196 protein-coding genes, 1 tRNA gene and 1 pseudogene (1 of these 198 cut by a window edge) are annotated in these 230,686 nt (G+C 68.6%); 101 read left to right on the forward strand and 97 right to left on the reverse strand.

Annotated elements, in window-relative coordinates; genetic code table 11:
• Positions 1-782: M23 family metallopeptidase (locus ABZ664_RS21325; RefSeq protein WP_362512347.1), on the reverse strand; the 782-nt coding region annotated here is incomplete at its 3' end.
• 430 nt (positions 783-1,212) lie between these two features.
• Between ABZ664_RS21325 and ABZ664_RS21330 the strand changes: the two genes are divergently transcribed.
• On the forward strand, positions 1,213-3,033 hold the full coding sequence (locus tag ABZ664_RS21330) for a helix-turn-helix domain-containing protein (protein ID WP_362512350.1): 1,821 nt from the start codon (positions 1,213-1,215) through the stop codon (positions 3,031-3,033).
• A gap of 95 nt (positions 3,034-3,128) precedes the next feature.
• On the opposite strand, the gene ABZ664_RS21335 is transcribed toward ABZ664_RS21330, so the two are convergent.
• Positions 3,129-3,581, reverse strand: coding sequence for an NUDIX domain-containing protein (locus tag ABZ664_RS21335; protein WP_362512353.1), 453 nt, complete (start codon positions 3,579-3,581; stop codon positions 3,129-3,131).
• A 250-nt stretch (positions 3,582-3,831) separates the two neighbouring features.
• Between ABZ664_RS21335 and ABZ664_RS21340 the strand changes: the two genes are divergently transcribed.
• A complete protein-coding gene (locus ABZ664_RS21340; protein ID WP_362512356.1) occupies positions 3,832-4,356 on the forward strand; it encodes a GNAT family N-acetyltransferase in 525 nt (174 codons plus the stop codon).
• A gap of 245 nt (positions 4,357-4,601) precedes the next feature.
• Here the strand turns inward: ABZ664_RS21340 and ABZ664_RS21345 are convergent, their stop codons facing one another.
• The 3 genes from ABZ664_RS21345 to ABZ664_RS21355 are packed head-to-tail and all read right to left on the reverse strand — an operon-like array spanning position 4,602 to position 5,875.
• Positions 4,602-4,808 (reverse strand): DUF397 domain-containing protein, encoded by a 207-nt coding sequence (locus ABZ664_RS21345; RefSeq protein WP_362512359.1) that lies wholly within the window; start codon positions 4,806-4,808, stop codon positions 4,602-4,604.
• A 42-nt stretch (positions 4,809-4,850) separates the two neighbouring features.
• A complete protein-coding gene (locus ABZ664_RS21350) occupies positions 4,851-5,057 on the reverse strand; it encodes a DUF397 domain-containing protein (protein ID WP_362512361.1) in 207 nt (68 codons plus the stop codon).
• Positions 5,048-5,875: a helix-turn-helix transcriptional regulator gene (locus ABZ664_RS21355; RefSeq protein ID WP_362512364.1), complete on the reverse strand. Its 828-nt coding sequence runs from the start codon at positions 5,873-5,875 to the stop codon at positions 5,048-5,050. Before ABZ664_RS21355 ends, ABZ664_RS21350 begins: the two co-directional genes overlap by 10 nt.
• Before the next feature lie 223 nt (positions 5,876-6,098).
• Here ABZ664_RS21355 and ABZ664_RS21360 point away from each other — a divergent pair, with 223 nt between their 5' ends.
• Both ABZ664_RS21360 and ABZ664_RS21365 read left to right on the forward strand, forming a co-directional pair.
• Positions 6,099-6,458 (forward strand): hypothetical protein, encoded by a 360-nt coding sequence (locus tag ABZ664_RS21360; RefSeq protein WP_362512367.1) that lies wholly within the window; start codon positions 6,099-6,101, stop codon positions 6,456-6,458.
• 155 nt (positions 6,459-6,613) lie between these two features.
• Positions 6,614-6,973 (forward strand): ATP-binding protein, encoded by a 360-nt coding sequence (locus tag ABZ664_RS21365; RefSeq protein ID WP_362512370.1) that lies wholly within the window; start codon positions 6,614-6,616, stop codon positions 6,971-6,973.
• A gap of 479 nt (positions 6,974-7,452) precedes the next feature.
• On the opposite strand, the gene ABZ664_RS21370 is transcribed toward ABZ664_RS21365, so the two are convergent.
• Positions 7,453-8,034, reverse strand: a complete 582-nt coding sequence (locus tag ABZ664_RS21370) for a hypothetical protein (protein ID WP_362512373.1) — start codon at positions 8,032-8,034, stop codon at positions 7,453-7,455.
• A gap of 256 nt (positions 8,035-8,290) precedes the next feature.
• On the opposite strand from ABZ664_RS21370, the gene ABZ664_RS21375 reads away from it, so the two are divergent.
• Both ABZ664_RS21375 and ABZ664_RS21380 read left to right on the forward strand, forming a co-directional pair.
• A complete protein-coding gene (locus ABZ664_RS21375; RefSeq protein ID WP_362512376.1) occupies positions 8,291-9,166 on the forward strand; it encodes an ion transporter in 876 nt (291 codons plus the stop codon).
• A gap of 104 nt (positions 9,167-9,270) precedes the next feature.
• Positions 9,271-10,278: a sporulation protein gene (locus tag ABZ664_RS21380; protein WP_362512379.1), complete on the forward strand. Its 1,008-nt coding sequence runs from the start codon at positions 9,271-9,273 to the stop codon at positions 10,276-10,278.
• A 138-nt stretch (positions 10,279-10,416) separates the two neighbouring features.
• On the opposite strand, the gene ABZ664_RS21385 is transcribed toward ABZ664_RS21380, so the two are convergent.
• Both ABZ664_RS21385 and ABZ664_RS21390 read right to left on the reverse strand, forming a co-directional pair.
• Positions 10,417-11,307, reverse strand: coding sequence for an NAD(P)-binding domain-containing protein (locus tag ABZ664_RS21385; RefSeq protein WP_362512382.1), 891 nt, complete (start codon positions 11,305-11,307; stop codon positions 10,417-10,419).
• A 4-nt stretch (positions 11,308-11,311) separates the two neighbouring features.
• Complete coding sequence (locus tag ABZ664_RS21390) at positions 11,312-12,238, reverse strand: NAD(P)-binding domain-containing protein (protein WP_362512385.1); 927 nt, start codon at positions 12,236-12,238, stop codon at positions 11,312-11,314.
• Positions 12,239-12,400: 162 nt separating this feature from the next.
• Here ABZ664_RS21390 and ABZ664_RS21395 point away from each other — a divergent pair, with 162 nt between their 5' ends.
• Positions 12,401-12,736 carry a helix-turn-helix domain-containing protein gene (locus tag ABZ664_RS21395; protein WP_362512388.1) on the forward strand — a complete coding sequence of 112 codons (336 nt, stop codon included), beginning with the start codon at positions 12,401-12,403 and terminating at the stop codon, positions 12,734-12,736.
• A 192-nt stretch (positions 12,737-12,928) separates the two neighbouring features.
• Here the strand turns inward: ABZ664_RS21395 and ABZ664_RS21400 are convergent, their stop codons facing one another.
• From ABZ664_RS21400 to ABZ664_RS21460, 13 genes are all read right to left on the reverse strand, one after another.
• On the reverse strand, positions 12,929-14,902 hold the full coding sequence (locus tag ABZ664_RS21400; protein ID WP_362512391.1) for a chorismate-binding protein: 1,974 nt from the start codon (positions 14,900-14,902) through the stop codon (positions 12,929-12,931).
• Between the two features lie 56 nt (positions 14,903-14,958).
• Positions 14,959-15,666, reverse strand: coding sequence for an isochorismatase family protein (locus ABZ664_RS21405; protein ID WP_362512394.1), 708 nt, complete (start codon positions 15,664-15,666; stop codon positions 14,959-14,961).
• 59 nt (positions 15,667-15,725) lie between these two features.
• Positions 15,726-16,496, reverse strand: a complete 771-nt coding sequence (locus ABZ664_RS21410) for a 2,3-dihydro-2,3-dihydroxybenzoate dehydrogenase (RefSeq protein ID WP_362512397.1) — start codon at positions 16,494-16,496, stop codon at positions 15,726-15,728.
• A gap of 13 nt (positions 16,497-16,509) precedes the next feature.
• A complete protein-coding gene (locus ABZ664_RS21415) occupies positions 16,510-17,985 on the reverse strand; it encodes an amidohydrolase family protein (RefSeq protein ID WP_362512400.1) in 1,476 nt (491 codons plus the stop codon).
• Positions 17,982-18,263, reverse strand: coding sequence for a phosphopantetheine-binding protein (locus ABZ664_RS21420; protein ID WP_362512403.1), 282 nt, complete (start codon positions 18,261-18,263; stop codon positions 17,982-17,984). The genes ABZ664_RS21415 and ABZ664_RS21420 overlap by 4 nt, the downstream gene beginning before the upstream one ends.
• Before the next feature lie 7 nt (positions 18,264-18,270).
• On the reverse strand, positions 18,271-20,022 hold the full coding sequence (locus tag ABZ664_RS21425) for an AMP-binding protein (protein ID WP_362512406.1): 1,752 nt from the start codon (positions 20,020-20,022) through the stop codon (positions 18,271-18,273).
• A complete protein-coding gene (locus ABZ664_RS21430) occupies positions 20,023-21,231 on the reverse strand; it encodes a ketoacyl-ACP synthase III family protein (protein ID WP_362512409.1) in 1,209 nt (402 codons plus the stop codon).
• Positions 21,228-22,643, reverse strand: coding sequence for a salicylate synthase (locus ABZ664_RS21435; RefSeq protein ID WP_362512412.1), 1,416 nt, complete (start codon positions 22,641-22,643; stop codon positions 21,228-21,230). Before ABZ664_RS21435 ends, ABZ664_RS21430 begins: the two co-directional genes overlap by 4 nt.
• 264 nt (positions 22,644-22,907) lie before the next feature.
• A complete protein-coding gene (locus ABZ664_RS21440) occupies positions 22,908-23,513 on the reverse strand; it encodes a response regulator transcription factor (RefSeq protein ID WP_362512415.1) in 606 nt (201 codons plus the stop codon).
• 274 nt (positions 23,514-23,787) lie between these two features.
• Positions 23,788-26,313: a histidine kinase gene (locus ABZ664_RS21445; RefSeq protein ID WP_362512418.1), complete on the reverse strand. Its 2,526-nt coding sequence runs from the start codon at positions 26,311-26,313 to the stop codon at positions 23,788-23,790.
• Positions 26,314-26,574: 261 nt separating this feature from the next.
• The gene (locus ABZ664_RS21450; RefSeq protein ID WP_362512421.1) at positions 26,575-28,104 is read right to left on the reverse strand and encodes a SagB family peptide dehydrogenase; all 1,530 of its coding nucleotides are present in this window, start codon (positions 28,102-28,104) and stop codon (positions 26,575-26,577) included.
• A 36-nt stretch (positions 28,105-28,140) separates the two neighbouring features.
• The gene (locus tag ABZ664_RS21455) at positions 28,141-30,423 is read right to left on the reverse strand and encodes a TOMM precursor leader peptide-binding protein (RefSeq protein WP_362512424.1); all 2,283 of its coding nucleotides are present in this window, start codon (positions 30,421-30,423) and stop codon (positions 28,141-28,143) included.
• Positions 30,420-30,698: a hypothetical protein gene (locus ABZ664_RS21460; RefSeq protein WP_362512427.1), complete on the reverse strand. Its 279-nt coding sequence runs from the start codon at positions 30,696-30,698 to the stop codon at positions 30,420-30,422. The genes ABZ664_RS21455 and ABZ664_RS21460 overlap by 4 nt, the downstream gene beginning before the upstream one ends.
• A gap of 186 nt (positions 30,699-30,884) precedes the next feature.
• Here ABZ664_RS21460 and ABZ664_RS21465 point away from each other — a divergent pair, with 186 nt between their 5' ends.
• Positions 30,885-31,016, forward strand: a complete 132-nt coding sequence (locus tag ABZ664_RS21465) for a hypothetical protein (RefSeq protein WP_350945191.1) — start codon at positions 30,885-30,887, stop codon at positions 31,014-31,016.
• A 102-nt stretch (positions 31,017-31,118) separates the two neighbouring features.
• Positions 31,119-31,994, forward strand: a complete 876-nt coding sequence (locus ABZ664_RS21470) for a LysR substrate-binding domain-containing protein (RefSeq protein ID WP_362512431.1) — start codon at positions 31,119-31,121, stop codon at positions 31,992-31,994.
• Between the two features lie 239 nt (positions 31,995-32,233).
• On the opposite strand, the gene ABZ664_RS21475 is transcribed toward ABZ664_RS21470, so the two are convergent.
• The 6 genes from ABZ664_RS21475 to ABZ664_RS21500 all read right to left on the reverse strand — a co-directional run bounded on the left by ABZ664_RS21475 (position 32,234) and on the right by ABZ664_RS21500 (position 39,301).
• Complete coding sequence (locus tag ABZ664_RS21475; RefSeq protein WP_362512434.1) at positions 32,234-33,472, reverse strand: GTP-binding protein; 1,239 nt, start codon at positions 33,470-33,472, stop codon at positions 32,234-32,236.
• Entirely contained in the window at positions 33,472-34,404 is a 933-nt protein-coding gene (cysD, locus tag ABZ664_RS21480) for a sulfate adenylyltransferase subunit CysD (RefSeq protein ID WP_362512437.1), read from the reverse strand. The genes ABZ664_RS21475 and cysD overlap by 1 nt, the downstream gene beginning before the upstream one ends.
• Positions 34,401-36,485 carry a M20/M25/M40 family metallo-hydrolase gene (locus ABZ664_RS21485; protein ID WP_362512440.1) on the reverse strand — a complete coding sequence of 695 codons (2,085 nt, stop codon included), beginning with the start codon at positions 36,483-36,485 and terminating at the stop codon, positions 34,401-34,403. Before ABZ664_RS21485 ends, cysD begins: the two co-directional genes overlap by 4 nt.
• 169 nt (positions 36,486-36,654) lie before the next feature.
• Positions 36,655-37,425, reverse strand: coding sequence for an SDR family oxidoreductase (locus ABZ664_RS21490; RefSeq protein ID WP_362512443.1), 771 nt, complete (start codon positions 37,423-37,425; stop codon positions 36,655-36,657).
• A 24-nt stretch (positions 37,426-37,449) separates the two neighbouring features.
• The gene (locus tag ABZ664_RS21495) at positions 37,450-38,370 is read right to left on the reverse strand and encodes a sulfotransferase (RefSeq protein WP_362512445.1); all 921 of its coding nucleotides are present in this window, start codon (positions 38,368-38,370) and stop codon (positions 37,450-37,452) included.
• The gene (locus tag ABZ664_RS21500; protein ID WP_362512448.1) at positions 38,363-39,301 is read right to left on the reverse strand and encodes a family 3 encapsulin nanocompartment shell protein; all 939 of its coding nucleotides are present in this window, start codon (positions 39,299-39,301) and stop codon (positions 38,363-38,365) included. The genes ABZ664_RS21495 and ABZ664_RS21500 overlap by 8 nt, the downstream gene beginning before the upstream one ends.
• A 303-nt stretch (positions 39,302-39,604) precedes the next feature.
• On the opposite strand from ABZ664_RS21500, the gene ABZ664_RS21505 reads away from it, so the two are divergent.
• Genes ABZ664_RS21505 through ABZ664_RS21535 form a run of 7 tightly spaced genes read left to right on the forward strand, consistent with a single transcriptional unit; the run spans position 39,605 to position 46,374 of the window.
• Positions 39,605-39,787 carry a lysine biosynthesis protein LysW gene (locus ABZ664_RS21505; protein ID WP_350945183.1) on the forward strand — a complete coding sequence of 61 codons (183 nt, stop codon included), beginning with the start codon at positions 39,605-39,607 and terminating at the stop codon, positions 39,785-39,787.
• Between the two features lie 16 nt (positions 39,788-39,803).
• A complete protein-coding gene (locus tag ABZ664_RS21510) occupies positions 39,804-40,667 on the forward strand; it encodes a RimK family alpha-L-glutamate ligase (protein ID WP_362512452.1) in 864 nt (287 codons plus the stop codon).
• The gene (argC, locus tag ABZ664_RS21515; protein WP_362512455.1) at positions 40,664-41,689 is read left to right on the forward strand and encodes an N-acetyl-gamma-glutamyl-phosphate reductase; all 1,026 of its coding nucleotides are present in this window, start codon (positions 40,664-40,666) and stop codon (positions 41,687-41,689) included. The genes ABZ664_RS21510 and argC overlap by 4 nt, the downstream gene beginning before the upstream one ends.
• Before the next feature lie 20 nt (positions 41,690-41,709).
• Positions 41,710-42,576 carry a transketolase gene (locus ABZ664_RS21520; RefSeq protein WP_362512458.1) on the forward strand — a complete coding sequence of 289 codons (867 nt, stop codon included), beginning with the start codon at positions 41,710-41,712 and terminating at the stop codon, positions 42,574-42,576.
• The gene (locus ABZ664_RS21525) at positions 42,573-43,532 is read left to right on the forward strand and encodes a transketolase C-terminal domain-containing protein (protein WP_362512461.1); all 960 of its coding nucleotides are present in this window, start codon (positions 42,573-42,575) and stop codon (positions 43,530-43,532) included. Before ABZ664_RS21520 ends, ABZ664_RS21525 begins: the two co-directional genes overlap by 4 nt.
• Complete coding sequence (locus ABZ664_RS21530; RefSeq protein WP_362512463.1) at positions 43,529-45,220, forward strand: AMP-binding protein; 1,692 nt, start codon at positions 43,529-43,531, stop codon at positions 45,218-45,220. The genes ABZ664_RS21525 and ABZ664_RS21530 overlap by 4 nt, the downstream gene beginning before the upstream one ends.
• A gap of 8 nt (positions 45,221-45,228) precedes the next feature.
• The gene (locus ABZ664_RS21535; protein WP_362512466.1) at positions 45,229-46,374 is read left to right on the forward strand and encodes an acyl-CoA dehydrogenase family protein; all 1,146 of its coding nucleotides are present in this window, start codon (positions 45,229-45,231) and stop codon (positions 46,372-46,374) included.
• 212 nt (positions 46,375-46,586) lie between these two features.
• On the opposite strand, the gene ABZ664_RS21540 is transcribed toward ABZ664_RS21535, so the two are convergent.
• Complete coding sequence (locus ABZ664_RS21540; RefSeq protein ID WP_362512469.1) at positions 46,587-47,165, reverse strand: CGNR zinc finger domain-containing protein; 579 nt, start codon at positions 47,163-47,165, stop codon at positions 46,587-46,589.
• A 342-nt stretch (positions 47,166-47,507) separates the two neighbouring features.
• On the opposite strand from ABZ664_RS21540, the gene ABZ664_RS21545 reads away from it, so the two are divergent.
• The 7 genes from ABZ664_RS21545 (at position 47,508) to ABZ664_RS21575 (ending at position 56,661) form a co-directional block, all read left to right on the forward strand.
• A complete protein-coding gene (locus ABZ664_RS21545) occupies positions 47,508-48,530 on the forward strand; it encodes a ketoacyl-ACP synthase III family protein (protein ID WP_362512472.1) in 1,023 nt (340 codons plus the stop codon).
• A gap of 25 nt (positions 48,531-48,555) precedes the next feature.
• The gene (locus ABZ664_RS21550; RefSeq protein ID WP_362512475.1) at positions 48,556-49,725 is read left to right on the forward strand and encodes a 3-deoxy-7-phosphoheptulonate synthase; all 1,170 of its coding nucleotides are present in this window, start codon (positions 48,556-48,558) and stop codon (positions 49,723-49,725) included.
• Between the two features lie 36 nt (positions 49,726-49,761).
• A complete protein-coding gene (locus ABZ664_RS21555) occupies positions 49,762-52,185 on the forward strand; it encodes an amino acid adenylation domain-containing protein (protein ID WP_362512478.1) in 2,424 nt (807 codons plus the stop codon).
• A 345-nt stretch (positions 52,186-52,530) separates the two neighbouring features.
• A complete protein-coding gene (locus ABZ664_RS21560; protein ID WP_362512481.1) occupies positions 52,531-52,863 on the forward strand; it encodes a hypothetical protein in 333 nt (110 codons plus the stop codon).
• A gap of 7 nt (positions 52,864-52,870) precedes the next feature.
• Positions 52,871-54,169, forward strand: coding sequence for a 3-hydroxybenzoate 6-monooxygenase (locus ABZ664_RS21565; protein WP_362512484.1), 1,299 nt, complete (start codon positions 52,871-52,873; stop codon positions 54,167-54,169).
• Positions 54,166-55,350: a chorismate synthase gene (gene aroC, locus ABZ664_RS21570; protein ID WP_362512487.1), complete on the forward strand. Its 1,185-nt coding sequence runs from the start codon at positions 54,166-54,168 to the stop codon at positions 55,348-55,350. Before ABZ664_RS21565 ends, aroC begins: the two co-directional genes overlap by 4 nt.
• 150 nt (positions 55,351-55,500) lie before the next feature.
• Positions 55,501-56,661, forward strand: a complete 1,161-nt coding sequence (locus ABZ664_RS21575) for a serine hydrolase domain-containing protein (protein WP_362512490.1) — start codon at positions 55,501-55,503, stop codon at positions 56,659-56,661.
• Between the two features lie 121 nt (positions 56,662-56,782).
• On the opposite strand, the gene ABZ664_RS21580 is transcribed toward ABZ664_RS21575, so the two are convergent.
• The 3 genes from ABZ664_RS21580 to ABZ664_RS21590 all read right to left on the reverse strand — a co-directional run bounded on the left by ABZ664_RS21580 (position 56,783) and on the right by ABZ664_RS21590 (position 59,683).
• Positions 56,783-57,595 (reverse strand): DUF1684 domain-containing protein, encoded by an 813-nt coding sequence (locus ABZ664_RS21580; protein ID WP_362512492.1) that lies wholly within the window; start codon positions 57,593-57,595, stop codon positions 56,783-56,785.
• 224 nt (positions 57,596-57,819) lie between these two features.
• Positions 57,820-58,302: an NUDIX domain-containing protein gene (locus tag ABZ664_RS21585; protein WP_362512495.1), complete on the reverse strand. Its 483-nt coding sequence runs from the start codon at positions 58,300-58,302 to the stop codon at positions 57,820-57,822.
• Between the two features lie 13 nt (positions 58,303-58,315).
• Positions 58,316-59,683, reverse strand: coding sequence for a tetratricopeptide repeat protein (locus tag ABZ664_RS21590; protein WP_362512498.1), 1,368 nt, complete (start codon positions 59,681-59,683; stop codon positions 58,316-58,318).
• A gap of 170 nt (positions 59,684-59,853) precedes the next feature.
• On the opposite strand from ABZ664_RS21590, the gene ABZ664_RS21595 reads away from it, so the two are divergent.
• From ABZ664_RS21595 to ABZ664_RS21615, 5 genes are all read left to right on the forward strand, one after another.
• Positions 59,854-60,606, forward strand: a complete 753-nt coding sequence (locus tag ABZ664_RS21595; RefSeq protein WP_362512501.1) for a hypothetical protein — start codon at positions 59,854-59,856, stop codon at positions 60,604-60,606.
• Between the two features lie 15 nt (positions 60,607-60,621).
• The gene (locus ABZ664_RS21600) at positions 60,622-61,524 is read left to right on the forward strand and encodes a hypothetical protein (RefSeq protein WP_362512504.1); all 903 of its coding nucleotides are present in this window, start codon (positions 60,622-60,624) and stop codon (positions 61,522-61,524) included.
• Positions 61,467-61,967, forward strand: coding sequence for a class I SAM-dependent methyltransferase (locus tag ABZ664_RS21605; protein ID WP_362512507.1), 501 nt, complete (start codon positions 61,467-61,469; stop codon positions 61,965-61,967). Before ABZ664_RS21600 ends, ABZ664_RS21605 begins: the two co-directional genes overlap by 58 nt.
• A 3-nt stretch (positions 61,968-61,970) precedes the next feature.
• Complete coding sequence (locus ABZ664_RS21610; protein WP_362512510.1) at positions 61,971-62,567, forward strand: hypothetical protein; 597 nt, start codon at positions 61,971-61,973, stop codon at positions 62,565-62,567.
• Between the two features lie 330 nt (positions 62,568-62,897).
• Positions 62,898-63,338: an ATP-binding protein gene (locus tag ABZ664_RS21615; RefSeq protein ID WP_362512513.1), complete on the forward strand. Its 441-nt coding sequence runs from the start codon at positions 62,898-62,900 to the stop codon at positions 63,336-63,338.
• 274 nt (positions 63,339-63,612) lie between these two features.
• Here ABZ664_RS21615 and ABZ664_RS21620 read toward each other — a convergent pair whose 3' ends face one another.
• Positions 63,613-68,490, reverse strand: coding sequence for a hypothetical protein (locus tag ABZ664_RS21620; protein WP_362512517.1), 4,878 nt, complete (start codon positions 68,488-68,490; stop codon positions 63,613-63,615).
• A gap of 450 nt (positions 68,491-68,940) precedes the next feature.
• Positions 68,941-69,014 (reverse strand) — tRNA-Lys (locus ABZ664_RS21625).
• Between the two features lie 134 nt (positions 69,015-69,148).
• Between ABZ664_RS21625 and ABZ664_RS21630 the strand changes: the two genes are divergently transcribed.
• Positions 69,149-70,000 carry a MoxR family ATPase gene (locus tag ABZ664_RS21630; protein WP_362512520.1) on the forward strand — a complete coding sequence of 284 codons (852 nt, stop codon included), beginning with the start codon at positions 69,149-69,151 and terminating at the stop codon, positions 69,998-70,000.
• A gap of 46 nt (positions 70,001-70,046) precedes the next feature.
• Positions 70,047-71,408, forward strand: a complete 1,362-nt coding sequence (locus ABZ664_RS21635) for a VWA domain-containing protein (RefSeq protein WP_362512523.1) — start codon at positions 70,047-70,049, stop codon at positions 71,406-71,408.
• Positions 71,409-71,460: 52 nt separating this feature from the next.
• Here the strand turns inward: ABZ664_RS21635 and ABZ664_RS21640 are convergent, their stop codons facing one another.
• Positions 71,461-72,198, reverse strand: a complete 738-nt coding sequence (locus ABZ664_RS21640) for an NERD domain-containing protein (protein WP_362512526.1) — start codon at positions 72,196-72,198, stop codon at positions 71,461-71,463.
• Between the two features lie 226 nt (positions 72,199-72,424).
• Here ABZ664_RS21640 and ABZ664_RS21645 point away from each other — a divergent pair, with 226 nt between their 5' ends.
• Entirely contained in the window at positions 72,425-73,027 is a 603-nt protein-coding gene (locus tag ABZ664_RS21645) for a TetR/AcrR family transcriptional regulator (RefSeq protein ID WP_362512529.1), read from the forward strand.
• A gap of 7 nt (positions 73,028-73,034) precedes the next feature.
• On the opposite strand, the gene ABZ664_RS21650 is transcribed toward ABZ664_RS21645, so the two are convergent.
• The 4 genes from ABZ664_RS21650 to ABZ664_RS21665 all read right to left on the reverse strand — a co-directional run bounded on the left by ABZ664_RS21650 (position 73,035) and on the right by ABZ664_RS21665 (position 78,368).
• Complete coding sequence (locus ABZ664_RS21650) at positions 73,035-74,138, reverse strand: acyl-CoA dehydrogenase family protein (RefSeq protein WP_362512532.1); 1,104 nt, start codon at positions 74,136-74,138, stop codon at positions 73,035-73,037.
• A gap of 83 nt (positions 74,139-74,221) precedes the next feature.
• Entirely contained in the window at positions 74,222-75,391 is a 1,170-nt protein-coding gene (locus tag ABZ664_RS21655; RefSeq protein WP_362513007.1) for an acyl-CoA dehydrogenase family protein, read from the reverse strand.
• Positions 75,392-75,587: 196 nt separating this feature from the next.
• Positions 75,588-76,790, reverse strand: coding sequence for an acyl-CoA dehydrogenase family protein (locus ABZ664_RS21660; protein ID WP_362512535.1), 1,203 nt, complete (start codon positions 76,788-76,790; stop codon positions 75,588-75,590).
• A 192-nt stretch (positions 76,791-76,982) separates the two neighbouring features.
• Positions 76,983-78,368, reverse strand: coding sequence for a HAMP domain-containing sensor histidine kinase (locus ABZ664_RS21665; RefSeq protein ID WP_362512539.1), 1,386 nt, complete (start codon positions 78,366-78,368; stop codon positions 76,983-76,985).
• 464 nt (positions 78,369-78,832) lie between these two features.
• On the opposite strand from ABZ664_RS21665, the gene ABZ664_RS21670 reads away from it, so the two are divergent.
• Both ABZ664_RS21670 and ABZ664_RS21675 read left to right on the forward strand, forming a co-directional pair.
• Entirely contained in the window at positions 78,833-79,024 is a 192-nt protein-coding gene (locus tag ABZ664_RS21670; RefSeq protein WP_362512542.1) for a YdeI/OmpD-associated family protein, read from the forward strand.
• A gap of 44 nt (positions 79,025-79,068) precedes the next feature.
• Positions 79,069-79,656, forward strand: a complete 588-nt coding sequence (locus ABZ664_RS21675) for a GNAT family protein (RefSeq protein ID WP_362512545.1) — start codon at positions 79,069-79,071, stop codon at positions 79,654-79,656.
• A 173-nt stretch (positions 79,657-79,829) separates the two neighbouring features.
• Here the strand turns inward: ABZ664_RS21675 and ABZ664_RS21680 are convergent, their stop codons facing one another.
• Positions 79,830-80,408: a TetR/AcrR family transcriptional regulator gene (locus ABZ664_RS21680; RefSeq protein ID WP_362512547.1), complete on the reverse strand. Its 579-nt coding sequence runs from the start codon at positions 80,406-80,408 to the stop codon at positions 79,830-79,832.
• 73 nt (positions 80,409-80,481) lie between these two features.
• Between ABZ664_RS21680 and ABZ664_RS21685 the strand changes: the two genes are divergently transcribed.
• Complete coding sequence (locus ABZ664_RS21685) at positions 80,482-81,780, forward strand: FAD-dependent oxidoreductase (RefSeq protein ID WP_362512549.1); 1,299 nt, start codon at positions 80,482-80,484, stop codon at positions 81,778-81,780.
• Between the two features lie 156 nt (positions 81,781-81,936).
• Here ABZ664_RS21685 and ABZ664_RS21690 read toward each other — a convergent pair whose 3' ends face one another.
• Together ABZ664_RS21690 and ABZ664_RS21695 are read right to left on the reverse strand one after the other, a co-directional pair.
• On the reverse strand, positions 81,937-82,794 hold the full coding sequence (locus ABZ664_RS21690) for a DMT family transporter (protein WP_362512553.1): 858 nt from the start codon (positions 82,792-82,794) through the stop codon (positions 81,937-81,939).
• Between the two features lie 361 nt (positions 82,795-83,155).
• Positions 83,156-83,521 carry a VOC family protein gene (locus ABZ664_RS21695; RefSeq protein ID WP_362512556.1) on the reverse strand — a complete coding sequence of 122 codons (366 nt, stop codon included), beginning with the start codon at positions 83,519-83,521 and terminating at the stop codon, positions 83,156-83,158.
• 412 nt (positions 83,522-83,933) lie between these two features.
• Here ABZ664_RS21695 and ABZ664_RS21700 point away from each other — a divergent pair, with 412 nt between their 5' ends.
• Complete coding sequence (locus ABZ664_RS21700; RefSeq protein WP_362512559.1) at positions 83,934-85,118, forward strand: EamA family transporter; 1,185 nt, start codon at positions 83,934-83,936, stop codon at positions 85,116-85,118.
• A 264-nt stretch (positions 85,119-85,382) separates the two neighbouring features.
• Complete coding sequence (secA2, locus tag ABZ664_RS21705; protein WP_362513010.1) at positions 85,383-87,584, forward strand: accessory Sec system translocase SecA2; 2,202 nt, start codon at positions 85,383-85,385, stop codon at positions 87,582-87,584.
• Between the two features lie 42 nt (positions 87,585-87,626).
• Here the strand turns inward: secA2 and ABZ664_RS21710 are convergent, their stop codons facing one another.
• The 3 genes from ABZ664_RS21710 to ABZ664_RS21720 all read right to left on the reverse strand — a co-directional run bounded on the left by ABZ664_RS21710 (position 87,627) and on the right by ABZ664_RS21720 (position 88,531).
• Complete coding sequence (locus ABZ664_RS21710) at positions 87,627-87,863, reverse strand: hypothetical protein (RefSeq protein WP_362512562.1); 237 nt, start codon at positions 87,861-87,863, stop codon at positions 87,627-87,629.
• Positions 87,864-87,980: 117 nt separating this feature from the next.
• Positions 87,981-88,256, reverse strand: coding sequence for a type II toxin-antitoxin system RelE/ParE family toxin (locus ABZ664_RS21715; RefSeq protein ID WP_362512564.1), 276 nt, complete (start codon positions 88,254-88,256; stop codon positions 87,981-87,983).
• On the reverse strand, positions 88,253-88,531 hold the full coding sequence (locus ABZ664_RS21720) for a type II toxin-antitoxin system Phd/YefM family antitoxin (protein WP_362512567.1): 279 nt from the start codon (positions 88,529-88,531) through the stop codon (positions 88,253-88,255). Before ABZ664_RS21720 ends, ABZ664_RS21715 begins: the two co-directional genes overlap by 4 nt.
• A gap of 185 nt (positions 88,532-88,716) precedes the next feature.
• On the opposite strand from ABZ664_RS21720, the gene ABZ664_RS21725 reads away from it, so the two are divergent.
• The gene (locus ABZ664_RS21725) at positions 88,717-89,520 is read left to right on the forward strand and encodes a helix-turn-helix transcriptional regulator (protein WP_362512570.1); all 804 of its coding nucleotides are present in this window, start codon (positions 88,717-88,719) and stop codon (positions 89,518-89,520) included.
• A 100-nt stretch (positions 89,521-89,620) separates the two neighbouring features.
• Here ABZ664_RS21725 and ABZ664_RS21730 read toward each other — a convergent pair whose 3' ends face one another.
• The 10 genes from ABZ664_RS21730 to ABZ664_RS21775 form a co-directional block, all read right to left on the reverse strand.
• The gene (locus ABZ664_RS21730) at positions 89,621-91,090 is read right to left on the reverse strand and encodes a PepSY domain-containing protein (protein ID WP_362512573.1); all 1,470 of its coding nucleotides are present in this window, start codon (positions 91,088-91,090) and stop codon (positions 89,621-89,623) included.
• Between the two features lie 321 nt (positions 91,091-91,411).
• Positions 91,412-91,954, reverse strand: coding sequence for a hypothetical protein (locus ABZ664_RS21735; RefSeq protein WP_362512577.1), 543 nt, complete (start codon positions 91,952-91,954; stop codon positions 91,412-91,414).
• 50 nt (positions 91,955-92,004) lie between these two features.
• Positions 92,005-93,189, reverse strand: coding sequence for a CU044_5270 family protein (locus tag ABZ664_RS21740; RefSeq protein ID WP_362512580.1), 1,185 nt, complete (start codon positions 93,187-93,189; stop codon positions 92,005-92,007).
• Entirely contained in the window at positions 93,182-93,817 is a 636-nt protein-coding gene (locus ABZ664_RS21745) for an RNA polymerase sigma factor (protein ID WP_362512584.1), read from the reverse strand. The genes ABZ664_RS21740 and ABZ664_RS21745 overlap by 8 nt, the downstream gene beginning before the upstream one ends.
• A 239-nt stretch (positions 93,818-94,056) precedes the next feature.
• On the reverse strand, positions 94,057-95,880 hold the full coding sequence (locus tag ABZ664_RS21750; protein ID WP_362512587.1) for a hypothetical protein: 1,824 nt from the start codon (positions 95,878-95,880) through the stop codon (positions 94,057-94,059).
• Between the two features lie 114 nt (positions 95,881-95,994).
• Positions 95,995-97,479, reverse strand: coding sequence for a glucoamylase family protein (locus tag ABZ664_RS21755; RefSeq protein ID WP_362512590.1), 1,485 nt, complete (start codon positions 97,477-97,479; stop codon positions 95,995-95,997).
• A 145-nt stretch (positions 97,480-97,624) separates the two neighbouring features.
• Positions 97,625-98,506, reverse strand: coding sequence for a carbohydrate ABC transporter permease (locus tag ABZ664_RS21760; RefSeq protein WP_362512593.1), 882 nt, complete (start codon positions 98,504-98,506; stop codon positions 97,625-97,627).
• Entirely contained in the window at positions 98,503-99,450 is a 948-nt protein-coding gene (locus ABZ664_RS21765) for a sugar ABC transporter permease (RefSeq protein ID WP_362512596.1), read from the reverse strand. The genes ABZ664_RS21760 and ABZ664_RS21765 overlap by 4 nt, the downstream gene beginning before the upstream one ends.
• Before the next feature lie 2 nt (positions 99,451-99,452).
• The gene (locus ABZ664_RS21770; RefSeq protein WP_362512600.1) at positions 99,453-100,703 is read right to left on the reverse strand and encodes a sugar ABC transporter substrate-binding protein; all 1,251 of its coding nucleotides are present in this window, start codon (positions 100,701-100,703) and stop codon (positions 99,453-99,455) included.
• Positions 100,700-101,785, reverse strand: coding sequence for a LacI family DNA-binding transcriptional regulator (locus ABZ664_RS21775; protein ID WP_362512603.1), 1,086 nt, complete (start codon positions 101,783-101,785; stop codon positions 100,700-100,702). Before ABZ664_RS21775 ends, ABZ664_RS21770 begins: the two co-directional genes overlap by 4 nt.
• 270 nt (positions 101,786-102,055) lie before the next feature.
• On the opposite strand from ABZ664_RS21775, the gene ABZ664_RS21780 reads away from it, so the two are divergent.
• From ABZ664_RS21780 to ABZ664_RS21790, 3 genes are all read left to right on the forward strand, one after another.
• Positions 102,056-102,379 (forward strand): hypothetical protein, encoded by a 324-nt coding sequence (locus ABZ664_RS21780; protein ID WP_362512606.1) that lies wholly within the window; start codon positions 102,056-102,058, stop codon positions 102,377-102,379.
• A gap of 554 nt (positions 102,380-102,933) precedes the next feature.
• A complete protein-coding gene (locus ABZ664_RS21785) occupies positions 102,934-103,203 on the forward strand; it encodes a hypothetical protein (protein WP_362513013.1) in 270 nt (89 codons plus the stop codon).
• Positions 103,196-103,825, forward strand: a complete 630-nt coding sequence (locus tag ABZ664_RS21790; protein ID WP_362512609.1) for a DUF6879 family protein — start codon at positions 103,196-103,198, stop codon at positions 103,823-103,825. The genes ABZ664_RS21785 and ABZ664_RS21790 overlap by 8 nt, the downstream gene beginning before the upstream one ends.
• A gap of 156 nt (positions 103,826-103,981) precedes the next feature.
• Here the strand turns inward: ABZ664_RS21790 and ABZ664_RS21795 are convergent, their stop codons facing one another.
• Positions 103,982-105,757: a hypothetical protein gene (locus ABZ664_RS21795; RefSeq protein WP_362512612.1), complete on the reverse strand. Its 1,776-nt coding sequence runs from the start codon at positions 105,755-105,757 to the stop codon at positions 103,982-103,984.
• A gap of 312 nt (positions 105,758-106,069) precedes the next feature.
• Here ABZ664_RS21795 and ABZ664_RS21800 point away from each other — a divergent pair, with 312 nt between their 5' ends.
• The 7 genes from ABZ664_RS21800 (at position 106,070) to ABZ664_RS21830 (ending at position 110,870) form a co-directional block, all read left to right on the forward strand.
• Positions 106,070-106,627, forward strand: coding sequence for a DJ-1/PfpI family protein (locus tag ABZ664_RS21800; protein ID WP_362512615.1), 558 nt, complete (start codon positions 106,070-106,072; stop codon positions 106,625-106,627).
• Positions 106,611-107,405, forward strand: a complete 795-nt coding sequence (locus ABZ664_RS21805; RefSeq protein WP_362512618.1) for an IclR family transcriptional regulator — start codon at positions 106,611-106,613, stop codon at positions 107,403-107,405. Before ABZ664_RS21800 ends, ABZ664_RS21805 begins: the two co-directional genes overlap by 17 nt.
• Before the next feature lie 272 nt (positions 107,406-107,677).
• Complete coding sequence (locus tag ABZ664_RS21810; protein ID WP_362512622.1) at positions 107,678-108,100, forward strand: Rrf2 family transcriptional regulator; 423 nt, start codon at positions 107,678-107,680, stop codon at positions 108,098-108,100.
• 65 nt (positions 108,101-108,165) lie between these two features.
• Positions 108,166-108,882 (forward strand): NIPSNAP family protein, encoded by a 717-nt coding sequence (locus ABZ664_RS21815; protein WP_362512625.1) that lies wholly within the window; start codon positions 108,166-108,168, stop codon positions 108,880-108,882.
• A 249-nt stretch (positions 108,883-109,131) separates the two neighbouring features.
• Entirely contained in the window at positions 109,132-109,824 is a 693-nt protein-coding gene (locus tag ABZ664_RS21820; protein ID WP_362512628.1) for a formylglycine-generating enzyme family protein, read from the forward strand.
• 268 nt (positions 109,825-110,092) lie between these two features.
• Complete coding sequence (locus tag ABZ664_RS21825) at positions 110,093-110,338, forward strand: pyridoxamine 5'-phosphate oxidase family protein (protein ID WP_362512631.1); 246 nt, start codon at positions 110,093-110,095, stop codon at positions 110,336-110,338.
• Positions 110,339-110,381: 43 nt separating this feature from the next.
• Positions 110,382-110,870, forward strand: a complete 489-nt coding sequence (locus ABZ664_RS21830) for a hypothetical protein (RefSeq protein WP_362512635.1) — start codon at positions 110,382-110,384, stop codon at positions 110,868-110,870.
• Between the two features lie 263 nt (positions 110,871-111,133).
• Here ABZ664_RS21830 and ABZ664_RS21835 read toward each other — a convergent pair whose 3' ends face one another.
• Positions 111,134-111,328, reverse strand: a complete 195-nt coding sequence (locus ABZ664_RS21835; RefSeq protein WP_362512638.1) for a hypothetical protein — start codon at positions 111,326-111,328, stop codon at positions 111,134-111,136.
• Positions 111,329-111,598: 270 nt separating this feature from the next.
• On the opposite strand from ABZ664_RS21835, the gene ABZ664_RS21840 reads away from it, so the two are divergent.
• From ABZ664_RS21840 to ABZ664_RS21850, 3 genes are all read left to right on the forward strand, one after another.
• Positions 111,599-112,531, forward strand: coding sequence for a sugar ABC transporter substrate-binding protein (locus ABZ664_RS21840; protein WP_362512642.1), 933 nt, complete (start codon positions 111,599-111,601; stop codon positions 112,529-112,531).
• 34 nt (positions 112,532-112,565) lie between these two features.
• Positions 112,566-114,101 (forward strand): sugar ABC transporter ATP-binding protein, encoded by a 1,536-nt coding sequence (locus ABZ664_RS21845; RefSeq protein WP_362512646.1) that lies wholly within the window; start codon positions 112,566-112,568, stop codon positions 114,099-114,101.
• 148 nt (positions 114,102-114,249) lie between these two features.
• On the forward strand, positions 114,250-114,912 hold the full coding sequence (locus ABZ664_RS21850; RefSeq protein ID WP_362512650.1) for an FCD domain-containing protein: 663 nt from the start codon (positions 114,250-114,252) through the stop codon (positions 114,910-114,912).
• A 347-nt stretch (positions 114,913-115,259) separates the two neighbouring features.
• Here ABZ664_RS21850 and ABZ664_RS21855 read toward each other — a convergent pair whose 3' ends face one another.
• Positions 115,260-116,099, reverse strand: coding sequence for an FAD binding domain-containing protein (locus ABZ664_RS21855; RefSeq protein WP_362512653.1), 840 nt, complete (start codon positions 116,097-116,099; stop codon positions 115,260-115,262).
• 365 nt (positions 116,100-116,464) lie between these two features.
• Here ABZ664_RS21855 and ABZ664_RS21860 point away from each other — a divergent pair, with 365 nt between their 5' ends.
• The 9 genes from ABZ664_RS21860 to ABZ664_RS21900 all read left to right on the forward strand — a co-directional run bounded on the left by ABZ664_RS21860 (position 116,465) and on the right by ABZ664_RS21900 (position 126,623).
• Positions 116,465-117,319, forward strand: coding sequence for an ABC transporter permease (locus ABZ664_RS21860; RefSeq protein WP_362512656.1), 855 nt, complete (start codon positions 116,465-116,467; stop codon positions 117,317-117,319).
• Positions 117,316-118,731, forward strand: a complete 1,416-nt coding sequence (gene hydA, locus ABZ664_RS21865; RefSeq protein WP_362512659.1) for a dihydropyrimidinase — start codon at positions 117,316-117,318, stop codon at positions 118,729-118,731. Before ABZ664_RS21860 ends, hydA begins: the two co-directional genes overlap by 4 nt.
• 12 nt (positions 118,732-118,743) lie before the next feature.
• The gene (locus ABZ664_RS21870) at positions 118,744-119,607 is read left to right on the forward strand and encodes a carbon-nitrogen hydrolase family protein (protein WP_362512662.1); all 864 of its coding nucleotides are present in this window, start codon (positions 118,744-118,746) and stop codon (positions 119,605-119,607) included.
• A gap of 51 nt (positions 119,608-119,658) precedes the next feature.
• Positions 119,659-121,350 (forward strand): thiamine pyrophosphate-binding protein, encoded by a 1,692-nt coding sequence (locus tag ABZ664_RS21875; protein WP_362512665.1) that lies wholly within the window; start codon positions 119,659-119,661, stop codon positions 121,348-121,350.
• Between the two features lie 21 nt (positions 121,351-121,371).
• Positions 121,372-121,860 carry a (2Fe-2S)-binding protein gene (locus tag ABZ664_RS21880; RefSeq protein ID WP_362512668.1) on the forward strand — a complete coding sequence of 163 codons (489 nt, stop codon included), beginning with the start codon at positions 121,372-121,374 and terminating at the stop codon, positions 121,858-121,860.
• On the forward strand, positions 121,850-124,198 hold the full coding sequence (locus ABZ664_RS21885; RefSeq protein ID WP_362512671.1) for a xanthine dehydrogenase family protein molybdopterin-binding subunit: 2,349 nt from the start codon (positions 121,850-121,852) through the stop codon (positions 124,196-124,198). Before ABZ664_RS21880 ends, ABZ664_RS21885 begins: the two co-directional genes overlap by 11 nt.
• Before the next feature lie 3 nt (positions 124,199-124,201).
• Positions 124,202-124,927, forward strand: coding sequence for an SRPBCC family protein (locus ABZ664_RS21890; RefSeq protein ID WP_362512674.1), 726 nt, complete (start codon positions 124,202-124,204; stop codon positions 124,925-124,927).
• The gene (locus tag ABZ664_RS21895; protein ID WP_362512677.1) at positions 124,924-126,414 is read left to right on the forward strand and encodes a CoA-acylating methylmalonate-semialdehyde dehydrogenase; all 1,491 of its coding nucleotides are present in this window, start codon (positions 124,924-124,926) and stop codon (positions 126,412-126,414) included. Before ABZ664_RS21890 ends, ABZ664_RS21895 begins: the two co-directional genes overlap by 4 nt.
• A gap of 71 nt (positions 126,415-126,485) precedes the next feature.
• Complete coding sequence (locus ABZ664_RS21900; RefSeq protein ID WP_362512680.1) at positions 126,486-126,623, forward strand: hypothetical protein; 138 nt, start codon at positions 126,486-126,488, stop codon at positions 126,621-126,623.
• A gap of 9 nt (positions 126,624-126,632) precedes the next feature.
• Here ABZ664_RS21900 and ABZ664_RS21905 read toward each other — a convergent pair whose 3' ends face one another.
• Positions 126,633-127,637: a helix-turn-helix domain-containing protein gene (locus ABZ664_RS21905; protein ID WP_362512683.1), complete on the reverse strand. Its 1,005-nt coding sequence runs from the start codon at positions 127,635-127,637 to the stop codon at positions 126,633-126,635.
• Positions 127,638-127,689: 52 nt separating this feature from the next.
• Here ABZ664_RS21905 and ABZ664_RS21910 point away from each other — a divergent pair, with 52 nt between their 5' ends.
• A complete protein-coding gene (locus tag ABZ664_RS21910; protein ID WP_362512687.1) occupies positions 127,690-128,154 on the forward strand; it encodes a cupin domain-containing protein in 465 nt (154 codons plus the stop codon).
• A gap of 187 nt (positions 128,155-128,341) precedes the next feature.
• On the forward strand, positions 128,342-129,748 hold the full coding sequence (locus tag ABZ664_RS21915; RefSeq protein WP_362512691.1) for a S41 family peptidase: 1,407 nt from the start codon (positions 128,342-128,344) through the stop codon (positions 129,746-129,748).
• Positions 129,749-129,907: 159 nt separating this feature from the next.
• On the opposite strand, the gene ABZ664_RS21920 is transcribed toward ABZ664_RS21915, so the two are convergent.
• From ABZ664_RS21920 to ABZ664_RS21940, 5 genes are all read right to left on the reverse strand, one after another.
• Entirely contained in the window at positions 129,908-131,080 is a 1,173-nt protein-coding gene (locus tag ABZ664_RS21920; RefSeq protein ID WP_362512694.1) for a HAMP domain-containing sensor histidine kinase, read from the reverse strand.
• A 163-nt stretch (positions 131,081-131,243) separates the two neighbouring features.
• Positions 131,244-131,897 carry a response regulator transcription factor gene (locus ABZ664_RS21925; RefSeq protein WP_362512697.1) on the reverse strand — a complete coding sequence of 218 codons (654 nt, stop codon included), beginning with the start codon at positions 131,895-131,897 and terminating at the stop codon, positions 131,244-131,246.
• Between the two features lie 228 nt (positions 131,898-132,125).
• On the reverse strand, positions 132,126-133,685 hold the full coding sequence (locus ABZ664_RS21930) for a serine/threonine-protein kinase (RefSeq protein WP_362512700.1): 1,560 nt from the start codon (positions 133,683-133,685) through the stop codon (positions 132,126-132,128).
• 339 nt (positions 133,686-134,024) lie between these two features.
• Entirely contained in the window at positions 134,025-134,606 is a 582-nt protein-coding gene (locus ABZ664_RS21935; RefSeq protein ID WP_362512703.1) for a hypothetical protein, read from the reverse strand.
• A 22-nt stretch (positions 134,607-134,628) separates the two neighbouring features.
• Complete coding sequence (locus ABZ664_RS21940; RefSeq protein ID WP_362512707.1) at positions 134,629-135,573, reverse strand: SDR family oxidoreductase; 945 nt, start codon at positions 135,571-135,573, stop codon at positions 134,629-134,631.
• 197 nt (positions 135,574-135,770) lie between these two features.
• Between ABZ664_RS21940 and ABZ664_RS21945 the strand changes: the two genes are divergently transcribed.
• The 3 genes from ABZ664_RS21945 to ABZ664_RS21955 all read left to right on the forward strand — a co-directional run bounded on the left by ABZ664_RS21945 (position 135,771) and on the right by ABZ664_RS21955 (position 137,777).
• Positions 135,771-136,610, forward strand: a complete 840-nt coding sequence (locus ABZ664_RS21945) for a helix-turn-helix transcriptional regulator (RefSeq protein ID WP_362512710.1) — start codon at positions 135,771-135,773, stop codon at positions 136,608-136,610.
• Between the two features lie 435 nt (positions 136,611-137,045).
• On the forward strand, positions 137,046-137,630 hold the full coding sequence (locus ABZ664_RS21950) for a hypothetical protein (RefSeq protein ID WP_362512713.1): 585 nt from the start codon (positions 137,046-137,048) through the stop codon (positions 137,628-137,630).
• Positions 137,631-137,636: 6 nt separating this feature from the next.
• Positions 137,637-137,777: a hypothetical protein gene (locus ABZ664_RS21955; RefSeq protein ID WP_362512716.1), complete on the forward strand. Its 141-nt coding sequence runs from the start codon at positions 137,637-137,639 to the stop codon at positions 137,775-137,777.
• Position 137,778: 1 nt separating this feature from the next.
• Here the strand turns inward: ABZ664_RS21955 and ABZ664_RS21960 are convergent, their stop codons facing one another.
• Positions 137,779-138,147 carry a hypothetical protein gene (locus ABZ664_RS21960; protein WP_362512719.1) on the reverse strand — a complete coding sequence of 123 codons (369 nt, stop codon included), beginning with the start codon at positions 138,145-138,147 and terminating at the stop codon, positions 137,779-137,781.
• A 424-nt stretch (positions 138,148-138,571) separates the two neighbouring features.
• Positions 138,572-139,501 carry a LysR family transcriptional regulator gene (locus ABZ664_RS21965; RefSeq protein ID WP_362512722.1) on the reverse strand — a complete coding sequence of 310 codons (930 nt, stop codon included), beginning with the start codon at positions 139,499-139,501 and terminating at the stop codon, positions 138,572-138,574.
• A gap of 67 nt (positions 139,502-139,568) precedes the next feature.
• Between ABZ664_RS21965 and ABZ664_RS21970 the strand changes: the two genes are divergently transcribed.
• The gene (locus ABZ664_RS21970; RefSeq protein ID WP_362512725.1) at positions 139,569-140,894 is read left to right on the forward strand and encodes an MFS transporter; all 1,326 of its coding nucleotides are present in this window, start codon (positions 139,569-139,571) and stop codon (positions 140,892-140,894) included.
• Positions 140,895-141,104: 210 nt separating this feature from the next.
• Here ABZ664_RS21970 and ABZ664_RS21975 read toward each other — a convergent pair whose 3' ends face one another.
• Positions 141,105-141,629, reverse strand: a complete 525-nt coding sequence (locus tag ABZ664_RS21975; protein WP_362512729.1) for a TetR/AcrR family transcriptional regulator — start codon at positions 141,627-141,629, stop codon at positions 141,105-141,107.
• A gap of 114 nt (positions 141,630-141,743) precedes the next feature.
• On the opposite strand from ABZ664_RS21975, the gene ABZ664_RS21980 reads away from it, so the two are divergent.
• A complete protein-coding gene (locus ABZ664_RS21980) occupies positions 141,744-142,991 on the forward strand; it encodes an FAD-dependent monooxygenase (RefSeq protein WP_362512732.1) in 1,248 nt (415 codons plus the stop codon).
• Between the two features lie 456 nt (positions 142,992-143,447).
• Here ABZ664_RS21980 and ABZ664_RS21985 read toward each other — a convergent pair whose 3' ends face one another.
• Positions 143,448-144,350, reverse strand: a complete 903-nt coding sequence (locus tag ABZ664_RS21985) for a hypothetical protein (RefSeq protein WP_362512735.1) — start codon at positions 144,348-144,350, stop codon at positions 143,448-143,450.
• Between the two features lie 381 nt (positions 144,351-144,731).
• On the opposite strand from ABZ664_RS21985, the gene ABZ664_RS21990 reads away from it, so the two are divergent.
• The 3 genes from ABZ664_RS21990 (at position 144,732) to ABZ664_RS22000 (ending at position 151,196) form a co-directional block, all read left to right on the forward strand.
• Entirely contained in the window at positions 144,732-149,414 is a 4,683-nt protein-coding gene (locus ABZ664_RS21990) for a LamG-like jellyroll fold domain-containing protein (protein ID WP_362512738.1), read from the forward strand.
• Positions 149,415-149,505: 91 nt separating this feature from the next.
• Positions 149,506-149,949: a hypothetical protein gene (locus ABZ664_RS21995; RefSeq protein WP_362512741.1), complete on the forward strand. Its 444-nt coding sequence runs from the start codon at positions 149,506-149,508 to the stop codon at positions 149,947-149,949.
• A gap of 401 nt (positions 149,950-150,350) precedes the next feature.
• Positions 150,351-151,196 carry a hypothetical protein gene (locus tag ABZ664_RS22000; RefSeq protein ID WP_362512744.1) on the forward strand — a complete coding sequence of 282 codons (846 nt, stop codon included), beginning with the start codon at positions 150,351-150,353 and terminating at the stop codon, positions 151,194-151,196.
• Here the strand turns inward: ABZ664_RS22000 and ABZ664_RS22005 are convergent.
• The 8 genes and pseudogenes from ABZ664_RS22005 to ABZ664_RS22040 all read right to left on the reverse strand — a co-directional run bounded on the left by ABZ664_RS22005 (position 151,193) and on the right by ABZ664_RS22040 (position 161,629).
• Positions 151,193-151,819, reverse strand: a complete 627-nt coding sequence (locus ABZ664_RS22005; RefSeq protein ID WP_362512749.1) for a hypothetical protein — start codon at positions 151,817-151,819, stop codon at positions 151,193-151,195. The genes ABZ664_RS22000 and ABZ664_RS22005 overlap by 4 nt on opposite strands.
• A gap of 13 nt (positions 151,820-151,832) precedes the next feature.
• The gene (locus ABZ664_RS22010; RefSeq protein ID WP_362512752.1) at positions 151,833-152,945 is read right to left on the reverse strand and encodes a DUF6461 domain-containing protein; all 1,113 of its coding nucleotides are present in this window, start codon (positions 152,943-152,945) and stop codon (positions 151,833-151,835) included.
• A gap of 386 nt (positions 152,946-153,331) precedes the next feature.
• Positions 153,332-153,550 (reverse strand): annotated as a pseudogene (locus ABZ664_RS22015) (transposase domain-containing protein); the annotation flags it as partial.
• A 232-nt stretch (positions 153,551-153,782) separates the two neighbouring features.
• Entirely contained in the window at positions 153,783-154,937 is a 1,155-nt protein-coding gene (locus tag ABZ664_RS22020; RefSeq protein ID WP_362512755.1) for a DUF6461 domain-containing protein, read from the reverse strand.
• Positions 154,938-155,021: 84 nt separating this feature from the next.
• Entirely contained in the window at positions 155,022-159,881 is a 4,860-nt protein-coding gene (locus ABZ664_RS22025; protein WP_362512758.1) for a DNRLRE domain-containing protein, read from the reverse strand.
• Positions 159,882-160,452: 571 nt separating this feature from the next.
• Positions 160,453-160,995: an NUDIX domain-containing protein gene (locus ABZ664_RS22030; protein WP_362512762.1), complete on the reverse strand. Its 543-nt coding sequence runs from the start codon at positions 160,993-160,995 to the stop codon at positions 160,453-160,455.
• A gap of 5 nt (positions 160,996-161,000) precedes the next feature.
• On the reverse strand, positions 161,001-161,162 hold the full coding sequence (locus ABZ664_RS22035) for a hypothetical protein (RefSeq protein WP_362512765.1): 162 nt from the start codon (positions 161,160-161,162) through the stop codon (positions 161,001-161,003).
• Positions 161,159-161,629 (reverse strand): ATP-binding protein, encoded by a 471-nt coding sequence (locus ABZ664_RS22040; RefSeq protein WP_362512768.1) that lies wholly within the window; start codon positions 161,627-161,629, stop codon positions 161,159-161,161. The genes ABZ664_RS22035 and ABZ664_RS22040 overlap by 4 nt, the downstream gene beginning before the upstream one ends.
• A 355-nt stretch (positions 161,630-161,984) precedes the next feature.
• On the opposite strand from ABZ664_RS22040, the gene ABZ664_RS22045 reads away from it, so the two are divergent.
• From ABZ664_RS22045 to ABZ664_RS22055, 3 genes are read left to right on the forward strand one after another with little or no spacing between them, the layout of a single operon-like run.
• On the forward strand, positions 161,985-162,878 hold the full coding sequence (locus tag ABZ664_RS22045) for a helix-turn-helix transcriptional regulator (RefSeq protein WP_362513017.1): 894 nt from the start codon (positions 161,985-161,987) through the stop codon (positions 162,876-162,878).
• 16 nt (positions 162,879-162,894) lie between these two features.
• The gene (locus ABZ664_RS22050) at positions 162,895-163,104 is read left to right on the forward strand and encodes a DUF397 domain-containing protein (RefSeq protein WP_362512771.1); all 210 of its coding nucleotides are present in this window, start codon (positions 162,895-162,897) and stop codon (positions 163,102-163,104) included.
• 23 nt (positions 163,105-163,127) lie between these two features.
• Positions 163,128-163,337 carry a DUF397 domain-containing protein gene (locus ABZ664_RS22055; protein ID WP_362512774.1) on the forward strand — a complete coding sequence of 70 codons (210 nt, stop codon included), beginning with the start codon at positions 163,128-163,130 and terminating at the stop codon, positions 163,335-163,337.
• 366 nt (positions 163,338-163,703) lie between these two features.
• Here ABZ664_RS22055 and ABZ664_RS22060 read toward each other — a convergent pair whose 3' ends face one another.
• Together ABZ664_RS22060 and ABZ664_RS22065 are read right to left on the reverse strand one after the other, a co-directional pair.
• The gene (locus ABZ664_RS22060) at positions 163,704-164,183 is read right to left on the reverse strand and encodes a hypothetical protein (RefSeq protein WP_362512779.1); all 480 of its coding nucleotides are present in this window, start codon (positions 164,181-164,183) and stop codon (positions 163,704-163,706) included.
• 28 nt (positions 164,184-164,211) lie between these two features.
• Complete coding sequence (locus ABZ664_RS22065) at positions 164,212-165,498, reverse strand: DNA methyltransferase (protein ID WP_362512782.1); 1,287 nt, start codon at positions 165,496-165,498, stop codon at positions 164,212-164,214.
• A 784-nt stretch (positions 165,499-166,282) separates the two neighbouring features.
• Here ABZ664_RS22065 and ABZ664_RS22070 point away from each other — a divergent pair.
• The 3 genes from ABZ664_RS22070 to ABZ664_RS22080 all read left to right on the forward strand — a co-directional run bounded on the left by ABZ664_RS22070 (position 166,283) and on the right by ABZ664_RS22080 (position 175,539).
• A complete protein-coding gene (locus ABZ664_RS22070; protein WP_362512786.1) occupies positions 166,283-172,318 on the forward strand; it encodes a hypothetical protein in 6,036 nt (2,011 codons plus the stop codon).
• Positions 172,315-174,375: an MBL fold metallo-hydrolase gene (locus ABZ664_RS22075; RefSeq protein ID WP_362512788.1), complete on the forward strand. Its 2,061-nt coding sequence runs from the start codon at positions 172,315-172,317 to the stop codon at positions 174,373-174,375. Before ABZ664_RS22070 ends, ABZ664_RS22075 begins: the two co-directional genes overlap by 4 nt.
• Positions 174,376-174,651: 276 nt before the next feature.
• Complete coding sequence (locus ABZ664_RS22080; protein ID WP_362512792.1) at positions 174,652-175,539, forward strand: serine/threonine-protein kinase; 888 nt, start codon at positions 174,652-174,654, stop codon at positions 175,537-175,539.
• Here the strand turns inward: ABZ664_RS22080 and ABZ664_RS22085 are convergent.
• On the reverse strand, positions 175,529-176,938 hold the full coding sequence (locus tag ABZ664_RS22085) for a protein kinase (protein ID WP_362512795.1): 1,410 nt from the start codon (positions 176,936-176,938) through the stop codon (positions 175,529-175,531). The two genes, ABZ664_RS22080 and ABZ664_RS22085, sit on opposite strands and share 11 nt — an antisense overlap.
• A gap of 315 nt (positions 176,939-177,253) precedes the next feature.
• Here ABZ664_RS22085 and ABZ664_RS22090 point away from each other — a divergent pair, with 315 nt between their 5' ends.
• Positions 177,254-177,898, forward strand: coding sequence for a DUF4352 domain-containing protein (locus ABZ664_RS22090; protein ID WP_362512798.1), 645 nt, complete (start codon positions 177,254-177,256; stop codon positions 177,896-177,898).
• Positions 177,899-178,036: 138 nt separating this feature from the next.
• On the opposite strand, the gene ABZ664_RS22095 is transcribed toward ABZ664_RS22090, so the two are convergent.
• Positions 178,037-179,041 (reverse strand): CU044_5270 family protein, encoded by a 1,005-nt coding sequence (locus tag ABZ664_RS22095; protein ID WP_362512801.1) that lies wholly within the window; start codon positions 179,039-179,041, stop codon positions 178,037-178,039.
• Entirely contained in the window at positions 179,034-179,645 is a 612-nt protein-coding gene (locus ABZ664_RS22100) for an RNA polymerase sigma factor (protein ID WP_362512805.1), read from the reverse strand. Before ABZ664_RS22100 ends, ABZ664_RS22095 begins: the two co-directional genes overlap by 8 nt.
• Before the next feature lie 259 nt (positions 179,646-179,904).
• Here ABZ664_RS22100 and ABZ664_RS22105 point away from each other — a divergent pair, with 259 nt between their 5' ends.
• Both ABZ664_RS22105 and ABZ664_RS22110 read left to right on the forward strand, forming a co-directional pair.
• Positions 179,905-181,269: a hypothetical protein gene (locus ABZ664_RS22105; RefSeq protein WP_362512808.1), complete on the forward strand. Its 1,365-nt coding sequence runs from the start codon at positions 179,905-179,907 to the stop codon at positions 181,267-181,269.
• Positions 181,266-181,982 carry a hypothetical protein gene (locus ABZ664_RS22110; RefSeq protein ID WP_362512812.1) on the forward strand — a complete coding sequence of 239 codons (717 nt, stop codon included), beginning with the start codon at positions 181,266-181,268 and terminating at the stop codon, positions 181,980-181,982. The genes ABZ664_RS22105 and ABZ664_RS22110 overlap by 4 nt, the downstream gene beginning before the upstream one ends.
• Before the next feature lie 252 nt (positions 181,983-182,234).
• On the opposite strand, the gene ABZ664_RS22115 is transcribed toward ABZ664_RS22110, so the two are convergent.
• The 3 genes from ABZ664_RS22115 to ABZ664_RS22125 are packed head-to-tail and all read right to left on the reverse strand — an operon-like array spanning position 182,235 to position 184,740.
• Positions 182,235-182,420, reverse strand: a complete 186-nt coding sequence (locus tag ABZ664_RS22115; RefSeq protein ID WP_362512816.1) for a hypothetical protein — start codon at positions 182,418-182,420, stop codon at positions 182,235-182,237.
• A complete protein-coding gene (locus tag ABZ664_RS22120; RefSeq protein ID WP_362512819.1) occupies positions 182,417-183,418 on the reverse strand; it encodes a methyltransferase domain-containing protein in 1,002 nt (333 codons plus the stop codon). The genes ABZ664_RS22115 and ABZ664_RS22120 overlap by 4 nt, the downstream gene beginning before the upstream one ends.
• Positions 183,415-184,740, reverse strand: coding sequence for a cytochrome P450 (locus ABZ664_RS22125; RefSeq protein ID WP_362512824.1), 1,326 nt, complete (start codon positions 184,738-184,740; stop codon positions 183,415-183,417). The genes ABZ664_RS22120 and ABZ664_RS22125 overlap by 4 nt, the downstream gene beginning before the upstream one ends.
• Before the next feature lie 251 nt (positions 184,741-184,991).
• On the opposite strand from ABZ664_RS22125, the gene ABZ664_RS22130 reads away from it, so the two are divergent.
• The 10 genes from ABZ664_RS22130 (at position 184,992) to ABZ664_RS22175 (ending at position 194,894) form a co-directional block, all read left to right on the forward strand.
• A complete protein-coding gene (locus tag ABZ664_RS22130) occupies positions 184,992-185,378 on the forward strand; it encodes a hypothetical protein (RefSeq protein ID WP_362512827.1) in 387 nt (128 codons plus the stop codon).
• A gap of 89 nt (positions 185,379-185,467) precedes the next feature.
• Positions 185,468-186,421, forward strand: coding sequence for an ABC transporter ATP-binding protein (locus ABZ664_RS22135; protein ID WP_362512830.1), 954 nt, complete (start codon positions 185,468-185,470; stop codon positions 186,419-186,421).
• Between the two features lie 5 nt (positions 186,422-186,426).
• A complete protein-coding gene (locus ABZ664_RS22140) occupies positions 186,427-187,257 on the forward strand; it encodes an ABC transporter permease (RefSeq protein ID WP_362513020.1) in 831 nt (276 codons plus the stop codon).
• A gap of 232 nt (positions 187,258-187,489) precedes the next feature.
• On the forward strand, positions 187,490-188,692 hold the full coding sequence (locus tag ABZ664_RS22145) for a cytochrome P450 (protein WP_362512833.1): 1,203 nt from the start codon (positions 187,490-187,492) through the stop codon (positions 188,690-188,692).
• On the forward strand, positions 188,682-189,887 hold the full coding sequence (locus ABZ664_RS22150; RefSeq protein ID WP_362512836.1) for an FAD-dependent oxidoreductase: 1,206 nt from the start codon (positions 188,682-188,684) through the stop codon (positions 189,885-189,887). The genes ABZ664_RS22145 and ABZ664_RS22150 overlap by 11 nt, the downstream gene beginning before the upstream one ends.
• Positions 189,887-190,924, forward strand: coding sequence for a Rieske 2Fe-2S domain-containing protein (locus ABZ664_RS22155; protein WP_362512840.1), 1,038 nt, complete (start codon positions 189,887-189,889; stop codon positions 190,922-190,924). Before ABZ664_RS22150 ends, ABZ664_RS22155 begins: the two co-directional genes overlap by 1 nt.
• Entirely contained in the window at positions 190,921-191,715 is a 795-nt protein-coding gene (locus ABZ664_RS22160) for an alpha/beta hydrolase (protein ID WP_362512843.1), read from the forward strand. The genes ABZ664_RS22155 and ABZ664_RS22160 overlap by 4 nt, the downstream gene beginning before the upstream one ends.
• Before the next feature lie 74 nt (positions 191,716-191,789).
• Positions 191,790-192,635, forward strand: a complete 846-nt coding sequence (locus tag ABZ664_RS22165) for a hypothetical protein (RefSeq protein WP_362512846.1) — start codon at positions 191,790-191,792, stop codon at positions 192,633-192,635.
• Positions 192,569-193,384: a VOC family protein gene (locus ABZ664_RS22170; protein WP_362512850.1), complete on the forward strand. Its 816-nt coding sequence runs from the start codon at positions 192,569-192,571 to the stop codon at positions 193,382-193,384. Before ABZ664_RS22165 ends, ABZ664_RS22170 begins: the two co-directional genes overlap by 67 nt.
• A 103-nt stretch (positions 193,385-193,487) precedes the next feature.
• Positions 193,488-194,894 carry an NAD(P)/FAD-dependent oxidoreductase gene (locus ABZ664_RS22175; protein ID WP_362512853.1) on the forward strand — a complete coding sequence of 469 codons (1,407 nt, stop codon included), beginning with the start codon at positions 193,488-193,490 and terminating at the stop codon, positions 194,892-194,894.
• A 136-nt stretch (positions 194,895-195,030) separates the two neighbouring features.
• On the opposite strand, the gene ABZ664_RS22180 is transcribed toward ABZ664_RS22175, so the two are convergent.
• A complete protein-coding gene (locus ABZ664_RS22180) occupies positions 195,031-197,469 on the reverse strand; it encodes an AAA family ATPase (RefSeq protein ID WP_362512856.1) in 2,439 nt (812 codons plus the stop codon).
• 239 nt (positions 197,470-197,708) lie between these two features.
• On the opposite strand from ABZ664_RS22180, the gene ABZ664_RS22185 reads away from it, so the two are divergent.
• The 5 genes from ABZ664_RS22185 (at position 197,709) to ABZ664_RS22205 (ending at position 207,552) form a co-directional block, all read left to right on the forward strand.
• Positions 197,709-199,952, forward strand: coding sequence for a TOMM precursor leader peptide-binding protein (locus tag ABZ664_RS22185; protein ID WP_362512860.1), 2,244 nt, complete (start codon positions 197,709-197,711; stop codon positions 199,950-199,952).
• Between the two features lie 14 nt (positions 199,953-199,966).
• On the forward strand, positions 199,967-201,328 hold the full coding sequence (locus tag ABZ664_RS22190; RefSeq protein ID WP_362512863.1) for a SagB family peptide dehydrogenase: 1,362 nt from the start codon (positions 199,967-199,969) through the stop codon (positions 201,326-201,328).
• Positions 201,329-201,376: 48 nt separating this feature from the next.
• Positions 201,377-202,189: an HlyD family efflux transporter periplasmic adaptor subunit gene (locus ABZ664_RS22195; RefSeq protein WP_362512866.1), complete on the forward strand. Its 813-nt coding sequence runs from the start codon at positions 201,377-201,379 to the stop codon at positions 202,187-202,189.
• Positions 202,190-202,322: 133 nt separating this feature from the next.
• The gene (locus ABZ664_RS22200) at positions 202,323-204,566 is read left to right on the forward strand and encodes an NHLP family bacteriocin export ABC transporter peptidase/permease/ATPase subunit (protein WP_362512869.1); all 2,244 of its coding nucleotides are present in this window, start codon (positions 202,323-202,325) and stop codon (positions 204,564-204,566) included.
• A gap of 103 nt (positions 204,567-204,669) precedes the next feature.
• Positions 204,670-207,552: an NHLP bacteriocin export ABC transporter permease/ATPase subunit gene (locus ABZ664_RS22205; protein ID WP_362512873.1), complete on the forward strand. Its 2,883-nt coding sequence runs from the start codon at positions 204,670-204,672 to the stop codon at positions 207,550-207,552.
• 155 nt (positions 207,553-207,707) lie between these two features.
• Here the strand turns inward: ABZ664_RS22205 and fusA are convergent, their stop codons facing one another.
• From fusA to ABZ664_RS22220, 3 genes are all read right to left on the reverse strand, one after another.
• On the reverse strand, positions 207,708-209,894 hold the full coding sequence (gene fusA, locus ABZ664_RS22210; RefSeq protein WP_362512876.1) for an elongation factor G: 2,187 nt from the start codon (positions 209,892-209,894) through the stop codon (positions 207,708-207,710).
• Between the two features lie 523 nt (positions 209,895-210,417).
• Positions 210,418-210,864, reverse strand: coding sequence for a hypothetical protein (locus ABZ664_RS22215; protein WP_362512879.1), 447 nt, complete (start codon positions 210,862-210,864; stop codon positions 210,418-210,420).
• Positions 210,865-211,128: 264 nt separating this feature from the next.
• Positions 211,129-212,082, reverse strand: coding sequence for a hypothetical protein (locus ABZ664_RS22220; protein WP_362512881.1), 954 nt, complete (start codon positions 212,080-212,082; stop codon positions 211,129-211,131).
• Between the two features lie 693 nt (positions 212,083-212,775).
• Between ABZ664_RS22220 and ABZ664_RS22225 the strand changes: the two genes are divergently transcribed.
• Positions 212,776-213,258, forward strand: coding sequence for a serine hydrolase (locus ABZ664_RS22225; RefSeq protein ID WP_362512884.1), 483 nt, complete (start codon positions 212,776-212,778; stop codon positions 213,256-213,258).
• Here the strand turns inward: ABZ664_RS22225 and ABZ664_RS22230 are convergent.
• Positions 213,201-213,635 carry a VOC family protein gene (locus tag ABZ664_RS22230; RefSeq protein WP_362512887.1) on the reverse strand — a complete coding sequence of 145 codons (435 nt, stop codon included), beginning with the start codon at positions 213,633-213,635 and terminating at the stop codon, positions 213,201-213,203. The two genes, ABZ664_RS22225 and ABZ664_RS22230, sit on opposite strands and share 58 nt — an antisense overlap.
• Positions 213,636-213,646: 11 nt before the next feature.
• A complete protein-coding gene (locus ABZ664_RS22235) occupies positions 213,647-214,393 on the reverse strand; it encodes an ArsR family transcriptional regulator (RefSeq protein WP_362512890.1) in 747 nt (248 codons plus the stop codon).
• 132 nt (positions 214,394-214,525) lie between these two features.
• Between ABZ664_RS22235 and ABZ664_RS22240 the strand changes: the two genes are divergently transcribed.
• Both ABZ664_RS22240 and ABZ664_RS22245 read left to right on the forward strand, forming a co-directional pair.
• Positions 214,526-214,675: a hypothetical protein gene (locus ABZ664_RS22240; protein ID WP_362512893.1), complete on the forward strand. Its 150-nt coding sequence runs from the start codon at positions 214,526-214,528 to the stop codon at positions 214,673-214,675.
• Between the two features lie 11 nt (positions 214,676-214,686).
• Positions 214,687-215,130 (forward strand): hypothetical protein, encoded by a 444-nt coding sequence (locus ABZ664_RS22245; protein ID WP_362512897.1) that lies wholly within the window; start codon positions 214,687-214,689, stop codon positions 215,128-215,130.
• Between the two features lie 86 nt (positions 215,131-215,216).
• On the opposite strand, the gene ABZ664_RS22250 is transcribed toward ABZ664_RS22245, so the two are convergent.
• Positions 215,217-216,647, reverse strand: a complete 1,431-nt coding sequence (locus ABZ664_RS22250; RefSeq protein ID WP_362512901.1) for a serine hydrolase domain-containing protein — start codon at positions 216,645-216,647, stop codon at positions 215,217-215,219.
• Between the two features lie 434 nt (positions 216,648-217,081).
• Here ABZ664_RS22250 and ABZ664_RS22255 point away from each other — a divergent pair, with 434 nt between their 5' ends.
• Positions 217,082-219,229, forward strand: coding sequence for a hypothetical protein (locus tag ABZ664_RS22255; RefSeq protein ID WP_362512904.1), 2,148 nt, complete (start codon positions 217,082-217,084; stop codon positions 219,227-219,229).
• Position 219,230: 1 nt separating this feature from the next.
• Here ABZ664_RS22255 and ABZ664_RS22260 read toward each other — a convergent pair whose 3' ends face one another.
• Positions 219,231-219,674, reverse strand: coding sequence for a hypothetical protein (locus ABZ664_RS22260; protein ID WP_362512908.1), 444 nt, complete (start codon positions 219,672-219,674; stop codon positions 219,231-219,233).
• An 85-nt stretch (positions 219,675-219,759) separates the two neighbouring features.
• On the opposite strand from ABZ664_RS22260, the gene ABZ664_RS22265 reads away from it, so the two are divergent.
• Positions 219,760-220,050, forward strand: coding sequence for a hypothetical protein (locus tag ABZ664_RS22265; protein ID WP_362512911.1), 291 nt, complete (start codon positions 219,760-219,762; stop codon positions 220,048-220,050).
• Positions 220,051-220,096: 46 nt separating this feature from the next.
• Here ABZ664_RS22265 and ABZ664_RS22270 read toward each other — a convergent pair whose 3' ends face one another.
• Both ABZ664_RS22270 and ABZ664_RS22275 read right to left on the reverse strand, forming a co-directional pair.
• Positions 220,097-220,570, reverse strand: a complete 474-nt coding sequence (locus ABZ664_RS22270) for a DUF397 domain-containing protein (protein WP_362512914.1) — start codon at positions 220,568-220,570, stop codon at positions 220,097-220,099.
• A 24-nt stretch (positions 220,571-220,594) separates the two neighbouring features.
• Positions 220,595-221,104, reverse strand: a complete 510-nt coding sequence (locus tag ABZ664_RS22275; protein WP_362512917.1) for a DUF5753 domain-containing protein — start codon at positions 221,102-221,104, stop codon at positions 220,595-220,597.
• A 6-nt stretch (positions 221,105-221,110) separates the two neighbouring features.
• Here ABZ664_RS22275 and ABZ664_RS22280 point away from each other — a divergent pair, with 6 nt between their 5' ends.
• A complete protein-coding gene (locus tag ABZ664_RS22280; protein ID WP_362512920.1) occupies positions 221,111-221,281 on the forward strand; it encodes a hypothetical protein in 171 nt (56 codons plus the stop codon).
• Between the two features lie 180 nt (positions 221,282-221,461).
• Here ABZ664_RS22280 and ABZ664_RS22285 read toward each other — a convergent pair whose 3' ends face one another.
• From ABZ664_RS22285 to ABZ664_RS22295, 3 genes are all read right to left on the reverse strand, one after another.
• Positions 221,462-222,571, reverse strand: coding sequence for a CU044_5270 family protein (locus tag ABZ664_RS22285; RefSeq protein WP_362512923.1), 1,110 nt, complete (start codon positions 222,569-222,571; stop codon positions 221,462-221,464).
• 26 nt (positions 222,572-222,597) lie between these two features.
• On the reverse strand, positions 222,598-223,122 hold the full coding sequence (locus ABZ664_RS22290; protein ID WP_362512927.1) for a sigma-70 family RNA polymerase sigma factor: 525 nt from the start codon (positions 223,120-223,122) through the stop codon (positions 222,598-222,600).
• 336 nt (positions 223,123-223,458) lie between these two features.
• On the reverse strand, positions 223,459-224,025 hold the full coding sequence (locus ABZ664_RS22295) for a hypothetical protein (protein ID WP_362512931.1): 567 nt from the start codon (positions 224,023-224,025) through the stop codon (positions 223,459-223,461).
• A 404-nt stretch (positions 224,026-224,429) separates the two neighbouring features.
• On the opposite strand from ABZ664_RS22295, the gene ABZ664_RS22300 reads away from it, so the two are divergent.
• Positions 224,430-226,610 (forward strand): N-6 DNA methylase, encoded by a 2,181-nt coding sequence (locus tag ABZ664_RS22300; protein ID WP_362512934.1) that lies wholly within the window; start codon positions 224,430-224,432, stop codon positions 226,608-226,610.
• Between the two features lie 292 nt (positions 226,611-226,902).
• Positions 226,903-230,274: a BTAD domain-containing putative transcriptional regulator gene (locus ABZ664_RS22305; RefSeq protein ID WP_362512937.1), complete on the forward strand. Its 3,372-nt coding sequence runs from the start codon at positions 226,903-226,905 to the stop codon at positions 230,272-230,274.
• A gap of 110 nt (positions 230,275-230,384) precedes the next feature.
• Here the strand turns inward: ABZ664_RS22305 and ABZ664_RS22310 are convergent, their stop codons facing one another.
• Positions 230,385-230,686: the 3' portion of a hypothetical protein gene (locus tag ABZ664_RS22310; RefSeq protein ID WP_362512940.1), read on the reverse strand. The gene runs 349 nt beyond the window's last position; only the last 302 of its 651 coding nucleotides appear in the window; its start codon lies beyond the right edge, outside the window; the stop codon is at positions 230,385-230,387.

Genomic DNA, 230,686 nt, shown 5'->3' on the forward strand with positions numbered 1-230,686 from the left:
GCCGCCACCACATCATCGGCACCGTCACCATCCACATCACCCGCGGCGACCCGCTCACCGACCTGCGACATCGTCCACCCACCGGACTCATAATCGGCCGCACGCGCGAACGACGACCCATTGGACGACCACCGCCAGATCGTCATCGACCCATCACCGTCATCACGCATCATCGCCGGAGCCTCGCGCGAGGGGGTGGGAGAGGTGGAGCAGTTGCGGCTGGTGACGTTACGCGAGGTCTGGTTGTTCGCTCCGCCGTAGGCGACGCCGTTGAAGGTCGGCCTGACCCGTTCGGAGCCCGCGAATCCCCAGGATGCCTCCCCGTTGCCGTTGGAGTCGTATCCGAGCTCGAAGTGCAGGTGCGGATGCCCGTTGGAGGTCGGGCCGGTCTTGCCGACCTTGCCGATCGTCGTTCCCATGTTCACCCTCGCCCCGACCGAGACGGCACGGGACTCCAGGTGCAGGTAGGTCGTGTAGTAGCCGCCGCCGTGATTGATCTGGATCACGTTGCCGGCGTTGCTGTGGTAGAAGGACTGGTTCACCGTCCCGGCGGCGGGGGCGATCAGTGTGGCGCCGTCGGTGCCGTGCTGGTCGGGTTCCTTGACCATGTCGAGCGCGGGGGCGTGCGCCCAGGTGTCCAGCCGCCACTTCTGGTCACAGGGGAAGGGCAACTGCAGATTCGGGGCTGCCGCCGCGGTGGCAGCGCTCGCTGTGGCGAGCACGCCGAAGGCCGCGACGAGCACGGCGGAGATGCCTGCTCGTAAGAAAGCGGATATGGACATGAGGCTCCTAGCTGGGGATCGACCGCACCGGCCGATCTCTCGTCGAAGAGAGGCTCGGCATTCGTCTGTGCGTGGGATTCCGGCGATCGGCCGGAGGGGGGACGACGTCCACGAAGCGTCACGGTGATCTGATGCCGCAGGTCGTAGCGTCGCGCGAGTCGCGGTGACCAGGCAAAAGTGCCGAGTCACCATGTGTGGGACAGCGGGTTCGGAAAGCGTTGGTTGCTCTGTGTGAACGTTGCCTTCATGAAACCCGGCGTCCGATCAACGCACCATGACGTTCAGCCGGACATTGAACCGGACGTTGATCACGACATATGGTGTGGAATCACATCCGGTCAGGGGAAGCGTCAGACGTGGGGGACGCGTCCGAAAACTGACCACTACATATCGCATGGGCATTCACATCTGATCACGGGAGGCATCAGACGTGGAGGACGTGTTTGGCGTGCTGCTTCGACGCCATCGGCTCCGTGGGGGCCTCACTCAGGAAGCGCTTGCCGAACGTGCGGGCATCAGTTCCCGCTCGGTCGCCGAACTGGAACGGGGGCGCGGCCGAAGTCCGCGGCCCCGTTCACTGGAGCAGCTGGTAACGGCGCTGGATCTGGCCGGCCAGGAACGGGAGGAGTTTGTCGCCATCGGCCACTCGCTGTTCTGGGCCAGCCGGACCGGCCGACCGGACCGCAGCCCTCAGACAGAGAGCACCCCCGCCGCCAACCTGATGTGGAGGCAACTCCCCGCAGACCTTCCCGACTTCGTCGGCCGCGACGAGGAACTCGCCCAGCTGGCTGAAATCCTCGATCCCGGCAACCGCAACCCGAGGCTGGCGGTGCTCTCCGGGCCACCGGGCATCGGCAAGACCGCCCTCGCCGTACACGCCGGTCACCGGTTCTCGTCGTGGTTCCCCGGCGGGCATCTGTACGCGGCACTGCGCGGCGCCACCGCCGATCCCGTCGACCCCGTCGAGGTGCTCGCCCAATGGCTGCGGACACTCGGCGTGCACGGATCGGCCCTGCCCACCGGTGTGGACGCGCACGCCGCGCTGTTTCGGGACAGGCTGGCGGTGCAACAGGTGCTACTCGTCGTCGATGACGTGGGTGGATACCGCCAGATGGAGCAGCTGCTGCCGACCAAGGATGTCGCGGTGGTGGTGACCAGCCGGTTACCACTGACCGGCCTTCCCGGCGTCTCCTCCATCGACCTGCGGCCGCTGCCCGGGCCGACGGCCGTCGAGCTGCTGTGCCGGGTGGCGGGCGAGGACCGGGTACGTGCCGAGCCCGAGGCCGCGCTCGACCTGGTCTCGGCGTGCGACGGACTGCCGCTCGCCGTCCGGATCGCCGGGGCGCGGCTGGCCGCACGCCCCTACTGGATGGTCGAGACCCTCAACGAACGGCTCGCCGACGAACGCAAACGACTCGACGAGCTGCGCCACGGCGACCTGGCCGTACGTCCGGGACTGCACCTCGCCCATCAAGGACTCACCCCCACCGCCGCCCGGGTGTTCGCGCTGCTCGGCGAGCTGGGGGTGCCGTCGTTTCCCGAGTGGTCGGTGGCCGCCCTGCTGGGCGTCGATCCGGCCGTGGGAGCCGCCGTCCTCGAAGAGCTGATCGACGCGCGACTGCTGGAGGCACTCGGTCCCGACCAGGCGGGCCAGCTGCGATACCGGTTTCACGACATCACCCGGTTGTACGCGCGCGAGCGGCGGGAGTCCGAGATCGACCAGACCGAATGGACATCCGCGCTCGACCGTGCCGCCACCGGCTGGCTCGCCCTGGCCAGGAAGGCTCAAGAACACCTGGACTCCCCGCGCTTCCACCTCGACGACAAGGACCACCCGGCGACCATCGTCGATCGGCGGGCGGCGGCCGTCGCCGCCGAACAGCCCGTCGAATGGTTCGAAGCCGAGCGGGAGGCGTTGGCCGCGCTGATGTCGGCCTGCGCACAGGCGGGCCTGGCCGCGACGACGCGCTGCCTCGCCGGGTGCGGCGCCGATTTCTACGAGCTGCGCGGATACTACGACGACTGGCAGCGGGCCCTGAGGGTGGCGCAGACCGCCTGCCGACGGGCCAATGATCGTTTGGGTGAGGCGACGATGCTGCGCGGGCTCGGCCACTACTTACGGTACCGACGGGAGCTGCCGGAACTCCGTAGCGGGTGGCCATCGCCTCCATTCGCAGGAGGCGACACCCCTCCTGATCGTCCTGATCGGAGTACGCCCGCCCCAGACCGGCCGCGGCTCTCAGGGCGGTGAGGCGTTCGAACAGGATCGCCCGGGAGGTCGGCCGAGCCTGCCTCTGAAACGCTCGTTCGGTGCTCGGCAGGGCACGTCAACGTCCGGCTTGGAAGTCAAAACCGTTCGCGGTGAATGAGCCGGCGGTGTGCCTCCTGCATCTCTTTCGGCAGATCGTGTGGCGCGAACCATCTCGCCTCCAGGATCTCGAAATCGTCGATTTCGAGCGTTCCCCCGACGAGTTCGGCCTCGTACGCCACCTCCAGGCGGAGCTTGTAGCCGCTCTTCAGGTGGACGAGCTCTCCGACGTCGACCTTCAGGCCGGTCTCCTCGCGCACCTCGCGGCGGACCGTGTCCTCGAAGGTCTCCGACCTGTTCGCGCACCCGGTGGGCAGCCCCCACTGCCTGCCCACCGGCCAGAAGCGATGCTTCAGCAGGAGCACGTTGCCATCCGCGTCCCGGACGATCCCGGTCACCCCGACCGTGAACTTGGCGTGCCGGAGCCAGAGGATGCGCCACTGGAGCGAGCCGTTGACGAGCCTCCAGAGCCGGACGATCAGCTTCTTCACGGGGTAGGTCCCATCTGCGGGTCGGCGCCTGTCTGAGGGCTGGACGCTATCGGGAAAAGACGATGCGGCGCCGTCACTCGGCCCCGTCTCGTACGAGACCGACGGCGATTCGATCGGGTTCGCCCCGCTGGACATCCGGCACCTGACCGGGAGGTCTCCGTCGTGGGCCGGCAGTCCCCCGCCACGGACCGGGATCGCCCTTCGGCGAAACCGATCGACTCTCCAAGCTTGATCACGTTAGCGTGGCCGCATGCTCGAACCGCGCACCGACCGTCTCCTGCTCCGCCAGTGGCGAGACTCCGACCTGGCTCCCTGGGCCGCGATGAACGCCGACCCCGAGGTCCGGGAACACTTCCCGGACCTGCTGACGCATGAGCAGAGTGCCGCCTTCCTCACCCGCATCCAGGAAGAAATCGGCAGGCGGGGCTACGGGTGGTGGGCGGTGGAGGTCGTGGCGACCGGTGAGTTCGTCGGCTTCACCGGCCTGAGTCCGGTCGAGGGCATGCCGTTCACCGGCGTGGAGATCGGCTGGCGGCTGGCGCGCTCGGCATGGGGCCATGGCTACGCCACCGAAGCCGCCCTGGCCTGCCTGACCTTCGGTTTCGAGACCCTCGAACTGCCGGAGATCGTCGCGATGGCGACCACCACCAACCTGCGGTCCCACGCGGTGATGCACCGGATCGGCATGACCCGTGACCCCGACGCCGACTTCGACCACCCAAACGTGCCCGACGGGCCGCTACGCCGACATGTGCTGTACCGGATTCGCCGATAAGGCGCCGGCGATCGGTCACCTGGCGAGGTTAGCGCCGCTAACCGCGCGAAGTGCCGTGTCCAGCGCGCTCACCACCACGTCAGTGTGGGCTGGCCCCGATGTGAACTTCTTATCCCGGCTCATCTCAAGACCGTTACTGGATGCACAAAACCCCCGATCGGTGACCGATCGGGGGTTGCGGTAGCGAAAAGGACGAACTCCTATTCGCCATTAAGGGATAACCGAAAACGGCTCAATCCCGGCAATCAGCTCAGAGGGTCGAAGTCTCCCGCCTTGACGCCACGAACGAAGGACCGCCACCCGGTGGAGGTGAAGAGCAGGTGGGGGCCGTGCGGGTCTTTGCTGTCGCGGACCGCGACCGCGCCCGGCAGGTTGGCAGCGACCTCGACACACTGGCCGCCGTTGTCTCCGGAGAGCGACGACTTCCGCCATACCGCGACACTCAGATCCACTCCTGTCTCCTTCCTGTGAGCGATTCCCACGCTCCGGAGCGATCAGACCAGGCGGTCGAACTCACCGGACTTGATGCCACCGACGAAGGCCCGCCACTCACCGGGAGTGAAGAGCAGGTTGGGGCCGTGAGGATCCTTGCTGTCACGGACCGCGACCGCGCCCGGCAGATTGGCGGCGACTTCGACGCACTGGCCACCATTTGGACCAGAAAGCGATGACTTCCGCCACACTGCATTGCTCAGGTCCATCCCTGCCTCGCTTCCTCGATCATTTTGAGGGACATGTGCTCAGGATAAGTCCATCGCCGTAACGCTTCATACTGACTTTTGATGGAAACTACGAATTCGTACTCGGTCGTAACCTGCCCCTGCACCGAGGAGTCCGCGTGGATGGTGTCCGGCTGACCACCCGGTAGTTCAGCGATCATGAAAGCGCCGGACATGCCCGCTATGCACTGCGGATCGACAACTTGTATGGAGATGGTCGGCCGTTTAGCCATCTCCAGCAAGTGATCAAACTGTTCGCGCATTACTTCTGCGCTTCCAACCCTGCGATGCAACACTCCTTCATCGATAAGAGCTGTAAACAGGGGGGAATCTTCTTTCTCAAGGACTTCCCTGCGTCGCACACGTGCCTGTACGCGCTCCTCCAACTCGTCAGGAGTGAGCCGAGGGCTATAGCTGAGCACATGCCGGGCGTAAGACTCGACCTGAAGGAGCCCAGGGACGAGCAGTGGATCCCATGAACGCATGGTGATGGCGAACGGCTCGACCTCCTTGGTCCAGCTCATGAACCAGACCGGGCCGCCGTGTCTGGCCACGATGTACTCGCGCAGGTCCGTGAAGTACGTGCTGCCGTTAGTGCCGAAGAGGGCGTCCAGGCGCTCGGCGTCGGACTTGGACGGGGTGCGGGCGGCGCTCTCCAGGCGGCTCACCTGAGTCTGGGTGCAGCCGAGGCGTCTGCCCACGGCGGCCTGGGAGAGCTGGGCGGCCTCGCGCAGGCGGCGCATCTCGGCGCCGAAGCGCGCGCGGGGGGAGCCCGGGTCCGGGGGGATCTCGTCGCTCATCGCATTCCTCCTGAAATAGAGAAAAACGGATTTTTGGTTATAGCGGCGATTCCAGGCCCTGGTATGAGGAAACCCTCGCCCGACATTCCAGAGCATCCACCGGGGTGTCGATCCGGCCATGAATCCACCTGCCACGCGGGCAATCTAATCACACGTCTTCTCGGAGAGACAGGACGAAAAAGAAAGCATCCTCATACTTTTAAATCAGGGGCGAGAACGAGTGATGAATGATCAGAACGGTGACCTTTCACGCCTCGACCGTATTCGTCGTACGCATCCGGAGGACAGGAGCGTCACGGCGGTCGAGCGGCGTGCGCGATTCGTTCACCTGACCCGGCTCAGCTGGGATCTGCACGGGCTCGGGGTGTGCACCTCGCTGGTCCTTCCGGTGGCCGGGCAGCCGATTCTGGAGATGCACACCGCGACGGGCGCGACACCGGTCAGGATCACGGTCGTCCGGCGCCACTGCGGCTGGGCGTTCGTCTGGCGGCCCTGGTGGGCACGGCTGTGGCAGCGCGGGGAATGGGTCTGGGCGGAGGCCGACAACGCGGCCGACATGATCATGTCGGCGGTGACCGCATGAGGTCCGAGCGGGAGACGCAGGGGGAAGAGAGCGACCGCTCCGGGCATCGCGGTGACGGGACTTCAACGATGTCACCGGCGGAAGCCGGGCGTCACGACACGATGCCGTGGGCGGGTGGGCCGTACAGCGCTTGGCGGCAGGTCTTTCCCTGCCGGGTGGCATCCGTGCCGGAGGTGCGGGCCTGGGCGCGGGACCTGCTGGCCGGGCGCGTCGCGGCCCCGGTGCTCGACGACGTACTGCTCCTGCTGAGCGAGCTGGCCACGAACGCGGTGGCCCACTCCGACTCCGGACGCACCACGGACGGCCGCCTCACCGTCTACCTGGCCCGCACCACCACGCTGGTCCACGTGGAGGTCACCGACGACGGCTCCGCCACGAGCGCGCCCGCCGTACGCGTACCGGAGGCCGACGACGACGGCGGGCGAGGGTTGTGGCTCGTCGACCTGCTCGCCACCGAGTGGGGATCCCACCACGACGGCACGGGCAGGTCGGTCTGGTACCAGGTCACGGGGTAGTGCCCAGGGTCGTGGAGGTCAGCACGTCGAACGGGTTGACGACGGACACCCAGTGTCGGATAAATCCCTGTTTCTTCGACTGACCAGAGTTCAGTGGAAATCGACTTCCCGGGGAAGGTCCCGGTTTCGCGGGAAATCCATGTCGTCGTCCCAGTCGGGAGCGGCGAGAAGGAATCGCCTGAAGTCCGGAGCGTCGCTTTTTGGGCGGCATTCGGCGATGTCGATGGCGTCGGCCGCCCGCCCTCCGTGCCGAGTGACCATTTGAGGGCCTTCACTCACCGCGTGACCTCGTTGAAGCTCCATTTCACCCCCTGATTCCACCATCCGCTCACCGACGGCTCCTGCCGAGCCTGTCCGGACGCAGAGTAGTCACAGAATGAGGTCATGCGGGTGACCTTCGTAATCTTCCACCTCGGACCGCAACCGTCCGGTTCCAGGGAGCGGCTCCCTGGAACCGGAAGGGCGGTTCGAGTGAGTGGTCAGTTGTCCCAGGTGGCGTTTTTCAGGATGGTGGCGAGGCCGGGGGTGGCCCACTGGTCGATGATGAGGATCTTCGACTGGGGCAGGTACCACTCGCGCTGCTTGAACGTCGACTTCTGCTCGCCGCCGCTGTAGGTCACGCACCGGCCCGGCCAGACCCGGTAGTGCGCCTTGTGGGCCACCCCGATGTTGCGGTAGCCGACCGCGATCGCCTTGCCGATGACCTGGCCGTATTTGGGGTTGGTCGCGCAGGGCACCACGTCGGAGGCCGGGTAGAACGGCCCCTGGTCGGGGTTGTAGCGCCTGAAGCCCTCGGCGCCGGACTTGAGGGCCTTCGGCCCCATCACCCAGAAGCTGTCACATTTTGGCTGGAAGTAGCCGCCGTTGGGCCGCGCACAGGCACCGGTCACCACCCGGACCTGGTCCGCGGTCCCGTACACCCGCCAGGAGTTCGGGATCTCCAACGTCAAACCGCCGCGCAGCCGGAGCAGCGCGGTGGAGGAACTCGCGGACGCGGGGAGCTGGGCCGCCAGCACGGCGGCTCCGGCGACGGCGGCCAGCGTGATCGTTCTCTTCATCATGGTGGCGATGCTATTGATCCCGACTTGCGGGGGATTTGCATATCTCTTGCGATGGGAGTCTCGCGGCGGAAACGGGCCGTTCCCGCCGCACATGAGCTTCGCCCTGCCGGAGCCGGGAGGGAGTGCGGCGACGCGGCCGACAGCCCCGAATGTCCGGTTGTGAGGGAGGTCATACCTCGATCGTCTCGCCGATCCCTGCTCGCACGTGTTTACGATCATCGTTGTCGCAGTCTCGCCCCCAGCAGGAGCTGACCACTTGCCAGACCGAGACCGGGTACGTTCTCTCCTCGAAAACCCCCTCCTCGAACGGTTCATCATCGCCGTCATCGTCTTCAACGCCATCACGATCGGCGCCGAGACCTCCCCCTTCCTCATCGAGCGGATCGGGGGCCTGCTGCACGTCGCCGACCGGATCGTGGTCGCGATCTTCGTCGTCGAACTCGCAGCCCGCCTGTACGCCTACCGTGGCGCGTTCTTCAGGGATCCCTGGAACTGGTTCGACACCGTCATCGTGGCCATCGCGCTGGTGCCCGCCTCCGGCCCGGCCTCGGTCCTGCGGGCGCTGCGCATCCTGCGCGCGCTGCGGCTGGTCGCGGCCGTTCCCAGCATGCGCAAGGTCGTCAACGCCCTGCTCGCCGCCACCCCCGGCATGGCCTCCATCGTCGGACTGCTCGCCCTGGTGATGTACGTCTTCGCCGTCCTCGCCACCCAGCTGTTCGGCGAGGTGGCCCCCGACTACTTCGACGAACTGCCCACCTCGCTGTTCAGCCTGTTCCAGATCATGACGGGCGAGGCCTGGCCCGACATCGCCGATCAGGTGATGGACGAAATCCCCTGGGCCTGGACCTTCTTCGTCATCTACATCCTGATGACGACCTTCGTGGTGCTCAACCTCTTCGTCGCCGTGGTGGTCAACGCGATGGACGACTACAACACCTCCGCCGAGGAGCAGCGGACCGAGGACAAGCTCAACACCGTGCTGAAGGAGCTCTCCCGGCTGAACGCCACGGTCGAGGCGATGCGGGCCCCCGGCACAACGAACACTGCGAACGCGGTGGACGCGGTGGACACAACGGACATGACACCTACACCTCGGCAGGAATCGTGCACCTGTGACCTCCGCGCCAGGTGAGACACGTTTTTCTTACCTGCCGATCCGGCATGGGACATCGGGAACCCGGGCCACGGAGTGATCGTTTCCATCTCGACCGTCACACCAGACAGAGAGAGGAAACCGTGATCTTCAAACGGATGCTGGGGGCCTTCGGGGTCGGAGCTCCCTCGGTTGACACCGTGCTGGCCGCGCCCAGGGTGCGGCCCGGCGAGCTCCTGAGCGGCGAGGTGCGTGTCAAGGGCGGCGACTTCGACGCCGACATCGAGTACATCGCCCTCGGCCTGGTCACCAGGATGGAGTCTGAGCACGGCGAGGGTGAGCAGACGGGCCTGGTGGAGTTCTTCCGTACGCAGGTCAGCGGGCCGTTCCGGCTGCGCAGCGGCGAGGACAGGGTGGTGCCGTTCCAGCTGCCGGTGCCGTGGGAGGCCCCCGTCACCGAGGTGATGGGCCAGCGCCTGCACGGCATGGTCATGGGGGTGCGCACCGAGCTCGCGATCGCCGCGGCCGTCGACAAGGGCGACATGGACCCGGTCGAGATCGCCCCGCTCGTCTCCCAGCAGGCCGTGCTCGACGCGTTCGTGCGGCTCGGCTTCCACTTCAAGAGCGCCGACCTGGAGCACGGTCACCTCTACGGTGTCAGCCAGCAGCTGCCGTTCTACCAGGAGATCGAGTTCTACCCGCCGCCCGCGTACGCCGGGCAGATCAACGAGGTCGAGCTCACCTTCGTCGCCAGTCCCGTGGGTCTGGACGTCATCGTGGAGGCCGACAAGCGCTCCGGCGGCTACAGCTCCGGTGGGGACGCCTTCGGTCGCTGGCAGACCAGCCACGACGAGGCCCCGCGCCGTGACTGGGCCGCCGAGATCAACGGCTGGCTCGCCGCTCTGTCCCAGCACGGGCACGGCGGCTTCCACTCCGGCGGCCACGACCCCTACGGCGGTCACCACGACCCGTACGCCCACCAGGGCGGCGGCCACTACGGCGGTCACCATGGCGGCCATCACGGTGGCCACGGCAGCGGGCCTGGCTGGGGCGGCGTCGCCGCGGCCGGGGCTGCCGGTGTGGTCGGCGGCTTCGTCGCCGCCGAGGTCGTCGACGAGATCTTCGAGGACGACGAGGGCGAAGACGAGTAGTGAGACCTCGGTGAGATCAACCCGTTGATCTCGGTTGATCTCACCGGAGAGGCCACACCGCCGACAGCCCGTCTCGCCCGCGCAGCGGGGCGGGCCACGCGTCGTGGTTTCCTCAGTACCTGCCGCAGGCGTAGCCGGTCAGGGTGCCGGTACGGGCCTTTTGAGCACCTCCGCCAGGAGTGAGAAACTCTCGCCGCCCCGACCCGCGTCGATCGCCTGCCTCGCGACGGCGTGGGCGGCGTTCATCACGCCGGTGTCGATGCCCCGGGCGCGGGCCGCATGGATGATGTGTTCCATGCTGGCCGCGGCCGACACGATGGTGGACTCGTCGCCCGGGTGCTCGCCGTTGTCGACCTGCTCCGCGAACTCGTCGATGATGTCGGGCAGCAGGGCGCCGATCCCCTTGGCGAGCGGAGCGAGGTCCCTGGCGGCGATGTTCTCGGCGGACGCCAGTGCGAAGGCGTGGACGAGACCGCTCATGGACGTCCAGAAGAGGTCGAGCAGGGCGAGGTCGTGCGCCGCCGCCCTTCCGGGATCCGCACCCAGGTACGCGGAGGTGCCGCCCAGGCTCGCCAGCGCCCGCTGATGGGCGCGGTGGATCTCCTCAGGCCCGCTGTACAGGACGACGGCCGCCGGTCCGCCGATGGTCTGCGTCGGGGTCATGATGGCGCCGTCGAGATAGTCGACGCCGCGCTCGGCGGTCCACGCGGCCATCCGGCGCGCGTGCTCCGGGGTGTCGGCGGTGAGGTTGACCAGGGTGCGACCCTTCAGCGCGTCGGCGGCCGGTTCGACGATCGCCCGCACGGCATCGTAGTCGATCACACAGGCGATCGTGAGCGGGCTCGCCGTGACCGCGTCGGCGACCGTGTCCGCGCGGGTCGCGCCCCGCGCGACGAGGGCTTCGGCTTTCGCGGCCGTGCGGTTCCAGACGGTCGTGGGATGGCCGTTGCCCAGGAAGGCTCCGGCCAGCGCCTGCCCCATCGGTCCCAGGCCGAGGACCGTCACCGGTACGGGATGGTCGTGGGTCATCTTCTTACTCCGATCCGAGGTCGTTCGATCCGGCGTCCGAGCCCTTCGCGGGGTCCGTACGGAGCAGGTCGATCAGGGCCGAGAGGCCGTCGCCGCCTCTGCCTGCGGCGACCCCCCGGTGAAGCAGCGCTCCCATGGGCTCAAGCAGCTCGGTGCCGATGCCCTGGTCCCTGCCGGTCTCCAGCAGGTTGACGAAGCCCGTCGCCTGCATCTCCAGGTTCGAGACGGTGGCCGAGTGGTCGTTCGTGTCGTACGCCTTCGCCATGTTGGGCAGGCCGGCGATCATGGCGTTGAGCCAGGAGACCACCATCGGCGTGAACTCCGTCGCCGGGACCTTCTCCGAGCCGGCGAGGGCGACGGCCTGGAGGAAGCCGCCGAACATCCCGTACATCGCGCTGAGCAGGGCGATGTCGTAGAGGGCCGCCCGGCCCGCGTCCTCGCCCAGGTAGCTGACGGTGCCCGTCGCCGACAGGGTCCGCTCGTGGGCGGCGAAGGCCCGGGGCGATCCGCTGCAGAGGACGAGCGATCCCGGACGCCCGATCATCGGGGGCACCGCCATGATGCCGCCGTCCAGGTAGTCGGCGCCCTGGGCGGACACCCAGCGGGCCAGTTCGCGCGCCTGGCGGGGGGTGCCGTTGGTGAGGTTCACCAGGGTCCGGCCCGCCAGGGCTTCGGACGCGGCCGGTGCGCTGAGGATGTCGCGTACGGCGGCGTCGTCCAGCACGCAGACCACGACGAGCGGGCTCGCGGCGATCGCCTCGGCGGCGGTGGCCGCCTCGGTCGCGCCCCGCTCCGCGAGTTCCCCGCCTTTCCCCGCCGTACGGTTCCAGACGGTCGTGGGGTGGCCGTTGTCCAGGAAGGCTCCGGCGAGCGCCTTTCCCATCGCCCCCAGGCCGATGACTGTCACCGGCGGGCGGCCGTCGATATTCATTTATCCCCCTGTTTCATACGGTGTCGGCATGCGAAGGTCCCAGGCCCGGATTTCTTCGTGACCCCGGGGCTGGGACGTTTTGATGCTGTCGCGCCGCTGAAACTTCCTCAAGTACCTACTATTTTGTCAGGTACTAACCTTTTTGTAAGTATGGGGAGCCGGATGAAGAAGCAGACCTACTCGTGCGGGCTCGACGCCGCCATCGACGTCGTGGGCGGCAAGTGGAAGGCGCTGATCCTGTGGGCCCTCCACTACAACCCGCTCCGGTTCGGAGAGCTGAGGCGGAGCGTGTCGGGCATCAGCGAGAAGATGCTGATCCAGCAGCTGCGGGAGATGGAGTCGTACGGCCTGGTGCACCGTGAGGTCTACCACCAGGTTCCGCCGAAGGTGGAGTACTCGCTCACCGAGTTCGGCCACTCGCTGAACGCCGCGCTCATCCCGCTCGGCGACTGGGGCGAGTCGCACATGGAGACCATCGAGGCCCTCCCCCGCCCCTGACCGTTTCCGCTGTTCCGTCTCGTCGGCACGCTCGCCGGGAGAGCCCCGACCCGCGCGGGACGGGAGCCCACCGGAAGCCTCCGGACGGAACGGGAGCTCACCGGGAGAGCCCGTACGGGACGAGAGCTCACCCGGAGAGGCCGCGCGGGACGAGGGCTCACCGCAGGAGCCGGGACCCGCACGGGCGAGAACTCACCGGGAGACTCCCGCCCCGGCCGGGACGGGACGCTCGGCGTGCACCAGCAGGTCGCTGAGGACCTCGCCGAGGATCTCCACGCCGTTCCTGGTGAGCACCGACGCGGGGTGGAACTGCACCGAGACGAAGCCGGGGCCGCGCAACGCGTGGACCTCGTCGCTCGACACCTCCCTGAACACCTCCACCATGCCCTCGCGCTCCCGGCAGGGGAACCGGTCGGCGGAGCTGCGGGCCGCGAAGGTGTTGTAGAAGCCCACCAGCTCCGTCCGTCCCATGAATTCGATCTTCCGCTGCACCCCCTGGTTGGGGAACGGATTTCGCCTGATCTCCAGCCCGAGCAGCGTGCTGAGCACCTGGTGGCCAAGGCAGACCGACATGAAGGGGATGCCCAGCTCAAGGAGGCGCAGTGTCGTCTCCCTGAGATGGGCGATCTTGGGGTCGGCGTGGTCCCTCGGATCCCCCGGACCGGGGCCGACGATGACCAGATCGTGCTCCTCCAGCCGGTAGTCCTCGTCGAACCGGCGCACGCTGACCTCGCACCCCAGCGCGGCGAGCTGGTGCCTCGCCATCGCGGTGAAGGTGTCCTCGGCGTCGATCACCAGCACCCTGCGGCCGACCAGCCTCGGCACCAGGTGCCTCCTGCTGTCCGGTCCCTCGAACCAGAACCCGGCGAGCGGCGCGTTCCGTTCGATCAGCGCCCGCCGTACCTTCGGATGGACGCTCATGTCCACCACCGGGGCGGAGGCGCCGATGCCGCCGCCCGGCGCGTGGCGCAGCGCCTCCAGCAGCCCGGCCGCCTTCGTCCGGGTCTCCTCCGCCTCGGAGGCCGGGTCGGAGTCGCGGACCAGCGTGGCGCCGACGGAGATCCGCATCCGGCCCGACGCGTCGATGTCGGCGGTGCGGATGACGATCGCGGAGTCCAGCGCCCGCGCGCCCGTCTCGTCCCGGCCGATCAGCGCGACCATGCCCGCGTAGTAGTCCCGGCCCTCCGGCTCGTAGCGGCTGATCACCCGGCAGGCGCTCTCCAGCGGACCGCCCGTGACCGTGGGCGCGAACATGGTCTCGCGCAGGATGTCCCGCACGTCCAGCGAGCTGCGCCCCTCGATCAGATACTCGGTGTGCGCCAGGCGCGCCATCTGCTTGAGGTAAGGGCCGACCGTGCGACCACCGAGGTCGCACACCCGGCCCATCATCTTCAGCTCCTCGTCGAGCACCATGTAGAGCTCGTTCGCCTCCTTGCTGTCGGACAGGAAGCCGAGCACCCCGCACACCTCGGGGCCGTCCGCCGGATACCGGTAGGTGCCGCTGATCGGATTCATCACCACGGTGCCCGCGTCGAGGGTGATGTGCCGCTCCGGTGAGGCGCCCACGAAGGTACGCCCGCCGGTGTGGATCACGAAGGTCCAGTGGCAGCCGGGGTCCCTGCCGACCAGCCGCCGGAAGAACGCGAGCGCCGTGCGGGTCGACCAGTTGGTGATCTCGGCGGAGAACGACCGCTTGATGACGAAGTTCGCGCCGGTCCCCCGGCCGATCTCCTCCGACAGCACCCGGCGCACGGTGGCCGCGTACTCCTCGTCGTCGGAGTCGAAGTCTCCCTCGCCCAGCTCGATCGGCCCGTCGGGGAGCCGGTCGAGGATCTCGCTCATCGGCAGTACGGCCTGGTCGACGACGGTCATCGCGAGCAGCGGGGCCTCGTCGTCGGGGAACGCGTACCCGCGCTCGCCGATCTGGCGGTACGGCAGCATCGCGAGCACCTCGTGCCGGGCACCGGCGCTCCGCGAGTCGTCGTCGGAGGGAAGCGGGATGTCCGCGATGCGGCTCACCTCGGTGGTCTCCCCGATGAGCAGGTCGAGCCGGTCCGCGCCGGTCGAGCCGGGACGGTGCAGCAGGGCGAACGGGGGCGCGTCCGGACCGAGGATCCGGTCGAGCAGGGTCGTCTCGCTCCTCATGTCGGCTGTTGTTCCGGTCATCGCGCCGGCCTTCGTCCGGGTCGTCGGTTCGGCCCCTGTCCGGGTCGCCGGCCCGGTCACCGTGCCGCTCCTTCCAGGGCCGCCTCGTGCAACGCCACCTCGTTCAACGCCACCTTGTCCGCGACCGCCTCGTCCAGCATCGCCAGCGCGGACCGGGTGGACAGCGTCACCGAGCATCGCGACGCCACGTAGTCCAGCGCCTGCCGGTGGTACTCCCGCGAGAAGTCGGCCACCGCATCCGCCACCACGAAGGTCTGGATGTCCTCGGAGAAGCCCTCGTGAGCGGTCATCAGGATTCCGACGTGGGCGTACACCCCGCAGATCACCAACTGGTCGCGACCCCGCTCGCGCAACAGGTCGAGCAGGCCGGTGCGGCAGAACGCGCTGGGCCGCCACTTGGTGAACACGACGTCGGGTCCGGCGGGGGCCACCCGGTCCAGGATCATCCGGTGCTCGGGGTCGGTGCTCATTCCCGAGCCCCAGAAGTCCTTGAGCAGGCCGCGCTGCTCGTCGGTCATCCCTCCCGGCTGGGCGGTGTAGACGACCGGCGCGCCGAGCGCGGCGAAGCGCGTCCGCAGGGCCACGACGTTCTCCACCAGGTCGGTCGTGGGGGCCTGTCCGCGCGGGAACGGGCTCAGGAAGTAGTTCTGCATGTCGTGGACGAGCAGCACCGCGCGATCGGGATCGACGGTCCAGCGCGCGATGTTCTCAGGCAGTTCGTCCTCGGTCGGCATGGGATAGGAGTCGATCGCCGGGATCGCCATGGTGTGCCTCCGTTCTTCGTGAAGTATCGGGTTCCGGCCTCGGCGGGCCGGGGTCGTGCTCAGTTGCCGAGGGCGGCGCCGCCGTCGACCGTGAGGTCCTGCAGGGTGATGTGCGCGGCGCGGTCGGAGAGCAGGAAGAGCACCGCGTCGGCGACGTCGGCGGGCCGCGCCAGCCGTCCCATCGGGATGCCGACCCGGAAAGTCTCCGGCGCGCCCTCGATGGAGATCCGCAGCGCGTCGTCTCCGTTCCACAGGGAGGTCAGCATCGGCGTGTCGGTGGAGCCGGGGGCGACGACATTGCACCGGATCCCGTGTTTGGCGAGTTCCAGCCCCAGGCACTTGGTGAAGCTGCTCGCCGCCGCCTTGGACGCCGCGTAGGCGGCCATGTTCCAGCGCGGGGTCCTCGCCGCGTTGGAGGCCAGCGTGACGATCGCCCCGGAGCTCCGGGGGATCATCCGGTTCGCCACCGCCCTGCTGACGTGGAACACGCCGGTCGCGTTGACCGCGAACGTGGTGTCCCAGTCGTCGTCGCTGAGCGAGGCCCCCGCGCCGACGCGCAGTACCCCGGCGGCGTTGACCAGGTAGTCGATCGGTCCCAGCTCGCGTTCCGCCCGCTCCACCATGGCGTCCACCTCGGCGCTGGAGGCGACGTCCGCGACGAAGCCCCGGACGCGGTGCCCGGCCTCGGAGAGTTCCTTGACGAGCGGGTTCAGTGCCTCGGCGTTCGCGTCCACCGCCGCGACGGCGACGCCCTCGGCGGCCAGCGCCCACACCACCGCCTCGCCGATACCGCCTGCCGCCCCGGTGACCAGGGCTGTTTTATCGCGCATCGGTCATGCCTCCTCATCTTCGTGCCGCGCGGGTTAGCGTGGCGACCAGGTCGGGATCGACACCGAGACAGCGCACAGAGAAGGTTCCGAGTGCCTCAAGGTAGTCGGCTTCGAGTTCGTCCTCGTCGAGACCGGTGGCCCTGCCGCCCTCCACCAGGGTCCGGCCCGCGACGATCACGGTGTCCACGTCCGCCGAGCCGCCGAGGGCTAGGAAGCTCTCCAGCGGGCGCGGGTTGAGCAGGTAGCGCCAGTCGTCGGCGGGGACGAGCAGCAGGTCGGCCTGCTTGCCGGCCTCCACGCTGCCGATCTCCTCCGCCCAGTCCAGCCCTCGGGCGGCTGTCCGGGTGGCCATCGCCAGCGCGTCGGTCGGAAGCACCTCGGTCGGGTCGGCGTACATCTCGTTGTAGATCTGCCAGGTGACCCGCATCGCCTCGGCCATGCCGCCGATCGGCAGCGCGGCGCCGTCGGTGGAGAGCGAGACGTCCAGCCCGGCGCGCCGGAACTCCGGGATCACCCGGGTCTCGGTGAGCGAGGACTCCCCCGCCGGGCCGTACTTCGCCGGCGAGTGGCTGATGTGCGCGTTCGCCGCGACGAGCATCTTGCGCTCGTCCTCGTCGGCGAACGCGCAGTGCACCGCCATGAACCGGTCGGAGAGCAGGCCGAGGTCGGCGAACCTGCGTACCGGGGTCGTGCCGTAGTAGCTCCGCATCACCTCGGCCTCGTTGCGCAGCGCGCCGACGTGCGTCGCGAACGGCACGTCGTACCTGGCGACGAGTTCGGCGAGACCGGCGCCGAGCTCGTCGGTCATGTTGACCCCGTAGACCGAGGTCGGCCTCGCCCGTACCAGCCCGCTCGTGTCCTTCTCGCAGGCGCGCAGCAGGTCCTCGATCCGCCGCAGCACCACGTCGGCGTCGCGGGTCCTGCGGAACCGCGACTCGCCGGGGGCGCACACCGCGTCGCTCGCCCAGGTGCTGACCGAGCACCGCATGCCGAGGTGGCGGGCGGCCGAGGCGAGTGCCTCCGGCCGGTTGAACGAGCCCACGTCCCCGAGGGTGGTCGCGCCGGAGCGCAGCTGGGTCCACATCGAGTAGCGGGCGATCGCCTCGGCCTCCTCAGGGGTGAGCCGGTCGATCTGGTCGTGGAAGGAGTCGAAGACCATCGAGATCTGCCGGAGGTCGCCGCCCAGCGCCATGAACGCGGGCTTGTCCTCGCGGTCGGCGGCGGGCCGCAACGCGCCCTTGAAGGGGAACCGCATGGCGAACAGGTCGTGCCAGTGCGCGTTGACGAAGCCGGGCAGGATCATCTTCCCCCTGGCGTCGATCGTGCGCAGGTTCTCGCGCTGCCGGGGCTCCAGGACGGCCTCGACCTCCTCGGTGCTCCCCGCGGCGACGATCCGCTCGCCCTCGACGAGCACGGAGCCGTCGGGGACGACACGCGCCTCGGCGTCGGCCGGGTAGAGGCAGCCGCCCCGGATCAGCAGCGCGCTCATCGGGCGGCCTCTCCCGTTTTCACCTGCCGGGCCTCCCAGGCCGCGTGCAGGTGCCTCTGCCAGGCGTCGACGGTCGGCTCGGCGGCGAGCTCGCCGAACTCCACGGCGATACCCTGCCGGCGCCACCGGGTGACGAGCCGCATCATCTCCAGGGATCCCAGCCCGAGGAAGACGAGATTGGCGTCGCCGGTGATCTCGCCGGGTTCGGTTCCGACGATCGTCGCGATGGCCCGCCGCAGGTCGTCGGTCGTGGGCGGTGCCGAGATATCGCGTTGCATGTCTGGTTCACCTTTCCTGGCGTGCGAGCGGGCGCACGAGGGTCTTCTCGTGTTCGGGGATTTCCCGGTGGTCGGGGGCGGACGGCGCGGGCGCCCAGTCGCGGGACAGGGCCGGGTCCTTCGCCGCGGCGGCGAGCACCTTCTTGTCGATCTTGCCGAGCGGGGTGAGCGGGAAGTCGTCGACGAACTCCACGCGGTCCGGCAGCTTGAACTCGGCGAGCCCGCGCTCGTGCAGCGCCCGCTTCAGCTCGGCCAGCGCCGGCTTCTCACCCCGGTGGACGACGAACGCGTAGATCCGCTCGCCGAGGAACTCGTCGGGCACCGGTACGACCGCCGCCCTCGCGACCGAGGGGTGGGTGAGCAGATGGCCCTCCACCTCTCCGGCCGAGATCTTGTCTCCGCCGCGGATCACCACGTCCTTCAGCCGTCCCTCGATGACCAGGTTCCCCTCGGGGGTGAGCCGGGCCAGATCGCCGGTGCGGTAGAAGCCGTCCTCGGTGAACGCCCGCCGGTTGTGCTCCTCGGCGCGGTAGTAGCCGCGCAGGGTGTACGGGCCGCGGGTGAGCAGCTCGCCGGTGACGCCCGGGGGCACCTCGGCGTCGTGCTCGTCGACGATCCGCACCTCGTCGGCCGGTGAGATCGGCCGCCCCTGGGTCTGTACGACGGACTCGGGGTCGTCGTCCTTCCTGGACATGGAGAGCAGTCCCTCGGCCATGCCGAACACCTGCTGGAGGCGGCAGCCCAGCTCGGGCTCGATCCGCGCGGCCAGCTCCGGCTGGAGCCTCGCCCCACCGATCTGCAGCACGCGCAGGCTGGACAGGTCCGCCTCCCCCCACGCCGCCTCCTCCAGCCAGAGCTGCGCCACGGTGGGGACGACCGAGGTGATGGTGACCCGCTCCCGCTCGATCGCGCGGAAGCAGTCCTCGGCGACCGGGGTCTCGACGAGCACGACCGTGCCGCCCCGGCCGAGCGTGCCGACGACCCCCGGGCAACCCCAGGTGAAGTTGAACTCCACCGGCAGCGCCGCCAGGTAGACGTCGTCCGCGCCGAGCTCGCAGACTTCGGCCACCGCTCCCGTCTGGTACGCGTAGTCGTCGTGCGTACGCGGGATCAGCTTGGGCAGCGCGGTCGTCCCGCCGGAGAGCAGGAAGAACGCCACGTCCGAGGGGTCGCTCTCCGGGAGCGGGATTGGGTCGGCGTCCACCCGCGCGAGCGGGATCACCGTCCCACCGGCCGTGCCGGTCTCGTCGCCGCTCCCCGAGTCGCCCCCCTCTCCGGTCTCCGCGTCCAGGACGAAGATCTGGCGCAGGCTCGCCACCTCGTCGGCCATCCGCAGGGCGAGCGCGGTGTGGTCGAACCCGCGATAGACGCCGGGGACGACGTATCCGGACGCGCCGGACAGCTCGCACAGGTGTCTGATCTCGTTCGCCCGGTGCGACGCGAGGGAGAAGACGGGCTTGGCGCCCGCCCTGAAGAGCGCGAAGGCCACGACGACGAACTCGGGGACGTTGGGCAGTTGCAGGACGATCCGGTCGCCGGGCTCGACCCCGAGGCGGTGGAATCCCGCCGCCATCCGGTCGATCCGGTTCTCCAGGTCCCGGTAGGACAGGCGCAGCTCTCCCGCGACCAGTGCCGTACGGTCTCCGAACGCGTGGGCCCAGCTCCTCGGGAGGTCGCCGAGGCGCTCTCCGCGCCAGATGCCCTCACTCCGGTAAAGGGTGGCGAACGCCTCGGGCCACGGTGTGCATCCGTCAAGCATCTACCGGCCTCCGTTCTCCGGCTCGCGGTTCTCCGGCCCGTGGTCGCCGTCTCGCGGCTCGTGCCCCGGGCGCCTGTGGTCGTCGTTCTGGATCTCCTGGTCCTCGGGCTCGTGGTCGTCGTTCTGGAGCTCGTTGCTCTCAGACCCGCGGCTCTCGGACTCGTGGTCGCCGGGCTCGTACGGGGCGATGATCTCCAGGACCACGCATCCGGCCTCCATACCGGGGGCGCTGCCGATGAGCAGCACGTGGTCTCCGGGGACGACCTGTCCGCTCGTCCACAGGTGCTCCAGGCCGATGAAGGGGTCGGCGGCGCCGGCGTGCCCGATCCCCCGGGTGAAGTCCCACAGGCCCCGGTCCGCGTCGATCTCCAGGGGGTCGAGGAACATCGCCTCCAGGGAGCCCCGCGCGAAGCCGGTGTGGCAGACGCGGGTGACCTTCTCCATGGAGATCCCGGCCTCATCGAGCGCCCGTTCGGCCGCCTCGGCGACGCACTCGCCGAAGTGCCCCATGGGGGGCGCGATGCCCGCCGCCCACTGCCTGCGCCAGTAGTCGCTGCGCTCCTCGAAGTTCAGCGAGCGGCCGATCGTGACGCCGGGCGGGAAGATGACCTCCCCGCCCCGGTGCAGTTCCTCCATCCCGGGGTTGGAGACCGTCCCGAAGGCGAGCACCCGGGCGAAGCCCCCGCGCCGCGAGACCACCGCGGCGGCGCCGCCGTCCGCGAGCAGGAACATCCTGGAGGCCCGCCACCGGTCCACCTGCGGGGCCGAGAAGTTGTCGCCCGCGGTCAGCAGCACCGCGTCCTTGCGGTCCCTGCCACGGTCGGCGATCAGCCGGTGCGCGGCCATCTCAAGGCTCGCGATCATGCCGAGGCAGCCCTGCCGGATCTCCAGGGCGGTGATCGGCCGGTCCAGCGTCCTGCGCAGCACGTAGTGCGGCGCCGACCAACCGTCCGGCCCTTGGTGGTAACTGTCACTGTGCAGCAGCGCGCCGAAGTCGTCGGGACCGTGGCCAGAGCGGCGCAGCGCGACCTGGGCCGCGCGGGCCGCCATCTCCGGTGCCGGCGTCTCGCCGGCCACCATCACGGCCTCCATCCCGGAGGCCTCGCGGTCGGCCCGGTCGTACCAGGACTTTTCGACCGCGTGCTCGGTGGTCACCACGGGGGGCAGGTACGTGCCCACCCCCGCGAGGTAGATGTCGTCGACCCTCATCGCGCGCCGCCCCCCACGGCGGAGAGCAGGTCCGCGTCCAGGTCGGCGGAGTCGGCGAAGTCGGCCGCCAGGGCGCCTCTCCCGCCGGCGGGAACCAGGTAGCGCGCCACGCTGTCGAGCTTCTCGCAGGTCTCCTCGAACTCCCGCTCGGGAGTGGACTGCCCGACGATGCCGGCCCCGGCGCGCAGCCAGGTGCGGCCGTTCTGGCGGTAGGCGCTGCGCAGCACGAGTGCCGCGTCCATCTCGCCGTTGTGGTCGACGGTGAGCACGGCCCCGCTGTACAGGCCCCGCGACTCGGGCTCGTGCCTGCGGATCGTGGTGTACGCGGCCTCCTTGGGCACGCCGGACGCGGTCACGGCGGGGAAGACCGCGCCGAAGGCGTCCCACGCCCGAAGGCCGGGGGCGAGCTTGCCGGACACCTGGGAGGCGAGATGCTGGACGCTGCCGCGTTCGCGGATCGCCATGAACTCCGGCACCTCGACCGAGCCGGGCACGCAGACGTCGACGAGCTCGTCGGTGCCGACCTTCACCGAGATCGCGTGCTCGTAGATCTCCTTGGCGGAGGCGAGCAGGTCGGCGCGCAGGCTCTCGTTCTCGATCAGGTCGGAGGTGAGCGCCCTCGTCCCGGCGAGCGGCTGGCTCACCACGCGACCGTCCGCGGACACCTTGACCACGATCTCCGGGCTGAACCCCGTCGTCTCCACGCCACCGAGGTTGAGCAGGAACGACCGCGCGGGGTTGTTGCCCCGGCGTCCCGCGAGGTAGGTGGCGATCAGGTCGATGTCCTCGTCGACGTCGACGACCCGCGACAGGATGACCTTGTGCAGGTCGCCCTGGTTGATCTCCTCGACCGCGAGACTCACCGCCGTCCGGTACGCGTCCTCGCCGTGTTCGCGCACGTCCAGCGGCTTCGGCTGCGCCTCGGAGGTCACCGTGGGGCTGGAGATCGTCTCCAGCAGCGCGGTCAGCGTCTCCTGGTCGGCGGCGCGGAGGTGGGCGTGACCGTCCTCGATGCGGACCTCGGCCTTCGGCACCACGAGGTGCAGCAGCCGGTTGTCGCCGACGTGGTCCAGCTTGCCGTCCTTGGCGTAGGAGAGCTCGAAGGTCGCCCAGCCGTAGGCGCGCCAGGCGGGGACCTTCACGATGTCGAGCAGCCGGGCCACCTGGTGCAGGGGCCGGTCGCTCCAGGGCAGGACGACGTCGGGCTCGTTCTCCTGGGTCAGCCGGGCACCGGTGCGGTCCAGCGTGACCTCGGCCCGCGCGCCTGCCGCGTAGGACCATTTCCCTCCGCTCTCGTACACGACGTACTCCGCGTACGGGCCGGAGGCGGCGAGCCTGGCCGCGACCCGCGGCGGCTCCTCTGAGAGGGGGACCTGCGTCTCGAAGTAGTGCAGCCACCTGTTGGAACTCATCTGCGGGCATCCTTTCCTGGCCGTGAGAAGCCGGCTCTTTTTGTTACCAGCAATTACGCTAAGCCGGTAACAAAATCAGGACAATGGGCCCGCGATAAGACATCCTTTTCAGGATGCGAAGACGGAATGGCGAAGAAGAAAACAGGAGAGGCGGAACGGTGACCGGGAAAAGGGTGGGAGAACCGGAGAAACGCGAGGTCGCGGCCGGTCGGATCCAGCCGGCCTGGCCGACCAGAGGCCGGTCGGAGGCCGGTCGGAGGCCGGTCAGATCCAGCCGGCCTCGGTGGCGATACGGATGGCGTCCACCCGGTTCCTGGCGTTCAGCTTGGTGACCGTCTTGGTGAGATAGTTGCGCACGGTCCCGACGGACACGTGCATGATGGCCGCGATCTCCGGCGGCTCGGCGCCACCCGCGGCCAGCCTCAGGACCTGGACCTCACGTCCGGACAGCGGGTTCTCCCCGACGTCCCACGCGGTCAGCGCGAGCTGCGGGTCGACGATACGACGCCCCGCGGCCACCTCTCGGACCGCCTGGGCGAGGCGTTCCGAGGGCGTGTCCTTGAGGAGGAAGCCGGACACCGAGACGGAGAGGGCGCGCCGAAGGGTGCCGGGCCTTCCCAGGCCGGTCAGGATCAGCGTCCGGCAGGTGGGCAGCTTCGTGTGCAGCTCCTCCGCCGCGGAGAGACCGTCGAGCACGGGCAGGTCGACATCGATGATCGCGACATCGGGGCGTGTCTCGAGCGCGGTCGGCACGATCCTGTCCCCGCTGCCCACCTGGGCCACCACCGTGAGGTCGGGCTCGATGTCGAGGAGGGCCGCCAGCGCTCCGCGCACCATCGGTACGTCCTCGGCGAGGAGGATCTTCAGCACAGCGGCACTCCTGTCCGGACTTCGGCTTCAGGACGAGAAACGACACCGGACGCGACAGGGTCTCTCGATCTCGCAGGTGATCCCGCGATCGTCCTCACGGGCGGCTCGGCGACCAGCCTCTCGATCGACCTCACGAGGCGATTCCCATCCATATACGCCTCACCACTGTTCGATCAAGCCTACTGGACTCACCGATCTTGATCCGAATAGTACCCAGTCAATTACGTTTGGCAATGCCACAGGAATCTGACAGCTGCTTACTCTGACTTGTCAGTCAAAACGATCCGGCCGAATCACCCCCGTCGCCGTCCGTTCTCTCCACATCCCTCGGCATATCCCCGGACAAGGCATCGGGCCTGTCCTCCCGCGTGCTTCCGGGCATGTTCCTCGGCTTCTCCGCACGGAAGACGACGACCAGCCGGAACATGCCGTCGACGACCTCGGCCGTCAGCCGCCCGCCGACGGCACGCAGCCGCTCCGCGAGGTCCCCCAGCCCGGAACCGTCGCGGACGTCGGAGAGCGTCCCCGGCGGCACCCCGTCGTTGGTCACGCACAGCCGCGCCCCGGCCTCGTCCAGAGCCATCTCGATCACGCAGTGCCGCGCCCTGCTGTGCCGCAGCACGTTCGTGGCCGCCTCCCGCAACACGACCGCGAGCACCGCGTCCAGCTTTCCCGCGGTCACGCCCTCGGGGATCCTCACCTCGACGTCGATTCCCGCGGCGGCGAGCGTGGAGACCAGCGAGTCCAACTCCGCGCCGAACGACATGTGCCGGTATCCGCCGGCCACCGCCCGGACGTCCGCGACCGCCCGCCGCGCGATCTCCAGCACCTCCGCCACCTCGCTCTTCGCCCGCTCCGCCGACCCCGGAAGCAGCCGGTACGCCAGCTCGCTCTTGACGATCATCACCGACAGGTCGTTCCCCAGCAGGTCGTGCAGATCCCGCGCCACCCGCAGCCGCTCCTGGGTCACCGCCATCCGCGCCAGTTCCCCCCGCGCCCGGTCCACCAGCGCCACCAGGTCCGACAGCGAGCCGATGCCGAAGACCACCAGGCCGGTCAGCAGCGTGGAGATCACCAGGTACGCGGTCCACTCCACCGTGTCGCCCTGGAGCACCGACAGCAGCAGCACGCCCGCGCCGATCGCCGCGTACAGCGCCCACCGCCAGCGGCTCGCCACCATCAGCAGCACCGCCCCGGCGAGGAAGCCTCCCATCGAACCCCACGGCGCGCCGATCCACAGCAGCGGCAGGACCGTGGCGACGGTCTGCACCAGCAGGGTCGCCTTCCTGACCCATCCCGGCCACGAACGCGGCTCCCCCAGGGAGTCGACGATCTGCACGCCGACCAGTACGGCGACGCAGGCGGTGAATCCCATTAGTTCGAGCGGGCTCGCCTGCGTCGCCAGCACGTTGACCACGATGAGAAGGCCGTACCCCGACAGCACCAGCACGGCGATGAAGCGGGCCACCCGCAGATGCCAGGCCCGTGCCGCGCCCCTGCCCGGTGGCCCGTCACCCTGCGCGTCCGGTCGCGCGGACTCGCCCTCCGGCGTGCCGGACACCCCCGCCGCCTTGGAAACCGTGGTCCTCGCGGTGACCGGCACCACGGGGGCCTCCGCGATCAACCGGAACCACTCACCGTCGACCGTGACCGACAGCCGTCCGCCCGCCGCCTCCAATCGGCCTTTGAGATTCCCCAGCCCCGTACCGGCCTCGAACGGGTGACTCCCCACCTCCGGCTCGACCCCGTCGTTGCAGACCCGCAGTCGCGCCCGGCCCTTCTCGACACACGCCTCGATCTCGCAGTGCTGCGCCTTGCTGTGCCGCAGCACGTTGGTGACCGCCTCCCGCAGCACGATCGCCAGCATCGTGTCCAACGCCTCGGGCAGGCCGTCCTGCGAGACCTCCACCCGCGCCCGCATCTCGGCGACCGACAGCATCGTCTTCGCCGACTCCGCCTCCGCCGCCAGCGACATGGGCAGATATCCGCCCGCGACCACCCGCACCTCCGCCAGCGCGCGACGGGCGACCACCAGGACGTCGCGGAGTTCGCTGCGCGCCCGCTCGGCCGCCCCCGGAAGCAGCCGGTAGGCCAGCTCGCTCTTCAGCGTCATCGCCGAGACGTTGTAGCCCAGCAGATCGTGCAGATCCCGCGCCACCCGCAGCCGCTCCCGCGCCACCGCCATCCGCGCGAACTCCCCCTGCGCCGCGTGGACCGCCCTCACCAGGGACGCCAGCGAGCTGACCCCGTACACCATCAGCCCGGTGAGCAGGGTGAAGTACACGCTGTAGACGACGTCCACCACCATCAGGTGCTGTTCCCTGAGCGCGAGCAGCACGCCGACGCCGGCCGCGACGGCGCAGAAGAGCCCCCAGCGCCACGGCCCCGCCACCACCAGCAGCATGGACCCGGCGAGAAATCCCGCGATGGATCCCGCCTGCGGGCCGACCCACGTGAAAGGCAGGAAAGTAACAACGGCCTGTACCGAAAGTGTGAGAACGCGGAGCGGTACGGGCCAGCTCAGAGCCTCCTGTGTCGAATGCGCGAGTTGCAGGAAAAGCGCGGCCAGCAGACAGCCGGCGAAGCCCGACAGTTCGGTGCTCGGCAGGCCGCTTCCCCATACGAACATCAGCGCGTTGAACACGTAGCCGTACAGAACGGCGACAATGATCGCGCGGGCCACCCTGGGGGCGGCGAGTCCGCGCTCCCTGTGCCGCGTTCTCCGGGTTCTCCGAGATGAACCGGGCAGCGACCTGGCGAGTCCGCGCCAACCCTGCGGGGAGTCGGCGTCAACCGTCATCGATCGTCTCCTTCGAAGCCCGACCGGTTTCCCGTCCCCATCATCCCGAGACCCTGAAGCAATCTATATCAGCCAAATAAGCTTAGATAGGCCTATTTGCGTAGCTCTGGGTGAATCAGCGGGTAACGGGCAGCGGAAAACCATGCGTTGTCGCCGTACCGCATGATTCAAGCACGTCCGGCGAGAGGGCGGTGTTCACCGGGCTCTCGCCGTGCGCACCCTCGTCCCTCCGTGAAACGGCGGGAAAGGCGAACTACCGGATTATGAGAGTGTCGCCCTCGCCTGAACAACCCATTCGGCATCATTCGCCGCGTATCGCCCGGAAAGGCGACTCGGCTCGGGAACGAGACGGTGGCCGACGACGAACCCGCCGACACTCGACTCGACGCGCCAGTCGAGGCCGAAGACGCGCCCTGTCACCTCGATGTCGCCGCTGTCCAGCCTGCACGCCGCCAGTCCCATCGCCGTGCAGACCAGGGAGAGCGTCTGCGTCAGCGCGCCGACGTTCTTGAGCACCAGTGAGTAGCTCATCCCGTTGTACTTCCTCGACAGCCTGCGGAACCGCGCGGTGATGGTGATCAGGACGGGCGGCGTCGCCTCCAGGTTCGCCGCCACCTTGCCCGTCTCCAGCAGTTCGTCCACGTCCGCCGGGTCGAACCCGATCGGCTCCAGCCGGTGCCGCAGGGGGTCGTAGTGGTAGATGCCCCGAGGCACGTCGGCGCACCTGTCCACCGTGGCGTAGAGCTCAAGCTCGTAAGAGCTCCCGCTGCTCGGGTAGGGGCGATCACTCGTCGCGGTCGTCGAGGACTCGTCGGGCGAGCCGACCAGCGAGCGGACCCGTGCCGTCCTGTACAGCAGCTCCCCCAGCTCGCCGGCCGTCAGCTGCCGCTCACCGTAGTGCCGGGTGTGCCTGCTCGCCTCGACGACCGCGGTGAGCGGCGGATCCGCCGCGAGCAGCTCACCCCACTTCGGCCGGGGCAGCGCGACGGGAGCCGGCTCCGCACCGACGGGAACCTCCGGAGGCCCCGGCTTCACGACGGGCTCGACGCTCCACTGATCCCCCATCGGGTACGTCGCCCCGAAGTCGTGATCGTGCCTGCCGAGGGTGGAACGGGTGTGGAACATGAGATCGACGGGACTCCAGGCGACGAGGGCGGGATCGACGTCCTCCTCGAACACCACCGGCTGGAAGGGGTCCTCCTCCACGGCCTGCACCACCATCCCCGCCGCCATCAGGTAGGCGACCACGGGCCAGGACTCCGGCCCGATCGCCGAGGGGGCGACCGGGCGGATCAGCGACCCGACACCGGACATCGCGTCGGGCCGGTGCAGGATGACGCGGTGCAGCGAGAGCGGCGACTCGACGTGGTAGTTGTTGCCGTCGGTTCTGATCAGCGCGAACCTCGACAGGCGGATCGGGTGGAGCGGGGGAACCGCCGGCAGCCGGAACCGCGCCCGCTGGGTGAGCGGGATCACCGACATCGTCGGCTGCTCGGGATCGAAGCCGAAGGAGCGCACCACCATGTGCTGGAGACCGTCGAGGATCGCGTCGAGCTCCCGCCGCTCGGCCTCCTCGCGGATGACGTTGTCGAGCGAGATGGGCCCCAGGCTCATCCGGCGCATCGCCTCCAGCACGTTGGGTCCCGGAGACGGCAGGATCACGTCCTCCCAGCGGCTGTGCACCACCACGCTTCCGCTGTGCGGCTCCGGTTCGATGTAGACGTCCTCCCGGAACGACCACTGGGGAAAAATCTGGAGCGAACCGGCATCATTGCCTTGGTCGCCGACCATCCTGTTGACTCCTGATCCGTGTTGGGACGGGAATGACTACATGAACAGGGGAATCGGGTTGAGATCCTCGTACGCCGTCGCCCTGTCAAGACGTCCGAGCCGGACGGGGACGTCGTACAACCGCCCGGGGCCGAACCTCGCCCAGAAATGCCGCAGACCGGGGACGACGACCTTGACGACCGGCATCCCGATGTCGGGACGCGTCTGGTCGAGGACGAGAACCTCCAGGCCCGCCCGCCCGGCCAGTGTGACGATGTGCTCGACGTCCTCCCGCAGGTCACCTCGGGGAATGTAGGCGTAATCACTCAGCGCCCGCGGCCCCCGATCCCCGCACGGACGCAGATAGGGCTGGTTCTCCGTCGTCGCCCTGAGCCACCAGTCCTGGATGTGATGATCTGTCTCACCGTATCCCGTCCCGTCGGCGCGCGCCCCGGCGACGGCGGGAAGCAGTTGCCCGAGTTCGGTCAGCGCGCGCCGCGCGGCGATCCGGGGGTCGAAGTGGGCACCGAACCCGAGCATGACGTCCTCGGCCGGCTTGTCGACGCGCCGCGAGATCGCCGCCATGACGGGGATGCCCAGATCCGAGGTGACGTCGAGGACCCAGAACTCCCTGCCGATGCCCTCGTAGCGCGAACGCAGGTCGGCGATCCACGGGTCGCCGAGCGAGTCGAGGTCCACGGCCGGTTGGCGCGTGCGGTTGTACCACCAGATGGCCACCGCGTCGCGCTCGACCAGTTCGAGGAAACCCTGGACGATCGCGTCCTCGACGCTGGAGCCCGCGGCGTTCCCGTTGGAGGTCGCGCGCACCGAAGGATGGCCGCCTCTGCCGAAGTAGAGCAGGTCGGTGGGGAGCAGGCGTTGCCGCCTCGCGGTGAGTGACCACACCGGAGTCCAGTCGACGACCTCCTCGTCGTCGAACGGCTCGGGGATGTGCTGGAAGGCCGTATTTTCGGCGTTCCAGCGGTGCCGGTCCTCGAACTGGCGCCGGTGGAAGTGCTGGCACTCGTCGGGGCGCACGGCCCGCTCACCCAGGCCGCGGAGGCTGCCGCGCACCGTCGGCTCGTCCCCGTGCCGCGATCCGCAGTGTCTCTCCACCGCCTCGCAGAGCGCGCCCACCCTCGCCTCAAGGTCGGTGCTCCCCTTGCCCCCGCTCTGCCGGCGCAGGCCGGCCCTCATCGCGGAGAGACTGTCGTCGGTGAGGGCGAGGTTCGGCCCGGAAAGGTAGCAGTGCAGGAAGGAGGGGCTGCGCGGGTCGCGCTGGATCACGTCCGTGATCCCGGTGAGGGGGTCGGCCAGATGGCGGTAGCGTTCCCAGACCTGTTCGGTCCCCAGCGCGCGATGCCCGTTGCCGCCCACGGCCGCCTTACTCCTGGACGCGACGGCGACGGGCCTGCCGACGCGTTCCGCGACCAGCCCGGAGTCTCCGCAGGAAGAGCACTGCGGGCGCCTCTCCACAGGGTGCCGCACCCCCTGCAGTGAGAAGGTGTCCAGCGTCCACACGGTGTCCTGGTGCTCGTCGCGCGATCCGGCCAGCCACTTGACCGCCTCCAGCGCCGCGAACCGTGCCCCGAGGGCGCGGGTGAGGGACAGCGACGCCTCGGGCGGGCTGACGGCACCCGTCTCCGACGTGCTCCGCAGCCGCGCCTCCCCGCGCCGGTGCACGCGCAGCCGCGTGGTCAGGCAGGACCAGCAGGGTCCCTCCTCCGGGCGGAAGATCGGGCCGATCCACAGGTCGGCACCGACCGGCTTGGCGAGCAGCCAGGGCCGCCCGTCCGCCAGTCTCCGTTCGTTGAACCGTGCAAGCTCAGGGTCGAGATAGTCGTCGCAGAGCACGAGGGACAGGGCCGCGGACCCGTCACCGTCCTCCTCGACGGTGACATCCATCGACCTCAGCGCCTCGGCCGTGGGCCCGGTGTCGACTCCCCCCAGGGAGACGAGCCTGACCGACGACTCCGCCAGCCCCGACGCGGCCCGATCCGCGTCCAGCCGCCCGAGGTCCCAGTACGCCTCGGCGGCGGTATCGGCCCTCGATGAACTCTCCGGGCGGCGAGGCCCGACGAGATTCGCCTCCGCCAGCCTGCCGAGGAGCCGGCCGAGCTGCGCGGCCGGGATCCCGGGCGCCACCCGCCTTCGCACTTCGGCCAGGCTGTGATTACCGTCCAGCAGCGGCGCGAGCGCCTGAATCTGCTCACCGGACAGGGCGACCGTCCCCCGCGCCGAGGTGAGATAGACCGCCTCCCCCGGAACCGTCACCGCCCGCAGGTGGCGCTTGAATCCGATCAGCGGTGAGTTCGCCCCGTTCTCAGTGAACTTGTTCATCCGCAGTAGGTCCAAGCGGCCACGACGGGAGCGGGGTGGTCGAGGTCCTCGATGACGAGGTCTTCCAGGAGCGCGCGCTCCACGATCCCCGTACGCGACTCGGGCGTCCCCTCGCCGCCGAGGAGGCCGCCGAACCCCGCGAACGCGGTGCCTCCGAGGTCACCGGCGTGTCCGCCGACGATCTCGGACTCGGTCCAGGTCCTCATGAGGAACTCGGTGAAGCTCAGGTCCTGCTCCTTCACCCGGTCAACCAGGGAAGCGTTCATGGTCGCCATCGCGGTCTCCTCGATCTGAGTGAGTTCGAATAAGTGAATTGTGCGCCCGGCCTGGTCGGGAGAACAGTTTTCGCGTCACCAAACGAACGTGAAAGTCTCACATCGCACTCGTGGCGCCGTGTGTAGGACTTCCCGCTCCCGCCGGTCTACGCTGACCGCACCCGGACCAGGAGACTGGAGGAGATCATGGAACAGAAGCAAATCCGCCGGCCGCAGAAAAAACTCATCCGGGTCCCCCGGCAGAAAAAGAAGCGCGCGGCCGACTCTCGCCACACCATCGACACCCGCACTCCCAGCGGGGTCTACCTGCCCTACTAGGGCACGGCCGCGAATATCCGGAAAACGAACGACCTCTTGACTCAAGAGTCATGCGAACCAAATGGCTCGACACTTTCCTACTAGGTTAGCTTAAGAGGAAAAATGTACCACGACCTGCAAATAAATCGACTGAGAGCGCTGGTCACCGTAGTCGATGTCGGCGGTTTCCGAAGGGCCGCCGAGGCCCTGCACATAACGCAGCCCGCCATCAGCCAGCAAATTCGCCAGCTCAGTGGCCTCATCAAGGGCCCCATATTCACCTCGACCGGCAGGAAACTGATGCTCAGCCCGCAGGGCGAGGAGCTCCTCGGCTACGCCCGCCGTCTCGTCGCACTCAACGACGAGGCGGTGGGCCGTTTCATCCCCCCTCCGGGAAACATGCGGCTGTCCATCGGGATCGTCAACCAGCTCGCGGAGGCGCTTCCCGAAATCCTGCGGCTGCTCACCAAGGGCATGCCGCACACCCAGGTCAGCGTCCAGACGGGGTTGAGCGAATCCCTGGAGAGCCGGGTGAGCACCGGCCAGCTGGATCTCGCGCTGCTCCTGCAGACAAAGCCGCACAGGAGCGGCGCTACCAGCCAGGAGCTCGGCCACATGCGCATGGACTGGTTCGGGCGCCCGGCCCACGGAGAGGGCGCCGCGCTCCCGCTCACGCTCTTCACCGAGCCGTGCACGCTCCGCGCCCGCATCGTGGACGCGCTCGAAGAGTCGGCCGTCCCGTGGCGTGTCGGCTACGAGGGCGCCGAGCTCGTCGGGCTGCGCGCGGCCGCCAAGGCCGGCCTGGGCGTGGCGTGCCTCGTCGCCAACGGCGACGAGCTCTGGGGGCTGCCCAAGGCGGCCAGGCTCACCCTTCCCTCCCCGCCCGGCCCACTGCCGGTGACCATGGCCCTGTCCGCCGGCGCCGCGTCCTCGGGGTACGTCCCGATCGCCCGCAAGGCCTTCCAGCAGTCACTGCGCGACTACCCCTTCGCCGGGTGAGGCGGCCGAACCCCCGGCACCCCCACCGAACCGGCCGGCCTTGACCCCGGTCGACCGAACCGGTCGTTCCCGCCCCCTGGCCGACCGAACCGGCCGGCCCCGTCCCCGAAGGTTCCCACCGGGTGACTCATCCTGAAGATGCCGGATGAATCACCCCGATGGCGCCGGGTGGCCTCACCCCGGCGGCATCTCCTCGTCGACCTCCTCGTCTCCTCCACCCGGGGCGAGGACCTCCCCTCTCAGGAAGCCTCGATGATCCCCGCCGCGCGGGTGGTCCCGTCCGCCGGGTCGATCAGCAGGCAGGAGCCCGTCGTACGGGAGTGCGCGTAGGGATCGACCGCGAGGGGCTCGGTGGTGCGCAGCACGACACTCGCGATCTCGTTCACGGCGAGGCTGTCCGCGCCCGGGGCACAGGTGAGGTCCCCGAGCGCGGCGGAGGGCACGATGTCCTCGACGACCGCCTGGACCGTCCTGGTGGTGTGCTTGACCAGCACCCGTTCCCCGACGCGCAGGGCGCGCTCGTGGAGGTGGCAGGTGGTCACGCGAAGCTCCCAGGTGAGGGCGGGCGCCGCGTCCTCCGGCACGATGAGGGAACCCCTTGAGACGTCGATGTCGTCACGGAGGCGCACGGCGACCGACTGCGGCGCCCACGCCGTGGCGACAGGCTCGCCGAGCACGTCGATCGCCTCCACCGTGGACGTCTGCCCGCCGGGGAGCACCGTGACGCGCTCGCCGACCCGCAGGACGCCGTTGGAGATCTGGCCGGCGTAGGCACGGCGGCCGTTCGCCCGGATGACGTACTGGACCGGAAGCCGGGCGGGCGTCCCGGAGGGGTCGGTGCCCACCCGCACGGTCTCCAGGAGCTCCATGATCGTGGGTCCGGTGTGCCAGTCCATGTTCGGCGAGGGGGTGACGATGTTGTCGCCGGTGAGCGCGGAGATCGGGATCGCGGTCACCTCGCCGATCCCGAGGCCGGAGGCGTACCGGGTGAACTCCTCGGCGATCGCCGCGAACACCTCCTCGTCCCAGCCGACGAGATCCATCTTGTTCACGGCCAGCACGACGTGGGGCACCCGCAGGAGCCCGGCGACGGCGGCGTGCCGCCTGGTCTGCGAGGCGACGCCGTTGCGGGCGTCGACGACGATGAGCACCAGCTCCGCGGTCGAGGCGCCGGTGACCATGTTGCGGGTGTACTGCACGTGTCCCGGCGTGTCGGCGAGGATGAAGCGCCTGCGCGCGGTGGCGAAGTAGCGGTACGCGACGTCGATCGTGATTCCCTGCTCGCGCTCGGCGCGCAGGCCGTCCGTGAGCAGGGCGAGGTCGGCGGTCTCCCGCCCCTGCTTGCGCGAGGCGCTCTCCACCGCCTCCAGCTGGTCGGCGAGGATCGACTTGGAGTCGTACAGCAGCCGGCCCACGAGGGTGGACTTCCCGTCGTCCACGGATCCGGCGGTGGCGAAGCGAAGCAGTGTGGTGGTCATCAGAAGTACCCCTCCCGTTTGCGGTCCTCCATGGCGGCCTCGCTCAGCTTGTCGTCGGCGCGGGTGGCCCCTCGCTCGGTCAGCCGTGAGGAGCGGATCTCCTCGATGACCTCTTCCAGGGTGGCGGCGCCGGAGTCGACGGCGCCCGTGCACGACATGTCACCGACCGTGCGGTACCGCACGAGACGCCGCTCCAGGCGTTCGTCCCTCCTCGGGCCGCCCCACGCGCCGGGGGCGAGCCACATGCCCCGGCGCGAGAAGACCTCGCGCTCGTGCGCGAAGTAGATCGGCGGCAGCTCGATGCCCTCGGAGAGGATGTACTGCCACACGTCCAGCTCGGTCCAGTTCGACAGCGGGAAGACGCGGACGTGCTCGCCGGGCGTGTGGCGGCCATTGTAGAGGTTCCACAGCTCGGGCCGCTGCCTTCGCGGGTCCCAGCCGCCGAAGTCGTCGCGCAGCGAGAACACCCGCTCCTTGGCGCGGGCCTTCTCCTCGTCCCGCCGCCCGCCGCCGAAGACCGCGTCGAAGCGGTTCTTCTCGATGGCTTCGAGCAGCGGCACCGTCTGCAGCGGGTTGCGTGAGCCGTCGGGCCGTTCGGCCAGCTCACCCCGGTCGATGTAGTCCTGGACCGAGGCGACCTTCAGCCGCAGCCCGTACTCGGCGACGACGCGGTCCCGGTAGGCGATGACCTCGGGAAAGTTGTGGCCGGTGTCGACGTGCAGCAGGGGGAACGGCACCGGCGCGGGGGCGAACGCCTTGCGCGCCAGGTGGAGCATGACAATGGAGTCCTTGCCCCCGGAGAAGAGGATGACCGGCCGGTCGAACTCCCCGGCCGTCTCCCTGAAGATGTGGGCGGCCTCCGACTCCAGCGCGGCCAGGTGGGACAGCTGGTAGGTGTGGCCGACGGTCTCGTCGACGGCGATCGTTGTCATCGTGATGTCCTTTCTCCTGCGACGGACGCGACGGCCGCGGCGACTGCGGCGACTGCGGCGACTGCGAGGCCGGCTTCGACGCCCTCGAAGGTCCCGGCTCCGTTCGCGATCTCGGCGCCTTCGGCGAGCCGGGCGCCGTTGACGCCCTCGGCGCTTCCTGGGCTTCCTGGGCTTCCTACGGCCCAGACGTCCGCGGTTCCTTCGGCGGGCGGCGTGGCCCGCGGGCGGCCCTCCGCCACCCAGTTCGCGACCGCCCTGGCCAGCACGGTCCTGGACCGCCGGAACTCCTCGGCGTCGAGGTGCTCGTCCGGTGTGTGGTCGAGCGCGGCGTCCCCCGCGCCGTAGGCGACCATGGGCACTCCCCGCCAGGTGGTGGCGAGGGTGTTCATGTCGCTGCTCCCCTTCTTGGCGAGGAACCTCGGGGCCACGCCCTCCTCCCTGAAGGCGCGGGAGAACGCCTTCACCAGCGGGCTGGTACGGGAGGTGATCACTCCGGGGGTGGCGCGGAGCACCTGCACGGTGACCGGCCCGGCGACCCGGTGGACGAGGCCGACGAGGTGTTCCAGGTCCAGGGCCGGGGGGACCCGCACGTCGATGACGGCCTCGCCCACCTGGACGTCCCCGCCGTTTCTGGCGTGGATGCCGAGCACGGCCACCAACGCCTGGGGGTCGGCCGCGCCGATCTCGTCGCGGAGCCGGCTCAGCACCTCCACCAGCTGGTCGGCGGCGGTGGTGACCCCCTGCCCCGCGGTGTGCCCGACGCTGTGGCCGACCCGCAGCCGCACCTTGAGCAGGCCGTAGTAGCCGATGGTGAGGGCCTTCTCGCCGCTGGGCTCGCCCACGATCACCGCGTCCGCCGGGTAGTGGTCCCTGGCGTGGAAGGCCCCCGCCGAGGTGACCTCCTCCTCGACCGCGCCGATGACGCGCACCTGCGCCCAGCTCGGCACGTCCATCTCCGCGAGTGTCTCCAGGTAGGCGACGAGGCTCGCCTTGGCGTCGACGCAGCCCCTGCCGCTGATCGTGAGCCCGTCCCAGCGCACCGGCCAGCGGTGCGGCACGGTGTCGAGGTGTCCGAGCATGAGCAGCCGCCGGTCGCCCGAGCCGCGGGTGGCCACGAGGTTGCCGGCCGCGTCGATCTCCGCGTGGACGCCGCGCTCGGCGCACCACTCCACCAGATACTCGGCGAGCTCCCGCTCGTCGGCCGACACCGAGGAGATCTCCACGGCTCGGGACAGGAGCGACAGGTCGGGCGCGGGTGGCCGGACGCGCCAGAAGCGCGTCCCCGACGCGGGTGACAGGGTGTGCGGCCCGGTTATCGCGACGTCGGCGCTCCCGTCGAGGGCGATCTCCGCCGCGCGTACCTTCTGCCGCATCCTGCCGCGCGCGAACCGCTCCCCCTCGCCGCGTACCACGTCGACGAGGCGGCTCGCCCGGTCCCCGGGATCGCTGAGCAGGCCGGGCGTGCCGGTGACGAGGCGCAGGTGGTCGGCGTCGAGGGCGTTGGCCAGCTCGGCGGCGAGGACGTCGGCGTCGACGTTGAGCGCGGAACCGCCCGCGCCGTCGGCGACGGGCGGCGAGAGGCACACCACGTCGAACGCGTCGAGCAGCGCCTGGACGCGGTCCGCGGCCACTTCGGTCACGGTGCCCGCCCGGTGGTCGCGGACCACCGTCGTCCTGCCGTCCATCACGGCCCGCAGCGGCCGGTTGGCCAGGGCGCTCACCAGCGCCCCGTCCCGCGCGACCGAGGTGAAGACGGTGAGTCCGCGCGCGGTGAGCGCGTCGCGCACGCGCGGCAGCGTCACCCGCTCGTACGCGTCCACGATGTGCGGCATCTCCTCGGGAGGGCAGTAGCGCACCTCGCTGTCGCCCCGCAGGCTCAGCGTCCTGACGGGACGGCCGATGTCGGCGTAGTGCCGCGCGATGCCGGCCGCGCCACCCGCGACGAGGAGCACGCGGGCGCCACGGCGGCGCAGCAGGGCCACCTCGTCGAAGAGCGCGTCGTGGCCGAGACTCGCGCTCCCTATCTTGACTACGTAGAGTGCCGCCTTGCGCGTGCTGGCGACGTGTCCGAGTACGGACATCTTTCGCTCCTCCTCAGCTTTCCGGCCCTTCAGCCGATGTCTTCGACCGGTGCTTCCGTCCGATGCCTTCGGCCGGCTCTTCGGTCGGCGCCTCCGGCCGACGTCTTCTGGCGATGCCTTCCGCCGGCGTGTTCCGTCGACGTGTTCTGTCGGCGTTCGGTCGGCGCCTTCAGCCGATGCCGCGGGTGTTGCCTCCGTCGGCCACGAAAACCGTGCCCGTGACGTACGAGGCCTGGTCGCTGGCGAGCATGGCGGCCAGCGCGCCGAAATCCGCCACGTTCCCGATCCTGCCGAGGGGGATCCGCTCGGCGACGCGGGCGATCTCCGTCTCCACGTCCGCGCCGAACTGCTCGTCGAGGATGGGGGTGCGGTGGAAACCCGGGGCGAGGATGTTGACCGTGACCCCGTTCGCGCCGAGCGCGTGCACCAGGCCCTTCATGTAGCCGAGCAGGCCCAGCCGGGCCACCGACGACAACCCGCTCTCGGGGTGGGGCTGGCGCACGGACTCGGAGGCGATCATCAGCATGCGCCCCCAGCCGCCCCTCTTGACGAAGGGCAGCGCCGCGAGGGTGATGCTCACGTGCGGCAGGAGGTTCCCGTCGATCGCCGCGCGGTAGTCGGCGACCTGGAAGCTGTCGACGGGTCCGAACGGGACCCCGCCGGTGTTGGTCACCACGACGTCGAGGCCGCCGAACGTGTCCGCGGTCCGCCGCACCCATTCGGCTGCGGCCCGCTCGTCGCACAGGTCCACGGGAGTGCTGAGCACCTCGCCCGTTCCCATCGCGTTGACCTCGACGTGGGCGAGGGCGAGCCTCGCGGGGTCACGACCGCAGATCGAGACGTTCGCTCCCTCCGCCGCGAGGGCCTTGGCGACGGCCAGCCCGAGCCCGCTGCTCGAAGCCGCCACCAGTGCCACGCGCCCTTTAAGTCGAAGGTCCATGAGATGGCTCCCTAATTCTCGTGCCTACCTGGTCGGCAGGATCGGGTACCCGTAGCGGGTGAGCAGTGGCAAGGCGGGCGCGGTCGCGGCGGCGATCTCCCGCGCGGACAGCCTGGTGCGCCAGCGCTCGTCGGAACGGATCACCGTGTCGCCCTTGGACAGCCGGTCGGGGTTGCCGGTCACCGTGTGGTTCTCCCCGAGCGAGACCAGGCCGGTCTCGTCGACCGGCGGCTCTCCCGTCAGCCCGGCGAACCGCATGACCCGCGCCAGGACCTCTCGCGGCCGGGCGCAGAGGTCCTCGTGCACGACCCTCAGGTACCGGTCGGGGGCGACCGCTCCGACGAGCTCGGAGGCGGTGTTGAACGCGCTCCAGTACCCGCTGCTGCGGGCGGGGCTCATCGGGTCGATGTAGTCCTTGGCGTTCTTGTAGGAGAAGGCCGTCGCGCGGGGGTCGCGCACCATGTGCAGCACCCGGACGTCCAGGTCCGTACGTCCCAGCAGCGCGGCGGCCTCGGCGGGATACTTCGAGCCGTCCACGATCAGGCGCTCGCCGCCTCGCTCGGCCAGCGTCCGGTAGATGGAGGCGGTGCGTCCGAGCGCCTCCTCGACCCCGGGCGCCGTCCTCGCCTTCCCTCTCGCCTCGGCGAGGCGGTCGCGGGTGTGGCGGGTGCGCAGCAGGGAGCGCTGCAGGAGCGTCATCCGGCGCGCGGCGCCGATCCCCGCCACATCACCGTCCCCGAGGACCGGGGACCAGACGTCGCACGCGGTGAGGTCCCTGCCGCAGCCGCAGGTGGAGTTCGTCCCGGCGTTGAGCACGCCGTTGCGCCACAGGTAGTGCAGCTCGCCGGCGTGCAGGACGCCGGGAAGCTCGCCGAGGACGTTGCCGAGCAGGGTGCTGCCGCTGCGCATCCACCCGGTGATGTACAGGATCCGCGGGTCACCCACGGCGACCACCCCACGACAGCGTGATCAGGTGCTGCGGCAGGTGCACGGCGAGGCCGACGCGGCTGCTCGCCTCGACGAGGTCGGCGCCGTCGCTCCCGGCGCCGCGGCGCAGCGTGATGGAGGAGACGCCCGGCAGCAGCAGGGTGAACGCGGCGCGGAAGTCTCCCATGAGCAGGGTGTCCTTCGGGATCATGCGTGTCCTCGACACCGTGATCCCGGCGACGGCGAGGCGGGCGAGCATGCCCGTCCGCACCATCTCCCAGTAGACGGCGGGGTGGGCGACGATGCCGTCGCACGAGCCTCCGGTCTCCTCCACCTCGGCGGCGGTCTGGGTGACCGCCTCCTCAAGGGCGAGGTCGGTCTCGCGGTGGCGGGTGCCCGGCAGCCGGAGCAGCCCGGTGATCGCGCCGTCGCCGGTGCCGTGCAGCAGCGCCTCGTTCTCCGCCACCGACAGCCGGACGAGCACGCGGTAGTCGACGTACGGGGCGAGCAGGGCCGGCTTGTCGAGGATTCCCTCGGGGAGCGGAACGGAGACGGTGAGGTCGGTGAGCCGCGCCTCCTCCAGCCTCGGCGCGAAGGCCGCCTCGGGGGTGGCTGCGTAGGAGACACCCGACTCGCTCACCGATCCCCGAGGGGGCTCGTGAACGTAGGGCGCCGGGTCGCCGGCCACGGGCGCGGTCTTCAGCAGGTGGCGTACCGGATAGCGGGGACGGGAGGCGAAGAGCGGGAACGACGCGGGCAGGTGGGTGCCGAAGGACACCACCAGGTCCCCGCGCTCGTCGGTGTCGGCACGGTCGCGGGCCTCGCCCACGGCCGCCGCGAACTCCTCACCGGGGGTGCGCGCCACGGTTCCGAGATCGAATTCAAGATCGGATGGAGCCGGGTGGGCACCGTTGCCGTTGACGGCAGGACTTTCTGCGATTCCTCGCATTACCCCTCCTTCTGGAGCTGTTCCGGAGACGCCCTGCGTCGGTGCTCCGGACGTTCGCCTGGTGTGCCGGCGATGACGAAAAAGCCGGAAATAATCATCACTAGCGAGCTTAATCATCTGGTGCAGATATTTTCGGCCCCTAGCCAAGAAGCGATGCTTATGAGGTAATAGCCCGATAGTTATGAGATCGCCCTATAAGCGGCCACATTCATTCCGAACAAAACCACTTATTAGATGTTTTATGCGGAATCGGGTTACGGTTTATGCGACAAATAAGTCACATCAACCGACAGGGATGAGCCCATGCAGAAAGTTCTGAACGGTCCGGAGTGCCCCGAGTGCTCGGCCGAGGTGCCGATCGACGGGGACGCCCGGGTGAGCGAGATCGTCGAGTGTCTGGACTGCCGGAGCGAGCTGGAGATCGCCTCCGTCCAGCCGCCGACGCTCATGCTCGCACCGGACGTCGAAGAAGACTGGGGCGAGTGACACAGGGAGCTGTGCCGTGGATTCCGTAGCACCCCACCTCGCCGTCCTCGCCTCGCGAGTGCGGTTCGAGGAGAAGAACATCATGGCCGCGCTCGAACGGCGCGGCGCCAGGTTCGAACATCTGGATCCCAGGTCGCTGTTCGTCGCGAACGGCTCTCCCTGGAACGGACCGAACCTCGTCCTCAACCGCGAGGTCGGGCACTTCCGCGCCCTCTACGCGGCGAGTGCCCTGGAGTCGGCGGGGGTGACGGTGCTCAACAGCGCCGCCGCCACGCATCTCAGCGGCGACAAGTGGCACACGTCGGCGGCCCTGTTGAAAAGCGGGCTGCCGACGCCCAGGACCGCGCTGGCGATGACGTCGGAGGCGGCGCTGGAGGCCCTGGACGCGATCGGCTACCCGGCCGTGATCAAGCCACTCGTCGGCTCCTGGGGCCGGCTGGTGACCAGGGTCACCGACCGCGCCGTGGCGACGGCCGTGCTCGAACACGTCGCCGCGCTGCCCTCGCCGCAGTCGCACGTGATCTACCTGCAGGAACAGGTTCCCAAGGCCGACCGCGACATCCGCGTGCTCGTCGTGGGCGGCGAGGCGCTCGGCGCGACCTACCGCAAGGGAGAGGAGTGGCGTACCAACGTGGCGAGGGGCGCGGTGAGCGAGTACTGCCCGCTCGGCCCCGACCACGTCAAGCTCGCGGTCGCCGCCGCGGAGGCGGTCGGCGCCGACATCGCGGGCGTCGACCTCATCGAGGACATGGACGGGCACCTCACCGTGCTCGAAGTCAACGACCGGGTGGAGTTCCGGGGCTTCCAGCAGGCCCACGGCTCCAGGGTCGACGTGGCGGACGCCATCGCGGCCCATCTCATCGCGAGGGGGGAGACATGACACGCGTCGCGGTCGTCGGGGCCGCCGGCTACATCGGCGGCGAGCTCCTGCGCATCCTGACCACCCATCCGAAGGTCGAGCTGGCCGCCGCCACCTCGCGGCGCCTGCAAGGCCGCCAGATCGACGGCGTCCACCCGAACCTGAGGGGAAGGACCCGGCTCACCTTCTGCCCCGAGGACCGGCTCGACCACTACGACGTGCTGTTCCTCGCCACACCGCATCGGGAGACGATGCGCCGGATGCCGGAGTTCCTCGACATGGCCGACACGGTCATCGACCTGTCCGGCGACTTCCGGCTGCGGTCCACCGACACCTACGAGAGCTACTACGGGCTCCCGCACGAGGCCACCGACCTGCTCGGCACCTTCGTGCCCGGCATACCGGAGTTCCACCGGGACCGCCTGCGGACCGCCGACCGGATCAGCGTGCCCGGCTGCATGGCGAACGCCGGGATCCTCGCGCTCACCCCGCTGGCCGAGGCCGGGCTGATCAGGGACGAGATAACGGTCGACGCCAGGACCGGTTCCAGCGGTGCCGGAGCGACCGCGGGCTCGGAGAACCTGCACGCCGAACGCAGCGGCGCGCTCAGGGTCTTCGCCCCGACGCGACACCGGCACGAGGCGGAGATCTCCCAGGCGACCGGGCTCCCGGTCCGGATGACCGCGACCGGAGTGGAGGCCGTACGGGGAGTGCAGCTGGTCTGCAGGGCACGCCTCGCCGACGGCGTCACCGAGCGCGACATCCGCTCCGCCTACCGGGGACGCTACGGCGACGAGCCGTTCGTTCGCGTGGTCGCCCAGCGGCGCGGCCTGCACCGGTTCCCCGACGCGAAGATCCTGTCCGGTTCCAACTTCTGCGACGTCGGCTTCGCCCTGGACCCGGGGGCGTCCGACGTGACGGTGATCGCGGCCCTGGACAACCTGGTCAAGGGCGGTTCCGGGAACGCGGTGCAGTGCATGAACATCCGGCTCGGCCTGCCCGAGTCCCTCGGGCTCGACTTCACCGGCCTGCATCCGAACTGACCGAGGCGAAAGGAGTAGACATGAGCGGCATCTCCACCCTGCCGGGTGCGATCCGGGCCGGAGAGAGGGCCGATCCGGCCGCGATGACCGGCCGGATCAGGGAACACATCGTGAACATGTGCGCGAGTCCCGAGGGCGGGCACCTGGGGGGTTCCATGTCCCTCGTCGAGGTCCTCGCCACCCTGTACTTCCGGATCATGCGAATCGACCCCCGGGATCCGGGTTCGCCCGACCGCGACATGCTGCTGCTGAGCAAGGGGCACGCGGGCATCGCCCTGTACGCGACCCTCTGCGAGGCAGGCTTCTTCCCCGAGGAGCGGCTCACCGACTACGCGCGGCCGGGCAGCGCCTTCATGGCCCACCCCCACGCCGAGGTCCCCGGCGTGGAGATGCCGTCAGGCTCCCTCGGTCACGGCCTCGCGCTGGGTGTCGGGGTGGCGCTCGCGGCCAGGCTCGACGGCTCCGACCGCCGGTGCTTCGTGGTCATGGGCGACGGCGAACTCCAGGAGGGCTCGGTCTGGGAGGCGGCGAGCGTGGCCGCGAGCCACGGGCTGGAGAACCTCACCGCCGTGGTCGACCGCAACCGCCTCCAGATCACCGGCGCGACGGAGTTCGTCGGCAACCTGGAACCCCTCGCCGACCGGTGGCGGGCCTTCGGCTGGCACGTCAGGGAGGCGGACGGCCACGACGTCGCCGCGCTGACCGAGGCGCTCACCGCGCCGCCCGAGCCGGGACGCCCCACCCTGATCATCGCCCACACCGTCAAGGGCAAGGGCCTGCCCTTCATCGAGGGCCAGGCACGCAGCCACTACGCCAAGCTGGGCGACCGCCAGCACCGCCGCGCGCTCTCCGCCCTGCGTGCCGCCCCGGAAGGAGAACGGCGATGACCGCCACCACACTCAAGACGCGCTCGTCCCGTGAGGTCTACCGCGACGTGCTCGTGGAACTCATGCCGGACGACGAACGGCTGGTCTGCCTGGACAGCGACACCGGCCTGTTCGGCGGGGTCGACTTCGGCGAGGCGGGTGACAGGTACCTCAACCTGGGCATCGCCGAGCACACCCTCATGGGCGCCGCCGCCGGGCTCGCCAAGGAGGGGCGCGTGCCCGTCGTGAACACGATGGCGGCGTTCGCCTCCACCCGGGCGCTGGAGGCCGTCAAGGTCGACATCGCGCTCAACAACCTGCCCGTCCGCATCGCCGCGACCCACTCCGGAGTGTCGGGCGGCCATCTCGGCCCCACCCACCACTCGCTGGAGGACCTGGCCGTGATGCGGAACCTGCCGAACATGACCGTCGTCGTCCCCGCGGACGAGGCCACCACGGACGAGCTGTTCCGCCAGGCCCTCGCCCTGCCGGGCCCCGTCTACTTCCGGCTGGGCCGCAACGCCACCCCCGACCTCCCCGAAGGGCCGCCCGTGCGAATCGGGCAGGCCCAGATCCTGCGGGAGGGCGGCGACGTCACGCTCGCCGCCTGCGGCCCGTACCCGGTGCTCGCCGCCCTCGACGCCGCGGACCTGCTGGAGCGGGACGGCATCGCGGCGTCGGTGATCCACGTACACACGGTCAAGCCGCTGGACACGGCGACGCTCGCCGCCGCGGCGAGCGCGACCGGCGTCGTGGTCACGGTCGAGGAGCACTGGCGCGCCGGCGGCTTCGGAGCCGCCGTCGCCGAGAACCTCTCGGAGATCCTGCCGGTCAGGGTGTGCCGGGTGGCGATGCCCGACGCGTTCGTCCCGGTCGCCGGGAGCCAGAGATACCTCCTGGAGCGGGGCGGCATCACGCCCCAGGCCGTGGCCGCGCGGGCCAGGACCGCCCTGGGCAGAACGAGGAGGAGCCGATGAAGGAGGACTTCCGGCGCTCCGGCCAGTGGCGCGACGAGACCGTCCTCGACGACCTACGGCGTTCCGTCGCGAACCACCCGGACAAGCCGGCGCTCGTCTGCTACCGGGACGGCGCCGCGGAGACGGTGACCTACGCCGAGCTCGCCCGGCGCGTCGACCGCCTCGCGGCGAGCCTGGTGCGGCTGGGCGTGGGACGCGGTGACGTGGTGACCCTGCAGCTGCCCAACTCCTGGCAGCTCGTCGCGTCGATCCTCGCGTGCGCGCGGATCGGCGCCGTGGCGGGCCCGGTCGTCCCCATCATGCGCAGGCGCGAGGTCGAGTTCATGACCCGGCTCACCGAGAGCCCGGTGTACATCGCGGCGACGGAGTTCCGCGGCTTCTCGTACGCGGACATGAGCGCCGAGGTCGCCCGCGCCGTCCCGAGCCTGCGCCACCGGGTGCTGCTCGGCGGCGGTGCGGGCGAGAACGGCGGTGCCGGTGGTTACGGCGGCGGTGGCGCTGACAGCGGCTACGGCGGCGAGGGCGACGGTGGGAGGGGCGGGGCGCTGGACTTCGACCTCGACCTCCTCGGCCCCGAGCCCACCCCCGAGGAGATCGAGGCCCTCGACGCCCTCGAAGCCGGCCCGGACGACCCCGCCCAGGTCGTGTTCACCTCGGGCACGACCGGTGAGCCGAAAGGCGTCGTGCACAGCCACAACACCCTGTACTCGATGAACAGGGCACAGGCCGACGTGCTTCACCTCACCGGCGAGGAGGTGACGGCGATGGGGTCCCCCACGACGCACCAGGCCGGTTACACCTGGAACTTCCTCATGCCGCTCATCCTCGGCGCGACGGCCGTGCAGGTGGACGCGTGGGACCCGGCCGCGATGCTGCGGATCCTGGAGGAGCGGAAGGTCACGTTCTTCATGGGCGCGCCCACGTTCCTCTCCGACCTCATCGAGGCGCAGCGCACCGGTCCGAGGGACCTGTCGGCGCTGCTCACGTTCGCCACGGGCAGCGCGCCGATCGCGCCGCTCCTCGTGGAGGACGCGCGGGAGGTCCTCGGCTGCCGGGTGTACGCCCTGTGGGGCATGAGCGAGAACGGCTGCGTGACGATCACCCGTCCCGAGGACCCGCCGATGCGCGCGGCCGAGAGCGACGGCACCCCCGTACCGGGGATGGAGGTCAGGATCGTCGGCCGAGGGGGCGAGCCGGTGGCCGCGGGACAACCCGGCCTGCTCCAGGTCCGCGGCGCCGCCCAGTGCCTCGGCTACTTCCGCCGCCCCGAGGTGTACGCCGAGTCGCTCACCGAGGACGGCTGGTTCGACACCGGGGACCTGGCCCGCGAGGACGGCTACGGAGGCATCCGGATCACCGGCCGGGTCAAGGACGTCATCATGCGCGGCGCGGAGAACATCCCCGTCGTGGAGGTGGAGGCGGCCCTGCTGCGGCACCCCGCCGTCAAGGACGTCGCGGTCGTCGGCTACCCGGACCGGCGGCTGGGCGAGCGCGCCTGCGCGATCCTCGTCACGGCGGACTCCCCGGCGGCCTCCCCGCTCACCCTCGACGACATGCGCGGCCACCTCTCCGGCCTCGGCATGGCCAAGCAGTACTGGCCCGAGCGACTGGAGATCGTACCGTCGCTGCCGAGAACCCCCTCCGGGAAGATCCAGAAATTCGCCTTGCGCGACCGGCTCCGGGCTTAGGACACCACATGGACTTCGAATTCACCAGTGATCAGCAGGCGCTCGCCAAGAGGGTGCGGGAGTTCGCGGCCGACAGGATCGCCCCGTACCGCCGTGAGAGCGACGTGCGGCGCGGATACCGTCCAGGGCTCCTCGCCGAGTTGGGCGAGGAGGGTCTGTTCGCGCTCCGGATGCCCGAGGAGTACGGGGGACGCGGGCTCGACGCGACGAGCGCGGGCATCGCCCTCGAGGAACTGGCGGCGGCGGACCTGTCCGTCTGCTATCCCGTGCTCAACGCCGCCCTCATCGGCGGTGTCCTGGCGGCGAACTGCGCTCCGGAGCAGCTGGCGGGCTGGCTGCCGCCGATCTCCCGCGGTGAGTCGATCGTCGCGCTCTGCCTCACCGAGCCCGGCCACGGCACCGACGCCGCGGGCATCGAGATGCGCGCCGAGCCCGACGGCGACGGCTGGGTGCTGAACGGCGAGAAGACCTCCATCATGATCGCCGCCTACGCCACGCACGGCCTCGTCTTCGCACGGACGGGGGAGGCGGGGGCGCACGGCATCACCGCCTTCTACATCCGGCTCGACCAGGCCGGGGTGAGCCGCGAGACCCTCCCCGACCTCGGCTGCCGGTCCGGCGGGCGCGGCAGGTTCGTCTTCGACGGCGTCCGCGTCGGCCCCGAGGACGTGGTCGGGCAGCCTGGACTCGGCTTCGCGGCGGTCATGCGCGGGTTCGGCGTCTCGCGGGCGTACATCTCGCTGATGGCGCTCGGGGTCGCCAAGGCCGCGCTCGACGAGGCCATCGCCCACGCGGGCGCCAGGGAGGCGTTCGGCCGGCCCATCGGCACCTTCCAGGCGGTCGCCTTCCCCCTGGTCGAGCACGCGACCATGCTGCACGCGGCACGGCTGGTGTCGTACGAGGCACTGTGGCGCGCCGACAACGGCATGGACCCGCGGATCCCCTCCAACATGGCCAAGTGGTGGGCGCCGAAGGCGGCGATGGAGGCCGTCCACCAGTCCCTGCTGACCATGGGCCACCTCGGCTGGTCGGAGGACGGGCCGATCGCGCAGCGGCTCAGGGACGTCATCGGCCTCCAGCTCGCGGACGGCACCGCGGCGGCCACCAAGCTCGTCGTCGCGAGGAAGCTTCTCGGCCGGGAGAACGCGCCGTGACTCCCGCACGACACGACCGGTGGGGGCGGCCGAGCCGCCCCCACCGGACTTTCCTGACCCACGCACGAGGTGACGCCGCCTGACCTGGTGTGTCGCCGGTCCCGACCCACGCGCGAGGTGACGCCGCCGGACTGGTGTATCGCCGGTCCCGGCTCACGCGCGAGGTGACGCCGCCGGACGTACCCGGCCCAAAAGCATCCGATCCGCGCGGCTCAGCCGCTCTCGCTGTGGACCCGCTTCGTCTCGCGGTAGGTGCGCATCTTGGACCGCGTCCCGCACACCGCCATCGAGCACCAGCGGCTGCCTTTGTTTCGCGACCGATCGTAGAAGATCCACTCGCATCGGTGCTCGCCGCACGCCTTGAGACGCTGCCAGGAGCCGTCGGCGACGGCACCGGCGACGGCCGCGAGCACCCTGGCCAGGGCTCCGCGCACATCGGTGAGCGCGGGCCGGAGGCCGAGCTCCCCCGCCTCCCCTTCGAACCCCACGACGAGCGGGCAGTCACGCGCGATGTGCTCGATCGTGCGGCGGGCCTGGAGGTCGGGGGGGCCGCCGTTGTTCTCCCGCAGGAGCGCGCGCAACGCCTCCCTCAGGGTCACGGCGTCGCGGCGGTCGAGCTCGCCCGGCTCCACCCTCGGGTCACCGAGGCCGTTGCGCTCCAGCCAGATGGTGAGGCCCTCCACGGTGGCCAGATAGTCAGGCCCGAACTCCACGTTCACGCTGTTGACGAACGCCTGCACCAGTGCGAGCGGGCCCGGTGCCACGGCCCTGTCTCCCGGTTGTCGCTTCATCCTGACAATTTTACTATTGAACCACCTTTGCCGGTAGTGCGCTACCGATGATTTAACGGCGATCTGACGGGACTCGCGGCGCCACAATCCCCTCGTTTCTTCCTCACGCGACGTTCGCATCCCGAAAAGAAGCTCTTATCACACCCCCGTTGTCCCGCCCTCGTTACCGCCTTAGCGTAATTGCTGGTAACCGAGAAATGGCCAACCGCGAGTTCCGGAGCGCGAAGGGAAGCGACGTGACAACCGAGGTCCACCCCGCCCGCATCGCCGGCAGGGAGATCACCGGCGACACGCGTCCCCCTGGAACGTCCCGAGGCCTCGGCACGGAAAGGACTCTCAGCGATGCGGTTCGATGACATCTGGATCTCCGGCACGGGCGGCACGCTCGGCGACCGGGTGCCCATAACCCGGGCCGTCGAGGACGGCTCGTACTCGGCCGAGGTCGCCGAGAGCACCGGAATGATCTCCGTCGCCCAGTCCTCGCAGGCTCCCCCCGAGATGGCCGTGACCGCCGGAAGGCAGGCGCTCAAGGAGGCCGCCGCCCACGGGACGGAGATCGGCCCCGACACCCTCTACCTGCACAGCCACAGCCACTTCCAGGGCATCGACATGTGGCCCGCGGCCTGCTGGATCGGCGGGGAGCTGCTGGGCACCCGGATGGCCGGGATGCCGATGACCGTCTCGGCGGCGTCGAACGGCTCCCTCGCCTGCCTGGAGATCGCGGCGAGCATGCTGGCGGGACGCCCCGACCTCCCCTCCGCCCTCATCACGGTCGCGGACCGCTTCGCCCCTCCCACCAACCGCTGGTACCTCTCCCCCGGCATGGTCTTCGGTGACGGCGCCGCCTCGGCGGTGGTCACCCGGGGTCGTGGCCGGCTGAGGCTGCTGTCCTGCGCCTCGCAGACCGACACCGCCCTCGAAGGACTCTCACGCGGCGACGAGCCGTTCCGTACGGCTCCCGAACCGCACCCCGACATGAGGCGCAGGACCCGGGAGTTCCTGGCGCGCGGCGAGCTGTCGCTGCGCGACGTCCGCGCGAGGTCGGCGGCCGGGACCGCCGGCGTCGTCTCCACGGCACTGTCCGACGCCGGCCTGTCCATGGACGAGATCGACTGGCTCGTCACACCGTTCGTCGGGCGGACCCTGTTCAAGGAGAGCTTCGTACGACCCCTGAAGAGCATTCCCGGCAACACCCTGGCCGAACTCGGGCTCACGATCGGGCACCTCGGTCCCGCCGACCAGCTCTACGGCCTGCACCACCTGTTGAACGAGGACCTGCTGGAGCCGGGAGCACGGGTGCTCCTCATCGGCACCGGAATGGGATTCACATTCTCCGCGGCGGTTCTCGCGGCGGACAACGCCTGACCACTCCACCGGAAGGAACCCCGCAATGACCATCACCCACACCCCCGACGTGCTGCCCTCCCTCATCGACTCCCTCGACTCCCGCGTCACCCCGGTCGACCGGCTTTTCTCACCCGCGGCGCTGCGGGAGGAGATCCCGGTCTCGCCCACCGCCAGGGAGACCGTCCTCGGCGGACGGTACGGGGTCACCCAGGTGCTGAACGGCGAGGACGACCGGCTCGTCGTGGTCGCCGGCCCGTGCTCCATCCACGACCCCTGCGCCGCCCTCACCTACGCCGAGCGGCTCTCCGAGCTCGCGCGGCAGGTGTCCGGCTCGCTCGTGGTCGTCATGCGGGTCTACATGGAGAAGCCGCGGACCCGCCTCGGCTGGAAGGGGCTCATCAGCGACCCCCACCTCGACGGTTCGCACGACCTCAACAGCGGGCTGCGCCTGGCGCGAGGGCTGATGCTGGACATCCTGGAGACCGGCCTGCCGATCGGCTGCGAGTTCCTCGACCCGCTCACCCCCCGCTACTTCGCCGACGCCGTGTCCTGGGGCTCGATCGGTGCCCGCACCGTCCAGAGCCAGGTGCACCGGCAGCTCACCAGCGGGCTCAGCATGCCCGTCGGCATCAAGAACGCGACGAGCGGCCACGTGGAGGACGCGGTCGACGCCATCGTCGCCGCCTCGAAGGGACACGTGTTCCCGGGCATCGACGACGACGGCCTCGTCTCGATCGTCTCCACCAGCGGGAACCCCGACTGCCACGTCGTCCTGCGCGGCGGCAGCACGGCCCCGAACTACAGCCCCTCCGACGTGGCCGGCGCCCTCGCACTGCTGAAGAAGGCGGGCCTGCCCCAGCGCCTCTTCATCGACGCCAGCCACGGCAACAGCGGCAAGGACCACGAGCGACAGCCCCTCGTCGCCGCGGACATCGCGCACCGCATCGCCGGCGGGGAGACCGGCATCGCCGGGATCATGCTGGAGAGCTTCCTCGCCGCGGGCAGGCAGGACCTGATCCTGGGCCGGACGGACGCCCTCGCGTACGGGCAGAGCGTGACCGACGCCTGCGTGGACTGGGACCAGACCACCCGCATGATCCACGGGCTCGCCGAGGCCGTCGAGGCCGGGCGTGCCCTGCGGCGGGCCGGTGCCGAGGGCATCTCCTCGCAGGTCGAGCTCGCCCTCCCCTCCCCGCTGCCGGTTCTCGCCTGAGACCTCCGACCCGCTATTTCGAGAGGAACGATTCTCATGGAAACGACCAACTCGTCGCTTCCCCTCGCCCGTCCCGCCGGTGACGGCCCGCCGGGAGTTCCGCACCGGCACTCCATCCCCGTCCCCGAGAAGGCCCGGCCGCACCGGGAGACGTTCGCGGTCGCGGCCCTGGCAGGCCTGCTCCACCGCTACACCGCCGAGACCGACCTGCTGATCGGGCGGGCGGGGCGGGGTGCCGCCGAGACCGTCCGGGTGCGGGTGTCCGGCGACACGACCGCCGCGGAGCTGCTGGCCGCGATCGCGGCCGGCACGGCGGAGCCCACCACCGGCGAGCCCTGCCACGCCGTCGTCTCCACCGGCGACGCCCTCGCGAACGGCGTCCCCGCGGGTGACGTCTCCGCGAACGGCCTCTCCGCCGGTGACCTCTCCACGAACGGTGTCTCCGCGAACGGTGAGCAGCCGGGGCCGCGCGCCGCGCTGACCGTGTTCACCCGGGACACCGACGGCCTCGACCTCGTGATGTCGCGGGCGGAGTTCGACGCGGACGCCGCCGCCCAGTACGCGCTGCACCTGGGGCGGGTCCTCGACGCCCTCGCCGCCGACCCGGCCGTCACGCTACGGGACATCCCCCTGCTCACCGAGGAGGAGTCCCGGCGCATCCTCGTCGACTGGAACCAGACCGACGAGCCCGTGCCCGCCCTCTTCTTCCACGAGGTCGTCGCGGACATCGCGCGCCGGACGCCCGACGTGGTCGCGGTGGCCTGGCCCGGTGGCCGGCTCACCTTCCGCGAGCTCGACGACCAGGCCAACCAGCTCGCCCACCGGCTCGCCGCACAGGGGGTCCGCCCCCGCGACCGGGTCGGGGTCTGCTTCCCGCGCGGCGCCGAGAGCCTGATCGCGCAGCTCGCCTGCTTCAAGACGGCGGCGGCGGCGATCCTGCTGGACCCCGAGTTCCCCGACGACCGCGTCCGCTTCATGATCGAGGACGCCTCGGCCGTGGTGGTGCTCACCATGAGGGCCCACGAGTTCAAGGTGTCGGGTATCTGCCCGGTGCTCTCGCTCGACGGCACCGACTGGCGCGACGAGCCCACCACCCCCGTCAGCGAGCCGGTGAAGGCCTCAGACCTCATCCACATCTGCTACACCTCCGGCTCCACGGGCGTGCCCAAGGCCGTGATGGTGCCGCACGGCGCGGCCCGCAACCTCATCTACAGCATGCGCGTGATCTGCGGTATCACCGAGGAGTCCCGAGGGACGTGGCTCGCCGCACCCGGCTACGGCATGGTGGAGGTCGAGTGCTTCTCGGTCCTGGCCGCGGGCGCCACGGTCCACATCCCCGAGCCGTCGGTCGTGACCTCGCCCGAGTGGCTGCGCGACTGGCTCGTCTCCGAGCGGATCACCCACACCCTGCTCATGAAGGCGATGGCCGAACGGCTGTGGACGCTCCACTGGCCCGCCGAGACCGAGCTGGTCAACATCAGGATCTGCGGCGAGCGCGTGCAGTCGTGGCCCTCCGCCGACCTTCCCTTCCACGTGTTCAACCTGTACGGCTCCGCGGAGGCGACGGTGGTGGCCACGTGCGACATCACCCAGCTCGGCGTGGACCTCGGCGAGGAGGGGCGCGCCCACCGCCTGCCCCCGATCGGACGGCCCACGCCCAACGTCAAGGCGTACGTGCTCGGCGAGAACCTCGAGGTTCTCCCGCCGGGAGTCGTCGGTGAGATCTTCGTGGCCGGCGAGAGCCTGTCGGAGGGGTATCTGGGCCGCCCGGAGGCCACCGCGGAGAAGTGGCTCGCCAACCCGATGGACCCGGTCCGCCACCCGGTGCTTTACCGGACGGGCGACGTGGCGCGCTACTGGACCGACGGGAGCATCGAGATCGTCGGCCGTACCGACAACCAGATCAAGGTCCGCGGCAACCGGGTGCACCTCGGCGAGATCGAGGCCGTCCTGGCCGCACAACCGGGCGTCGGCCAGGCGGCGGTGCTGGCCAGGAAGGACGGCCAGGGAGACGTCCAGCTGGTGGCCTACATCGAGCCGCGCCCCGGGCCCGTCCCCGAGGTGCGGGACCTTCGAGCGGCGCTGCGCCAGACGCTTCCCTCGTTCATGGTGCCGGCGGCGTACGTCGTCGGCGGTCTCCCGACGACGACGAACGGCAAGATCGACCGGACCGCGCTCCCCGAGCCGCCCCGGTCCCGCCCTGACGTCGGCAGCCCCTACCAGGAGCCGCGCAACGACATCGAGCGGACTCTGCAGCAGATCTGGGCGAAGACGCTGGAGCTCGAAGGCATCGGCATCCTCGACAACTTCTTCGAGCTGGGCGGTGACTCCCTGCGCGCGGCCCGCCTGACCGACCGGATCCGCGAGGCCTTCGACGTCGACGCCGACATCGACGACCTGTTCGACGAGGCGAGCATCGAGCGAATGGCCTGCACCATCGCGGAGGCGAAGAGGGGCTGAACCGCCGATTCTCATGGAACGGCGCCAACGAAGCCGCCGACCTCCGTGAAACGGCACCGCTGAAAAGGACCGGCCCCGGCATTTGCCGGGGCCGGTCCTCGTGTCGAGGCCCCGGAGCCTGCACATTCGTTCCGCCAACCTTTTTCCGCGACTCCCGCTCATTGTTCACATCCTGAGAAGAATGCCTTATCACAGGGCCGTTGTCCCGCCCTTAACGGCGACCTACCGTAATAGACAACAGTCACAAGAATGGCCGAAAAACCGGAGTCGAAACCCGTTCTATATGCGGGAAAACGTCGTCGGCGACAACGGCATAAAGCATTTGATTCCGGAGGTGTCAAGCGCATGCAGGCCGTCGTCGTCTGGTGGGACCTACGGGAGTCGGACCAGACCGTCGAATCGCTCCGCGCGTTCCTGCGCGACGAGGCGGTGGACCGCTTCTCCGGGATTCCCGGGCTGCGCCTGAAGTTCTGGATCTCCGACCGGAGCAGCGACCGTTGGGGCGCCGTGCTGCTCTGGGAGTCGGCGGAGGCCGCGGCGGCACCACTGCCGGCGAGGGCCGCCGAACTGATCGGATCCCCGCCCGTCCAGCGCTCCGTCTTCGATGTGGAGGCCACCACCGAGGGCATCTTCGACGTCGCCGAACTGGCGGGCCGTGGCCTGGCCCTGGAGGGATGACGAGGACATGGCGAGGATTCTCATTGCCGGTGGTGGCATCGGCGGTCTCGCGGCGGCGTTGAGCGTCGCCGATCGGGGACACCGGGCGATCGTGCTGGAACGCCAGGCCACATTCGCCGAACTGGGCGCCGGAATTCAGCTGGCACCGAACGCCTTCCACGCGCTCCGCCACCTCGGTGTCAGCGAGGCCGTGCGCGAGCGGGCGGTCTTCATCGACGAGTTGCGCTTCATGGACGGCACGACGGGCGAGCGGGTGGCCAGCATGCCGCTGACCGACGGCTACCGGCGCCGGTTCGGCGACCCGTACGCGGTGGTCCACCGGGGCGACCTGTACCAGGCGCTGCTCGACGCCTGCCGCGCGTCCGGCGACATCGAACTGCTCGGCAACCGATGGGTCACCCGGTACGAACAAGGCCCGACCGGCGTCACCGCCCTCACGGACACGGGAGAGCGGTTCGCCGGCGCCGCCCTCATCGGGGCCGACGGCATCCGCTCCGCCGTCCGCCGTCAGCTCGTCGGGGACGGCAGACCCCGGATCTCCGGGCACACCATCTACCGTTCGGTCATCCCCATGGAGAAGGTCCCCGCGGAGCTGCGGTGGAACACCGTCACCCTCTGGGCGGGCCCGAAGTGGCACTTCGTCCACTACCCGATCGGCGGCGGGAGGTTCCTGAACCTCGCCGCCACCCGGGACGACGGCGCCCGCGAGGAGCTGGCGGGCGAGCCCGCGGACCGGTCCCACGTGCTGGGCGAGTTCCCCGGCCTGAGCCAGACGGCCCGCGCCCTGCTGGAGCTGGGCGAGGAATGGCGGACCTGGGTCCTGTGCGACCGCGACCCGGTCGACCGCTGGACGGACGGGCGGGTCGCCCTGCTCGGCGACGCCGCGCACCCGATGCTGCAGTACGCCGCCCAGGGCGCGTGCATGGCGCTTGAGGACGCGGTGGTGATCGGCAGGCTGCTCGACTGCGACGAGGACGCCTTCACCCAGCGCCTGGAGAAGTACAACGCCGAACGCCGCGAGCGCACGGCCAGGACCCAGCTGGTGGCCCGCGCGATGGGGGAACGCCTCTATCATCCGGCGGGCGCCGAAGCACGGGCGCGGAACGCGATGCTGTCCTCCCTCACGGTGGACGACCTGCACGACAAGGTGGCCTGGCTGCACGGCGCCCGCCACTTCGGATCCGGCCTGGACTTCGGCTCGGGCTCCGATTTCGGCTCCGGCTCCAGGGACCTCGGCGTATCCGGGGAACACCTGGTGTCCGACGACCTCCTCGAACTCAGCCTCAGTGAAGGAGTGGCCCGGTGAGCAGGTTACGTTGGCTGACCGCGGGAGAATCGCACGGACCCGCCCTCGTCGCGACCCTGGAGGGGCTGCCCGCCGGTGTGCCGGTCACCACCGGCATGCTGGCCGACGCGCTCGCCAGGCGGCGGCTGGGCTACGGCCGGGGCGCGCGGATGCGGTTCGAGATGGACGAGGTGACCATCCTCGGCGGCGTGCGGCACGGGCTGACCCTGGGCTCGCCGGTCTCGATCGTGGTGGGCAACACCGAGTGGGCCAAGTGGGAGCAGGTCATGGCGGCCGACCCCGTCGGCCCCGAGGTGTTGGAGGGACTGGCGCGCAACGCCCCGCTGACCAGGCCCAGGCCAGGCCACGCCGACCTGGCGGGCATGCAGAAGTACGGTTTCGGCGAGGCCCGTCCGATCCTGGAGCGAGCGAGCGCGCGGGAGACGGCCGCGCGGGTGGCGCTGGGCGCGGTGGCCCGCTCCTACCTGCGGGAGACGGCCGGGGTCGAGCTCGTCTCGCACGTCGTGGAACTCGCCTCCGCCAAGGCCCCCGACGGGATCCTTCCCGTCCCCGCGGACGCCGGGAGGCTGGACGCCGACCCGGTGCGCTGCCTGGACGCCGACGCGAGCAAGGCGATGGTCGCCGAGATCGACCGGGCTCACCGGGACGGTGACACGCTCGGCGGCGTGGTCGAGGTCCTCGCCTACGGGGTCCCCGTGGGGCTCGGCTCCCACGTGCACTGGGACAGGCGCCTCGACGCGCGGCTGGCCTGCGCCCTGATGGGCATCCAGGCGATCAAGGGCGTCGAGGTCGGGGACGGCTTCGCGCTCGCCCGTACGCCGGGGTCGAGGGCGCACGACGAGATCGTGCCGACACCCGAGGGCGTGAGGCGGACCTCGGGCCGCTCCGGCGGCACCGAGGGCGGTCTGAGCACGGGCGAGGCGCTGCGGGTGCGCGCGGCGATGAAGCCGATCGCGACCGTGCCACGAGCCCTCGCCACCGTGGACGTCACCACCGGCGCCCCCGCGCGTGCCCACCACCAGCGGTCGGACGTGTGCGCGGTCCCGGCCGCGGGAATCGTCGCCGAGGCGATGGTCGCGCTGGTCCTGGCGGACGCGGTGGCGGAGAAGTTCGCCGGAGACTCGGTGGCCGAGACCCGCCGCAACGTCCGCGGCTACCTGGACCACCTGCCCATCGGCTGACGCGTCCCCGGGGAGCGGCGGACCGACCGGCGCGGCCGATCGAGGTAGCGCCAGCTGTACCACGGGTCTCCAGTTCGCGGGATCGAAGTGATGATCTCCCCCGCGACATGCTTCGAAGGTCGGCAAGTGACCCTCGAACAAGGAGTTCCGATGTTCAGCCCCACCTCCCCCCGCTCCCGTTTCCTCGCCTACGGGCTCGCCGTGATGATCGCCGCAAGCGCCGCCGCCGCGCCGGTCGCCGCCTCGGCCTCGACAAAGGCGTCGGCGTCGGCCGGTTTCGACGGCGACGTGCAGAAGGCGCTCGACGGGCTGATCGGCGATGAGTTCCCCGGCGCGCTCGCCTCGGTGCGCGACCGCGAAGGGCGCGTCACCGGCTACACCGCGGGCGTCGGGAACCTGCAGACCCGGGAGGAGGTGCCGGTCGACGGCCGGGTGCGCATCGCCAGCAACACCAAGACGTTCGTCGCCACCGTCGTCCTGCAGCTCGTCGGCGAGGGCAAGATCAAGCTGGACGGGCCGATCGAGACGTACCTGCCCGGGATGATCCGCGGCAAGGCAGGCGACGGACGTAAGATCACCGTCCGCCAGCTTCTCCAGCACACCAGCGGCCTGCCCAACTACACCCGCTACATGGACCAGGACATCTCCAAGACCCGGAACCGCTATGTCGAGGCGAGGGACCTGGTCGACGTGGCCCTGAAGCACAAGGCGTCGTTCAAGCCGGGCAAGGGCTGGGAGTACAGCAACACCGGCTACACCCTGCTCGGCCTGATCGTGCAGAAGGTCACCGGTCGGCCGATCGCCGAAGAGGTCACCAAGCGGGTCATCGACCGCGCCGGGTTGCGTGACACGTACTGGCCGGCCGCCGGTGAGCGGGGCATCCAGGGCCCGCACCCCCGCGGTTACCTGGCGGGCAAGTCCAAGGGTAAGTTCACCGACATCACCACGTTGGACCCCTCCTGGGGCGGTGCGGCCGGCCAGCTCATCGGCACCCCGAAAGACCTCAACACCTTCTTCCTCGCCCTCCTGGACGGCAAGCTGCTCAAGCCCGCGCAGCTGACGGAGATGAAGAAGACGATGAAGGCACCCGGGTTCCCCGAGGGCTGGCAGTACGGGCTCGGCGTGGTCAGCATGAAGATGAGCTGCGGCGTCATCGGCTGGGGCCACGGCGGTGACATCGACGGCTACGAGACCCGCGTCGCCGCCACCACCGACGGCCGGGCGGCCTCGGTCGCGGTGACCGCCCTGCCCAGCAGCGAGGCCGGAGCGATGAACGTGATCAAGGCCGTCGACACCGCCCTGTGCGGGTAACGGACGGCCGCCCCCTCGCCTCCGCGCCGTCCTGACGGCACGCGGAGGCGTCGCCGTTCCGGTGACACGGGACGCGGAGGCGCCGGTGACACGGAGGACCACGGGGGCGCTCGTCCGGACGTCAGCCGCGCTCGTAGGGGATCTTCTCGCCCGCCTCGATCGCGACCGGCAGCCGGTTCTCCTCCGGCGGCAGCGGGCAGGTGGCGAGGTCGGTGTAGGCGCACGGCAGGTTCGTGGCCCGGTTGAAGTCCACGGTCACCTGGTTGTCGGCATCGGGCACCCCGAGCTGCAGGACGCGGTTGGCGGCGTAGGTGGTCACGCCGGAGGTCGCATCGGTGAACAGGGCGATCAAGCTGCCCGGCGCGTGGCCGTTGAACACCGTCAGGCTCAGCGTCTGCCCGTCGAGTTCGAACTCGACCCGCCCTGGCGCGTCGTAGACGTGCCTCAGCCCTTCCACCGCCGCCCCGACGTCCGTCGGCCGGGGCTCGTCGAACGGCAGGTAGCGGCCGACGACCAACCATCGCGGGTCCGGAGGGAACACCGGAGTGCCGGCGAACGCGACACGCAGCGGGTGGTCCGGGTGTCTGGGCCGGACGATGTCATGCCCGCCCCGCTTGGCCACCTCGATCACCGTTTCACCCCAGACGGCATTGATCGAACCGCGTTCGGGGATGTGGCCGAACACGTACCGGCCACGCACAGGCGTGCCGTCCACGACCAGTTCCTCCGCGTCGCCGAGGGTCACCACGACGCCCTCGCCGCCGGTCGACCACTCCCCTGGGGCATCCGGCAGGCGCTGTGGTTCAGACGTCAGCCAGTGCAGGTTCGTGACGGCGAGGAACCCGTGGGGATCGGCCAGCGCTCTCTCGTGCCGGTGGTGCCAGTCCTGCCATTCCTGGACGTACGCCGCCACGTCGATCACTTTGGCTGCCATGGCTGCTCCTCAAGATGCGCGAGATTTTTCATACTATTCCTACCTTTTAGATTGGTTTATGTCCAGCATTGATATTCGGACGACCAGAACACACTCAACCATCAGGTCCATCCCCTCACGAGGCGACCACTGGACACTCGGGCCTCCGCGCCGTCCTGACGACACGCGGAGGCGTCACCGTTCCGGTAAGTGGTGGCCTGTGACCGAAGGAGATACCACTGGGATCAGAATCCCTCGGTGGTTACCACGGGGCCGCCTGTCAGGTAGTTGATCAGCGCGGTGCGAGTGGTGGACACGAATGCCTGGGGTATCCGGTCTGCCGGGTGCCAGGCGACGCGCGCGTGTTTGCGAGGTTCGGCGTTGACCGGGGTACCGCTCCAGGTGTCGGTGACGAAGACAACGGTGACGAAGCCGTTCGGTGCCTCGACACCCCAGGAGCAGTGGATGAGACCGGCTACTCGGAGGTCGGCGGGGTCTACGACCAGTCCGGTCTCCTCCTTCAGTTCGCGGACCGCGGTTTGGGTGATCACTTCGCCCTTGCTCGCCTTGCCAACAGGAAGGTCCCAGTGGTTGGGGGCGAACTTCGCTCTGGCCGCTCGCTGTATGAGGAGGACTCGTTGCCGCGTCTGGTCGTGGACGATGACGGCGGCGACGAGGAGGGTGTGTGCTTCGAGCGCGGGGGGCAGGGCAGTGCCGGGCGTGGGCATGGACACGATCCTTTCACGCGGCGGTGGCCGCGTGCCGGATGCGCTGTTCCAGCAAGGCCGCGCCGGGAACGCCTCTGCGCTTGTATACGGCGAGGGTCGGTCGGATGCTCGCCAGGGCGGTTCTGCTCCGGCTTGACGCCATTCCTTCGGCGAGGTCGAGTGCCTGGCTCCAGGCTCCGATCGCCTCGTCGGCTCTTACCTGAGCGGCAAGGCAGTCCCCGAGATCCATGTGGGTGAGCAGGTGGACGCGTGGAAAAGCGACGGGGTCCCAGGATGTGAAGGCCGCCCGGTGCCGGGCCTCGGTGCCCACATGGTCGCCGATTTCGGTGAGCGTCCTGGCGGTATGGGAGTCGACGGTGCCGGAGGCGGGTCCCGTGAGGAGCGAGTATGAAGGCTGTGGGTCGCCTGGTCGGGAGAGGGCGTCCTCGGCCGCGAGAAGCGCTCTCGCTGCTCCGGCCTTCTCACCGAGAGTGGCGTGGGAACGGGCGTGCGTGATGTGCAGAAGCGCTTCGGTGGCACCGTCACAGCGACCTTCAGCGCGTTTGAGGGCGGCTTCGATGAGGTCCCGGCTGTGCTTATGTTCCTTCAGGCTGAGCGCTTGGTGGGCGATCGCGCGCATCATCCAGGCGGCGTGGGCACCCGGGTCGGCCTCGACGGCGAGTTGGAAGCCGGTGAGGTAGTACCGCTGGGCCGCGCCTTCATGCCCGAGGTCGTGATGCTTCCAGCCAAGCAGCCAGGCGAGCTCGGCAGTGGCACCGAACGCGTCGCGACGTGTCGCTTCGTCGGCGAAGCGGCCGGACAGCATGGGGGCGACGGTATCGGCCAGGTAGGCGGCAACGGTAGTGAGGCCGTGGCCCCCGCCGAGGCGCTCATCGGCCGCGCCGAACGCTTTTGTGATCTGCCGGACGACGGCCACTTCTCTGGCACCGACTCGCGCGCTGCCGGTCCGTGCCCGCAGGAGTCTGCTCACCGCCTCTGAGTCGTAGCCGAGAGGCAGACTCACCCGGTCCGTGATGTAGACAGCGGTGGCGAGGAAGCTTCTGTTCTCGATATCGGCCCGGCTGAGCATGGTCGCGGTTTCGACGGGGTGTGCGCCTTCCAGCACCGGCGACTCGTCGGCCTGGAAACCGAGCTGCAGCTTCGTCACCGGACGTCCGGCGCGGCGCGAGAGGGCCTCGACGAGGTAGCCGACAGTTCGTTCATTCGGTTCAACGCCCGCAACCCAATGCGCGATGGCGGACTTGTTCGTCCGCAGAACTTCCCCGTTCTCCGCAGCGACTCGCACAACGGCGCGCGCCACGCCCTCGTAGCTCAAGCCCGAAGCCACGATCATCCCCCGCAGCAGGTCGTTGGGGGAACGCTGGCCGGAGTACCTCGCCATCGGAACTCCCTACGGATAAACCGATTAAACGTTCTGCGACGCCATTGACCATAGCCGCCCCGAGCCCGGAGGGCCACTCTTAGTAGGAACCCGAACACGGAGCGCGAAAAACCCTCTCCCCTACGGTCCCGCACGGGTGCCGCTGCCTGTCCTCTCGAACGGAGAACGAAGTGTCCACTGCCATTCACAACAAGATCAGCATCGAGCTGCCCGAGGTGTTCGATCCCCGCTGGAGCCGTATCCCCGGCATCACCGTGGACGGCCACCGCGTCACCCTCGACCCCGAGGAGTATTTCTTCAAGTTCACCAACCACACCTGGCTCGTCATCCCCTGGCAGCAGGTGCGGCGCGACATGCTCGACGCTCACGAGACCCCGGACACCTCGTTGGAGCAGCTCGCGCTGGACTACATCCGCGCCAACGCCACGCCTACCAGCGACGCAGCGACCGTCCTGCAGATCGGGTGGGAGGTGTACCGGTACATATTCCGCGCCGAGCATCTGGCTGATCTCGGTATGCCGGAGATCACCGAGGAGCATCTGATGATGCTCCGGCAGGCGGGCACGTTCATGGCGCTCAACAAGGTCGAGCTGACCGGCGAGATCTCCAACATCGGGCCTGCCTGGTTCTTCAACTCCACCACCCGCGCGGTGTTCGACCTCACCGACGCCGAGGGTGACCTGCTGGACGAGGTCTACCACGGCGGTTGGTTCAACGAGACCCGCCGTCTGGAGCTCGTGCGCGCCCACACCGCTCTCGGCGGCCGTCTCGTCCACGGATGCCAGTCCGTCCCGAACCAGACCGGCGGCGCGGTCGTCCCTTACGGCGCTCCGCTGGAGAAGTTCCGCAGCGAGCTGGCCACGATGAAGGACAGCTGGATCGCGGCCGTCGAAGCCTGCCGCATCCCGACCACCGATCGATAAGGAAGGTCCAAGACCTTGGACACCATCGAGGTGAACGCTCTGCTCGCCCGGCTGCTGGACAACCTCGGGCAAGGGCCAGCCGAACGCGAGGAGATCCGCGTCTGGGCACGTTCGGGCGTGGAACGCCTTCACCTGGCTGACGGAACCTCGGTGGTGTTCAAGTACGCCGAAGGCCCCTTCGCCGCTGAAGACCGCGCCTTGGCGGTTGCCGAGGCGGGCGGGTTGCGGGTCCCGGCCCGCCTGGCGGTCGACCGAGCACCTGGATTGCTCGGAATGCTGCTGACCGACCTCGGCACGGCCGGTCGGCAGGCAACCGACGCCGAAGGTGCCGCTCTGGCTGTTCGCGTTCATGCCATCTGCGACACCAAAGACTTGCCGACCGTGGACGGGATGTGCCTGGCCGCGATGCCCGAGCAGATCCGTGCGCGCCTCTCTCACCTCGACGGCCCCAGACGTGACCTCGGCGCACTCACCGAGACCGCTCGCGGCCTGGCGAAGGTCGCCGATGCCCGCTCCGTCGGAACCGATCTTCCGCCGTTCGGGCTGTGCCACTCCGAATGGCATCCGACCTCCGTGCATCTCACGGAGACCGAGACGCACCTCCTGGACTTCGCGCGGGCGTTCCACGGTCCCGGGCTGCTCGACCTGGCGTCCTGGCACGGCACAATCGATGCTCCCGACACCGGCAAGCTCAACGAGCTCATCACCTCCTACGTCGCCGCCGACGGCCCCGAGGAAGCGGCGGCCTCAAGAGGCGGGTTGAGTTCCGCCCGCTGGGCGCTCGGCTGGCACCGGGTCTGGGTGGCCGACTGGTTCACCCACCAGCTCACGATCGGGTGGGCCGAAGGAGCCGAAGACGCATGGATCTCCGCGATCTCCCGCCACCTCACCGAAGCCGCACTTCTCCTACGAGCCTGACCGTCCGCGACCGGTTCGAGTGGACCCGAGCCGCAGGAATCGGCCCTCCACCCACGGTCTTCGGCGATCTGGCAGGCAGGCGGGTCGTCGAACTCGGCTGCGGCAGCGGACACAACCTCGCCCACCTCGCCATCCATCACCACGCCGAGGGGGTCGGCATCGACCACGACCCTCTCAAAATCCAGCGTGCCCGGACCCTCTACGCAGGTCTTCCCCGTCTCGCCTTCATCCGGACAGACGCAGCCGCCTACCTCCGATCCCGCCCACCCGAGTCCATCGACCTCTGCCTCTCGATCTTCGGCGCCTTCTCGTTCGTCGAACGCGCCGACCTACGCCCGCTCCTGACCGCGGCCGCCTGCGCCCTTCGCCACGGCGGACGACTCGCTCTCACCCTGCGCGCGACCGACACCACGGACCTGGTCCTCATCTACACCAGGAGTTGACCAATGCACCTTCTGTGCGACATCGACGGCGTCCACATCCCCTTCCCCGGCCCCGCTGGAGAGATTCCCAACGGCTTCCGCACTCACCACGTCACCCCCACCGGCTACAGCGAGCCCGTCGCGATCTGGCTCAACCCCGCCACCGGCCGCCTCGTCCTCGACCTGACCACCCGCTACGCCCTTACCCCCGTGTGGTGCACCAGTTGGCGTGCAGACGCTGCACCCCTCGTCGGCAGCCTTCTCGGCCTGCCGACCTGGGACCACATCGACCTGCCTCGCCTCCCGCTCACCACCAGCCACCCCAACGGTTACCTCTGGAAACGCGACACCATCACCCGGCTCTTCAATGACCAGCCACTCGTCTGGATCGACGACGACTTCACACCCGCCGATCAGACCTGGGCCGGCGACCGCACCGCGACCGGAGTCCTCACGATCCTGATCCAGCCGAACCCCTACCTCGGGCTGACAGTTGCTGACCTCGAAGCGACCGGTCTTAACAAGATCGCAGAATGGCGTTCGCACGCACGCGCCGGAAAGTGCGTTCACTATGGGGAATCCATGCCTGATGGCCCAGCCGACGTAGAGCCGCTGACATGACACCCCTCCTTCCGTTCATGACCCGCTGGCACGCCTCCGGTCCCCCGCAGGACCTGCGGACCGCATCACCGGTCAGCCGCGACCAGGAACTCGCCGGAGTGCGGCGTCCGTGTCGGAAGGCTGTGTGACATGCCCGAACGCCTCAAACACGTGGGGAGGCGGAGCCGTGTACTGAACTTGACCTTGATGGGCGAGTTGGTACCCGATACCGCCACGTACCGCGCGTTTGATCACCGGCCGCCAACCGGCGGCCGGAACACCCATCCTGGAAGTAGATCAGCGATGCACCGAGGAAAGTGGGGCTATGCCAGCCCCGAGGAATGGCTCCGAGTGCCGGGGCCAATGGTGTGGCGACGCACCTTCCCCGGCACCCGTCAGCAGGTGTCCGAGGCCCGCCACTTTGTCGAAGGGCTCTTCGCCGGAACCCCGCGTAGCGACGATGCGGGGACGATCGCGGCGGAGTTGTGCAACAACGCCGTACTCCACACCGTCTCCGGACATGACGACGGCTGGTTCGGCGTCGAAGTCGTCCTGGACGACCTCGCGTACCTGGCCGTCACCGATCTCGGCGGAGCCGGACGCCCCCTCCTCACCTCCTCGGCGGGCGGGAAGCTCGTGGAGGGCGGGTTCGGGATCCTTCTCGTAGAGGCACTCGCTCTGACCATCGGCGTCCATGGAAGCCCGCAGCTCGGCCACACCGTGTGGGCCGACATCGACCTCACCCTCAAAACCGAGACCGCGCAGGAGGACCTGGTGGTCGCTATCGCCTAGGGGAGGCCCAGCCTGTTCATACCAGGCTGGCCCTCCTTCACCGAAGGATAAGGCCAACGCTTCACCCACCGAACCCCGTCCGCCGCACTCCCGCTGTAACGCAGGAGAACGGCGGGCGGGGCTTGTCATCTCTGCAGCCGTTCCTTCTGGTCCGAAGCAAAACGGCGGCGTGATCACCGCGTGCGGCGCTGACAGGGCCGGTGGCGGCATGTGACACCCCTGGAGGGAAGCTCACCCATCGGTGTCACGGTTGCACGCTGGGACGGTTGCCGCTTCAGCGAAACATGTCCTCTAGGCGTTCGGCGAACTGGATAGCCTCATCCCAGCCCTGGCGGACAAACGTTTCAAGTAGCGTTCTCACCGCGGTCATACACTTTGGACTGCTGACAATCAACTCGCGGTGATCAGCGAAGTAGCGTTGTATAAGCTGAAGCACCGCGCTAAGAGCCAATGGTTCTCGCGCATAGTTGGCGTCACCTCCGGCCGCTCGGACTGCCCCCAGGAGCGCCCGCTCGGGTGCATGAATGCTGATGTGATCTAGCGTTTGAATAATATGATGAGTAACTTTGGGGTGGCGCACGAGACTGTAGCCCTCCAGTAGCGGAAAAGCATGTTCGGCGAATGCTTTCTGTATCGATGTGGCCCGTTCTCCCTGAGTTTTATCACCATTGGTTGCGCCACTCGCGAAATAGATGTTCTGAACGACGCCATCGGCGACCTTCGCTGCATTCGTCGCTCGCTCTGTATTTGGCGTGACTGCCGCATTCTCGTCGGCCCACGCCTCTCCAACTGCTGGCAGGGGGAGCTTGAGCAAGGCAAAAGCCCGCTGTTGCGATACCGAGGAGTTCGTATCCTCTGTATTTAGGAAGCGCCGTAGCCAACTCGGCACCCGCTCCGCTCGGCGAGGATTTTCCAACGGAGAGGATAGCCAAGCCTGCAGCGTACCGTGGGCATAAGGGGTCCCATATTGAGTGGCCATAATAACGAGCAGATTTACGACCAACCCAGCGTAGCCTTCATCGCTGAGCTTTGCGTCACCGGTCGAGCCTGTCGCGAGAATTTCCCATTGAGGCTTGGTGGCGATACGCCGGAGAATCTCATCAACTTCGAGGGGGAGATCATGGCGATACCCGCTGAGCAGTGAAATCAGAATCGCCTGCACCTGCGAATCCATTTCGGAGCAGAGTCGTGCCTCGAGATCCTCAAGTGCCGCCCTCTCCTCAAAAAGGAATGGAATTGCCTCCGCACTGAGCATCCTGTAGAGCGCATTGGGCGAGTTAAGGAAGGGGGTTACAGCTTCCGATAGCTCGTTCTGATGCTCAGCTAGCCATTCGGGTCTCCCCGCGAGAGTGGTGATGCCCTCAACGGCCTCTACGGTGATCGTGGCGCTCCAAACGCGCCACCCAGGTTCGACTTCATCATGTTGTGGAGGACTTGCCGCAGATGGCAGCGCTGCTTGGAGAACAGCCAGGACATCGCACCCCAAAGGCTGCCCGGGCCGAGCGAGCACACTATGCGCAAGTTGCCGGGCTCCTTGAACCAGTAGGAAACGGTCTTCTTCTGTGGCTGTCTGAGATGCGTCAGTCTGGAGCTGCCGTCGCAGAGCCGCCCAACTTTCGGCAAGCTTCTCGTATCCCATCCGACGGATATCGAGGTCATGGTCGCTCGCTCTCTGGAGCGCTTCAGCAACATCGGCAGAAGAACCCCCACTTACGCCACCGTCGTCAGCGTTGTCATCCTGCGGCTCCTCTGCCATCCAGAACAGGGAGTCGTCCGCAGGGTCACTGTCCTCACGACCACGATGGAGCCGCTGGTCATCTCGGTCGCCGCTGGCGAGCTCCTCAAGGTGCTGGAGCGCTTCAGGTTCGCTGATCTTCCTACGATCGAGTGGGCCTAGGAGCGCATCGCGTTGGCGGCGCTGCCATTCCTGCCTGCGGGGGTCGTCGACCTCACCGGCTTCTGGGCTCGTGGCGCTGAGAATCGCTGCCTCGATCCGGCGGTGAATCGCAATGTCAAGTTCTGGCGATAGGCGTGCGGCTACGAGCCCAGCTGCACCCCGCGTCTGGCCTCGTTCGAAGATGCCGGCTTCCAGCGTCGGAACAAGTAGGTGCGCGAGAGCCGGGGACTCGGCATTGGCCGCCTGCATCAGGAGACGCTGCCAGACCTCGCCGTGCGACAAGGTGGAGATCAAGAGCTGAACAATCTGGCGAAGCTCCTGCTGGTCGGCGCTTCCGTTTTGTTCAGCGTTGGTCAACCCTGAGCTCACATGCTCAGCCTTCGCCTGAATCTCAACGATGACGGCGTCGACAGCCTTCTCCAGCTCGGAGTGCCCTCCCGCGTAGCGCAGAGTATCGCCATAGCGAATGCGCGGCCTTCGGCCAGTGTCAGTGCTGCGGTCGTACTGGAACATCCGCGGCACTTCCGCAATCCGTATTAGCAGCCGAACGGCAGCCTCAAGATCGGCAGATGCAATCTTGGGAAGATTCTCGCAAACACTCCAGCGGAGATGATTCAGATCTTGCTGAAGATTGCTGGTGAGTCCAAGAATCCGACTATCCGTAAAGCTGGTAACCTGCTGGCGATCTTCCTCATACTCCCAGGGCGCTGCCGCGATCTCAACAGCAATTTCTGCATTTCTCTTGGCGATATCCGGCAGGCACTGGATGAGCACTCTGGCCATCTCGAAACCCCAGGCTCGCAGCACTTCATGCGAAAGTACGACGCGTGCGATCGGCTCACAAGCAGTTCCATCGAGGGGGATCGCGCGAGCGAGAGGCCACGATAGCATCTTCCCAATTCGTGCTCGGGCAGGATCGTTGACATCCTCCAAGGCAACAGCCATGCAGTCAACAACAACCTGCACCCAATTATCTCTTGCTTCTATGTTAGGCAGGGATATCCCGGAGCCAGCCGCACGTCTGAGCAGCTGAGCCGCGTCCAGCGCAAGGGAGACGTCATCAGTAGCGCGAGCCGCACGCGCAAGGTCTTCAACAAATGGCGAGAATGCCCCAAATGGACTGGGCTGCAAATCTGAGTTGGCTATCGCGGCCGCGATCAAGAAAGCCATGCGGCAAGCGTTGGAGCTCGAGTTTTCGCGGGCTCCAACGGCAGGGGTGCGGCGCAAGCATGCCTCCGCAAGGGAAGCCAAGTCATCAGGTGAAAGAAGCTCGCGGCTACATACGGTGGCCGCTGCAGCGGCGGCTAGGTGATGCCCTGATGTCTCCGCATTGAGCCTGAGGGCGAGCCGCCAGAATTCATGCCTTGTCGGGTCATTTCGCCAAGCGATAGCCAGCCGGTATTCCATGCTGGGCCGCAGGAGTAGGGCCAGGTTGGGCTCGGCGTCCAACTCCTCTGCAAGACTCTCTGCGTGGGAGGTCTCGCCGAGCGCCAACATGCTGGCCGCAAAGTCGAAAAGCACCGGATGGCCGAAAGCGATCGGCGGCTGCGGCTGGCCGATTGCCCGCGGCAAGTCACGGAGAACGCCATCGCTCACCAAACCCTGCAAAGCAGCGGCGTCGACGTCAGGCAGATGAGCGACCTGCTGTCGGCGATCAGCGATCATCTGGGCAACGACCTGTGTGAGTGCCGAAGCCCGTTCCCACGGATTCGTACCACCTTCGACTACCCGAACCCGCCAGTACTGGTCGAGCAAGTCAAGCCGGTTGCGAATGCTGCCGTGCTCGCGGAGGGCGCCATCAGCCAGCAGTTGCGAGGCGATGTCCAAGTTGAACGGATTGCTCAAGAGCTGCTGCAACCTGCTTCCGGCAGCTCGGAGGAGGTCGGCAAGCGCGGGGCTCTCTTGCAGAAGGCTCTCTAGCTCCCCTGGTAGCAGGTCCTCGACCAGAAAGTGGCGGACGCTCTGAAGTGAGGAATCAAAATGAGCAGAGGCGACGGGCGCGCCGCGGAACATCGCGCGCCATTTACGGCCGTTGCGCAGGTCAAAACGCCTGACAGTGGCAACGATCTCCCAGCGGCTGCCTGCAAGCTGCTGGGCTAGCGTTGGTAGCCACTGAGAGGCATTCTCCCCACGGGTCTGGTCCAGGCCATCCAGCATTAATCTGCCGGGACGAGTGCCCGGCCAGCCCAGCAAGATGTCCTTGATGTCGTGCTCGAGGTTCAGCTCCAGACGGGTCTGGCCAGCGGACGCTCGCAGCTGCTCAGCGCTCAGGAGGACGACGTCGTTTCCCTGATCGACCAGATAAGTGGCCAACTGACATAGCAGTGCCGTCTTGCCTGTACCAGGCTCACCTGTCAGCGCGAAGCTGCCCTCCACAGCGTGCAGGATTGGCCCAACTTCTCGCTCAAGCGTCAGGTCTCCTTCGGGAGCCGTGAGAGTGAGCGCGCTGCCGAGCACTGCGATGTTGTTTCTGGTGGTCTGCCGTAGGTGAGCGATGTCTCTCCGCAACCGGGTTACTGGCCTGAGACGGAAGCGTCGTTCTTCAAGCTCGGCCACTAGCGAGTCACGGTCAATCCATCTTTGGCTTTCCCCGAGTTCGTGGCCGATGGCGACCAGCGCCTCCCAGAGGTCACGCGCCTGGTCCTGGTCGACCAGCATGTCGTTGAGCATCACCTGAACCGTTTGGTATTCGAGGCCATCGTCGCGCAGGTTTAAGGCTCGAACGACGAGAGGGCTGAGGAGCCGCCGTAGGGCGGCGTCATCGGCTGGCCCGCCTTTGCGTTCCTCCCACAGCCGCCGCAGATGGGCGAGAAGCACGCCGAGGGCATCGCGCTCGGGTTTGTTGGTAGCGGCTTCCTCCAAGGGAACCGCCTCAGGATGGGTACGCAGGCGATCTGTCACTCTAGCTAGGTAATCCCTGACGGTTACCGGCGCCTGCTCGTCACCAAGCAGCAGCACCCGGTCGATATTCCAGTCAAGGGACCGCAGCAAGTGCTGGTTCGGAGGTGAGCTAGGAACCTCGTCGATCACGGCGTCCACAAGTTGCCGAAGTGCTTCAGCCAGCGCGCCGTCTTCAGCACTGGCGAGCTGAAGCCTCTTCTTTGCCTGGACCGTCAGCCAGCCGCCCGCATCTGTGACGGCGCCGACGTCGTCAACGGGCCGGGCGGTCTGGCTGCCAACACCGACTACGCGGTGGCCGGAGGCCCAGCCAGGCAGTCGGTCCTCAGTCAGTAGGTGCGCCGCGAACCAGGCCAAGCAACGATCCTCATGACCGACACCCCCCGAGGTTCCGGCCCCACCCGTCGATGACCGCTTCACTGCTTCATGCCTCCCGCTTCATCTGCCCTATTTTTGCGAAATCAGGTCGGCGGCGGAGGCGAGACGCGCAAGTAGGGACGAAGATCGGCCACGGACTGTGGCCGTAGCCGCCATGAGCTTCCCCCCGGAGACAGGGTGTCTTATGTCGACCGTCCGAAGCTTCTGCTTGCCGAAAGTAAGGCCCATGGAGATGGGCGATCAGGGGGTCGCTAAAGCCCGATGGTGATCATGGCTGTTGTGGCGAGGCAGGGTGATCGTTTTTGCTGGGACGGCGGCGTTCAAGCCAGCATGGAGCCAACATCGGGAGGCAAACCCTGACGAATAGGACGCTCAAAACCCGAACAGCGCGTCCCCTGTGATCAAGGGACGCGCTGTTCAGATGTATTGTGCGCCGCCAGGGACTCGAACCCCGGACCCGCTGATTAAGAGTCAGCTGCTCTAACCAACTGAGCTAGCGGCGCTTGAAGCCCTTGAACAATAGCGCACATCGGGCGTGGCCTCGAAATCGTGACGGTCGCCGACCGAGGGCGGACAGCGGCCGGCAATGATCACCGGTTAAGCTAGAACAACATTCGGTCCTGTCCTGGGAGCACACATGTGGTTCGCCTCACCGAGCGACGCCGGAGAGCGGCTCGACGCCGTCGACTACCTCCCCGACGACTCCATCTCGACCTCGGTCTTCCTGGCGGGCGCGCTCGGCAAACCGCTGCTCACCGAAGGGCCCGCGGGGGTGGGCAAGACCCAGCTGGCCAAGGCCGTGGCGGCGACGACCGGCGCCCGGCTCGTCAGGCTGCAGTGCTACGAAGGGCTGGACGAGGCCAGAGCGCTGTACGAGTGGAACTACAAGAAGCAACTGCTGCGCATCCAGGCCGGCCAGGGCGAGGACTGGGACGCCACGCATGACGACATCTTCACCGAGGAGTTCCTGCTGGAGCGGCCGCTGCTCGCGGCGATCCGCTCACAGACGCCGACGGTCCTGCTGATCGACGAGATCGACAAGGCCGACGTCGAGGTGGAGGGGCTGCTGCTGGAGATCCTGTCCGACTACCAGGTGACGATCCCCGAACTCGGCACGATCGCCGCCGTACGGAAGCCGTACGTGGTGCTGACCTCGAACGCGACCCGCGAGCTCTCCGAGGCGCTGAAGCGGCGCTGCCTCTATCTGCACCTGGAGTATCCGACGCCGGAACGCGAGCGCGACATCGTGCTCGCCCAGGTGCCCGCGATCGAGGCGAGCCTCGCCGAGCAACTCGCCCGCACGGTCGCCACCCTGCGCGCCCTGGAGCTGAAGAAGTCGCCCTCGATCGCCGAGACGATCGACTGGGCCAACACCCTGCTCGCGCTGGGCAGGACCGAGTTGGACGAGGCGGCGATCGGGGCGACCCTTGGCGTCGTCCTCAAGCACGCCTCCGACCAGACACGCGCCCGCAAGGAACTCGCCCTGTGAAGGGCAACGGCGTGGGCGGCGCTCTTCGCAAGGCGGGGGGCCGGGGGTGAGCCTGCTCGACCGGCATGTGGGGTTCGTGCACGCGCTGCGCGAGGCCGGGCTGCCGGTGTCGCCGGCCGAGGGGCTGGACGCGGCCAGGGCGCTGGAGGTGATCGACCTGACCGAACGGGAGTCGCTGCGGGCCGCGTACGCCACCACGCTGGTCAAGCGGCCCTCGCACCGGCCGGGCTTCGACACGCTGTTCGACCTGTGGTTCCCCGCCTCGACGACCGGCCTGCGCGCGCCGCGCGAGTCCGAGCCCGGCCTGCCGGACCCGCAGAGCGCCGAGGTTCCCGAGCTGCGCGACCGGCTCGCCGAGCTGCTGCTGGGCGCCGAGGGCATGAACGAGTTCGCGCGGGCGATGGTGGAGCGTTTCGGCCGCCAGCCCGCCGGTCCCGGCAGGCAGAACTGGTTCTCCTACCCGGTGATGCGGGCGCTCTCCCCCGAGACGCTCATGGCGCGGCTGCTCGCCGAGGTCCTCGCGGGCCGGGAACGCGGCGGGCTCGCCGAGAAGGTGGCCCGGCAGCGGATCGGCGAGAACACCAGGCGCTTCGAGGAGGCCGTCTCAGGGGAGGTGCGCCGCCGGATCGCCGAGGACTCCGGGATCGAGCGGATCGCCCGCGCCTCCGTACGCCCGCCGCTTGAGCGGCTCGACTTCCTGCGGATCACCAAGGCCGACCTGGTGAGGCTCCGCCGGGAGGTGCACCCGCTCGCCCGCCGCCTCGCCGCCCGGCTCACGGTCAAGCACCGGCTGGGCCACCGTGGCCGCCTCGACTTCCGCAGGACCGTACGGGCCTCGCTGTCCAGCGGCGGGGTGCCGCTGACCACCTTCAACAGGCCGCGCCGGCCGCACAAGCCCGAGCTGGTCGTCCTCTGCGACACCAGCGACTCGGTCGCCTCCTTCGCGCACTTCACCCTGCTGCTCACCTACGCGCTGCGCGAGCAGTTCACCAAGGTGCGCGCGTTCGGGTTCGTGGACACCGTGGACGAGATCACCCGGTTCTTCGTGCCGGGTGCGGACGTGGTGGAGGCGATGACCCGGCTCACGAGGGAGGCCGACATGGTGCGGTTCGGCCGGACCGACTACGGCCACGCGCTGAAGATGTTCGCCGAGCGGTACGGCGACGCCATCGGGCCGAAGACGTCCCTGCTGATCCTGGGCGACGCCCGGTCCAACTATCAGCCGCCCGCGCTGGAGACGCTGCGGCGCCTGGCCGACGGCGCCCGGCACTGCTACTGGCTCAATCCGGAGCCGACCGCCCAGTGGGACAGCGGCGACTCGCTGGCGACGGCGTACGGCGGGATCGTGCCGATGTACGAGTGCCGGAACGTCGAGCAGCTCGCGGCCTTCATCGAAGATCTCGTCTGAAGAACGAACCGGCCGCGTTGAGGAACTCGTCCGAAGAGCGGGCCGGGCATGCTCAGCTCATGCGGCGCAGCACCCGGGCGGCGGTCCTGGCCAGGACCTCGACCTGGGCCTCGTCGAAATCGGCCCGGGGGCCCTGCAGGATCCAGCGCGAGACCAGGCGGGGCTTGAGAAGGGTGATCCCCTCCGCGGTGACCGACCGCCTGATCTCCCCGCCGTGTACGGCGATGAGGGGTTCGATGGTGACGGGGATGCCCGACTCGCGGGAGAGCACCTCGGCCAGCGACTCGGCGACCTCCACGAGCGCCTTCGCCACCTTCGTGCCGTACTTCTCGCCCAGGAACAACCGGTCGCCGTACCTGGCGATCTCGGTGTCGGGGTCCCACGCCTCGTTGTCCACCACCCAGACGCCACCGGGGCCGATGACGAGGTGGTCGACCGAGGCCTTTCCCGGTATCGCCCGGCCTTCGAGGATCTGGTAGCCCGCCCTGCGCAGCTTGCGGCGGAGCAGCCTGGCGGTGATGGTCTCGCCTCTGCGCTTGCCGCGCCAGACGGCGGTGGCGTCGTACTGCCTCCAGGTCCAGTACGTGTCCCCGCCCGCGACGAGCAGGCCGCCGAGCAGCCCGAGGATCACCGGGGGCAGGCCGAACCGGTAGGCGAGCGCGACGCCCACCACCAGGCCCGCCGCGGCCTTGACCGCGCGCACCTTCCTGCGGTGGACGACTTCCTTGATCCAGAACTGCTCGTACATGACCTGCGGCGACAGGCCGTGGACCTGGTCGACTGGCGTCACGTAGATAGATCCGCCCGGCATAGCGAACCCCCATGGCTGAAACGGTCGGCAAGGAGAAGGGTGGGGGGACCTGCCACGTTGAAGATCCTTAGACTATGAAATACCCAACCGGGGGCTCCAGCCATCCCTGGGCCGCGAAGGTGACGCAAGTAACACGTATTCGCCAGTCACCGGCGACGTAACCGACCAGTCGGTATGCTTTCCTGCACCACACCATGGGGGACGCATGACTCAGGACCAGGAGCCGGTACGACAACGCCTGCTCAGCGAGGCCACCCGCCTGTTCGCCGAGCAGGGCTTCGAGAGCACGTCGGTGCAGGAGGTCGTCTCGGCGGCCGGCGTCACCAAGGGCGCCATGTACCACTACTTCGACTCCAAGGACGACCTGCTCCACGAGATCTACGGGCGGGTGCTGCGCCTGCAGATGGAGCGCCTGACGCACTTCGCCGACAGCCCGGGACCGGTGTCCGAGCGCCTGTACTCCGCCGCCGCGGACGTCGTGACGACCACCGTGGACAACCTGGACGACTTCAAGATCTTTTTCCGCTCGATGCACCTGCTCGCGCCCGACACCAGCAAGGTCGTACGCGCCGAGCGGCGCCGCTATCACGAGCGCTTCCGCGACCTGGTCACCGAGGGACAGCGCGAGGGCACCTTCAGGAGCGACATCCCCGCGGACATCGTCGTCGACTTCTTCTTCGGCTCCGTCCACCACCTGGGCACCTGGTACAGCGCGGAGGGCGCGCTCTCCGGCCCCGAGCTGGGGGCGCACTTCGCCGACCTGCTCCTCACCTCGCTGCGCCCGGATCGGCAGACGCTCCCCGCCTGACCCCCGGTCAGACCGGCGCGGGCAGGTCCGCGAGAGCCGCCAGGGCGTTCCGGTGGGCACCGGGAGTGCCGAACGCGACCTCGGTGGACTTGGCGCGCTTGAGATAGAGGTGCAGGGGGTGCTCCCAGGTCATCCCGATCCCGCCGTGCAGCTGCACGCTCTCCTCGGCGACCCGCACCGCCACCTCCGAGCACCACGACGCGGCCACCGCCACCGCCAGCTCGCGATCCCGGACCGCCTCCTGCCCACCGGGCAGTCCCGAGTCCGTGGCGAGCAGGTCGGCCGCGTTCCTCGCGGCGGCGCGGGCGCGCACCACGTCCAGCCAGAGATCGGCCATCCGGTGCTTGATCGCCTGGAAGGAGCCCACCGGGCGGGCGAACTGCCGTCGCTCCTTGATGTAGGCGAGCGTCGTGCTCAGACACCACTCGGCGACCCCGAGCTGCTCTGAGGCGAGCAGTCCCGCGCCGAAGCTCAGCACCCTTCGCACGTCGAGCCGGCCGATCGCCTCACCGGCGGGAGTGTCGGAGAACGTGACGGTGGCGACCGGCCGCGTCAGGTCGAGCGACGGCACCACCTCGATCCGGACATCCGTCGCCTCCACCACGTGGAGCGCCGTACCGACGGGCACGAGCAGCACGTCCGCCACGTCCGCGCCCGCCACCGCCCTCACCTCGCCGTTCAGGATCCCCCCGTCCGTGACGGTGACGGTCTCCGGCAGCGGCCGGTACGGCGAAGCCGCCAGCGACACCGCGAGCGCCGCCGTCGTCTCCCCCGAGGCGAGCTCCTGGATCAGATCCTCCTCGCCGACCTGCAGCAGGGCCTTGGTCGCGAGCACCGAACCGGTGAGGAACGGCAGCGGAGCCACCGCCCGCCCCAGCTCCTCCAGCACCACCGCGACCTCCCGCGCCGACGCCCCCGCCCCGCCGTAGATCTCGGGCACGAGCAGGCCCGCGACCCCGATCTCCCGCGACAGCGTCTTCCACAGGTCCATGTCGTACGGCGCTCCGGACTCGACCCGCCTCAACACGGCGGCGGACCCGCAGCGGTCCGCGAGAAGATCCCGCACGGAGGCGCGCAGCTCCTCCTCGACCTCGGTGTACAGCAGTGTCATCAGTCGCTCACCACTCCTCATTCACTACGCGGCCCACTCCTACCTCGCGACCCACTCCGCTCACCGCGTCGAGCCCGTTCCCGTCATCGCGGAAGATCCTTCCAGGGCACGTCCTTGTCGACGCGGGGTTCCGAGGGGAGGCCGAGCACGCGCTCGGCGATGATGTTGCGCAGGATCTCCGAGGTGCCGCCCTCGATGGAGTTGCCCTTGGCGCGGAGGTAGCGGTATCCGGGCCCCCTGCCGAAGAAGTCGACGGTGTCGGAACGGCGGAAGGTCCAGTCGTCGTAGACCAGGCCCTCCTCGCCGCGCAGTTCCACGTCCAGCCCCGACAGGGCCTGGTTGAGGTCGGCGAAGGCGAGCTTCATGCCGGAGCCCTCGGGTCCCGGCTGCCCGGCGGAGAGCTGTTCGCGCAGGCGCGTCCCCGCCAGGCGCGTCACCTCCGCCTCCACCCACAGGCGCAGCAGCCGCTGGTGCAGGTCGTGGGTGCGCAGCTCGGGCCGGGAGCGCCAGGTCTCGGTGACCAGGCCGACCATGCCACCACCCCGCCGTACCGGCGCGCCGCCGATGGCGACCCGCTCGTTCATGAGCGTGGTCTGCGCGACCCGCCAGCCGTCGCCGACCTCTCCCAGCCGCAGGTCGTCACCGAGCCGTACGCCGGTGAGGAAGACCTCGTTGAACTCGGCCTCGCCGGTGATCTGCCGCAGCGGCCTCACCTCGACCCCGGGGGCGTGCATGTCGCACACGAAGTACGTGAGTCCCCGGTGCTTGGGCACGTCCACGTCGGTCCTGGCGACCAGGATCGCCCACCGGGCGTGGTGGGCGCCGGATGTCCACACCTTCTGCCCGTCCACCACCCACTCGTCGCCGTCCCTCACCGCGCGGGTGCCGAGCGTGGCCAGGTCGGAGCCGGCACCGGGCTCGCTGAAGAGCTGGCACCAGATCTCCTCGCCCGTCCACAGCGGGCGCAGGAACCGTACGCGCTGCTCGTCGGTGCCGAACGCCAGGATCGTGGGCGCCGCCATCCCCAGCCCGATCGTCTGCACCCCGAGATCGAGCTGCGGTGTCCCCTCCAGCTCGCGCTCCACCACGTTCTGCAGCTCGCGTGCGGCTCCGAGCCCTCCGAGCCCTTCGGGGAAGTGCACCCAGGCGAGTCCGGCGTCGAACCTGGCCCTCAGGAACTCCAGCCGATCCCCGCCGGGGTCGTGCCCGGCCAGGAAGGCGGCGGCGCGCTCCCTCACCGCCTTCTCGTCCAGCGCCACGAACGGCTCCCTTCGTCGATCTCCGTCGACCCGCGTCAATCTTCGCCGACTCGCGTCGGTTCGCGCACCCCACGCCCGGCCTTGGAACGCCTCGCACCGCCCGCCGACCCACGTCGGTTCGTGCTCTCCCCAGCTCGGAGACACCACCCACCGCTCCCTGACGTGCGGGACGGCCGACGGGCGACGCCGGTTACATGTGCTTCTTGAGCTCCCGGTAGGCGAGGGAGCGCTTGTGGACCTCGTCCGGCCCGTCGGCCAGCCTCAGCGAGCGCGCTCCGGCCCAGAGAGCGGCCAGCGGGAAGTCCTGGCTCACGCCTCCGGCGCCGTGGGCCTGGACGGCCTTGTCCAGGATCCACTCCACATCGCGCGGTGTGGCGATCTTGATGGCCTGGATCTCCGCGTGGGCGCCCCGGTTGCCTACGGTGTCCATCAGCCAGGCGGTCTTCAGCACGAGGAGGCGGAGCTGCTCGATCCTCACCCGTGACTCGGCGATCCAGTCCTGGACGACGCCCTGCTGGGCGATCGGCTTGCCGAACGTGCTCCGCGACAGGGTTCGGAGGCACATCATCTCGACGGCACGCTCGGCCATCCCGATGAGCCGCATGCAGTGGTGGATGCGGCCGGGTCCGAGGCGTGCCTGGGCGATCGCGAAGCCGCCGCCCTCCTCGCCGATCAGGTTGTCGACCGGCACCCTGGCGTCCTCGAACACGATCTCGGCGTGTCCGCCGTGATCGGAGTCGGAGTAGCCGAAGACGTGCATCCCGCGCTTGATGTGCATGCCGGGCGTGTCGCGCGGCATCAGGATCATCGACTGCTGCCGGTGCGAGGACGCCTCGGGGTCGGTCTTGCCCATCACGATGAAGATCGCGCACTTGGGGTTCATCGCGCCGGAGGCGAACCACTTGCGGCCGTTGACGACGTACTCGGAGCCGTCCCTCACGATCGACAGCGCGATGTTGGTGGCGTCGGAGGACGCGGTGTCGGGCTCGGTCATCGCGAACGCCGACCGGATCTCCCCGCGCAGCAGCGGCTCCAGCCACTCCTTGCGCTGCCACTCGTTGCCGAACATGGAGAGGACCTCCATGTTGCCGGTGTCGGGGGCGGCGCAGTTGGTCGCGGTGGGAGCGATCTTCGGCGAGCGGCCCATGATCTCGGCCAGCGGTGCATACTGCAGATTGGTCAGGCCCGCGCCGTGCTCACCCGGCAGGAAGAGGTTCCACAGGCCCCGCCTGCGCGCCTCCTCCTTGAGATCCTCCATCAGCGGCGGGCTGGCCCACCCGCTCTCGGCGGCCTGGACCTCGAATGCCTCCTCCGCCGGATACACACACTCGTCCATGAAACCGAGCAGCCGTTCCCGCAGCTCCTCGGTCTTGGCGTCGAACGCGAAATCCATGGGCCCTCCTCACAGTCTCCCGCGAGAGTACCGACCGGACGGTATGCCTGTCGACACACCCCCACCCTGAACCCATGAACCCCGTCTTCTTCGCCACCTCCGAGGAGGAGCAGACCCAGTACGCCGGAAAGGGGCGACGGTCTGCCCCCACCAGGCGGTGACCGGCTCCGCCCGCCGGTTTCTCAACCCCGGTCACGCCTCCATCGGCAGGTGAGCGTGATCTGCGGGGGGTGCGGCATAGCCGGGCAGACGCAGCACGAACCGTGCGCCACGGGGGCTGTCTTCGATGGTGAGGGTGCCGCCGTGGGTTTCGGCGATCTGCCGGGCGATCGACAAGCCGAGCCCCGTGCCGCCGATGTCCCGTCTGCGGGAGGCCTCCAGGCGGGCGAACCGCCGGAAGATGATCTCCCGCTGGTCGGGGGCGATGCCCTCGCCGTCGTCGCACACCTCCAGCGCCGCCGTGCCCGCCTCCAACGCCAGAGTTACCGTGATGGCGGAGTCGGCGTGGCGTTCGGCGTTGTCCAGCAGGTTGTTCAGCAACCGGGCCAGGCCGATCCGCTCTCCGTTGATCATCACGCCGGGGGTGAGGTGGCGGATCACCGCGACCCGGCGTGGCCGCCGGTCCAGCTCGGCCGCCACCAGGCCGGTCAGGTCGACGGGATCGCGCCGGCCGCTGATGCCCGCGTCCAGCCGGGCGATCTGCAACAGGTCGGTGACCAAGTCCTGAAGCCGTTCCACACTCTTCAGCAGCGCGTTCGCCGTTCGCGGCCAGTCGGTCTCCTGCGGGTACATGAGCGCCTCTTCGATCTGCACGCGCATGGCGGCCAGCGGGCTGCGCAGATCGTGGGAGGCGTCCGAGGCGAACCGTAGCTGCTGTTCGACCGCCGACTGGGCCCGGTCCAGGGTCTTGTTCGCGGTCTGGGCGAGGTCTCGCAGCTCGTCTTGGTACTTCGGTACCGGCACCCGGTGGCCGAGATCACTCGCGGTGATCTGGGCGAGCTTGCCGCTGATCGCGCCCACCGGCTCCAGGGTCTTGCTCACGGTCCGGTAGGTGCCCGCCGTGGTCGCCCCGACCAGCAAAAGCCAGCCGGCGGCGATCGAGATCAGTAGCCGAGGGCCCCCGTGCCAGGGGACATCGTCGACGGCCATGTTGAGCAGCCAGACACCGTCGGCCCTGTGCAGGGGGTAGGAGATCACGATCTTGCATTGGCCGGGGAACGCATGCAGGTCACACAACTGCGCAATCACATAAGAGTCGACATCGGGGCGAAGGTTGCTTATCGGCGGCTCACGCGCCTCGAAGCCCAGGGTGGCGGTGACCAGCGTGCCGGCCGGGTCGAACACTTGAATCGCCTCATTGCGCCTTTTCGTCGACGGGTGGGGAGATATGCCGCCGTGGCGTATCTGCCTGGCCATCTCCACAGCGTGGTTGGCGAGCCGTTGTGTCTGATCGTTGACAGAGGCTTCCCGTACCTCCAGTAGGGCGAACACCGCGACAATAGTGCAGAGCAGCGCCATGACGGCGCCGGCCATCACGGTCAAGCGGGTCCTGATGGAGCACCGATGCCACGTGCTCACCTTGATCCTCTCCTCACGGCCAGACGCACACCCCCTGTGACGACTCCTTACCGCTCCTGGGGAGACTCACGACCAAAACCACGTAAATGTCAGCTGGAACGCGCGGAATGCCCATGTCATGGTGAAAGAAGCAAGTGGACGGGCCAACCATGGTCGTCGGGGACATCGCAGGTCTCCGGCCGACGCCGCATCCACGCCCGTAGAACAGTGTCCGGAGCCTGGATCCAGTATGCGAGGCGTGGAGGGCGCAGGCAGATCGTAGCCCGAGGTCCGCAGGCTGGACAGCGGAAAGGCCAGGCAGCGGCGGGGATCGCGGTGAGCGGGATCGTCCGGGTGGGCGGTGGCCGGCGCCATGACGATGATCGCGGCCAGTCTTCTCCCAAAAGAAACGCCTCGTACGGATTTGACTGACCACGTGTCATCAAAACGAGGGCAGCCCATCATTTTGCCCGCCGCGCGGTGCCATGCGGGGTGCCATCCCGGCCGGCGTGCAGGACCGGCTGATCGGCAACCACAAGACCGCGCCGCACTGGGTGAGCACCGCGAAACGGCCCGAGACGAGGGAGAGACGTCTCACGCTGTTGATCGAGGATTGCGCGGCGGGCCGCAGGCTCGGGCAGTTCGAGCGCGGAGTGGTCCCCGGGAACACTCCCTGAGTGGACCTTCGGACAGGTCCGCCGCGGGTTCTAGGGTCGTTCTCATGACCGCGAAGATGCCCGCGCCCGTCACCCTCGAAGGCGAGAGCGTACGACTGGAGCCGCTGACCGGCGGCCACGTGCCCGACCTGTTCCTGGCCGGTGGCGGTGACGACGAGGTGTGGCGCTGGATGCCCGCCCCGACCCCGCACACCGAGGCCGCACTGGCGGAGATCGCCGCGCGGCTGGCCGGGACGCCGGACCACGTGCCGTTCGCGGTGATCCTGCGGGAGACCGGCCGCGCGGTCGGCTGGACCACCTACATCGACACCCCCGGGTACGCCGACAGCATCGAGATCGGCTGGACCTGGTACGGCAGGTCGGTGTGGCGCTCCGCGGTGAACACCGAGTGCAAGGTGCTGCTGATCGACCACGCCTTCGACAAGCTGGGCGTGAACCGGGTCCAGCTCAAGACCGACAACCTGAACGTCCGCTCACAGAACGCGATCATGCGCATCGGCGGCGTTCCCGAGGGCGTCCTGCGCCGCCAGCGCCGTCGCACCGACGGCACCTGGCGCGACACCGCCTATTTCAGCATCCTCGACGACGAGTGGCCCGCCCACCGCGCCCGCCTCACCGGCCTGTCCCACTGAACCGCGCCCCCGCGCCCCGCGATCTACAGGACTTCGCGGCCCGATGACGGTCGGCCGACGTCCGGCATCGTCATCAGGTGCCGGAGACGCGGGGTCGCGGGGATCGGCATCGAATCGGGCAACGGAGTCCGGTAAGGCTCCGCGACCTGTGGGACTTCGCCGAGGCTCCGCGCCTATGAGGCTCCCTCGCCGAGCATGCCGCGCAGGAATTCCCTGATCCCCAGCCGGAGGTCGTCCAGGGCCGGTTCGGCTCCGGCGCCGATGACGGCGTCGAACATCACCCCTTCGCCGAAGGCGACGAACTGGCGCCCGTGCCGTACCGGGTCGGACGACCCCGCGGCGGAGAGGATCGCGACCGCGAGGTCGCGGAAGCGCTCACCGGCCCTGTCGTAGATCGTGCGCAGCTCCGGTCTGCGGTTGGCCTCGAAGGCCAGCTCGTAGCGGGCGATCGTCTGCCGGCGGCCGACCGTCAGCTGTGTCCAGAGCGCCTGGGCCATCATCTCGGCGAGGGCTTCGATCATGTCCGCCCCCGGGGGTGCGGGGGCCCCCGCGAACGCGGTGGACTCCAGCTGGGTGAGGCGCGCGAGGGTCAGTTCCAGGAGCGCGGACCGGGTGCGGGCCAGGTTGGAGGTCGATCCCGGCGGCAGTCCCGCCGCCTCGTCCACGGCTCGATGGGTCAGACCGCGCATTCCACGATCGGCGAGCAGGTCGATGGCGGTATCGGCGACGAGCTCGGCACGCTGGGACTTCACCTCTCGATACTACATTTGTAGTCTAACTACAGGCGTAGTAATATTCACTACATTCGTAGTAAAGGAGAGGGTCATGGCACGTGCGACGGTCATCGGAGCGGGCATTGGCGGGCTGGCGGCGGCGGTGGCGTTGCAGCGGCGAGGCTGGGACGTGACGGTGTTCGAGCGGGCGGCGTCCCTGGAGCCGGTCGGCTCGGGACTGGCCGTCGCCGCCAACGCACTCAAGGCGCTCGACACGTTCGGGGCGGGTGACGAGGTCCGCGAGCTGTCGGTGGTCCAGGGCAGCAGCGGCATCCGGCGTTCCGACGGCAGGTGGCTGGTGAAGACGAGCGTGGAGGCCGCCTCCGCGCGCAACGGTGGCGACTCCGTGGTGCTGCTGCGCCGCGCGGACCTGATCGACATGCTCTTCTCCCGCCTCACCCCCGGTACGGTCCGGCTGAACGCCAGGGTCTCGGAGGTCGACGCGGAGAACGGCGTGGTGACCCTCCCCGACGGGGAGGTGGAGGCGGACCTGGTGGTGGCGGCCGACGGCATCCACTCCGTCATCAGGTCGGCACTGTTTCCCGGCCATCCGGCCCCCCGCTACGCGGGCGTCACCAGCTGGCAGGTGCTCGTCCCCGCCGAGGGCGTCCCTGGCCAGGCGTACGAGAGCTGGGGGCGCGGCAGGGTCTTCGGCGTGATGCCGCTGGCCGGGGGCGCGTCCTACTGCTACGCCACCGACGCCGTCCCCGCGGGCGGCGGTGGCGGAGACCGGCTGGCCGAGCTGCGACGGCTGTTCGGCGACTGGCACTCCCCGATCCCCGAGCTGCTCGCCGCGGCCTCACCGGAGAAGGTCCTGAGAAACGACATCCGCTACCTCGCCACCCCCCTGCCGGCCATGCACCGGGGCAGGGTCGCCCTGCTGGGCGACGCCGCGCACGCCATGACTCCCAACCTGGGTCAGGGCGCCTGCCAGGCGATCGAGGACGCGGTGGTGCTGGCCCACGTGGTCGGCGACGGCGAAAGGTTCACCGGCGGCACCGGAGCGAACGGCGCGAGCGCCGTACCGGTGGGTGAGAGCCGCGCGACGACGGGCGGGACCGCCAGGGCGACGGGCAGGGGCCGTGGAGCGTACGACGGAAACACAGGGAGCGGCAGAGCGGCCGGCGGAAACGGTGAGGGCGACCTCTTGGCCGGTTACACCGCCGCGCGGCTGGAGCGTACGTCCAAGATCGTGGCCCGGTCCGCCGCGATCTGCCGCGCGACCCGGATGCGCGGCCCGCTGGCCGTGCGGCTGCGCGACGCGATGGTGACGCTCAGCTGGCGGCTCGCCCCCTCAAGCGTGAACGGCCCGATGGACGAGGTGTTCGGCTGGACACCGCCCTCCGCGTGACCGTTCCTCCGGAGAAAATCACCGGAGAACCTCCGGGACCCGTACGAACGCGAGAGAACCGCCCGACGGAAGCCGTGCGAACGCGAAAAGCCATCTGGCGGAAACCCGTGCGAACACGAGAAAGCCGCCAGGTGGAATCCGTACGGACAATGTCCGCTAGACGACGCCCGCCTTCTCGCGCACCGCGGCGGGAACCCCCCGGTCAGGGGAGAGCCGCCCCAGGGTGATCGTCCCCCAGACGAGCAGCGCGGCGGCGAGAAGGGCGGGAATCACGTTCAGCCAGCCGCTTGGCACCGCCTCGTCGAGCAGGAGCGCCCCCGCGAGGATGGAGACGATCGGGTCGACGATCTGAACGGCGGCGTAGGACATACCGAAGTAGCCCACCTCGTAGGTCTTCTGCAGCAGCACGACCGCGCAGACGAGCAGCACGGGGATGGCGACCGTGAACCAGTTGAGCAGCGTGCGCAGGTCACCGTCGAAACCGCCGCCCACCACCCGCACGAAGGTGGAGACGCTCGCCGTCACGGCCCCCGCGGCGACCGACAGTACGAGCGCGTGAGCCTGGCCGGTCATCCTCCGCCCCACCAGATGGGTCACGAGCACGACCAGCCCGACGCAGCCGAGGAAGCCCAGCGCCTCCGGGTTCGTCATGTGCGGTTTCACGGGGTGCACCGGGACCAGCAACAGCAGGCCGAGCAGTCCGACGGCCACCGCGGCCGAACCGACGAGCTCCGCCCTGTGCGGGCGCCTGCCGTGCAGCATCGCCGCCAGCGGTACCGCGAACACCAGCGTCAGCACGCTGATCGGCTGCACCGTGATGAGCGGCGCGAAGCTGAGGGCGACGGCGTGCAGAGACGCCCCGGTGAAACCGACGATGCCGCCGATCCACCATCGGGGCCGCCTCATCAGTTTCAGCGAGGCGCCCTCGGAGACCGCCTCGAACTGCTGGAGCGCGGCCCCCAAGGCGTAGCCCAGCGCGCCGACCAGGGCGATGGATATCCCGACCCAGGTCATCGCCACCCCACATAACGGACAAGGCATCCAGAAAGAAGCGATTCACGGGTCATCCTGCAAGCTTAGAGCGCCCGGCGAACGGGTAGGGATATTCGCCGGTTTGCACGAGACCCTGTTCACTCCGACGGGCCGGGCCAAGAACCCGGACGGTCACCTGGCCCGGGATTTGGACGGTCACCAGGCTGGGATCCGGACGGTCACCGGGTCCTGGAGTCCGGGTGGCCGGCGATTCCCCTTCTGGAGTCCGCGTGCCGGCGATCCCCCTGGGAGGGATGCCAACGCGGTCGCTGTGAGCACACCGGCCCGGAGGTTCGAGCGGCCGGTGTCAGCACACCGGCCCGAAGGTTCGAGTGGCCGGCGGTCACTGACCGCTCGGCGGACAGACGCAGAACAGGTGCCCCTCGGGGTCGGCGAGCACGACCCACTTTCCCTCGCCCGGCTGGAAGTCGGGGCGGGTGGCTCCGAGTTCCAGGTAGTCCCTGACGGCCTCCTCCAGATCGGGGACGCGGACGTCCAGGTGGAACTGCTTGTCGGGGCCGGGCCAGGTGGACGGCTTGCGGTCGAGGTTCTGCTGGAAGTAGATGCTCATCGTGCCGTCGCCGATGCCGGCGTAGGTGTCCTCCGCATACTGAACCTCGTAACCGAGGACGGTCGCGTAGAACTCGGCGAGCCGCCTGGGCTCGGCGCAGTCAATGGTCACGGCGATGAATTGCGCTTTGGCAGTCATGGAGCGATCGTCTCGCCCATACCTGTCAGCTGCTGTCACGTTTGCCGGGACATCTCCATCCGTGACGGTGACCGCCGTGGGGCACCTGATCCACAAGCGGTGACCGCTGCGAAGAGCGTCCGGCCCACAGGTGATGCCCGCCGTGACCGGCGCCCGGCCCATGAGCGGTCCCCGCCGCGAAGGACGCCTGTCCCACAGGTGGTGACCGTCGTGAAAGACAGCGGGCCCATAAGCAGTGGCCGCCGCATGGGTGGCTGGCTAGGGTTGCTCCGTGCTTCCGATCATTTCCCCGCCCCCCGCCCTCTAGCGGGCGGCCCTTCTCTCCTGACGACCGGACCCGAGCGGTCCGGTGGGTGCTTGCCGTCCGCATACGTGCGACCTGACGACGACCACCTCATCTGGAGAGATCTCCATGACGCATGTCTCCGTACGGCGGGGCCTGCTGTACGTGTCCATCGCGGCGACCGCCTGGGGCACCGGCGGCGCGGCCGGCGCACTGCTCCACCAGACGGGCGGGCTCGGCCCCGTCGCCGTCTCCTTCTGGCGGTTCGCCGCCGGAGCGGCCGTGCTCCTGTTGGCCAGGTTCCTGTTCGGCCTCGGAAGGCCCGGTACCACCGAAACGCCCACCACCATCCGGCGAAACCGTCCCACCGGATGGAACCGGACCCCCGGAAAAACTCAACGCACCGCACGACTCACCACCACCCCACGGACCCGTCCCGCCGAACCGCTCGTCACCGACCGGCGAGACCGTCCCACCGGATGGAACCCGGCCGCCGAAGAAACCCGACAGTCCCAACCACTCACCACCCCCCGGCCCGCCACATGGAACCCGGCCGCCGAAGAAACCCGACCCAACGGACCGTTCTCCGTCCTTCGGCGGGCCCGTCCCGCCCGGCGGGGCCCGATGCTCCGACGGATCCTGGTCACCGGCGTGGCGATGGCCGTCTACCAGACGGCCTACTTCGCGGCGATCGCCGAATCGGGCCTGGCCGTGGCGACCGTGGTGACGATAGGCGCCACCCCCGTCCTGGTGGCCTCGGGCGGGTTGTTGCTGCTGGGTGAGCGCCTGAGCGCCACCGGGTCGGGCGCGGTCGCGATCGCCCTGACCGGCCTGGCCATGCTCACGCTCGACGGCGGGTCGGCGACCTTCTCCGCGGCCGGTATCGGCTGGGCGCTGCTGTCGGCGGCCGGGTACGCGGGCGTGACCCTGCTCAACCGGGCCTCCCCCGACGAGCCGTACGCCACCGCGATGGGGGGCTTCGTCGTCGGCGGGCTCTGCCTGCTCCCCGTCGCGCTCGGCCAGGGGCTGCTGCCCTCGGGTGACCCGCTCGCCTCCTGGGCGGTCGTCGTCTACCTGGGTACGGTCCCGACGGCCCTCGCCTACGGGCTCTTCTTCACCGGTCTCGTCGCAGTACGCGCCACGACGGCCGCCGTGATCTCCCTCGTGGAGCCGGTGGGCGCGGCGATCCTGGGGATTCTGCTGCTCGGCGAGCGGCTCACCCCGGCGGCGGTGTGCGGGAGCGTCCTGCTGCTCGGCGCGGTCGCCCTGCTCGCCCTGAAGGAGAGAGGTGATCGTGCCGGTGTAGCCGCGTGAGGAGCCGCGAGGGTCTCGTACCAGCAATCCGTACGGGACCCTCGCGGCACCCCTGACCGCCCCGGGTCACCCCGAAGGCCGCCTTTTGTTGGGGTGTATTGGCTAAAATCGCGTCCGACTTATCATGCTAAAGCGCAACAAGTCGCCGGTGCCCCGAAAGTTTGGTGGACGCACCGCGATCCTGAACGGCCGATCTTTGCACCACAATGTGCGAAGAGACGGAACGCGAGCCCGGAACCGGGCGTTGGAGGGAACGTGGCCTCGATTACCCAGCTCTTCCGGCGTTTCCTGGAACGCCCCGGCACCATCGACCTCTCGAAGTTCGAGCGGGTCGTCGCCGAGGCCGGGACCCGCGAGGAGCGGATCCGCGCGCTCGACGAGCTGCCCGCGCCTTCGGTCGACGACCTCCCCGAGTTCTGCGCGATCGTGCGGGAGGCCGCGCGCCGCACGCTCGACCTGCGCCCCTACGACGTGCAGCTGGTCGGCATGCTGGCGATGCTGTCGGGAAACGTCGCGGAGATGGCGACCGGCGAGGGCAAGACCCTGTCCGGCGCGATGGCCGCCGCCGGATACGCCCTGCAGGGCAAGCGCGTCCACGTCATCTCGGTCAACGACTACCTGGCCCAGCGTGACGCCGAGTGGATGGGCCCGCTGTACGAGGCGCTCGGCGTCTCCAGCGGCTGGATCGGGCAGAACTCCACGCCCGCCGAGCGCCGGGCGGCCTACGCGGCGGATGTGACGTACGGCTCGGTGAGCGAGATCGGCTTCGACGTGCTGCGCGACCGGCTGAGCACCTCCGTGGACGACCTGATCGTGCCCCCGCCGGCCGTGGCGGTGATCGACGAGGCCGACTCCGTGCTCGTCGACGAGGCCCGGGTGCCGCTGGTGCTCGCCGGTGCCGCCGACCCCGGCGACGCGGTTCCGGAGATGGCCGTGCTGGTCAGGCAGCTGGTCAAGGGATACCACTACGAGCTCGACGACCAGGCGCGCAACGTCCACCTCACGAGCAAGGGCATCGACACCGTCGAGCAGGCGCTCGACCTCGACCTCTACGACACCCCGGCCACGCTGACCGAGGTGAACCTCGCCCTGCACGCGCACGCCCTGCTGACCAAGGACGTCGACTACATCGTCCGCGACGGCAAGGTGCATCTGATCAACCCCTCGCGGGGCCGGGTCGCGCTGCTGCAGCGCTGGCCCGACGGGCTGCAGGCGGCGGTGGAGGCCAAAGAGGCGCTCTCGCCGTCGGAGACCGGTGAGATCCTCGACTCGATCACCGTCCAGGCGCTGATCACCCGCTACCCGGAGAAGTGCGGCATGACCGGCACCGCGGTCGCGGTCGGCGACCAGCTGCGGGAGTTCTACGACCTCAAGGTGGCCGTGATCCCCTCCAACCGGCCGTGCGTGCGGACCGACGAGCCCGACCGGCTCTTCGAGTACCGGATGGAGAAGGACCTCGCGCTGGTCGAGGAGATCGTCGAGGTGCACGCCACCGGACGGCCGATCCTGATCGGCACCATGGACGTGGCCGAGTCCGAGCGCCTCGCGCTCACCCTGAGCGGGCGCGGGCTGGAGTGCGTGGTCCTCAACGCCAAGAACGACGCCGAGGAGGCGGCCATCATCTCCCGCGCCGGGGAGCGCGGCGCGCTCACCGTCTCCACCCAGATGGCCGGGCGCGGCACCGACATCCGCCTTGGCGAGGGCGTCGACGAGCTCGGCGGCCTGTACGTCATCGGCTCGGGCCGCCACACCAGCAGCCGACTGGACGACCAGCTCCGCGGGCGCGCGGGCCGCCAGGGCGACCCCGGCGGCTCGGTCTTCTACGTCAGCGGCGAGGACGAGCTGATCGCCCACTACGTCGCCGACGAGTACGCCAAGGGCGTGCCCGAGCACTCCCTGGTGGGCCACGCCCAGCGGGTCGCCGAGGGCGTCAACATGGAGATCCACCGCAACACCTGGCGCTACACCCGCCTGCTTGAGCGCCAGCGCGGCCAGCTGCTGGAGCGCCGCGACCGGGTCCTGCGCGAGCGGGTGGCCGGTGAGGCCCTCGCCGCCGCGGCGCCCGAGCGGTGGGCGGAGCTTCGGGAGAGCGTCGAGGAGGACGTGCTGCACGAGGCGGCCCGCCAGATCGTGCTCTTCCACCTCGACCGCGGCTGGGCCGACCACCTGGCCTATCTGGGAGAGCTGCGAGAGGGCATCCACCTGCGGGTCCTCGGGCGGCTCAACCCGATCGACGAGTTCCACAAGGACGCCATCCCCGCCTACCAGCGCCTGCTGGCCGAGGTCGAGTCACGCTCGGTCGAGACCTTCGAGGCCGCGACGGTGACCGCGGACGGCCTCGACCTCGAGGGCGCGGGCCTCAAGCGTCCCACCGCCACCTGGACCTACCTCGTCCAGGACAACCCCTTCGGCACCGAGTGGGACCGCATCCTCAACCGCCTCACCACCAAGGTCCGCCACCGCTGAGGCCTCTTCGGGGGCGGCCTTCACACCGGTGAGGGCCGCCCTTCAGGCGTCGAGCACCGTGGGCGGAACACCGGCCACCTCGTACAGGTATGTCACGACGATCTCGGCCTCCGGAGGGACATCGAGGATGAAGTGCTTGGCCGCTTCCACTTCTTCGTACAGTTCCACGAGGGTGTCACCGGAAACCCCTCCCTCGATGGGGGCGTCCACCGGGAGTGCGATCCAGTAATCGGTCTTACGCACGGCCTTCGTGGTGAGCCGCAGGGGTGCACCGATCACTCCAACCATCCCTTTCCGAACACGTCTTCCAAGTCATGCGCAAAAGCCGTGAGCAGGTCGAGGTCCATATGCCGCAGGGGCACCCGGGACCGGGCGACCACCAGCCAAAGTCACCTCTCAGCGGGATCGGTAGGCGTCCGATCGGTGCTGGATGGTGATCACTTGGACCACGATCGTGCCGTCGTCGATCAGATAGAGCACCCGGTAGTCGCCCCTGCGCGCCGACCACTGCGGGGCGAGGGGCTCGTCGAGAGGTTTGCCGACCCTGCGTGGGTTGTCCAGAAGCGGGCCGGTGATGAACTCCCAGACCGCTGGGACGATCTTCGCCGGTAGCCGCTCGGCGAGATCCTGCCTCGCGCGGCGGGTGAGGCTGAGTTCGTACCGCCCGCTCACAGACGACCGGTCCGGCGGAGTTCGGCCTCCACCTCCTCGGGGGAGGAGACGCGTCCCGCCTCCAGGTCGGCGAGCCCTTCGCGGATGGCCTCCACCGTCTCCGTCGAGGCGAGAATCTCGATCATCTCGCGCATCGTCTCGTAGTCGTCGGCGGCGAGCAGCACGGCGGCGGGCAGACCGTTACGGGTGATCTCGAATCGCTCATGGGTTCTGACTGCGGACTCGACGATGCCGGAGAGCCGGTTTCTCGCGTCCGCGAGCGGAAGAACAGTCATGTACATAATTCTAGCCATTCCGGGGTCGCGATGGTCGGCGATCCGGTTCCTCCAACGGTCCGGTTCCCCCGCGAGACTCGGTTCCTCCAGGAAAAATTAGCCTCGGCTTCAGGTCCTGGACATCATGATGTGCGTTACGCGCGCGGTAATGGTTTCACTGCACTCTCCCGGTTATCGTGACGTGCATGACCACCACCAGCGCGTCCCGGCCGGTAGGTGAGCTCCTGCGCCAGTGGCGGGAGCGCCGGCGTATGAGCCAGCTGGACCTCTCGATCCAGGCGGACATCTCCACCCGGCATCTGAGCTTCGTGGAGACCGGAAGGTCCAAACCGAGCAGGGACATGATCCTGCGCCTCGCGGAGGAGCTGGAACTCCCCCTTCGCGAGCGCAACCACCTGCTGCTCTCCGGTGGCTTCGCGCCGCTCTACTCGGAGACGCCGCTCAACTCACCGCACATGGCGTCCGTACGGGAGGCACTGGGGCAGGTGCTGAGCGGGCACGAACCGTACCCGGCGGTCGTCGTCGACCAGCACTGGAACCTCATCGACCGCAACGCCGCGACCGGGCTGCTGCTGCGCGGGGTCGCGCCGGAGCTCCTCGTCCCCCCGGTCAACGTGATGCGGCTGAGCCTGCATCCCAAGGGCATGGCTCAGCGGATCATCAACCTGGGCGAGTGGCGTGCCCACCTCCTGCACCGGCTCCGCCGCCAGATGAGCCTCACCGCCGACCCCGACCTCGCGGCGCTCTGGAAGGAGCTCGACGACTATCCCTGCGACCAGCCGGAGCCGGAGATAGACCGCCCCGGCCCCGGTGACATCGTGATCCCCCTGCGGCTGCGCCGCGGCTACCGGGAGCTCGCCTTCTTCAGCACCATGGCCACGTTCGGTACTCCGCTCGACATCACCGTCGCCGAACTCGCCATCGAGGCTTACTTCCCCGCCAACCCCGAGACCGCCGCCTACCTGCAGCACCAGCACCACCCCGACTGACCGGGGGCGGGGGTGTGGCGTGCGCCCCACGCCACACCCCCGCCGACCGATGTCATCCGGTCTCGGCCGGTCCGGGTCCTGGAAGGTCTTCGACGTGTCCTCAGCCGGGGATTCCGGCTGAGGACACGTCGGACTCGCCGACTTCGACCTTCCCCGCACGCGACGCCGCGATCCTGCCCAGGACGACGTCGATCACGAGGAACGCGAGCAGCGAGATGCCGAGCAGCGGGAGGAACACGCCCACCGCGATCGCCACGGCCGCCAGGGGCAGGGCGACGGCGAGGGGCAGCCGCCGCAGGCCGCCGCGTCCGTAGGGGGTGCCGAAACCGCGGGTCGGGCGGCGCAGCCACCACATGCGGTAGCCCCACACGATGACCGAGATCAGCGAGATCGCGAGCACGGCGAGGACGATCTGGTTGACCAGGCCGAACAGCACCCCCATGTGCACGTCGATGCCCCAGCGGGTCAGCTTGGCCCCGATGGGGAAGTCGGCGAAGCGCAGCTCGGCGCTCACCTGGCCGGTGGCGGCGTCGACCGCCACCTGGTCGTTGCGCTGCGGCCAGAGGCGGTCCGCCTCCTTGACGACGTACGGCTTGCCGGACTCGGCCGGCCAGACGACCTCCAGGGGTCCCGACAGGCCCTTGCCCGCCGCCGCCTGAACGACCTGGTCGGCGTCGGCGGCCGGCGCGGCGGCCGCCTCCTGCCCCGCGGCGTGTCCACCGTGGTCGCCGTGACCACCGGAGACGGGCAGCGACGGGGTGGACCAGCCGATCGAGGTCTGCAGCACGTCGATATTGGCTCCCGCGTACTTCGACCAGGTCAGACCGGTCGCCGAGAGGGCGAGCAGGCCGACCAGCGCCCACGTGCCGACCGAGCCGTGCCAGGAGAGGGTCTTGCGCAGGCCGCGGGCGCCGCGCTCGGGAGCGACGACGCGGCGCAGCCGCTGTCCGGCGCGGCGACGGCGGGTGAGCCACAGCACAAGGCCGCCGAGCCCGACCAGCCACAGCCAGCTGGCGGCCATCTCGCTGTATACGCGTCCCGGCTCGCCCAGGTGCAGGTGACGGTGGAGCTGGGAGATCCAGGTTCGCACGGGTAGCGCGCCCGAGCTGCCGTAGCTCTCCAGCGCCCCGCGGACCTCGCCGTTGTACGGGTCGACGAAGACCGCGAGACGGGTGCTCTCCGGAAGACCGGGCACGTCGAGCAGCACCTGGGTCGTCGCGTCCGGCTCGTCGTGGGTCCGTACGAGCGCGAGGGTTCCCTCGGGATGCGCCGCGGTGGCGGCGGTGACCTGCTGGGTGAGGGGCAGCCGCTGCTGCCCGGCCGGTACGGAGGTCGTCAGCTCCTTGGAGTGGACGATGTTCTCCAACTGGAAGGAGGCGGCGTACAGCAGGCCGGTCGTCGCCGCCACCAGCAGGAAGGGGGCGACGAGGATTCCGGCGTAGAAGTGCAGGCGGAGCAGGAGCGAGCGCAGCGTCGCCCAGGTGGAGGGCACCCCGGGGGCGGGGGCCGGGGACGGACCGGCCGGTTCGGCCGGGTCGGCCGCGGGCGGGATGTCGACATCGGATGTCATGGGGAGGCTCTCCGTTCGCAGGGAACGCGCGCACCGTCAGGTACGCGTCACCGCGGTGTGAGGTTCAGTTCGGCGTAGCGCGGGGCAGGCGGAATTCCGGCTCTCACCAGCGGGAGGGCATGGTGGGAGCCGGGCTCGCGGGCCCGTATGGCATGGGGGAGACAGGAACCTGCGGGTGCCGTCAGGCGCCGACGGGGCGGCGCTCGGGCTCACCGGCCGGGAAGGGCGCGACGGCGCGACGATCCACGGTCGGGGAAGGTGCGGCGCTCGGAGGCGCGGGCCCGGCAGGGCACGGCGGCGTCCGGGCGCGACGGCCCGATGTCAGACGGCGTGCGAGGGAGCGGGCGGCCCGCGGCGCGAGACGGCGGCGGCAAGCAGCCGGGCGACCGGTGAGACCCGGTCATCGGGCACGGCGGAGAGGGTGACGCGGCGGGCGACGGGCGCGTGCCACCGCAGCAGGGTGAGCAGCGAGGCGAAGAGCAGGAAGAGAAGCGTGGTCAGACCGCGCTCCCCCCGCTCCAGCCAGTGGGCCGACAGCAACGCCATCACGGCGTGCACCAGCACCATGAACAGGCCGGTGGACAGGCCACCGGCGCCGTGCTCATGCCCGGTCGACGGTGGCAGCGCGCCGGAGGTGAACCACAGGTGCATGCCGTACTGGGCGGCGAAGCTCGCCCCCAGCAACATGCCGAAACCACGCCGCCGCCGGGCGAGCACGAACGCGCCCACCGCGGTCGGCAGCACCGCCCAGACCAGCACACCCGGCCCCACCGGGCTGCCTCCGGCCAGCACGTGCATGACCAGCGACGCCGTCACGCACACGACCGCGAACACCGCGGCGCGAACAAGACGGAAGGCGTGCATGGGGCAATGGTGGCAGAGAATGGCGGATTCGCCACCCCCTTGTTCCATGATTAAAAGTGTGGATTAATACCTCCCGGACTGCGTGTCGCGATTGGGCGATCTGCGCTATTCAGGCGTCGAGCGGGTGCGGCCACCTCGGGCGCGCGGTCGGCCACCTCTACCTTCAGCTGCGCCGTCGAGCTCAGCAGGGTGCCCTCGGGCGCTCCCGCCACGCTCTCGTCCACCACGACGACGCGCTCACCCAGGTACAGGTAGGTGACGGGGTCGAAGATGTACTCGTGCCGCACCCCGCCGAGCCTGTTGACCATTGCCACCGCGACCCCCCTGCGTCCGGCGGCGTCCTCGGCCTCGTCGACGGTCTCGACGCCGGGGATCGTCCCCGCCGCCCGAAACAGCGCGGCTCGCTGGGCGGACGGCAGGTACGCCTGAGTGATCATCGAGCCGACGCTCCCCCACGCCCTGTAGTCGGCGAGGAGATCGCTTCCTAGTCCCCGGTAGAGGTGTTCGCGCATCCCCTCGGGATCGGTGGGCAACCGGCTCAGCGAGACGTAGTCGGTGCGCTGGTGGTCGGGACGGATGTCGTAACCGGTGAGCTTCGACGGCGCCCCGACGCCTCCCTTCCGCCGTTCGGCCTCGGCAGGCAGCGGCTCCCCGGGGAACGGTCTCGGCTCCAGGTGCTCGCTCGTCATGACCCCGCCGTCCAGGGGGGAACCCTCGACGGGCAGCCACACCTTGAACCGGCTGCGGTCGAGGTAGCGGACGTCCTTCCCGCCCTCCTTGAGCTTGACCGGGAACATGACCTGCAACTCGTAGGCGAGGAACTGCCCCGGCCTCGGGTGCAGCTCGTCCCGCAGGCTCGTCGCGTCGGCGGCCCGCTGGAGAACCGCCGACATCGCCACGGGCGACATCTGGACGGTCTTCTCCCGCTGGAGGAGCGACCCCGCCTGGAGGAACGAGCCGGCGCCGACGAACCCGAGTCCCACCACCACCGCGGCCCCGGCCCCCACCGCGAGACTCGTCCTGAGACTCAGTCCGAGGTTCCTGGTGAGGCTCGCCGGGCGGCGTACCCGGCGGGCGGGCGGTGCGGGCGGTGTCGTCCGTGTCGTCGGCGCCGTCGGCGCCGCGCCGAGGGCCGCGATCTCCGACAGCAGCCGCGACTCCTCGGCGCGCAACTCCGCCGGACCCGGCCGGGGCACCTCGGAGCGCAACCGGTTCACCTGGGTCATCTCATCCATGGACGGTCTCCTCGCTGACGGACGTGGGGTCGATCCCGCCGAGTTCCTCGCGCACCTTGCCTCTCGCCCGGTTGACCCGGGACCGGATCGTGCCCACCGGGACGCCCATCGCCCGGGCGGCCTCCGGGTAGGTGAGGCCGCCCCAGGTCACCAGCAACAGCGCGTCCCTGTGGCCCGCGGGCAGCCGCGCCAGGGCGGCCGCCAGCCTGCGCCGCACGGCGTCGGCGCTCAGCCGCTCGTCGCTGCGCTCGGTGAACGGAACGGTCACCGGATCGACGCCGGTCCGTTCGAGAACGCGCAGCCGCCGCACCTCGACACGCTTGTGCCGTCTGATCAGGTTGGTCGCGATGCCGTACAGCCACGGGCGCGCACCGGGCTGCGAGAGGTCGTAGCCCTCCCTCCCCCGGAACGCCGCCAGGAAGGTGTCCGCCACGACGTCCTCGGCCGCGTCGGCTCCCAGCCGCCGGATGACGTAGCGCTTGATGTCGGGCGCGTGCCGGTGGAAGACCGCGGCGAACACCTCCGGCTCCCGCAGGGACCGCCCGATGAGAGAGGCGTCGTCGACCTCCACCTCGTCGGCGGGAAAGGTGCCGCCCGCCCCCGTCCGGGTCCGGCTCGTTTCGCTCATATCCGGCCTCTCGGCTCTCGGTCAGGACACCCGTTGTTGCTCTCCCGCGTGCCTGCGGTTCCCGAAAGCGACCCGGCGATCCCGCCGAAAGTGAGGGCGACCGGTCCCCCGCCCTCGAAGCGCGAGGAGGGCGGACGCGCGTACCCGTCACACCGGAGTGAACTCCAGGTAGGAGACGGCGGGCATCCCCGCATCACGCCAGGGTGAACTCCAGGTAGGAGACAGCGGGCATCCCCGCATCACGCCAGGGTGAACTCCAGGTAGGAGACGGCGGGCATCGGCAGGGTGAACTCCAGCCGCAGGGTCCCGTCCTCCGCGCGGACGGTACGGGCGGGCTCCAGTTCGTCCAGGCCGTTCGCGGCGTGGAGCCGTTCCCACTGCCCGCCCGCCGGCCAGTCGGCACCCCCGCCGATCTCCGCCCATACCGCCCGGATGTTGGAGTGCCGCTCGTCGATCCGGTGGTGGCCGACCGTGTACTCCCCCTCGGTCAGGCCCTCGACCGTGAGGGTGACCTCGCGTGACAGGATCGCCGCGCCGCCGGCCCTGTCCTGGTCGAGGGTGCCGTTCCACACCAGCACCCCGACGGCGCCGGTGGCCGAGCGCGCCGCCCACACCTCGACTCCCGCGACGTCACCGGTGGCCGAGCAGGCGAGCTCGTCCTCGCCGAGGCGGTCGGCGAGGGTGAGCGCGAGGTAGCGGGGCTTGCGCAGGTTGCCGACCGTGAGCAGGCCGAACCCGCCGTGGAAGAGCGCCGGTGGGCGGCCCAGCTCCTCGAAGTGGTCCGAGGCCACCCAGTGGGAGAGCGCGTCCACCCGCCCGGCCGCCGACCTCATCCCGTGCAGCAGGAACGTCGCCCCGAACGGCCCGTCGCCGATGCCGTGGAAGTGCGTGGGGGTGGGGCCCCACTCCGTCCACCAGATCGGCGTGCCCTCGCGGCCGTGCCGTTCCAGGACGGGCCGCCAGTCGAGCGGGGCGTTGCCGTAGGTGTGGGTGGAGACGAAGTCGAGCGCCGCGCCCGAGGCGTCCACGTGGTCGATCAGCTCCTGGACCCAGCCGTTCGCCGCCGAGGACGGACCGCCGACGCGGATGTCGGGGTGGACGTCCTTGACCGCCGCCGCCGACACGTCGTACAGCCGGAAGAACTCCTGCGGCGTGCCGCTCCAGAAGACCTCCAGGTTCGCCTCGTTCCACACCTCGAAGGCCCAGTTGTCGACCACCTCGCGCAGGCCGTACCGTTCGACGAGGTGGCGGGTGAGGTCGCGGACCAGGTCGCCCCACCGGTCGTAGTCCCTGGGCGGCGAGATGATCGCCTCGTAGCCGAAGACCGTCTTCGACGGGTCGGAGGCGAGGTCTCGCGGCATGAACGACAGCTCCACGATCGGCCGCATGCCGAACGCGGTGATCGTGTCGTAGACCTCGTCCACCCGGGTGAAATCGTGCACGGGCCTGCCGTCCACCTCCCGGTAGACGCCGAGGTCGTCGCAGAGGATCGCGTGGGCGCGCACGGTCTCGACGCCGAGTTCCTCCCGCGTCGTCCACAGTGCCTCGGTCAGCTCGGGGCCGATCGGGCGGCCGCCCACGGTGTCGGCGGAGAGCATGTACGACAGGTGCTCGGAGCCGATCATGTACTTCCACGGCCTGGGCAGGGGCCGCGTGCTCGTCGAGGCGTCGACCCGCAGGACCGTCGCGCCCGGCTCGGCGAGCGGCGCGGCGAACACCGCCTCGGTGAAGGGGCCGGTCCGCTCCATCGTGGTGACGGCGGCAACTCTGTACCAGGCGGGCTCCCCGCGCGTGTCGACGTAGCGCGGATCCGGCACGGCCGGTACGTCGACGTCGCGCTGCTTGGTCGAGGTGTACGGCCCCGCCTCGGCGGGCGCGCGGTGGACGAGGTAGCCGATGGCCCCGGCCACCGGTTCCCAGGCCAGCGTGACCTGCCCGCCTCCGCTGTCGGCGCGCAGTCCCCGGGGGGCGGTGACCTCGATCCGTCCGGCCGCGGTCACCTCCCCCGACGCCCGGTAGATGCGGGCCTGCCAGTCTCGGCGTGCGGCGTCGGCCGTGCTCATGGATACGTCTCCCCGATGGTCGGTGTGGGTGGGGTGGGTGTGCGCGGTGGCGTACGGCTCACGCGCGAGAAGCAACGCACGTGAGCGGCACGATTCACCTGGGAGGCACGACGGTCACTTGGGAGGTACGACGGCCCATTCCTCCTGCCGCAGGACGGGCGCGAGCTTCGCCGTGACGTCGCGGGTCGCGAAGTGGCGGCGCAGGCTGTCGTCGGCGAGCGCGTTGCCGAGCGCGATCATGATCATTCCCTGGTCGAGGGCAAGGTACTGCTTGGCCACCTTGCCGCTGCGTACGGCGACCGCGTCGTAGAAGCCGCCCGGCCCGTAGGCGTCGAAGTTCGCCCTGAGCCTGGCGAGGTTGTCGAGGGCCGCGCCGGGCGTGTGGCGCAGCGCGAGGAACGACGCGTGCGGGGTGACCACGCCGTCGCCGTAGGACTCCGGCTCCGGCTGCCCCTCGCGGCATCCCTCGAACCCGTAGTCGACGGAGGTGCGCTCCTGGTCGGAAGTGTAGCCGGGGGTGTCCATGCCGATCGCGTCCACGCCGTACTCGCGGTAGCCCCCGGCGGGGTCGTTGGACGGGGAGAAGCCCCAGTAGCCGTACTTCGCCTCGTTCATGCCGTGCTCGATCTGGGCGGCGATGTAGACGGGCTGGTTGCGGCCCCAGCTCTTGGCGCCCCAGACGTCCTCCGGTACGAGCTGGGTCACCATCAGCTCCTCGAACATGCTGCCGCCCCAGGTGGGCACCAGGCGCATGCCCCGGTAGCCGTACGTGCCCTCGAAGACGTTGACGCCCATGTAGGTGCGCCAGGTGCCGACCGGCTTCTGCTCGGCCCACGACCAGTCGCAGGTGTCGGGGAAGGTTCGCCACATGCCGTAGTAGTGCTGGGGCGGGAGCTGGCCGAGGGCGATGCCGACGTAGCTCGCGATCCTCGCCTCGGTGAGCGCGCCGTAGTGGTGGCAGGTGGAGTGGACCGTGGTCCCCGAGTCGTTGTAGTCGCTCTCGACCGAGCAGCCGGTGGGCTTCTCCGGCCAGAACCCGCCGCGCAGCAGCCCGGTGCCCGCGTCCGGCCGGGCCTGCGGGTCGTAGTAGGACTCGAAGTCCATGCCACTCAGCAGCGCCCCCGCCTGCTTGGAGGCCTCGGGAACGGCACTGCGGATCATCATGAGGGCGGCCGCGAGCCAGCCGTTGTCGACACTGGACAGGAACGGCTGCACGACGGAGCCGTCCTCCGGCCAGGTGCGCACGACCTGCAGTGTGCGCGGGTCGTACCAGTTGTAGAACTGTCCGGTCGGGGCGTGGCGCTCCAGTTTCGCCGTCGAGGCGAGCGCTGTGGCGACGCGGCGCCGGGCCTCGTCCCTGGAGATGAGGCGGACCTCGCGGGCGGCCACCGTACTCCACAGGTAGGTGGCGATGTTGGTCGGCGAGGTCACCTTGGCGCGGGTGCCGGGGGCGAGCGAGCCGTCGATCTTGTCGGAGGGCAGCCCGGTCGCCGGGTCGGCCATCGCGACCATGGACTTCCAGGTGTCGGCGGCGTAGCGGCGCAGCACCTCCCGCTGCCGCCCCGCCGCCGAAGCCGTCGAAGGTGTCGACGTTGTCAAGGGGAGATCAGGGGATAGGAGGGGAGACGCGGAGGGGGCGGGGGAAGGGGCGGCCGAGGCGGGAGAGGGGGCTGCCGCGATCAGGGCGAGACAGGCCGCCAGGGCGGCCGCGTGACGACGACGCACGGGGGGCTCCTTACGTGGATTACTTGAGTCCGGTGGAGGCGATGCCCTGGGTGAAGAAGCGCTGCAGGAAGACGAAGAGGACGAGGACCGGCAGCACGACGACCACCGCCCCGGCGATGAGCAGCCCGTACTGGGTCCCCTGGTAGCCGTTGAAGATCGCCAGTGCGACGGGCAGCGTGTATTTGTCCTCGCTCTGGGCCACCACCGCGGGCCAGAGGAAGTTGTTCCACGAGCCGAGGAAGGTGATCAGGCCGAGCGTGGCGAGGGCGGGCCTGCAGAGCGGCATCACGATCCTGAAGAAGATCCGAAACTCCTTGGCGCCGTCGACCCGCGCGGCGTGGATCAGCTCGTCGGGGATGTCCGCGATGAACTGGCGCATCAGGAAGATGCCCAGCGGGGTGACGAGGCCGGGCAGGATGATCCCGAGGAAGGTGTTCACCAGGCCGAGCTTCGCGATGAGCACGAACTGCGGGATCATCACCACGATGGCGGGCAGCGCCATCTGCGTCAGGACCAGCGCGAACAGCACGTTCTTGCCGCGGAAGGCCATCTTGGCGAAGGCGTATCCGACCATCGAGCAGAACAGCAGGTTGCCCGCGACGGTGGCGAGGGCCACCACCGCGCTGTTGAAGAACACCTGCGTGATGTTCATCTTCTCCAGCAGCTCGCCGTAGTTGCCGAGCGTCCACTGCGTCGGCAGGAACTCCGGCGGATCCCGCCTGATCTCGCTCTCCGGCTTGAACGAGGTGAGCAGCGTCCAGACGAACGGGAGCACGACGAGCACGAGCCCGGCGCTGAGCAGCGCGTACGTGGAGAAGCGGCGTTTCACCAGGGCCCCGCGCCCCGGCCTCTCGGAAGCCTGGCCTCTCGCGGGGGCCTTACGACCCGAAGCGGTTGTCATCTGGACCTCCCGACCCGGAACTGCAGGACCGCCAGCGCCACGATCACGGTGAACAGCACGCTCGCCGCCGCGGCGGCGTAGCCGTAGTTGCCCGAGCCGAACTGGTTGTAGATCGCGAGCGAGGCCGAGGTGGTCGCCCCCGCCGGGCCTCCCCTCGTCATCACCAGCGGCTCCTCCATGAACTGGGCGAACCCGATCGAGCTGTAGACGGTGCAGAACAGCAGCGCCGGACGGAGCATCGGCAGCGTGATGGAGCGGAAACGCTCCCAGCGCCCGGCCCCGTCGACCTCCGCCGCCTCGTACAGCTCCCTGGGAATGCCCTGCAGTGCGGCCAGCAGGACGACCATGTCGAAGCCGAAGCTCCGCCAGGCGGTCATGACGATGATCACGGGAAGCGCCAGGTTCTCGTCGGCGAGCCAGCGGGGGCCGTCCACGCCCACCGCCGCGAGCACCTGGTTGACCAGTCCCGCGTCGGGTTCGAGCAGGAACCTCCAGGCCACCGCGACGCCGATGATGCTGGTGACGTAGGGCAGGTAGTAGCCGAGCCTGAAGAACGCGGCCGGTAGCCGGGCGATCCCCGAGTTCAGCGCCACGGCCGCGCCCAGACCCAGGGCGATGGTGAGCGGGAGCGCGGTCACCACGAAGATCAGCGTGTTCAGCGCCGCCTGGCGCATGAGCTCGTCGTCGAAGAGCCGCAGGTAGTTGTCGAGCCCGACGAGGTTCACCGCCAGGGGGTCGCGCACGTCGGTACTGCGCATGTCGGTGAAGCTCATGCCGAGTTCGACGAGGAGCGGCCCCGCCCAGAACACCGCGAACATCACGACGAAGGGCGTCACGAAGATCCAGGCCAGACCGGTGCGGCGGAATCCGCCCCGGGGTCTCCACTGCCTGGCGGGGGCCGGTGCGGTGGACTCGCGCGAGTCCACCCGCTCGCTGACCACCATGGTCAGACCCCGGTCCCGATGGTCTCGGCCTGCTCCTGGACACGCTTGGCCGTCTCCTCGGCGGTCTGCTTGCCCAGGGCCATCTTCTCGACCTCGGTCTCCATCACCTTGGCCACCTGCTCCCAGGTCGGGACGGCCGGTACGGCCTTCGCGTCCTTGAGCTGCTCGCCGAAGACGGTGACCCGCTCGTCGGCGGTGAGCGCGGGGTCCTGCCAGGCGGCCTCGACGCTGGGCAGCGCGTTGACCTTGGTGTACCAGGTGGCCTGGACCTTGGGGTCGACGAGCCAGCTCAGGAACTTCCAGGCCGCGTCGCGGTTCTTCGCGTCCTTGAAGACCACCATGTCGCTGCCGCCGACCAGGCTGGGACCTCCCGCGCTGCCCTTCGGGTAGGGCGCGACGGCGAACTTGTCCCCGAAGCCGTCGCCACCCTCCTTCTCCAGGCCCGCGATCATCCACGGCCCCGAGTAGAAGGCGCCGACCTTCCCCTTGACGAACGTCTGCGGGAAGGCGCCGGTCGGCTGGTCGGTGCTGGAGAGCCCGCTCTCGAAGAACGAGCCGTACTGCTTGAGCGCCTTGACCATCTCGGGCGTGTCCAGCGTCCACTTCCCGTCGGAGACGATCTCGCCGCCCGCCTGCCACACCAGCGGCAGCACCTCCTGCCAGGAGCCCTGCCGGAAGTTCTGCTCCACGCCGAGCGAGGCGCCGCCCTTCTCCTTGAGCGCCTTCACGAAGGCGGTGGTCTCCTCCCAGGTGACGGGCGGCTTCACCGACGCCCTCGAAGCGAGGTCCTTGCGGTAGTACAGCGCGCGGGTCTCGACGTACCAGGGCACGCCGTACGCGGTCCCCTCCACCTCGACCGTGCCCCACGCGCCGGGGAAGAACGCCGACTTGTCGATCAGGTCGGCCGGGGTGGGGTCGAGGGCGCCGGTCTTCGCCATCTCACCCATCCAGGTGCTGCCCAGCATGGTGATGTCGGGGGTGGCGTTCCCCGCGATGGCCGCGGTGATCTTGTCGTGGGCGACGTCCCAGCCGAGCGGGGTCACCTTGATCGTGATGCCGGGGTTCGCCGTCTCGAAGTCCTTGGCGAAGGCGCCCAGCGCCTCCCCCTCCGCCCCGATCGCCCAGACCGTGACCTCCCCGGTGGCCTTGCCGGTGTCGACCTCCCTCGCCTGTTCCGCGGCCCCCTCCCCGCTCCGGCCGCACCCGGCGAGTACCAGTCCCAGCGCGAGGATCCCGACGGCGTACTTCTTCACTTTTCCTCCAGGGGGTGAGGACCGCAGCTGGATCGGACGATCAGCTGGGTGGGGAGAATCTCGGACTTCGGGACGGTACGGGTGCCTCTGATGAGCTCGTCCAGCGCGCGGGCGGCACTGGCGCCGAGCAGGCGCATGGGCTGGCGCACCGTGGTGAGGGCGGGCCTGGCGTGGCGGGCGGCCATGATGTCGTCCCAGCCGGTGACCGCCACGTCGCCCGGCACGTCGAGGCCGAGTTCCTCGGCCGCCAGGATGACGCCGAGGGCCACCTGGTCGTCGGCGCAGATCACCGCCTGCGGCCGGCCCGCTCCACCGGCTCTTCCCGCTCCTCCTGCTTTCCCTGCCCTCCCCGCTTTTCCCGCTTTTCCCGCTTTTCCCGCGAGCAGGGTCCGCCCCGCCTCGTACCCGCCCTCCACGGTGAACTCGCAGGGCAACGGCTCGGGGGGCCGGATCCCGTGGTCGGACAGGACCCGTCTCACCCCGGTCCAGCGCTGGGTGACGTCGCCCCCGTCGTCGTCCCCGGCCATCGCGAAGGTGGAGTAACCGTGGCCGAGCAGGTGGGCGGTGAGCGCCTCGGCCGAGGCGGTGTTCTCGCTGCAGACCGCGTCGGCCCGCTCGACGGGGGCGCGTGCGAGCAGGACCAGCGGCGTCCTGCTCCTGACGATCTCGTCCACCACGGCGTCCTCTACGGTCCTGCCGAAGATCACCATGCCGTCCACCCTGCCGACCAGGTCCCTGACCAGGTCCTGTACGGCGGCCCGCCCGCGCGTGGACAGGATGAGCACGGAACGGCCGAGCTCGGAGGCCACCTCCTCGTAGCCGAGGAGGACCTCGGCGAAGTAGGGGCCCGACAGGTCGGGGAAGACGATCCCGTTGGCCGCGTGGCGGCCCTGGGCGAGGGAGACACCGAGGCGGCTCGGGGTGAAGCTGAGCTCCTCGACCGCCCTCAGCACCTTCTCGCGTGTCCCGGCCGAGACGGGTCCGGTGTTGCGCAGAGCCCGGGAGACGGTGGCGATGGAGACGCCCGCCCGCTGCGCGACCTCGTAGATGGTCGCACCCTGACCTTCGTCGCTGTTTGCCACCTGTCGTCCGATCTCCCTGCCTAGTGGAAGCGCTTACACTCAATGACGACTGAAGGTGGAAGCGCTTACAGTGGATGCTCGGAGTCAACCACCGAACGTAATCACCGGTAAAGGTCTGTTACATCACCGTTACCAAACAAGCACGGTGCCACATCGACCGTCGTGAGCACCGTGACACCGTCGTCGAACCGGCCGACGACCCCGCGACCTGTCCCGAGGGCGTGACAGCACGGGCTTTCGCCGCCGTGCGACATGGCCGACACTGAACGCATGTCGAGACGCGCACTGACCTGGTCGGGGGTGGCCGTGGCGCTGGGGGCGCTGGCCGCGCTGGGATGGTATTTCATCGCGGTCGGCCTGGATCGCGCCGACAAGCTCGCCAGCGTTCTTGGGGCCTTCGTCGGACTGCTGGGACTGGGTCTCGCGATCTACGGCACGGTCTCCTCACGCCCGGAAGCGGCCCAACCCGAACCGGGTGGCGTGCACAACGAGATCAGCGGCACCGTGCACGGCAGCGCGGTGCAGGCGAGGGATATCGAGGGCGGCATCACCTTCGGCGCCCCGAAGCCACACAAAGCGCAGGACACGGACTGACCGTCCTCCACAAAGACAGCGATCACACCTCACCTGCACCCGGGCCGGCCTGTGCTCATATCGGTCGGCCGTGAGCCCGCCGTGATCGATCACCCGGGCGCCGCCTATGAGGTCAACAGTCATGACCTCGATACTTTCGCCCCCTTCTCAGGAATATGAGAATCCCGGGAAGAAAGTACTGCGTGCACCGTTCATACCATTATGTTCCTGACGTCTCCGGAGTCCGCCGATCACCGGAATCGAGCATCGACAAACCGGATGTCGGAACATGCGGCCATAGCGTGAATCCGGAAGGGCTGTCGCGGCACACATCCGGTTGACACCCCCCGCCCGACCCCGACTCGGCGTCGAACCGTCGTAACCCTGCGCATCGAGAATCGGCGGAGTGGCACGAAGAACACTTTTCACTCAGCCCGCTTTACCCCCGTTTCGGCCGACCGTTTGCTCTTTCGGCTGTTTCCGCGTGTCGGTTTTCCCATTCCGTTGTCCCGGAGAAGCGTCCGACATATGCTCCGCACAGGTGAAACGCTCAGCCAAGCCGAGTGGAGGCGGGCATGGCTCGTTCCTGGGAAGCCGACCCTTCCGCGTTGTTCGAGCGGCGATTAGGAAAGTCCGCCAAAGAGTTGGATCGTTCGGACGGCCGTGACGAATGCCCAGACATCTGGCAACTCAGCAACGGTGACATCGCGGTGATCGGCAGGGACCTCACGGCCGCCTATGGCCCTCACCTGCCGGAAGGCGTGTCCCTCTCCCCGGATGAGCGCCTGGTCGTCATCCCGGGCATCATGCTCAGCGCGGCGAAGGCGGACATCCCCGATGCTTGATCCCGGCGCCCCCTTCCCCGTTCCCCCACAGGGCGAGAAACTCGTCAGGGAAGCCTACAGACGCGACTTCCGGCAACGGGACGCGCGGATTCGCAATCATGACTCCTGGAAGTTCGAGCGGCGGCAGCACTTCGAGGAGCAGGGCAGTCCAAGTCGTGACGCCTTTCGCCGAGGCGACTGGGACGAGGCGCTGCGGCTTCTCGACGAAAGGCGGGACGACCTGCTCGCGCTCACCCGGGAGGACGAACGTCGCGGCTCCTTCTTTCACCGGGTACGCGTGGTCGAGACGCCACTCACACCGTATATGCGATGGGAGCTGCACTCTCTGCGGATCCGCGCCGAATGCGGTGAGAGGATCCGTGTGATCGGCGTGGAAAGGGTACAGGCCCTGGAGAAGACCGATCCACTGCCGGAAGTGGTCATCCTAGGCGGGCAGACCCTCTACTACGTCCTCTACACCGCGACCGGTGTCCCGGACGGCGCGGTCCGCTACACCGATCCCGGCTTCATCGCAAGTTGGCAGAAATACATCGAAAACCTCTATGAGGCCGGTGAAGATGTGATTTCCTACTTCGACCGCGATTTGGTCCATCTTCACTCGCCCCAGCCGAAGACGGAGTAGACGTCAGAAAGACCGGAGAGGAAGAAGAGCACTCCGGCGGTTCGCGTTCCGAGCTGTCAGGGTCCTCTCGTGATGTCGTACAGGCCAGAGATGTCAGTGGCGGGGTTCACTTCCACGACCACGGCAAACACATGAGAACTGACCGTTCACCACCGCTCACGGCTTCAGCTTGAGCCTCTTCTTCGACGCCCCCGGGAACACGACGACCAGGTGCTCCTCCCCCACATCACCGACCCGCACGTAGACACGGAGCCGGTAGCGGCCCTTCCCCGCGATCGCCAGGTTCGGCATAGGGGCACCCGCGCCCACCTCTCCGCCCTCGCCCATCTCCGGCACGGTGAGCCGGCCGCTGCGGCTGACGACCGGCACCTCGGTAACCTGATCCCACCCGGCTGTCCGCCGCGGCGGCGCGGTACGGAAAGCCTTCACCGTGAGGCACAGATCGATGACGTCTTCGACGTGCCCGACGAGCACCGAGCTGCCGACCGCCCCGATGAGGGCTCCGTCGTCGTAGAGCTCGTCTGTCGCTTGCTCCGCCTCCTTCTCGCCCGCTTCGTCTTCGGGGTCGTGGACCAGATAGCCGTGATCGCCGTCGGCGAAAAGGAAGTACGTGGCCGAGGCCTGGACGACCCCCTTCGTCCGGGGCCACGGGTCGCGGCACTTCGCGTTCTCCTCGGCGATGTAGGCGGTGTTCGCCGCCTCCTTCTCCGCGGTCGACCGCAGCAGATCGGGATGGGTCGCGCCGACGATCTCCGGGCAGACGTAGACGAGGTCCCACGGGTCCGCGCCCCACGCGGGCCGTGCGCTCCCGGCCCGCGTCAGAATCGCCTCCTGCTCTTCGCGGTCCTTCGCGCGGCACAGCGCCCGCCCGTACGCGAGGACCCCCTGGTCCGACAGGCTGTCGGGAAACATGGGCGAGACTCCGCCCTCTGTGCTCCGCGCCCGGCACAGGAACTCGGCGTCGCGTTCCGCGGGTTTCAGGTCGCCGAAGTTGCGCCGGTCGTAGCAGTCCATCGACCAGCCGGTGTGGGTGAGGTGCGGGGTCTGCTCCGGGTGGATCATCGCGATGATCGGCAGTACGGCCACGGCCGTCACCGCGACGCGGATCACGCGCCACCGCGCGGGCGGAAGGTCCGCCGGATGGCCCTCGGTGGAGAGTTCACGGGCGGTCGCCGCGATCCACACGACGCTGACGAGACCGACCGCGTCCATCATGATCGGCACCACCGGACCGCCGTCGGCGATCCCCGCAAAAAGCATGTTGAACGGGATCACCAGCGCGTAGACGCCCACCGACAACCACCCGGCGACCTGCGTGCCGCGACTCCACCGGCCGTCGCGCCGCTGCCCGATGACCGTGATGACGGTCGCCGCCACTCCGCCCAGCAGCAGGCCCAGTTCGGCGATGCCGCCCGATCCGAACTCCGGAAGGTCGAGTTCGTCGAGCAGCTGGTTGGCCATCCCCGCCAGTTCGACCGCGAACATCGCTCCGGCCACCGCGCGCAGCACGCGGGACCGCCAGCGGATGACGAGCAGGTAGAGGACGTCGACCGCGGTCCACAGCACGAGCTGGAATGCCGTGTTGGCCGCACCGGGGATCAGCACGATCGGGTACCACAGCACGAGGGTGTACGCCACCGCCAGATACAGCAGTCGGCGCAGTGCCTTCTCTCGGCGGTCCAGCGGTCCCGGCGCGGGAGCACGCAGGATCAGCCACAGGAGCGCGGCCTTCACCAGGGCGGCCACGAGCAGCACCACGGTCGTCGGGGTGTCGAACCCGTCGCGCCCGTAGAACTCCCCATAGGCCGGCGGCGACCATTCGACGGCCACCCAGAGCCAGGCGTCGCCGAGCAGCAGGCCCGCGACCGCCGCCGCGAGAACCAGCCCTACTACCCCAATTCTAATAATCCGCCATAGATTATCCGAAAGCACGAGATGCGATCTTAGCTTGGTTTTCCTGCCGTATTTTCAGAGGCTTGAGGGGCATTATGGAAGCTCGAATACCGCTGGTTGTTCAGCGAGCCGGAGAATCCGAGCCGGCAGGCGCTCGTGCGCACACGCATGACGACACGCCATGACACCCGTCGCGACGGCACATCTCCCCGTCAAAGACCGGCGCCATCGATCTCACGGGGTCGGCGGACCAGGGAATGTCCGTTTTACCGACCCGTGGAATCTCCGCCGTTGACCCCGCAGCCTCGCGTGATGAGGATCGGGGGAGACTGATTACGGAGGTGTTACGCGATGGCCAAAGTGCTGATCGTCACCGGTGACGCGGCGGAGGACCTGGAGGTGATGTACCCCTACCAGCGGCTGCTCGAGGAGGGGTACGAGGTGGACATCGCCGCGCCGAGCGCCAAGAAGCTGCAGTTCGTGGTGCACGACTTCGTCGACGGCTTCGAAACCTACACCGAGAAGCCGGGCCACACCTGGCCCGCCGACCTCGCGTTCGCCGACGTCGACCCCGAGCGGTACGTGGCGCTCGTCGTTCCCGGCGGCCGGGCTCCCGAGTACATCCGCAACGACCGCGACTGCCTGGAGATCGTCAGGCACTTCGCCGGGGCCGGCAAGCCGATCGCGGCGCTGTGCCACGGGCCGATCCTGCTCGCGGCGGCGGGCGTGCTGAAGGGGAGGGAGAGCAGCGCCTACCCGGCCTGCGCACCGGACGTCGAGGTGGCGGGCGCGACCTGGATCGACAGCGAGGCCCACGTGGACGGCAACCTGGTGACCGGGCGGGCCTGGCCCGACCACCCGGCGTGGATGCGCGAGTTCGTGAAGGTCCTCCGTGCCGCAACCGGCTGAGAGCCAGGGACTCCTCTCCTCGGTCCAGCGCGCGCTGCACGTGCTGGAGGTGGTGGCGTCGGCCGGTGACGGCGTCACCGCCAAGGCCGTGGCTCGGCGCTGCGGCTTCAAGCTGTCCACGACGTACCACCTGCTGAACACGCTCATCCACGAGGGCTACCTCGTCCGGCTGCCCAACTCCCGGGGCTACGGCCTGGGTTACAAGCTCACGTCGCTGAACCAGCGTCTGCGTGACCAGCTCGGCAGCACGCCGCTGGTGTCGGAGGCGCTGCAGCACGCCCACCGGATCAGCGGCACCGCCGTCTACTACAGCGTGCTGCGGGACGCCCACCTCGTGGTCGCGGAGGTGGTCGACTCGCCGGAGACGCCGCGGGTGCAGCCGCTGGACGTGGGCTTTCACGAGGCGGCCCACGCGACGGCGTTCGGGAAGGTGCTGCTCGCGCACCTTCCGGAACGCAGGACCTATCTCGCCGAGTTCGGGCTGCGCCGCCTCACCGAGAGCACGATCACCCGGCTGGAGGAGTTCGAGGCGGAGCTGGGCCGGGTGAGGGCGACGGGGGTGGCCCAGGAGGTCGAGGAGTTCCGTCCCGACCTGGCCTGCGTCGCCGTTCCCGTCCTCGACGCCTCGGCGAACGTGGTCGGCGCCGTCGCCGCCTCCGCCCCGCTCGGCTACTTCCGCGCGCACCGCGACCTGATGATCGAGGGGGTACGCGAGAGCGCCCGGCTGCTCGGCCCGTGGAACGCCCCCGAGGATGCCGGGACCGCCTTCGACCAATAATCATTTGCACCCTGATATCCCGGGAAGTGCGAAGTTCTCGCGAGGGTGCGAATCCAATGCGTTCGAATGGGCGACTCTGGTGCTCTGGCAGGCCATAGGCCTGGCGGAAGATCACGTCGCCGATCCTGTGCCTCGCCGTCCGGAAGTCCTGATCGCGATCGGCCCCGGTGAACATGCATGGCCGAGGGCCCCGATCGCTTTTCGCGCGCCCCGCATCCGGTTCCGCGTCAGCCGTTTAGCTGTAACATGCCTTGTTACAGACAGGAGGGCCGATGGCCGCGAACAGCCGGCTGACGATCGCCGTACACGCGCTGACCTGGATCGCGCTCGCCCAGCGGCGCGGGCAGGAGTGGCTCACCTCTGAGCAGGTCGCCGCCAGCGTCAACACCAATGCGGTGATCATCCGACGCAGCCTCGGCGATCTGCGCCGGGCGGGCCTGGTGGAGGTCCGCCACGGGGCCGGGGCCGGCTGGAGCATGGCCCGCGCGCCCGAGGACATCACCCTGCTTCAGGTGTACGACGCCGTGGAGCGAGAGCCGCTCTTCGCCATGCACCGCACCGAACCCAACCTGGAATGTCCGATCGGCAGGGGCATCCGGCCCGTGCTGGACGTGGTCTACGACCGGGCCGACCAGAGCCTGCGCCGCGAACTCGGTCTCACCTCGATCGCCGACGTGCTGCGGGACTGCCTGTAGGCACGCCGACGCCTGCCTTCAGTAGTAACAATGTTTGTTCCATCAACACGGAAGGAGCCTCACCGGTGGAGGACAGTCGATACCCGATCGTCGAACTCAGGCAGTACACGCTGCACGAGGGTGAGCGCGACGTACTGGTCGACCTCTTCGAGCGGGAGTTCGTCGAGCCGCAGGAAGCGACGGGAATGACCGTCATCGGCCAGTTCCGCGACCTCGACGCTCCGAACCGATTCGTCTGGCTACGCGGATTCCCCGACATGGAGCGCCGCGCCGAGGCGTTGCGTTCCTTCTACGGTGGTCCGGTCTGGAAGGCGAACCGCGATCGGGCCAACGCGACGATGATCGACTCCGATGACGTGCTGCTGTTGCGCACCCGAGAGGACTTCCCGGCAGCGGCGCGGCCTGCACTCGGCGATGCCACTCCGACGTCGATCGTCGTCGCGACGCTCTACCACCGCGACCGGCCGTTCGACGACGCGTTCGCGGACTTCTTCGACCGCTCCGTACGACCGGTGCTGACCGAGACCGGAGCACGGCCGCTCACCTGCCTGCGGACCGAGTACGCCGAGAACACCTTCCCCGCCCTGCCGGTCCGCACCGGGGAGAACGTCTTCGTGTGGTTCTCCCGGTTCGCCGGCCCTGACGATCTCGCCGATCACCAGGAGCGGCTGGCCGGCTCACGCACATGGCGCGATCGGGTGCTCCCGGAACTGTCGGAAACCCTCACCGGCGCTCCGCGGCAGCTCCGGTTGGCGCCCACGGCCAGGTCATCGTTGCGCTGAGGCGTGGAGCACACGAAGACGGGCGGTCAGAGCATCAGCGCCAGCACCGCCCAGCGGTTTGGCCACGTCGTCTCGCACCCACGAGCCGAGCCACGCACCTGCCACCAGTACGAATTTCGCCATGGCGGCAACGTAGCGGAACAGACCGACAATCCCGGTCGCGACCGCGAGACCGTCGGCCCGCCGACGCGCCTGGTAGCGTTCGCGGACGGGGGTGTCCGGGACCGATCGGGTGGAGCAGCACGAACGATGAGCGCCGAGTCGACGCCGCGCGAGGCGATCGCCGAGCACATGGTCGCGATCCCGGCGGGAAACGTCTTCCTGCGGGACGAGGGCACGAAGGCGATCTGGAAGGTCGAGATCGGGGCCTTCGAGCTGGCCCCCCATCCGGTGACCCGCGAGCTGTACCGCGCCGTCCTGGGTGAGGCCCCCGCGAGCCCGGCGGGGCCGCGGACGCCGGTGACCGAGGTCTCCTGGATGGACGCCGTCCGGTTCTGCGACCTGCTCTCGCGGGCGGAAGGCCTCGCCCCCTGCTACTCGATTGGCGACGACCCCGACGGCCAGGACGTGGTCTTCGACCGGGAGGCCGACGGCTACCGCCTCCCGACCGAGGCCGAGTGGGAGTACGCGTGCCGGGCCGGGACCACCGGCGTCCGCTACGGGGAACTGGACGAGATCGCCTGGCACCGCGGCAACTCCGGCGGCGAGGTCCACGACGTCGCGACCAGGGCGCCGAACGCGTGGGGGCTGTACGACATGATCGGCAACGTGTGGGAGTGGTGCTGGGACGTCTACGACCCCGAGGTCTACGGCCCGTACCGGGTGTTCCGGGGCGGGGGTCTCTACGATCACCCCCGGGGGTGCCGGGCGTCGTGCCGCCGCAAGAGCCACCCGACCTTCCGCATCGACGACCTGGGATTCCGGCTCGCCCGATCGCGGTAAGGACAGGCCTTGCCCTCGATGAGGCCCAAAGCGGCCTTGGTCCGGGAAAAGTGGCAAGGTAGCGGGTTTGCGGCTCAACCCGAGATGGGCACTCTCACTCCTGCGGCCGGTGGTGCGGGACCGGGTGCTCCGGCGCTGACCGGCGTTCCCCCGGCACTTCAGCACGGGACGGATCGCACACGGAGAGTCAGGCGACCGTCACCGTCCGGGACGCGAACCGCACACGTCACCTCCACCGCGAGGGGCGCCGACGCGAAGAGGAGAGATCATGTCGAACCCGCCGCTTCCCGAGGAAGCAGTCGCCATGCTGAAGAAGCCGAATCCGGCCGTCATCACGACGCTTCAGCCCGACGGCCGGCCGGTGTCCACCGCCACCTGGTATCTCTGGGATGACGGCATGATGCCGGATCCGACCGGAGCAGCCCTTCCGGAGCCGCGAAGACGCTCCGTCCGGGAGGAGGGCACGATTTTCGGCCGGGCCTCGGCTCCCTCCATCCGCGCACACGCTGTGTAAGCATTGACAACTCACCGTTGCCGCCGGGAGGAGGACCATCCGTGTGTACCCGCCTCGCCCGCGCCGCCGTCCTGGCCGCACCGCCCTGTCCGCTCCCGACGCCCTGGCGGCTTCGGCCGGCCCCGTCCAACCGGGTGTCTACGAGATCGTCAATGCCAGGGGAGACTGCCTGCGCGGTGAGGGCGACTTCAACGCCAAGGCGCTGGTCGGCACGCGTGACACCCGGTGGGAGGTGGCTCGCGGCGCCGAGCACGACGGCTTCGTCATCACACGCGCGACGACGGCGAACTGCCTGGCCCACGCCCTGGAGCTGATCTATCCTCCGTGGGCCGCCACACTGCCCTGCGACCTGGCCCGCGCGTCCCTGTGGACCTTCACCGACGCCGGCGAGCGCCGGGTCACATCTCCATGGGCGGTTCCGCCCACCTCACCGACCGAGGCGGTGACAGGCGAACCGTCGTCCTGCTGCCCTCCGGCACGGAGGGCAGCAGTAGACCCTCAGGCGGGTGTGACGTTTCGAAGACGTCAGTGATGCCCGGCGACGGGCAGGACCTCGCTTCGAGGGCGGCGGCGAGGACATGCGCCGCCCAGCGCAACTTCGAGTCATCGTGTCAAACCCGGGCTGTTCGCCGCCGTCGTCACGGGAGGGCCGACACTCGCACCACCGCTCACACCCTGAGAAGACAGGATCGCCAAGTCAGCGCCGGGCAGTGACGACGATCTCTCCGAGCCGGGCGTTGGAGTCCAGGTAGCGGCGGGCTTCCACGATGTCGGCCAGATCGAAGGCGCGGCCGATCACAGGGGGGTTGAGGAGCCGGCGGTCAGGACCGTGTCGACGAACGCCACGGCGCGACGCGGCCGCTCGGGGTCCTCGGCGACCTCGAACAGGGTGTGGACACGACTGTTCAGCGTCCGGACGCGCCGGGCAGCGGGGTGCTGCGCGCCGCAGACGATCAGGGTGCCACTGGTAACGGCGGCGACGGACTCCACGCCGGCACCGACTACGACAGCAATCGAAGTCGCTGCTGATGCCCCACAGAGCGCCCTCAGGAAATTGGTCAGGCCAAAATCTTGACAGGGCAACGGGCCAATGGCACGCTCAACCGCACCAACATCCGCCAACTAGCGAATCCCCTCCCTGGTTATTGGAGATAGATCATGCGTCGTTGGACAATCGCGGCGACAGGCATTCTTTCCATGCTTCTCGCAGCCTGCACCTCAGCGGAGACGTCAACCGAAACTGGTAAGACCACCATCGGGATGGTTACCCAGGCATGGGACAATCCTGCGATCAAGGACATGGCGGATGCCGCCATCGCGCAGGCCGCCAAGCACCCCGATGTGGAACTGCTGGCTCAGGACAGCGCCAACATGCAGGACATGATCAGCAAGGTGCAGACCATGATCTCGCGGCGGGTCGACGCGCTCGGCATCGAACCGTGGGACAAGCAGCAGATCATGCCGATGCTCCAGCAGGCCAAGCAGGCGAACATCCCAGTCTTCATCCTTCAGTCACAGGTGCCCGGCACCGACGGCAACGGCTTGGTCGTGTCCTCGCTCATCGGGGATGAGACCGCGGGCGGGAAGGTGGCCGGCCGATGGCTCGGTGAGAAGCTCGGCGGGTCCGGCCGGGTTCTGGTGCTGGAGGGTGCACCGGCCGACACTCCCGGTATCGAGCGAGCCGACGGTTTTGAGCAGGGCCTGGCCGAGACAGCGCCCAACGCCAAGGTGGTCGCCCGCCAGCCTGCCGACTGGGCACGGGACAAGGCGCTGCGCGTGACGACGGACCTGCTCACCGCAAACTCCGACATCGACGCGATCTTCGCTGACAACGACGAGATGGCGTTCGGCGCGCTGTCCGCCCTGCGCGCCCGCAAGCTGGAGGACAAGGTCACCCTTATCGGCTACAACGGCACCTGCATCGGCCTGCAGGCGACCTACCAGGGCACGTTCGCGGCCGACGGGATCCTGTTCCTGGACCAGATCGGGGCCAAGTTCATCGACGCCTCCCTCGCCACCATCAAGGGGGAGAAGGTTCCCGCCAAGATCGAGCCGCCCATCACGCTGCTGTCGACCGAGCACCTCAAGGAGATCGAGCAGGGTGCGAAGAGCGTGACGGTGAACGGCTCGCCGTTCGAGGTGGACGACACACTGCGGGCCCGCGTCACCAAGGCCATCGAAGGAAAGTGCTGATGGCGGACGACATCCGGCGGACGGGGGACATCAGGTGAGCAGGCCACTCCTCCAAGCCGTCGAGGTCACCAAGACATACTCCGGTTTCAAGGCGTTGGACAGGGTGAACTTCAGCCTTGAGCCGGGTGAGATCCACGCCCTCGTGGGAGAGAACGGCGCGGGCAAGTCGACACTCATCAAAGTGCTGACCGGCGTGCACTCCCCGGACGGAGGCCGCCTGGAGGTCGGCGGCACGCAGACGGCGCTGCGCAACCCGCTGCACGCGGAGAAACTCGGCATCTACGCCATCCATCAGCACCTGCCGCTGGTGCAGGGGCTGACCATCCTGGACAACTTCCTGCTGGGAAACTCCCGGGCCTCGCAACGGACGACCCGATGGGGAATGCTCAGCAGGCGCGGTGCCAGGCCCATCGTGGAAGAGTCCCTGGCGATGATGGGGCTCGACTTCGACGTCACGACACAGGTCTCCGCGCTGTCGGTGCCCGAAGCCCAGCTCGTCCAGATCGCCCGCGCGCTGGCCACCGACGCCAGGGTGCTGATCCTCGACGAGCCGACGGCCTCGCTGACCGCCGCCGACCGCGACGCGCTGTTCGAGCGACTACGCGGCATGCAGAAGCGCGGCGTGGGGCTGGTCTACGTCAGTCACCGCCTGGACGAGATCACGACGCTCTGCGACCGGGCCACCGTGCTGCGCAACGGCGCGGTCGTGGAACGACTCGGCAAGGCGGAGCTGGACGTGGACTTCATGATCGCCGCGATGCTGGACCGGCCGGTCCAGGCGATGTACCCGCCGACGACGGAGCAGGCCGGCGACGCGGCTGTGCTCACGGTCTCGAATGCCGGTGTCGGCGATGCGCCTCCGCTCTCACTGGAGGTACGTGCCGGCGAGGTGCTCGGCCTCACCGGCCTGGTCGGCGCCGGGATGGTGGAGGCCGCGGAGGCCCTGGCCGGCGTGCGCCCGCTTACCGGCGGCCAGGTGACGCTCCAGGGCAGGCAAATCCACGTCTCCTCACCCGCGCAGGCGATGCGCGAGGGGATCGGCCTCGTACCCGAGGACCGAGCGGACGCGCTGGTGGCAGGTATGAGCATCGAGCGCAACCTCGCATTGACGATCGCGGCCTGCCCAACCGTACGGGGCTCGATCCGCGGCGCGGCCGCCATGCTGCGCAGGAAACAGGTCAGGCAGGCCGCGCTGGAGGCGATCGCCGACTTCAACATCCAGCCCTCGGATCCGGCGGCGCCGGTGGGGGGCCTCAGCGGAGGCAACCAGCAGAAGGTGGTCATCGCGAAGTCTGTGGCGACCCGCCCGAAGGTGCTCATCCTGATCGAGCCGACGGCGGGCGTGGACGTCGGCGCGCGTGCGGAGATCTACGCCATCCTGCGCGAGCTGGGCCGTACGGGGGTGGCCGTGATCCTGGTCAGCTCGGACGGCCAGGAGATCTGCGGCATGAGCGACCGGGTGCTGGTCTTCCGCCGCGGTGCCATCGTCGCCGAACTGCCTCGCGGGACGGACGAAAAGGAGATCATGCGTCATGCGACAACCTCCTCCTCGATGCATCCCGCAGCCTGACGCCATGACGGAAACGGTGAACACCGCCGACCGCCCCGAACCGGCGAAACCGGTCGCCGGCCCGGGGCGGGCACGGCCGGGTGCCGACGGCGCGTCGGCGCCCTCTCGCTTTTCACATCAGCGGCAGGCCTCCGGTACCGTGAAGACCGTGTCTGGCCCTCTTCACGATGTGAAAGAGCACGTCGTCAATCTGATTCTGAACGGCGAACTCTCTCCCGGAGACGCACTGCCGGCCGAGCGAGAGCTCGCGACGCGGCTGGGGGTCTCCCGGCCGCTGGTGCGCGAGGCACTGCGCAGCCTGGAGGCCGTCAACATCGTCGAGTCCAGGCGCGGTGCCGGCACCTACGTCACGGACCTGAGTCCGGAGTTTCTCCTGGCTCCGCTGAGCTACGCGTTCCGGCTGGTCCGCGGCTCGGAGATCGACCTCTTCGAGGTACGGCGCTTTCTCGAGCCGCAGGCGGCGGCGATGGCGGCGATGCACCTGCCGGGCGACGACCTCGGCGAGCTCGACCAGTTGCTGGACGAGTTGGACGCCTCGGACCAGCACACCTTCCCCGAGCTCGACATCGCGTTTCACGAGTGGATCGTGCGCCGCACGAACAACCGCCTGCTACTCAGCGTGGTGCGCGGCATTCGTGATCTGGAGTATCAGGTGCTCGCGGTGACCGCGAGCAGCACCGAGTCCCGGCTGCTGTCGGCCGCCGAGCACAAGGCGATCGCCGCGGCCATCCGGGCGCGTGACCCGGAGCGGGCGAGGGCGGCGATGCTACTGCACCTGGCTCGGGTGGAAGACCAGTTCCGCCCCGCTTAGACCCCGCCCCGCGGCTCTTACCGTACTGAGGAGAACTCGGACGGCGCCTCTCCGGGCGGCCCCGCGGCGTGCCGCGCGACCGGCCACGACAGGCGAAGATCCAGTGTCCAGGGGTCCTACGGGTCCGCCCTGATGCGAGATCCGCGGGGAGATCCCAGAGTCGGCCGAGACAAGCCGGGCCGCTTCCCGCGCGCCCGGCCGCTTGGGCACGCTCATACATACGCGTGTCCGCCCCCTACCCGGACATGCACACGCCGGGCCACAAACGTGCCCGTGGTACGCGTGTCCTGTCACGCCGCACGCGCGTACCGGGCCGGATCGTCCTCGTCCTGCTCTTCCCCGGCCGGTCAGACCTGCTGATCACGGGCCATGGCGACCGCCCGCCACACCATCGTGCCGAGCAGACGGACCTTGGCCCGATCCGTGACCCCCTCCCGCGCCGCGTCCCCGGACACGGCGCGCCTGAGCCTTTCCTCGTCGACGGCCGGACCCGCGTCCAGTACCGACTCGGTCTCCGTGGCACGGAAGGGCCGGTCCGCGGCGCCGAACGCAACAACGCGCGGCCGGTCACCTGGCGGTAGCAGGCAGGCGGCCCCCGCCTCGGCGAAGTCGCCGTGTCGCTGTGCGAACTCGCAGAAACCCCAGCGTGTACCTGTCGGGGGAATCTCCAGGGTGAGGCGTACTAGGATCTCGTCCTCCTCCAGCGAGGTGGACATGTAGCCCCAGAAGAAGTCGGCAGCGTCCACGGTGCGTGACGCGGTGGCCGAGCGGACCTCAAGGCGGGCGTCGGCAAGGAGCATGACGGCGGGCATCTCGGCCGACGGGTCGGCGTGGACCACGCTTCCGCCGACGGTGCCCCGGTTACGGATCTGGTCGTGTCCCACCCAGGTGGCCGCGTGGGCGAGCAGCGGCCAGCTGCGCCGTACCTGCTCCGACAAGGCGACGGTGGCGGTGGTCACCATGGCGCCCAAAGACAGGTGGGAGCCGCTCACCTGCACGGACGTCAGTTCCGCGACCCCGCCCAGGTCGATGAGCACCGGTGGTCTGACCAGCCGGAAGTTCATCATCGGGATCAGGCTCTGGCCTCCGGCGATCACCTTGCCGCCGTCCTCGGCGGCTTCGGCCAGCAAGGTCGCGGCCTCGTCCAGCCCGGTGGGGGCGTAGTACTCCATCGTCGCGGGCTTCATGACGTCCTCCAACAGCTGGACTGACCAGTTTTTGCAGACCAAGGATAGATTCCCTGGTAAAGACCCGCAAGCTTCCGAACACCGTCGACCGTTATCTGAAATTGGTCAGGCCAATGTCTTGACGGGTGCCACCGCTCTCTGCCAGGCTTCCGGGCATTCCACTTGCTTCGACCCTTGGAAGGGCAGGAGGGCACGTGAAAACCCAACAGGCGCAAAGCGGGCCATTGCGCACGCGGGCCCCGGCTCCCCCAGCCGGTCGCGCGGCCCGGATCCTGCGCGGAGCACGATCCTCGGTCGGCGGGACCACAGCGGCCCTGATCATCATTTGGATCGGTCTCACAGTGGCCGCCCCGAGCTTCGCCACCGTGTCGAATCTGCTGAACATCTTTCTTGCCGCCTCAACCCTGGCGATCATCGCGGGCGGGCTGACCTTGGCACTCATCGCCGGGGAGATCGACCTGTCGCTCGGCTCGGTGGAGGCACTGGCAGGCTCGCTGGCCGCCGTTCTCATCGTGACCGTGGGGCTGCCCTGGCCGATCGCCCTGGTGCTCGGTGTGCTCGCCGGCGCCGCGGTCGGCGGGGTGAACGCGTTCTTCACCAGCAAGCTGGGCGTGCCCTCGTTCGTCACCTCCCTGGCCATGCTCAGCGTGGCCGGCGGCTCGGCCTACCTGCTCACGCAGGGGACCTCGGTGTTCGGACTGGGCCCCCAGTTCGGCGCGATCGGCCAGGGCAGCCTGTTCGGCGTCCCGGTGCCGGTCCTGGTCGCCGCGGTGGTCCTGGCCGTGCTCGCCCTCGTACTGCACCGCACCTCGTTCGGCCTGAACATCTACGCCGTCGGCGGAAACCCGGAGGCGGCCCGGCTGTCGGGAGTGAACGTACGGCGCACCAGGGCGATCGTGCTCGTGATCAGTGGAAGCCTGGCCGGCGTCGCGGGCATCATCCTCGCCTCCCGGCTGGACGCCGGCTCCGGGACCGTCGGCGGCGCCGACCTCATGGCGGCGATCGCCGCGGTCGTGATCGGTGGCACGTCGCTCAACGGCGGGGTAGGCGGCATCGCCGGGACGCTCGTCGGGGCCGTCCTGATCGCCAGCATCCAGAACGGGCTGGTGCTGCTGAACGTCACCGCCTTCTGGCAGCAGGTCGCGATCGGTTCCCTGATCCTCGTCGCCGCGCTGCTCGACCGTCTTTCAAAGATCAGTACTAAGGGAGTGACCGCATGAGCGCCATTGGACAATCCGAGATCCAGCCTCTGGACCTCATCATCCGCAACGGCGTGGTCGTCAACGCGGAGTCGATGGAGCCGATGGACGTCGGAATCAGGGACGGCGTCATCGTGGCGCTCGGCGAGATCGACACCCCCGCCGTTGAAATCGTGGACGCCGCCGGATGCTTCGTGGTGCCCGGCGCGATCGACGTGCACACGCACTTCCACCACTGGGTGAGCTACGTCGGGTCGCACAACGCCGACGACTACGACACCGGCACCCAGGCCGCAGCCTCCGGCGGCATCACCACCATCATCAACTACGCCTTCCAGGAGGACGGCGAGCCGCTGCGGACCGCCGTCGACCGTGACCTGGAACTAGCCAAGACCCAGGCGAACATCGACTACGGCCTGCACGTCGTCGTGACCGGCGATGCCGAAACCGCGGTGAAGGAGTTCCCCGCCCTGGCGGCCGACGGATTCACCAGCGTCAAGGTCTTCGGCGCGGTCACCGGGTTCCAGCTGCCCGACTCGGGCATCCTGCGGGTGCTGGAGGCGGCGGCGGAGAACAACATCCTGGTCAACGTGCACGCCGAGGACGGCGCCCTCATCGAGCACCTCACCGAGTCCTTCCGCAGCCGCGGGCAGACCGGCGTGGAGTACCTGCCGCAGGCCCGGCCGGCGCAGGCCGAGGCGATCGCCACCCGGAAGATCGCCGAATACGCGGCCTTCCTCAAGGCTCCGGTGTACTTCGTGCACCTGTCGACCGCCGCCGCGCTGGACGCGGTCCGCGAGGTGCGCGGCCGCTTCGACAAGATCTTCGTGGAGACCCGGCCGGTCTACCTCTTCCTTGAGGAGAGCGTCTACGAGCTGCCCGAGTCCGAGGGCAACAAGTTCGTCTGCCTGCCGCCGATCCGCTCCACCGAGGACAGCGACGCGCTCTGGGAGGGCCTGCGCCTGGGTGACATCGACACCTACGCCACCGACCACGCCCCGTGGCGCAGCGAGCAGAAGCTGGCCGAGGCGCCGTTCTGGAAGATCCCGGCAGGCGTGTCCAACCTGCAGACCAGCGTGCCGATGCTGTTCTCCGAGGGCGTGCGCACCGGACGTCTGCACCCCTGCCGCTTCGTCGCGGTGACCTCCGCGAACCCGGCGAGGCTGTTCGGGATGTACCCCAAGAAGGGCGTCATCGCAGTCGGCTCGGACGCCGACATCGCCGTCATCGACCCGGCCGACGTGCGGGTACTCACCGCCGACCAGATGCACTCCAAGGCCGACTACGACCCGTACGAGGGTTACGAGTGCCACGGCTGGCCGCGCCACGTCTACTCGCGCGGCGAGCTGGTCGCCGAGCGGGGGCAGGCCATCAGCCGCCCTGGCCGCGGGCGGCTCATCCGGCGCGGCCCTAGCTCCTACGACACGGTCTGAGCAGGTGGTGAAGTGGCGAACGAACGCGTACTGACGGCGGCACAGGTCGCCGCCGGAGGAGTGGACGCCGCGACGGTGGACGCCCTGCATCTGGCGGAGGGCCCGCACGACCTGATCGTGCTCCCGGAGATCGCGAACGTCCCCTACTTCCCGGTCGCCCCCGACCTGGGCGAGTGGCTCGCGGACACCCTGGCCGACCAGGACACCGAGAGCGTGTTCGCCCCCTACCGCCGCCTCGCGCGGCGGACGGCCTGCTACGTCGTGGCCGGCCTGTGCCTGCCGGGGCCGGACCGCATCCGCAACGCCGCGGTCGTCTTCGACCGGGCCGGAGAGGTGCTCCCCGGCCGGGGCATGCTGTCGGGCGATGAGGTGCTCGTCTACGACAAGACCCACCTGTGCAACGTCCGTCACTACGGCTCGGTCTTCCTGGAGGACCAGTACTTCCAGCCAGGCCCCGAACTGGTGGTGTGGAACCTCGACTTCGCCCGGCTGGGCGTGCTGATCTGCTACGACCGGCACTTCCCCGAGGCATGGTCCACCCTGCGCGCAGGCGAGGTCGGCATCGTCGCGGTCCCCACCGCGTCACCGGCGGGAACGGCACCGACCTTCCTCGCCGAGATGCAGGCGATGGCGCTCCAGCAGTCGGTGTACGCCGTCGTGGCGAATCGCGTCGGCCCGGAGTCGCTACCAGGCGGGACGACGGTCGACTACCTGGGGCGGTCGGCCGTGCTCGGCCCCGATGGGACCGTGCTGAACTCGGCGGACCGCGGCCCCTTCGAGCAGGCCTCCGCGCCGTACGACGAGGCGCACCTCGACTCGGTACGTGCGGCGATGGGACTGGCCGCGAGCCGTCGCCCCGCCCTGTACCGGCTCTGAGCCTGCCCAAGTCATCTAGCCGATTCCGAACCTGAACCTAGGAGAGCCCCCATGAGACGAGTGGCCGATGTCGTCGCCGAGACCCTGCGGGCGCAGGAGATCGACACCTTCTTCATGCTGACCGGCGGTGACCCCGCGTTGTGGACCGCCCTGCAGCGCGAGGGCATCAGGATGATCCCCTGCCGGAGCGAGCAGGGCGCGGCTTACATGGCCGACGGCTATGCCCGGATGACCGGTCGCCCGACCTTCGTCTACGGCCAGCACGGCCCGGGTTCGGCCAACATCGCCTCGGCGATCGCGGACGCCTACTGGGCGATGAGCCCGGTCGTCTCCCTGACCAGCTCGGTGCCCGCGGCGACCCGTGACCGCCACGAGTACCAGCTGCTGGACCAGCTGGCGATGCACCGGCCGGTGACCCACTGGGCCGGTGAGGCGCTCCGCGGCGAGCACGTGCGGTCGATGCTGCTGCGCGCCATGCACGAGGCGACCAGCGCACCCGGCCCCGCGCACCTGGACATCCCACGCGACGTGCTGGCCGAGCCGCTGGAGAACAACGGCGCGCAGGACGCTCAGGCAGCCCGCCTGCGAGCCCCGCAGTACCGGGTGGCTCCCTCGCCGGAGGCGGTCCAGGCGATCGTGGCCCGGCTGTCCTCCGCGCGCCGGCTCGTGATCATGGCGGGCTCCGGCGCCCGGGTCTCGGGCGCCGACCCCGAGCTGCAGATGCTGGCCAACGCCCTGCAGGCACCGGTCGTCACCTCCATCGGAGGCAAGGCGTCCATCAGCGAGGCGCACCCACTCGCGGTGGGCGTGGTGGGCCGCTACGCGGCGGGCGTGGCCAACGACGTCGTCCACGAGGCCGACCTCGTGCTTGTACTCGGCAGCCGGCTGGGCAGCGTGACCAGCGACTCCTTCTCGATGTTCTCCTCGATGGACCTCATCAGGGTCGACACCCGCTCGGACTCGCTGGACCCGTCGGCGGCGCTCAACGTGATGGCGGACGTGAAACTCACCGCCCAGGCCCTGCTCGCCGCGCTCGACACCGCCCCCCAGGCCGGGGCGGGCGCGCGGGACACCACGTGGGTGGCCTCGGTGAGCGAGCGGGTTGCCGCCTGGCGCGACACCGCGCTCAAGGTGCCCTCGGCGGGCGGCGAATCCAGGCAGATGCACCCCCGCGAGGTGGTGTCCTCGCTGTCCGAGTCGCTCTCGCCCAGCGACGTCGTGGTCGCCGACACCGGCTACATGGCCGCCTGGGTGGGAGTTCTCTACCAGGCACGCGAGGCGGGAACCACCTTCCTGCGAGCCGCGGGCTCACTCGGCTGGGCGATTCCCGGAGCGCTCGGCGCCCAGCTGGCGGCGCCCGACCGCCGGGTGGTCTGCGTCACCGGTGACGGCGGGGCCGGCTACAACATCGCCGAGTTGGAGACCGCGGTACGGGTGGGTATCCCGGCCACGATCGTGGTGGTCAACAACGGCACCCTGGCCTTCGAGTACCACCTGCAGAAGTACGTCGAGAAGAACGTCATCCCGGAGATCAACGACTTCTCCGACCTCGACTACGGTGCGGCGGCTCGCTCGCTGGGCGCCGACGGCGTCCTGGTACGTTCCAAGAGGGAGCTGGACGACGCTCTGGCCGCGGCGCTGCGGAGCGATGCTCCCACGCTGATCGACGCCCGCGTCGACCGAGAGGCGATCGCCCCCGTCACCTCGTACGCGAACCAGGGCATCGACCCGTCCGCCATCTGATCTGAACCGAGGAGGCCGCCGGTGCCTTACGTCCGAACCACTGTCAACGGCCGACTGGTCGAGCGCGAGGTGGAAGCCCGTCTGCTGTTGTCCGACTTTCTCCGTCATGATCTGGACCTGACCGGTACACACGTCGGCTGCGAGCACGGTGTGTGCGGTGCCTGCACCGTGCTCGTCGACGACCGGCCGGTGCGGGCCTGCCTGATGCTCGCCGTACAGGTGAACGGCAAACCGGTGCGCACCGTGGAGTCCCTGGCCGAGCCGGGGCAGCCGCTCTCCTGTGTTCAGGCGGCCTTCAAGCGCAACCACGCCCTGCAGTGCGGGTTCTGCACTCCGGGAATCCTCATGTCACTCACCGCGGTGCTGGAAGAGGAGGGACCTCCCTCGAAGGAGCGGGCCGTCGACGCCCTTCGCGGACACCTCTGCCGGTGCACGGGTTACCGCAACATCATGAACGCGATCGACGAGATCTGCGCGGGACCGAAGGAGACCTGCGGCGATGTCGACTAACGTGGGACGGCGGATGCCCCGGCTGGAGGACGACCGGCTGTTGCGCGGAAACGGGATGTACCTCGACGACATCCACCTGCCGGGCTCGCTGCACGCGTATTTCGTCCGCAGCATGCACGCGAACGCGCGGATCACCCGTATCGACGTCGAAGAGGCCCGTCGGGCTCCGGGAGTGCGACTGGTCCTGACCGGTCACGACCTCGGCGACCTCAACGCCCCGCTGCCGCTGCTGGGCCCGCACCCCGACCTGCTGGCCCCGCGTACCCAGCGGCCGCTGGCGGTCAACCGGGTCCGCTACGTCGGCGAGGCCATCGTCATGATCGTTGCCGATGACCGCTACATCGCCGAGGACGTGGCGGACCTGATCCAGATCGACTACGAGCCGTTGCCGGAGGTCGTCGAGTTCGACGACGCCGGGCGCGACGACCAGTTCGTGCACGACGACATCCCCGGCAACGTGGCCGCCGTCGTGTCACAGGTCAGGGGTGACCCCGAGGGGGTGATCCGGTCCGCTCCGCACACCCTGGAGCTGACCCTGGACATCGAGCGCAGCTGCGGCAGCCCGCTGGAGGGCCGCGGCGTGCTCGCCGACTGGGATCCGCGCCGACAGAAGCTCACCGTGTTCGACTCGACCCAGTCGCCGGTCGCGATCCGCCAGGGACTCAGCCGGATCCTGGACGTGCCGCTGGACCAGCTGGAGGTCTCCGCGCCCGACGTCGGCGGCGGGTTCGGAACCAAGATCATGCTTTTCTATCCGGAGGAGGTGCTCGTCCCCTACGCCTCGCTCCGGCTGAGTCGGCCGGTGAAGTGGACCGAGGACCGCTGGGAGCACTTCATCAGTGCCAACCAGGAACGGGGACAGCGCCACCAGGCCGTCGTCGCCTTCGACGACAACGGGCGGATCCTCGCGGTGAGCACCGAGTTCGACCATGACACCGGCGCCTACATTCCGTACGGGATCGCGGTACCAGCCGTCACAGGAACACACCTGCCCGGACAGTACGACATCGAGCACTACCGCTACAGCGGTCGAGTGCTCTACACCAACAAGCCGCCGGTGAGCCCCTACAGGGGCGCCGGTCGACCGCAGGGTGTCTTCGTCATGGAGCGCCTGATCGCGGCGGTCGCCGGGCAACTCGGCGTGGAGCCGTGGCGGGTGCGCCGCGCCAATCTCATCCCTTCCGACGCCTTCCCCTACGACACCGGGCTTTACCTGCACGACGGCAGCCGGGCGATCTACGACAGCGGCAGCTACGTGGAAGGCTTCGACCGGATGCTCTCGCACGTCGACGTCGAGACGTTCCGGGAGCGGCAGCGCGTGGCCCGGACCGAGGGGCGTCACCTCGGCCTGGGCATGGCCACCTATGTCGAGGGCACCGGGGTCGGTCCGTACGAGGGCTGCGCCGCGACGCTGAACAGCAGCGGACGCATCGTCCTGGAGGTCTCGGTCCCGTCCCAGGGGCAGGGCCACGCCACCACCTTCGCCCAGATCGCCGCGGACGTGCTCGGCTGCTCGGCCGAGAACGTCCAGGTGGTCACCGCCGCGGGAGGCCCCAACGCGGTGGGTCACGGCACGTTCGGCAGCCGGGCCGCGGTGATGAGCGGCAACGCGGTCGCCGCCGCCGCCCGGACGCTGCGGACGAAGATCCTCACGGCCGCGTCGGTACTGCTCGAATGCTCCCCCGACGACCTGGAGACCAGGGGCGGGAACGTCTTCGTCCATGGGGACGAGAACTCCCGAGTGAGCCTCGCCGACATCGCGAGCGGTTCCAACCCCATCCGCTACCCCGGGACGGAGAGACCCGTTCCCTGGGTCTCCCGGGAGTCCGGCTCCGAGGCACCCGTCTCGCTGTCGGCCACCGAGTACTTTCGCAGCAGTCAGTGGGTGTTCGGCAGTGGGGCCCACGGCGTGATGGTGGAGGTCGATCCCGGAACGGGACGGGTCACCATCGACCGGTACGTCGTCGTTCACGACTGCGGACGGGTCATCAACCCGCTGATCGTGGACGGCCAGGTGATTGGCGGGCTGATCCAGGGCATCGGAGGCGCGCTGCTGGAGCGGCTGACCTTCTCCGACAACGGCCAGCCCACCACCACCAGCTTCCTCAACTTCCACCTGCCGAGCATCGACGACCTGCCACCGCTGGTCCTCGACCACCTGGAAACCCCCTCCCCGTGGAACCCGCTCGGCATCAAGGGCACCGGAGAGGCGGGCATCATCCCGGTCGTCGCGGCGATCGCCGAGGCCATCGAGGACGCGCTGTCCCCGTTCGAGTTCTCCGTCACCTCGATGCCTCTCTTCCCGGCGGAGATCCTCGCCGCTATCGATAAGGACTAGTCCATGAACCTAGAACACAGTTTCGACATTATGGCGGAGCCGGATGTGGCCTTCGCCTACCTGATGGACGTGAACCGGGTGGCGACCTGCGTACCGGGCGTGAGCCTGCAGGAAGCGCTGGACGAGAACACCTACCGGGGCACCCTGAAGGTCAAGGTCGGCCCCGTCACCGTGAAGTACGGCGGCATCGCCCGCATCCTGTCGGCGGATCCGGTCACCAGGGTCGCCACGATCGAGGCGGAGGGCGAGGAGAGCGGTACCGCCGGATCGGTCCGCGCCAACGCCACGATGTCGGTGGTCCCCGCGGCAGGCGGATCGCGCGTCACCGTGAGCACCGATCTCGCCCTCACCGGCCGCGTCGCCACCATGGGCAAGGGCGTGATCGAGCAGGTCGGCAACCGGATGGTGGCCCAGACCTCCCAGCGGATCGAGCAGGCCATCCTGGAGTCGGTCGCGACCGCCGAGCCGGTGGCCGTGGCTCCTCCGGTGGCGGACCCCCCCGGCCCGCTCACCGCGGAGAGCACATCCGCCACCCGGCAGGCTCCCTCCCGACCTGCTCCGGCCCACGCCGCTCCGGCCCGCCCGGCTCCCGCCGAGGACGACTCGGCGCTGCGCGTGATGCCGCTACTGGGGTCCCTCATCGCCGACTGGATACGCCGGACCTTCGGAAAGATCTTCGGTACTCGCCGGGACCGCACGACCCGCAACACCCACGGAGAGCAGAGATGACGCACATGACCCACTGGATCGACGGCAAACCGTGGGCCGGTGCCGGTGAGCGCGGCGGCGAGGTGTTCGACCCCGCCACGGGCCAGGTGACGGGCCTCGTCCACCTCGCCTCCCCCGCCGAGGTGGACGAGGCCGTCAACTCGGCGGCGAACGCCTTCCAGGGGTGGCGCAACACGTCGCTGACCAGGCGTACGCAGGTGCTGTTCACCTTCCGGGAGTTGCTCAACGCCCGCAAGGAGGAACTGGCCGCCATCATCACCGCCGAGCACGGCAAGGTCCTCGCCGACGCCCTGGGCGAGGTGACCCGCGGACTGGAGGTGGTGGAGTTCGCCTGCGGCATCCCGCACCTGCTCAAGGGCGGTTTCTCAGAGAACGTCTCGACCAGGGTCGACTCGTACTCGATCCGCCAGCCGCTCGGCGTCGTGGCCGTGATCTCCCCATTCAACTTCCCCGCCATGGTGCCGATGTGGTTCCTGCCCGTCGCCATCGCCACCGGCAACACGGTCGTGCTCAAGCCCAGCGAGAAGAACCCCGGCGCGGCGAACTTCATGGCCGCCCTGTGGAGCGAGGCGGGACTGCCCGACGGCGTGCTCAACGTCGTGCACGGTGACAAGGTGGCGGTGGACCGGCTGCTGGAGCACCCCAAGGTCAAGGCCGTCTCGTTCGTGGGCTCGACACCGATCGCGAAGTACGTCTACGAGCGGGGGACCGGGGCCGGCAAGCGGGTTCAGGCGCTCGGCGGCGCGAAGAACCACATGGTGGTGCTTCCCGACGCCGACCTCGACCTGGTCGCCGACGCCGCGATCAACGCCGGCTTCGGTTCGGCGGGAGAGCGGTGTATGGCGATCTCCGCGCTGGTGGTCGTCGAGCCGGTGGCCGACGAACTGATCGCCAAGATCACCGAGCGGATGGCGCGACTGCGGATCGGCGACGGCCGGCGCGGTTGCGACATGGGGCCGCTGGTCACCCGGGCACACCGCGACCGGGTGGCGTCCTACCTCGACGCGGGCGTCGCGGCGGGAGCGGAACTCGTGGTGGACGGCCGCGAACAGGACATCGACGGCGACGAGCGGGGTTTCTGGCTCGGCCCGACGCTGTTCGACCGGGTCACCCCGGAGATGTCGCTCTACACCGACGAGATCTTCGGGCCGGTGCTCTCCGTGCTGCGGGTGCCGACGTACGAGGCGGCACTGCACCTGGTGAACGGCAACCCCTACGGGAACGGCACCGCGATCTTCACCAATGACGGCGGAGCGGCCCGGCGGTTCCAGAACGAGGTCGAGGTCGGCATGATCGGCATCAACGTCCCGATTCCCGTGCCGATGGCCTACTACTCCTTCGGCGGCTGGAAGCAGTCGTTGTTCGGCGACTCTCACGCGCACGGCACCGAGGGCGTGCACTTCTTCACCCGCGGCAAGGTCGTGACCTCCCGCTGGCTCGACCCGAGCCACGGCGGAATCAACCTCGGCTTCCCGACCCAGGACTGAATACCGGCGCTCACATCGCGCGGATCGACGACGGCGTCCCGCCCGAGGTGCATCCGAGCAGGCAGATCCCGATGGAGTCGCACATCAAGCTCCGGTCCGTCGGATACCCCGCGCCCTGGATGTACTTCCATGACGACTCCATCGGCACCACCGGCAAGATCTGGATCGGCTACCTGGGCGAGCACCTCCCCGACACCCGTACCGGCTGACCGAGGAGCTCATCCCGCCGGGACCGGTTCGGCGTCCGGCCCGAACCGCCGCCGGTAGGCCAGCGGACCGAGCCCGGTCTGCTGCCGCATCCGGGCTCGCAGGTTCGAGGCGGTGCCGAGCCCGCTGAGGCGGGCCACCACGTCGAACCGGAGCTCGCCGCGCTCGATCAACCGGCAGGCCAGCGCCACCCGTTCGGCCGTGAGCCAGGCCAGCGGGGTGGTGCCGAGCTGGGCGGCGAACCGCCGGTGCAGGGTGGCGGGGCTCACCGCCGCGTGTGCCGCCAGGTCCGCGACGGTGAGCGGGTGGTCCAGCCGCTCCTGTGCCCAGGCGAGCACCGAGCCGAGGGAGTCGTCGGGTACCGCGGGAACCGGGCGTTCGACGAACTGCCGCTGGCCGCCGTCCCGGTGCGCCGCGAACACCAGGCGCCGGCTCACCGTGTTGGCCACCTCCGCGCCGTGGTCGCGGCGGATCAGGTGCAGGCCGAGGTCCAGCGCCGCCGCGCTGCCCGCCGCGGTCAGCACGTCGCCGTCGTCGACGAACAGCACGTCGGGCTGGAGCCGTACCTCGGGGTGGCGGGCGGTGAACGCCTTCGCCCAGCGCCAGTGCGTGGTGGCCCGGCGACCGTCCAGGACTCCCGCCGCCGCCAGGGTGAAGGCGCCGGTGCAGAAGCTCACCAGCCGGGCGCCCCGCCCGGCTGCGCGGCGGACGGCGTCCAGCACCTCTGGGGCCGGGGGCACCAGTGGATCTGGCCGGTTGGGCACGATCACGGTGTCGGCCCCGTCGACCGCGTCGAGCCCGGCCACGTCCGACAGCGTGAACATCCCGGCGTGCATGCGGACGGCGGGCAGCGCGGCGCTGAGCGTGAAGTCGTACCACGGCACGTCGATCTCGGGACGGCGCAGCCCGAACAGCTCGGTCGCCACGCCCAGCTCGAACGGGTTCGAGCCGTTGTCGACGATCACGGTCACCCGGTGGGGCCGATACGCCGTTGCCTGCGAGGATCCATGCGGCATATGCGATTCCTAGCACTCACGCCATACGGGCGCCAACCGCCACGATGGCCCCATGAACGACGAACCAGTCCTCCTGCGGACCGCGCTGGCCGGCTTCGACCAGCTGTGGAGCCCGCGGATCGTCACCCGGGTGAACGACTACGACGTCCGGATCGCGAAGGTGTCCGGCGAGCACATCTGGCACGTCCACGAGAACACCGACGAGTTCTTCATGGTGCTCGACGGGGAGTTGTCCATCGCCCTGCGCGACGGCGATGTCGACGCTGATATCGCCGTCGACACCGGCACCGCCGCCGAGGCCGACATCAGCGATGCAGGCACGGGTCGAGGTGAACGGGTCGTCACGCTGCCGCAGGGGGCGGTGTTCGTCGTACCGCGCGGTGTCGAGCACCGGCCGTCGTCGGCCGAGGGCGCCTCGATCCTGATGTTCGAACCGACCGGTACCCCGTCGGTCGGCGACCGGCACGACCCGATCCCCGGTCACGTCGACGCCACCATCGGCCACCCTCTCGGCTGAGCCGACACGACCGGTCGCGGCCGGTCACGGTCAATTGCGACCGGTCGTCGTGGGTCGCGGCCGGTCCCATCTCCCCGCGACCGGCGCCGGGCTCCCAAAAGCAGTGTTCCTACCGGAGGGACCGCTACGGCGGTGTTAACGTTCGCGTTCACATCCGGGCAACAGCATGATCGCGAAGCTCGGCGGCATGAGAAGCAGAAAATCGTTCGTCATCGCGATCGCGCTCGCCGCTCTCATCGGTTCCGGGGCCACCGGCGCGAGCGCCGACCGTGGGTACGGCGGTCGGCCACCGGCGTGCGTGTCCCTGTCAGGACCTTCAGGACCGTCCGAGCCTCCGCCGTTGAAGCCGACCACCGTCACCATCATCGAGCAGGCGTACCACTGCGTCTTCGCCAACTACTACAGCGGCCCGGTCCTGGACCCCCGCGCGCTGCTGGTGCCCGCGTTCACCGCGCTCACCCAGGAGTTGCAGCGCCGCGGGCTCGACCGGCCGAACGCGACGATGCCGGCGCTCACCGGCAACAGGAACGCCGACTGGGCCGCGTTCCGCGCCGTCTACCAGAAGGTCGTCGACACGTTGCCCGCCGACCCCGAGGTGCGGCAGGCGGTCGCGGAGGCGACGATGCGGGGCATGGTGCAGAGCCTCGACGACAACCACGCGAACTGGGACCGTCCGACCCCTGGCGGAGCGTCGCTCGGCGCCCGCCTCTCCGGCCTTCGCCCTCCCGGGGTGATGGATCCGGCGGCCACCCCGCCGCTCTTCATCACCGACGTGCGCCCGGAAGGCCCGGCCGCAAAGGCGGGGATCCGGCCGGGCGACGAACTCGTCTCGGTCGAAGGGGTGCCGCTCTTCGTCAACGGGGTGCTCTCCCAGGGAGTCCTTGACGGGCTCATCAGGCTCCCGGTGGGGAAGGCGATCCGGCTCACCCTGCGCCGTCCCGCCACCGGCGGCACCGTCGACGTCTCGGTGACCTCCGTCCCCCCCTCCGGCTCCGAACCGAAGGTCGACTCCAAGCTGCTCTCCGGCTCCGTCGCCTACGTCGCACTGCCGGGCTTCTTTCCCGGCGCGGCGGACAAGGTCCTAGCGGCCATCGCCTCCCTGCGCGAGAAGGCGACCCTGCGCGGGGTTGTGCTCGACCTGCGCGGCAACGGCGGCGGCAGCCCTCAGGAGGTCTCCAGGCTGCTCGGTGCCTGGACGCACGGCAAGGTCACCAGCTACTGGTGCGACGTGCACGGCCGCTGCACCGCCAACCGGAGCGACGACACCGTGCCGCTGCTGGGCCTGCCCCTCGTCGCGCTCACCGACCGCAACTGCGCCTCGGCGTGCGACTCCTTCACGAGCACGGTCAAGGATCTCCGTCTCGGCACCCTGGTGGGCACCCGCACCGCCGGCGCGGTGTCCGGTCCCGGAGCCGCCTATCTGCTCGACGACGGCAGCGCCCTCATCCTGCCCAAGAAGCACGAGATCGGAGCGAATCGGGAGGTCGTCAACACCATCGGCGTCGCCCCCGACCACCAGGCCCCGATGACCTCGGCGGACCTGTCCGCCGGACGCGACCCGGGCGTCGCGAAGGCCCTCAACCTGCTGAAGTAGGCCATTCCCGCTCAAGGAGCCCGGCGACCGCCGGGCTCCTTCTTCTGTGTCGCGGGCGGTCCTGCCGCGTACGGGGAAGCTCGCGGTCGGCTGCTACGGGCGAGAAGAGTCGTGATCGAACGCTGTAACGGTCGGCCGTTGCGGGCGAGGAGACTCATGTCAGCCACTAAGGACGGGAAAGATCACGGTCAGTTCGAGGCCGCCGCCGGGGTTGGGCCGGGCGGTGACGGTGGCGTGGTGGGCGTGGGCGATCGAGGCCACGATGGACAAACCGAGACCGGCACCGTCGGCGCTCCCGGTCCGGGAGTGCAGCCTGCGGAACGGCTGGAACAGCTCGTCGACCCGTTCGGCCGGCACCTCGGAGCCGGTGTTGCGTACGGTCAGCACGCCGGTCACGGTGAGGCCGACGTGCACGGTCCCGCCGGGACGGTTGTGGCGGACCGCGTTCTGCAGCAGGTTGGTCAGGAGTCTGCCGAGCAGGATCGGGTCACCCACGACGACGACCGGCCGGGTCTGTGAGGTGATGACGATGCCGTCGATGCCGTCGGCGGTCGTCTCCTCGATCGCCTGGCGGACCAGCGCGTCGAGGGCCACCGGCTCCATGCCGTCCGGCCCGTGTTCCGCCTGGGCGAGCAGGAGCAACGAGTCGATCAGCCGCTCGGTCCGGCGGTTCGCGGTCAGCAGCTTCTCCCGTACCGGGACGAGTCGGTCCGGCAGCGGGTCGTCCAGCCCGATCTGGATCGCGGCCCGCTGGACGGAGAGCGGGGTCCGCAGTTCGTGGGCGGCGTTGGCGATGAATCGGCGCTGGCTGTCGACCGACCGTTCCAGCCGTTCCAGCATCGCGTCGAAGGTCTCGGCGAGGTCGGTGAGCTCGTCGCGGGGACCGGCGAGCCCGATCCGTTCGTGCAGGTTGGACAGGGAGAGACGGCGTGCGGTTGCGGTGATGTGCCGCAGCGGGCTCAGCACCCGTCCGGCCAGCCACCAGCCCGCGGCCACCGAGACGACGGTGAGCAGGGCGATCACGATCGCGCTCACCGTCCACTGGTAGCGCAGCACCGCGCCGGACAGGGTGTTCATGACGTCGACGACCTCGGGTTGTGGCGGGAGGTCGGGCAAGTCCGGCGCCCTCGGCGCGGGAACCCCCTGGGGGAATCGGCCAACGGGCGGAAATTTCTCCGTGACGGATCTGACCCGGCTCTCCAGCGCGTTGCTGAGCAGCAGGTTCACCACGGTGAGCAGGATCGTCGAGGTGGTCAGGAACAGGCCGGTGTACAGCAGGGTCAGGCGCATCCTTACCGTGCCGAAAAGCTTCCGGGCCGCGCGCCCGCTCACAGCGGACCTCCGGCACCGCACGTTCCCGGACCGCACGCCGGGCGCACCGTACCTCTCCGACCGTATGCCGGGCATGCCGCGCCTTTCCGGCCATATGCCGGGCATGCCGCGCCTTTCCGGCCGTACACCGGGCTCGCCGGGTGTCTCCGGGGCGTACGCCGGGTCACAGCAGGTACCCGGCGCCGGGCACGGTGTGGATGCACGGCGGGTCGCCGAGCTTGGCGCGCAACCGGCTGACGATGACGCGTACCACGGTGGTGAACGGGTCGGCGTGCTCGTCCCACGCCGACTCCAGCAGCGTTTCGGCGCTGACCACGGTCCCGTTCGCCCGCATCAGCACCTCGAGCACCGCGTACTCCTTCAACGACAGCCTCAGGAAGCGGCCGTCGCGGGAGACCTGCATCCGCTGCGGGTCCAGCACGATCCCGTGGCGTTCCAGCACCGGTGGCAGCGCTGCCTGGCTGCGCCGCCCCAGGGCACGTACCCGCGCCACCAACTCGGTGTAGTCGAAGGGTTTGGGCAGGTAGTCGTCGGCGCCCAATCCCAGGCCCGCGACCCGCTCGGGGATCGACGCGGCCGCGGTCAGCATCAGGATGCGGGTGCGCGCCCCGGCTCGCACCAGGTCCCGGCAGATCACGTCGCCGGATATCCCGGGCAGGTCCCGGTCCAGTACGAGCACGTCGTAGTCGTTGACGGTGAGCCGCTCCATCGCGGCCTCGCCGTCGTATGCGACGTCGACCGCCATCGCGTGCCGTCGCAGCCCCATGGCCACCAGGTCGGCCAGGTCCCGCTCGTCCTCCACCACCAGTATTCGCATGATCGAAGTCGTATCCGACGACCGGTATCAGCGGCGTTAACGCCCGTGCCACACCGTCGCCGCCGGGGTGATCGCGCGAAGGCACGCCTCGCCGCCGACCGTCGCCCCGCACCCCGCACCCGGCACCCGGCACCCGGCACCCGGCACCCGGCAGGCCCTACCTCTCGGTCCCGGCCATGGACTCGCCTCCGACGAATCCTCCTTTCTCTGGTCGATATCGCGAGGGCGTCATCGATCGTCGAGACCTTCGAGGATCGCGCGGACCTTACCGGCTTCCGCGTGCTGCGGGCCGTACTTCCGCTCCAGGTCGCCCAGCAGGTCGCCCAGCGTGCGCCTGGCCTGGGCCCGGTTACCCGAGCCGAGTTCCACCAGCCCGATCTGACGCCGGAGTTCGAGGATCCGCTCCTCGTCGGCGCCGAATCGCCTCTCGTCGGCGAGGAGTTCACGAAACTGCGTCAGGGCGAGGCTCATCTCCCCCACCGCCGCGTGGCAGTTCGCCTCCATCAGCCGGCATCGCAGCGCGAGGTTGTTGCCGGGTCCCTCCACCTGGGCGACGTCGATCGCCAGCCGACGGAACTCGGGCGCCGCCCGACGGTAGTCCCCGCCGAGGAAGAGCGCCTCGGCGAGCTCGATCCGCAGGTCCACCACCTCGGAGCTGGCCGAGCCGAACGAACCCTCGGCGGGGCGCATCACCTCCGCGAGCACATCCGCCGCCTGGGTGAAGCGGGACTCCACCTTGAGCTTCCTCGCGTCCCTGCGAGCGCGTTCAAGATCGTCCCCTCCGATCTGCGCCGATTCCGCGGCGAGCCTGATCCGCGGCGGCCGTACCGGATCGGCGGGCCGACGGTTCCGGTTCGCTCCCATGGGGGCGACGCGTCCGACGACCGCGGCGTACATGCGCACCGGGTGCGGCGCGTCCAGGTTCACATAGCCGGGAAAGGGCGGCAGTTCGCGGCAGAAGTCCAGCAACCGCTCGTAGACCACCCCCGCGTTGGCCGGCCGTTCCTCGGGCGACTTGGCGAGCAGCCACAGGACCAGCCGCTCCAGACCTTCGGGGATGCCCTGCCTTCTGGCGCGCAGCGGCCGGGGCGGGACGTCCGTGTGGTTGCGCATCGAGGCGAGCGCGGTGGGGGCGGCGAACTGGTTCTCGCCCGCGAGCATCTCGTCCAGGATCACGCCCAGGGAGTAGAGATCACTCTGCGGACCGGCGATTCCGGTCATCGCCTGCTCCGGTGCCATGTAGGCCGGTGTGCCGAGTACCTCTCCCGTTCTGGTGAGCCGGGTCGTCTCCGCACCGGCCAGCGCGGTGGCGATCCCGAAGTCGAGCACCTTCACCGTGCCGTCGGGGCAGAGCACCAGGTTGGCGGGCTTGAGGTCGCGGTGCACCAGGGAGTTGGAGTGGGCCACGGCCAGCACCGAGCAGACCTGCGCGGCGATCGCCACCGCCCAGGCGACGGGCACCTGTGTCTCGTCGAGAAGCGAGGAGACGGGGGCGCCGTTGACGAGTTGCATGACGAGGTAGAGGTCGTCCTCGTGCGATCCGCAGTCGTAGACCGTGGGGACCCCCGGGTGCTCAAGCCGGGCGGTGATCCGTGACTCGCGCACGAAGCGTCTTGCGAGTTCCTCGTCCTCGCGGCCGTCGGGCAGCTTGTCGATCCTGATGAACTTGATGGCGATCGGCCGGTCGAGGCGGTTGTCGTAGCCGAACCACACCTCGCCCATTCCTCCCGAGCGACGCGAGAGAGGGTCCAGCTCGTAGCGGGCTCCGATGATCGTCCGCTTGCTCACAACCGCCCGCCGTTTAGATCAGGGGCTTCCTGTTTGTTTTCGACCGGTCCGGCGGCGATTTCGGATGACAGATTAAGTCCTTGCCATCTATCCCTTAAGTCCGGAAACATGCCTTCCTGATCATTTACCACGCCCGCCGACACCTCTCGCGGAGTTCATGCCTCAGTCGTTCACTGAAACAAACTTAGCCCCGTTTTCGGCATGTCTCTCAATGCCTAAGCAGACATAAACGACATTGACGGATATATGGGGATATTTTTTATGTAGAACTCTCTACACCGCTGCCGCCAACCCGACCTCGCGACAGCCCGGCGTCCCGGTTACCTGCGAGCCGCCGGTTCAGCCAGAGCCCGAATCGGTCTCGGGCGCGGGCCGTTGTCCCGGACACGGCGCCCCGATACCGATGTGCACCTGTCGCAGCTCACCGTTCCCGACTCGAACATCTACCGGAAGACAGGCAGCACGCCGGACGGTGTAGCCACCCGCGAATGCCAACCATTCCTTGTCCGAGTCGCAACGATCGACAATCACCTGGTCGCCCAGCGGCTCCGGCCTGCCCCATTTCATCCAGAACCGGCCCCGAAGATTCTCCGGAACGATCAACTCGACGAGCTCGCCTCGCCGTACGAGCAGCCCTTGTTTCGCGAACAACCCCGTCTTCCCGTCAGGCAGCTTCACCTCGCCGACCTGCAAGGCATTTGAACGATCACGGCTCGTCGGCAGTGCCACCGCACCACCGATGATCTCAAACCCGGCAGGGGGAACCTGCTCTCCGCCGACCGTTGCCTCACACTCGACGGTTACCGAGGTGGCGGGCGAGGACGAGGCCGGCATGCCGGTTTCCTGCCTTGCCGGAGAGGCGTCGGGAGTGCAGGCGACCGCGCCCAACGCCAGAATGAAGACGATCTTTCTGATGCGCACCCCCGTAGGGCCTCGGCGTGGGTCAGGTGGTCGGAACGACGGTCTTGGTGAGCTGCTCCGAGATCCGCCAGACGCGCTCGGCGTCGTCCGTGCTACGCAGCGGAGAATACATTCGCTGCTCGGCCGGTGGGCCGCCCAGGTCGCCGAGGCCCTTGGGTCCGTAGAGGACGCCGGGCTTGGCGTCGGGGTCGGTCGCGGCCATGAGCGCGGGCAGCATCGCGGTCTCGACGGTGCCGACGAGGATGCCGCGAGCCGAGAGCGCGCGGATCAGGCGGACGCCGCCGGTGTCCTTGTCGCGGCTGAGCTCGGGGCGGGCGGCGAGGAGGCTGGTGGGGGCCACTCCGGGATGGGAGAGGTTGCTGGTGACGCCCCATCCATGGGTCTTGCTGCGGCGGTCCAGTTCGAGACCGAAGAGCCCGAATGCGATCTTGGACTGCCGGTAGGCGCGCATGGCGTTGTAGTCGCGTTCCCAGTTCAGGTCGTCCCAGTTGATGGCGCCGCGTCTCGCGGCGATGCTGACCTGCGATGTGACACGAGCGCGGCCGGCGCGCAGCAGCGGGAGGAGGTGGCCGACAAGGGCGAAGTGGCCGAGGTGGTTGGTGCCGAATTGGAGTTCGAAGCCGTCCGCTGTGGTCTGCCGGCTCGGCGGGGTCATCACGCCCGCGTTGTTGATCAGAATGTGGATGGGCCGCCCCTCCTCGCGGAGAGTCTCTCCGAGGGCCTGGACCGACGTGAGCGACGACAGGTCGAGACCGCGCAGCGAGACCTTCGCGTTCGGGAGACTCCGGCGGATCGCGGCGATCGCGTTCTCGCCCTTACGAAGGTTGCGGACGGGCATGACGACGTCCGCGCCGGCCGCGGCGAGTCGCGCGGCCATTCCCAACCCCATTCCGTCGCTGGCACCGGTGACGAGCGCACGCTTTCCTGACAGGTCCGGAATGGTGATGTCGATTGCCTGACGCGACATTGCTCTGCTCCTTGTGTTGTCGTCTCGGATCCACGGTCTCGGAGGCGGCGTGGATGTTCCAGGGACCGCCGATCCGTGGATGCGGCCTCGCCCACCTCGGAAACCTCCGAGACCTCCGAGAGGGGGATCGACGGTCCGTGGTTGCCGTCGCGCGAGGACGATAGAAACGGAGCAGCACCGCGAGCGGAGGGAATGCCATGATCGATCGCGCCGGGCTGGCGGAGTTCCTCCGAAGCCGTCGAGAAGTGCTGCAACCCGAAGACGTCGGCCTCCCGCGCGGTCCCCGTCGCCGGACGAACGGGCTACGGCGCGAGGAGGTCGCGACGCTGTGCCACATGTCGACCGACTACTACTCCCGCCTTGAGCAAGAACGCGGACCGCGGCCGTCGAGCCAGATGCTCGCCTCGATCGCCCAGGGCCTGCACCTCTCGCTCGACGAGCGAGACCATCTGTTCCGTCTCGCGGGGCAGAACCCACCCGCCCGCGGCGGGGTCGGCGAGCACATCAGCCCCGGCCTGCTGCGCATTTTCGACCGTCTGGACGACACTCCCGCGGAGATCGTCACCGAGCTCGGCGAGACCCTGCGACAGACCTCGATGGGCGTCGCGCTCACCGGGGACACGACCCGCTACACCGGGCCCGCCCGCAGCCTGGGATACCGATGGTTCACCGATCCGGCCGTCCGGGAACTCTACGCGCCGGAAGAACATCCGTTCCTCACCCGGATGTTCGCCTCAGGACTGCGCGAGATCGCCACCCTGCGCGGCCCCGGATCCCGAGCCGCGCATCTCGCCGACCTGCTCCTCGCCCACAGCGACGAGTTCCGGCGCGTGTGGGACGCCCACGAGATCGGGATACGCCCCCACGAGGTCAAGCACTTCGTCCACCCCGAGGTCGGGGCCCTGGAGCTGACCTGCCAGCGACTGATCGACCCCGACCAGGCCCACTCGCTGCTCGTCTACACCGCCGTTCCCGGCAGCGAGAGCCACGACAAGCTGAACCTGCTCTCCGTCATCGGCACCCAGACCCTCCACTGAAAAGGGGTGCTCGCCCGGCCGCCACACCTCGACCTCCAAAGGACCCGTGAAGCCCACATTTTCCTCCGGTGACCATCCCACGCACCCAACTTCACCCTCTTCCGGGTCAACTTCAGCACTTTTCCATTCTTCTGTCAGCTTATGTAGCTGACTATCCAGAATCTGCTGGGCACCTTGGTTCGCGAATCCGTATCTCCATTTGGTCGTAGCGTGACGTCGCGAAAGCAGAGAGTTAGAGCATAAGGAAATCATCACCTGTTGTAACGCTCCGAAAAGTGGGGCGTCCTTGGCCGATCGACTTTTCATCACAACGGCGATATATGTGGCATTGTGGATATCATGCGGCACACCTTTTCCTGGCGCTCTGGGCTCGCACTGCTCTTGCAGCGACTAGGTCGACAGGCATCCACGGCCCCCCAGTCAGGCATCACACAGGTGGCGGGATCACTGCCCACGACAGGGCCGATCTCGCCACAATGGGAAGCCACCCAGCTCAAGGCAGCCGAATACACCTCCTTGCGCTCAGAGATCGTCGGCCTCACATCGCTGCAATTTCAGACCACCGCTGTGGCGACGGTGTCCTTCGGCGCGGTGTTGTCGGCGGGCTTTCAAGTCCGCAATGCAGCCATCATCCTGATCTACCCACTGCTGTCGCTTGCCCTGGGGATCATCTGGCTCTTCAAAGCCCACCTGATCACCCGCATCGCGGCCTATCTCCGGACCGGAATCGAAGATCGCGTCGGCCGGGAGAATATGGGCTGGGAGCACTACGTCCAAGACCACCCTCTACCGCGCGGGCGGTTCGCCTACTGGGGTTTGCGTGCGATCTTCCCGGTAACTTCGATGATCGCGATCGGAGCAAGTTTCGCCCTGGCGCCCCAGGGAGTAGCCATGACCATCCTTTATATCCTGTCCTTTACAGTCACCATCGGCACCATTGCAGTGTTCATCCTGTGGCGAGAGCCATCCCCAGAACTTGGGCAAAAAAGCTCGCCCAACGGATCCCCGCCATCCGCATGACGGACAATGTGGACCTCTGCGATCTCCCCCGATGAATACGACCCCGACAACGAGGATTTCGGCTTCCGCGCGGCTTGGTATGAAGATCTGCTCGGTGTCGAGGAGAGCATCGGCGCCGTCCTGACGCTGATCGGCCAAATCAACTGATTCAGTAGGCGGTGAACCCGTCCGTCGCGGTGCGGCAGAAATCACGGAAGCGAGTCAGCCACGCGACCGTCGCGGAATAGTTGCGTCCGAGGTCGTCGCGGTGGAACTCGTAGGTGTCGGGTTCCGTGATGATCGATCCGTCCAGGAGGACGCGGCCTTCGGCGGGAGCGGCCGCCAGGTAGAGGTCCAAGAACGTGGCGATCCGCTGGGCCTGCTCGCCGGTCAGTTCCACGGCGATGTTGTAACCCAGCATTTCGGTCGTGTCGGCGTCGAGGAGGCCGGATCTCTCCAGTAGTTCCAGAGTCGGTCGCCAGTTCCACGCGTTGACGTCAAGCGACTCGCCACCCGGAGTTTCGAGCGTCCAGGACATCGGCCCATCCTATCCAGACGTCGGGTGGACGTACGAGACGGCGAGACGGAGGCCAGAGCTACCCGTTTTCGGGCCGCACGTGCCCGGAGGTAGCCGGGATCTCCCCGGTACGAGGGTCGACCACGAGACCGTTCACCGGTGCGGGCCGGAGTCCGAGCATCAGCGGGAGACCAGGCAGAAACCGCACCGGGGACCGGAGGTGGTGCCGATGCTCCAAGGCGAATCGGGGTGGTCCGCCCTGCCGGTCCGCTCAGAACTCGCCGATCCGCCGCGTTCTGCGCGTTCTGACGGTGGTCGAGAACCAGGTGACGGACTCCGGTGTCCGACTCCAGAGCCATCCACCTGAGCGCCCTGGCCCTGTCGAAGAAAACCGGCTGGGGCGGGCTCGAAGACGGAGATTTCAACGAGATGGACGAATCACCGATCAGGACGGTGACGAAGGTCCGTCTCGACACTCCTTCAAGGCCGCCGTTCCGAGCGCGTGCCCGGCAGCCGCCTCGGTGAACGCCCGGGTCGCCGCCGTCTCCGCCGCCTTCACCCAGGCCAGGCCGAGGATCGAGGGAGGCAACCCCATGACGGGGACGAAGCTGACGTCCGGGCGCCTGTGGTGAGCCGCCGTGGGGGTGCAGAACAACATGCCGCCCCGGTTGAGCGCCACCTGGGTGAGCCCTTCCTGGCTGGTGGACACCGTACCGGCCAGGGGAATGGGGCGGCCGGAGGGCGTCGCGGGCGGCGCCACCCGCTCGCGCCACGTGCGTGGAGCCGGGCCGTCCAGGCCGATCAGGGATACGCCGGCCAGTTCCTCCGCGTCGATGCTCGTACGAGTGGCCAACGGGTGGCGTGAGGAGACGCCGAGCTGGTACGAGACCCGGTTCAGTCCTTCACCGGTCGCCAGATCGGGCTCGTCCACCGGCAGCAGCGTGAACGTGATGTCCACCTGCCCGGCCCGCAACTTGCCGAAGGGGTCGGAGAGCGGGATCTCCACCAACTCCGTCTCGCACCCCGGGTAGCGGTCCTCGAAGGCACGAACGCTGCCGGTGACGACGTCCGTGGGGGTGGCCAGGAAGCCGAGCCTGATCACGCCTGTCACCTCGCGAGCCGCCGCCTTGGCCCGGCCGACCGCGTTCGCGATGCCGTCGTAGGAAGGGCGCAGGTCGGCCAGGAAACGTTCGCCCAGGGACGTGAGACGCACACGCCTGCTGGTCCGGTGGAAGAGCCGGCCGCCGAGCCTGACCTCCAGCGAGTGCACGAGTTGGCTCACCCTGCCGGGTGACAGGTAGAGACGTTCGGCCGTACGCGCGAAGTGCAGCTCCTCGCTGAGCACGACGAAGCACTCCAGCTCCCTGAATTCCATGCCCGCCTCTACCTGATCGCTTAGCTCACCTAAACCAAGCCTTCGATCTTCGCCATTGTTCCTGCCGGTGGCCGGCAGAAAGCTGGCCGACATGACCATGACCGATGTTTCCGCCGTCCCTCGGGCGCGCTGGCTCGCCGTCTCCTCGGTCGCGCTGGGCACCTTCACCATCGTGACCAGCGAGATGCTGCCTGTTGGCCTCCTCACCTCGATCGCCGTCACCCTCGGTGTCTCCGACGGGACCGCAGGGCTGATGATGTCGGTGCCAGGGCTGGTCGCCGCCGTCTCCGCGCCCCTGCTGGCGATCACCACCCGACGGCTCGACCGGCGCGTCACGCTACTGGGGTTGATGGCACTGCTCGCGGTGGCCAACCTGGTCGGCGCGTTCGCGCCGAACTACCCCGTCATGCTGGCCGCCCGGGTGCTGACCGGGGTGAGCATCGGCGGATTCTGGGCCTTCGCAGCCGGGCTCGGCCTGCGACTGGTGCCCGAGGGGTCAGTCGGGCGGGCCACGTCGATCATCCTGGCCGGGGTGTCGGTGGCGTCGGTGGTTGGGGTGCCCGTGGCGACGTTCGTCTCGTCGTTCGCGGGGTGGCGGGCCGCGTTCGTCGCCATGGGGATGCTGGCTCTGGTCCTGCTCACGCTGCTGGCCACCACCTTGCCGTCCCTGCCCGGTGAACCCAGGCCCCGTGCGTCGAAGCGGTCGTCCCCCGGGACCTCGGCTCGCGCGTCCAAAGCATCGCCCACGGAAACTCCGGTCCGCACGTCCGAAGCATCGCCCACCGAGCCCTCGGCCCTCGCGTCCGAACCGTCGACCACCGAAGTTCGCGCGTCGGAGGGGCGGTTCACGTGGCTCTCCGGCCCGCTCAGGATCGCCCTCGTCCTGACCGTCCTGATCGTGTCCGGCCACTTCGCGGCCTACACCTACGTCCGGCCGTTCCTGGAGCAGGTCTCGCACGCCGGCCCCGCCCTCGTCGGCACCGCCCTCCTCCTGTACGGTGCCGCGGGCGTGGCCGGTAACTTCGTGGCGGGCGCATGGGCGGCGCGGAGTCCCAAGCCGGTCCTGATCACGCTGACTTTGCTGATGACACTCGCCATGGCGGTGCTGCCCCTGATCGGCCTCCCTCTGGTCGTGCTCATGGTGTGGGGCCTGGGCTACGGCGGGGTGGGGGTGACCCTGCAGCTCTGGATCATGCGATCGGGCGGCGGCGAGATGGGCACGGCGCTCTTCGTCGGCGCCTTCAACGTCTCCATCGCGCTCGGTTCGTTCGCCGGCGGCCGGATCGTGGACAGCGTCTCGATCTCCGCGGTGATGTGGGTGGGAGCGGCACTCGCCCTGGTCAGCGCGGCCACCGCCGGCAGCTCGGGCAGGAGCGGGACGACCGGTTCGTGAAACCCGGCTTCGCACCATGGGGTCGGCGAACATCCGGGCGGATATCCCCGCCATCGCCCTTCGGCCGGTACGAGTTCTCCCACGGTGTCGTGTCGGCCTCCGATCGCGGTCAGGGTCGGCAAGGCGGGCCTGAGCACGGTAACGAGACCGGCGGCTCAGCGGTGCGCGCGGAAGGCATGACTCGGCCGCCCCAGCAGGACCCTCACCGGTTCAGATGGCGAGGACGGTCAGCGCGGCTTCCACGGCGGCGGTCTTGACCTCGTCGAACGGAAGGTCAGCGTGTTCCATCACGCAGTCCGATATGCCGCCGAGCGCCACGGTCGCGTGGATCTGTGCGGCGGTGGAGGGGGTGGGGCCGAGCAGGAGCGTGGTCAGCCGCTTGCGCCACGCCCACATCCGGTCCATCAGATCGAGCTCGACCAGCATGACAGGCGTGTTCAGGATCACCATGAACACCTCCCGATGCCGCCAGATGAGCTCGAAGTAGTCTTCGAGCAGCCGCCGCTCGTCTCCGGGCTCACGCTCGGTCGCGAATGTATCCAGCTCGTCTATGAGCGGCTGGATGATACTTCTGACCAGGTCGTCCCTCGACTCGAAGTGGTAGTAGAGGGCCGGTTTGGTGATGCCGAGCCGATCGGAGATCTGCTTCAGGCTGGTGTTCTGCACACCCTGCTCCAGGAAGAGCTCGCGGGCCACCGCCTGGATGCGCATCTTGGTGTCCGAAGCCCTCGCCATGGAACCAAGAGTATCGCTTACCTATCGTTAAGTAATACCTTGCGTTCCGCCCCGAATTCTGCTTACCTATCGTTAAGTAACCACCTTACCTTCCGTTAAGTAGGGAAATGGCGTATGCGGATCCTCATATCCGGTGCCAGCATCGCCGGCCCCGTTCTGGCCTACTGGCTCAACAGTTACGGCTTCACCGTCACCGTGGTCGAGCGGGCTCCCGCACTGCGCAAAGCGGGCGGACACGCGGTCGACCTGTTCCGTCCGGCGATGGACATCATCGACAGGATGGGCCTGACCAAGCCGGTCCAGGCCAGGAAGACCGGCACCGAGTGGCTCTCGTTCCGCTCGGAAAACAGCGACCGGCCGCACGAACTGGAAGTCGGCAAGCTGATGCGCATCGTGTCCGACCGGCATGTCGAGATCATGCGGGACGACCTGGGGGAGATCCTCTACGACGCCACCCGGCACGACGTGGAATATCTTTTCGGCGATTCCATCGCCGCCATGACCGAGGACGCCGACGGCCTCGACGTCACCTTCGAGCGAGGCCCCGCCCGCAGGTTCGACCTGGTGATCGGGGCCGATGGACTGCACTCCAACGTCCGGCGCCTGACCTTCGGTCCGGAGTCGCGCTTCTCCACCTGGATCGGGGCCTACCTGGCGGTCATGTCGATACCCAACTATCTGGGCCTGCGCGACCGCATGGACGGGATCACGGGCGTGAACAGAATGGTGGGCGTGTACGGCGGGGCGCACATGGACGACGCCCGCGCGGTCTTCCTGTTCCGCCCCGCCGCCGAGCTCGACTACCACCACCGGGACGTCGACCGGCAGAAGGAGCTGCTGCGCCGGCACTTCGCCGGGCTTGGCTGGGAGGTGCCCCGCCTGCTCGGCGAGGAGCTGGACCGTGCCTCGACGTTCTACTTCGACTCGATCACCCAACTGCGCATGGACACCTGGTCCCGGGGGCGGGTGAGCCTGGTCGGCGACGCCGGCTACTGCCCGGGCCCCGCGGTCGGCGGCAGCACCAGCCTGGCCGTCGTGGGCGCCTACGTCCTGGCCGGCGAGCTGGCCGAGGCCCGCGGCGACCACACCCGGGCGTTCCCGGCCTACGAACGGGAGATCGGCGACTATGTACGGCGCAGCCGCACCTACGCGGTCGGCGCCGCCAAACGGCTCATCCCCGACACCCGCCTGGGCCTGTGGGGCCTGATCCAGGGAGCGCGGCTGATCAGCCATGTCCCCACGCCGATCACCCGCACTCTGGCCGGCTTCGGCGGCAAGGGCACACGACTGCACGACGAGGTCACGCTGAAGCACTATCCGCAGGAACCCGCTGCGAAGAGCGCCACAGCGCCTGACCTCTGACCTTCTCAGGACGGTTGATGGCCGGATGGAGCATTGGTGACGCCAGGCGGCCCGTCGCTTCGTTCCCGCCGGGCAACCTCCGGCAGGGTCTACCCGATGAGCTGTTGCCGAACGACATCCGTCTGGCCAGCCAGTATCCTGCGCCTGAAATTCATCGGCAGTACCGGACGAGGGAATCGAGGATCTCTTCCGCGCTCTTCTTTCACACGAACGGCTTGGGGTCCTCGTTCCACTGGCTGCTCCATCTGCGGATGTCAGTCTCCAGAGCCTGCACGCTCTTGTGGACTCCGCGCCGGATCAGCCAAGAACTCGGTGCTGATCGGCCCGGTTGGATCCCTGACGGGGATCAACCGGGCCGGCGGCACCGAGCGCGTCGTCTCGGGAGCCGAACAGCTCCGCGAGAGTATGTACCGAGTACCCCGGTCCGACGTTGCTCTGATTCAGCACATGCAGGGATCACTGGTAACCGAACTGGCCGAGGCGGTGACGGGCGATCTCGATCTCGGCCGGGGTGAAGAGGTCGGCGAAGCGCGGTTGGACGACCAGTGCCTCGACGGTCAGGGCGAGACGGCCGCGCTCCCAGAGGGCGGCGAAGCCGTCGGACACCGCCGGGGCGTGCAGCAACTTGCGGGCCGTGGCGAGGCTGCCGTGCTCGGCGAGCATGCTCAGGAAGTACGTCGCGTGGTAGTTCGCCTCGGCGCGGGCCCTGTCGTAGACGGAGCGCATCGCCTCGTTGAACTCGGTGCCCGCCTCCGTCCCGGCCTTTGGCTCGTCCCCGGCAGCGGGGGACGCCGAGACCGCAGGGCCTCCAGAGGTCCCGGAGGCGCTCTCGTTGCGACGGGTGACGTAGCCGAGCAGGGCATCGACCGAGGTGAACACCTCATACCCGAGCTCTTCCAGCCGGGGCAGATCCGCGACGTCCGGGTCGAGCTCCAGGACCACCGGGCGCCCCTGCCCCGCCTGTAGCCCGTCCGGCCAGAACGCCTCGGCGACGGCGAGCGCGCGGCCGGTGACGGGGTCGGCGATCTCACTGTCCAGGGCCGGTTCCGCGCACCCCAGCCGCACCAGTTCCTCGGCCATCGCCTTGACCTGTGCCGACCGGACGTCGTCCTGCTCGTCCGCGACCATCGTCACCGGCCGCAGCTCGGCGGCGGCCACCGCGGAGGCTCCGTCGCGGAGTTCGGTGAGGAAGGACTGCACGGCCTGCGCGAGCAGCTCACGCCGGGCGGCGAGGAAGTCGGGGTAGCGCTCGACCCGCCACAGGTTGGGGTCGGACGGGATCCACTGCGAGGCGAGCACACCGGGGTGCTTCTCCTCCGCCTCCGCGAAGTACTCCTGGGGGGAACGCTTCCCGATCATGAGGTTGGTGTCCTGGGTGAGGAAGCAGAAGTTCGCGACGGCGTTGACCTGCGAACGGTCGTAGCAAGACTTTCCACGCCGAGGTGCACTCGACCCCGATCAGGGTGCAGAAGGATGGGGCCTGGCAGTCGATCGACACTCGACTGGTCGAAGAAGACGGTGCCATCAGGCCCAAGGCCATCAAGGGTGATGTGACCCTGTCGGCGGGCGGCGACACCGCCCTAGTGAAGATCAAGAACGAAAAGGGCAAGGCCGCAGTCGCCTCCACCGACAAGCTGCCCAAGCCGATCCTGGTCGACAACACCGCCACCTACCCGTCGGTCTACGGCAAGGGCCGATCTGGTCGTCACCGTCACCCCGACCGGGTTCCGGCAAGACGTCGTGATCCGCGAACGGCCCGCCGACAAGCTGAAAATCCGTATCCCCGTGGACCTGCCCAAGGGCATGCACTACGGCCAGGACGCCTCCGGCGACCTGGCCCTGCTGTCCGACAAGGGCGGCAAGGAACTCGTCGACATCACCGCGGCACACATGATGGACGCGGCCGCGGTCAGCGATCCCGAAAAGGGCCTGGTGGGCTCGGCGGCCATGACCACCGAGCGGAGCGGCACCGGCGAAGCCCTGGTGATCTCCCCGGATGCCCAGTTCCTCGCCGACCCCGCGGTCACCTATCCCGTCACGTTGGCGGCGGCTTCGGACACCTGGACCGGCACCGGCCTGGACGGCGACACCATGGTCAGCCACAGCTACCCCAGCAGCTCCAGCAACCAGAGCCTGGACCGGATCATCGCCGGCAAGTCCAACAGCGGCACCGTGACCTGGCGAGCCTACATCCGCTTCAACATCGCCGACACCCCGCTCGTGGGCGGCACAGTCGAAAATGCCGACCTGCGGCTATGGAACCACGAGTCCAACAGTTGCGCCTCGGAGATCAACTCCGGGATCATCGCCCGTCCGGTCATCACAGACTGGAACATCAACACGATGACCTGGAACAACCAGCCCGCAGTGACCAGCCAGGCGTCCGAGGCCAACAAGGGCGCCTACGACATCGACTGCACCCGCGGTGAAGGCGAGCTGTACTACTCCATCGAGGAGATGGTCCAGGGTTGGATGGACGGTGCCAAGGACTACGGTGTCCGCCTCAGCGCCGTCAGCGAGGACGACATCACCAACTACCGCTGGTACCGCTCCTCGGAGTACGGCTACTGGGGCTCAGGCTATCCTCGCGGCCCTGTCCTCTTTGTCCAGTACACCCCGGCACCCCCGAAGTATCTCGTGGTGCCCCGCTCTTATGACGGCCCCACGCCACCTGATACCACGTATGAAGAAGACAAGGCATGGGTGGAGTCAGGCAACGTCTATCACGATCAGCTTCCCCCGCCGAAAGCCCTGTCGCCGGAGGAGGCGATGGCCGAGGCGATAGCGAAAGGCAGGTCGGCCAAGACCCGCCTTCTGGACGCGCACTATCCGGATGACCTTACTGATCAGGAACTGGTGGACGGCCTCCACGGCGACGATGATCCACCATCGGATGAACCGCTGCCCGACCCCAATCCCCTGCCTGTCGAAGACACCACACCACCGAAGGTCTCGAGCACCACTCCCTCGAACGGGCAGAGCAGCGCTCCAGTCGGCAGCGTGGTCAAGGTGGTGTTCGACGAACCAGTGACCGATGCCCAGATTGTGCTGAAGGACACGCAAGGCGCCGAAGTAGCCGGAACCGCGGCCATGGACGCGGCGGACATGACGCTGACCTTCACGACGAGCGCACCCTTGACCGCCGCGACCGGCTACACCGCTGAAGTCAGCGGGGCCAAGGACTACGCCGGCAATCAGATGACGGTGCACTCGTGGTTTTTCACCACTGGTGGACCCGACAACGACGCACCCACCGTGACCGGAACCGAGCCTGGCCGGGACGCCACGAACGTGTCAGCGAACACCGCAGTGAGAGTGACGTTCAGCGAGACGGTGTCCGAGGTGCAACTCACGGTCAAGGATCCGGCTGATGCGCCCGTACAGGGAGCGACGGAAGCCGGCAACGACAACGTCGAATGGACCTTCACCCCGGCATCCCGACTCACCGCCCAGACCGCGTACCGTGTGGAGGTCCGTAACGCCAAGGATGCTTCGGGCAACATCATGGCGCCCTACACCTGGTCGTTCACGACAGGCGCGGACACACCAGCCCCGATACCGGGGTTGGTGGCCTCCTATGGAATGAATGAGGGCTCGGGCACGAATGTGGCCGACTCATCCGGACAGAACAACCCTGGTACGGGAAGGAGCACCAGCTGGGCGAACGGCAAGTATGGCAAGGCGTTGTCGTTCAACGGCTCCTCCAGTTGGGTCACCGTCCAGCACGCCGCGTCGCTACGCCTGACGACCGGGATGACGCTCTCGGCATGGGTGCGGCCGACCACGGTGACCGGCTGGAGCAGCCTGGTGACAAAGGAGCTGGCCGCCGATGGGGCCTCCTACAGCCTGTACGCCGGCAATGGCAGTGCGCTTCCCTCCGGCTGGGTGCAAACCAGTCCGAATGACTCGTCAACGGCCAACGGAATCTCGCCATTGTCGATAAACACCTGGAGTCATCTGGCGCTCACCTACGACGGCGCTGCTCTGCGGTTGTTCGTCAACGGCCAGCAGGCCGCCCAGGCCGCTCTGAGCGGCAGCCTCCACGACGACGGCAGCCCACTGCGGATCGGCGGCAACGCCGTCTGGGGCGAGTACTTCAACGGCCTGATCGACGAGGTACGCGTCTACAACCGCGCCCAGACCACTGCCCAGATCCAAACCGACATGAACACCCCCATCGGTTCCACCACACCGAATCCCGATCCCACCCCCACCCCCACTCCGACGCCCACGCCGACTCCGGTGCCGGGGCTGGTAGCGGCCTACGCCATGGAAGAGGGCACGGGCACGAACGTCAGCGACTCCTCCGGCCAGAACAACACCGGGGCCGCCCGTGACACCACCTGGACGAACGGCAGGTACGGCAAGGCGTTGTCGTTCAACGGCTCCTCCAGCTGGGTCACCGTCCAACATGCCGCGTCGCTACGCCTGACGAACGCGCTCACCCTCTCGGCATGGGTGCGGCCCACGGCGATAGATTCCTGGCGCACAGTGATCATGAAGGAGCACGCCGAAGGCGGCTCCTACGGCCTGTACGCCTCCAACGGCGTCACGCCCGCGGGCTGGTTGCAGACCAGCGACGACGGCGGCGGGTTTGCGGGCGAGAGCCCGCTACCGCTGAATCAGTGGAGCCATCTGGCGGTCACCTATGGCGGCAGCACGGTCAGGCTGTACGTCAACGGCGCCCAGGTCGCTCAGTCCTCGCTGACCGGCCCGGTCATCGACGACGGCGGCGCGCTACGAATCGGCGGCAACACCTCCTGGGGTGAGTACTTCAGCGGCCTGATCGACGAAGTCCGCGTCTACAACCGCACCCAGACCACCGCCCAGATCCAAACCGACATGAACACCCCCATCGGCGCCGCGGTGGCGAGTGTGGCAGCGCAGCAGCTGCGCACGAACGCTGCTGCTGATTCTGCTCCCGCGATCGAGAAACTGGCGGTGAACGACAGCCACTCTGTGGATGGCGTTACCACCGCTTCCGCGCTCACACCTCACCTGACCACCTGGCTCCCCGCTGGGCGTAAGGGCGAGGCGAAGGTGGAAGTTGAAGTGGCACACAAGCTCGCCAAGTCGGGTGGGGCCTCCAAGGGTAAGCGACTGATCTGGTCAGGTCAGGCCTCCGCGAAGCCCGGCGATTCCCGGGTGACGCTGCAGGTCCCCAAGGGGCGTCTGCAGGCCGCTCAAGAGGTGCGTTGGCGAGCCCGCGTCGCCAACGCAGGCAGCGAGGGCACCTGGAGCGACTGGCATGACCTCATCGTCGACACCTCCGAGGCAGGGCTCCGAACCGCCGCCGTGGCGGCAGCCCCTGACCCGGTGGTCGTCAAGCGACAACTCCCCAGCGGGACGAGGGCCAGCACGCCGACGCTAAAGTTCCAAGATTGTTACAATGTGGCGATTATCGGTGACTCATCGCTTACAACAAGCCCCTATTCCTACTGCGCATCCTCCGGCTTCCAGATAGTCATCTGGGATGTAAGCATCCCCCTCTGGCCTACGAGAATCGGCAGGGTGTGGGGGCGCCAGCTTACATACCTTCAAGGGACGCGAGAAAAGCGCGAATTCAAGGTCCACAAGTACATCTCCATCGACAAGATCGAGGGCGACAAGAATCCCCAATTTGCCTTCACCACCCGCTGGAGCTCGAAGAGAAGTAACGACTGCTCCCACAACTCCTCAACTGGAATGAACGAGTACTACCCTGTATCCCAATGGAAAAACGCAGGCTCGCGACCCGAATGGCACAGAAGTGATTTCTTCACCGCAAACCAAGGGGAAGGGTATCACCAGATAAGCGACTGCACAGTTAATTATGCAGTGGTTGTCAAACACCCACTTGACGGATCGCTTTCCAGTACGCCGATCTATGGACCGGGAACATTCCGCTGCGACACGTCCCCTCAGATCGATTGGTATGGTTACGGTGGGTGCGTCCAGAGGGCAGCCGTCCCGTCATTCACAATGACCAGGAATGATTTCGCCATCACATCGGAAGGAAAGGTCATACAATTCCCGAACATGTATGACCACATTAAACGCGCACTCACTCCCGGAACAAAGACATATCCCATACCAGGAGGAAAGTCTTATCCGGACCTAACCCAGCCAAAGAAGATCCCAGGCGGAAGTTGGAGGGAAGAGGATCTGCTGAATCGCAATGGATACCAACCGACCAAGACGGGAATTCGCACTACCGCCAAAGCCGTCTGCAAGAATGAAATAAAGATGCCCGAGGGAACCGACTGCGACGAGTTCCCGTTCGCATCGACCCTACAAGGCGCAGCACGCGCCACCCCTCCACACAACTTCTCGGTTTGGCCGGTAGAATCCGAAGAGAATCAGATGCATGGAACCGTAATGAACGCCTGGTATCAAAACAATCGAATCCTGAACAACGATCAGTTCTGGGTTGATATTCAGTAGCCTTACCAAGGGGCCTGTCCGGTTGCCGATCAGCACTCAGGCAGGCCCTGCCTCTCACTCTTCCCCTAACCTCAGAAGCGTCAGGAAGATCATGGCAAACATTATCGCCGAAATCCTTGATCGGAACGAGATAGAAAAGTATCTGTCCGGCGTCGCAGACGTTAAAAAGAACTGGGTTCTTAATGAGATTCCCACCGATACGGAAGGCTGGATCGGCGCCGGCGACGACGGGATCGTGATCAAAGAGATCAGCAGCGAAAGATGCATGGTCAAATATGAGCTCTGGGACGGGCCGCCACCTGTTATCAACACCTGGGACAGGACCTGGTCCGGGAGCGTGCATCTGACCTCCGGAAAAATTCACACCGTCGAACAATATTCCGGAGACGTGTCCTACGGCGAAGAATTCGACCTCGGCAGGGAGAACAGCACCTGGCAGGTCAGAATCCACCGCAAAGCTCTCGGCCACGAAGAGTTCACGCCAAAAATCATCAGTTTTACTCTCCTCAAGCTCCAATTCTGGCTGGACCACTGAGACGATCTCGATGGAAACATCCTGGACAATCAACGGGATGGCGTTCAAGTGATCCGAGCCCAACGCCGGCCCAGATGATATCCGCGTGACAATAGGCGGCCACTCCGTAATCCTTCGATCCGCTCGGATCGGTACGGAGTGGTCGGCCGGGCACCTCACCGCCGCCGCCGGCCACCTTCAAGTGGCGGCAAATCCAGCCCGAGGGCTTCGCGGTAGAACCTCACAGCCAATCGTCAAGACGGGTTCAGACTCGGCGTAGGCGCGGCACCTCATCGGTATCTTGGGGGGGTCGCCGATGGACTGTGAGGACGTCATGGACGCGATGGAGCCGGGCCGGGGATCTCAAGGGCGAGTTGTCGGAGTACGCATGGTCACCCCGGTTCGGTCGGGCCGTCAGGGACATGATCTTTGAAGCGTTCCCCGGCGGCGTCGTCGACGACGAGATGACCTTCTCGGCGGCTCTGGACTCCTTCATCTTCACCAAGCGGCTCGACGGCGGGCAGACCGTGGTCGAGATGTTCGCCGAGCGACTCACCGGCGAGGACCGGGCGCTCGTGCTGTCGTGGACGGACTACGTACAGGGTGCCTTCGAGATCAAGGAGCCGTACGGCGATGACGGTTGCGTGGCCGTCAACCACATCGACGAGCTGACCTACCGGATCCGTTCCAACATGGGCCCGGCGGGCGTCGAACAGCTCACCCCGGGCGTCGTCATGGTCGGCGGCATCGTCCCCGTGGGTGACGACTGGATGATCAGCGGAGCATCGGCGGCCTTCCCCGCCGAGGACGCCTCCGACGCCCTCGCGGGCGTACGAGACCTGCAGCTGAGGAATCCGGAGCTGGTCTTCCGCAACCCCGAGAAGCTCGCCCGGGCCCGAGAGATTCAGGCCGCCCAACGCGAATCCTTCGTCGACCTCTACGGCAGCGACATGATCGTCGTGCCGGGAGACGAGGTGAAGACGAAGGTGCTCGCCTTCTACCGGCACGACTACGAGCGGGCCGGGAGCAAGAGCGGCCCGTGGACTCCGCCCGACCTGCCCGATCCCGGCTTCGCCCAGATTACGACAGCCCCCGCCTCCCCAGGGTCATCCCCGTATAGAACGCGGACGACGATACCGGCAGCGCGGATCATCGAGTACGGGGCCAGAGGGGCCCGTCCGCACGAAAGATCGAGGTCGGCACCGAAAAGCCTGGCCCTTGACCCGTATACAGGACCCTCGTGCTCATATGATTTCGGGCGCCTTTAAGAATCCCAAGCTTCGGCGGAAACATGATAAAGGGTCCGGGTTGACGCGAACCATTCACGGTCGAGGAAGCGTCCCGTGATCCGCCCGGCCATGCAGAGAAGGAGATGCAATTCCTGTGTGCTGGATATGTCGAACTCCAGCTCAAGCCCTTCCGCATACACCGCATATTCGGGCACGCTCACCGGGGCGCCGTCGATGTAGGGCGGATCGATTTCATTGACGAGCGCGCCGTCCTGATACAGGTACAGGTGGTCGAGCTCGGTCAGTCCTCCGTTGTAGAACATGGTGAGTAACCGTCGTCCTCCCGTGCTGAGCACCTTCGCCTCCGCGGTCGTATGAAAGCCACTGAGCCAGAGGATGTGGGTCCAGCCCGGCGCATGGGATCCGATCCAGACGATCTCGTCCTCCAAGGACCGCTCGTACCTGGTCATCGCCTCGGCAAAACCACACTCCACGCGCGAGCCCGAATCCACCCGTAGCCGTCGCACCAACTCCTCCGGGTCGTCGCCTTCGACCCATATCCCAGCGAATCCACTGCTCAGCCCGAATTCCCGCAGCAGGTCCCACTGATTCTCTAGAGGCAGCAGCCCGACCATGTCGCCATCGCTTTCTCTGTCGGCCACGGAAAATTAACGATTAACCCGAAATGGCATTTTCGCCGTTGGCCACATAGAAGTCAATGGCCTGCAGCATACAAAGGAGGTCATAGGTATCGCCTAACCTGCGCCGGCTCGCGGTCGCCAACTTAGCGTATTCCAGACTTGGCGACAGCCCGAAATGGCCTTCCAGCCCCACGGTCGCCATTAATGACTTCACCGCGTAATGTTTTATGTACAGTCGCCCCCAAGCGGTATTCATAGGCGGCATGAGAACGTCGACGCCATCTTCCAGGGCGACACTGGCCGCCGCCAGGAAATCCGCTGCCATAACGGCAAGTTCATCGTATATTTCCTTGACCGGAGCACCCCAAAAACCTTGGCCGATCGCCCCGAGAGCCCTGTCGATCAAAGGACCTTCCAGGCCGGCGGCACCTACGGCCAACTCGGCCGTGATCAAGCTCACCTCGTTCATACGCTCCGGGGAAGGGTCGGCCGCGATGACCGCGATGCGCGGGTGACGAGAGGCCGTCTCCCACATCTGTTCTTTTAAGATCAGGTCGGGACGGTCCGGGACCTGTTCGTCCTCGGATGCGTCGCCGATGCGGAGTATCAGATGACTCCGTTCTTTCCAGCTCTGGTCGATCCGGACGCCGGAGATTCGCTCGGCTACAGTGAAGGCGGCGGCCAGCCAGTTCTCCTGCCAGTCTTCGACCGTGACGCCATAGCCGCTCGCCCAATGGAGATATTCCGGCTCGGCGTGAGCGGCGCCTTGGTTAAATGGGTCGAACTGACGGGATAAACGTCCGTTGACGGCATAACCGAACTGTGCCTCACCGTTCCACGCCAGGCTTAACGCCTCGCCGGATCTTGAGAGCGATTCAAGGCTTGAGCGCTTGATGCCCAGATATCTGGTCGCCTCCACGGCCAGCGTCCATTCCCCCGCTGGAGAGATGAGGACCACCCCCTCGTCAAGGTCCATCTCGTATGCCTCGAAAACATCGTTGAACTCCCCCTCGCTCACACCTTCTTCGTCTCCGCCGAATTGTCGTGCAATGAAACCAGTATCAGCTCCTTTCGTCCAGGTGACACAGACCGGCTCATTGAACAGCGAGCGAATCGTCCTTTTATAAAAGTCGAATTCCGTGCTCACATCGATCTCCTTCTGGTTGAATTTCTTCGAGAAGGGGTGGCGCGGAGACAGATCTCCTGTTGACGTAGGAGAGTCGGATCGCCGCGACAGCGGCACGGAACTATTCGGTTTCGGTCACCGTGCTGGACGAAGGCCGTGACGCCCTCGTATTCCGCTGTCGGGGCGGCGCCGGCGGTCTCGTACTGAAGCAGCAGCAGGCCTTTCGCCGTCACCTCGTGGTGGACGAGTCGAAAGCCGACGGGTCGGCTCGGGTGGTCGAACAGCCGCCGTCCTGAACCGGTCACGGCCGGGGCGACGACGAGCCTGAGCGTGTCGACGAGACTCGCCGCCGGCAGGGCGTTCCGAGCCGGGCACTCCCGTGGATTTGGCGCGGGCACGCTGTCGCCGAGCCCGGAGGTCATCTTCTGCCACACCAACCGGTATCTAACTTCCGGGAACAGGCACATCGCCGGCAGGAAGTAGACCCCGACACCGGACGGCAGGTCCCGCAGCCGCCGTTGGAGTGCCCGATGCTCCTGCAGGAAGGCGTCCACCAGTTCGAAGGGCAAGAACGGGGTCAGGGCGCCCAGATGACCGGCGGCGAACCGCCCCGCGGCCACGGTGATTTCCCGGGGAAAGTGTCATCAGGGCGAGTGGGGAGGCAGAATACGAGAACAACGCGGCTCCGTGCAGGACGTCTTGGTCGACTACCTGCCTCAACGAAGCCGCGTTGCCTACGTTCCGGCTAGGACACAAGCCCTCGACGATCCGCTTGCATCTCCCAACGAAGCCTTAACTACCCGGCCTTGGGGGAAGCTCAATCTGTCCGTCCTACCGCGCTCATCCACCTGGTCAGGTTCACAGTCCGGTCTCCCCCGTACGGATGAAGCGCTGGATCGCGTCAAAGGTCTCCATCATCAGGGGGTATTCCTCGTTCGGGAACACAGGGCTCAGCACCCTCGCCTCGGTCAGCACGTCCTGCACAGCCCGCTCGACATCTGGATTCAGTGCCGCCGCCAGCGTCCGGACGGCATGGTAGCCGATCATCAGCCGCCCGGCCTTCGTATCACGGGTAAGGGAGAGGGACGTACCCTCCTGGCCTGCGACCTCCTGTGCCTTCTCTCGATACCGCGTGGCCATGCTGTCGAACTCGTCGCGGAACTGCTGAATACGCTGACCTCGCTTGCCTCGCTTTCCATTTCCATCGGCGATTGCCATGAGTGCCTCGTCCACTCGGGGATCGGCGATCCCCGCCTTCCGCAGGGCCTCCTGCGACGTGATCAGTACGATCCTTCGGAGGTTTCCCGGCACAGGATCGGCGGCGATGCACGCGACTGTGAAGTCGCCGGCGAGAAACCCGAGCATGTCCTCCCGCAGGAACAGGCCGTGATCGCCTTGGCTGAACGGCCCTAAAACGACCTGCCCGTCCTCCTCGGAGTCGTCTTCCACCGGCTCTCCCTGCCGGGTGACGACTTTCCAGCGCTGCCGTTCAAGCCAGGCCCGATCGAGACGGATTCCGGAAACCTCCTCTCCCACCGCGAAGGCGGCGGCCTTCCAGTCCTTCTGCCACTGCTCAGTTGTTACGGAAAGACCGCGTAGCCAGGCCACCGCGTCCGGCGAGTCGCCAATCGACTCCGGGGCGAGAGGCTCGAAGGACGCCACCTCCCGGCCTTCGGCGGCGTAGGAGAGATATGCCAGATGGTTGACCGTCCAGAAGAGGTTGAGGGCCTCTCCATACTCCGACAGGTCGGCCAGTAGTCCGGAGTCAGCACCCCTGCAGCTCGCAGGTTCGATGATCACCGTCCAACCGCCCTCCGACGTGATGAGGAAAATCCCGCCGACGCTCTCCAGCACCTCATTGTCGACGCTCCACGTCATCTCGGAGACCTCCACGGAGTCTCCACCGAACTCATGGACCACGCGGTCGATGTCCGCCCCTTTGACCCAGGTGACGGATACCGGATCGGGAAAAATGTCACGGACGTCCTCGTACGCGTTGAAGATCACACTCATCAGTGGGCTCTGTTCTCCATGGTCGACCAGGGGGACATGAACAGTGCGGGGCAGGCTTCGCCTTCCCCGCACCGCACTACGAATTTAGGGGACGATGGGTCCAGCCACATTGTCTCCGACGCCGTCGATGGTGCAGCCATCGATTTCTTCGAGTTCTTCAGGGGTGGCTTCGGTCGCCACTATTCCGGTAGCGCCGCTTTGAGGAAGCGAAGCTCCGAAGGCGATGATGTCAACCCAGAAAGGCGTGTTTTCACGGATGCGGTGACGCCTGTACCATGCCCCGAGCCTGGTGCCCGCAGCACAGTTGTCGGCCAGAGCAACGATTCTCGCCGAGAAGTTCTTTCCAGGCCGTTTTGCTCCCTCGTGGGTGCTGGCGAAGGGGAACTCATCGCAACTGTCCGGTTTTTTGTAGCCGGGTTTCACCACGCGACAAGCCCGGATCGCTTCCGTCCGATTTCCGTTGACCAACGTCTCCTGTCTCGTTCTGTGCAGGCAACCCGATGCGTCACATCCGTACTTTTTTGGGTCGAAGCGGCCAGGGATATTTTTGTTCGTTCCACGGGCCGGATCTGTGTTACTGGAATCATAAAGCGCGTCATAAATATGTGTTGCAGTTTCCTTCACCTTGTACTTGCCATTCTTCATCTCGTTGGCATTGAGGATGAAGACTGGACGGACGGAGTCCACGACACAGCCACCGCTGTATGCCTTGATCCAGTCGGCACTGTCGCAAGTGATCGACTGTAGCCAGTTCCTCCCCTTGGCGTTACGGGGATTCAGCTGGAAGTAGCTGTCCATAACCTCGGGGTTGGTCGTGTACTTGATCCATGGATTCAGTGAACAAGTGCTCATCTTGTCGTCGTGCGGCAGGCCATCCCATGGGACATTGAAAGTCATCTCGAAAATACCGCCGTCACGCCACTGGGCTATCGTGGCCTCACGGCCATTCTTCCCGTCTCTCGCCACTCCTCCCTGCTTGAAGGAGGAGGTGCAACTCCTTCCCTTCTCTCCGAAACCGATTCGTACGAGCCGATCGCTCCAGTCACTGTCAATCAGCTCGACCTGATCGACACGCGTAAATATTTTAAACTGGCGACTGTTCACCCCGGCCGGCATGTCCCGCGCCTGGGTGTTTTTCTTCGCCTTACCCACGTAGGTGTGGACGAGCATCGTCAGCCGGGCACTCCACTTGACACTGCTGAGGAGAGGCGTTGAGCGATCGACCTCGTCGTCCTCGTCCCTCTCACCGATCCACATGGCATAGCACATGCTGAACGAATTCTTGTATTGGAACGCCTGCCGGTTCAGCTGCCCCTGCATCCCTGGCCGGTTCGGTTCTTTCACCATGGATTCACAGTCGTCCCAATCCACATGTTCGTAGGGAAACTTCTGCGCGGCTGCGGCCTGGTTCTGTAGTGAAGTGTCGGTGGATGCCCGCGCGAGCGGCGTAACCAGTAATCGTGACCTCGTCGGCTCAGCTGTTTCGACACCTATATCCTGCCAGGTCGACCAGGTACCGGATGAGCCCTCAGCGGTTACGCGGGCGCGCCAGCGCACCTTCCAACCGGCCTTCAGTTTTCCCTTTGGCACCTGAAGGGTTCCGGTGGATCCAGAGAACACGTTTGTGACGGCCCCGGACCAGATCAATCCCCGTCCCTGTGATGGCACCTTGGGGTCGTGAACCAGCTCCACCTCCATAGTCGAGCGACGCCGCAGTGGATCGGACGCTTTCGCCATGAGATGCGGCGTCGTCGTTGACGTGACCGCACTGCCGTCCTTCGTGGTGAACGGGCGCGTCCACAGCTCGCCGATGGCTGGTCTGACATCACGTTTCGTCACAGCGGGCCGGCTTTCTGTCCGCGCTGATGTCGAGGCACCGGAGGGCGCGCCGCTGCAAGCGCCCAGGTCCCGCCAGTCTCCGCTCGATCCGCTCGATCCGGGCTCTTTCCCGGACGGCCACGAGGATATGGCTTCCCAGGAATGGCCCTTCCAAGTGACCCTGGTGCCTTGTGAGTAGAACTTGCTGGCGCTCCATGTCTGATACGTACACGCAGGTGCCGTCGGCGTCGGTGTTGGCGTCGAGTCGGCGGCGATGAATCCCCATGTGTACGGGACCGCCATTGTGTTGCCCGCCGCGTCCTTGGCACCGCTCACTTCTGCCTCGTAATAACTCCAGCTCAATGGGGCACTTGGCGTAAAGGTCAGCACCGTGTTACCAGAGGATGCCACCGCGCTGCCTGTTACTTCTTCCTCCCATATGAGGTCCGTCAGTGTGATCTGGGCTTCGGCGACCGGTTCGCTGAAGGTCACCTTTATCGGTGTGTTGGCTGGAACATCCTCGTCCCCGTCAGCCGGGCTCACCTCTATCACGGTCGGCGCAGTCCTGTCCGGCCCGCTGGTGGGCGTCGGGGTAGGTGTCGCACCAGGGCCCGTACCGTCGGTGTAGGTAACCTTCAGCACAGGCGGGTGAGCATCCTCGTCCTCTGTCTCGGCTGACTGATAACCGCGGTCGTACAGCGGAGCCGAGGAGGATTCGTCAACCCCGCGAAGCAGCAGACCGTGGTTGTTCTGGCCCGATGCCCATGCCCGCACCGCGCCGGTCACCTGCCAGGTCCAGGTGACACCGTCAGGCTGCTCACCGACACATCCGCCTGGATCAGTGGCGATCACCTCACCGTCACTGACAGCCGCAGGCTGGTTGGCCCAGGTCAGCGTGTTCGCATTCCAGGCGGTAGTAACTCTCTGCGCCTTGATGCCCGAGTTGCCACTGCCGCAGCCGTAGACATCGGTGTTCCACAGCTCCAGCTTGGCGTTGGTGATGGTTTTACCCGTCAGAGACGACGTGTCGAACTTCAGATAAGTTCGCTCGATGATCCCCTGGTACGCCCCTACCCACAGTGTCGGTCCGCCGGGACCTGTTGATCCCTCATCATCGACCCAGGTGTCCGTCTGTACCGGCAACGAGATCGTGTGCTCGACCGGCGGATCCGTCGGCGTGGGTGTGGGAGTGGGCTCAGGCTCCTGTCCGGTGGTGAACGACCATGTGTGCGGAGTTGGCATGGTGTTGCCCGCTATGTCCTTGGCGCCGCTCACCTCAGCGGTATAGCGGGTGTTCAGGGCCAACGGCTGTGCCGGTGTAAAAGCCAGCACCGTGCTCGATATCTCCATCTTCGAAGTGCCCGGAACAGGTGCACCTACGGAATCCTTTACCGTTACCTGAGCCCCCGTGACCGGTTCATCGAAGGAGGTCCTCACCTGAGTGTTGATCGCCACGTCGACATCATCACCCTCTGGACTTGTCCCAAGAATCGTCGGCGGCGCCGTATCCGGCCCGGTGGGAGATGGAGACGGGTCAGGCTCTGGAGTGTGCACGGCTCCGATGGAGTCCAGCCACTCTTCCCGGGTCATATCGTCGGGAACATTGAAGCCGACGGAGGAGTCCTCCATGAAGTAGGCGTCGGCGTTCTCGCGTTCTGCCTGAGACTGTTCCTCGGTTACCAGCGGTGCGACCGGCATCGTCTCAGAGGTGAACGTGTCGTCCAGAGCGTCTCCGACAGTCGGGTTTTCCTTATAGGGCATGAAGATGCCCTTGATCTCGGGCTCTGGCGTGGGCTCCTCGTACTTGACGTAGAGGTACGGGGGGTGTCCGTCGAAGTCGGTGTAGTTGGCCGAGCGGAACTCGCGCCAGTTGATGACACCGCCCTCTTGCAAGGCCCCCACGCGCAGACCGTAGTTGGGCTGGCCGGCGGCCCAATCCCGGACGATGTCTTCGATGGTGTAGTACACGTCTCGGGACGTCAGGTTTCCTGAACAGTGATCACCGACGGCGCTGCCCTTGGTGCCCTGTCCGCTGGTGGTCACCGTGGGCTGGTTGCTCCAGCTCAGCGAGTTGATCGACCAGTTGCTGGTGATGCGGCGTACGACGATGTCGCCCTTTTCGTCGCCGCAGGCGTGGGAGCGGTAGTTCCACGGCCGCAGGTCGGCGTTGAGGATCGGCCGGCCCATGAACGGGGCGCCGGTCAGGTCGAAGCGCAGATAGCTGCGCCACACAGTGCTCGGGTCGTTGGTCGGACCGTTGGAGACGGCGTTGCCGCCGTTGCCCACCAGCAGCTTGAACATGTGCTGGTTGGGGCCACCCGTACCCCAGGTCTTGTTGTTGATGAACGTGTCGTCCGGATAACCAGCGCCGTACCACTCCGAATCTGCCGCGGCCAGCGTCACCGGGTAGGCGACCTGAGGGTCGGCGAGAAATCCCGCGTCCGGGGACAACACCACGACCGGCCCGCCCGGCTTGTCCTGGACCGAGGCCGTCGCCGCACCCATGCGACCGGACCCGGGAGCCTCGGCCGCCGTGGCGTCCAGCATCCGCACCGAGGCCAGATCAGCCACCGGCTTGTCACCGGCCAGCACGGCGGCCTTGCCCGCGGAGGTCTTTCCGTACTCCATCCCTGCGGGCAGATCGACCGAGACCGGCAGCTTCAGCTGCCCTGCAGGCCGTTCCCGGATCACGATCTCCTGATGGAACCCGGTCTCCGTCACGGTGACCACCAGATCGACACCCCGGCCGTAGACGGATTCGTACACCGCCCGGTTGCCCGACAGCTTCGGCGTGGGCAACTGGCCCGGTGCGGAGATCTTCACCTCTCCGGCCTTGTCCTTTTCGGTACCCAGCGTCTCGCCTCTGGCGGTCAGCAGATCGGTGTCACCACCATCGGACAGGCTGATGTCCAGTTTGACCATCCGGGGCCTGACGACCCCGTTCTCCACGATCAGCGTCGTGTCGATCTTCTTCCAGATGCCGTCTCGTTTGACGCGGACGGGCCGGCTGTAGACATAGGTGCCCAGTGTCTTACCGTCGCCGGTGGTGACCGTGGTGGAGTTCTCGGTGTGCAGGGTCTCGATCTCGACCTGTTTGTTCTGCCGTTTGGCTTCCTGCTGGGCCACCTCCACCGGGTCAGGAGCGGCGGCCGGTCGCGACACGGGCACAGCAGAGGTGGGCGCGGGGGTGGGGGCGGCTGCGGCGGGGGTCACCAGGAGGGAGGCGGACATCCCTACCGCGACCATCAGTGAGGCTCGGCAATGGTTACGGGACAGAACTCCGGGTTTTGGTTTCTGCGGTTTCACTCCGACCTTTCCGGTAAACGGTCTTGGGCCGGAGTGATCTTCACATGCGACGGATTCACAAGTAAAGAGAGAGGTCACAGTCACCGGATAATCGGGCATGTCACATACGTAACAGATGCATCACCTTCCGTATTTTTGGGCCGCATGGAGGCCCTTACCCATCGGGATTAACGGGAAGAGAGAAATGAATCAGCGCCTTGTTCTCCCACCCCAAAAGCTACATCGACCTCAACCATCGTAGGTCGGCCAAAAATATGGGGGAAAATGTCGGCCGCCATGTCTATACTCACCGCCCTTGAACGATTCGGTCGACAGCATCGATGCTTTACGGACCAATGTGCGTGTCCCTTAACGAAAGCGGAGAGCACTCACCAAACTCGGCCGGAGCGGCTCAGCGAAGGGCTTGGATGACGCGTTGTCTCAGGATGGGGTCGCCGATGCTGTCGGGTTCGTGCCAGGCGGCGGCGGTGACCTCTTCGGTCTGGAGCCGGCCGATCGCGCCGTCGGTGTGCAGGAGGAAGCGGAAGTCGATGTGCCGGTGGTCCGGCTCGCCCTTGGCCGAGTTGGCGGGAATGGGGTGGATGTCGATGTGCAGGGGACGCTCCCCGGCCGGGGTGACGGCGGCGGTGAGGATGCCGGTCTCCTCGGAGAGCTCGCGCAGGGCCGCGTCCAGGAGGGTGGTGTCGGATGCCTCCAGGTGACCGCCGGGCGGCAGCCAGCAGTCCAGGGCGAGGTGGCGGATGTGCAGGATCCGCCCGTCGGGGTCGGCGAGGATCGCGGCGGCGGTCGCGTGGCCGCGGAACTCCTTGCGGGTCGTGATGTCCGCGCCGTCGTCGAGCAGTTCCAGGGCCGGGGCGAGGCTCTGCTTGTCCTCGGGGTACGCGTCGAGGTAGTCGCCGATGACGGCGCGGATGTGGTCTGCCGTGATGGCCAAGTCGATCACCTGTTGACGTAGGAGAGCCGGATCGTCGCGACAGCGGCACGGTCGGCCGCAGAGACCTCATGCATACCGGGTGCGAGGTCTCCACGGGTGAGCTTTCCGATCCTGGCGAGCCTCTCGTCCTGGGCCAGGAGGACGAACGGCGAAGGCCGTTCTCTCATCGGTGCGGTTGGATCGTTCCTTCCCGCTCTTCGGGAGGTGGGGGTGCCAGGGTGCACCAGACGATCTTGCCGCCGGGGGTGGGGCGGTAGTAACCCCAGTCGGTGGCGAGGAGCTCGACGAGGTGCAGGCCGCGGCCGTTCTCGTCGTCGGGGCCGGGATCGCGGACGACCGGGGTGAGCGGGCTGGCGTCCCAGACGCGGAGTACAACGGTCTCGCCCATCCGGTAGACGTCCATCCAGATCTGGTCCGGGTCGGCGTGCGGGATCGCCTTGGCGGCCTCGGGGCACACGGCGTGCGCGGTGATCGCGTTGGAGACCAGCTCGGAGACGATGAGCTGGGCGGTCTCGATCAGGTCGTCCCGGCGCCAGCTCTCCAGTACGCGCCGGACGTGGACCCGGGCGTAGTAGGGCGAGGTCGGGAAGAGGGAGAGTTTGAGGTACTGCGTGCTGCTGGCGACATCGGTCATTTTCCCTCGCTCCTGGTTGGTACGTCGGACATAGGACCGGCACCGTTCGCGCGGCCGGGGACGCCGCACTCCCTCACGGGGGACGAGGGGGCACGGTGCCGGTCCTATGGGAGTACGGCCGGGGAGCGTCGCAGTTGTATCGCCGGTCGTACCGCTGAGGCCGGGCGGGCACCCGATACGGGGTGGGCCGCACCGAGAGGGAAAATTGTCCGCCCGGCCGTCTGGGGAAATCCTTCGTTTTGCCTTCCGGCGGGAGCCCCGCCTGGAATGCTCACGGAGAGAGCATGCATCATCACTGTAAGTAAATGCAATGCAGGTTCTTACACTGCCCGCATAGTCCAGAAAGGTGCTGAAGATGCAGGAGAAAGATGAGTTGGGAGCGGTTACACCCCTGCCACGCACCAAGCGTCAACCGCCGACGGTACGTCTACGGCGCCTGGCAGCCGAGCTACGCCGCCTCCGCCAGGAAGCCGGACTCTCCCAGGCCGAGGTGACCGAGAAGACCGACGTCAACCTCGCTACGCTCCACCGAATCGAAACGGCCAAGACCAAACCGCAGCTCCGAACACTCAACACCCTGCTCGACGCCTACGGCGTCACCGGCAGCCAACGCACCGACCTGGTGGCGCTGCAGAAGGAAGCGAAGCAGCGCGGATGGCTGCACGGCCTCGAAGCAAATCTTCCCGACAAGTACAGCGCCTACATCGGCTTGGAGGCCGAGGCCCAGCAGGCCATCAACTACGAGTCGCTGTTCATCCCTGGCCTGCTGCAAACCGAGGACTACGCGCAGGCGGTGATCCAAGGCGTGCTACCAACCGCCCCCGAAGCAGAGGTCGACAGCTTCGTCACCGCCAGAATGCAGCGCCAGGCTCTTCTTGAGCACGAGGCACCCCTGCGACTTTGGGCGATCATCGACCAGGCCGCCCTGCACCGAACCGTCGGCAGTGACGCCATCATGCGCGCCCAGCTCACACACCTTCTCCAGCAAGCCCAGCGCCCGCACATCACCGTCCAGGTCATCCCGTTCTCCGCCGGAGCCCACCCCGGAATGCCCGGCAGCTTCATCGTCTTGAAGTTCGACGCTGAGGGCTCCGACGTAATTCACATTGACAGCATGGCCGGCGATCTGTTCTTTGAAAAAGAGGCCGATATCCGACAGTACAACCACATCTGTGAGCATCTTCGCGCGATAGCACTCAGCCCCACAGATACGGCAGCACTCCTCACATCTCTACGCGAAGATCGATAGAGGAAGGAAGCAAGATATGCAGAAGCCAGATCTATCTGGCGCAAGCTGGCGCAAGAGCAGCCTCAGCGGCAGCGGCCCGAGCTGCGTCGAGATGGCCTTCGTCGGCAACGACGTCGCCGTCCGCGACACCAAAGACCGCGACGGCGGCACCCTCATCTTCAGCCGTACCGAGTGGAACGCCTTCATCGGAGGCATCAAGAACGGCAACCTCGACACCCTCCCCTAACCCCCACCCACCGAGGACACAGAATGCGGAAACCTGACCTCTCCCAAGCACGCTGGCACAAGAGCAGCCTCAGCGGCGAAGGCGCAAGCTGTGTCGAGACGGCCTTCGTCGGCAACCACGTCGCCGTCCGCGACACCAAGAACCGCGACGGCGGCACCCTCGTCTTCCCCCGCATCCAGTGGACTACCTTCACTCAAGGCATCAAAAACGGCGACTTCGACATCATTTTCTAACCGCCCCGAAGACACCAAAACCGACAGGGCGCTCTCTGATCGCCCTGTCGGAAAACATCAAGGTCACATGGCAGCAGCCAACGGAAGAGCCGCTTTTTTGGAACGCTGACGCCGTTGCTGGAGCCACCACATGGTGGCTGGATGGACAAACGTCCAGCTTCGAACTCTTGGCCGAGCGAGTCCGTCTGATCCTCCTCGATTGAGGGGGGAACGCGAAGGCCGGGCGCCCGATTCCATCGGTAGTCCCGGCCTCACTTCCAACGCCCACCGGGGGCGCGGCACTCCCCAGCGTGCCTCACCAGCAGTGATCGGACAAGCGCTTTAAGGCATCTTCAGAGGCGCGGAGGCCAAGCGCCTGCCCCCCTGTCAGAACAGGTCCTCCTGGTCGGTGATCGCCTTGGGTTTGGGCTTGCTCCGGGTGCTCTTCTTGGCGGCCTTGTCGTGCAGGCCCTGGGCGACCTCTTCCGCATAGCGGGCGTGGTTGAGCTCCAGCAGCCGGTTCACCAGCTCCCGCTGTACGCCGGGACCGACCGTGTAGCGGATCTCCCGGCCCACACTGTGGTGATCGTGGTCGAGCTGGGGGATCAAGTCATCCCAGCCGTAGGCCCGGCAGACCGCCTCGTCAATGGCCTGGTGGATACGACGAAGCTCGGCGATGTCCTCGTCTTCGCACTTGGGGTCGTTGACCAGGTTGTAGGTCGCGGTGAGACCGGCTTGGCGGGAGAGCATGAGGTCACGGCGGAAGGTGTCGAGCCGATTGCCGAGGTTCCTCATCTCTTCTGTCAGCTCGGGGAGGGGCAGCGTCTCAAAGACATCTGAGGGGGTGTAGCGGAGATCCGCTTTCATCGACGACGCACGCGCACGCGCCCACCAGTTAGTGCGGTGCGCTCGACAGCAGCGCCAGCATCGCCGTGTCATCAGTCGCGAAGACACCAAGCATGTGCGAGAACACCTGCCCAGTCGGCACCATCACCGGCATCACAACCTTGCTTACTAGCGTGATCACGACCACCTGCCGTAATCCCGCGATAGCACCATAAAGTTCCGGTCGCGCGCGCTCAAACAGCCACCATCGATCACGTGCCGTCTTGCTGTATTTGTTCGCGTCGCGCTCAGGTTTCACCTTCTCCAGAACCTGGGCATACGTTTCAGCCGCACCCTTTTCCCAATCCCGAAAATTGATGACCCAGCGACTTCCTGAGGTGTCCGGACGAGAGTTCAGATCCTGCCCATTGAGATAGGGGAAAAGAACCTCTCTGTTGCGGGGGTCCCTCTCGATCATCGCTCGCGCGGCGTCAGGTTCCATCGTGAAGCCAAGGCCAAGGATGTTTGAGCCCTGGAACGACCTCCCCGTATTCGCCAGCAGTCGGCGGGGGTTGCCCGTCACCCGGGACATGGGGTCAAGCGAAGGTGTGATCGCCGGGACCTCAACCCCATCTGCGAAACGTTTGGCACCGGCACCGGCACCGGGCTGAACCCGACTGCTCCACACCACGCAGTATTCAAGCACCGCGCTCCTCGACGGCCACGGCTTGCTCTTCACCGCCTGCCTGATGGCCACCCCGCCCTGTACAAGCTGGTCGAGTCCTACCTCACGGGTGTCCCCCTGAGCGAGCGTGTTGGTCGCGATAAGCCCGGCCTGCCCGCCCTTGTTCAGCAGGTCATGAGCCCGAAGCAGAAAATAGGCGACCAGGTCGGCGCTTCCCCGAGCCCCACGGCCTATCGCCTCGACCAAATACTCCCGATAGGCGACCCCCATCGTCCCGGTGAGCTTCTGACCTCCCAGAAAAGGCGGGTTCCCGATGATCGCGTCAAAGCCGGGGCCATCCGCTTTCGGCTGACGCAGGGACTCCCCGTTTTCTGAGATCTCAGTGACATGGCTCGCGAAGACCTCGGGAAAGGCCAACGGCCAGTGAATCGGGTGGCGGTCAAAGGAGCCGTGAACCTGGTCGGTGGCGAGCCATCTGCGGCGCTGTTCACGGGCGACCAGCTCGGCCCTGTCCGCTTTCTTGCTCACCGCGTCGGCCAGTTCGGCGGCCCCGAGCGAGGCGACGTCGTCGACCTCGCCGACCACCCAGCGCTGGCCGCGGACCTCCACCAGGGCTCCGATGGTCGGCCGTTCCTCTGTCGCGCTCAGGGGGGCGCGCTCGTCACCATTCACTCCTCGCCGACGGGCTCCCTCGCCGTTCCCGCGCTCGGGCCGTCGTTCCGTGATCGAGGAGATGTGATCATCGGGGGAGGGGTTACCGGTCGGGGGACGGCGGGGGTAAAGGACCTGCAAAGTCGATCGCCCTGGGACCGTTCCGTCAAGGGCGCGAACTGGACTGTACGCCATACATGTGCTGCATGTCCACATAAAAAATATCAGTGCGCTTAGTTCACATGCAGGCAGAAGCGGTCTAATATTCAACAGTGTGACGCGGCGCACCCTTGATCGGGTTACCGGCCGAGCGCCGCTTCTCGCCCTGCCGACCCTGCCCTCGGAGAGTTCGGCGACCCGCACCAACGGCGAACCCGACCGGGAGCGCCAAACGACAGAGGCACCCCGCCACCACCACAGGGTGACCATCACCGGGCGGATCCGCCTGGTCGTCGACTGGTCGGACAGGCGTCCGAATTTTGTTCGCCGGCCACGGGCCGCGCGCACACCGAATCGCATTCTGTCCCGTGCGGTCCAACCCTCTCTCCCAGATGACCGCATTTTATTGCTAAACACGGAATTCAACGGCACGTGACCATACGATATAGGACCGGCAACACAGAAGGCGAAGGTGCCGACAGTGCAGCGATGCACCAAGAAGGGCCGACATAACCACCACACTGCACCTTTGGGTTATATCGGGACACAAAAAGCATTTAACGACATCGACCTGGTCGTGGCGGAGATCGCGGCTAGGGTCACCGTGGAAGATCTCCTGTCCAGTTCCGCCAGGTATCCTCCGGATTTGCGCAAGAAAATGCTGCGCCATGTGGGGCTGTCTGATATGCGGTCGATCAGCAAATCAGCGGCGACCAACCTTGTGCACATACTCCGGGGTAACGACAGGAGGCGGAGCACCTCGCTCATCCACGTCCTCAGCCTGCCCTTCCTGTATGGATTCGAGAACCACGACGAGCTCACCGCGGACGCCTGCGCGAGATTGCTGCGGCCGGGTTCCATGGCCGAGACGTTGTCCTCGGCGCTTTCCTTCGCCGAGGCACTGGCGAACATGAGGGACCTCACCGACAACTTCGCCGATCTCGTCGTCGCGCACATCTGCCGGTATGACGTTCCGCTGTCTCCGTTGGCACTCGCCCTGCTCGTCCCCTCCGCCGAGCGCATGGGCTCGAATGTCGCCGAAGAGATTCACGCCGCCTGGCAGGAGTTGCGCTCCCTGCATTCCGATCTTCCGGAAACACCGATCTCGCTGTCCGAACTTCGCAAGGCCATCTGGGCCCTCCCCTCGGGGACAGTCGAGGATCCGGATCCCGCCGCGATCGAAGCGCCCGACCACTACGAGCCCGAAGAGTTCGAGTTGACCACAGAACACGAAGAATCCGCGACACGTGAGACGCCCTCCGCCGCCGAGGACTCCATCGAGGCGTTACAGGAAGAGATGAGCCGTCTTCGCCAGACGCTGCTGAGGGCCGCCGAGGCCGCCGGAAACGTGCAGCGAGCATGCGCGGACGCACGCCGGCCCCTTGACCGCGACCTCGAAGTGATAGCGCGGAGCGTCACCGGCTTCGACGGACTGCGGGACAGGCTCGCGTCGGCGGCCAACTCCACGATCACCGACGACGGCACGGTGGCCGCCCTTCAGCAGACCCTCGACCATGTCGTGGCGGCGAGTTCCCAGCGTCGCCGAATACTCGCGCTGGCTCATATCGAGGGCCCGGCCGGCCTCGAAAAACCGCTGGAGGAGATTCGTGGGGCCTCACTTGACGGGTCTCCGATCCTGGCGACACTCGTGGAGCTCATCGATCTCGCGGGCGATCCGAATGCTTTCCTCCGTACGGTCGAGTTGCAGGACAAGTTCAGGGAGGAGGCGCCGACCGGCTGGGCCCTCGTGGCCGCGGCCGCGGCGCAGGGTCTCCTGGTGGTTCCCGAGCGGCCGGACATCGCCTCGCGCCCTCCGGCCGGGAGCGAGTTCTCCGAAGAGGACGAGCCCGATGAGGACGACGGAGGAACGGCCCCCGCGACGGATGAGCCAACGACGCCGCCGACGCCTCAGGAAGTCACCCCGGAAGATCAGGATGATCTGGCCGACCTGGACGCCTTTCTGGAGGCCAACCTGACGCAGCCGGAGGAGACGTCGCCACGGAAACCCAATGTCGCGGGAGCCGTTCCCCTCGCCCCCGTTGCCTCCGCGGCCGAAATCGCCGCCGTGGAGGTCGGCCCAGAGGAACAGGAGCGGCCAGAGAGGACATTGGCCGATCCCGTCCCCGTCTCGCAGCCGTCCACCGACCATGTGCAGGACCTTCCCCCGGAGTTGGTGGCGGCAGAGGCCAAGGCGATCCGCGCCGAACAGCTGGGCCTGGCGGCCTGGCTCCGGGCGGCAGCGGGCCGTCCCAGCGCCGAGATCAACGTGCGGCGGTGTGCCGCCATGGCCGCCGAGATGAGCGAGTTCGCCGGACGGCTGTCGGCGGCATTCACCGAATCGGCCGCGGAAGTGACGTCAAAGGCACTCGGCGATGACACCGCCGGACAATTGCTCGGCTGGGCGGCGGCGATGCGCGCCGGTCTGGTCCATCCCACGCCGGAGACCGCCCGGCTGCTTGAGGACCTCTCCCCCGTGGTCTCCAATTTCCCGGCACTGACCGCGTACGGAGACGCCTTCGCCAAGGTGGTTCAGGACGGCGCCTATCTCGTACCGGGGCTGTCCGGAAGAATGCGGAACACCTCACAGGCCGAGAGCAGCCAAAAACACGCCTCCTCGGTCGCGGCGAAGCTCCTTGAGGACGGCCCGTCCCGGACGATCAAATTCCAACGTGCCACCGAGGTGTGGAAGTCCCTGCTTCAGGAAAGCTCACCGCTGGGTAGCATTCTCACCATCGCGGCCCACAACGACACCTCTCAGGCGCGAAAAGCGGGCCTTGAACTCAAAAAACTCCGCGCCGCTCAGGTGATCGACCGGATGATCGACACCGAGGCCAAGAAACAGACTTCGAACCGTGGGAGCAACCGCATCCACTCCGGCGCGCGGATCAAGTTGGTAGAGAAGGTCAACAAGGCCCTGGACAGCGTGGCGGCCTGGGTGACAGCCGTCCGCGAGGTGGAGGCGCTACGCACCGACACCTCCGGCGTCCCCTCGGTTGTCGGAAAACTGAACGACCTGCGCACGGTGGTCAATCACGACAGGGCTCGCGCCGAGGAAGAGCTCACGAGGCTCGCCGCCTCGGCGGAACCACTGGCCGCCGCCGCCGTGGCCGCCGCGACGCTGATTCACGACACCCTGTCCCTGCTCGACGGAAGCTCTCCACCGGAGTCCGAACCCGCGATCGCCAACGTGCTCAACGGCGATCTCCTGTTCTCCCCCGAGATCAGGGTCGACGCCGACACGTTGACCCCGTACGCCCCTCCTTCCCTGAGCCGGCTCCTCCCCCTGTGCGGTGAGGACGGCCGGGACTGGCGGGCTGCCTTCACCGCACGTGCCGATCTCGGCGACCACGAGGGCACCCGGGCCATCCTCTCCGTCCTGACGCACCAGGACCACGCACTCGCGGCGGAACTCCGGCAACGCAGGGAGAAACTCGTTGATTCGGCTCGGCATGCGCGCAACGACCGGATCGAGGAGATTCACGATCAGGTCGCCGAATGGCGTCGTGACGGTGTGCTTCCCGAGGTCGTCGCCACCCGCTTCTCCGGAACGCTCCAGACACTCGCCGGTGACGAGCGGGACGATTTCGGTGTCATCTCCGGCGCTCTCGACCGGCTGAAGCAGGAGGCCATCGGGATCCGCGACGCCAGGATCACCGCGGAGCTGGAGCAACTGACGGACCTCGGCGCCGAGAACTCCGACGTCGCCGCGGCCCAGGAGCGGATCAGATCCTTCATCGAAGCCGGTGACCTGACCACGGCCCAGGAGTTCACGGCACAGGCACAGGCTGGAAAGCAGTTGCCCGAACTCTCTGATGCCGTCGATCACCTCGACCGCTTCTTTCCACGTTTTCCCAAAGCCTTCGAGGACACCTCCTCCCGCTCGACGGGGCGACAGCGGAGACCGGAGAGCGCCGACTGGTTCCAGAAACTCAAGGACGCACTCAAGTTCGGAAACGATATCGCCGATCCCCGGCTCAGCGGCATCCTGGCGCAGACCGGACTGTCGATCTCCGACATGCCGAGAGGGCGGCACGGAGTATCCGAATACGGACTTCGGAACTGGCAGGCCATGGCGCAGGGACCGAAGGGTGCGGGAAATCTGAGATCCGCCATCGCGGCCGTGCTGCAGATGATCGGTCTGGAGGGAGAGCAGGATGCCGATCCCAGCGAGGAGCAGAATCGCATCTGGGTCACCCTGAACCAGGTGCGCACGATCGGCGACGCCCTGCTGCCTTCCTTCGGGTCCAGAATGAGCCCGTCAGGCGACCGCCTCCGGCTGCTCCTTGTCTGGAAGTCCCCCGGTCCACAACAGGTCATCGAATGGTTGAAGGACCAGCCGGAGGGCCAGACCGTCCTGGTCTTCTATTTCGGAGTCCTCACGGTGGAGCAGCGGCGTCAGCTGGCCGCGGCCGGTCGCAAGCGCCCCACCCCCGTGGCGGCCGTCGTCGATCACGCCGCGATCTGCTACCTCGCCTGCCTGCCCGAGGCCAACTGGACCTCGACGGTGAGCCTGCTCGCGCCGTTCAGCTCCGCCAACCCGTACGCGCCCACGGGCGACGTGCCGGAAGAGATGTTCTATGGACGCTCGGACCAGCTGCAGGAGGTCACCAGCCGGACGGGGTCCTCGTTCGTCTACGGCGGCAGGCAGCTCGGGAAGTCCGCGCTGCTTCGCAAGGCCGAGCGGCACATCCAGAAGACCGACAAGGATCGAAAGATCATTTTTGAGATCATCCAGGACATCGGGCGGGTGGCGCCGGTCGAGTCGCTCTGGCCCATGCTCGCCAGGAAACTCTCCGCGGCCGAGATTCTTCCCGAGTCGGCGAGAACCCTCTCTGACGCGAAGGAAATCTGCCGCGGCGTGGAGAAGTGGATCAAGAACGACCACACGCGGCAACTGCTGATCCTGCTGGATGAGGCCGACGAGTTCCTCAACGAGGATGCCCGCCGCGCGTCGTTCAGCAATGTCATCGCCCTGCGTAACCTGATGAACGAGACCGACCACAGGGTAAAGGTCGTCTTCGCCGGCCTGCACCAGACCGCTCGCTTCGAGAGCCTGCCGAACCAGCCACTGGCACATCTCGGAACACCCATCGCGATCGGACCGCTCGATCCGCAGGACGCGTTCAATCTGCTGACCAGGCCGTTGGCCGCGCTCGGCCTACGTTTCCCCCCCACCCTCGCCTCTCGGGTGATCGCCGAGGCCAACAACGCGCCTGCCCTGATCCAGCTCTTCGCGGAGTCCTTACTGACCCGCCTGCGACGGCTTCCCGCCCTGCAGACGGCACTGCCCTACGAGATCACTCGTGAGGATGTGGACGCCGTCTGGCGGGACAAAAAGCTGGCCCGAGGGTTCCGTGATCGCTTCGAGTGGACCCTCAACCTGGACAAGCGTTACAAGGTCATCGCCTACGCCGTGGCGTTCAACTCTCTCGACGCGGGAACCGACGCCACGATGACGGCGGGCGAGTTGCGAGCCGCCTGCCAGGAATGGTGGCCGCAGGGATTCAAGGACTCATCCAGCGACGGTTTCCGCGGGCTCCTCGAAGAGTGTGTCAACCTCGGCGTTCTCGCCGCCGACCGGGAGCGTTACCGGCTGCGCACTCCGCACATCCTCAACCTGCTCGGCGGTGCCGACGAGGTCGTGGCGGTCCTGGAACAGGCTGAGAGTTTCGAGCAGGCCGACTCGTTCGACGCCCAGTCTTACCGTGCCGCCTACCTGGGGCGGCGTGAGCGATCGCCGCTGACCGGTAGCCAGGTCTCCTGGCTGCTACGCCGGCAGAACATGCTCCATCTGATCACCGGCTCGAAGGCACTGCAGATCGACCGAGTGGCCGTCGCGCTCCAGGAGGAGGCCAGACGGCACGGCCAGGCACAGGTGTGGCGGGTCGGCGAAAGCGGTCTCACCTTCGACGGGGCGGTGCAGCGGGCCAGTAGCGGTTTGGGCCACAAAATCATCATCACCGATCTTTCGGGCTTTTCGCTCACCAAAGTGACCGATATCGTACGAACGGCCTCCCGCGCGGTCTCTCTGTCCAGCGGCGGCACCCTTGCCATCGTCATGATTGCCCCTCCGGAGCACGCCCTTCAGTGGCTGACGATCGGCCGAGGAACGGACACGGCCGGAGACGGCACCGATGACCTGGCCGGCGCGGCCAACCTCGTGGAATTGCAGCCGTTCAACCGGCCCGGCGTACGGCAGTGGATGTACGAGGAAGGACTGGGTTTTCAGGACGAGGCCAGTCAAGGAGCCCTGTTGCGCGTCACCGGCGGATGGCCGGTCCTGATCAGCAAGGTGATCCAGGAGCTGAGCAGGCCCGACACCGATCGTGAGCACGCCCTGGAGTCCTGCCGGACGCACCTGAACCGGGCACCGGGTGAGTTCGTGAGGGCCACGGGGGTCCTCTCCAGCAGGGCGCTGAGCGCTGCGTGGAATGAACTCGTACGGCAGACAGAGATCACCGACGATCCGGAGACAATCGCGGGCTTTCTCGCCCTGGCAGGAGCGGACGAGGACGGGCACCCACTCTCCGAGGCTCTCTTGCGACAGGAACACTACGCCTCCACCATGGATCTGGTCGAGGTGCTTCGTACCCTGGGCGCGCTCGTGCTCCGCGCCGATGGCAAGCTCGAACGCGAACCCGTCCTCATGCAGGCGACCCGGCGGATGGGGCAATCACAATGACGTCGGATCCACTGCTGCCGATACTCCGCGCAGCGGCCGAGGTGTTCCTCTCCCGCCCGGCTCTGGCCGGGCGGGAACACGAACACGACACCGATCGATTCGTCACCGCCCGGCGGCAGATGCTCATCGATGCGCTGCTCAGGTTCCCTGAGCTTCGTGCCCGCCTCCGCGGGGATTCACGGATCCCCCGCGACCAATCGGAGTCAGGCGTTCTCGCGGTGCTGCTTTCATCGGCCGATGACGATGTCGTCCGGACGGGGCTCCGGCTGGCAGAACGGCTGGACAAGATGAGCCACCTCCAGCAGACCCGGCTGCGGCGACACCAGAAGAAGATCGACGAATTACGGGTCCGGCTGGAGCGGGCCAACGGCCGGAACGAGCATGCGGTCGCGGAACTCCGGAGCACCAGAGCCGCCCTCGGAGACGCCGAGAAGCGTGCCGAGGAACTGGGCGTCCAGGTGTCCGCTCTCCAGCGCCGTCTCCGTGATCCGCATACGACCGCGGCCAGTCTCCTCGCCGCCTTGCAGCAGCCACCCGACATCTCCGAGCGCGGACCAGAAAGCCGGGATCCGCGTAATCGCCAGACCTCCACCACTCCTCCTGTTCCGCTCGTCGCGCTCGCGGCGAAGGCTGCGGGCATCGAGTCCGAAACGCTTGTCGCAGCACTCCAGGCGATCGTGGCTCCTCCGGACAGCGCGCCGGAGCCCCGGGTGACCGTCACCCGGGAACTTCATCTGCGCGTCCTGCCCCTCGGGGGCGCCACCGAGATCGGTGGCTCGTGCGTGCTCATCGAAGCCGGTGGCACCCGTCTGCTGGTCGACGCCGGGTTGCGTCCCGGTGATCCGGCTCAGCCACCACGTGACATCGATCAGGCTCTGAGCGGACCGATCGACGCCGTGGTGGTCACCCACGCGCACACGGACCACTGCGGGTATGTCCCCGCGCTGGTCGAGCGGATGCCACGGCTGCGAGTGATCGCCACCCCGGCGACCGTACAGTTGATGCCCGCCATGTGGGCCGACTCCGCGAAGCTGATGGGCCGGCGGCAGCGTACCTACAGCAGTTGGGGGGTGAGTGGCGAGGCCCTCTACCAGCGCGATGCCGTTGAGGCCGCAGCCCAGCGCTGCGAAGAAGTCCCGTACGGCGTACGACGCCGGATCGGAGACATCACGCTTGAACTTTTCCCGGCAGGCCACATCCTTGGGGCTGCCGGAGTCGTCGTTCAAGCCGGTGACCAGCGCGTCGTCATCACCGGCGACATCTCCGGGTTCCGCCAGGAGACCGTGGACGGCTACGAGATCCCGGACGTGGCACGCGAGGCGGACCTGCTCGTGATGGAGTCCACCTGCTGCGGCGAGATCCACGACGCGCGGGAGACCCGCGTCACCGACCTGGTCCGGGCCGTCGAGGAGGTCTACTCGGCGGGGGGACGGGTCCTCATTCCCGCCTTCGCGCTCGGCCGCGCCCAGGAACTCGCGCTGATCATGCGAGACAGGCTGTCCCATGTGCCGGTGTTGCTCGACGGGATGGCCGCGGACGTCACCTCCTCTTTCGAATCCATCACCGCCGACCGCGGCTCCCCGCTGCGCATCCTCGGCGAGAACGTGGCACGGGCCAACCGCCCCGACGACCTCGACACGTTCACCTCCGGAGTGGTGATCACCACGTCGGGCATGCTCACCGGGGGACCGGCCGTACAGTGGGCGGCCCGCATCCTGCCCGAGGCCAACAGCGCGCTGTTCCTCTCCGGCTACCAGGACGAGGAGTCCGGCGGTGCCAGACTGCTCAGACTCGCCGAGGGGGGCGCCTCGTATCTGCCCATTGACGACCACGGCGTGGAGAGAAGGATTCCCCTCAGGGCCCGTGTCGAGATGATGCGCCTGTCGGCACACGCCGACAGGCGGGGCCTGCTCGAAATCGCCGACGAGGTCGCGGCCAAGGAGGTGATGCTGGTGCACGGCATCCCGCCACGACAGCGTGACTTCGCCGACATCCTGCGGATACGCCACCACCACACGGCACCGGCCGGCCCCTGGCGCGAAGGAGGATCGGTCTGACCACGGGTTGTTCTTCTATGGCCGGGCCCTGGAGGAACCGCACGAGGCGGGAGTCTAGGTCGCGACCAGTGGGTGCTGTCACAGGGTGCGGTCGACTGGCAACGCCGCACCATGAGCGGCTCCTCGGCAACGACCCAACGGGCTCACGTTCAACACCGCGCTACCGCGCGAACTCGCCGTCGAGACACTGGCCGCCCGCCTGGCCGACTTCTCCGCCGCGGCCTCCGTGCTCGGCGAGCCCACACGTCTTCTGGTCCGGTGATGAGGGAGGGACCCATGATGGTCGCGCAGCGCTACGAGTTGCGGCAGCCGATAGGCCGGGGCGGTATGGGGGAGATCTGGCAGGGCGTCGACCTTCACCTGAACCGCAAGGTCGCCGTGAAGCGGGTCCGGCGCGACAGGGTCACCGAGGAGGCCATCCGGCGGTTCAGGCGCGAGGCGCGGATCATGGCCCTGCTCCGTCATCCCGGTGTGCCCGCCGTCCATGACTTCGGGCAGGACGACTACGGGTTCTTCCTGGTGATGGAGTTCGTCGACGGATGGCCCGTCACGCACGTGCTCGACGCGCACGAGAGGCTTCCCCTCTCGTGGACCGCCCTGATCGGCGCGCAGCTGTGTGCCGTGCTGTCGGCCGCCCACGCCCGCTCGCTCGTGCACCGGGACCTGAAGCCGGGCAATCTCATGCTGTGCCGCGATGCGACCCTTGTCGTCCTGGACTTCGGGGTCGCGACGGTCCAGGGGTCTCCTGACTTCTCGGTGATCACCGGGACGATGGGTGCTCCGGGAACCGAGATGTACATGGCTCCCGAGCAGTTTCGTGAGGGGACGACCAGCGCGCTGACCGACCTGTACTCGGTGGGCTGCATCCTCTACGAGATGCTCACCGGCCGTCGGGTCGTTCATCCGGCAGGCTTCGTCACCGAGACGAGCGGACATTTCAGCACTCCTTCGGCATCGCTGGGAGCCGCGGCGCCGAAGGAGTTCGGCGAGCTGGTGATGGCATTGCTGGAGAAAGCCCCTGAGCGGCGTCCACAACGCGCCGACGAGGTCTTCCACCGTCTCCTGCCGTTCGTACGCGACCTGCCTCCGCTGCCCGGTGTCGTCGATCGGGCGACAAAGCCGATCCACCTGTACGCCGAGGCGCTGTCCAGGGTCAGCTGGTGACCAGCGTCATCGCCTCGGCGGCCGTCGGCCGACCTCCAGGATCCTTGGCGAGGCAGGCGGCGAGCGGAGCCTGGAGCGCCGTCGGCAGCACGGACAGATCCGGGTGATGAGTGATGATCTTCCGGTAGACGAGAGGCGTGGAGCCGGCGTCGAAGGCGTGCCTGCCCGTGGCGCCGAAGAGCATGGTCGCGGCCCAGCTGAAGACGTCGGAGGCCGGACCGACGTGCTCGCCGGAGATCTGCTCGGGAGACATGTAGGCCATGGTGCCCTTGAGGACACCCGAGGTCATCGTGACCTGGTCCAACGCTCTCGCGATCCCGAAGTCGATCACTCGGGGGCCGTCGGGGCCGAGCAGGACGTTGGCCGGTTTGAAATCCCGGTGCACGATGCCCGCGGCGTGAATGCCCGCGAGCGCCCCGGCCGTCCCGATGGCGAGCCGGGTCAGACTGTCGCCGTCCCTCGGTCCTTCCCTCCGCACCAGCCGTTCCAGTGAAGGGCCGGGCACGTACTCGCTCACGATGTAGGCCACGTCCCCCATCACGCCGACGTCGATCACCTTCGCCGTGGCGAAAGGACGCACCCGCTGCGCCATCGCGGCCTCCCTGACGAAGCTCTCTCGTTCGGCCGCGCCACCGATGATCCGGCTGTGCAGCACCTTGACCGCCACCCGCAGCCCGCCAGGGCCGTACGCGAGGTAGACCGCGCCCTGTCCTCCTGCACCGATCTTCCGGTCCAGTCGGTACGGCCCGATCTCCCCGAAGGGAAGGGATCCGGACGCGGTGTTCGCCGGATACCGGGGGGACGGGGAGAAGGGGGAGATCGAGACGGGAGGAGATGACGGAGGTGGGGCCGGGGCCGGGCTCGGGTACGCCTGGTAGGCCCGAGAGGCGGGAGCCTGGTACGGCGAGGTCGGCGGTGGGGTCGGGTGAGCCCGGTAAGGGGAGGTCGGATGCGTCGGCGCCCGGTATCGAGGCGGAGGCATGGGGTTGTACTGCCAGTCCCTCGGAGGGGGATGGATCATCGACCGGCTTCGGAATGCGGATGACCGAAGCGCGAACGCATGCACCGTACCGCCCAGCCAGTTTACGACGATCATGATTCCCGTGATCACCTCGACCGGCGCCTCCTTCGTCGCGGGGTCATTGTCGCTATAGATCCCGGAAATGACGACGAACGCGAGCAGAATCACACCGTAGACGCCGGTCGCGAATCCGGCGATCCGGCTTTTCAGCTGCACCGCGGCGTGTCCGATGATGAAGGGGGTCACGAATCCGGCGGTGTACAGCGGGGCCAATGCCCAGATCAGGCTGAGCGGGAAGTTCCACCAGGGTGGCCGAGCGGGAAGACGCCCATCGACATTGTGGTGATGGCGAGGTGCGGGGCCACCGGCTGAGAGCACGGAACGAATAATACGGACCCACCGCCGACACCGAGGAGAACAGCGATTACGGAACCTCCATTTCGGGAAACCTCCCGGACCGAATCCAAGCCCGGGGCCGGCTCTCGATCGTTATGACATCGGGCCGACGGGCGAAGACCGGAAGCCCGGTGGTCCCGGGCCCATCGAGCCTCGATCCGATCAGGGTGTGAACGAGGTCCACCGACAGCGATACACATCACTTGGATGAGTCACAGCTATTTTAGTTGTGCGCTGAGTTCACACATGATTCACTGGCATGGCACAGCACACCGCCATCGGAGAGCGAGACCCGCCATGCACGGAAACCCTCAGCAGCCGCAGTACGGCTACTCCCAGCTCCCTCCCCCGCCCGTGATCGTGCAGCGGAAGGGGGGCGGCTGCCTGCGCGCGTTCCTCGTCGGCGCCGCCGTGCTGGCCTGTCTGGTGGTGATCGGCGGCCTCCTCGGCGGAGGCGGCAAAAACGGTGAGGACTCCACGGGTTCGGCCGACACCACGGTCGCCGAGGCCGCCGCACCCGCGAAGAAGACCGAACCCAAGCAGGCCGGACTCGGCGACACCGTCATGGACGGCAAGTTCTCCTTCAAGGTCACCAAGGTCGAGAAGGGCGTCCAGCGAGTCGGCGGCGAATACCTCGGCTCCGACGCCCAGGGGCAGTACGTCCTGGTGCACGTCACCGTGAAGAACATCGGCGAGGAGTCCCAGCTGTTCAGTGACTCCTCACAGAAGCTCATCGACGCCCGGGGCAGGCAGTACGACACCGACTCCGGCGCCGCCGCCCTCGGGCTGAAGAATTCCAACGCCTTCCTCAACACCATCAACCCCGGCAACACGGTCAAGGGGATCCTGCTCTTCGACGTCCCCAAGAACTTCAAGATCAAGGCGATCGAACTCCACGACTCCGTCTTCTCCGACGGCGTCACCGTCGCCTTGAACGACTGACGACACACCCGCTGCCGGATGGCGACGCTCCGGCCGCTCTGGAACCCCGGGTCTCGAATCCCTCGGGAACCCGTCGAGCATCACCCCCTAATGTGAATTCCACGGGGATCCGGCCAGCGTCGGTTGCCTGGGGTCGAATCATTCGGGGACCTGTCCGGGTTCGTCGACGACTCCCGCCGCGACCTCGGCGGTCGCGAAGACGCTCCCCTTCGAGAAGGCCACCTCGCCGTTGATGAGGTAGTCCCGCAGGTATTCCGTCCGCGAGCCGAGATAGTTGTAGGTCGTGCCGTCGAGGACGACGTAGGAGCGTGCGACGACCTCGCCGTTCTCGTCGCGCTGCGTGCCGGAGCCCGGAGAGCCGGATTCGTAGGCGATGCCCATGCCCGACCTGCCCACCGCGTCGCGTACGCCGAGGTCCACCCGGACTCCGGGGATCCTGGCGAGGGCGCGGAAGATCGCGGCCTCCAGCTTGGGCGGCATGTACTCCTCCTGGCCGAGGTAGAGCGACAGCACTCGGAACGCCCGTGCGTCCGGGTGCTCGTGGAGACCGCGCTCCTCGACCGGCTTGTCCCTCCAGTGCAGGTCGCCCTTGACGTGGTCGAGCAGCTCGTCCGGGTCGGTGGGCAGCTTGGCCAGCCTGTCCGCGTACTGCCGGGGGGACAGGTCGTCGTCACCCGGGTCCGGCTCGATCGTCCGCCTCTGCATCGGGCGCGAGCCCAGCCGGGTCGCCTGCTCGGTGCCGTCGTAGCGGGTCCAGTACTCCTGCGTCTCGACCGCGCCGTCGGCGGGCTGCATGACGACGCTCTTGCGGTACAGCCACTGGTCGGGACGGGGCGAGGTGTCCTCGGGCCGGCGCTTCTCGGCCGTCAGCGCCGCCTGCCGCAGCACGACCTGCGCGCTCACCGGCGTCACCTCCACGATGGCAGGCGGCGACACGACCGGCCGGCCGTCGTCGTTCACCACCACGACCACCGCCGCGATCGCCACGGCGGCCGTCATCGCCGCCGTCGTGACCATCGGCAGCGAGAGTACGGGACGGAACCGGCGGGGCCGCAGAGAACGCGCCCGCAGCGCGCGCAGGCGGTCGGCGTCGGGCTCGGGCGCGTCCGCCCGCAGCTCACTCAGCAGCTTCAGGTCATCCACGGCCGGTCTTCTCCTCCGAGTTGTTCGCGATATCCGAGACGGCGGACGGGTCGACCCCGCCCAGGGCATCGCGGGTCTTTCTCCTGGCACGGTGCAGGCGTGAGCGCACCGTGCCGATGGGCACGCCGAGCGCTCGCGCCGTCTCCTCGTAGCTGAAGTCCGCCCAGGCGATCATCAACAGCACCTCGCGATCCTTCGGCGACAGCGTGGCGAGCGCCCTCACCAGATCGCGCTGCGCCGCCGAGGCCGCCACCCGGGCCTCCACCCGGTCGGCGTAACTCTCGGCGACTTCGTCCACCCCGGTCCTGGCCAGCGAGAGGTACGCCCTGACCTCGGCACGGCGGTGCTTGCCGATGAGGTTGGCCGCGATGCCGTACAGCCAGGGACGGGCATTGGGGTAGTCGGTGTCGTAGCGTCCGAGCCGCCGGAAGGCGGTGAGGAACGTCTCGGAGACGATGTCGTCGGCCATCGAGTCCCCCAGGCGCCGCGTCACATAGCGATGCAGGGCGGGGGCGTGTCGGTCGAACAGCACCGAGAACGCGGCGGGATCACGCCGGGCACGCTTGATCACCTCCGCGTCGTCCGGATCCGTCTTCGTACCCAAGCGTGAACTCCGTTTCCTCGGTCCGGTCACTCTCTTTCACCCGGTGCCGTGAATCGAGTTCTCCACACCCGCGCTCGGTGCTCACCGCACGACGCCGTCCGCGTCCGCCACCGTCGGTCCGGCGCGATCTTCTCCGCGACGGACCGTTCCCTCCGCCGACATGCGCGCCGTATGCCAAAATGATCACTCTCCCGGAGGCGTGAATCGGTCCATCCGGATTACCGAAAAGGCAGTCAACGCCATCAGGAGAGGATGTCGGTTGTCCGTGACGGATCTGGAGCCCGCCTGCGAGCTTCGCGAGCTTGCCGATCACCCCCACCTGGCGGCCCGTCAGGACCAGCTACGTGATCTCGCGGACGCGGTCGCCGATCCCGAGATGGCCGGGCACTGGTGCGAGGTCGACCTGTTCGCCGCCTTCTCCCCCGACGACACCATCCTGGTGGACGAGGAACCGGCGAAGACCACGTCCTCGCCGAGGAGGCCGGGATGGCGACGTGGGCTCGGCGGCGCCGTCGGTCCCGCCCTCGTCTTCGTACCGATCTTCATCACCTGGCTCGGCCTGATGATGGCGACCGGCGCCTACGGCGACCTCCTCGCGGCCGGTGGCCTGGAGGCGGCCCGGCGGCCCTTCCTGGAGATGTGGCAGCAGGGCTTCGGCGGCCGGTTGCCCGCATTCTTCAAGTTCGACAACATCGCGCTCTGTACCCTCGCGGCCATCTTCTGCCTCATCTGCTGGACCGTGTTCGAGAACGTCACCCGGAACACCAGGGAGGACGCCTCGGAGCGGGAGCTGCGTGCCCTCCGCGTCCGGCTCCGCAGGGCGCTGACCGGGGCGAGCCTGGTGCTCGGACAGGTCCGTCTCTCCGCACCGGAGCGGTTCGGCGCCGAGCTCAGCAAGGCGGCGGCCGACATCGGCTTCGTCGGGACCACGGCGCGCAAGGTGCACACCGAGCTGGTCGAGGCGCTCACCCTCACCCTGGAGGCCACCCGTAAGACCACGGACGCACTGGCCGGTAGCGCGATCGACGTGCGCGACGCCGTCGAGCACCTGGGCGGGCACCTGGCAGCCGTCAACAGCACCTGTGACGACCTCGCCGCGGCGGTGGCCCGCTTCTCGGCCGTGATCGACACCGCGGGATCCACGGCCGGCCAGGCCGTCACCGACGTCGGGAACCAGTTGTCGACGACCATCTCCCGGACCACCCTCGACATGCGCCAGGCGTTCAACAACGAACTCGTACGATCCATCACGTCGGTCCAGGGCAGCGTCTCCGGCCTGAACCTCCGGATCGACGAGCTGGTCGGCGTGACGGCGAACATCGGCCACGCCGTCGACCGCGCGGCCATCTCGATCGATTCCGTCGGCTCGTCGACGGAGAAGGCGGTCGACCAGCTCGGCGCACGGGTCACCGACACCATCGCGGGCACGGCCAGAGAGCTTCACCGGACCTTCGAGGGCGCCGGTACGGAAATCCGGGAGGCGCTGGAGAGCTGGTCCGCCGTCGCCCGAACACACACCTCCCCGATCGACGCCGAAACCGGCACCGGCACCGGCACCGATGGAACAGACGACAGCGGCGGCGACGAGCCGGACTCACAGCGGAAAGTCCGAACCTCGCAATGACCACCCGCAGAAGAACCTCCACCACGACCCTGTTGGCCGGCTGGCTCTTCGCCGACCTGCTGCTCGGACTCACGATCATCATGCTGGGCGCGCAGGCGCCGCCCTCCTCCCCCACCGACCTCGTGACGGACGGCACCCGGTTCCAACCGGACCCCCTCCAGTCCCCGCCCGACTCGACCCGGCCTCCGAGCGAAGAGCCACCGGCGGAAGGGCCTTTCGCCGAGAAGCCCCTGGAGGAGGCCTCGGGAAGAGAGCTCCGGACCGAAGATCCCAAGGAGGAGAAGGGCCCGGTCAAGAAGGAACCCGAAGAGAAGAGTCCTGCCCGGCCCGGCCCTTCGCCGTCCCCCTGCACCGGTCTCGTCGGAGGCGTCCGGGCGAAACCGGTCACGCTCTCGTTCCGGGTCACCCCCGGCGCCGGTGACGGCGTACTGGCCGCACAGGTCCGCCAGGAGTTACGCAGGCACCGGGACAGACTCGCCGGACGGCGCGTCGGCATGCTTCTCACCTTCGGCTCCGACGACGGTGCCAGGGGCGGCGTTCAGCTCGCCTCCAGGGTCAACGCGGCCATCCTCGAGGCGTACCCGGGCACCTTCGGCACGGCCGTGACCCGTGACTTCCACGACCTCTCCGCCCCGAGCGGGTCGATCTCCGCTGAGATCTACTTCGTGACCCACGGCTGCTCCCCCACGGCCCCGACGTCGTTCGACAAGTGAACGGGGTCCCCCATCGAGTGACGTGCGGGCCGGCGAACCAGCCCTTTTGGCTCCGTCATCCGGCGATCCGGACGCGCCGCACGGCCAGGTGGAACGCCGCTTCGGCAGGCTCAAGCAGCGGCGGGCCGTCGCGACCCGCTTCGACCGGCTCACCGGTCGCTACCCGGCAAGCGCTACTCGGTAGGGCGCCGCCATGGCATGCCTCATGCTCCGGCAGCGCCCTACCGAGCCCTGCCGAGCCATCAGACCTCCCTAGTAGCGGGGTTTGCGGCTCAGGGCGATGCCGGCCACCAGGAAGATGCCGCCGATCACCCCGGCGCCTATCGCTCCCGGAGTGTTGGCGGGGGTGCTGCTCGCCTGGAAGACGGCGGTGACGATGCCCATCACGCCGCTGATGTAGCAGAAAATCGTGATGAAGATCTTGACGTTGGTGCTCACTGGATTCCTTCGGTGGGGCGACGGCCGTCTGTGGGCGCGTCGGGGGCGGTACCGGCTGCGGTGAACCCGAGGAGCATCACCCAGGCGTTGGGGTCTGCGCGGAACCGGTTCCAGCGGTCGGCGGCGAGGGCGAACTCTCGAAGCGACAGCACACCGGCCGCGAGGAGCGGCTGCAGCCGTCCCGGGCCGAGGTGGGGGGCGAAGTCATCCGTCGGTCGGGTGTCGTTGGTCGTGGCGAACGGGCGAAGGGCGACCTCCGTGAAGCCGGTGTCACGTAACAGGCGGGTGAGACGGCGGCCGATCGTGCGGTCACCGCCGGCGGCCTGCTGGGTCGCCGCCATCTTGGCGTGGATCCCGGCGAGTTCCGGGTAGGTCGGGTCCGCCAGGCCCCAGCAGGAGGCGTCCACCTCGGTGACCAGGACGCGGCCACCCGGGCGGAGGATCCTGCGGGCTTCCGCGAGGGCCGGTGCGGGGTCGGGAAGATGCTGAAGGACGTACCTGAGGAGTACGTATCCCACACTCGCCGTTTCCAGCGGCAGGTCGGCGGCGTCGGCGACGATGAGTTCGGCACCGGCACCCTCGGCGTGGGCGAGCAGGTCGGGGTCGATGTCCACGGCGACGAGCGACAGGTCGGGCATGGCCCGGCGCAACCGCCTGGTGATCGCGCCAGACCCCGCGCCGACCTCGACGAGCGGGCCGTTCGACGCGGTCAGTCCCAGCTCGCGCAGCAGGCTCAGCTCCTCGTCGAACGAGAGCGCCGCCTGGGCCTCCAACCGTGCCAGCTCTCCTGCCATCCCACCCGCCGTGGTGGCGGCGGGGTTGTACGAACCGGCGTTCGGCGCCGAGGCTGCGGGGGTGGCGGGGGCTCGCCGGATGGGAACGGGCCGTGCGGTGTCGTGGCCGGTGACGGTCGCCGCCGGTGGCGGAGGGGTGTCGTGGCCGTTGTCGGTCGGATGAGCAGCGGTGGCCGGGGGCGGAGGGGTGGGGACGGTGGTCATCGGGGGCTCACGGTCATGCGCATGCCGTGCTTCGGCCGTAGCGTCACCAGCGCCTCCGGCTCCACCGGGAAGCCGGGTTCCAGCGTGAGCCGTACCGACTGGGCCAGCATCGCGAGGACCAGCGTCGCCTCGGTGAGCGCCAGGTGCCGGCCGATGCAGACACGCTCGCCGCCGCCGAACGGCAGGTACAGGTGGCTCGGCAGGTCGGCGCCGTCGAAGCGGTCGGGTACGTACGCATCCGGGCGGTCCCAGTAGCGAGGGTCGCGGTGCAGGACCCACTGGCTGACGCACACCAGCGTGCCGGGCGCCACCGGATGGCCGTCGAGCTCGTCGTGACCGGTCGCGCGGCGGGAGATCAGCCAGACCGGGGGGTACAGGCGCATCGCCTCCTGCACGGCCCGGCCGCACAGTGGCAGGTCGAGCAGGTCCGCGGCCGTGGGCCGGCGTCCGCCCAGGACGTGGTCGACCTCGGCGCGGATCCGTTCCGCCTCCTCGGGATGGCGGTCCAGGAGGTAGAGGGTCCAGGTCAGGGCCTTGGCGGTGGTCTCGTGGCCCGCCATGATCAGGGTCAGCACCTGGTCGCGCAGGTCGGTGTCGGACAGGGAGCCGAGCATGGTGTCGAGCAGGGTGCCGACGGCCTGGGGATCCTGGGGAGAGGCGCGGCGGGCGGCGATCACCGTACGGGTGATCATGTCAAGGAGGGCGCGGGCGCGTACGTAGCCCTGCCGCCTGCGGACGGTGTCGGCGGGATCGGGATCGGGGTCGGGTACGTAGTGGCCGATGAAGCGGTTGACGTCGTCCACCGCCCGGCCGAACCCGTCGCCCGTCCCGCCGAGGTCCACGTCGAGCACCGCGCGGGTCAGGATCGACAGGGTGAGCGAGGTGAGCTGGTGGTCGATCGGCTGGGGGGCGCCGGTCTCGGCGGGGCCGCGCCAGCGTTCCAGCAGGGCGGCGGTCTCGTCGGTGATGATCTCGTCGAAGGAGGCGACCGCGCCCCGGCGGAAGGCGGGGGCGCACAGCCGGCGCTGACGTGACCATTCCGCGCCGGTGCTGGTGAGCAGGCCGTTTCCGAGCAGCGGGCGCAGCATGTGGTCGTCCGGCGTGTTCTTCTTCGTGTAGTTGCCGACGTTGTCCTTGAGGATGTGCCGGGCGAGATCCGGGCGGTGCGCCATGAGGACGGTCTCGCCGTTCGCGTGGTGAGCGGTGACGTCGCCGTACCGGCGGGCCAGGCCGGTCACGAACCCCAGCGGGTCGCTGCGCATGCGTCCCATGTCCACGGGGCTGGACGGGCCGGGGGGAAACCGCGTGCCTGTGGTGGTCACCGACGCCTCCGTTCAACGTACTTAAGTATCCGCATTACGTATTCACGGGTGCCGGATATACGTATTGAGTATTGTTGATGATTCCATCCGTACTGTGGGATGCTGCTAATGTAACACCGCACAGAAGAAGGTATCAATACTTACATGAATGGCACATAAGTTAAGTCTTGGTAAGCGCCGCCCGACATGCGACAGTCCATTTCAGTTGCCGACGCAGAAAGCAGCGGCAAACACCCGAGAGGGAGAATCGCATGGCTCTCGAACCGCAGGAGCGCGCGGAGTTCATCAACGCCTACACCCGTACGCTCATCACCGCCTGGTCGGATGAGGAGTACGCGGCCCGGCTGAACGCGAACCCGCGTGCCGCGCTGGCCGAGTCCGGGCTGGTCGTCCCGGAGGACGCCGAGATCGTCATCGTGCGGCACATCCCCGAGGGGCACGAGGAGGGCAACCTGGACGTCCAGGTGGGTCTGTGGGAGGTGGGCCTGGCGACCGGGCAGTTCGAGTTCCACATCCCTGAGACGCCGGTGGTCGACGCCGCCGAGCTCAGCGAGGGGGACCTGTCCGACATCGCGGCCGGCGCCGCCGACGCGGCCGCCTGCTACTACTGCTGCTGCCCCTGCTGCTGCTGCACCTGATCTCCGGCGCAATTCCGGCATAATTTCCGGCGCCATTTTTAAAATCGCCATGCCGTTCCCGTCAACGTCTCCATCGGAGGAATAAGTCGATGGCTTCCGCCGCCGCGGAAAACGATCCGGTCGCCGTCACCGGCCTGAACAAGCGCTACGGAGAGCACACGGTGCTCACCGATCTGAGCCTGCGGGTGCACCCCGGTGAGGTGTTCGCCTTGCTCGGGCCGAACGGCGCGGGGAAGACCACGACCGTGGAAATTCTCACGGGAGTACGGCGGCGGAGCGGTGGAGACGTACAGGTCCTCGGCCAGGATCCGGCCAGGGACCGTCGGGAATGGCGAGCGCGTATCGGGGTGGTCGGCCAGTCCACCGGCTCCTACCCCGATCTCACCGTGGGTGAGGTGGCGAGACATTTCGCCGCCATGTACCCCAGGCCGCTGCCGCCCACGCAGGTGCTCGACATGGTCGGCCTGGGACAGTACGAGAAGAAGAAGACCACGGAACTCTCCGGCGGCCAGCAGCGCCGCCTGGACGTGGCGGTCGGCGTGATCGGCGACCCAGAGTTGATCTTCCTTGACGAGCCCACCACCGGGCTCGACCCGGTCGCCCGCCGCGAGGCGTGGGAGCTGGTGCGGTTCTTCTCCGGGCGCGGCTGCACGACGGTGCTGACGACCCACTATCTGGACGAGGCCGAGACGCTCGCCACCCGGGTGGGGGTGATCGCGGGCGGGCGCCTGGTGGCCTGCGGGCCGCCGGCCGAGCTGGGCGGGCGGGCGACGACCCCGGCCACCGTGTCGTTCCGGCGATCGGAGTCACTCGCCGGCCGGGAACTTCCCGACCTGCCCCGGGGGGCGGTGCTCGAACCGGGTCCGACGGGCGCGGGCGACCCGGTCACCGTTCTGACCTCGGAGCCGACCCAGCTGGTGAGCCTGCTGGGTGCCTGGGCCGAAACAGAGCTGCCCGAGCTGACTGTGCACCGGCTCACCCTGGAAGAGATCTACCTCAACCTCATCGACCGGCATCGCGAGCAGCCGGAGGAGAACACGTGAGCGTCATGGAATCCGTCCACGCGCCCGGTCGCGGTCTGCTGCCCGACCTGTGGCGGGCCAGTGCCGCCCGGTCGTCGGTCGAGCTGAAGTCGTTCTTCCGCAACAGGCAGTCGCTCGTCTTCACCCTGTTCTTCCCGGTGATCCTGCTGGTGGTGTTCGGCGCGATCTTCACCGGCAAGGTGCAGGGCACCGAGACCGACTTCCGGCAGGTCTTCATGGCGGGCATCGTCGCCGCCGGTGTGATGAGCACCGCCTTCTCCGGGCTCGCCATCAACATCGCGATCGAGCGGGACACCGGTCTCATCGGCAGGCTCGCGATGACGCCGATGCCCAAGGCCGCCTACTTCATCGGCAAGCTGGTGAAGGTCGTGGTGACCACCGTGGTGGAGATGGTGCTGCTGCTGGGCATCGCGGTGACCGCGTTCGGGCTGCCGCTGCCCAGCACCGCGCAGCGCTGGTTCACCCTCGCCTGGGTGCTGACGCTGGGCACCGTCACGTGCGCGCTCACCGGGATCGCCTACAGCGCGGCGATCCCGAACAGCCGCTCGGCCGCGGCGATCGTGACGCCGGTGTTCATGGTGCTGCAGTTCATCTCCGGAGTCTTCTACCCCTTCCACCAGCTTCCCGCGTGGATGCAGAACACGGCCGCGCTGTTCCCGGTGAAGTGGATGGCGCAGGGGTTCCGTTCGGTGTTCCTGCCGGACAGCTTCACGGTCGTGGAGCCGGCGGGCAGCTGGGAGCTCGGCCGCATCGCGCTCGTCCTCGGGCTGTGGGCGGCCGGCGGCCTGCTGCTCACCGCGTTGACGTTCGGCTGGCGCACCGCGCGTGCGCGGTGATCCGTCCAGGTGGGGACGCGTTCAGGTGGGGACGCGTCCCGGCGGGTGATCACGTCAAGGCAGGTGATTCGTCCAGACAAGGTGGTTCGTCCAGGTGAGTGATCCCATCCAGGCGGTGGCTCGTCCAGGTGGGGGATCCCGTCCAGGTGCTTGACCGGGCAGGCCGTTGACCAGACGGGCCGTCGATCGGGATAGCGGCTGATCAGGCAAGCGACAGCAAGGGAACCGACGCGTGACGGCAGGCACTCAGATCCGTCTCCCCGCCCACCTCCCCCATCCCTTCTCCCCCGCGGGACGGGCCGATCCCTATCCAGCCTACGACTGGCTACGTTCCCGCGCCCCCGTCCACCACGACGTGATGTCGCGGCTGTGGCTGGTGACCGGGCACGCCGACTGCTCAGCCGTACTGCGTGACCGGAGGTTCTCGGCGAGCGCCGGACAGCAGGGGCGGGCGCGCGGCGAGGAGTTGCCGCCGTCGATGCTCACCACGGACCCGCCCGACCACACGCGGCTGCGCGCGCCGGGACTGCTGCTGCTTGGCCCCGCGGCGATCGCGTCGGTGGCCGGGGGGGTCGCCGCCGACGTGGACGACCTTCTCGAACGGCTCGCGGGCGAGAGCGTGGTCGACGCGGTCAGGGAGATCGGGGGCCCGCTGTCCACCTCGGTCTTCCTGCGGCTGTTCGGACTGGCGGAGAGCGACAGGAAGGTCTTCGAGCAGCTCGCCCAGGCGGCCTCGATCAACCTGGATCCGCTCGCCGGGCCGCAGGTGGCGGCGCTGGGCAGGTCGGCCATGTCGGAGCTGAGCCGCTTCCTGGACGAGCGTCGCGCGAGCGCCGCGCCCAGCCCGCTGACCCGGTTCGCCGCCGACGACCGGCTCACCCGGGCGGAGATGCTCGGGGTGCTCGGGCTCGCCGTGGTCGGCGGGTGGCAGCCGCTCGCCGAGGCGATCGGCAACGCGCTGTACTGGCTGCTTCCCCGGCCGCAGGCGCTCGCCGCGCTGCGCGGGGGCGGGGACGAGTTCGCGCGTACGGCGATGGACGAGTTGCTGAGGTTGGAAGCGCCGATCCCCTTCACGGCGAGGGTCGCGGTCGAGAACGTGACACTGCCCGGCGGCGAGGTGCCCCGGGGGGCGAGGGTGCTCGCGGTTGTTGCCGCCGCCAACCGGGACCCGGCCGTTTTCGACAGGCCGGGAGAGCTGCTGCTCGACCGGACGCCCAACCCGCACCTCGCCTTCGGCGGGGGGCCGCACTTCTGCCTGGCGGCGCAGCTCGTCCGGCAGACGGGGGCGGTGCTGCTCGCCCGGCTGGCCGGGCGGTTCCCGGCCGCGTCACTCGCCGACGAGAAGCCGGCCTGGGCCGCCACCCTCATCCCCCGGCGGCTGCGCTCCCTCCCGGTGAACCTGGGAGTGGAACCGGGGGGCGGGGATGCGTACTGAGGTTCTCGTGATCGGCGCCGGGGTGAGCGGGCTGACCTGCGCCACCCGGCTGGCCGAGGCCGGGGTACGTACGGCGGTGGTCGAGGCGAGGTCACGGGTGGGCGGGCGGATACGGACGTTTCGTCCTGCGGACGGCGGCCCCTCGCTGGAGCTGGGCGCGCAGGTCGTCCACGGGGACCTGAACCCCGTCCACGGGATCGTGGACACCGAGACGGCGCCGCGGCCGACCGCGGCGCGGGTGGTCAGTGGACGGGTGGGCCGTCCTATGGGGGCGCTGGCCCGCACGCCGCATCCGCCGTGGGCGCTGGAGGCGAGGCTGAACGCCGAGGGCGCCGGGATCGGTGAGTCGGTGAACGACTGGCTCGTGGACAGGGGCGGGCCGTACCCGGTGGCGAGCGAGTGGTTCCGCCAGATCTGGGCCACCGATCCGGAGCGGCTCAGTGCCCGGGGCGTGGCCGAGGCCCATCGGGGGGACACCGCGGGGCGGGGGGAGTTCGTGGTGTCGGGCGGGTTCGACCTGCTGCCGGGGCGGCTGGCCGCGGGGCTCGACGTGCGTACGGACTGCCCCGTCCAGGTGCTCGGCTGGTCGCCGGGGCGGGTCGCCGCGCAGACGCCCGCCGGGATCGTGGAAGCGGAGCGGGTGGTGGTGACCGTGCCGCCCTCGGTCGTGACCCACGGCGCGCTCACCGTCAAGGATCTGCCGGAGCCCAAGGTCGAGGCCGCGCGTGCCCTCGCCGGTGGGGACGGCTGCTGCGTCGTCGCGACCCTGTCCGTGCCCGCGCCGGAGACGGCGTCGGTGTTCGACGCGGACGGGGTCGGCGGTTTCGTGAGCTGCCGCGAGGGGCGTCCCGAGGCGTTGATCGTGGCCAGGGACGCGGCGGCGGCCTACGTGCGCGCCGCGACCACCGGCTCCGGCCTCGCGCCTCTCCTCTCCGTGGCCCTGCCCTGGGCCGCGCGGGCCGAGGTGGTGGGCACCGAGGTCGCCGACTGGGGGTCCGACCCGTGGAGCCGGGGTGCGTTCACCGCGCCGCTGCTGGGCGCCGAGTGGGCTCCGGTGATCTGGGCCGAACCGGTCGCGGACACGCTTTTCTTCGCGGGCGAGGCCACGGTCTCGGGGACGCGCCTGCCGTGGGTTCAGGGGGCGATCGCCAGCGGGGTGATCGCCGCCGACCGGCTCCTGGAGGCGATGGGCTGATGGCATCACATTCGGAAGATCCACAACAGTCGGCGCGGTCGACGACACCGCATCCGGAAAAATCGCGACATCTAGCGCGGTCGGCGGCATCACACCCGGAAAAATCACGATATCCAGAGCAGTCGACAGCACCCCAAGCGCACTCGACGGCACCGCACTCCGGCTGGTACCTGCCCGCCTTCACCTCGGAGCTGGAAGCCGAGGTGACCCCCCTGGAGATCGGCACCCGGCGGCTGGTGGCGGTGCGGACCGAGACGGGGCTCCGCGTCTTCGACGCCGACTGCCCGCACCGGGGCGCGCATCTCGGCTACGGGGGGCGGCTCTCCGGCGGCTGCCTGGTCTGCCCGTTCCACGGCCGCAGGATCGCACTGGGCGACGCGGCCGGACGGCTGTCGGTACGCGAGCACCACGTGATCGTCTCCGGTGAGGCCGTGTTCGTCCGCCTCTCGGACGGCCCTGAGGACGATCGGGGACTCACCAGGGCACTCAAGGAGCTGGAGGCGACCCACCCGCTCACGGCGGCCGTGACCAGACCGCTCGCCGCCGATCCCGCACTGGTCGTGGAGAACGCCTTTGACGTCGACCACTTCACTGAGGTGCACAAGGTGCCGAGGCTGCGCGGGATGGCGCATCGGGACGGGGACGAGGGCGAGCTCGTCATCGAGGGCGAGTTCGTCATGGGGGCGAAGCCGGGGAGCACCTCGGGGCAGCAGGTCACCCGGGCCGGGTTCCTGGCCCGCGCCTACAGTCCCGGCGTGGTCGTCACCCGGTTCGGGCCGCCGGGGTGGGAGCAGGTGATCGTCACCGCCGCCGTGCCGTACGAGAGGGGCGGGTGCGTGGCGCGGGTGGCGATCGGGGTCCGTGCCGAGCAGCGCGGGGAGTTGCCGCTGCTCATCCACGGCAGCGAGCGCGCGCTGGAGGAGGACGCGGTGATCTGGGAGCGGCTGAACCCGCGGGCGGTGCCCCGCTTCGACAGCAGGGACGTCGCGGTGGTGGCCTACCGGGAGTTCTGCGCGACCTTCGGGGAGCCGGCGTGAACGGGTTGCGGGTCGTCAGCTCGGGAGCGGGTCCCGCGGTGCTGTGGGTGCACGGCTACACCATGGACCTCACGCTGTGGAAACCGCTGTGGAAGCTGCTGCCCGGCTGGCGGCACATCGGCGTGGACCTCCCCGGCCACGGCGGCTCCGAACCGTTGCAGCCGGGCGTGACCCTGCCGTCGCTGGCGTTAAGGCTGGCCGAAATAGCCGAGGCCGAAGCGGCGGAGCGGGTCGTGGGACTCTCCTTCGGCTCCAGCGTCGCGCTGCAGATGGCCCTGGACGCGCCCGAGGTGGTGCGACGCCTGGTGCTCGCGGCGCCGACGCTCGGCGGCGCGCCGCCCGACCCGGCCGCCCGGCGGCGCTACATGGAGCTCATGATGGTGCGCAGGGCGGGCGGCGGGCGGGAACAGATGGCCGAGCTGTGGATGAGCTCCCCTCCTGACATCTTCCGCGGCACCGAGGCGCACCCCGAGCTGCGGGCGCGACTGCGGGCGGTGATCGGCGGGCACTCCTGGGCCGAGCTGGACACGGGGGCGATGGCCGCGCTCAGCGCGCACCGGCATCCTCCTGAGGATTTGACCCGGATCAGGGCCGCCACCATGGTTATCATCGGTGACTCGGACATGCCCACCTTCGTGGCCAATGCGAAGACGCTGCGACAGATGGTGCCCGAATGTCATATTCGGACAATCCCTAACTCGGGGCACCTTCCCCTGTTGGAGCAGCCAGAAATGTCGGCAAAAGCGGTATTTGCGGGACTGACATTATCTGAGAGAGTAGATCGGGTTTGAGGCTGTTGTACGAGCGTTTACAGTTAGACACCCGTAAGGGGGGTTAGTTGCCCCTGCTATTGAGTTTCTTCGGCATGACCGTCATGGTTCTCACCGAGCTCAACCTAGGCGACCTGGCATTCCTGTTCGGCCCGCACCTCGTGGAGAGCGGCGAACCACAGCTGGTCGTGAAGCTTCTCACCGGCAAGTCGTCGGACGGGGAGCTGCTGGTCTACCGTCCAGACGGGATGTTGCTGCAGCGTCGCGTGTTCCGCGGATGGAGCACCATGCCACCCCCTCTCCCCCCGTTCGCCGTGCTCGACCACCTCTTCCTGGTGATGCGCGCCATCGTCATGGTGAAGGGCGACTCCACGGTCGCGCTGATCGGCACCGCCTGCTCACCCGGTGCCGCCGTGGCGACCGCGCTGGCCGGGCGCTCCTGGCGGCCGGTGTCGGGACAGCTTCTCGTGGTCGACCGGGCCACCGGCCAGACGCTCCCCTTCCACGTACCACTGGACCTGCGCGGCAGCGCCCTGGAGTCGGCGAGGACCGGCGGCCTGATCGGCCCGGAGACCGACCCCGGCACCTGGCGGCGGGCCGAGCCCACGCCGGCCGGGGAGTCCGTTCTGGTCCGTCCGGAACTGCTCGGCCCGATCGTCCCCATCACCGCCAGGCTCGCCCCGCCCACCCTGGTCAGGATCTGCCAGGAGGACGGTGACCGCTGCGAACTGGAGCCCTGGGCCTTCCAGCCGCACGTCTGGCCACCGAACACCTCGGACCTGGCCGACGCGCCCCGCTACCGGCTGCTCATGCCGGAGTTCGGCGGCGCGGAGGAGGCCGCGACACTCATCGACGACATGCTCCAGGAGACGCCATGCCCCGGCGGACCGCGTACGGCCCCGGAACACCTTGCTGGGTTGACCACATCACCGTCGACCTGACCGGCGCGAAACAGTTCTACGGCGGCCTGTTCGGCTGGGAGTTCACCAGGGAGAACGACCGCGGCTACCATCTGATCACATTGCGAGGGGAGATCATCGGCGGCCTCGGGCCCAGCCCGATGGGCATGGCGCCCGGCTCGTCGTGGAACGTCTACCTGGCGTCCAAGGACCTCGACCACACCCGGACGGAGGTCGGACGCCTGGGCGGCCGTGTCGTGATGGGTCCCGTGCCGGCGGGTGAGGACGGCCGCCTCTGCCTGGCCGTCGACCCGTCGGGCGCGGCGGTCGGCTTCTGGGAGGGCGGCAGGGACGAGGGCGTGGTCCTGGTGGACGAGCCCGGTGCCCTGTGCGCCTGCGAGCTGCACACCGCCCGCCCCGACTCGGCGGAGGAGTTCTACCGGGGCCTGTACGGTGACGTGCCTGCGGTGATCCGCTCCTCGTCCAGGACCGGCTGGGTGCCGTTCTTCGGTATCCAGAAGGCCCGGGACGTCGAAAACGCCGAGAACGCCGAAAGCTCCGGGGGCTCCGGAAACGGCGGGGGCACCACGACGGAGACGGCCGCAGGGAACACCGAAGACACCGGAAACAACGGAAGCACCACGACGGAGACGGCCGCGGGGAACACCGAAGGCACCGGGAGCACGGGGATCACCGTCGCGGCGGCGCTCGCCGCCGGGGCCCGTCGGCTGGAGTCCGGCCTGTTCGCCGACCCCCTGGGCGGGGTCTTCGGCCTCACCAGCGGGAATTAGTCAGGAAATGCGTATCATGATGAGCATAAATACGTATTAACAAGTTTCCCTCACCCTTGCGATGATTCCAGAGTTGGCAATTCTCGCAGGGGAAAGGCATTTCATGACGCCTGACGTGACGGTGATAGGCGGAGGCCCTGCTGGAGCGATCTCGTCGGCGCTGCTGGCCCGGGCGGGCGCCCGGGTCCGCCTGCTGGAACGGGATTTCTTCCCCAGATATCACATCGGCGAGTCGATCTCCTCTTCCTGCCGGGCCATCATCGACCTCGTCGGCGCCAGGGAGAAGATCGAGGCCCGCGGCTACCAGGTCAAGGAGGGGCTGCTGCTCCGCTGGGGCGCGGAGCGCGACTGGGCGATCAACTGGCCGGACCTCTTCGGCGACCAGGTGCGCTCCTGGCAGGTGGACCGCGCCGACTTCGACGACGTCCTGCTCAGGCACGCCGCCGACGAGGGCGTCGAGGTGGTCCAGGGCGCCCAGGTGAAGAAGGTCCGTTTCGACGGCGACCGCGCCGTGGGCGTGGAGTGGACGCACGACGGGCGTCTCCGGGAGGCTCCCGCCGAGTTCGTGGTGGACGCCTCGGGTCGCGCCGGTGTGCTCTCCTCCCAGCACTTCCGCAACCGGCGACCGCACGACGTCTTCCGCAACGTCGCCATCTGGGGCTACTACCGGGGCGGCGCCCTGCTGCCCCGTACTCCCCGGGGCGGCATCAACGTGATCTCCTCCCCCAATGGCTGGTACTGGGTCATCCCGCTCAGCGGTGACGTCTACAGCGTGGGCTTCGTCACCCACCGGGACCAGTTCCTCGCCCGCAGGCCCGAGTTCCCCTCGCAGCACGCGATGTTCCTCGCCCTGGTCGCGGAGTCGCAGACGGTGGCGGAGCTGGTGGCGGGCGGTCGCCTCGAAGGTGAGATCCGCGTCGAGCGGGACTTCTCCTACTCGGCCGACAGCTTCTGCGGCCCCGGCTACTTCCTCGCGGGCGACTCCGCCTGCTTCCTCGACCCGCTGCTCTCCACCGGCGTGCACCTGGCCATGTACAGCGGCATGCTCGCCGCCGCGAGCATCCTGTCCACCCACGCGGGGGACGTCACCGAGCGCGAGGCGCTGGCATTCCACGAGTCCCACTACCGCAACGCCTACGGCCGGATGTTCTCCATGGTCGCCGGGTTCTACGAGCAGTACCGGGGCAAGAACAGCTACTTCTGGCTGGCCCAGCGCCTGGCCAGGGGGCAGTACCCGGAACTGATGAGAAAGCGCGGCGGCGAGGCCCCGGCTCCCTCCGACGGCGCCTTCGCCTCGATCACCTCCGGCCTGACCGACCTGGACGACGCCACCCGCGTCGGCGGCGCGGCCCCGCTGGACGCGATGGTGCTCGCCGGCGAGCTGGTCGCGGAAAAGACCGGCGACCGGAGCGCGGACCTCGGCGGCCCCGGCGACGCGTCAGGGCTCTACCTGGTCACCGAGCCGAGGCTGGGCATCGGCAGGGCCGTCGAACCGGTGGCACCACGCTGACCGAAGACCGGCCGATCGGCACACCCGCCGGACCGGTGGCATCGCGCCGACCGGAGGCCGACCGGGTGGTAGCCGTGCGCGAGACGGCTCAGCGAGTCAAAGCGAACCGAAGCGACGAAGACCGAGCGGGAGCAGGTCAGAGGTCGAGGGCGGTGGCCAGCTGGTGCCGTCCTCGGATGCCCAGCTTGCGGTAGATGCGCCCCAGGTGGGTGTCGATGGTGCGCTTGCTCAGGCAGAGCCGCTCGGCGACCTCCATGCTGCTCATGCCCTGCCGTACCAGCTCGACGACCCGCTGCTCGGCGGGGGTGAGCACGATCCGGGCGTGCGAAGGACGCGCGTCCGGCGCGTGGTCCCGGCTCCCCGGCTCCCCCGCGGCGATCGTACGGGCCGCGGAGTGCTCGCCCAGCGCGGTGTACGCCCGAGCGGCGTGGGCACGCCAGGGCAGGCAGGCGGGGTTGGTGATGCCTCGGGCGGAGAGCCGGTGCCCGCAGTCGAGGAAGAGGCCGAGCGCGGTGGCGTGGTCGTCCGCCGCCGCCGCGATCAGCCCCTGCACTTCCAGGACCATGCTCTTGACCAGGGGGTGGGCGTCGGCGGGGATCGTCATCTCGCGTACCAGTGCCTTGGCGTCGTCCACCCGCTCCATCCGGATCAGGGCCCGCGCGCCGCAGGCGCGGGCCGCCGTGGCCAGCACCCGCGCACCGATCAGCTCGGCTCCCTCCCGCGCGTCGAGCGCGTCCCGCAGGCTGTCGGCGGACTCGCCCCTGCGGTAGTCGACGTCCGAGCGCAGCAGCAGCCCGAGCGCGTGCAGATCCGGCTGGTCCCAGGTGCGGGCGTCCCGCAGGATCCTGGTGCACACGTCCAGCGCGTCCTCCGGCCGTCCCGTCCAGCCGAACGCGAGCGCGGCACCCACCAGGCCGGTGCCGACCGGCCGGTCCCTGGGGGATCGGTCCCTGGTAGCCCGCGTCGCCAGCCGCCTCGCGGTGTCCGGGTATCGCCCGCCCGCCGCGACCATCGCCGCGAGCGCCCCGGAGAACTCCTTCGCCGCCGCGTCCGGCGTGCCCGCCACAGCCATCCGCAGCGACCTGCGCAACCCCGCGCGGTATCCCGACAGCACTCCCTGCGCGGTGAGCCGCAGCAGCGGCTCCCTGGGCGGGTCCGCCATCGTCGCCAGCTCGTGGGCCGCGGTGACGAACGGCCTGACGCCCACCGTGCCGGCGGCGAGCGCGGGGCTGGCCAGGTTCAGCAGCGACCTGGCCCGCCGGGCGGGATCCGGCGCGGTGGTGGCCAGCGCCTCGGCGTGCCGGACGCAGGCGTCCAGGTCGTGGCGCAGCTCGACCATGCCGAGTTGCAACGTCAGCTCGTGGATGGTGGCGGAGTCGTCGGTGCAGGCCAGCGCACGGCGCAGGTATCGGGTCGCGTCGTCGTACCGGCGGGCCGCGACCGCCTCGGTGGCCGCCCTGCGCAGCACCGGGATGCCCCAGTCGGAGTCGGTGAGCATCAGGTGCTCGGCGGTCTGCGCGGCCGGCGCGCCCAGCCTGTCGAGCAGCGCGGCCCCGCGTTCGTGCAGGCCGAGTCTGGTCTGGTTGTCGACGCGCGACAGTACGGCGGCGCGGACGAGGGGGTTGCGGAACCGTACGGGTGGCCCCTCCGCGATGAGTCCCGCCTGGACGAGGGCGCGGCGGGCCTGGCGGATCTGCGGCTCCCCCTGGCTCAGCAGGATCGCCGCCACGGTGGTGTCGGTGTCGGGTCCCATCACGGCGAGCTGGGTGAGCAGTTCCGAGACCACGGGGTCGTGGTCGTTCAGCCATTCGAGCACGGTGTCGGACAGTGCCGCCGTACCGATCTCCAGCACCTGGTCGATGTCGGGCTCGCCGGGGCTCACCCTCGCCTGCCGCATCCGGCCGGTCAGCTCGCGCAGCACCAGCGGGTTACCCTGCGACAGCGTGTGGCAGAGCGCGGCCAGCTCCACGTCGGGCGGCGCGCCCATCGCCTCCGCGACGAAGTCGGCCGTGCAGGTGGCGCAGAACGGTCTGAGCTGGACGGACCGCGCGTACGGCAGATTGCCCAGGTCCGCACCCAACGCGGCCGGGGTGCTGCCCGGCAGCGTGGCGACCATCATCACCGGCAGGTCGTCCAGGCGGCGCGCGATGTAGGAGAACCATCGCAGCGAGGGGGTGTCGGCGAAGGCCAGGTCGTCGATCGCGATCACCACGGGATGGTCGGCGACCAGTTCGCGGGTGATGTGGAACAGGTTGAGCAGCAGGTCGTGGGTGGCGGCACCGTCGCCGTCGGAGGCCCGGTCGAACTGCTTGCGGGTCCGCTCCCCCGAGGAGAGCACCGGGTCGAAGAGCTGCCTCACCATGCCGTAGGCGAAATGACTCTCGCTGGGATGACAGCGGGCCCGCAACACCCGGCTGCGCTGGGGAAGCATTTCGGTGACGGCGCCGAGCAGGGAGCTCTTGCCCATCCCGTTCTCCCCGAGGATCGACGCGACGACCGGCCTTCCTGACCGGAGCCCGTCAATGGCCTCCCGGAAGACAGTCAATTCTCTGTCCCGGTGAAGAAGTGATGCCATACCTCATCGTCCCATTCTCCCGATACAGATCTCAACGGGCGCCCTACCCGTCTTTCTCGGCGACCGATGTGCGCTCCCACCACCGCCGATGCGGCGATACTGAGGCGCCTGCGCCCGAAACCTAAGTATCGGCCGCGCGATGCGTACAGTTTTTTGCGCATTCACCATAGTGGTCCTCTCGTGTTTGAATCCGCATTGAAGAGGGTTTCGAGAGCTTGATATAAAAAAGGCGGTTGGCAATGGAGAGTCCACGGCTGAAGGCTCATTTCCATGTCGAGGTCGTGGACGGATCCCGGGTCTTCCTGTACGCGGAGGGAAAGGACTTCCTCGTGCCGGGGAAGGCCGCCGCGGCGGTGCTGCCCTACCTCGACGGTCGCAGGACCGTGAGCGAGATCGTCCAGGAGCTGTCCGGGCGCGTTCCGTTCACCACGGTGCTGACCACGCTGCGCCGCTACGAGGCGGCGGGACACCTCGCGGAGGGCAGGCCAGACCTGCCGGAGAGGGTGCTCGCCTACTGGGACGCGCTGGGCATCGATCCCGCGGCCGTCACCAGGGGCACACCGGTCACCGTCTCGGCCGTCGAGAGGGTGGACGCCGCGCCGGTCGCGGCCGCCCTCACCGAGCTGGGGCTGAACGTGGGCACCGGCGCGATCGGCGAGGTGCCCGCGGAAGGGGTGTCGGTCGTGCTCGTCGACGACTACCTCGACCCGGCCCTGGAGCACCGCAACGCGCTGCAGCTCGCCTCCGGGCTGCCCTGGCTGCTCGCCAAGCCCGGTGGCGTCAGCCCGTGGCTCGGCCCCTACCTCGACCCCGACCACACCGGCTGCTGGTCGTGCCTGGCGCAGCGGCTCAGCGGCAACCGCCAGCTGGAGCGCTACCTCGCCGGCAAGCGGGGCGAGCGGACGCCGCTGCACCCGGTACGCGCGCAGATCGCGGCCGGGCCGCTCGCGCTGGCCGGGATGCTCGCGGCCGAGGTCGCCAGGATCGTGGCGACGGGTGAGCCGGGCGCGCTCTGCGGCCGGATGGTCACCCTCGACCTGGCGACCATGGAGACCGGCGGGCACATTCTGATCCGCCAGCCGCAGTGCCCCTCGTGCGGCACGCCGCCCGACGGCGACCCCAAGATCGTGCTCACTCCGAGCCTGGCGAGCCACGTCACCGACGGCGGCTACCGGGTCAACCAGCCGCAGGAGACATTCGAGCGGCTGGAGCGGCACATCAGCCCGCACCTCGGCGCGATCACCAAGCTGATCTCGATCGGCGCCGACTCCAGCGGCCTGACCTTCAGCTACGCCGCAGGACACAACTTCGCCATGGTCAACGACAGCATGGACCTGCTCCGCCGCAACCTGCGCGGCCAGAGCGGCGGCAAGGGGCGCTCGGAGATCCAGGCGAAGGTGAGCGCCGTCTGCGAGGCGATCGAACGGTACTCGGGGGTCTGGCGGGGAGACGAGCCGGTCATCCGGGCCGCGTACGCCGACCTGGACCCGGCCACGGCCGTGCACCCGGACCGGATGCTGCTCTTCTCCGACGAGCAGCGGGCCGGTCGCAAGGAGTGGAACGCCGACCCGGCGCACCGGCTGCAGCAGGTGCCCGACCCGTTCGGGGAGAACGTGCCGTTCGACTGGTCGCGGGCCTGGTCGCTGACCAAGGACGAGGAGCGGCTCGTCCCCGCCGCCTACGCCTGGTACGGCCACCCCGACCTCTACGGCCACTTCTTCTGCATCGCCGACTCCAACGGCAGCGCCGCGGGCAACACCCTGGAGGAGGCGATCCTGCAGGGCATCTGCGAGCTGGTCGAACGGGACTCGGTGGCGCTGTGGTGGTACAACCGGCTGCACCGCCCCGGCTTCGACCTCGACTCGCTGAACGACCCCTACGTGGACGAGCTGCGGGACTTCTACGCGAACATGGACCGCGACCTGTGGATGCTCGACCTCACCACCGACGTGGACATCCCGGTGTACGCGGCCGTCTCCCGGCGCCGCCACGAGGTCGAGGACATCATGGTCGGCTTCGGCAGCCACCCCGACCCGCGCATCGCGGCGTTCCGCGCGCTCACCGAACTCAACCAGTTCCTGCCCAGCGTGGACCGGCGTGACGAGGAGGGCAACACGCTCTACCGGGTGGACGACCCGGAGATGCTGGCCTGGTGCAAGGGGGCCGTGATCGACCGCGAGCCCTGGCTGCTGCCGGACCCCGACCAGCCGCTCACCACCGTCGGCCCGCCCGCCCCCACCGACCTGGCCGAGTGCGTACGCCGGTGCGTGGACTCGATCGAGGCGGCCGGCTCCGAGGTGATCGTCGTGGACCAGACCCGCCCCGACCTGGACCTGAACGTCGTCAAGGTGATGGCGCCCGGCCTGCGGCACTTCTGGCGCCGTCTGGCACCCGGCCGCCTCTACGACGCGCCGGTACGGCTCGGCTGGCTCGACCGCCCGACCCCCCAGGAGGAGATCAACTCCTGGAACGTGTTCTTCTGAGACGGACGGTGCCCATGAACCCCATCATCGTCTCCCGGCTCCGCCGGGACGCGTCGTTCTCCGGCGAGCACATCCGGTTCGCCGCCACAGTCCGCGAACTGAAGAACCTGTCACAGGGACAGGGCACCGCGCTGAAGCTGCTCGCCGAGGGCGACCAGGACGACGCCGCCCTCGCCGCCGCGGTGACCACCGCGGACGGCGAGGCGGGACTGCTGCGCTGGCACATGCTGTTTCGCAGGCTCAACACCTCCGGACTGATCGAGCACGCCGTACAGGTGGACGGCGACGTCACGGCGAGGCTCTATCCGGTCGGCCGTGGCTCGACGCTGCCGGTGGCGGCCCCCGCAGGACCGGTGCGGCTGTCGCGGTTCGCCGAGGCGCGGGTGGTGGACGGCACGCTCACCCTGCGGGCCTCCGGCCATCACCTCGCCGTCGAGCTGATGCCCCGGGCCACGGGACTGCTCGGCGAACTCGCGACCTGGAACACCGGGACGCCCGCCCCGCTGCTGCGACTGTTCGCCACCGCCGGCCTGCTCGCACCCGGCGGCCCGGACGAGGACCTGGAGACGACCGAGCGCTCCTACGCGCAGTGGCACCCCGCCGACCTGGCCTTCCACTCCCGTACCCGCTTCCCCGCCACGGTCGGCGGCTACGGCGGGACCTACCCCCTCGGAGACCGCTTCCCTCCAGAACCGGTCTCCCCACCACCCTCCGGCCTGCGTACGGTCGCGCTGCCGGTGCCCGACCTGGACGAGATAGCGGCGACGGAGCCGTCGTTCACCGAGATCCTCGAACGGCGCGGCTCGACCCGCGCCCACGACGATGAGACGCCGATCACCCTCGCCCAGCTCGGCGAGCTGCTCTACCGGAGCCTGCGCAGGCGGGGCACGATGACGGGCAGCGACGGCCAGCGGCTCGCCAACCGGCCGTATCCGAGCGGCGGGTCCGTACACGAGCTGGAGGTCTACCCGCTCGTCACCGCGTGTGAGGGACTGCCCGCCGGGCTGTGGCACTACGCGACCGACCGGCACGAGCTGGAACTCGTCGCCGAACCCGGCAAGGCCACCGACGTGCTGGTCAGGGAGTCGCGGAACGCCGCGATGATGGAGACGGACCCGCAGGTCGTGCTGCTGGTGACGGCGAGGTTCGGCCGGGTGATGTGGAAGTACGAGACCGTCGCCTACCCGCTGGTGCTCAAGCACGTGGGCGTGCTCTACCAGACCCTCTACCTGGTGGCCACCGCGATGGACCTCGCCGTGTGCGGCCTGGGCGGCGGGGACGCCGCGGCCTTCGCCACCGCCTCGGGACGCGACCCGCTCCTGGAGGGCACCGTCGGGGAACTCGTCCTCGGCTCCCGGCCACGGACGGAAGGGTAGACCCCGATGAGATCCCGCCACCGGCCCCGGACGAAGGGGTAGAGCGCGATGAGATTCCGCTACCAGGCGCTGCAACGGATGCGCGAACCCGACGAGCTGGACTCCCCCACCCTGCTCGCCACCCCCCGGGGCTGGATCGCGGTCTTCGTCGTGATGATCGTGATGGCGGGCGGGCTGGTCTGGGCGTTCGCCGCCGAGCTGCGCATCTCGGTCGCCGCCCCGGGTGTCCTCACCCACCCGGGCGGTACGGCCCGCATCCAGAGTCACTACTCGGGCCTGGCCCGCCGCGTGCTGGTCAGGCCGGGCGACCGGGTGATCGTCGGCCAGTCCGTCGCGGAGCTGCAGGACGCCGAAGGCAAGATCCAGCAGGTGGCGAGCCCGTTCACCGGCCAGGTGGTCGGCACCACGGTCAACGACGGCCAGGTCGTCGCCGTCGGCACCACGATCGCCACCGTCGAGCGGACCGACCTGCCCGACGACCGCCTGGTCGCCATGGTGTTCGTGCCCGCCGACCGGGCCGCGTGGATCGCCCCCGGCCGGCCGGTCGACCTGGAGGTGTCCACCGCACCCGCCGCGGCCTTCGGGCTGCTGCGCGGCCAGGTCACCTCGGTGAGCCGCTACCCCCTCACCGGTGAGGCGCTGGCCGGGCTGGTGGGCGGCGAGCTCGCCGCCAAGAGGTATGCGGCCGTCCAGGCCCCCCTGATGATCATCGTGGACCTGATCCCCAAACCGGGCACGCACTCGGGATACACCTGGTCGACCGCGCAGGGGCCACCCGTGCAGCTCGACTCCCAGGTGACCGTTTCGGCCTCCATCCACCTGGGCGAGCAGACGCCGTTCGACCTGGTGCTCGGGCGCTGAGCGGAGGAGGCATCGATGACGGACATGACGACGAGGCCCGCGAAAGCCGCCCCCGCGAAGCGGGGAAGGCGCCGATGACGAACACGACGACGAGGCCCGCCAAGCCCGCGGTCACGAAGCGGAGGAGGCGCCGATGACGAACACCACACTCGACCCCGCGAAACCCGCCAAGCCCGCGCCCAAAAAACAGCCGCAGGCCCCGCGCCCCCGCAGGAAGAACCGCCACCGGGTGCCGACCGTGATCCAGATGGAGGCGGTCGAGTGCGGTGCCGCCGCGCTCGCGATGGTCCTGGGCCACTACGGCAGGCACGTCCCACTCGAAGACCTGCGCGGTCGCTGCGGGGTGTCCAGGGACGGGTCCAAGGCGTCCTCGATGCTCGCGGCGGCCCGCTCCTACGGGATGATCGCCAAAGGCTTCCAGGTCGAGGCCGAACTGCTCCGCGACCAGACCGGTCCGGTGATCATCTTCTGGGCGTTCCAGCACTTCATCGTGGTCGAAGGGCTCGTGACCCGGTTCGGCCGCACCATGGTCGCGGTGAACGACCCCTCGTCGGGCCCTCGGCTGATGGAGTGGTCGGAGTTCGACTCCGGCTTCACCGGGATCATGCTCACCTTCGAGCCGGGGCCGGACTTCAAGCCGGGCGGCGAACGCGCCAAGCTCAGCAAGGCGCTGCTGCAGTGGCGGCTGCCGTCGGGACGCGCCCTGCCGCTGGTGCTGCTCGCCAGCGCGCTGCTGCTCCTGCCGGGCATCGCGGGCCCCGCCTACTACCGGGTGTTCATCGACCGGGTGCTGACCGGAAACTCCCCCGGCATCCTGCCGCCGCTGCTGATCGTGATGGCGTTCACCGCGGTGGCGATCTTCGTGCTCACCTCGGTGCAGCAGTACTACCTGCTGCGGCTGGAGATCAGGGTCGGGCTGGTCGGCTCGGCCCGCTTCTTCCGGCACCTGCTCCGGCTGCCCATCGAGTTCTTCCTGCAACGCCGCCCGGCCGAGGTCGCCAAGCGGATCTCCACCAACGACACCGTGGCCGAGATCCTCTCCCGCGACCTCGCGCTGACCGTGATCAACATGGTGCTGGTGGTGTTCTACGCCGCGCTGCTGGTCCGCTACGACGTGCTGCTCGGCGTGATCGGCGTCGGCATGGCGGCGCTGAACATCCTCGTCCTGCGCTGGGTCGCGCGGGCGCGCAAGGACGCGGTCACCGCGCTGCGCACCGACCGGGGCAACCTCACCGGCACCACCTTCGCCACGCTCAGCATGATCGAGACGGTGAAGGCCACCGGCGCCGAACCCGATGCCTTCACCCGCTGGGCGGGCTTCCTCGCCAAGGTCGTCTCCGCGCAGCAGCGACTCGGTGTGCCCACCGCGGTGCTGGTCGTCGTACCGCCCCTGCTCGCCACGGTGAACACCGGCCTGATGCTGCTGATCGGCGGGCTGCGGGTGGTGGAGGGCGTGCTCAGCATCGGCATCCTCATCTCCTTCCAGACCCTGCTCGCCGCGCTCAGCAGGCCGGTCACCCAGCTCACCAACCTCGGCGGCCGTCTGCAGGACCTCAGCGCCGACGCCAAGCGCATCCACGACGTGGAACGGCACCCGATCGCCCGCTGCTTCGAGCGCAGCGGCGACGCGGCGGAGATCGGCACCCGCCTGGAGGGCCGCCTCGAACTGCGAAATGTCACCTTCGGGTACGGCCCGCTGACCGATCCCATCATCACCGACCTCTCGCTGAGCATGACACCGGGCAGCCGGGTCGCGATCGTGGGCGGCTCCGGCAGTGGGAAGTCGACCCTGGGCCGCCTGCTGACCGGCCTGTACGAACCGCGCTCCGGGCAGATCCTGCTCGACGGCCACCCGCTGGACGAGATCCCGCGTACCGTGCTCGCCGGCTCGATGGCCTACGTCGACCAGGAGATCGTGCTGTTCGCCGGGACCGTCCGCGACAACCTGACCCTGTGGGACGAGGCCGTCTCCGACGAGGTGGTGCTCGCCGCGCTCCGCGACGCCGCCGTCTACGACGCCGTGCTCGCCCGCCCCGGCGGGATCAACTCGTTCGTCCGCGAGGACGGCCGCAACTTCAGCGGCGGCCAGCGGCAGCGGCTCGAACTCGCCCGCGCGCTCGCCTCCGAGCCGACCCTGCTCATCCTCGACGAGGCCACCAGCGCCCTGGACCCGGAGACGGAACACGTCATCATGGACAACCTGCGCCGCCGCGGCTGCGCCTGCCTGCTGATGGCCCACCGGCTGTCCACCATCCGCGACGCCGACGAGATCATCGTCCTGGACGGCGGCCGGGTCGCCGAGCGCGGCAGCCACGAGAACCTGCTCGCCGCCGACGGCATCTACACGCGACTGTTCAACACCGGAGGAGGACTGTGAGCCCCCGCCGGAATCACCGGGATCACCGTCCCGCTGCTCGACACCGGAGGACGACCGTGAGCCCCGCCAGGATCGTCCCGCTGCTCGACACCGGAGGAGCACCGTGAGCCCCGCCGCGCTCTCCGGGATCGCCATCCCACTGGACCTCGGCACCGACCGGTTCACGGTCCTCGACAACCCCGGGCGGATGCTGCTCGTCGAGTCGGGCCTGGTGGACCTGTTCGCGGTCAGGACCGTCGACGGCGAACTGAACGGACGCTGGAACTTCCTCGGCCGGGCCGAGGCGGGCATGGTCCTGGCCTGCGGAGCGCCTTCCGGCCCGCGTCACGTGATCGTGGCCCGTCCGGTGCCCGGCACCGTGCTGGCCGACGTCCCGGTCGCGGTGCTGCACGACCTGCCCGCCGAGGCCGCCGCCTGGCTGGTCAAGGGGCTCGGCCGAGGCATCGAACTGCTCGCCGAGGCGCTGCCCGCCACCCTGCCGCCCCGGCAGTTCGTCCCGCTGCCCGTCGAGGGGACCGCCGAACTGGACGCGGGCCGCGCCCTGCGGTCGGTCGACGGCGTGCGCTGCGTGCGCGTCGAGGAGGGCGAGGTGGGCATCGGCAACAGCGACGGCCTGGTGTTCGGCGCGGACAGCGACATCTGCCTGACCGAGAGGGACTGGCTCCTCGCCCACACCAGGATCCGGCTGCGGACCCGCTCGCTGCACTCGGTCTTCGACGAGGGCGTGCTGTGCGAGTTCCTCGCCGCCCACGCGATCCGGCTGCTCGACACCGTCGACGACCGCCTGGAGCGGCAGCGCGAGGAGGAACGCGCCGCGCTCGCCGGACTGCGCGAACGCGAGAGCACCGTACTGACGCAGGCAGTACGCAGCTTCGACGCCGTACTGCGCGACACCGAGGTCCAGGTCAAGCTGGCCGACGTGGCCAACGACCCGCCCGCCCTCGCCGCGGCCCGACTGGTCGCGGCGCACCAGGGGTTCGAGGTACGGCCGCCGGTACGGCGCGGGGGCCAGGACCGGCCGATGGGCGACCTGCAGGCGATAGCGCTCGCCTCCGGCGTCCGTACCAGGATGGTCCGGCTGGACGGCCCGTGGTGGACCCAGGACCTGGGACCCATGGTGGGCAGCACCTCCACCGGCCGTCCCGTGGCGCTGCTCACCATGGGTCACGGCTACGTCATGGTGGACGACGGCGTGCTCACCCCGGTCACCGCGACCGTCGCCCGCGGCCTGGAGAAGCGGGCCCACGTGCTGTACCGGCCGCTGCCCGCCTCGGTCAAGACCGTCGGCGCGCTGCTGCGCCTGGGGCTCCTCGACGGCGGCAACCACCGTGACCTGCTGCGTTTCGCCGCCATGGGGGTGCTCGTCTCCCTGCTCGGGCTGCTCGTCCCGATCATGACGGGCAAGGTGCTCGGCGTGTTCACGGTACGGGCCGAGCTCGACCTCATCGTCCAGGGCTCCCTGCTCGTGATCGGCTCCGGGTTCGTGATCGCCGCCCTGTCGGTGGTGCAGAACATCGCGGTGCTGCGGGTCGAGAGCCGCACCACCTCCGCCCTGCAGTCGGGCCTGTGGACCCGGCTGCTCTCCCTGCCCGCCGGCTTCTTCGCCCGCTACTCGACCGGCGAACTGGGCACCACGGTGCTGGGCATCAGCTCGGCGCAGGAGATGCTCTCCGGGATGCTGACCACGGCCACGCTGGGGCTGCTCACCGGCTCGGCGAACCTCGTCCTGGTCTACTTCTACGACGTGCGCCTCGCCCTGGTCGCCACGGCGCTCATGCTGTTCGGCCTCGGGTTCGCCATCGTCGCGGGACGGATGCAGCTCCGCTGGCAGCGACAGGCCTACGAGCACGAGCGGACCATGTCGGCCAGGGTCTTCCAGATGCTCACCGCGATGCCGAAGCTGCGGGCCGCCGCCGCTGAGGAGCGGGCGTTCGCCGAGTGGACGCGTGAGGCCACCAGGGGCCGTTCGCTCACCGCCTCGGCCCGCCGCATCCAGAACGCGGTGACCACGTTCAACGCCGGGTTCCCGCTGGTCTGCACGGGGATCGTGTTCGCGGTGGTGGCCGGGCCGATGGCGGGTCAGGTCTCGGTGGCCACGTTCCTGCCGTTCTTCACCGCGCTCAGCCTGCTGCTCGCCTCCAGCCTCCAGTTCACCGCCGCCGCCGTCACCGCGATGGGCGTCGTGCCGATGCTGGAGAACATCAGGCCGATCCTGGAGGCCCGGCCGGAGACCGACGGCACCAAGGCCGACCCCGGCGACCTGTCGGGACGGCTCGGGCTCAGCAAGGTGTCGTTCCGCTACGGCCAGGACGGCCCGCTCACCCTCGACGGGGTCGCCCTCTCGATCGAGCCCGGTGAGTTCGTGGCCCTCGTCGGCCCCTCGGGGAGCGGCAAGTCCACGGTGCTGCGGCTGCTGCTCGGCTTCGAGACCCCGCTCTCGGGCACCGTGCTCTACGACGGCCAGGATCTCGCGGAACTCGACGTCTCCGCAGTCCGCCGCCAGTGCGGGGTGGTGCTCCAGAACGGCGCGCTGCAGGCGGGCAGCATCCAGGCCAACATCGTCGGCAGCGGCGTCCACACCGTGGACGACGCCTGGGCGGCGGCCGAGATGGCCGGGCTCGCCGCCGACATCAGGGCGATGCCGATGGGCATGCACACGGTGCTCTCCGAGGGCACCAGCACGCTGTCGGGCGGTCAGCGACAGCGCCTCATGATCGCTCGCGCGCTGGTCGCCCGGCCTCGCATCGTGTTCTTCGACGAGGCGACCAGTGCGCTGGACAACCCCTCCCAGAGCCGGGTCGCCGAGAGCACCCGCCGCCTCAACGCCACCCGGGTGGTGATCGCCCACCGGCTCTCCACGGTGGTGGCCGCCGACCGCATCGTGGTGATGGACGAGGGGCGGATCGTCCAGCAGGGCACCTACGACGACCTCCTCGCCGACCGGGACGGGCTCTTCGCCCGCCTCGCCACCCGCCAGCTCTCCTGACCGGCCTTTCGGCTGCTCCCGGACCGGGAGCAGCCGACTCCCCTGACCGGGCGGTCATCGGCGGGATGGGCGGCACGGCCGGAGGACGGAAGTCCGAACGGCGGCCCCGCCCGGAGGCGGGGCCGTCGTCGGCTCCTCCCGGTTTCCACCGGCCTCTACCGGGACGGCGTCCCGTTGGGGAGCGTGCTCGGCGCCGGGGCGTACCCGGTGGCCCGGGTGGTGAAGGTCCCCCGGCCCTGGGTCCGGCTCCGCAGCCTGGTCGCGTACCCGAACAGCTCGGCGAGCGGCACGGTCGCGGTGATCACCACCGTCCCCGCCCGCGCGGTCGAACCGGAGACCCGGCCACGTCGCGCCGACAGGTCGCCCAGCACCCCGCCCGCGGCGTCGTCGGGCACGGTGACCGTGACCTCGACCACCGGTTCCAGCAGCACCATCGCACTGGCCCGCAGTGCCTCCCGCAGCGCGAACCGGCCGGCCGCACGGAACGCCATCTCCGAGGAGTCCTTGGGATGGGTGGCCCCGTCGGTCAGCGTGACCAGAAGACCGGTCACCGGATGACCGCCGAGAGGCCCCTCGGCGAGCGCGTCCCGGCATCCGGCCTCCACCGCCCGGACGTACTCCCTCGGCACCCGCCCGCCGACGACGGCCGAGCGGAACACGAAGCCCGCCGCACCGCCGTCACCGGCGCCGGCGCCGACGGTGTCCGCGAGGTCCTCCAGTGGCTCCACGTCGAGGACGACGTGGGCGAACTGCCCGGCGCCGCCGTCCTGCTTGACGTGCCGGTACAGCAACCCGGACACCCCGCGCCCGACCGTCTCCCGGTAGGCCACCTGCGGCCGGCCGACCCCCACGTCCAGCCCCCGGGTACGACGGATCTTCTCCACCGCGACCTCCAGATGCAGCTCGCCCATCCCGGAAAGCAACGTCTGGCCCGTCTCGGGGTCGGTGCGCACCACCAGCGAGGGATCCTCCTCGACCAGCCGTGCCAGCGCCGACGCCAACCGTCCGGTGTCGACACTCCTGCGCGCCTCGACCGCGACGGAGACCACCGGATCGGCCACCGTCGGCGGTTCGAGGACGAGCGGTGCCTCGGGCGCGCACAGGGTGGCGCCGGTGCGGGCCGCCTTCAGCCCCACCACCGCGACGATGTCCCCGGCCGTCGCCAGGTCCACCTCCGTGTTCCGGTCGGCCTGCACATGCAGGATCCGGCCGATCCGCTCGGTACGCCGCGCGCCCGCGTCCAGCACCGTGTCTCCCTTCCGGATCGTCCCCGAGTAGACGCGCAGGTAGGACAGCCGCCCGGTCGCGGTCGAGTTCACCTTGAACACCAGCGCGGCGAACGGCGCCGCCGGGTCGGCGGCCCGCTCCAGCACCGCACCGTCCCGGGAACCGTCCGAGAGACCGTTCCGGTTGTCGTCCGGAGCACCGTTCCGCGAACCGTCCAGGCTGCCGCCCCGGGTGCCGCGTACGGGCGGCACGTCCAGCGGCGAGGGCAGGTAGGCGACGACGGCGTCCAGCAGCGGCTCGATCCCCCGGTCGCGGTAGGCCGATCCGCACAGCACCACCACGCCCTCCCCGGTACGGGTCAGGTCGCGCAGTGCGGCGTCGAGAGTCGGCGCGGAGATCTCCGACTCGGCGCAGAACTCCTCGAACGCGACCGGGTGCAGTTCGGCCACCGCCTCCTCAAGCAGGCGGCGGCGCCGGTTCGCCTCCTCGCGCAGGACGTCCGGCACCGGTCCCTCCTCGAACGTGTCACGGCCGCCGGCCCAGACCAGCGAACGCATGCGCACCAGGTCCACCACGCCGGTGAACCCGTCCTCCCGCCCGATCGGCAGCTGGACCACGAGCGGTACCACGCGCAACCGCTCGCGGATCGACGCGACCGCCGCGTCGAGGTCGGCACCTGAGCGGTCGAGTTTGTTGACGAAGGCGATCCGCGGCACCCCGTGCCGGTCGGCCTGCCGCCACACCGACTCGCTCTGCGGTTCGACGCCCGCGACGGCGTCGAACACCGCGATCGCGCCGTCGAGCACTCGCAGCGAGCGCTCCACCTCGTCGGAGAAGTCGACGTGGCCGGGGGTGTCGATGAGATGGATTCGGTGGTCGTTCCAGACGCAGCTCACTGCCGCGGCGAAGATGGTTATTCCACGGTCGCGCTCCTGGGAGTCGAAGTCGGTGACGGTCGTCCCTTCGTGCACCTCGCCACGCTTGTAGGTGGCGCCGGTGACGTACAGGATCCGTTCGGTGACGGTGGTCTTGCCCGCGTCGACGTGGGCGAGGATGCCCAGGTTGCGGACGCCGGTCAACGAGTCGGTGATACGACGGTGCGGGTTGGTGCGCACGGCCCATGGCCTTTCGGCATGATTCCGGACAGGACTGCGCGATTCCCGGACGTTCTCGGACGGGACGACCTGGGGTCAGGTCGCGAAGAGGCCCCTGGCACGGCGTGGCCACACGGGGACATGTCCTGTGGGCCGACTCGGCGGCGAGGGTCTGGAGGTCAGAGGTTCGTCACGGGCGGTCGACGTCGGCCGCGCGGCCGGCGTCGGGCACCAACGAAGACACCAGGATCACGTCGAAGCGTGACGGGGGAATGACCACGGCGGTGCGATGACGCACGGCATGCTCCCCTCACTGGTCAAGACGCGCACGCCACGGTGTCGCGGCGGCGCATGATCAGTGGCGAGTGTACTGAGACCGGTATGAGCGGTAAACCGGTTTTCTCTCCGACGAAGACCCGACGAAGAGGAGTCCGCCGGGAAAAGGCCGCGGCCGTTGGAAACCGACCGGCGGGGGGCGGGGCCGAATCCGCACCGCCCGCCCGCCGGGAAGACCGTCAGCGTCGCGCCACCGGCCGGATCATCCCTAGGACCGGCTGGTCTCCAGGTTGCAGATCGGGTCGGTGTTGTTGTTACGGTCGAAGGTGAACTTGAACTTGCCGTAGAGCTTCCAGCTCGACGACACCGACACGGTCGAACTGGGCGTGTGAGAGCCGGCGCCGTTCTTCGCGCTCCCGGTGGACCAGGTGTAGTGCGCGGTGTCGGTGCTCAGGCTGACATCGCGCATGAGGACGGCCTTGACGTTGTTCTGGGTCGACCCCGACTCTCCGTAGATCGTCCAGGTGAACTTGTCGAGCGTGGTCTTCCCGGAGGTGGAGCTGGTGGTGTAGTGGATCGCCGCATCCGCGATCATCCCGGAAGCGCTGCAGCTCCCGGAACGGGAGGCGGCGTGCGCCGCGCCCGCGGTGCCGACGACGGTGAGCATCGCCAGTCCGCCGACCATGAGAGCCCCGGTGGAAAACTTCTTCAACATTTCTGCTCCTGTTTTGAACACCCTGTGTGAATGTGACCGCTGCGGTAGTCGAAGGGCGAAACCCCTCTGGGGGACCACGAGCGGCACCGATGAGCACACCGGTGGTGCGCCTGCTCGACATCTCTCTCCTCACCTGGACTCGGGCCGTACGGGAAAATCAGCGGGAAAGGGGAAAGTGGAAACCGGACATCCGGCCGCGCACAGGCAGCCGTACAGCGACATCCGCGACGGGACGGAAAGACACCGTCGTCGAGAATTCAGAAGCTATTGGGCCAGGTCGGCGGGCTCGGCCGACATCCATTCCACGTCCCCGTCCGGGGTGACGACGACAAGTCGCCCGTCCGCGACGAACCTCGCCGTGGCGACCCCGTCCGTACTCCGCGCGACCTCGCCCTCGGCGTCCAGCACCGTGAAGGTCCTGCCGTCGGAGACCCCGATGTAGGGCTGGGTCGGATGCGCCGTCACGCCGGCCTCGGTGGCGAGCTCCCGTTTCCATGTCGAGCGGCCGTCGGGTCCCAAACCATGCACGACCGTCCGGAACCCCCCTTGCATGTCCATCGAGCGCATCACCAGCGCTGCCGCGCTCGTCCCGAGCGCGCACTCGGCGGCCTGGGCGAGCGCGGGTTCCAGCGGGTGCCGTTCGGACATCCCCCGTACCAGAGCCGCCTGCGCCCCGGTAACCAGGGCCGTCTCCCCCTGACCGGCCAGACAGACGTCGCTCACGGTGCCCCATTCGAGACCGGCGCCGTCCGGCTTCCAGCCGTCGGGGTCACGGGTGAACCGCAGCAACCGTCCCTGTTTCGGATCCCGCTGCGTGGTGAAGGCGAGTGCCGCGTTCCCGTCCGGCGACATGACCCATCCGTAGTCGGAGTACGGCACCGCGACGCGTTCCGACCCGGTCGGGCGGATGATCCTCAGGTGGGTCCGGCCGTCGGCGTCGCGCTCCTCGACCACCGCGTCCTCGGGCGAGACGGCGGTCAGCACCCGTACCTCTCGCGAGCCGGAGAGCGGGAAGGAGGATCGTCCCTGCTCGGTGAACCGGTACGGAGCGGCATCCGGCTCGTCCGGCGCCTGCCCGCCCCCGCCCTCGGCGGTGGTCGAGATGACGGCCACCGGGCACCTGTCCAGGCAGACGACGCCGCTCACCGTCTCGGCGAGCTCCCGGTCCTGCCACACCCGTCCCCGTACCCGGTCGAACCCGGTGATCGTCATCGTCACGGGATCGAACACCACGGCCCCGTTCGCATCCGCCTGCATTATCCGCGGCGGACGCGTCACCGTGGACGATCCGGCATCGGCTTCCCCGCTACAACCGGTAGCGAACAAAAAGCACCCGGCGACCGACACGGCGATTCCCCGTAATCGCATGACTACCTCTCGCCCCGTTTTTATGCACGTCGAAATCCGCCCGGGAGGCCCCTATCCCGGCGAATAGTGCAGTCCAAAATATATAGACCGAAACCCCCGAGCGAAAGCCTCATTTACCGCCACCGCCCCCAAGATCCGGATCCGGCGATCTCCCCAATGAGACCCGAAGCCATGAGCGCTCGGCCTGCGGGCCCGGCGTACATCACCCGTTGGGCGAACGCCGTACTGCCGTAACCGTCGGACCAGATCAGCGGACCCTCCTCTGGCTCGTCCGGCCTCTCTCCGCCGCGTGGGACTGCCAGGAGCCCCCTCCGGCCGCGACGGCGACCGCGGCTTCGCGAAAAATCGCGGCCGATCAGCGCGATGCGGAGTATTTTCGGGGAGTCGCGAAAGCGAGCACATGCTTACCCGGAGCTTCATGCCCCTGAGGACGCGGTCTCCGGACCGCGCCCTCTTTTCTTCCCCTTCTTCTCCCCACCCGAGGCCGCGCCGCCATGAACACGATCCCCTGCAGGCGCGCTCCTCAGTCCGCCGGAGCAGATCGTGAATTCGCTGGTCATCACCGTGAGGGCGGGACCCGGGCAGCCGGGCTCGCTGCGGCCCATCACCCGGCTGAACCCGTCCTTCGCCTGGGCGGCGTACGGAGTGGTGTCCGATGCCCGCGACCTGAACCGCTTCTACCGGGCGCTCTTCGGCGGCCGGCTCGTCAGCCGGGAGTCGCTGGCGCAGATGCGCACCGGCGTCACCACGCCCCAGGCCCCGATCTTCCCCCGGTACGGGCTCGGGCTGGAGTCGGTGGGACTCACCTGCGGCGAGATGTGGGGCGCGACCGGCTCGATCCCCGGTTACACGCCCCTTGGTTTCGCCGACGCCACGGGCGAACGCCGGATGGCGCTCTCGGTCAACGTGCAGCGCAACGATCCGGCGGTCGCGCGCATGCTGCTCGCCGCCGTTGACGCGTTCAACCGTTACTTCTGCGGCGAGCCGTACGGACTGCCCGGCGGAGGGGCGAAGTCGCCGGCTTGAGCGCGGGCGGGCTCGAAGAGTTCGACGAGGTTGCCGGCGGGGTCGGTGAGCAGGATCTGCCGTCCGCCCGGGCCGGCGACCACGTCTCCCTGGAAGGACAGACCGGCGTCGCGGAGCCGGTCGATCTCGGTGTCGAGGTCGTCGACGATGAGGTGAATTCGGTTGCGACCTGCGGGGGTGCCCGGGGGTGTGGCGCGGGCGCCGGAGCTGGCAGGTCCGGACAGCAGGAGCCGCAGCGGTCCGCGTACCACCTCGGCGAAAGCGGGCGCGGCGTCCAGGCCCAGGGTGAAGCCGAGGTGGGCGGTGTAGAAGCCGACGGCGGCCGGCACGTCGTCGACGAGATAGCGGACGGCGGCGAGCTGGTCGGGTGCGGTCATGGCCGGGCCTTTCACGGTGTGAGGACGGGTAACAGGTAGCGGACGCGGGTGTCGATCTCCGCCACGATGCGCACGAAGGCGGGGTATCCGGCCTGCTCGGCGGCGGGGTCGGGGATGCTCCAGTGGATGCGCCGGGAGCGGTCGCCGAAGTCGGGGCAGACCTCGCGGACCTTGTCGCACAGGCTGATGACGTGGTCGAAGTGGCGCCCGGCGAGGGTGTCCAGGTGCCGGGGGCGCCGGTCTTCGAGGTCGATGCCGTAGCCCTCGCGCAGCGCCCGGACGGCGTCGCGGTGCAGGTGCGGCCGGGGGTGGCTGCCCGCGCTCACGATCTCCAGGTGGTCGCCGCCGTGGTGGCGCAGCAGGGCTTCGGCGATCGGCGAGCGGGCGCTGTTACCGGTGCAGGTGAACAGGACGGCGGGCGGGCGCGCGAGCGCCGTGGACGGCCGAGGTGGGACCGGGGCGAGGTGGAGCGCGGGGTGCAGCGCGAGGCCGCTGGCGGCCAGGGCGTTGGCGCAGCGGTCCAGGGCGAGGTGGTAGTAGCTGTCGCGGGCGTCGGCGCTACTGCGCCGCGTGGTGACCAGGTCGCCGTCGCGCAGCAGCCGCAGATGGTAGGAGACCAGGTTCTGCGGATGATCCACCAGGTCCACCAGTTCGCGTACCCGGTAGTCGCTCGTGGCCAGCTCGCTCAGCAGCCGCCATCGCAGCGGATGGCAGGCCAGTCGCACAAAGGCCGGGACGGGTTGAACCGGGGTCACCATGTCGCGATAATACATCAAACCCATTTGATGTATCTGTCCGTGAGTGTGCCAGACCTGCTCGCGGACGGTCACCCGGGTCCTGATGAGGGCCCTCACACCGGGCGATCCGCACGACCGGGGAAAAGAGCGACAGTGGCCGACGAACAGGCCGTGGGCGATCCGGCCGACGCTCCCAAAGGCGGCGAGGCGTCCTGGCGTACGGTGCGGGAGGTGGCGCTGCTGTTTCTCAAACTCGGCACCATCGCCTTCGGCGGCCCGGCCGCGCACACCGCGCTGACCTGAAGGACTCCCCGATGAACGACCCCGCGCCCACCTGCCCCTACTGCCGACTGAACACCGCCGCCGACGAACCGCCAGGCGGATGGGTCCACCGCGACGACTCCTGGCTCGTTCACCACGGCCCCGCCCAGTCCTCCAGGCCGGGAACCATGAAGATCGTCTCCACGCGGCACTACACCGACTTCGCCGAGATGACGTCAAAGGAGGCGGTGTCCTTCGGCGTCCTGCTTCACACGCTGGACACCGCCATGCGGGCCACCACCGACGCCGAACGCGTCCACCTGGTCTCCACCCGCGACCGCGTCCAGCACTTCCACGCCTGGCTCTATCCCCGCCCCGCCTCCCACGCCCTGCGCGGGACGGACTTCCTCAACGCGCCCCAGCGCAGCGAACCCGCCGACGCCGATCGGGCCACCGAGGCGGTACGCCGGCACCTACGCGCGAAAAGCGCCCTTTGAGGTCCGCGGTCGGATCCGTCACGGCCGAAATCGATGATCGATCAAGTCCGGACCAGGCCGGCACCTGCGGGCCCGGCCGATGTCAGCTACGCGACGTCGGGCCGCGTCATCAGCGGCGAGCGCAGATGCCACTCCAGATTGGGGCCGGTCAGGGGCACGATGTTCCACGTCGCGACCGCTGTGCCCGCTTCGGCGTCGACCACCAGCCGGACCCGGTGCGGGGTGGTGATGACGTAAAGATCGGCGACGAACGTGTCGCCCTGCCAGGCGCCGGCCGCGACGACAGGCCGGCCCAGCGGCGCGCTCTCCCGCCATTCGCCGTGGCCGACCTCAACGTCGAGGGACGGCCCCAGCCCCACGATCCACCCACCGTCCACGGGATCGACGGTCACCGTGGTTCCTTCGGGCAGAGGCGAATCCTCGGCACAGGCGTCGAGTCCCGCCTTGACCGAACGCCTCGGCTCTGCCGAACCCGGTACCGGCGCGAGTGACAGCCGCCGCAGCCGATCGGCGAGGATCTCGTCGTCCCGAGTGCTGTCCGCCTGGTCCAGGCCAGGCAGCAGACACTCCCACAGCGGGTCGAGTATCGCCTCACCCTGCGTTACCGCGGCGGTCACGGCGATCACGAGATCGTGTGACGGGACGACCAGACAAAACTGGCCGAAGGCGCCGTCGGCCCGGTAACCGTGACGCGACATCCAGAACTGGTAGCCGTACCCGCGAAGCGCGTCGAGGTTTTCCGACCAGCCCTCGATCTGCAGAGTCTCGATGTGCTGCCTGGTCGCGAGCTCCACCCATTCGCGCGGGATGAGCCGCCGGTCGCCCCACAGGCCGCCGCGCAGCAGCAGTTCGCCGAAGGCGGCGACGGCCTCGGTCGTGAGGTGCAGCCCCTGGAATCCGAAGGCGGCGCCGCTCGCCACCCGGTCCCATTCGGCATGGTCGACGCCCATCGGCGCGAAAAGGCGCTCATCGAGAAATTCCGGCAGGCCGCGGCCCGTGACCCGTTCCACCATCCGGGCCAGGAGGAAGGTGGTCGGATTGTCGTAGGCGTGCCGTGTCCCCTCGGCTTCGGGAAACGGTACGCGCAGGAAGCCCTTCACCAGGTCGCCCGGTTCCAGGCGCCACGCCTCGTCGAGACTGTCCGTACGGTGTCCGGCCGTCATGGACAGCAGGTGATGAACGGTGACGCGGCGTCCCTGGTCCGAGATGTCGGCCGGAACATGGTCGGGCAACACGTCCACCACCCGATCGTCCAGCGAGAGCAGGCCGTCGGCGATCGCGAGCCCCACGGCGACCGAGGTGAACGACTTGGTCACCGAGTAGAGCAGGTGCGGGCGCTCGGCCGAGTACGGGGCCCACCATCCTTCGGCGACGACATGACCGTGGCGTACGACCATGATGGAGTGGCACTCGGCCGACTGTGCTTCGAGCCGGTCCAGCAGCGCGATGATCGAGCGAGACGACATCCCCGAGGCGGCCGGTGTCGACCGTGGCAGCAGGGCACGATGAGAAGCCATCCAAGCACCGTAACAAACCCACTAAATCCACTCAATGGAGTTACGGGACGTCGTTTGGTCGTTTTCTCCACGAAACCGTGCTTCACGCGCGAGCCCGAATCCACCGCAACCGCCGCGCCGGCTCCTCCGAATCATCGCCCGTATCTCACCTTGGCGGAAAAAGGAAATTAACCCCGCGAATCCAGCGTGCGGACCGAAATTCGTTGAACGAGAGACCGGAAATGTTCCCGAGGGGATTTCCGACGTCGTCGCACTGTCGAGAGCCGGGATGCGCCTTCCTGAACCGAGTTCGCACCGAGGAGAGCCGATCACCGCACAGTGACGGCGCATGACGCCCGAAGGATAGGTCATCGGGGCCTTGGGCGTCCTGTTCCGCCAGATGAAAATCACTCAGCCTGGAACTAGAGTGAAAAAAATTAAAACAGGCTGAGGAGATGGTGGAGTCGATGTCGCCGGGAATGGGGCCCACGTCGCCGGACTTCAGCGGAATCGATCCAGATCTGATGCGAGGCTTCATCACCGCGCTGGAGCGCGGTCGCGATGTGATCGGCGAGCAGTCCGGGCGGATCCGGCAACTGTTCGCGGCGGCGGAGGTGTCGGCGGTGGGGCTGCGGCCGATCGGGGAGATCGGCGGCTGGATCGGCGACGAACTGCCGAAGCTGCGTCAACGCCTGGAAACGATCGACCAGGACCTCCCCCTGATGGTGGGAGGCGCCCCCCACATCCCGAAGCAGGGCTCGGCGTGGACCGGCGGCCAGGTCCAGGACCCGTTCCAGTGGGGGCTGCTGCCCTACGACGAGAAGACGGGAAAGTCCCCGGCGGGCAACGCCAAGAAGGGCACCGAACTCGCCGACAAGTTCAGGCACCTCCCCAAGCCGTCCCCCGGCCCGCCCGACGCCGCCTATGACCGGATCCTCGACAAGCTCGCCGACAAGCAAAAGGACGGCTACTTCACCGCCGGGTTCTTCCGGTCCCTCGGCCCCAAGGGCATGATCGACATGATCAACCGCCTGGAGAGATACGACAAGAAGGCGGCCGACAAGCACCGGAAGGTCATGAGCGACGCCCTCACCACGGCGATCGGCACGCAACCGGCCGTCCTCGGCTCCGCCTGGCAGGCCGACAACCTCAAGAAGGCGCCGACCCACGAGCTGGCGTCCCTGCTCAGACACGGCATGTTCCCCACCGCGTGGCTCACCGAGATAGCGCGCAGCAGGGTGGGCAAGCCGGTCGGCGACGGCTCCCGCCCCCGGCGTTGGGAGACCGACCTCGGCCCACTGCTACCCGCCCTGGCCAATAACCCCGACGCGGCGAGGAGCCTGTTCAACGCGATGTCCCGAGAAGACCTCCGAGACGTCTTCGCCGAACTCAACCGTTTGGGAGCCACCAAGATCGCCATTTTCCCCTGGCTGGAGATAGAGAAATCGAAATCTCCCTGGCAGGTGCCGAGGAGCATGAATTTCGACGTCGGCGCTGAGTTCGGCCGGATGCTCGCCGCCGCAGGCGGAGCCTACGACAAGGGACCGCACAGCCCCGAGGCCGTGAAGTTCGCCTTCAACGTCATGACCATCATGGGAGACCTCAAGGACACCGACGGCACCGCGGACTCTCCGGCCACCCCGATGGAGGTCGCGCCGAACGCCAGGATCTTCATGTCGACTCTGGCCGGCGCCTACGCCGCCGAGATCACCGAGGGCGCGAACATCGGCGATACCAACATGACCGAGGAGAGCGAGCTGAAGCCCTTCACCTCGGCCTTCGGCATGACCTCCGCGTTCACCCTGAGCCCGAAGGACACCTACCGCTTCCTCAAGACCTTCGCCGACTCCCCGGCGAACCTTCTCCCATTTGACCAGGCGATGGGCGGCCTCTCCCAGAAGCTCATCGCCGACGCCTCTGAGAAGACCCGGCGCACCGGAGACGTCGACCACCTGGACCGGGTCTTCACGGCCCTGGGCAACGTACGCGGCTTCGAACTCGCCGCCGTCGAGAAGGTCCAGGGCAACCTGGACTCGATCGACGAGCAGGCGAAGGACACGTTCAACTTCTTCCGCGACACCACCATCGGACTCGCGAGCATGTACATCGTCCCCTTCAAAGCCATGAACTATTTTTGGTTCGGACTTAGCACTACTCTCTCGGGCCACGGCGCCTTCATCGAAGATGACCCCGAGACCCGGATGGACCGGACCAACGCGGCGGAGAGGGTGGCGACCCTCGGCCGTCAGCACATGTACGCGCAAATACTCATGGCCAATGGCTTCGTCCCCAAGGTGACACCCGCCGAGTTCCAGGCCGGCCGCGCGTCCATCACCGACTCCAAGGGCAACCTCAAACCGTTCTCCGAGTTGATCAAGCCGCCCGATGTCCCCCTCACCGATGCCAAGGGCAACCTCAGGCCACCTTCCGAGTTGGTCGCGAAGGGGGACGAAGGACTCAAGGCGTTCGAACGGTGGATGATTGCCAACGGGATGGGCAGCGATGACAAAACTTCGCTAGGGGGACTATCCAACGAGATGGCGGACCGATTTGAAAGCCGCAACAAGCGAGGGCGGGAACGAGCCCTGGCCTTCGATAGCTAACTTACGAGATCGGCAGACACTCGGTCTCGCCTCGAACCCCATACTGGCCGTCGCCTGGAGACTCCAAGATGATCACCGTCTTGTACTTATCATTGGCGAGTCGGATAGGAGCGTTGCCACGATCTTCGGCAATTCGGTAGGGGGCGACGCGAGAGAGCGCACCCAGCAAAAGATCATTGAGGTTATCTCCATCACGCTGCGCCCCCGAGTCCCTGCCTGTAGCCGCAAACGTACGCTTGGCCATGCCCTCTCCACAGGGAATATCACGCCCACCGGAATCAGTGATTCGGACATCCGAAGCATAGCGCTCCTTCATCAATTCAGTGATGTGCGATTTAAGCGTCTCCCCCGCTTCGGCCGCCGTAGGGTCACTATCCCCACATCCGGACACCATCAGCACCATAAACATGCAGACCAAAACACCGCGCCATACAAAACGTGTCACACATTCCTCCAGAGCTGGCCCGGGTGCTGTAGATCCAATAATGTCCAATAGTCCGCCCGATGTATCGGCATCCGAAGAGGGATATATGAATCCTGGCCCGGACGGTCTGGTGCCCAACCCGCGGCGCCAGGTGCTGGAACAGATATTGGTGGAGCTCAAGGCGAGAGTCGCCCTCCTTGAGGCCGCGCTCGACCCGGCCCACGGCCAGCTCACCGGCAAGTCGGTGTGGGTCGGGCCGAAGGCCCGGACGTTCACCGAAGATCTCACTGCCCGCCACACCCGACTGCGCCAGGCGGCCAGGGCACTCGTCGACATGATCGAAGAGGAGCTTCGGTCGGCTCCGGCGAAGATCCCGCCCTCCGCCACGCGACAGTGACGCATCGGGCCGAAATCCGGCCGGGAGCCGACGTTACCGACTCACGTCATGCTTCGTGACGCACGGCGAGGTTGTCGAAGCCGTCACTCTTGATGCCGGCGAGGAAGGCATCCCATTCGGCCGAGGTGAAGGCCAGCACGGGGCCTTCGGGGTCCTTGGAGTCACGGACCAGGACGAGCAGATCTGCATCCGGACCAGAGTCGGCCTGGGAGGTCTCGGCGAGGGCGACTTCAACGCAGTCGGGACCGTTACCGCTCAGAGTGCTCTTGCTCCAAACACCTACCTCGACACAGTCCTGACCAGCACCACAACGGGAACTCTTGTTCCAGACACCTACCTCGACGCAGTTCTGGCCAGCGCCACTGAGGGAGCTCTTACGCCAGACGCCAACTTCAACGCAGTCGGAGCCGTTGCCGCTCAGTGAGCTCTTACGCCAGACGTCGATCTCAACGCAGTTTTGTCCGTTACCGCTGAGTGAGCTCTTACGCCACATCACCTGGGACAGTTCCGGTGTGAACATTCCACATTGCCTTTCGTGGAGTGGTTACTCGAACTGGGAAGCCGCCTCAGCGATAAAGCGGTGAGATTCGTCCGGATCCAGCGCTTTCGCCCGAAGAAGTCCGTATCGGTAAACATCCGTCTCTCGCTCTATATAGAGACTTCCCGTGAAGTTCTCCATGAACACCACGTCAGGGTCGGCAGGTTCGGGAAACTCCATGATCTCAAATGCGCCGTTCGTGCCGGGATGGACTCCAGCTGCGAAAGGCAGCACCTGGATGGTGACGTTGGGGAGGTCGGTTATGTCGAGTAACCGCTTGAGCTGGGAGCGCATCACCTCAGGTCCGCCGACAGGACGACGGATGACGGCTTCGTCCAGAACAACCCAGAAACGCAGGGGCATGTCTTGAACAAGGAGCGTCTGGCGAACCATGCGAACCTCGACGCGCCGCTCGATCTCGCCCGGGGATGAGATGAACAAGGCGGATCCGACTCCGGCCGCTGCGCCGGCGGACGGATCACCGTCGCCGTCGCCCACCATGATGGAACGCTCCACATCGACGTGATCGACGCCGGATCGGCGACCGGGCACCGCCCCCTGCTGCGCGCGAACGTCTCCCCCGAAAGCGGCGGAGGACGCGGACTCTGGCTGGTCAGAGAACTGTCATCGGCCTGGGGCTGGTACGAGATCCTCACCGGCCGCGTGGTGTGGTTCCAGCTGAACGACCGGTGACCCCATGATCCGCTGGGACCGCCCACCCCGCTGCTTCGGTCCGCACACGAACCCCTCATCTCCTCCTCGACCGACGCCCTCCTGACCGGCGGCACGCCTGAGGTTCGAGCGGCTCGCCGATCAGGAGGGCGGGGCCGTGACCGTCACGGTGAGGGTGTGGGATGACGGTCATGCGGGAGATCAGTCCTTCGGGCGCTCGCCGAGCCTGTCGGTGAAGCCCATGTCGGCCAGCGCCACGCGCAGTAGCGGCACATCCTTCTGCACCACGTCGTACTCGAGCAGTTCGGCCGTACCCGGGTCGATGACCAGGCGGAAGGTGAGCGCGTCGGCCGCCGAGGAGGAAAGGGCGACCCCTGTGCGCCCCAGCACGTCCTTCGCCTCACCCTGCGAGGTGATGCCCGGCTGGTCGGCGAGCACCTTGAACAGGGCGGACCGGGTGCCCGGCGTGATCGGCGCGGTCATCAGGTCCACGCCCGTCTGCCACAGGTAGACGGCCTTGCCCAAGTCCGCGGAGTTGGGGCTGCGCTTCCAGAGGTCGTCCAGGTGGCGCTTGAGCTCGTCCTTGCCGGTGGGCAGCTTGGTGACGTTCCGCAGGTTCAGGCTCGGGTTGTCGATCGACAGGATCGGCTCGAAGGTGTCGTCGGCGGTCCTGGGCTTGTCGTCCGCCAGTATGGGCGACCCCGCCGCCTTCCAGGCGGCCTCGTCCTGCGGGGAGCCGAACGTGACCTTCACGTCCTGGTTGCTCGCCCTCCGGCCGGCCTCGCCCGCCTTCATGGCGCGCCAGGTCTCGCGAGTGTCGGCCCGGTAGGCCTCGTACGGCAACTCGGCCGACTCCGCCTTGGTCTTGGCCGTGGACTCGCCGGGGGCGTTGTCCACCTTCTGCAGGGTGCGCTCGTTGACGTACCAGTAACGGCCGGAGTGCGCCGGTTCCCGCCGCGCGGTCGAGGCTGCGGCCAGCAGGAACGTGCGCGCGTCGGCCACGCGTTCTGGCGTGCCCTGCGTCGTGGAGGCGACCACCGCGCCACTCGGGCCCGTACCGGCCGGGTCCGTACCGGAGCCGCCGGTCGTGACGACGACGGCCGTGGCCGCGAGCCCGGCGGCCACCGTGCCGGCCATCAGGAAGTGCGGCCACCGCAGGCGCGGCCGGGCCGGGTGAGCGGGCCGGGCCTGTTCGGCACGTGGAGTGGCGAAGGCGCGGGCCAGGTCGCCCGCCCGGCGGCGGCGGTAGCCGTCTTCGGTCAGCTCGTCCAGCTCACCGGGCTTGAGCCGGGCGAAAGTGCGGTCATCCATGAAAGGGGTCTCCAAAGGGGTGCGGATCAGGATTCGAGACTGCGAACGCGGCGTGGGCCGCCGACGCGCATCGCCTGGGTGAGGCGCTTGCGCGCCCGGTGAAGCCGGACGTTGTACGTGCGGACCGAACACCCCATGACGGTGGCGGCCTGCTCCGGCGGCAGGCCGTACCAGGTGGCGAACACCATCGCCTCCACGTCCTGCTCGGGCAGGGCCGACAGCGCGGCCAGGGCGTTCTCCCTGTCGATGACGTGCTCGGCCACATCCCACGCCACGTGGTCGCGTGCGGTGGTGAGGGCGGCTATCCGATCGACCAGGGCCTGGCGGCGGGTGCGCGAGTCGCGCTGCTTGGCCAGCAGGTTGCGGGCCACGCCGAGCAGCCAGGGCAACGCCGGCTCGGGGAGTTCCGCGAGCCGCCGCCACGCCACGAGGAACGTCTCGCTGCAGACGTCCTCGGCCGCGTCGCGCTCGGCCCGCAGCAGGGCGTAGCCGAGCACGCCGCGGTAGTGCCGGTCATACAGGTCGGTGAATCGTTCTTCGGGATCGTCCACACCAAGTAGTCCCTCCGAACGCGTCCGGATTACCGCGTCCCGTCGATTCATCCCTCATGCTCGCGGCACCATATGGGCTGACGGCGATCACTGACGCACGCTGCAAGGCCACCACCTGCGCGATGACCCGCCTACGGCGAAGCAGACCGTGTGGATCGCCCTACTTCAGGAACTGGCGCGATAGGCCGGACTCACCCTGTCCCTTGATCACATCATCCGGCTTGACGACTGAGGGGCAGCGGGCGGATACTGACCGTGTCGTGTCCTCTGGGGCACGGAAGTGGCGCCGGGAACCCCCCGATGGAATCGGGAGCCCGGCGCTTGCGTTTTCTTCCCTCACGTCTCCGACGCTTCCAGGAATGTGACGCGGCCTTCAAACAGCGGCCACCATCGCTGATCTCCACCCAGCCATCCGGTCACGATCCCCGCGACGACATCGGCCGTCCACAGCGCGGCATCCGAGCTGGCTCGTTCCCAGCTGACCGACATCTCAGTGGCGATACGCCCACTTCGGCGCAGAGCCGTAAGAATCGCCTTGTCGCCTGCGTCCTGCTCCCGGCGCGACTCGAAGACCACTGTCCCCACTTGACGTTCGGACAACTCAGGCAGCAGTCGGAGTAGCGCATGACGCCTGGCGCGTTCCGAGCGGCTCGCAGCGCCGTACAGGCTGACGGCGACCACTGACGCACACTCCAAGGAGGCCACCGCCTGAGCGATGAGATGCCTGCGTGCGACCCGCTCCGTCCTCCAGTGAACAGTTGGCGCCTTGCCGTACCGCAGGGCATCCATCGTCGCCCTGATCCGGTCTGGTTTCTCCGTCGGCAGAAGGACCGCGGCAAGGACATAAACGCAGTCGTCATCCTGACGGATGCGACAGCTTTCATCGACGAAGGCGAAGAGCACTCGCCGAACTTCACGTCACCCAGAGCTTCCATCACCTCACTCTTTGCCATCAACGCACAGCCGATCGACGGAGCAACGCCCACCACAAGCCCATGTCGGAGAAGGGCTTCCCGCGCGGGGTCCGAGTCGGCCGAAACCTTTGGGGTCACATCGGGCTCCGGGGATGCCGTCCGCAGCCTCCACCATCACGACAATCTGGAGGGACGAAACCGGATGGGCCGGAGAGGACCTCGGCATTACCCTTGGCTGAGCCTCCATGGTCGGGTTGGCTCCACGGTGAACTGAGTCAACGGATAGGCTGCCAAAATGACCTTCTGGAAAGCCGGGGCCGCCCACCTGGGCACATGCCGTCATCGCGCTTTCCTGCCAGGTCGTCACCTTTCTGGCCCTCACCCGGAGACACGATGCCTCCTTCTGCCGACCCAACCGTCTCCGTCACTCTGGCGGAGATAGCCAGGATCGCCGGTGTCGGGCGCGCGGCCGTCAGCAACTGGCGCCGCCGCCACGACAGCTTCCCCGCGCCGGTCGGCGGTACGGACACCAGCCCGCAGTTCGCGCTGTCGCAGGTGGAGGAGTGGCTGAGGCGGCAGGGCAAGCTCGACGAGGTCGGCAGCCGGGAACGGCTGTGGCCGGAGTTCGAGGCGCTCGGCGACCGCGACGCGATGGGGAGGGCGATCGCCGTCGCCGGTGCCCGGCTCGCGAGGCTCACCGATAAGGAAGCGGGACCCGATGACAGCGCCGGATGGCTTCCCGGCGGCACCGACCTCTCCGATGCTCAGCGGTCCCTGGTGGAACGCGCGGTCGGCCTGGCGAAGAAGCACGGCGCCCGGGACACCTTCGACTTCCTGCTCGGCCGTTGGCTCGACACCCACGTACGGCAGATCAATGTCACGCCGTCCCCGCTGGCGGCGCTGATGGCCGAGGTCGCCGAGTTGTCGCGCGGCGGCGAGGCCGGTGACGTCGGCACCGTGCTCGACCCCGCGTGCGGCACGGGCGGTCTCCTGCTCGCCGCCGCCCGGCAGTGGGCCGGTACGGCGGACTTGCCCGCCTCGGGTGCCCCGCTGAGACTGCTCGGCCAGGACGTGGACGCGACCCAGGCGGCGCTCGCCGCCGTACGGCTCCTGCTCGCCGGCCGCTCCCCGGAGCGTGAGAGCGCCTGGGGGGTCGACGTACGGGCGGGGAACACGTTGCGCGCCGATCCCCATCCCGATGTCCGCGCCGACGTGGTGCTGTGCAACCCGCCGTTCAACGAACGCGACTGGGGATACGAGGAACTCGCCACCGACGCCCGCTGGACGTACGGTCTGCCTCCCCGCACCGAACCGGAACTCGCCTGGACGCAGCACGCGCTGAGCCGCCTGGCACCCGGCGGGACGGCCGTGCTGTTGCTGCCGCCCGGTGTCGCCTCCCGCAGGGCGGGGCGCCGGGTCCGGGCGGGGCTGCTCCGCAGCGGCGTGCTGCGCGCGGTGGTCGCCCTGCCTCCGGGGTCCGCGCCCCCGCACAGCGTCGCGCTGCACCTGTGGGTCCTGCGGGCACCGGCCGAGGGCGGAACGGACGCGGGGGCCGGGGTGCTCCTGGTCGACGCGGCCGACGTCCAGCAGGAGCCGTCGGGGGGAACGCAGCGAGCGGGCAGGGCGGCGATCGACTGGCCCCTCCTGCACAGGCGCGTGGTGTCGGCCGTCCAGGAGCTCCGGACGATCCAGACAACCCAGACGGGCCAGGCACCCCAGACGGCTCCGGGGGCTCCGGCGGGAAACGCCGACGGGGACCGGCCGGCCGATCACGCCGTGGTCCCGGTGATCGACCTGCTGGACGAGGAGGTGGACCTCACCCCCGCGCGGCACGTCCCGAAGAAGGCGACCTCCGCGAACCTGGGCCTGCGGCGCTCGTGGAACCGGTTCGGTACCCTCCTCCACGAGTTGCGCGATCTGACCGCGACCCTTTCCGCCCTCGAACTGAGCGGCGAGGAGCCCGCGGGCCAGGGCACGGTGACCGTGGGCGACCTGCTCAGGGCGGGTGCGCTCACGATGCGAGCCGGGCAGCAACCGGCCGACGGCGTGGTGCGCACCGGCGACGCCCCCGACGACGCCGTACGCGTGCTGACCGTCGCCGACGTGCTGGCCGGAGGCAGGTCGTCCGGCTGGCTGACCGCGCCCGACGCCTCCGCGGGAGAGAACGCGGGCGGCCTCACCCTGACCGCACCCGGGGAGGTGGTGGTCGTCGGCGCCCATCGGGCGTTCGGCGCCTGGGTCGAGACCGACGCCCCCACGGTGCTGGGTTCTCAGTTGTACGCTCTCCGGGCCGATCCGGCACTCCTCGATCCCTGGTTCCTCGCCGGTTGCCTGCGCGCCCCGGCCAACGCGAGGCAGGCGGGCACCCACGCCTCGACGTCCTCCCGCATCGACGTCCGCAGGCTGCAGGTGCTGCGGCTTCCCCTCGACGAGCAGCGCCGCTACGGCGAGGCCTTCCGGCGGCTCACCGCCTTCGAGCGATCACTGCGAGAGGCGGGGACGATCGGCGGGAAGCTGGTCGACGGTCTGACCGACGGCATCGCCGCGGGGAGGCTTCCGGGAAACCGGCCGTGATCTCCGCCGGATAACACCTCGAACCGGACGTGATCTCCACCGGACACCACCCGGAACCGGCCACGATCCCCTCCGGACAACACCCCGGACCGGACGCGGGCGATCACCTGGGCGTTCGCGACATCGCGCGGCCGGACAAGGCGAGCCTCCATACCCTGCCGACATTTCATGATTTATCTAGGTATCGGACCCGGTTTGCCGACTGGGGGTAAACGATGTTCGATGTACCCCAGTTCGCGTTCCTGTCACAGTGGTCCGCACCTGCTGTGCCAACCGTAAGAAGGCGGTAGGCATGGATTTTCGGGTTCTCGGCCCGCTGGAGGTTCATCATGACGAGGCTCGCCTGGGACTGGGCGGTCCACGTCAGCGGGCGGTGCTGGCGCGGCTGCTCGTCGCGGGTGGCGCGCTCGTCTCCACCGATACCCTGATCGACGATCTGTACGGTGACGCCCCGCCGCCGAGCGTGGTGGCCACCCTCCAGGCGTACGTGTCCAACCTGCGCCGGATCATCGAGCCGGAACGCCCGCCGCGCACCCCGCCTCGACTGCTCGTCGGGCGGCCGCCCGGTTACCTGCTCGCCGCGACCGACGTCGACGCGGTCCGGTTCACCGAGCTGGTGTCCGGGACGGAGTCACGTCCCGCCGCCGAGACGCTCACCCGCGTGGAGGAGGCGCTGCGGCTCTGGCGCGGCCTGCCGTACGGCGAGTTCCACGGTGAGCTGTGGGCGGCCGGTGAGGTCAACCGCCTGTGCGAGCTGCGCCTGGTCGCGGTCGAGCGGCACGCCCAGGCCCGGCTGGATCTCGGCCGTCCGCAGGCCGTCATCACCGGCCTGGAGGCCGAGGCGGACGCGAACCCGTTGCGCGAGCGGCTCTGGCATCTGCTGGCCCTGGCCCTGTACCGCACCGGGCGGCAGGCCGACGCGCTGGCCGTGCTGCGCCGGGTCAGGGACCTGTTCGCCGAACGGCTCGGCCTGGATCCCGGTCCCGGGCTGCGGGCGCTGGAGGCGGACATCCTGCGGCAGTCCGACCGGCTCCTGCTCCCCTCCACCCCCGAGGTTCCCGTTCCGATCTCTCCTGCCCGCCGGGTCCCGCACGGCAGGGACCGGCAGCTCGCCGCCCTGGAGGGCCTGCCGGCGCGGGACGGCGGTCTCGCGATCGCCACGGTGAGCGGTGAGCCCGGCATCGGCAAGACGTGGCTGCTCGAAGCCTTCAGGGACCGGTACGCCGAGTCCGGCCGTCTGGTGCTGTGGGGCCGTTGTCCCGAGACCGAGGGTGCCCCGCCGCTCTGGCCGTGGTTACAGATCCTGCGGGCACTCGCCCGCGTCTGCCCCCCGCCGGACCTCGATGCCCTCGCCGGGCTGATGGACGACGAGACGCCCACGGGCTCGGCGGAGGCCGCCCGGCTCCGCCGCCACCAGGCCGTCGCCGACTGGGTGAGGGAGACCGCGCGGACCCGGCCCACGGTGATCGTCCTGGACGATCTGCAGTGGGCCGACGCGGCCTCGCTCGGCCTGCTCGGCGACCTGGTCACGCTCATCGGCGACGCGGAGAACGACATGGGGAGCGGCTCGGGGGACGACACGGGGAGCCACGCGGCGAGAGGTGCCGCCGTCATGGTGGTCACCGCGTTCCGCGAGGGTGCGGACCTGCTCCCCCTCGACGGCGTGCTGGGTCGGCTCGCCCGCCACAACCCCCTCCGCCTGCGCCTGACCGGTGTCGGCTCCGACACCGTACGGGCCATCGCCGCGGAGATCGGTGTCGAGATCGACGGGGGCGCCGCCCGCGCGCTGACCGAACGCACCGGCGGCAACCCCTTCTTCGTCAGGGAGACCGTGCGGATGCTCGCCCAGGGCGGCACCCTGGACGCGGTACCCGGCGCGGTCGCCGACCTGATCCGGCGACGGGTGGCCGCGCTCGGCCCGCAGGTCGGCACGGTGCTCAGGAGGGCGGCGGTGCTCGGCCGGGACTTCGATCCCGACGTCGTCGCCCAGGCATGCCGGGGTGAGGTGTACGACCCGCTGGACAGGGCCGCGCACGCCGGGCTGCTGCTGGCCCGCGACCGTCGCATGGCCTTCGCGCACGACCTGGTCAGAGAGACCCTCCTGGAGGACATCCCCCCGCTGCGCAGGGCGAGGATCCACCGGGAGGTGATGAAGGCCCTCGCCGCCCGCCCCGCCGTGGACGTGGCCGTCATCGCCCATCACGCGATCGAGGCCGGTCCCGCCGCGTACGGTGAGGCGACGAGGTGGGCCCGCGCCGTGGCGGAGCAGGCGTCCCTCCGGCTCGCGTACGAGGAGGCGGCCCTGTGGTGGGGCCGGGCGGTGGAGGCCCACGGCTCCTCCGCCGGCGACCCGCTCGACCACGTCGAACTCCTGTTGCGGCAGATCCAGGCACTGCTGCAGGCCGGGGACCCGCTCGGTGCCCGCGAGGCGCGGGCACGGGCCATCCGCGTCGCCGACCGCGCCGTCGATCGGGGCGGCCCCACGCTGATCGCCCGCGTGCTGACCTCGCTGGACGCCCCGTCGGCCTGGACCCTGCGCAACCCGTACGAGGAGGTGGAGCTTCGGCTGGTGCACCGCTTCGAGGTGGCCCTGCGGTCGCTGCCGGAGGAGGACGGTCCCGAGCGGGCGCGGCTGCTCGGCGGGCTCGCGCAGGAGCTCTACGACGGAAGCGACGACCCGCGCTGCGACTCCTTCTCCGCCGAGGCCGTCGCGATGGCGCGCAGGCTGGGGGATCCGCACCTGCTCATGCGGATGCTCAACGCCCGCCAGCTATCGCTGCCCCAGGCGGCCCACCCACACGAGCTGATCGAGATCGCCACCGAGCTGGTCGAACTGGCCGTGCGGACCCGGATGCCGGAGTACGAGCTGCTCGGGTGGATCCTGCTGACCCATCACAGGCTGCAGCTGTTCGACGTGGCCGGCGCGGACGAGGCCGCCCTCCGCTGCGACGCGATGCTGGAACGGCTGCCGCTGCCCTGGCCGCGGTTCCAGCACACCATGTGGCGCGCCAACCGGCTGGTCCTGGCCGAGTGTTTCGACGATGCCGAGGCGCTGTATCACGAGGCGGAGCGGCAGGCCGGACGGCTCGGCATGTGGTACGCGGGCGCGGTGGTGGCCACCGGACGCATCCTGCTGCATCACCGGCGCGGTTCCATGGCCGACGCCGAGTCGCTGATCGACTCGATCACCGGCATCCACACCACCATGGACCACGACGCCGGGATCCTGCGGCTGTGCGCCCAGGGCCGCGTCGAGGAGGCCGCGCGAACGGTCGAGAACGGCTGGCCCAAGCCGCCGGGCGACTGGTCCTGGCTCACCATGACCTGCCTGCAAAGCGAGGCCCGAGCCGCGGTCGGCGACCTGCCGGCCTGCCGGGAGAGCTACGCGGCGCTACTGCCGCACGGCGGGAGCATCGCGGTGGGCTCGGCCATCGCCCTGGCGGGCCCGGTGGACTGGTTCCTCGCCCTGCTCGCCTCGGCGCTGGGCGAGCACGAGAGCGCCGCCGGGCATCTCCTGAGCCTGGCCGGGCAGGCCGACAGGAACGGGCTCACCGCCTGGCGGGACCGGGCGGCGGCGGCGCTGTCCCGAGGGAACGGCGAGGCGGGAACGGCCCCGGGCCCGCTGGGCGCTGCCCGGCGGGTGGGGCCGTCGTTCGGTCGATGAGCCGCCCGAGACAGTGAGCCGCTCAGGCCATAAGCCGCTCAGGCAGACCCGCAGGGCGAGTCACGCGGCGACAAGGGGACGAGAGGACGATAGGACGAAGGGCACGCCGCTCAGGCGGTGAGCCGTTCGGCGACGAGATCCACGAAACGCTCGTGCTGCAGCCGGGCCATGTCCGGGTCCAGCACGAGCGCGTTCCCCTCCTGCCCGGCGGTGTCGCCGAACTCCCGGACCATGTTGAGAACCTTGTACACGTTGACGACCTGGTAGACGGCGACGATCTCGTAGACATAGCCCGCCATCGGGGCGATCTGATAGGTCGCCAGGCCGTTCGCCCGATCGGCGGCCGTGGAGTCGGCCTTGAAGCCGAACCGTTCGGCCAGCACGTCGCGGGTGAGGTTCCGCGCCGCCGTGA

Origin of the sequence: Streptosporangium sp. NPDC006930 (genome assembly GCF_040635605.1) — a bacterium.
GTDB lineage: Bacteria > Actinomycetota > Actinomycetes > Streptosporangiales > Streptosporangiaceae > Streptosporangium.

Bases quoted from the DNA above. Each gene is read 5' to 3' on its own strand.
- ABZ664_RS22255 (WP_362512904.1), top strand. From the start codon at position 217,082: ATGGTGGAGTCGATGTCGCCGGGAATGGGGCCCACGTCGCCGGACTTC.
- ABZ664_RS21685 (WP_362512549.1), top strand. From the start codon at position 80,482: ATGGCACGTGCGACGGTCATCGGAGCGGGCATTGGCGGGCTGGCGGCG.
- ABZ664_RS21420 (WP_362512403.1), bottom strand. From the start codon at position 18,263: ATGCAACGCGATATCTCGGCACCGCCCACGACCGACGACCTGCGGCGG.
- ABZ664_RS22090 (WP_362512798.1), top strand. From the start codon at position 177,254: ATGCACGGAAACCCTCAGCAGCCGCAGTACGGCTACTCCCAGCTCCCT.
- ABZ664_RS22130 (WP_362512827.1), top strand. From the start codon at position 184,992: ATGGCTCTCGAACCGCAGGAGCGCGCGGAGTTCATCAACGCCTACACC.
- ABZ664_RS22140 (WP_362513020.1), top strand. From the start codon at position 186,427: ATGGAATCCGTCCACGCGCCCGGTCGCGGTCTGCTGCCCGACCTGTGG.
- ABZ664_RS21750 (WP_362512587.1), bottom strand. From the start codon at position 95,880: ATGAGCACGGCCGACGCCGCACGCCGAGACTGGCAGGCCCGCATCTAC.
- ABZ664_RS22190 (WP_362512863.1), top strand. From the start codon at position 199,967: ATGAACCCCATCATCGTCTCCCGGCTCCGCCGGGACGCGTCGTTCTCC.
- ABZ664_RS21745 (WP_362512584.1), bottom strand. From the start codon at position 93,817: ATGAGCGAAACGAGCCGGACCCGGACGGGGGCGGGCGGCACCTTTCCC.
- ABZ664_RS21910 (WP_362512687.1), top strand. From the start codon at position 127,690: ATGAACGACGAACCAGTCCTCCTGCGGACCGCGCTGGCCGGCTTCGAC.
- ABZ664_RS21370 (WP_362512373.1), bottom strand. From the start codon at position 8,034: ATGATGAAGAGAACGATCACGCTGGCCGCCGTCGCCGGAGCCGCCGTG.
- ABZ664_RS21505 (WP_350945183.1), top strand. From the start codon at position 39,605: ATGCAGAAAGTTCTGAACGGTCCGGAGTGCCCCGAGTGCTCGGCCGAG.
- ABZ664_RS21340 (WP_362512356.1), top strand. From the start codon at position 3,832: ATGCTCGAACCGCGCACCGACCGTCTCCTGCTCCGCCAGTGGCGAGAC.
- ABZ664_RS21855 (WP_362512653.1), bottom strand. From the start codon at position 116,099: ATGAAGCCCGCGACGATGGAGTACTACGCCCCCACCGGGCTGGACGAG.
- ABZ664_RS21760 (WP_362512593.1), bottom strand. From the start codon at position 98,506: ATGACAACCGCTTCGGGTCGTAAGGCCCCCGCGAGAGGCCAGGCTTCC.
- ABZ664_RS21810 (WP_362512622.1), top strand. From the start codon at position 107,678: ATGGCCGCGAACAGCCGGCTGACGATCGCCGTACACGCGCTGACCTGG.
- ABZ664_RS22165 (WP_362512846.1), top strand. From the start codon at position 191,790: ATGACCGTCATGGTTCTCACCGAGCTCAACCTAGGCGACCTGGCATTC.
- ABZ664_RS21985 (WP_362512735.1), bottom strand. From the start codon at position 144,350: ATGATCGGGAAGCGTTCCCCCCAGGAGTACTTCGCGGAGGCGGAGGAG.
- ABZ664_RS22185 (WP_362512860.1), top strand. From the start codon at position 197,709: ATGGAGAGTCCACGGCTGAAGGCTCATTTCCATGTCGAGGTCGTGGAC.
- ABZ664_RS21490 (WP_362512443.1), bottom strand. From the start codon at position 37,425: ATGGACCTTCGACTTAAAGGGCGCGTGGCACTGGTGGCGGCTTCGAGC.
- ABZ664_RS21460 (WP_362512427.1), bottom strand. From the start codon at position 30,698: ATGGCGACCATGAACGCTTCCCTGGTTGACCGGGTGAAGGAGCAGGAC.
- ABZ664_RS21925 (WP_362512697.1), bottom strand. From the start codon at position 131,897: ATGCGAATACTGGTGGTGGAGGACGAGCGGGACCTGGCCGACCTGGTG.
- ABZ664_RS22055 (WP_362512774.1), top strand. From the start codon at position 163,128: ATGCGGAAACCTGACCTCTCCCAAGCACGCTGGCACAAGAGCAGCCTC.
- ABZ664_RS21415 (WP_362512400.1), bottom strand. From the start codon at position 17,985: ATGAGCGCGCTGCTGATCCGGGGCGGCTGCCTCTACCCGGCCGACGCC.
- ABZ664_RS21650 (WP_362512532.1), bottom strand. From the start codon at position 74,138: ATGACACTGCTGTACACCGAGGTCGAGGAGGAGCTGCGCGCCTCCGTG.
- ABZ664_RS21580 (WP_362512492.1), bottom strand. From the start codon at position 57,595: ATGGCAGCCAAAGTGATCGACGTGGCGGCGTACGTCCAGGAATGGCAG.
- cysD (WP_362512437.1), bottom strand. From the start codon at position 34,404: ATGACAACGATCGCCGTCGACGAGACCGTCGGCCACACCTACCAGCTG.
- ABZ664_RS21550 (WP_362512475.1), top strand. From the start codon at position 48,556: ATGACCATCACCCACACCCCCGACGTGCTGCCCTCCCTCATCGACTCC.
- ABZ664_RS22285 (WP_362512923.1), bottom strand. From the start codon at position 222,571: ATGGATGACCGCACTTTCGCCCGGCTCAAGCCCGGTGAGCTGGACGAG.
- ABZ664_RS21500 (WP_362512448.1), bottom strand. From the start codon at position 39,301: ATGCGAGGAATCGCAGAAAGTCCTGCCGTCAACGGCAACGGTGCCCAC.
- ABZ664_RS21900 (WP_362512680.1), top strand. From the start codon at position 126,486: ATGGAGTCGCACATCAAGCTCCGGTCCGTCGGATACCCCGCGCCCTGG.
- ABZ664_RS21940 (WP_362512707.1), bottom strand. From the start codon at position 135,573: ATGTCGCGTCAGGCAATCGACATCACCATTCCGGACCTGTCAGGAAAG.
- ABZ664_RS21425 (WP_362512406.1), bottom strand. From the start codon at position 20,022: ATGCTTGACGGATGCACACCGTGGCCCGAGGCGTTCGCCACCCTTTAC.
- ABZ664_RS21915 (WP_362512691.1), top strand. From the start codon at position 128,342: ATGAGAAGCAGAAAATCGTTCGTCATCGCGATCGCGCTCGCCGCTCTC.
- ABZ664_RS22305 (WP_362512937.1), top strand. From the start codon at position 226,903: ATGGATTTTCGGGTTCTCGGCCCGCTGGAGGTTCATCATGACGAGGCT.
- ABZ664_RS21545 (WP_362512472.1), top strand. From the start codon at position 47,508: ATGCGGTTCGATGACATCTGGATCTCCGGCACGGGCGGCACGCTCGGC.
- ABZ664_RS21465 (WP_350945191.1), top strand. From the start codon at position 30,885: ATGGAACAGAAGCAAATCCGCCGGCCGCAGAAAAAACTCATCCGGGTC.
- ABZ664_RS21400 (WP_362512391.1), bottom strand. From the start codon at position 14,902: ATGACCGGAACAACAGCCGACATGAGGAGCGAGACGACCCTGCTCGAC.
- ABZ664_RS21660 (WP_362512535.1), bottom strand. From the start codon at position 76,790: ATGGATTTCGCGTTCGACGCCAAGACCGAGGAGCTGCGGGAACGGCTG.
- ABZ664_RS21800 (WP_362512615.1), top strand. From the start codon at position 106,070: ATGGCCAAAGTGCTGATCGTCACCGGTGACGCGGCGGAGGACCTGGAG.
- ABZ664_RS22060 (WP_362512779.1), bottom strand. From the start codon at position 164,183: ATGAAAGCGGATCTCCGCTACACCCCCTCAGATGTCTTTGAGACGCTG.
- ABZ664_RS21885 (WP_362512671.1), top strand. From the start codon at position 121,850: ATGTCGACTAACGTGGGACGGCGGATGCCCCGGCTGGAGGACGACCGG.
- ABZ664_RS22080 (WP_362512792.1), top strand. From the start codon at position 174,652: ATGATGGTCGCGCAGCGCTACGAGTTGCGGCAGCCGATAGGCCGGGGC.
- ABZ664_RS21700 (WP_362512559.1), top strand. From the start codon at position 83,934: ATGACGCATGTCTCCGTACGGCGGGGCCTGCTGTACGTGTCCATCGCG.
- ABZ664_RS21905 (WP_362512683.1), bottom strand. From the start codon at position 127,637: ATGCCGCATGGATCCTCGCAGGCAACGGCGTATCGGCCCCACCGGGTG.
- ABZ664_RS21475 (WP_362512434.1), bottom strand. From the start codon at position 33,472: ATGACCACCACACTGCTTCGCTTCGCCACCGCCGGATCCGTGGACGAC.
- ABZ664_RS21960 (WP_362512719.1), bottom strand. From the start codon at position 138,147: ATGTCCTGGACGCTCGAAACTCCGGGTGGCGAGTCGCTTGACGTCAAC.
- ABZ664_RS21485 (WP_362512440.1), bottom strand. From the start codon at position 36,485: ATGTCCGTACTCGGACACGTCGCCAGCACGCGCAAGGCGGCACTCTAC.
- ABZ664_RS21520 (WP_362512458.1), top strand. From the start codon at position 41,710: ATGAGCGGCATCTCCACCCTGCCGGGTGCGATCCGGGCCGGAGAGAGG.
- ABZ664_RS21955 (WP_362512716.1), top strand. From the start codon at position 137,637: ATGTGGACCTCTGCGATCTCCCCCGATGAATACGACCCCGACAACGAG.
- ABZ664_RS21675 (WP_362512545.1), top strand. From the start codon at position 79,069: ATGACCGCGAAGATGCCCGCGCCCGTCACCCTCGAAGGCGAGAGCGTA.
- ABZ664_RS21790 (WP_362512609.1), top strand. From the start codon at position 103,196: ATGCTTGATCCCGGCGCCCCCTTCCCCGTTCCCCCACAGGGCGAGAAA.
- ABZ664_RS21540 (WP_362512469.1), bottom strand. From the start codon at position 47,165: ATGAAGCGACAACCGGGAGACAGGGCCGTGGCACCGGGCCCGCTCGCA.
- ABZ664_RS22050 (WP_362512771.1), top strand. From the start codon at position 162,895: ATGCAGAAGCCAGATCTATCTGGCGCAAGCTGGCGCAAGAGCAGCCTC.
- ABZ664_RS21450 (WP_362512421.1), bottom strand. From the start codon at position 28,104: ATGGTCGGCGACCAAGGCAATGATGCCGGTTCGCTCCAGATTTTTCCC.
- ABZ664_RS22265 (WP_362512911.1), top strand. From the start codon at position 219,760: ATGAATCCTGGCCCGGACGGTCTGGTGCCCAACCCGCGGCGCCAGGTG.
- ABZ664_RS22110 (WP_362512812.1), top strand. From the start codon at position 181,266: ATGACCACCCGCAGAAGAACCTCCACCACGACCCTGTTGGCCGGCTGG.
- ABZ664_RS22215 (WP_362512879.1), bottom strand. From the start codon at position 210,864: ATGTTGAAGAAGTTTTCCACCGGGGCTCTCATGGTCGGCGGACTGGCG.
- ABZ664_RS21535 (WP_362512466.1), top strand. From the start codon at position 45,229: ATGGACTTCGAATTCACCAGTGATCAGCAGGCGCTCGCCAAGAGGGTG.
- ABZ664_RS21890 (WP_362512674.1), top strand. From the start codon at position 124,202: ATGAACCTAGAACACAGTTTCGACATTATGGCGGAGCCGGATGTGGCC.
- ABZ664_RS21590 (WP_362512498.1), bottom strand. From the start codon at position 59,683: ATGGCGAGGTACTCCGGCCAGCGTTCCCCCAACGACCTGCTGCGGGGG.
- ABZ664_RS21945 (WP_362512710.1), top strand. From the start codon at position 135,771: ATGATCGATCGCGCCGGGCTGGCGGAGTTCCTCCGAAGCCGTCGAGAA.
- ABZ664_RS21560 (WP_362512481.1), top strand. From the start codon at position 52,531: ATGCAGGCCGTCGTCGTCTGGTGGGACCTACGGGAGTCGGACCAGACC.
- ABZ664_RS22035 (WP_362512765.1), bottom strand. From the start codon at position 161,162: ATGAGAGAACGGCCTTCGCCGTTCGTCCTCCTGGCCCAGGACGAGAGG.
- ABZ664_RS21735 (WP_362512577.1), bottom strand. From the start codon at position 91,954: ATGCACGCCTTCCGTCTTGTTCGCGCCGCGGTGTTCGCGGTCGTGTGC.
- ABZ664_RS21360 (WP_362512367.1), top strand. From the start codon at position 6,099: ATGAATGATCAGAACGGTGACCTTTCACGCCTCGACCGTATTCGTCGT.
- ABZ664_RS22300 (WP_362512934.1), top strand. From the start codon at position 224,430: ATGCCTCCTTCTGCCGACCCAACCGTCTCCGTCACTCTGGCGGAGATA.
- ABZ664_RS21395 (WP_362512388.1), top strand. From the start codon at position 12,401: ATGAAGAAGCAGACCTACTCGTGCGGGCTCGACGCCGCCATCGACGTC.
- ABZ664_RS21895 (WP_362512677.1), top strand. From the start codon at position 124,924: ATGACGCACATGACCCACTGGATCGACGGCAAACCGTGGGCCGGTGCC.
- ABZ664_RS21610 (WP_362512510.1), top strand. From the start codon at position 61,971: ATGCACCTTCTGTGCGACATCGACGGCGTCCACATCCCCTTCCCCGGC.
- ABZ664_RS21525 (WP_362512461.1), top strand. From the start codon at position 42,573: ATGACCGCCACCACACTCAAGACGCGCTCGTCCCGTGAGGTCTACCGC.
- ABZ664_RS21430 (WP_362512409.1), bottom strand. From the start codon at position 21,231: ATGAGGGTCGACGACATCTACCTCGCGGGGGTGGGCACGTACCTGCCC.
- ABZ664_RS21820 (WP_362512628.1), top strand. From the start codon at position 109,132: ATGAGCGCCGAGTCGACGCCGCGCGAGGCGATCGCCGAGCACATGGTC.
- ABZ664_RS22170 (WP_362512850.1), top strand. From the start codon at position 192,569: ATGCCCCGGCGGACCGCGTACGGCCCCGGAACACCTTGCTGGGTTGAC.
- ABZ664_RS22040 (WP_362512768.1), bottom strand. From the start codon at position 161,629: ATGACCGATGTCGCCAGCAGCACGCAGTACCTCAAACTCTCCCTCTTC.
- ABZ664_RS22150 (WP_362512836.1), top strand. From the start codon at position 188,682: ATGCGTACTGAGGTTCTCGTGATCGGCGCCGGGGTGAGCGGGCTGACC.
- ABZ664_RS21445 (WP_362512418.1), bottom strand. From the start codon at position 26,313: ATGACGGTTGACGCCGACTCCCCGCAGGGTTGGCGCGGACTCGCCAGG.
- ABZ664_RS21765 (WP_362512596.1), bottom strand. From the start codon at position 99,450: ATGGTGGTCAGCGAGCGGGTGGACTCGCGCGAGTCCACCGCACCGGCC.
- ABZ664_RS22045 (WP_362513017.1), top strand. From the start codon at position 161,985: ATGCAGGAGAAAGATGAGTTGGGAGCGGTTACACCCCTGCCACGCACC.
- ABZ664_RS21840 (WP_362512642.1), top strand. From the start codon at position 111,599: ATGGTTACCCAGGCATGGGACAATCCTGCGATCAAGGACATGGCGGAT.
- ABZ664_RS21385 (WP_362512382.1), bottom strand. From the start codon at position 11,307: ATGACCCACGACCATCCCGTACCGGTGACGGTCCTCGGCCTGGGACCG.
- ABZ664_RS21530 (WP_362512463.1), top strand. From the start codon at position 43,529: ATGAAGGAGGACTTCCGGCGCTCCGGCCAGTGGCGCGACGAGACCGTC.
- ABZ664_RS21740 (WP_362512580.1), bottom strand. From the start codon at position 93,189: ATGGATGAGATGACCCAGGTGAACCGGTTGCGCTCCGAGGTGCCCCGG.
- argC (WP_362512455.1), top strand. From the start codon at position 40,664: ATGACACGCGTCGCGGTCGTCGGGGCCGCCGGCTACATCGGCGGCGAG.
- ABZ664_RS22235 (WP_362512890.1), bottom strand. From the start codon at position 214,393: ATGGTGACCCCGGTTCAACCCGTCCCGGCCTTTGTGCGACTGGCCTGC.
- ABZ664_RS22000 (WP_362512744.1), top strand. From the start codon at position 150,351: ATGATCTTTGAAGCGTTCCCCGGCGGCGTCGTCGACGACGAGATGACC.
- ABZ664_RS21695 (WP_362512556.1), bottom strand. From the start codon at position 83,521: ATGACTGCCAAAGCGCAATTCATCGCCGTGACCATTGACTGCGCCGAG.
- ABZ664_RS21995 (WP_362512741.1), top strand. From the start codon at position 149,506: ATGGCAAACATTATCGCCGAAATCCTTGATCGGAACGAGATAGAAAAG.
- ABZ664_RS21455 (WP_362512424.1), bottom strand. From the start codon at position 30,423: ATGAACAAGTTCACTGAGAACGGGGCGAACTCACCGCTGATCGGATTC.
- ABZ664_RS22120 (WP_362512819.1), bottom strand. From the start codon at position 183,418: ATGACCACCGTCCCCACCCCTCCGCCCCCGGCCACCGCTGCTCATCCG.
- ABZ664_RS21975 (WP_362512729.1), bottom strand. From the start codon at position 141,629: ATGGCGAGGGCTTCGGACACCAAGATGCGCATCCAGGCGGTGGCCCGC.
- ABZ664_RS21410 (WP_362512397.1), bottom strand. From the start codon at position 16,496: ATGCGCGATAAAACAGCCCTGGTCACCGGGGCGGCAGGCGGTATCGGC.
- ABZ664_RS22020 (WP_362512755.1), bottom strand. From the start codon at position 154,937: ATGAGTGTGATCTTCAACGCGTACGAGGACGTCCGTGACATTTTTCCC.
- ABZ664_RS21585 (WP_362512495.1), bottom strand. From the start codon at position 58,302: ATGCCCACGCCCGGCACTGCCCTGCCCCCCGCGCTCGAAGCACACACC.
- ABZ664_RS21670 (WP_362512542.1), top strand. From the start codon at position 78,833: ATGCGGGGTGCCATCCCGGCCGGCGTGCAGGACCGGCTGATCGGCAAC.
- ABZ664_RS22180 (WP_362512856.1), bottom strand. From the start codon at position 197,469: ATGGCATCACTTCTTCACCGGGACAGAGAATTGACTGTCTTCCGGGAG.
- ABZ664_RS21470 (WP_362512431.1), top strand. From the start codon at position 31,119: ATGTACCACGACCTGCAAATAAATCGACTGAGAGCGCTGGTCACCGTA.
- ABZ664_RS21725 (WP_362512570.1), top strand. From the start codon at position 88,717: ATGACCACCACCAGCGCGTCCCGGCCGGTAGGTGAGCTCCTGCGCCAG.
- ABZ664_RS22200 (WP_362512869.1), top strand. From the start codon at position 202,323: ATGACGAACACCACACTCGACCCCGCGAAACCCGCCAAGCCCGCGCCC.
- ABZ664_RS22135 (WP_362512830.1), top strand. From the start codon at position 185,468: ATGGCTTCCGCCGCCGCGGAAAACGATCCGGTCGCCGTCACCGGCCTG.
- ABZ664_RS21350 (WP_362512361.1), bottom strand. From the start codon at position 5,057: ATGGACCTGAGCAATGCAGTGTGGCGGAAGTCATCGCTTTCTGGTCCA.
- ABZ664_RS22175 (WP_362512853.1), top strand. From the start codon at position 193,488: ATGACGCCTGACGTGACGGTGATAGGCGGAGGCCCTGCTGGAGCGATC.
- ABZ664_RS21980 (WP_362512732.1), top strand. From the start codon at position 141,744: ATGCGGATCCTCATATCCGGTGCCAGCATCGCCGGCCCCGTTCTGGCC.
- ABZ664_RS22155 (WP_362512840.1), top strand. From the start codon at position 189,887: ATGGCATCACATTCGGAAGATCCACAACAGTCGGCGCGGTCGACGACA.
- ABZ664_RS21875 (WP_362512665.1), top strand. From the start codon at position 119,659: ATGAGACGAGTGGCCGATGTCGTCGCCGAGACCCTGCGGGCGCAGGAG.
- ABZ664_RS21575 (WP_362512490.1), top strand. From the start codon at position 55,501: ATGTTCAGCCCCACCTCCCCCCGCTCCCGTTTCCTCGCCTACGGGCTC.
- ABZ664_RS21965 (WP_362512722.1), bottom strand. From the start codon at position 139,501: ATGGAATTCAGGGAGCTGGAGTGCTTCGTCGTGCTCAGCGAGGAGCTG.
- ABZ664_RS21435 (WP_362512412.1), bottom strand. From the start codon at position 22,643: ATGAGTTCCAACAGGTGGCTGCACTACTTCGAGACGCAGGTCCCCCTC.
- ABZ664_RS21780 (WP_362512606.1), top strand. From the start codon at position 102,056: ATGTCGAGACGCGCACTGACCTGGTCGGGGGTGGCCGTGGCGCTGGGG.
- ABZ664_RS21690 (WP_362512553.1), bottom strand. From the start codon at position 82,794: ATGACCTGGGTCGGGATATCCATCGCCCTGGTCGGCGCGCTGGGCTAC.
- ABZ664_RS22245 (WP_362512897.1), top strand. From the start codon at position 214,687: ATGAACGACCCCGCGCCCACCTGCCCCTACTGCCGACTGAACACCGCC.
- ABZ664_RS21785 (WP_362513013.1), top strand. From the start codon at position 102,934: ATGGCTCGTTCCTGGGAAGCCGACCCTTCCGCGTTGTTCGAGCGGCGA.
- ABZ664_RS21825 (WP_362512631.1), top strand. From the start codon at position 110,093: ATGTCGAACCCGCCGCTTCCCGAGGAAGCAGTCGCCATGCTGAAGAAG.
- ABZ664_RS21630 (WP_362512520.1), top strand. From the start codon at position 69,149: ATGTGGTTCGCCTCACCGAGCGACGCCGGAGAGCGGCTCGACGCCGTC.
- ABZ664_RS21405 (WP_362512394.1), bottom strand. From the start codon at position 15,666: ATGGCGATCCCGGCGATCGACTCCTATCCCATGCCGACCGAGGACGAA.
- hydA (WP_362512659.1), top strand. From the start codon at position 117,316: ATGAGCGCCATTGGACAATCCGAGATCCAGCCTCTGGACCTCATCATC.
- ABZ664_RS22250 (WP_362512901.1), bottom strand. From the start codon at position 216,647: ATGGCTTCTCATCGTGCCCTGCTGCCACGGTCGACACCGGCCGCCTCG.
- ABZ664_RS21730 (WP_362512573.1), bottom strand. From the start codon at position 91,090: ATGACATCCGATGTCGACATCCCGCCCGCGGCCGACCCGGCCGAACCG.
- ABZ664_RS21605 (WP_362512507.1), top strand. From the start codon at position 61,467: ATGGATCTCCGCGATCTCCCGCCACCTCACCGAAGCCGCACTTCTCCT.
- ABZ664_RS21555 (WP_362512478.1), top strand. From the start codon at position 49,762: ATGGAAACGACCAACTCGTCGCTTCCCCTCGCCCGTCCCGCCGGTGAC.
- ABZ664_RS21645 (WP_362512529.1), top strand. From the start codon at position 72,425: ATGACTCAGGACCAGGAGCCGGTACGACAACGCCTGCTCAGCGAGGCC.
- ABZ664_RS22230 (WP_362512887.1), bottom strand. From the start codon at position 213,635: ATGACCGCACCCGACCAGCTCGCCGCCGTCCGCTATCTCGTCGACGAC.
- ABZ664_RS21720 (WP_362512567.1), bottom strand. From the start codon at position 88,531: ATGACTGTTCTTCCGCTCGCGGACGCGAGAAACCGGCTCTCCGGCATC.
- ABZ664_RS22195 (WP_362512866.1), top strand. From the start codon at position 201,377: ATGAGATTCCGCTACCAGGCGCTGCAACGGATGCGCGAACCCGACGAG.
- ABZ664_RS21565 (WP_362512484.1), top strand. From the start codon at position 52,871: ATGGCGAGGATTCTCATTGCCGGTGGTGGCATCGGCGGTCTCGCGGCG.
- ABZ664_RS22270 (WP_362512914.1), bottom strand. From the start codon at position 220,570: ATGTTCACACCGGAACTGTCCCAGGTGATGTGGCGTAAGAGCTCACTC.
- ABZ664_RS22075 (WP_362512788.1), top strand. From the start codon at position 172,315: ATGACGTCGGATCCACTGCTGCCGATACTCCGCGCAGCGGCCGAGGTG.
- ABZ664_RS21390 (WP_362512385.1), bottom strand. From the start codon at position 12,238: ATGAATATCGACGGCCGCCCGCCGGTGACAGTCATCGGCCTGGGGGCG.
- ABZ664_RS21355 (WP_362512364.1), bottom strand. From the start codon at position 5,875: ATGAGCGACGAGATCCCCCCGGACCCGGGCTCCCCCCGCGCGCGCTTC.